This window comes from Desulfoconvexum algidum, from assembly GCF_055382125.1.
In genome coordinates this window covers 5,994,526-6,225,211 of record NZ_AP042394.1, presented here as the reverse complement: position 1 = coordinate 6,225,211, position 230,686 = coordinate 5,994,526, and the positions used below count along the sequence as shown (strand labels likewise).

The 230,686-nt window shown below is 48.2% G+C and carries 204 protein-coding genes, 1 tRNA gene, 2 pseudogenes and 3 riboswitches (2 of these 210 running past the window's edge); of the genes and pseudogenes, 90 read left to right on the top strand and 117 right to left on the bottom strand.

The window, feature by feature from the left end; genetic code table 11:
* From ACZ45G_RS28020 to ACZ45G_RS27985, 8 genes are all read right to left on the bottom strand, one after another.
* Positions 1-86: the start of a TRAP transporter small permease gene (locus ACZ45G_RS28020; protein WP_464173881.1), read on the bottom strand. It extends 475 nt beyond the left edge of the window; only the first 86 of its 561 coding nucleotides appear in the window; its start codon is at positions 84-86; the stop codon falls past the left edge of the window.
* Between the two features lie 96 nt (positions 87-182).
* Positions 183-1,217 (bottom strand): TRAP transporter substrate-binding protein DctP, encoded by a 1,035-nt coding sequence (gene dctP, locus ACZ45G_RS28015; protein ID WP_464173880.1) that lies wholly within the window; start codon positions 1,215-1,217, stop codon positions 183-185.
* Between the two features lie 58 nt (positions 1,218-1,275).
* Complete coding sequence (locus tag ACZ45G_RS28010; protein WP_464173879.1) at positions 1,276-2,499, bottom strand: M20 metallopeptidase family protein; 1,224 nt, start codon at positions 2,497-2,499, stop codon at positions 1,276-1,278.
* A 36-nt stretch (positions 2,500-2,535) separates the two neighbouring features.
* On the bottom strand, positions 2,536-3,717 hold the full coding sequence (locus ACZ45G_RS28005) for a M24 family metallopeptidase (RefSeq protein ID WP_464173878.1): 1,182 nt from the start codon (positions 3,715-3,717) through the stop codon (positions 2,536-2,538).
* 104 nt (positions 3,718-3,821) lie between these two features.
* Positions 3,822-5,066 (bottom strand): Glu/Leu/Phe/Val family dehydrogenase, encoded by a 1,245-nt coding sequence (locus tag ACZ45G_RS28000; RefSeq protein ID WP_464173877.1) that lies wholly within the window; start codon positions 5,064-5,066, stop codon positions 3,822-3,824.
* Between the two features lie 28 nt (positions 5,067-5,094).
* Positions 5,095-6,045: a hypothetical protein gene (locus tag ACZ45G_RS27995; protein ID WP_464173876.1), complete on the bottom strand. Its 951-nt coding sequence runs from the start codon at positions 6,043-6,045 to the stop codon at positions 5,095-5,097.
* A 131-nt stretch (positions 6,046-6,176) separates the two neighbouring features.
* The gene (panB, locus tag ACZ45G_RS27990) at positions 6,177-7,010 is read right to left on the bottom strand and encodes a 3-methyl-2-oxobutanoate hydroxymethyltransferase (protein ID WP_464173875.1); all 834 of its coding nucleotides are present in this window, start codon (positions 7,008-7,010) and stop codon (positions 6,177-6,179) included.
* Between the two features lie 53 nt (positions 7,011-7,063).
* Positions 7,064-7,825: an IclR family transcriptional regulator gene (locus ACZ45G_RS27985; protein WP_464173874.1), complete on the bottom strand. Its 762-nt coding sequence runs from the start codon at positions 7,823-7,825 to the stop codon at positions 7,064-7,066.
* Between the two features lie 494 nt (positions 7,826-8,319).
* On the opposite strand from ACZ45G_RS27985, the gene ACZ45G_RS27980 reads away from it, so the two are divergent.
* The gene (locus tag ACZ45G_RS27980) at positions 8,320-9,345 is read left to right on the top strand and encodes a GGDEF domain-containing protein (protein ID WP_464173873.1); all 1,026 of its coding nucleotides are present in this window, start codon (positions 8,320-8,322) and stop codon (positions 9,343-9,345) included.
* 28 nt (positions 9,346-9,373) lie between these two features.
* Here the strand turns inward: ACZ45G_RS27980 and ACZ45G_RS27975 are convergent, their stop codons facing one another.
* The 13 genes from ACZ45G_RS27975 to ACZ45G_RS27915 all read right to left on the bottom strand — a co-directional run bounded on the left by ACZ45G_RS27975 (position 9,374) and on the right by ACZ45G_RS27915 (position 26,085).
* Positions 9,374-10,015 carry a LysE family translocator gene (locus ACZ45G_RS27975; RefSeq protein ID WP_464173872.1) on the bottom strand — a complete coding sequence of 214 codons (642 nt, stop codon included), beginning with the start codon at positions 10,013-10,015 and terminating at the stop codon, positions 9,374-9,376.
* A 36-nt stretch (positions 10,016-10,051) separates the two neighbouring features.
* Positions 10,052-10,396: a DsrE family protein gene (locus ACZ45G_RS27970; protein WP_464173871.1), complete on the bottom strand. Its 345-nt coding sequence runs from the start codon at positions 10,394-10,396 to the stop codon at positions 10,052-10,054.
* A 17-nt stretch (positions 10,397-10,413) separates the two neighbouring features.
* Positions 10,414-12,282 carry a GNAT family N-acetyltransferase gene (locus tag ACZ45G_RS27965; protein ID WP_464173870.1) on the bottom strand — a complete coding sequence of 623 codons (1,869 nt, stop codon included), beginning with the start codon at positions 12,280-12,282 and terminating at the stop codon, positions 10,414-10,416.
* A gap of 5 nt (positions 12,283-12,287) precedes the next feature.
* On the bottom strand, positions 12,288-13,154 hold the full coding sequence (locus ACZ45G_RS27960; protein WP_464173869.1) for a hypothetical protein: 867 nt from the start codon (positions 13,152-13,154) through the stop codon (positions 12,288-12,290).
* Between the two features lie 204 nt (positions 13,155-13,358).
* On the bottom strand, positions 13,359-15,089 hold the full coding sequence (locus tag ACZ45G_RS27955) for a YcaO-like family protein (protein WP_464173868.1): 1,731 nt from the start codon (positions 15,087-15,089) through the stop codon (positions 13,359-13,361).
* Positions 15,090-15,292: 203 nt separating this feature from the next.
* Positions 15,293-16,018: a hypothetical protein gene (locus tag ACZ45G_RS27950; RefSeq protein WP_464173867.1), complete on the bottom strand. Its 726-nt coding sequence runs from the start codon at positions 16,016-16,018 to the stop codon at positions 15,293-15,295.
* Positions 16,008-16,598 (bottom strand): RNA polymerase sigma factor, encoded by a 591-nt coding sequence (locus ACZ45G_RS27945; RefSeq protein ID WP_464173866.1) that lies wholly within the window; start codon positions 16,596-16,598, stop codon positions 16,008-16,010. Before ACZ45G_RS27945 ends, ACZ45G_RS27950 begins: the two co-directional genes overlap by 11 nt.
* A 234-nt stretch (positions 16,599-16,832) precedes the next feature.
* Positions 16,833-17,918: an A/G-specific adenine glycosylase gene (gene mutY, locus ACZ45G_RS27940; protein WP_464173865.1), complete on the bottom strand. Its 1,086-nt coding sequence runs from the start codon at positions 17,916-17,918 to the stop codon at positions 16,833-16,835.
* Positions 17,915-19,990 (bottom strand): transglutaminase TgpA family protein, encoded by a 2,076-nt coding sequence (locus ACZ45G_RS27935; protein WP_464173864.1) that lies wholly within the window; start codon positions 19,988-19,990, stop codon positions 17,915-17,917. The genes mutY and ACZ45G_RS27935 overlap by 4 nt, the downstream gene beginning before the upstream one ends.
* Positions 19,987-20,889, bottom strand: coding sequence for a DUF58 domain-containing protein (locus ACZ45G_RS27930; protein WP_464173863.1), 903 nt, complete (start codon positions 20,887-20,889; stop codon positions 19,987-19,989). The genes ACZ45G_RS27935 and ACZ45G_RS27930 overlap by 4 nt, the downstream gene beginning before the upstream one ends.
* A 51-nt stretch (positions 20,890-20,940) precedes the next feature.
* Positions 20,941-21,861 (bottom strand): AAA family ATPase, encoded by a 921-nt coding sequence (locus ACZ45G_RS27925; RefSeq protein ID WP_464173862.1) that lies wholly within the window; start codon positions 21,859-21,861, stop codon positions 20,941-20,943.
* 12 nt (positions 21,862-21,873) lie between these two features.
* Entirely contained in the window at positions 21,874-23,409 is a 1,536-nt protein-coding gene (locus ACZ45G_RS27920; protein ID WP_464173861.1) for a leucyl aminopeptidase, read from the bottom strand.
* Positions 23,410-23,520: 111 nt separating this feature from the next.
* Entirely contained in the window at positions 23,521-26,085 is a 2,565-nt protein-coding gene (locus tag ACZ45G_RS27915) for a histidine kinase N-terminal 7TM domain-containing protein (RefSeq protein ID WP_464173860.1), read from the bottom strand.
* Between the two features lie 117 nt (positions 26,086-26,202).
* Here ACZ45G_RS27915 and ACZ45G_RS27910 point away from each other — a divergent pair, with 117 nt between their 5' ends.
* Positions 26,203-26,325, top strand: coding sequence for a hypothetical protein (locus tag ACZ45G_RS27910; RefSeq protein ID WP_464173859.1), 123 nt, complete (start codon positions 26,203-26,205; stop codon positions 26,323-26,325).
* Positions 26,326-26,331: 6 nt separating this feature from the next.
* On the opposite strand, the gene ACZ45G_RS27905 is transcribed toward ACZ45G_RS27910, so the two are convergent.
* The 4 genes from ACZ45G_RS27905 to ACZ45G_RS27890 form a co-directional block, all read right to left on the bottom strand.
* Entirely contained in the window at positions 26,332-27,063 is a 732-nt protein-coding gene (locus tag ACZ45G_RS27905; RefSeq protein ID WP_464173858.1) for a FadR/GntR family transcriptional regulator, read from the bottom strand.
* Positions 27,064-27,164: 101 nt separating this feature from the next.
* On the bottom strand, positions 27,165-28,004 hold the full coding sequence (locus ACZ45G_RS27900; protein ID WP_464173857.1) for an SDR family oxidoreductase: 840 nt from the start codon (positions 28,002-28,004) through the stop codon (positions 27,165-27,167).
* A gap of 27 nt (positions 28,005-28,031) precedes the next feature.
* Positions 28,032-29,384 (bottom strand): (Fe-S)-binding protein, encoded by a 1,353-nt coding sequence (locus ACZ45G_RS27895; protein ID WP_464173856.1) that lies wholly within the window; start codon positions 29,382-29,384, stop codon positions 28,032-28,034.
* 2 nt (positions 29,385-29,386) lie between these two features.
* Entirely contained in the window at positions 29,387-30,775 is a 1,389-nt protein-coding gene (locus tag ACZ45G_RS27890; RefSeq protein ID WP_464173855.1) for an FAD-linked oxidase C-terminal domain-containing protein, read from the bottom strand.
* A 406-nt stretch (positions 30,776-31,181) separates the two neighbouring features.
* Between ACZ45G_RS27890 and ACZ45G_RS27885 the strand changes: the two genes are divergently transcribed.
* The 5 genes from ACZ45G_RS27885 (at position 31,182) to ldhH (ending at position 37,219) form a co-directional block, all read left to right on the top strand.
* Positions 31,182-32,333, top strand: a complete 1,152-nt coding sequence (locus ACZ45G_RS27885) for a TRAP transporter substrate-binding protein (RefSeq protein WP_464173854.1) — start codon at positions 31,182-31,184, stop codon at positions 32,331-32,333.
* A gap of 113 nt (positions 32,334-32,446) precedes the next feature.
* Positions 32,447-32,941: a TRAP transporter small permease subunit gene (locus ACZ45G_RS27880; protein WP_464173853.1), complete on the top strand. Its 495-nt coding sequence runs from the start codon at positions 32,447-32,449 to the stop codon at positions 32,939-32,941.
* Between the two features lie 14 nt (positions 32,942-32,955).
* Positions 32,956-34,299, top strand: coding sequence for a TRAP transporter large permease (locus ACZ45G_RS27875; protein ID WP_464173852.1), 1,344 nt, complete (start codon positions 32,956-32,958; stop codon positions 34,297-34,299).
* Positions 34,300-34,433: 134 nt separating this feature from the next.
* A complete protein-coding gene (locus ACZ45G_RS27870) occupies positions 34,434-35,072 on the top strand; it encodes a lactate utilization protein (protein WP_464173851.1) in 639 nt (212 codons plus the stop codon).
* Positions 35,069-37,219: an L-lactate dehydrogenase (quinone) large subunit LdhH gene (gene ldhH, locus ACZ45G_RS27865; protein ID WP_464173850.1), complete on the top strand. Its 2,151-nt coding sequence runs from the start codon at positions 35,069-35,071 to the stop codon at positions 37,217-37,219. The genes ACZ45G_RS27870 and ldhH overlap by 4 nt, the downstream gene beginning before the upstream one ends.
* A gap of 197 nt (positions 37,220-37,416) precedes the next feature.
* On the opposite strand, the gene ACZ45G_RS27860 is transcribed toward ldhH, so the two are convergent.
* The 6 genes from ACZ45G_RS27860 to ACZ45G_RS27835 form a co-directional block, all read right to left on the bottom strand.
* Positions 37,417-37,881, bottom strand: a complete 465-nt coding sequence (locus tag ACZ45G_RS27860) for a superoxide dismutase, Ni (protein ID WP_464173849.1) — start codon at positions 37,879-37,881, stop codon at positions 37,417-37,419.
* 38 nt (positions 37,882-37,919) lie between these two features.
* Positions 37,920-38,522, bottom strand: coding sequence for a DUF3786 domain-containing protein (locus ACZ45G_RS27855; RefSeq protein ID WP_464173848.1), 603 nt, complete (start codon positions 38,520-38,522; stop codon positions 37,920-37,922).
* Between the two features lie 63 nt (positions 38,523-38,585).
* Positions 38,586-39,239 carry a DUF3047 domain-containing protein gene (locus tag ACZ45G_RS27850; RefSeq protein ID WP_464173847.1) on the bottom strand — a complete coding sequence of 218 codons (654 nt, stop codon included), beginning with the start codon at positions 39,237-39,239 and terminating at the stop codon, positions 38,586-38,588.
* 20 nt (positions 39,240-39,259) lie between these two features.
* Positions 39,260-39,709, bottom strand: coding sequence for a NanQ anomerase/TabA/YiaL family protein (locus ACZ45G_RS27845; protein ID WP_464173846.1), 450 nt, complete (start codon positions 39,707-39,709; stop codon positions 39,260-39,262).
* 27 nt (positions 39,710-39,736) lie between these two features.
* Positions 39,737-40,525, bottom strand: coding sequence for an EcsC family protein (locus ACZ45G_RS27840; protein ID WP_464173845.1), 789 nt, complete (start codon positions 40,523-40,525; stop codon positions 39,737-39,739).
* Between the two features lie 63 nt (positions 40,526-40,588).
* Positions 40,589-40,825: a hypothetical protein gene (locus tag ACZ45G_RS27835; protein WP_464173844.1), complete on the bottom strand. Its 237-nt coding sequence runs from the start codon at positions 40,823-40,825 to the stop codon at positions 40,589-40,591.
* A gap of 246 nt (positions 40,826-41,071) precedes the next feature.
* Here ACZ45G_RS27835 and ACZ45G_RS27830 point away from each other — a divergent pair, with 246 nt between their 5' ends.
* Entirely contained in the window at positions 41,072-42,067 is a 996-nt protein-coding gene (locus tag ACZ45G_RS27830) for a DUF3089 domain-containing protein (RefSeq protein ID WP_464173843.1), read from the top strand.
* A gap of 101 nt (positions 42,068-42,168) precedes the next feature.
* Here the strand turns inward: ACZ45G_RS27830 and ACZ45G_RS27825 are convergent, their stop codons facing one another.
* From ACZ45G_RS27825 to dut, 8 genes and pseudogenes are all read right to left on the bottom strand, one after another.
* Complete coding sequence (locus tag ACZ45G_RS27825) at positions 42,169-42,801, bottom strand: class I SAM-dependent methyltransferase (protein ID WP_464173842.1); 633 nt, start codon at positions 42,799-42,801, stop codon at positions 42,169-42,171.
* A gap of 391 nt (positions 42,802-43,192) precedes the next feature.
* Complete coding sequence (locus tag ACZ45G_RS27820) at positions 43,193-44,017, bottom strand: DUF1294 domain-containing protein (RefSeq protein ID WP_464173841.1); 825 nt, start codon at positions 44,015-44,017, stop codon at positions 43,193-43,195.
* A 42-nt stretch (positions 44,018-44,059) separates the two neighbouring features.
* Positions 44,060-44,140 (bottom strand): annotated as a pseudogene (locus tag ACZ45G_RS27815) (cold shock domain-containing protein); the annotation flags it as partial.
* Between the two features lie 78 nt (positions 44,141-44,218).
* Entirely contained in the window at positions 44,219-44,659 is a 441-nt protein-coding gene (locus tag ACZ45G_RS27810) for a zinc-binding dehydrogenase (protein WP_464180039.1), read from the bottom strand.
* A 29-nt stretch (positions 44,660-44,688) separates the two neighbouring features.
* Complete coding sequence (locus ACZ45G_RS27805; protein WP_464173840.1) at positions 44,689-44,895, bottom strand: hypothetical protein; 207 nt, start codon at positions 44,893-44,895, stop codon at positions 44,689-44,691.
* A gap of 27 nt (positions 44,896-44,922) precedes the next feature.
* A complete protein-coding gene (locus tag ACZ45G_RS27800) occupies positions 44,923-45,186 on the bottom strand; it encodes a Txe/YoeB family addiction module toxin (protein WP_464173839.1) in 264 nt (87 codons plus the stop codon).
* Positions 45,183-45,425, bottom strand: coding sequence for a type II toxin-antitoxin system Phd/YefM family antitoxin (locus tag ACZ45G_RS27795; protein ID WP_464173838.1), 243 nt, complete (start codon positions 45,423-45,425; stop codon positions 45,183-45,185). The genes ACZ45G_RS27800 and ACZ45G_RS27795 overlap by 4 nt, the downstream gene beginning before the upstream one ends.
* Positions 45,426-45,582: 157 nt before the next feature.
* Complete coding sequence (dut, locus tag ACZ45G_RS27790; protein ID WP_464173837.1) at positions 45,583-46,020, bottom strand: dUTP diphosphatase; 438 nt, start codon at positions 46,018-46,020, stop codon at positions 45,583-45,585.
* Positions 46,021-46,551: 531 nt separating this feature from the next.
* Here dut and ACZ45G_RS27785 point away from each other — a divergent pair.
* On the top strand, positions 46,552-46,803 hold the full coding sequence (locus tag ACZ45G_RS27785) for a type II toxin-antitoxin system Phd/YefM family antitoxin (RefSeq protein ID WP_464173836.1): 252 nt from the start codon (positions 46,552-46,554) through the stop codon (positions 46,801-46,803).
* A 3-nt stretch (positions 46,804-46,806) separates the two neighbouring features.
* Positions 46,807-47,121 carry a type II toxin-antitoxin system RelE family toxin gene (locus tag ACZ45G_RS27780; protein ID WP_464173835.1) on the top strand — a complete coding sequence of 105 codons (315 nt, stop codon included), beginning with the start codon at positions 46,807-46,809 and terminating at the stop codon, positions 47,119-47,121.
* A 608-nt stretch (positions 47,122-47,729) separates the two neighbouring features.
* Here the strand turns inward: ACZ45G_RS27780 and cobT are convergent.
* A complete protein-coding gene (gene cobT, locus ACZ45G_RS27775; RefSeq protein WP_464173834.1) occupies positions 47,730-48,788 on the bottom strand; it encodes a nicotinate-nucleotide--dimethylbenzimidazole phosphoribosyltransferase in 1,059 nt (352 codons plus the stop codon).
* A gap of 4 nt (positions 48,789-48,792) precedes the next feature.
* Positions 48,793-50,097: a phosphomethylpyrimidine synthase ThiC gene (gene thiC / locus ACZ45G_RS27770; RefSeq protein ID WP_464173833.1), complete on the bottom strand. Its 1,305-nt coding sequence runs from the start codon at positions 50,095-50,097 to the stop codon at positions 48,793-48,795.
* A gap of 83 nt (positions 50,098-50,180) precedes the next feature.
* Positions 50,181-50,346: riboswitch (cobalamin riboswitch) on the bottom strand.
* Positions 50,347-50,459: 113 nt separating this feature from the next.
* Here thiC (ACZ45G_RS27770) and ACZ45G_RS27765 point away from each other — a divergent pair.
* Entirely contained in the window at positions 50,460-52,004 is a 1,545-nt protein-coding gene (locus ACZ45G_RS27765) for an adenylate/guanylate cyclase domain-containing protein (protein WP_464173832.1), read from the top strand.
* Between the two features lie 31 nt (positions 52,005-52,035).
* Positions 52,036-52,141: riboswitch (TPP riboswitch) on the top strand.
* An 87-nt stretch (positions 52,142-52,228) separates the two neighbouring features.
* A complete protein-coding gene (gene thiC / locus ACZ45G_RS27760) occupies positions 52,229-53,506 on the top strand; it encodes a phosphomethylpyrimidine synthase ThiC (protein WP_464173831.1) in 1,278 nt (425 codons plus the stop codon).
* Between the two features lie 61 nt (positions 53,507-53,567).
* On the opposite strand, the gene ACZ45G_RS27755 is transcribed toward thiC (ACZ45G_RS27760), so the two are convergent.
* The 15 genes from ACZ45G_RS27755 to ACZ45G_RS27685 form a co-directional block, all read right to left on the bottom strand.
* Positions 53,568-53,750 carry a hypothetical protein gene (locus tag ACZ45G_RS27755; RefSeq protein ID WP_464173830.1) on the bottom strand — a complete coding sequence of 61 codons (183 nt, stop codon included), beginning with the start codon at positions 53,748-53,750 and terminating at the stop codon, positions 53,568-53,570.
* Between the two features lie 193 nt (positions 53,751-53,943).
* On the bottom strand, positions 53,944-54,936 hold the full coding sequence (locus ACZ45G_RS27750) for a YhdH/YhfP family quinone oxidoreductase (protein WP_464173829.1): 993 nt from the start codon (positions 54,934-54,936) through the stop codon (positions 53,944-53,946).
* Positions 54,937-55,059: 123 nt separating this feature from the next.
* Complete coding sequence (locus ACZ45G_RS27745) at positions 55,060-55,479, bottom strand: hypothetical protein (RefSeq protein ID WP_464173828.1); 420 nt, start codon at positions 55,477-55,479, stop codon at positions 55,060-55,062.
* A 25-nt stretch (positions 55,480-55,504) separates the two neighbouring features.
* Positions 55,505-55,777 (bottom strand): hypothetical protein, encoded by a 273-nt coding sequence (locus ACZ45G_RS27740; RefSeq protein WP_464173827.1) that lies wholly within the window; start codon positions 55,775-55,777, stop codon positions 55,505-55,507.
* Positions 55,778-55,821: 44 nt separating this feature from the next.
* Positions 55,822-56,997 (bottom strand): homocitrate synthase/isopropylmalate synthase family protein, encoded by a 1,176-nt coding sequence (locus ACZ45G_RS27735; protein ID WP_464173826.1) that lies wholly within the window; start codon positions 56,995-56,997, stop codon positions 55,822-55,824.
* Positions 56,994-57,302: a (2Fe-2S) ferredoxin domain-containing protein gene (locus ACZ45G_RS27730; protein WP_464173825.1), complete on the bottom strand. Its 309-nt coding sequence runs from the start codon at positions 57,300-57,302 to the stop codon at positions 56,994-56,996. Before ACZ45G_RS27730 ends, ACZ45G_RS27735 begins: the two co-directional genes overlap by 4 nt.
* A gap of 15 nt (positions 57,303-57,317) precedes the next feature.
* A complete protein-coding gene (nifB, locus tag ACZ45G_RS27725) occupies positions 57,318-58,631 on the bottom strand; it encodes a nitrogenase cofactor biosynthesis protein NifB (protein ID WP_464173824.1) in 1,314 nt (437 codons plus the stop codon).
* Positions 58,632-58,661: 30 nt separating this feature from the next.
* Positions 58,662-60,053, bottom strand: coding sequence for a nitrogenase component 1 (locus ACZ45G_RS27720; RefSeq protein WP_464173823.1), 1,392 nt, complete (start codon positions 60,051-60,053; stop codon positions 58,662-58,664).
* 81 nt (positions 60,054-60,134) lie between these two features.
* Positions 60,135-61,544 carry a nitrogenase iron-molybdenum cofactor biosynthesis protein NifE gene (nifE, locus tag ACZ45G_RS27715; RefSeq protein WP_464173822.1) on the bottom strand — a complete coding sequence of 470 codons (1,410 nt, stop codon included), beginning with the start codon at positions 61,542-61,544 and terminating at the stop codon, positions 60,135-60,137.
* 35 nt (positions 61,545-61,579) lie between these two features.
* On the bottom strand, positions 61,580-62,956 hold the full coding sequence (gene nifK / locus ACZ45G_RS27710; RefSeq protein WP_464173821.1) for a nitrogenase molybdenum-iron protein subunit beta: 1,377 nt from the start codon (positions 62,954-62,956) through the stop codon (positions 61,580-61,582).
* Positions 62,957-62,987: 31 nt separating this feature from the next.
* Complete coding sequence (gene nifD / locus ACZ45G_RS27705) at positions 62,988-64,622, bottom strand: nitrogenase molybdenum-iron protein alpha chain (RefSeq protein WP_464173820.1); 1,635 nt, start codon at positions 64,620-64,622, stop codon at positions 62,988-62,990.
* A gap of 54 nt (positions 64,623-64,676) precedes the next feature.
* Positions 64,677-65,057: a P-II family nitrogen regulator gene (locus tag ACZ45G_RS27700; RefSeq protein ID WP_464173819.1), complete on the bottom strand. Its 381-nt coding sequence runs from the start codon at positions 65,055-65,057 to the stop codon at positions 64,677-64,679.
* A complete protein-coding gene (locus ACZ45G_RS27695) occupies positions 65,054-65,410 on the bottom strand; it encodes a P-II family nitrogen regulator (protein WP_464173818.1) in 357 nt (118 codons plus the stop codon). Before ACZ45G_RS27695 ends, ACZ45G_RS27700 begins: the two co-directional genes overlap by 4 nt.
* A gap of 38 nt (positions 65,411-65,448) precedes the next feature.
* A complete protein-coding gene (gene nifH / locus ACZ45G_RS27690) occupies positions 65,449-66,273 on the bottom strand; it encodes a nitrogenase iron protein (RefSeq protein ID WP_464173817.1) in 825 nt (274 codons plus the stop codon).
* Positions 66,274-66,699: 426 nt separating this feature from the next.
* Positions 66,700-67,158, bottom strand: coding sequence for an N-acetyltransferase family protein (locus ACZ45G_RS27685; RefSeq protein WP_464173816.1), 459 nt, complete (start codon positions 67,156-67,158; stop codon positions 66,700-66,702).
* A gap of 87 nt (positions 67,159-67,245) precedes the next feature.
* Here ACZ45G_RS27685 and ACZ45G_RS27680 point away from each other — a divergent pair, with 87 nt between their 5' ends.
* The 11 genes from ACZ45G_RS27680 to ACZ45G_RS27630 all read left to right on the top strand — a co-directional run bounded on the left by ACZ45G_RS27680 (position 67,246) and on the right by ACZ45G_RS27630 (position 80,265).
* Positions 67,246-67,572 (top strand): hypothetical protein, encoded by a 327-nt coding sequence (locus ACZ45G_RS27680; RefSeq protein ID WP_464173815.1) that lies wholly within the window; start codon positions 67,246-67,248, stop codon positions 67,570-67,572.
* Positions 67,573-67,604: 32 nt separating this feature from the next.
* Entirely contained in the window at positions 67,605-68,153 is a 549-nt protein-coding gene (locus tag ACZ45G_RS27675; protein ID WP_464173814.1) for a (2Fe-2S)-binding protein, read from the top strand.
* Positions 68,150-70,516: a xanthine dehydrogenase family protein molybdopterin-binding subunit gene (locus tag ACZ45G_RS27670; RefSeq protein WP_464173813.1), complete on the top strand. Its 2,367-nt coding sequence runs from the start codon at positions 68,150-68,152 to the stop codon at positions 70,514-70,516. Before ACZ45G_RS27675 ends, ACZ45G_RS27670 begins: the two co-directional genes overlap by 4 nt.
* A gap of 10 nt (positions 70,517-70,526) precedes the next feature.
* The gene (locus tag ACZ45G_RS27665) at positions 70,527-72,812 is read left to right on the top strand and encodes an FAD-dependent oxidoreductase (protein ID WP_464173812.1); all 2,286 of its coding nucleotides are present in this window, start codon (positions 70,527-70,529) and stop codon (positions 72,810-72,812) included.
* A 192-nt stretch (positions 72,813-73,004) separates the two neighbouring features.
* Positions 73,005-74,057 (top strand): TRAP transporter substrate-binding protein, encoded by a 1,053-nt coding sequence (locus ACZ45G_RS27660; RefSeq protein WP_464173811.1) that lies wholly within the window; start codon positions 73,005-73,007, stop codon positions 74,055-74,057.
* Positions 74,058-74,172: 115 nt separating this feature from the next.
* A complete protein-coding gene (locus ACZ45G_RS27655; protein ID WP_464173810.1) occupies positions 74,173-74,685 on the top strand; it encodes a TRAP transporter small permease subunit in 513 nt (170 codons plus the stop codon).
* Positions 74,682-76,007 (top strand): TRAP transporter large permease, encoded by a 1,326-nt coding sequence (locus ACZ45G_RS27650; protein ID WP_464173809.1) that lies wholly within the window; start codon positions 74,682-74,684, stop codon positions 76,005-76,007. Before ACZ45G_RS27655 ends, ACZ45G_RS27650 begins: the two co-directional genes overlap by 4 nt.
* Positions 76,008-76,018: 11 nt before the next feature.
* The gene (locus tag ACZ45G_RS27645; protein WP_464173808.1) at positions 76,019-77,059 is read left to right on the top strand and encodes a molybdopterin-binding protein; all 1,041 of its coding nucleotides are present in this window, start codon (positions 76,019-76,021) and stop codon (positions 77,057-77,059) included.
* Between the two features lie 30 nt (positions 77,060-77,089).
* Positions 77,090-78,154, top strand: a complete 1,065-nt coding sequence (locus tag ACZ45G_RS27640) for an XdhC family aldehyde oxidoreductase maturation factor (protein WP_464173807.1) — start codon at positions 77,090-77,092, stop codon at positions 78,152-78,154.
* A 63-nt stretch (positions 78,155-78,217) separates the two neighbouring features.
* Positions 78,218-79,360, top strand: coding sequence for an MFS transporter (locus ACZ45G_RS27635; protein WP_464173806.1), 1,143 nt, complete (start codon positions 78,218-78,220; stop codon positions 79,358-79,360).
* Between the two features lie 20 nt (positions 79,361-79,380).
* Positions 79,381-80,265 (top strand): DUF4438 domain-containing protein, encoded by an 885-nt coding sequence (locus ACZ45G_RS27630; protein ID WP_464173805.1) that lies wholly within the window; start codon positions 79,381-79,383, stop codon positions 80,263-80,265.
* 25 nt (positions 80,266-80,290) lie between these two features.
* Here the strand turns inward: ACZ45G_RS27630 and ACZ45G_RS27625 are convergent, their stop codons facing one another.
* From ACZ45G_RS27625 to ACZ45G_RS27580, 10 genes are all read right to left on the bottom strand, one after another.
* A complete protein-coding gene (locus ACZ45G_RS27625) occupies positions 80,291-81,277 on the bottom strand; it encodes a hypothetical protein (RefSeq protein WP_464173804.1) in 987 nt (328 codons plus the stop codon).
* Complete coding sequence (locus ACZ45G_RS27620) at positions 81,255-81,527, bottom strand: hypothetical protein (RefSeq protein ID WP_464173803.1); 273 nt, start codon at positions 81,525-81,527, stop codon at positions 81,255-81,257. The genes ACZ45G_RS27625 and ACZ45G_RS27620 overlap by 23 nt, the downstream gene beginning before the upstream one ends.
* On the bottom strand, positions 81,520-82,764 hold the full coding sequence (locus ACZ45G_RS27615) for a hypothetical protein (RefSeq protein ID WP_464173802.1): 1,245 nt from the start codon (positions 82,762-82,764) through the stop codon (positions 81,520-81,522). Before ACZ45G_RS27615 ends, ACZ45G_RS27620 begins: the two co-directional genes overlap by 8 nt.
* Before the next feature lie 94 nt (positions 82,765-82,858).
* The gene (locus ACZ45G_RS27610; RefSeq protein ID WP_464173801.1) at positions 82,859-83,953 is read right to left on the bottom strand and encodes an MBL fold metallo-hydrolase; all 1,095 of its coding nucleotides are present in this window, start codon (positions 83,951-83,953) and stop codon (positions 82,859-82,861) included.
* A gap of 35 nt (positions 83,954-83,988) precedes the next feature.
* Positions 83,989-84,318 carry a hypothetical protein gene (locus ACZ45G_RS27605; protein ID WP_464173800.1) on the bottom strand — a complete coding sequence of 110 codons (330 nt, stop codon included), beginning with the start codon at positions 84,316-84,318 and terminating at the stop codon, positions 83,989-83,991.
* 90 nt (positions 84,319-84,408) lie between these two features.
* A complete protein-coding gene (locus tag ACZ45G_RS27600) occupies positions 84,409-85,146 on the bottom strand; it encodes a FadR/GntR family transcriptional regulator (RefSeq protein WP_464173799.1) in 738 nt (245 codons plus the stop codon).
* 297 nt (positions 85,147-85,443) lie between these two features.
* A complete protein-coding gene (locus tag ACZ45G_RS27595; protein ID WP_464173798.1) occupies positions 85,444-86,427 on the bottom strand; it encodes a D-alanine--D-alanine ligase family protein in 984 nt (327 codons plus the stop codon).
* A gap of 96 nt (positions 86,428-86,523) precedes the next feature.
* Positions 86,524-87,444, bottom strand: coding sequence for an aspartate/glutamate racemase family protein (locus ACZ45G_RS27590; protein WP_464173797.1), 921 nt, complete (start codon positions 87,442-87,444; stop codon positions 86,524-86,526).
* A complete protein-coding gene (locus ACZ45G_RS27585; RefSeq protein WP_464173796.1) occupies positions 87,441-88,670 on the bottom strand; it encodes a CapA family protein in 1,230 nt (409 codons plus the stop codon). Before ACZ45G_RS27585 ends, ACZ45G_RS27590 begins: the two co-directional genes overlap by 4 nt.
* A 40-nt stretch (positions 88,671-88,710) precedes the next feature.
* Entirely contained in the window at positions 88,711-89,568 is an 858-nt protein-coding gene (locus tag ACZ45G_RS27580) for an aminotransferase class IV (RefSeq protein ID WP_464173795.1), read from the bottom strand.
* 250 nt (positions 89,569-89,818) lie between these two features.
* Here ACZ45G_RS27580 and ACZ45G_RS27575 point away from each other — a divergent pair, with 250 nt between their 5' ends.
* The 16 genes from ACZ45G_RS27575 to ACZ45G_RS27500 all read left to right on the top strand — a co-directional run bounded on the left by ACZ45G_RS27575 (position 89,819) and on the right by ACZ45G_RS27500 (position 109,903).
* Positions 89,819-91,024 carry a THUMP domain-containing class I SAM-dependent RNA methyltransferase gene (locus tag ACZ45G_RS27575; RefSeq protein WP_464173794.1) on the top strand — a complete coding sequence of 402 codons (1,206 nt, stop codon included), beginning with the start codon at positions 89,819-89,821 and terminating at the stop codon, positions 91,022-91,024.
* Positions 91,025-91,069: 45 nt separating this feature from the next.
* Positions 91,070-91,240 (top strand): hypothetical protein, encoded by a 171-nt coding sequence (locus ACZ45G_RS27570; RefSeq protein WP_464173793.1) that lies wholly within the window; start codon positions 91,070-91,072, stop codon positions 91,238-91,240.
* A 23-nt stretch (positions 91,241-91,263) separates the two neighbouring features.
* A complete protein-coding gene (locus ACZ45G_RS27565; protein WP_464173792.1) occupies positions 91,264-94,290 on the top strand; it encodes a PEP/pyruvate-binding domain-containing protein in 3,027 nt (1,008 codons plus the stop codon).
* A 48-nt stretch (positions 94,291-94,338) separates the two neighbouring features.
* Positions 94,339-95,631, top strand: coding sequence for an HDOD domain-containing protein (locus tag ACZ45G_RS27560; RefSeq protein ID WP_464173791.1), 1,293 nt, complete (start codon positions 94,339-94,341; stop codon positions 95,629-95,631).
* 99 nt (positions 95,632-95,730) lie between these two features.
* The gene (locus tag ACZ45G_RS27555) at positions 95,731-96,783 is read left to right on the top strand and encodes a proline racemase family protein (RefSeq protein WP_464173790.1); all 1,053 of its coding nucleotides are present in this window, start codon (positions 95,731-95,733) and stop codon (positions 96,781-96,783) included.
* Positions 96,780-98,393 (top strand): amidohydrolase, encoded by a 1,614-nt coding sequence (locus ACZ45G_RS27550; RefSeq protein WP_464173789.1) that lies wholly within the window; start codon positions 96,780-96,782, stop codon positions 98,391-98,393. Before ACZ45G_RS27555 ends, ACZ45G_RS27550 begins: the two co-directional genes overlap by 4 nt.
* Positions 98,383-99,780 carry a sigma-54 interaction domain-containing protein gene (locus tag ACZ45G_RS27545; protein WP_464173788.1) on the top strand — a complete coding sequence of 466 codons (1,398 nt, stop codon included), beginning with the start codon at positions 98,383-98,385 and terminating at the stop codon, positions 99,778-99,780. Before ACZ45G_RS27550 ends, ACZ45G_RS27545 begins: the two co-directional genes overlap by 11 nt.
* 352 nt (positions 99,781-100,132) lie before the next feature.
* Positions 100,133-100,999, top strand: a complete 867-nt coding sequence (locus ACZ45G_RS27540; protein ID WP_464173787.1) for an ABC transporter permease — start codon at positions 100,133-100,135, stop codon at positions 100,997-100,999.
* A 13-nt stretch (positions 101,000-101,012) separates the two neighbouring features.
* Complete coding sequence (locus ACZ45G_RS27535) at positions 101,013-101,813, top strand: ABC transporter permease (protein WP_464173786.1); 801 nt, start codon at positions 101,013-101,015, stop codon at positions 101,811-101,813.
* A 74-nt stretch (positions 101,814-101,887) separates the two neighbouring features.
* Positions 101,888-103,048 carry an extracellular solute-binding protein gene (locus tag ACZ45G_RS27530; RefSeq protein WP_464173785.1) on the top strand — a complete coding sequence of 387 codons (1,161 nt, stop codon included), beginning with the start codon at positions 101,888-101,890 and terminating at the stop codon, positions 103,046-103,048.
* Positions 103,049-103,133: 85 nt separating this feature from the next.
* Complete coding sequence (locus ACZ45G_RS27525; RefSeq protein WP_464173784.1) at positions 103,134-104,231, top strand: ABC transporter ATP-binding protein; 1,098 nt, start codon at positions 103,134-103,136, stop codon at positions 104,229-104,231.
* Between the two features lie 79 nt (positions 104,232-104,310).
* Entirely contained in the window at positions 104,311-104,673 is a 363-nt protein-coding gene (locus ACZ45G_RS27520) for a hypothetical protein (protein WP_464173783.1), read from the top strand.
* Positions 104,670-107,153, top strand: a complete 2,484-nt coding sequence (locus ACZ45G_RS27515; protein ID WP_464173782.1) for a 4Fe-4S cluster-binding domain-containing protein — start codon at positions 104,670-104,672, stop codon at positions 107,151-107,153. Before ACZ45G_RS27520 ends, ACZ45G_RS27515 begins: the two co-directional genes overlap by 4 nt.
* A 24-nt stretch (positions 107,154-107,177) precedes the next feature.
* On the top strand, positions 107,178-107,840 hold the full coding sequence (locus tag ACZ45G_RS27510) for a peptidoglycan DD-metalloendopeptidase family protein (protein WP_464173781.1): 663 nt from the start codon (positions 107,178-107,180) through the stop codon (positions 107,838-107,840).
* Positions 107,841-108,143: 303 nt separating this feature from the next.
* Entirely contained in the window at positions 108,144-109,121 is a 978-nt protein-coding gene (locus ACZ45G_RS27505; RefSeq protein WP_464173780.1) for a CoA transferase subunit A, read from the top strand.
* Positions 109,122-109,138: 17 nt separating this feature from the next.
* On the top strand, positions 109,139-109,903 hold the full coding sequence (locus tag ACZ45G_RS27500) for a CoA-transferase subunit beta (RefSeq protein ID WP_464173779.1): 765 nt from the start codon (positions 109,139-109,141) through the stop codon (positions 109,901-109,903).
* Positions 109,904-110,097: 194 nt separating this feature from the next.
* Here ACZ45G_RS27500 and ACZ45G_RS27495 read toward each other — a convergent pair whose 3' ends face one another.
* The 3 genes from ACZ45G_RS27495 to ACZ45G_RS27485 form a co-directional block, all read right to left on the bottom strand.
* Complete coding sequence (locus ACZ45G_RS27495) at positions 110,098-110,535, bottom strand: hypothetical protein (RefSeq protein ID WP_464173778.1); 438 nt, start codon at positions 110,533-110,535, stop codon at positions 110,098-110,100.
* Positions 110,536-110,607: 72 nt separating this feature from the next.
* On the bottom strand, positions 110,608-110,820 hold the full coding sequence (locus ACZ45G_RS27490; protein WP_464173777.1) for a hypothetical protein: 213 nt from the start codon (positions 110,818-110,820) through the stop codon (positions 110,608-110,610).
* A gap of 197 nt (positions 110,821-111,017) precedes the next feature.
* Positions 111,018-111,093: transfer RNA gene (locus tag ACZ45G_RS27485), tRNA-Thr, on the bottom strand.
* A gap of 219 nt (positions 111,094-111,312) precedes the next feature.
* On the opposite strand from ACZ45G_RS27485, the gene ACZ45G_RS27480 reads away from it, so the two are divergent.
* From ACZ45G_RS27480 to ACZ45G_RS27435, 10 genes are all read left to right on the top strand, one after another.
* Positions 111,313-112,812 carry a succinate CoA transferase gene (locus tag ACZ45G_RS27480; RefSeq protein WP_464173776.1) on the top strand — a complete coding sequence of 500 codons (1,500 nt, stop codon included), beginning with the start codon at positions 111,313-111,315 and terminating at the stop codon, positions 112,810-112,812.
* A gap of 84 nt (positions 112,813-112,896) precedes the next feature.
* On the top strand, positions 112,897-113,589 hold the full coding sequence (locus ACZ45G_RS27475) for an ATP-binding cassette domain-containing protein (RefSeq protein ID WP_464173774.1): 693 nt from the start codon (positions 112,897-112,899) through the stop codon (positions 113,587-113,589).
* Positions 113,579-114,346, top strand: coding sequence for an ABC transporter permease (locus ACZ45G_RS27470; protein WP_464173773.1), 768 nt, complete (start codon positions 113,579-113,581; stop codon positions 114,344-114,346). The genes ACZ45G_RS27475 and ACZ45G_RS27470 overlap by 11 nt, the downstream gene beginning before the upstream one ends.
* Positions 114,343-115,341: an ABC transporter substrate-binding protein gene (locus ACZ45G_RS27465; RefSeq protein WP_464173772.1), complete on the top strand. Its 999-nt coding sequence runs from the start codon at positions 114,343-114,345 to the stop codon at positions 115,339-115,341. Before ACZ45G_RS27470 ends, ACZ45G_RS27465 begins: the two co-directional genes overlap by 4 nt.
* 117 nt (positions 115,342-115,458) lie before the next feature.
* Entirely contained in the window at positions 115,459-116,118 is a 660-nt protein-coding gene (locus ACZ45G_RS27460) for a hypothetical protein (RefSeq protein ID WP_464180037.1), read from the top strand.
* 282 nt (positions 116,119-116,400) lie between these two features.
* A complete protein-coding gene (gene yedE, locus ACZ45G_RS27455; protein WP_464173771.1) occupies positions 116,401-117,495 on the top strand; it encodes a YedE family putative selenium transporter in 1,095 nt (364 codons plus the stop codon).
* Between the two features lie 2 nt (positions 117,496-117,497).
* Positions 117,498-117,713, top strand: a complete 216-nt coding sequence (locus ACZ45G_RS27450) for a sulfurtransferase TusA family protein (RefSeq protein WP_464173770.1) — start codon at positions 117,498-117,500, stop codon at positions 117,711-117,713.
* A 13-nt stretch (positions 117,714-117,726) separates the two neighbouring features.
* Positions 117,727-118,272: a putative Se/S carrier protein gene (locus tag ACZ45G_RS27445; RefSeq protein ID WP_464173769.1), complete on the top strand. Its 546-nt coding sequence runs from the start codon at positions 117,727-117,729 to the stop codon at positions 118,270-118,272.
* Positions 118,257-119,123: an NAD(P)H-hydrate dehydratase gene (locus ACZ45G_RS27440; protein WP_464173768.1), complete on the top strand. Its 867-nt coding sequence runs from the start codon at positions 118,257-118,259 to the stop codon at positions 119,121-119,123. The genes ACZ45G_RS27445 and ACZ45G_RS27440 overlap by 16 nt, the downstream gene beginning before the upstream one ends.
* Entirely contained in the window at positions 119,113-119,340 is a 228-nt protein-coding gene (locus ACZ45G_RS27435; protein WP_464173767.1) for a hypothetical protein, read from the top strand. The genes ACZ45G_RS27440 and ACZ45G_RS27435 overlap by 11 nt, the downstream gene beginning before the upstream one ends.
* On the opposite strand, the gene ACZ45G_RS27430 is transcribed toward ACZ45G_RS27435, so the two are convergent.
* The gene (locus ACZ45G_RS27430) at positions 119,337-120,668 is read right to left on the bottom strand and encodes an MATE family efflux transporter (protein WP_464173766.1); all 1,332 of its coding nucleotides are present in this window, start codon (positions 120,666-120,668) and stop codon (positions 119,337-119,339) included. The two genes, ACZ45G_RS27435 and ACZ45G_RS27430, sit on opposite strands and share 4 nt — an antisense overlap.
* 207 nt (positions 120,669-120,875) lie before the next feature.
* Here ACZ45G_RS27430 and ACZ45G_RS27425 point away from each other — a divergent pair, with 207 nt between their 5' ends.
* On the top strand, positions 120,876-125,702 hold the full coding sequence (locus tag ACZ45G_RS27425) for an alpha-2-macroglobulin family protein (protein WP_464173765.1): 4,827 nt from the start codon (positions 120,876-120,878) through the stop codon (positions 125,700-125,702).
* Between the two features lies 1 nt (position 125,703).
* Positions 125,704-128,118, top strand: a complete 2,415-nt coding sequence (pbpC, locus tag ACZ45G_RS27420; protein ID WP_464173764.1) for a penicillin-binding protein 1C — start codon at positions 125,704-125,706, stop codon at positions 128,116-128,118.
* Positions 128,119-128,137: 19 nt separating this feature from the next.
* Here pbpC and ACZ45G_RS27415 read toward each other — a convergent pair whose 3' ends face one another.
* The 10 genes from ACZ45G_RS27415 to ACZ45G_RS27370 form a co-directional block, all read right to left on the bottom strand.
* Positions 128,138-130,288, bottom strand: coding sequence for an ATP-binding response regulator (locus tag ACZ45G_RS27415; RefSeq protein ID WP_464173763.1), 2,151 nt, complete (start codon positions 130,286-130,288; stop codon positions 128,138-128,140).
* The gene (locus tag ACZ45G_RS27410) at positions 130,285-132,531 is read right to left on the bottom strand and encodes an ATP-binding protein (protein ID WP_464173762.1); all 2,247 of its coding nucleotides are present in this window, start codon (positions 132,529-132,531) and stop codon (positions 130,285-130,287) included. Before ACZ45G_RS27410 ends, ACZ45G_RS27415 begins: the two co-directional genes overlap by 4 nt.
* Positions 132,532-132,539: 8 nt before the next feature.
* The gene (locus ACZ45G_RS27405; RefSeq protein ID WP_464173761.1) at positions 132,540-133,439 is read right to left on the bottom strand and encodes a PhnD/SsuA/transferrin family substrate-binding protein; all 900 of its coding nucleotides are present in this window, start codon (positions 133,437-133,439) and stop codon (positions 132,540-132,542) included.
* Between the two features lie 82 nt (positions 133,440-133,521).
* Positions 133,522-134,946 (bottom strand): TolC family protein, encoded by a 1,425-nt coding sequence (locus tag ACZ45G_RS27400; RefSeq protein WP_464173760.1) that lies wholly within the window; start codon positions 134,944-134,946, stop codon positions 133,522-133,524.
* 13 nt (positions 134,947-134,959) lie between these two features.
* Complete coding sequence (locus ACZ45G_RS27395; RefSeq protein WP_464180035.1) at positions 134,960-135,691, bottom strand: putative bifunctional diguanylate cyclase/phosphodiesterase; 732 nt, start codon at positions 135,689-135,691, stop codon at positions 134,960-134,962.
* A gap of 9 nt (positions 135,692-135,700) precedes the next feature.
* Positions 135,701-136,984 carry an IS4 family transposase gene (locus ACZ45G_RS27390; RefSeq protein ID WP_464180033.1) on the bottom strand — a complete coding sequence of 428 codons (1,284 nt, stop codon included), beginning with the start codon at positions 136,982-136,984 and terminating at the stop codon, positions 135,701-135,703.
* A 130-nt stretch (positions 136,985-137,114) separates the two neighbouring features.
* Positions 137,115-138,293 carry a diguanylate cyclase domain-containing protein gene (locus tag ACZ45G_RS27385; protein ID WP_464173759.1) on the bottom strand — a complete coding sequence of 393 codons (1,179 nt, stop codon included), beginning with the start codon at positions 138,291-138,293 and terminating at the stop codon, positions 137,115-137,117.
* A 289-nt stretch (positions 138,294-138,582) separates the two neighbouring features.
* Positions 138,583-139,188 carry a M15 family metallopeptidase gene (locus ACZ45G_RS27380; protein WP_464173758.1) on the bottom strand — a complete coding sequence of 202 codons (606 nt, stop codon included), beginning with the start codon at positions 139,186-139,188 and terminating at the stop codon, positions 138,583-138,585.
* Positions 139,189-139,193: 5 nt separating this feature from the next.
* A complete protein-coding gene (locus ACZ45G_RS27375) occupies positions 139,194-139,676 on the bottom strand; it encodes a hypothetical protein (RefSeq protein WP_464173757.1) in 483 nt (160 codons plus the stop codon).
* A gap of 71 nt (positions 139,677-139,747) precedes the next feature.
* The gene (locus ACZ45G_RS27370; RefSeq protein WP_464173756.1) at positions 139,748-141,472 is read right to left on the bottom strand and encodes a uracil-xanthine permease family protein; all 1,725 of its coding nucleotides are present in this window, start codon (positions 141,470-141,472) and stop codon (positions 139,748-139,750) included.
* Positions 141,473-141,672: 200 nt separating this feature from the next.
* Here ACZ45G_RS27370 and ACZ45G_RS27365 point away from each other — a divergent pair, with 200 nt between their 5' ends.
* The 3 genes from ACZ45G_RS27365 (at position 141,673) to ACZ45G_RS27355 (ending at position 143,542) form a co-directional block, all read left to right on the top strand.
* Complete coding sequence (locus ACZ45G_RS27365; protein ID WP_464173755.1) at positions 141,673-142,107, top strand: YaiI/YqxD family protein; 435 nt, start codon at positions 141,673-141,675, stop codon at positions 142,105-142,107.
* Positions 142,108-142,389: 282 nt separating this feature from the next.
* A complete protein-coding gene (locus tag ACZ45G_RS27360) occupies positions 142,390-142,986 on the top strand; it encodes a CBS domain-containing protein (RefSeq protein ID WP_464173754.1) in 597 nt (198 codons plus the stop codon).
* Between the two features lie 19 nt (positions 142,987-143,005).
* Entirely contained in the window at positions 143,006-143,542 is a 537-nt protein-coding gene (locus ACZ45G_RS27355) for an HPP family protein (protein ID WP_464173753.1), read from the top strand.
* Between the two features lie 17 nt (positions 143,543-143,559).
* Here ACZ45G_RS27355 and ACZ45G_RS27350 read toward each other — a convergent pair whose 3' ends face one another.
* The 13 genes from ACZ45G_RS27350 to ACZ45G_RS27290 all read right to left on the bottom strand — a co-directional run bounded on the left by ACZ45G_RS27350 (position 143,560) and on the right by ACZ45G_RS27290 (position 160,318).
* Positions 143,560-144,657 (bottom strand): 4Fe-4S binding protein, encoded by a 1,098-nt coding sequence (locus ACZ45G_RS27350; protein ID WP_464173752.1) that lies wholly within the window; start codon positions 144,655-144,657, stop codon positions 143,560-143,562.
* A 75-nt stretch (positions 144,658-144,732) separates the two neighbouring features.
* Complete coding sequence (locus tag ACZ45G_RS27345) at positions 144,733-147,828, bottom strand: efflux RND transporter permease subunit (protein ID WP_464173751.1); 3,096 nt, start codon at positions 147,826-147,828, stop codon at positions 144,733-144,735.
* Positions 147,825-149,201, bottom strand: a complete 1,377-nt coding sequence (locus ACZ45G_RS27340) for an efflux RND transporter periplasmic adaptor subunit (protein ID WP_464173750.1) — start codon at positions 149,199-149,201, stop codon at positions 147,825-147,827. Before ACZ45G_RS27340 ends, ACZ45G_RS27345 begins: the two co-directional genes overlap by 4 nt.
* Positions 149,202-149,309: 108 nt before the next feature.
* Positions 149,310-150,971 carry a hydroxylamine reductase gene (hcp, locus tag ACZ45G_RS27335; protein ID WP_464173749.1) on the bottom strand — a complete coding sequence of 554 codons (1,662 nt, stop codon included), beginning with the start codon at positions 150,969-150,971 and terminating at the stop codon, positions 149,310-149,312.
* Positions 150,972-151,196: 225 nt separating this feature from the next.
* A complete protein-coding gene (locus tag ACZ45G_RS27330; RefSeq protein WP_464173748.1) occupies positions 151,197-151,505 on the bottom strand; it encodes an oxygen-binding di-iron domain-containing protein in 309 nt (102 codons plus the stop codon).
* The gene (locus ACZ45G_RS27325) at positions 151,502-151,741 is read right to left on the bottom strand and encodes a DUF1858 domain-containing protein (RefSeq protein WP_464173747.1); all 240 of its coding nucleotides are present in this window, start codon (positions 151,739-151,741) and stop codon (positions 151,502-151,504) included. Before ACZ45G_RS27325 ends, ACZ45G_RS27330 begins: the two co-directional genes overlap by 4 nt.
* Before the next feature lie 610 nt (positions 151,742-152,351).
* Positions 152,352-153,584, bottom strand: coding sequence for a TIGR03790 family protein (locus tag ACZ45G_RS27320; protein ID WP_464173746.1), 1,233 nt, complete (start codon positions 153,582-153,584; stop codon positions 152,352-152,354).
* An 8-nt stretch (positions 153,585-153,592) separates the two neighbouring features.
* A complete protein-coding gene (locus tag ACZ45G_RS27315; protein ID WP_464173745.1) occupies positions 153,593-154,360 on the bottom strand; it encodes a type III pantothenate kinase in 768 nt (255 codons plus the stop codon).
* Positions 154,361-154,372: 12 nt separating this feature from the next.
* Positions 154,373-155,329, bottom strand: coding sequence for a CdaR family protein (locus ACZ45G_RS27310; RefSeq protein ID WP_464173744.1), 957 nt, complete (start codon positions 155,327-155,329; stop codon positions 154,373-154,375).
* Complete coding sequence (gene folP, locus ACZ45G_RS27305; protein WP_464173743.1) at positions 155,322-156,188, bottom strand: dihydropteroate synthase; 867 nt, start codon at positions 156,186-156,188, stop codon at positions 155,322-155,324. The genes ACZ45G_RS27310 and folP overlap by 8 nt, the downstream gene beginning before the upstream one ends.
* A gap of 10 nt (positions 156,189-156,198) precedes the next feature.
* Complete coding sequence (ftsH, locus tag ACZ45G_RS27300; protein ID WP_464173742.1) at positions 156,199-158,208, bottom strand: ATP-dependent zinc metalloprotease FtsH; 2,010 nt, start codon at positions 158,206-158,208, stop codon at positions 156,199-156,201.
* 101 nt (positions 158,209-158,309) lie between these two features.
* Entirely contained in the window at positions 158,310-159,410 is a 1,101-nt protein-coding gene (gene tilS, locus ACZ45G_RS27295) for a tRNA lysidine(34) synthetase TilS (protein WP_464173741.1), read from the bottom strand.
* Positions 159,407-160,318: a 1,4-dihydroxy-6-naphthoate synthase gene (locus ACZ45G_RS27290; RefSeq protein ID WP_464173740.1), complete on the bottom strand. Its 912-nt coding sequence runs from the start codon at positions 160,316-160,318 to the stop codon at positions 159,407-159,409. The genes tilS and ACZ45G_RS27290 overlap by 4 nt, the downstream gene beginning before the upstream one ends.
* A gap of 245 nt (positions 160,319-160,563) precedes the next feature.
* Here ACZ45G_RS27290 and ACZ45G_RS27285 point away from each other — a divergent pair, with 245 nt between their 5' ends.
* The 4 genes from ACZ45G_RS27285 to ACZ45G_RS27270 all read left to right on the top strand — a co-directional run bounded on the left by ACZ45G_RS27285 (position 160,564) and on the right by ACZ45G_RS27270 (position 165,043).
* Positions 160,564-162,306, top strand: a complete 1,743-nt coding sequence (locus ACZ45G_RS27285) for an aldehyde ferredoxin oxidoreductase family protein (RefSeq protein WP_464173739.1) — start codon at positions 160,564-160,566, stop codon at positions 162,304-162,306.
* Positions 162,307-162,328: 22 nt separating this feature from the next.
* Positions 162,329-163,204 carry a polyamine aminopropyltransferase gene (gene speE, locus ACZ45G_RS27280; RefSeq protein ID WP_464173738.1) on the top strand — a complete coding sequence of 292 codons (876 nt, stop codon included), beginning with the start codon at positions 162,329-162,331 and terminating at the stop codon, positions 163,202-163,204.
* A 31-nt stretch (positions 163,205-163,235) separates the two neighbouring features.
* Positions 163,236-163,334, top strand: a riboswitch (purine riboswitch).
* An 81-nt stretch (positions 163,335-163,415) separates the two neighbouring features.
* Positions 163,416-164,471, top strand: a complete 1,056-nt coding sequence (locus tag ACZ45G_RS27275) for a hypothetical protein (RefSeq protein ID WP_464173737.1) — start codon at positions 163,416-163,418, stop codon at positions 164,469-164,471.
* A 20-nt stretch (positions 164,472-164,491) separates the two neighbouring features.
* Positions 164,492-165,043 carry a phosphoribosyltransferase family protein gene (locus ACZ45G_RS27270; protein ID WP_464173736.1) on the top strand — a complete coding sequence of 184 codons (552 nt, stop codon included), beginning with the start codon at positions 164,492-164,494 and terminating at the stop codon, positions 165,041-165,043.
* A gap of 26 nt (positions 165,044-165,069) precedes the next feature.
* Here the strand turns inward: ACZ45G_RS27270 and ACZ45G_RS27265 are convergent, their stop codons facing one another.
* Both ACZ45G_RS27265 and ACZ45G_RS27260 read right to left on the bottom strand, forming a co-directional pair.
* Positions 165,070-166,677, bottom strand: a complete 1,608-nt coding sequence (locus ACZ45G_RS27265; protein ID WP_464173735.1) for an RNA-binding domain-containing protein — start codon at positions 166,675-166,677, stop codon at positions 165,070-165,072.
* 122 nt (positions 166,678-166,799) lie between these two features.
* The gene (locus ACZ45G_RS27260) at positions 166,800-167,855 is read right to left on the bottom strand and encodes a radical SAM protein (protein WP_464173734.1); all 1,056 of its coding nucleotides are present in this window, start codon (positions 167,853-167,855) and stop codon (positions 166,800-166,802) included.
* A 157-nt stretch (positions 167,856-168,012) separates the two neighbouring features.
* On the opposite strand from ACZ45G_RS27260, the gene uvrA reads away from it, so the two are divergent.
* Complete coding sequence (gene uvrA / locus ACZ45G_RS27255) at positions 168,013-170,985, top strand: excinuclease ABC subunit UvrA (protein WP_464173733.1); 2,973 nt, start codon at positions 168,013-168,015, stop codon at positions 170,983-170,985.
* A 135-nt stretch (positions 170,986-171,120) separates the two neighbouring features.
* Here the strand turns inward: uvrA and ACZ45G_RS27250 are convergent, their stop codons facing one another.
* Together ACZ45G_RS27250 and ACZ45G_RS27245 are read right to left on the bottom strand one after the other, a co-directional pair.
* The gene (locus ACZ45G_RS27250) at positions 171,121-172,299 is read right to left on the bottom strand and encodes a thiolase family protein (RefSeq protein ID WP_464173732.1); all 1,179 of its coding nucleotides are present in this window, start codon (positions 172,297-172,299) and stop codon (positions 171,121-171,123) included.
* A gap of 14 nt (positions 172,300-172,313) precedes the next feature.
* Entirely contained in the window at positions 172,314-174,722 is a 2,409-nt protein-coding gene (locus ACZ45G_RS27245) for a 3-hydroxyacyl-CoA dehydrogenase/enoyl-CoA hydratase family protein (protein ID WP_464173731.1), read from the bottom strand.
* Positions 174,723-175,043: 321 nt separating this feature from the next.
* On the opposite strand from ACZ45G_RS27245, the gene ACZ45G_RS27240 reads away from it, so the two are divergent.
* The gene (locus ACZ45G_RS27240) at positions 175,044-176,093 is read left to right on the top strand and encodes a phenyltransferase domain-containing protein (RefSeq protein WP_464173730.1); all 1,050 of its coding nucleotides are present in this window, start codon (positions 175,044-175,046) and stop codon (positions 176,091-176,093) included.
* A complete protein-coding gene (locus ACZ45G_RS27235; RefSeq protein ID WP_464173729.1) occupies positions 176,090-176,815 on the top strand; it encodes an acyltransferase in 726 nt (241 codons plus the stop codon). Before ACZ45G_RS27240 ends, ACZ45G_RS27235 begins: the two co-directional genes overlap by 4 nt.
* Positions 176,816-176,822: 7 nt before the next feature.
* Here ACZ45G_RS27235 and ACZ45G_RS27230 read toward each other — a convergent pair whose 3' ends face one another.
* Positions 176,823-179,114 (bottom strand): ATP-binding protein, encoded by a 2,292-nt coding sequence (locus ACZ45G_RS27230; protein ID WP_464173728.1) that lies wholly within the window; start codon positions 179,112-179,114, stop codon positions 176,823-176,825.
* 301 nt (positions 179,115-179,415) lie between these two features.
* Here ACZ45G_RS27230 and ACZ45G_RS27225 point away from each other — a divergent pair, with 301 nt between their 5' ends.
* The 3 genes from ACZ45G_RS27225 to ACZ45G_RS27215 are packed head-to-tail and all read left to right on the top strand — an operon-like array spanning position 179,416 to position 182,884.
* Positions 179,416-181,890, top strand: a complete 2,475-nt coding sequence (locus tag ACZ45G_RS27225) for a heavy metal translocating P-type ATPase (protein ID WP_464173727.1) — start codon at positions 179,416-179,418, stop codon at positions 181,888-181,890.
* Between the two features lie 51 nt (positions 181,891-181,941).
* Positions 181,942-182,145, top strand: coding sequence for a YwbE family protein (locus ACZ45G_RS27220; RefSeq protein ID WP_464173726.1), 204 nt, complete (start codon positions 181,942-181,944; stop codon positions 182,143-182,145).
* Between the two features lie 7 nt (positions 182,146-182,152).
* Positions 182,153-182,884 carry a methyltransferase gene (locus tag ACZ45G_RS27215; RefSeq protein ID WP_464173725.1) on the top strand — a complete coding sequence of 244 codons (732 nt, stop codon included), beginning with the start codon at positions 182,153-182,155 and terminating at the stop codon, positions 182,882-182,884.
* On the opposite strand, the gene ACZ45G_RS27210 is transcribed toward ACZ45G_RS27215, so the two are convergent.
* A complete protein-coding gene (locus tag ACZ45G_RS27210; RefSeq protein ID WP_464173724.1) occupies positions 182,810-183,427 on the bottom strand; it encodes a LysE/ArgO family amino acid transporter in 618 nt (205 codons plus the stop codon). The genes ACZ45G_RS27215 and ACZ45G_RS27210 overlap by 75 nt on opposite strands.
* Before the next feature lie 405 nt (positions 183,428-183,832).
* Here ACZ45G_RS27210 and ACZ45G_RS27205 point away from each other — a divergent pair, with 405 nt between their 5' ends.
* From ACZ45G_RS27205 to ACZ45G_RS27160, 10 genes and pseudogenes are all read left to right on the top strand, one after another.
* A complete protein-coding gene (locus tag ACZ45G_RS27205) occupies positions 183,833-184,354 on the top strand; it encodes a hypothetical protein (protein ID WP_464173723.1) in 522 nt (173 codons plus the stop codon).
* Between the two features lie 196 nt (positions 184,355-184,550).
* Positions 184,551-185,168, top strand: coding sequence for a TetR/AcrR family transcriptional regulator (locus ACZ45G_RS27200; RefSeq protein WP_464173722.1), 618 nt, complete (start codon positions 184,551-184,553; stop codon positions 185,166-185,168).
* Positions 185,169-185,188: 20 nt separating this feature from the next.
* Positions 185,189-185,629: a hypothetical protein gene (locus tag ACZ45G_RS27195; RefSeq protein ID WP_464173721.1), complete on the top strand. Its 441-nt coding sequence runs from the start codon at positions 185,189-185,191 to the stop codon at positions 185,627-185,629.
* Between the two features lie 399 nt (positions 185,630-186,028).
* A pseudogene (locus ACZ45G_RS27190) lies at positions 186,029-186,604 on the top strand (DsbA family oxidoreductase); the annotation flags it as partial.
* A gap of 262 nt (positions 186,605-186,866) precedes the next feature.
* Positions 186,867-187,970, top strand: a complete 1,104-nt coding sequence (locus ACZ45G_RS27185) for a hypothetical protein (protein WP_464173720.1) — start codon at positions 186,867-186,869, stop codon at positions 187,968-187,970.
* Between the two features lie 134 nt (positions 187,971-188,104).
* Positions 188,105-189,001: a LysR family transcriptional regulator ArgP gene (locus ACZ45G_RS27180; protein ID WP_464173719.1), complete on the top strand. Its 897-nt coding sequence runs from the start codon at positions 188,105-188,107 to the stop codon at positions 188,999-189,001.
* An 8-nt stretch (positions 189,002-189,009) separates the two neighbouring features.
* The gene (locus ACZ45G_RS27175) at positions 189,010-190,692 is read left to right on the top strand and encodes a DUF2868 domain-containing protein (RefSeq protein ID WP_464173718.1); all 1,683 of its coding nucleotides are present in this window, start codon (positions 189,010-189,012) and stop codon (positions 190,690-190,692) included.
* The gene (locus ACZ45G_RS27170) at positions 190,689-192,110 is read left to right on the top strand and encodes a DUF3482 domain-containing protein (protein ID WP_464173717.1); all 1,422 of its coding nucleotides are present in this window, start codon (positions 190,689-190,691) and stop codon (positions 192,108-192,110) included. Before ACZ45G_RS27175 ends, ACZ45G_RS27170 begins: the two co-directional genes overlap by 4 nt.
* A 38-nt stretch (positions 192,111-192,148) precedes the next feature.
* Positions 192,149-194,074 carry an oxidoreductase gene (locus ACZ45G_RS27165; RefSeq protein ID WP_464173716.1) on the top strand — a complete coding sequence of 642 codons (1,926 nt, stop codon included), beginning with the start codon at positions 192,149-192,151 and terminating at the stop codon, positions 194,072-194,074.
* A 77-nt stretch (positions 194,075-194,151) separates the two neighbouring features.
* Positions 194,152-195,168 carry an alpha-hydroxy-acid oxidizing protein gene (locus ACZ45G_RS27160; RefSeq protein ID WP_464173715.1) on the top strand — a complete coding sequence of 339 codons (1,017 nt, stop codon included), beginning with the start codon at positions 194,152-194,154 and terminating at the stop codon, positions 195,166-195,168.
* Positions 195,169-195,220: 52 nt separating this feature from the next.
* Here ACZ45G_RS27160 and ACZ45G_RS27155 read toward each other — a convergent pair whose 3' ends face one another.
* The 5 genes from ACZ45G_RS27155 to lexA all read right to left on the bottom strand — a co-directional run bounded on the left by ACZ45G_RS27155 (position 195,221) and on the right by lexA (position 203,016).
* Positions 195,221-196,507 carry a 4Fe-4S dicluster domain-containing protein gene (locus tag ACZ45G_RS27155; protein WP_464173714.1) on the bottom strand — a complete coding sequence of 429 codons (1,287 nt, stop codon included), beginning with the start codon at positions 196,505-196,507 and terminating at the stop codon, positions 195,221-195,223.
* The gene (locus tag ACZ45G_RS27150) at positions 196,508-197,800 is read right to left on the bottom strand and encodes an ammonium transporter (protein ID WP_464180031.1); all 1,293 of its coding nucleotides are present in this window, start codon (positions 197,798-197,800) and stop codon (positions 196,508-196,510) included.
* Positions 197,801-198,164: 364 nt separating this feature from the next.
* On the bottom strand, positions 198,165-201,173 hold the full coding sequence (locus ACZ45G_RS27145) for a DNA polymerase III subunit alpha (protein ID WP_464173713.1): 3,009 nt from the start codon (positions 201,171-201,173) through the stop codon (positions 198,165-198,167).
* Positions 201,174-201,177: 4 nt separating this feature from the next.
* Positions 201,178-202,365, bottom strand: a complete 1,188-nt coding sequence (locus ACZ45G_RS27140) for a DNA polymerase Y family protein (protein ID WP_464173712.1) — start codon at positions 202,363-202,365, stop codon at positions 201,178-201,180.
* 6 nt (positions 202,366-202,371) lie between these two features.
* Positions 202,372-203,016, bottom strand: coding sequence for a transcriptional repressor LexA (gene lexA, locus ACZ45G_RS27135; protein ID WP_464173711.1), 645 nt, complete (start codon positions 203,014-203,016; stop codon positions 202,372-202,374).
* Between the two features lie 314 nt (positions 203,017-203,330).
* Here lexA and ACZ45G_RS27130 point away from each other — a divergent pair, with 314 nt between their 5' ends.
* The 5 genes from ACZ45G_RS27130 to ACZ45G_RS27110 all read left to right on the top strand — a co-directional run bounded on the left by ACZ45G_RS27130 (position 203,331) and on the right by ACZ45G_RS27110 (position 208,203).
* On the top strand, positions 203,331-204,098 hold the full coding sequence (locus ACZ45G_RS27130; protein WP_464173710.1) for an ABC transporter ATP-binding protein: 768 nt from the start codon (positions 203,331-203,333) through the stop codon (positions 204,096-204,098).
* Positions 204,099-204,116: 18 nt separating this feature from the next.
* Complete coding sequence (locus ACZ45G_RS27125; RefSeq protein ID WP_464173709.1) at positions 204,117-205,253, top strand: branched-chain amino acid ABC transporter substrate-binding protein; 1,137 nt, start codon at positions 204,117-204,119, stop codon at positions 205,251-205,253.
* 100 nt (positions 205,254-205,353) lie between these two features.
* Positions 205,354-206,265 carry a branched-chain amino acid ABC transporter permease gene (locus ACZ45G_RS27120; protein WP_464173708.1) on the top strand — a complete coding sequence of 304 codons (912 nt, stop codon included), beginning with the start codon at positions 205,354-205,356 and terminating at the stop codon, positions 206,263-206,265.
* Positions 206,249-207,475, top strand: a complete 1,227-nt coding sequence (gene livM, locus ACZ45G_RS27115; RefSeq protein WP_464173707.1) for a high-affinity branched-chain amino acid ABC transporter permease LivM — start codon at positions 206,249-206,251, stop codon at positions 207,473-207,475. The genes ACZ45G_RS27120 and livM overlap by 17 nt, the downstream gene beginning before the upstream one ends.
* Before the next feature lie 5 nt (positions 207,476-207,480).
* Positions 207,481-208,203, top strand: a complete 723-nt coding sequence (locus ACZ45G_RS27110) for an ABC transporter ATP-binding protein (protein ID WP_464173706.1) — start codon at positions 207,481-207,483, stop codon at positions 208,201-208,203.
* A 93-nt stretch (positions 208,204-208,296) separates the two neighbouring features.
* On the opposite strand, the gene ACZ45G_RS27105 is transcribed toward ACZ45G_RS27110, so the two are convergent.
* Entirely contained in the window at positions 208,297-208,464 is a 168-nt protein-coding gene (locus ACZ45G_RS27105; protein WP_464173705.1) for a hypothetical protein, read from the bottom strand.
* Between the two features lie 320 nt (positions 208,465-208,784).
* Between ACZ45G_RS27105 and ACZ45G_RS27100 the strand changes: the two genes are divergently transcribed.
* Entirely contained in the window at positions 208,785-209,249 is a 465-nt protein-coding gene (locus ACZ45G_RS27100; RefSeq protein ID WP_464173704.1) for a flavodoxin family protein, read from the top strand.
* A gap of 39 nt (positions 209,250-209,288) precedes the next feature.
* Here ACZ45G_RS27100 and ACZ45G_RS27095 read toward each other — a convergent pair whose 3' ends face one another.
* Positions 209,289-209,810: a gamma carbonic anhydrase family protein gene (locus ACZ45G_RS27095; RefSeq protein ID WP_464173703.1), complete on the bottom strand. Its 522-nt coding sequence runs from the start codon at positions 209,808-209,810 to the stop codon at positions 209,289-209,291.
* Positions 209,811-210,070: 260 nt separating this feature from the next.
* Here ACZ45G_RS27095 and ACZ45G_RS27090 point away from each other — a divergent pair, with 260 nt between their 5' ends.
* Genes ACZ45G_RS27090 through ACZ45G_RS27080 form a run of 3 tightly spaced genes read left to right on the top strand, consistent with a single transcriptional unit; the run spans position 210,071 to position 213,509 of the window.
* Positions 210,071-211,636: a PAS domain-containing sensor histidine kinase gene (locus tag ACZ45G_RS27090; protein ID WP_464173702.1), complete on the top strand. Its 1,566-nt coding sequence runs from the start codon at positions 210,071-210,073 to the stop codon at positions 211,634-211,636.
* Positions 211,637-211,638: 2 nt separating this feature from the next.
* Entirely contained in the window at positions 211,639-212,985 is a 1,347-nt protein-coding gene (locus tag ACZ45G_RS27085; RefSeq protein WP_464173701.1) for a sigma-54-dependent transcriptional regulator, read from the top strand.
* The gene (locus ACZ45G_RS27080) at positions 212,982-213,509 is read left to right on the top strand and encodes an archaemetzincin family Zn-dependent metalloprotease (RefSeq protein ID WP_464173700.1); all 528 of its coding nucleotides are present in this window, start codon (positions 212,982-212,984) and stop codon (positions 213,507-213,509) included. Before ACZ45G_RS27085 ends, ACZ45G_RS27080 begins: the two co-directional genes overlap by 4 nt.
* Before the next feature lie 17 nt (positions 213,510-213,526).
* Here ACZ45G_RS27080 and ACZ45G_RS27075 read toward each other — a convergent pair whose 3' ends face one another.
* From ACZ45G_RS27075 to ACZ45G_RS27050, 6 genes are all read right to left on the bottom strand, one after another.
* Positions 213,527-214,441: a glycine cleavage system protein H gene (locus tag ACZ45G_RS27075; RefSeq protein ID WP_464173699.1), complete on the bottom strand. Its 915-nt coding sequence runs from the start codon at positions 214,439-214,441 to the stop codon at positions 213,527-213,529.
* Between the two features lie 289 nt (positions 214,442-214,730).
* On the bottom strand, positions 214,731-215,162 hold the full coding sequence (locus tag ACZ45G_RS27070) for an META domain-containing protein (protein ID WP_464173698.1): 432 nt from the start codon (positions 215,160-215,162) through the stop codon (positions 214,731-214,733).
* A gap of 118 nt (positions 215,163-215,280) precedes the next feature.
* Positions 215,281-216,024 carry an endonuclease/exonuclease/phosphatase family protein gene (locus ACZ45G_RS27065; RefSeq protein WP_464173697.1) on the bottom strand — a complete coding sequence of 248 codons (744 nt, stop codon included), beginning with the start codon at positions 216,022-216,024 and terminating at the stop codon, positions 215,281-215,283.
* Positions 216,025-216,029: 5 nt separating this feature from the next.
* On the bottom strand, positions 216,030-217,418 hold the full coding sequence (locus tag ACZ45G_RS27060) for a phospholipase D-like domain-containing protein (protein WP_464173696.1): 1,389 nt from the start codon (positions 217,416-217,418) through the stop codon (positions 216,030-216,032).
* A 114-nt stretch (positions 217,419-217,532) separates the two neighbouring features.
* Positions 217,533-218,108 (bottom strand): lipid-binding SYLF domain-containing protein, encoded by a 576-nt coding sequence (locus tag ACZ45G_RS27055; protein ID WP_464173695.1) that lies wholly within the window; start codon positions 218,106-218,108, stop codon positions 217,533-217,535.
* Between the two features lie 65 nt (positions 218,109-218,173).
* Positions 218,174-218,740: a flavodoxin family protein gene (locus ACZ45G_RS27050; RefSeq protein ID WP_464173694.1), complete on the bottom strand. Its 567-nt coding sequence runs from the start codon at positions 218,738-218,740 to the stop codon at positions 218,174-218,176.
* Between the two features lie 210 nt (positions 218,741-218,950).
* Here ACZ45G_RS27050 and ACZ45G_RS27045 point away from each other — a divergent pair, with 210 nt between their 5' ends.
* A complete protein-coding gene (locus tag ACZ45G_RS27045; protein ID WP_464173693.1) occupies positions 218,951-220,474 on the top strand; it encodes a methylenetetrahydrofolate reductase C-terminal domain-containing protein in 1,524 nt (507 codons plus the stop codon).
* On the opposite strand, the gene ACZ45G_RS27040 is transcribed toward ACZ45G_RS27045, so the two are convergent.
* The 4 genes from ACZ45G_RS27040 to ACZ45G_RS27025 all read right to left on the bottom strand — a co-directional run bounded on the left by ACZ45G_RS27040 (position 220,466) and on the right by ACZ45G_RS27025 (position 224,412).
* On the bottom strand, positions 220,466-221,632 hold the full coding sequence (locus ACZ45G_RS27040) for a DNA-methyltransferase (RefSeq protein WP_464173692.1): 1,167 nt from the start codon (positions 221,630-221,632) through the stop codon (positions 220,466-220,468). The genes ACZ45G_RS27045 and ACZ45G_RS27040 overlap by 9 nt on opposite strands.
* 63 nt (positions 221,633-221,695) lie before the next feature.
* Entirely contained in the window at positions 221,696-223,213 is a 1,518-nt protein-coding gene (glpK, locus tag ACZ45G_RS27035) for a glycerol kinase GlpK (protein WP_464173691.1), read from the bottom strand.
* An 82-nt stretch (positions 223,214-223,295) separates the two neighbouring features.
* Positions 223,296-224,045: a YaaA family protein gene (locus tag ACZ45G_RS27030; RefSeq protein ID WP_464173690.1), complete on the bottom strand. Its 750-nt coding sequence runs from the start codon at positions 224,043-224,045 to the stop codon at positions 223,296-223,298.
* Between the two features lie 7 nt (positions 224,046-224,052).
* Positions 224,053-224,412, bottom strand: coding sequence for a cytochrome c3 family protein (locus ACZ45G_RS27025; RefSeq protein WP_464173689.1), 360 nt, complete (start codon positions 224,410-224,412; stop codon positions 224,053-224,055).
* Positions 224,413-224,574: 162 nt separating this feature from the next.
* Between ACZ45G_RS27025 and ACZ45G_RS27020 the strand changes: the two genes are divergently transcribed.
* The 5 genes from ACZ45G_RS27020 (at position 224,575) to ACZ45G_RS27000 (ending at position 230,067) form a co-directional block, all read left to right on the top strand.
* Complete coding sequence (locus tag ACZ45G_RS27020) at positions 224,575-225,069, top strand: RNase H family protein (protein WP_464173688.1); 495 nt, start codon at positions 224,575-224,577, stop codon at positions 225,067-225,069.
* Between the two features lie 120 nt (positions 225,070-225,189).
* Complete coding sequence (locus ACZ45G_RS27015; protein WP_464173686.1) at positions 225,190-226,230, top strand: PAS domain-containing sensor histidine kinase; 1,041 nt, start codon at positions 225,190-225,192, stop codon at positions 226,228-226,230.
* Positions 226,200-226,853, top strand: coding sequence for a response regulator transcription factor (locus tag ACZ45G_RS27010; RefSeq protein ID WP_464173685.1), 654 nt, complete (start codon positions 226,200-226,202; stop codon positions 226,851-226,853). The genes ACZ45G_RS27015 and ACZ45G_RS27010 overlap by 31 nt, the downstream gene beginning before the upstream one ends.
* A 177-nt stretch (positions 226,854-227,030) precedes the next feature.
* Positions 227,031-229,196 (top strand): acetyl-CoA hydrolase/transferase C-terminal domain-containing protein, encoded by a 2,166-nt coding sequence (locus ACZ45G_RS27005; RefSeq protein ID WP_464173684.1) that lies wholly within the window; start codon positions 227,031-227,033, stop codon positions 229,194-229,196.
* Between the two features lie 154 nt (positions 229,197-229,350).
* Complete coding sequence (locus tag ACZ45G_RS27000) at positions 229,351-230,067, top strand: hypothetical protein (RefSeq protein ID WP_464173683.1); 717 nt, start codon at positions 229,351-229,353, stop codon at positions 230,065-230,067.
* A gap of 37 nt (positions 230,068-230,104) precedes the next feature.
* Here the strand turns inward: ACZ45G_RS27000 and ACZ45G_RS26995 are convergent, their stop codons facing one another.
* Complete coding sequence (locus tag ACZ45G_RS26995) at positions 230,105-230,473, bottom strand: helix-turn-helix transcriptional regulator (RefSeq protein WP_464173682.1); 369 nt, start codon at positions 230,471-230,473, stop codon at positions 230,105-230,107.
* A 122-nt stretch (positions 230,474-230,595) separates the two neighbouring features.
* On the opposite strand from ACZ45G_RS26995, the gene ACZ45G_RS26990 reads away from it, so the two are divergent.
* Positions 230,596-230,686 carry the 5' portion of a hypothetical protein gene (locus tag ACZ45G_RS26990; RefSeq protein WP_464173681.1) on the top strand. It continues 119 nt past the right edge of the window, so only the first 91 of its 210 coding nucleotides appear in the window; the start codon lies at positions 230,596-230,598; the stop codon falls past the right edge of the window.

Genomic DNA, 230,686 nt, shown 5'->3' with positions numbered 1-230,686 from the left:
ACGCCCTCAAGCTTGCTGATTTGCATATCAATGAAATCGAGCGCGTTTAGTACAGGATTTCCCTTATCTTTTGCTGCCTCAGTCATTTTTTCTCCCGAATCGTAAATTGGGTCTCAAACCTGGATCGCAAAATAGATCAGGCTATAACGGCTCAATCTATTTTGCGATCCTCTGTGGGTTTATTATTTTGTTTTTGCCTCAGCTTCTTTTAGATCCACCATCATTTGATCCAATATTTTTTTGTTTGAATCGCTCTTGGAGGCAAAAGATTCCTGTACCGCTGTTGCCGCTTTTCTAAAGGGGGCACGTTCGCTTTCTGTGAGGGTCACAATTTTAAACTCCGGGTTGGTCCTGACGATACGACCGATGCCATAAGCATCAAGTCTTTCGGCCTCTTTTAAAATAACCTGGTGTGCATGGTCAGCAGCCTTACGAATCAGTTTTTTATCCCTGTCGCCCAGTTCGTTGAAAAATTTTTTATTTGCAGATGCAGATGCATTGAAGTGTCCGTGGCCGGTATAGGTCAATACTTTTGTCAAATTATCCAGGCCATATGCTTCAATCCACACGGTTGGATTTTCTTGACCATCCACCATATTGGTTTTAAGGGCACCGATCAGATCACCCCAGGTCATGGGAACCGGTGACGCACCAAAGGCTTTATATGTCTCAACCAGAATCGGAGAGCCGGGCATAACCCGCATTTTTTTGCCCTTCAAATCTTGCGGGGAGTGAAACGGCTCAAAGGTGGTCACTGCCATCTCACCTTCAGGGAAAATAGAGAGTAGCTCAAGTCCGTGTTTAAGGAAGATCGGCGGAAGCATCTCGTTAATCACTTTTGAATTTTTGAAAAAATAATCCAGCTGCTTGGTATCTGTCGGCATCACATAGGGCAGAGTGAACAGATCCATTTCAGAAATTGTTCCCCCCATGTAGCCGGTTGACTGTCCCAAAAACTGCAGGATACCCGCTATGGTCTGCTCCATCATATCGGTCTCTTCACCGAGGCTTCCCACGGGGTAGATTTTAATTGTATGCCTGGAATTTTCCTCTATAAAGCTCTTAAAAGCGGTTGCATAAATACCCTGGGGGTCATTGACGCCCTCTCCCATGGCATACTTCCACTCCTCTGCGTACAGATTCATGCTTGTTACTGCAATCAGCAGAATGCTTGCCAAAAATGTTTTTACCACTGTTAGGCTCAACTTTTTTTTCATTGTTCGACTCCTTTTTCCGTGGGTTAATGTTCTGGTTATAGGCGAAGAACGCGTGAAATCATTTCTCTTTTAAAAATTCCAAAGCGCCTTTCACATGCAACTCTACTCCTTTTGTCAAAACGTCCTCATCAATATTAAATCTGGAATTGTGCAGCGGAAATTGTGTTTCTTTCTCCTTGTTGGCACAACCCAGAAAAATAAACACCCCGGGGACCCGGGATGAAAATTCGCTAAAATCCTCACTGGCAATATATTTACCGGATTCAATAATATCAGGGCTGCCAAATACCTGGGCCGCCGTTTGCTTTGCCAGTCTCACCATTTTTTCATCATTTACCAGGGGGATGTTTTCATGCTCAATTTCAATCTCACAGGTACATTGGTGTGCCTGGCAGATTCCTTCACAGATCCGAATGAACTTTTGGGTGGGGTTATCCGATGAATCCGGATCAAAGGTATGGAGAAACCGGATGGTGCCTTCCATGTAGACCTCTTCCGGAATGATATTGGCTTTTTTCCCCGCCTGGATTTTACCGAACATAATGATGGTGGGCTTTTGTGCATCCATCTCCCGGGTCTGGATGGTCTGGACCGTCTGGATAATACTGGAAGCCGCTATTACAGGATCAATTGCTTCGTGGGGGTAGCCGGTATGCCCACCTTTGCCAGTTACCCTGACCTTAAACACATCCAGCCCGCCCATGACCACGCCTGGGGAGATGGAGACTCTTCCCGAGGGGATCAGGCTCCAGATGTGAATGCCCATGACACCGTCCACACGGGGATTTTCAAGTACCCCTTCTTCGACCAGCCGAATAGCACCGGCCACCTCTTCATCGGGCTGGAATACAAATTTGATCTGCCCGGTAAGGGAGGCCTTGTTCTCTTTGAGCACCCGGGCCGCAACCAGCAGCATGGCCATGTGGGAATCATGACCGCAGGCGTGCATGACGCCTTCATTCTTTGATTTGTAGTCCTTTTCACTCACTTCGGTTACGGGCAGAGCATCCATATCAGATCGGAGCATGAGAACGGCCCCAGGTTTGCCACTGTCAAGGAGGGCTACCACTCCGGTTCCAGCTATACGATGGGTTTCAAACCCAAGGGCTTGAAGATAGACTTCAATCTTCTGGGCCGTTCGAAATTCCTGGAATCCCAGTTCCGGGTACATGTGAAAATCACGCCGCAGGTCAATGAGTTCTGATTTCAGATCAATGATCCGGTTTTGTATACAATCAGATAGGATCTCTGGTATGGGGTCTGATTTTTTTATATGATCCATGGGAATATCTGTTTCCTTATTTTTATTGCCGACTAGTTACTCAATAATAAATAATTTCCGGTCAAAGGAGGCAAAGGTTATGGCGCCGTTTTCCGTTACCCTAAAGGATTCCGAACATTCAAAACCGTAATTGTCCATCCACATTCCCAGAATCATGTGAAATGTCATATTGGGTTTCAGCACGGTTTTATCGCCAGGCCGAAGGCTGGCAGTATGCTCACCCCAGTCGGGAGGATAGTTAAGCCCCATGGCATAGCCGATTCTGGATTCCTTTTCAAATCCATGCTTTGCGATATGATTTCGCCAGATCAGTTCCACATCTTCACAGAGCATTCCCGGTTTTATGGCATCCAGCGTAAGATTGAGCCCCGCCACGGTAACATCCGCAATGTTTGACAGCTTAGGGGATGGATTTTTACCAAGGTATGCAGTTCTGGCAATGGGGCAGTGATATCTGTTTTTGCAGCCCGCAAGTTCCAGATTGACTGCCTGCTCATTTTCATAGGGATCATCGGTCCAGGTAAGATGTGGGGCAGTGGTTTTTACACCGGTGGGCATCATGGGGACAATGGAAGGGTAATCCCCGCCAAATTCCTTTGTCCCGGAAATTTGTGCCTGGTAGACCTTTGCCACGGCATCACATTCCCGGGTACCGGGTGACAAATTATCAAGGGCGGTCTGCATCACAATTTCAGCGATTTTTCCTGCCTGCTGCATAATGCTGATTTCATCATTGGACTTTATTAGCCTTACCCAGTTCACAAGGAGTGTTGCATCCGTAAACACGGCATTGGGAAGGCTTTTTTCTAATTCCTGAAAAGCCCTTGCTGAAAAATAATATGCATCCATCTCAACACCGATCTTTTTGTCTGCCCATCTGTGTTGTTTTATGATGTCGGCCACATAATGCATCGGATGTTTTACAAGGGACTGAACATAATCGTCAGGGTATCCCTGTATGTTTTCCTGTTTGAGAAAGGTTGTCAACCGGGCGCCTGCTGCATCCATCCCGCGGCCTATCCACAGGGGCTGTGCCTCGTCTTTGATAACAAGAACAACCTGGGGGACATAAAAAGACCATCCATCGTACCCTGTGGTATAGTTCATGTTGGCAGGGTCTGCCAGAACAAGAAGATCCAACCCTTTGATTTCCATCTGTTCTTTTATTTTTTCTAGCCTTAAGAGATATTCAGTTTTTTTAAAAATTAGCATTTTCATTCTCTCCTAAAAGATAGCGGTTCTATGATGGATAATTGCCGGAACTTTTTTTCCCGGCAATTACCCATATAAAATTATCACCAGATCCTAATACCAGCCTTCGCCTATACCCAGCCTCTAAATTTCATGGCTTTTTCAAGTTTTTGCAAGGCATGAATCCAGGCGCCGGTTCTCAAAGAGGAAACTTTGAACTCCCGGGCAGTGTCAGCGGCATCGTGATATGCTTTGAGTATCCGGGTTTCAAGCTTTGCGTTAACCGTTTCAAGATCCCAGTACTGATCGGAAAGCCCCTGGGTTCTCTCAAAATGGCATACCGTTGCGCCGCCGCTGTTGGCAACCACATCCGGTGCAATCGTAACACCCTTTGCCGTAAGAAGCGCGTCTGCCTCTGTTGTTACGGGACCGTTGGCGCCTTCCACAATCAATTTCGCTTTTATATCACCTGCATTGCCCTTGTGAATCACATTCTGAACTGCTGCAGGAACTAGGATGTCACAATCCAGGGCAAAAAGTTCGTCATTTGTGATCTCTTTTGAGCCGGCAAAGCCTGACACCTTTCCTGTGGCTGCAACATGTTCTTTTAAGCTTTCAATATCAATGCCTGCTTCTGCATAAATTCCGCCGTACACATCACTGATCGCTTTGATTTTACAGCCTTCTTTGCAAAGGAGCGAAGCAAGAACGGACCCGACCTGGCCAAAACCCTGAACTGCGGCACTGGCCTTTGTCACATCCATTTCAATATCATGGGCAGCAGCCATGAGGACAATAAAAACCCCCAGACCTGTGGCGGCTTCCCCTCCCAACGAACCGCCGAGAATGGGCGGTTTGTCATTAATGGCAGCAGGGCAGTGAATGCCGGTGATCTGTTCGTACTCATCAAGCATCCATGCCATGGCCTGCTCTCCGGTACCGATATCAGCACCGGGAACATCCGTCCATGGGCCTTTGGGTGTGAGATTACGGACAAAAGCGCGAACCAGACGTTCCATCTCATTTTCTGTTAATTTGGACGGATCTGCCTTAATACCGCCCTTTGCACCACCGGCAGGAATATCTGCAGCGCAATGTTTGATTGTCATAAACAGACCCAAGGCTTTAATTTCATCCAGGGTAAGGGCGGGTCTGATTCGCGTACCGTTTCGGCACGGACCCAGGGCATCACAATAGTGGACACGATATGCCTGAAATACCTCAAAAGAGCCATTGTCAAGTTTCATGGGAATCCGGAACTGATAGATTCTCTTGGGTGCCTGGAGTACGTCAAGCACTCTTTCATCGATATTACCGATTTTTCCTGCATTATTCAGCGTATTTATTGCAACCTGGAAAACACTGTCGTTATTCATTTTTTTTTATCCTTCTTTTATTCTGCTTTTATTCTGTCACACACATTACAAGGTCTTTGGCACCCTTTGGTGAGGTTTTCAATTCAGGGGCATGTTTGGCCATGAGTTCTTGGATAACGGATGCCATTTTTACTTTTTCCCGGATAAGATTGTCATGGAATTCTTCAGTTACCCAAGGTTTGTAAATATCTGCCTCGGATGTTCCAGGCTCTATTTTAAAATAAACAGGAGAAGCAACTTTTGCAATTTCAGGGGTTTCATAGGCACGGTACATTCCGCCGAACTCATCGACAATGATAACATAAACATCCATTGGAATATCAATTGCTTTACGCATGCCTGATAAAATGGGAAGGGATACATCTGAAATGGGATTTAGGGAATTGACCCCCATTTTTTCAACCACTTTTGCACCGGCTGCGCTGCAGTATCCGGCAAAAACAGACCATTTGAAAAAACATTCTTTGGGAATCACCCCTTCGTCTCTCATTTTATTTAAGATGGATAGAACGCCTTCGTCATATACGAGAAACCCACGAAAGCCAGCTTCTATATTTCTCATGATATCTGCAATGTGAAGGGACATTGAATCAGATCCCCTGAGCCGGAATGCCTGCATGACCCCTTCTTTATTGGACAATTCCTTGGAGCCTACGTCCCAGGCTTTTCTATGCCCTGTGGTCATAACCACTTCGATTCCTGCATCCTTTGCCATTTTGGCCATGTCTTTGAGCTCTTGAAAATCACAATAGGTTGAGCCCCCAACCGTAGCAACCGCTCTATGCACCATCACATTTCTTTTTTTCGCTTCATCAATCATGGCCGCCATGGTGGAGGCCCTTTCAACACCAGCGATTTCAATTCGCCATTGTGCCCCATCGGGAAATGTTTTTTCCGATGCTTCCAGTGCATGTCCGTCGCGCCCAGGAATCCCTTCTTTTTCCATGAAATCCCGTATGGTTTTTAATACTGCTGACATAATAATTTTCCTTTTTTTTAATTAAATTCTTTTAATTGCGAACTCAGTCGATGATATGTAATATCTTAAAGATACCGACCATAAACACCTGGATAACACTTTATACAGGGCGAATGGTTCAAAATTTATGGCTATTTGAGTTTTTCAAGCTCTCCTTCAACCATTTTGTAGGTGTGCTTATCTTCCGGAAAACGCTTATTTTTTGTGTCGTTGATATATTCTGTGAAGGCTTTTATTGTTTTTTCCCCAAGATTTTCATACTTTTTAACAAATTTGGGTGTAAAGGCCTGGAAGATACCCAGGACATCGCTGCAAATCATGAGCTGCCCGTCAGCATCGACTCCGGCCCCAATGCTATAAACAGGGATCTTCAATGTGTCTTTGATGATTTTGCAAACTTCAGGCGGAACCGCTTCCACCAGAAGGGCAAAGGCACCGGCTTCCTGAATTGCCTTTGCATCTTCAATCAATTGGTTTGCTGTTTCCGCAGTTCTGCCCTGGGCTTTGAAACCACCCTGCTGACCGGAACTCTGGGGGGTGAGACCAATATGCCCCATGACCAGCATACCGCCGTCTGTAATCGCCTTTATCTGAGGGCAGACCCTTTTGCCACCTTCAAGTTTGATGGCATCGACTCCGGCCTCTTTGTAAAATCTTCCTGCATTCCTCACCGCATCTTCAACCGATACCTGGTAGGAAAGAAAAGGCATGTCGCCAACTATAAATGTTTTTGAAGCACCGCGTCTTACCCCTTCACTGTGGTAGATGCACTGATCCATTGTTACGGGGATGGTTCCCTCATAACCGTATATGCACATTCCAAGAGAATCCCCCACAAGAATCATGTCAATCCCGGCCTGTTCTGCAAAATTTGCAGTCCAGTAATCATAGGATGTGATCCATGCTGCCTTTTCTCCTTCATTTTTCATCTTTTGTAAATCAAGACTCGATAGTTTCTTTTTCATAAATATCCTTTTTTCTATTTGATTTAATATTGTTGTTTGGCGTATTAATTCAATTATCCCAGTTGCCTGGAAAGTTCATGACAAACCTGTTTTAGTTTTTTCTGAACTTCATCCACGCGTTTTTTTGTCAATCTTGTTGTAGGCCCTGAAACACTTATGGCATAGGGTACGGCTCCGGTATTATCGAACACGGGTGCCGCAACACATCTTAGCCCTGACACCAATTCCTCATCATCCACAGCAAACCCCTGTTTTCTGACCTTTTCCAATTCCTTTTTCAGTTCATCAACCGAAGATATGCAGTTGGGTCCCATGGGCGTGAACTCAACGGCAGACAAAAGAGAGGCAAGCTCGTCCGAATCCAAGAAAGCAACAATCGTTTTTCCAAGAGCTGAGCAATAAACCGGCGCAGAAGAGCCGATTGGAGAATCCACACGAAGAATTTCTTTACTGTCAATTTTTTCCAAATGGAAAATATTATAGCCGTCTCTGACTCCCAGATTAATGGTTTCGCCAAAAGCTGTGGAAAGTGTTTTCATATAAGGGAGTGCAATATTTTTTATCCCCAAACGGTTGGAACGTTTCATTCCAAATTCAAGCATCTTAAATGTCAGGTGATATTTGTTGTCCTGATTTTGTTCAACATAACCAAGTTCTTTGAGAGTAGCTAAAAAGCGATGACTTCCGGTTCTGTTCTGTCCGAGATGACGCGCGACCTCACTTACGCTGAGTTCTCCTTTTTCAGCAAGAAGCTCCAGAACATCAAGTCCTTTTGCAAGTGAGCTGATAAAAAAATATTTTTTATCGGTGGCCATAATCCCTCTCCTTCAAAGTTTGTTCACTATGTGTGACGATTGGTCTCAATGTGTTACACAAATGATTAAACTATAAGAATTCCCGTTTGTCAAGGATAACATTTTGACCATCGTCCCTTGAGCGACACCACAAATTTATGGTGCAGGTGATGTCTATTTGTTTTGGTCTTCTCATGGCCTGGGTATGCGGATGAACCCCATGGTGGCGGGAACCCTTTCCATTGGCCCCAGGCATTCAAACGGATGATTCCTTCTCTACCATGGGTATTTGCATCAAAAGATTTTTGATCTAAGGGGCTATCAGATGCTTGAGCTCAGAAAAAGCTAAACCCGTTTGAAATAGGCTACAGCCAAGAGAAAAATCCCCCGAATTTCCTATGGACTGGTCTGCATAAAATTAGGCGGTGGATTTGAGTATTTCTTCTAAACTTGACAGAAAAGTATATCTGTGAAAATGATTATCTTCACAATAGAAACTATAATTTGGAAACACCATGAATTATTCTGAAGATAAAGACAAGGCTGGTGAATATTTAAGGCTCGCCCTGGGCTATCTTGTAAAATATAAACAGCCGGCAAGTCCTGTTAACTATACGGTCTGGTACGAGTATGTGTCGGGAAAGAACCCGAAGTTAAAAAAAACCATTGATTCTGCAATTGAATCTGCCACCCCCCTCACCTGCAATAATATGGAAATTTTGTACCAGAAATTTGTGGCCGATGGGGACAGGATTGTTATTAGTAAGTTATTGACCAAGATCAACCTCATGCTCAGGGAAATTACCAGCCATGTGCTGGAGACCGAAGGCGATCTTTCCGGTCATGGAACCATCCTAAGGGGGCTTTCAGAAGAAATTCTCGAGGTTCGGGATTTTGAAGGCGCTAAAAGGATTATTGATCAGATGGTCCTGGAGACCAAGGCCCTTATAAAATCAGGCTCTAACCTCCAAAGTCGGATGAAGATTTCCTCGTCAGAGTTGCAGCAGCTTCATCGGGAATTGGAAAAATCTCAGCAGGAAGCTCACACGGATTCCCTGACCGGGCTGATTAACCGGAGGGGACTTGAAAAACGATTTGAGCTGGAACGGATACGGGCAAAACAGAACAATATCCCTTTTTCAATCATAATGTTAGATATTGATCATTTTAAAAAGGTCAACGACACCTATGGCCATCTGGTGGGGGACAGTCTGCTCAGGGGAATCTCCAATATTTTAAAAAAACAGCTGCGGCGAAATGATATTGCCGCCAGATACGGGGGGGAAGAGTTTTTAATCCTCCTGCCCGAGAGCGATCTTGCGGGGGCCGGTGCTGTGGCCGGAAAAATACAAAAGGGGTTGTCGACCAAGGAGTGGAAACTCAAGGAATCCGGCGAGAGCATGGGGTCTATTACGGTCTCCATGGGGATCTCCATCTATGCCATGAATGAATCGGGAGAGGCAATGATCAAACGGGCAGACGATGCCTTGTATGTGGCAAAAACTTCTGGTCGAAACCAGGTTGTTACCCAGGATCACTAAGGACCTAAAGTATTAAGCCAGGCCATTCTTATTGCCTGGAGGATGCTGCCATGAGAACCCCGAATCCGATAAAAGCGGACCCGCTGGCTCTGCTGAACCATTTCCGCCTGGCGGGGGCTGCCAGCCAGTTTTTTGCTGTGTGAGCCACAAAAGCATAGAACATAAGAAAAGAGAATGAAAATGCCATGAGGGTCATCACCAGTCGCATGAATTGGGGAATCAATGCCTGGTCAATAAGGATGAACTGGGGAAAAAGGGCGGTCAGGAACACAATGGCCTTGGGGTTGCTGATGGCCACCCCAAGGGCCTGGATAAATATTTTAGAGGGAATTTCAGGTGTTTTTCCTTTGCTTTTTAAAGGATCAATTGACTCAAGTCTATGATGTGGTCGTTGAAAAAATTGAACGAGGCCCAGATAAATCAGGTAGGCTGCTCCGGCGTATTTGACCAGATTGAAGAGGGGTTCAGATGCCTTCAGAACGGCCCCAAGTCCGGTGACGGCAATTAGCCCCAGGATAAACAGGCCGCAAATATTTCCCAGGGCGGAAAAACTGGCTTTTTTCCATCCATGGAGGCTGGATTTTGTCATGATGAAAAATACTGCCGGCCCGGGTGTGGCTGTGGCAATGAAAACAAAAGACAGGTATAAGAGCCATGATTCAAGGGACATGCTAATACTCCTTTCCGGCGTATTCCTTCGTTCAGATTAAATGGTTAACAGGGTCTCATTATTTTTTAAGAGGTCTGTAAGGGGAACTCCCCAGTAAATGACTTCAACCCCCAAGGCCTCAATGATGGGCGTCACCTCCAACTGGTCTGTACAGGCTTTGCAGGCAGTTACATGGACCCCTTTTTCAATGGCATCTTGAATCATCTTTTGTATCTGTTTGTCTTCTGCTGCCAGTTTGGCCGTGGCCCCCCAGATGATCAGGGTCACCTCTTCCCACCACCCCTGTGTCAGGGCGTTCACCGTATACATGAAGACCATTTTTTCGGCGGTCATTTTATTGTCATTGGTCCAGAGCAGATACAAATGTGTTTTTTCGGTCATCTTAATTTCTCTCCTTTTTAGGGGTTGGTCCGGGTTAGATCAATACTCAGGGCATAGGCCCCTCCTTCGAGTTTTGCCGTTACCGGAAAAAGTCCTTTTTCAAAAACCTTGAGCATGGTCCGGTTGGAGGAGAGAACATCTGCGGTCATGGTTACAGCTCCCCGTTCCTTGGCAAGCCGGGCCAGCATCTGGTATAAAAAGGTGGCAATGCCATGGCCCTGGTATTCTTCATCCACAACAAAGGCAACATCCATATAGGGTTTGTTCGGGTATTTGGCAATTCTGGCTTCGGCAATAATGGTGCGCTGGCCGGGTTCTCCCACCTGACCCACCACCGAGAGAATGTCCTGGTAGTTTATATTGACATAGGCCTGCATTTTTGTGTGGGGCATGGTTTTAATGGGGGAAAAATATCGGTAATAAATGGCCTTGTCTGAAAATCGGTAGAACAGTCTGCGCATCTGGTCTTCATCCGATGGTTTAATGGCCCTAAAATAGACATGGAGATCGTTTTTGAAGCGGTGCTGGATTGCAATCTCAGCCGGGTAGAAATGAGCGCTGTCCGCCAAAAATATTTGATCCGGGTAAAGTAGTTTTTCCATTTTTCCGCCATCCACCAACCCGGGCCGGTCTTCTGGATGGGCAATTTCTATGAGGGCCTGGGCCCGTTCTCTCAGGGTCCGGCCACGGAGATGTGCCACCCCCTGTTCCGTGACCACAAGGTCAACGGATTCCGGCAGACTCAGCAGATCCGGGGAATCATCCAGAAAGAGCCGGATATTGGGGGTGCCTTCCCGGTTCCGGCTGGGCAGGGCCACAATGGTATATCCGCCCGGGGAAATTTCAGCCCCGTTGAGAAAGTCGGCAATCTGTCCCGGGCCTGCCGAAACATTGGCAGAGCTGTTGTGCAGGGCCACCCGGCCGGACAGATCCACCCGGCGGACCGGAAGGATCATGACAAACCGCCGGTTCCGTCCTATTTCCATGGGGTTGAACACCTTGTCAATGCTCTGGAACTCCACCATGGGGTTTTTATCCAGCCATTGCATGAGTTCCTTGCTGCCCAGGGCATAGGCGGTCAAGGATCTTCCCCGGAACATCCCTTTTTGGCGGTTGGTGACGGCTCCGCTTTTCACAAGTTCCATGAGGGCATCGGTGAAAAAAGGCGTGTGGATGCCCAGGTCTCGCTTTCGGGACAGGCATTTAGCCAAGGCTTCAAAAATGGGCCCAAAGGTAAAGGCCAGGCAGGATCCGTCCTCAATGACCGAGGCGATATTTTCGGCAATTCGTTCAAAGACCGGTTCTACCGGGTACCTGGGAAAATAAAAGGGCGGCACCTTGGCTTCCACCAGCATATGAAAGTCATTTATGTTCACAAAGGTGTCCCCCAGGGTAAAGGGGATCGCTTCATTGACCTCTCCCACAATCAGATCGGCATGGGCCATGGCCCGTCTTGCCACATCCACCCCAACGCCCAGGCTGCAAAACCCGGCCTCATTGGGCGGGGTGATCTGGACAAAGGCCACATCAATGGGGACCTGGCCTTCCTGCATCAGAGCCGGGATGGCAGAAAATCTTGAGGGGATCATGTCCACCTGACCTGCGGTAATGGCTTCGGCCGAGACCCAGCCCGAAAAAAAGGTTCTAAGACGGTAGCGTTTGGATTCCAGAGCCTTAAAGGAAATGGCATCTCCAAAACTGAGCAATTGGATCAGGGTCAGGTCATCCAGGTGGTACCCCTCGGCGGTCATGATGGCATTTACCAGGGTTCGGGGTTCTGCGGTGCCGGTTCCGATGAAAATATGCATGCCAGGCTTTATTTTTTTTAATACCGCATCTGTGGTCACGGTATCTTTTTTCCAGGAGGGAATTTTCTTTTTAAACATATGGGTTACCTTTTTGTTATCAGGTTTTGATGGGTATAAAATTGATTGTACACCAGGGTGATCAAGACTGCCAATATCACCGATGAAAGACCTATTAATACGTTATAATAGGCCGGGGCCGTTAGGGAAAGCCGGATCAATAATGTGGCCAGGGCGTATCCGGAGTTTCTGAAAACCGCTGGAAATTCCGGAAGAAAAGACTGGGCAATCAGTACCAGCAGAATGTCGGAAAAAATCAGCACGGTGTAAAAGTATTGAAAAAAATGAAACACCGGGTTCCCTGAAAAAAAGAGCTGGCCATTATAAAAACCCATGCCGATAAAAATAGCCAGCATGGTCAGGGCCACGGCTTTCTTTGCGGCGATGAACCGGTCCAGGGAAGGACCCGGGGTCAGGGTTTCATCTATCTTTTTGAGCATTCCGGAATAGATTCCCAACAGGGCAAAAATAGCAACCGCGCCAAACCCGTAGGAGAGGATGTGCCAGAGGACCTCATGGTGGTGGCTTAGGGAAATGGGTTCCGGCAGAACAGCCAATTCCTTGAAGGCATTTCTCAGGAAGATCAGGGCAAGGATTTCAAACTGCTTGCCCAGGGCCCGGGACAGGGAAGCTGGCAGGGTGAATATCATGCCCAGAACTTCGAGTATCAGCACCAGGGTAAATGCCAGGTTTATGGCCATGTAATGGCTCTGGGGAAGGACTTGTCCCAGGAATTTTGGCAGCAGCCCCTGGCGATTGAGCTCAATGGCCCCAAGGGCCAAAAGAAAGGTCAGCACCAGCAGGCCAGACACAGCCTTGTGGGTGGTTTCTTTTTCCCAGAATTGCCGGGCCGGATCAAATATACGGGTAAAAATATTCAGGATCAGGTCCATTTTTTTCCATTGCCTGTTCGGTATCCACCATGAAAAATATGAAGATGCATGAAGGAAAAGAAGAGAAGTTTCTTCGTGTTCTTCATGATAAAAATTAGCATTTATCAGGACAAATATTGACAGATAACCGGTTATTCGTCAATCAAAGGTTTCATTAAGCCCCTTGGAGGATACACAGAAACGATGATGAACTGGTTTGTTTTTTTATTGGTCCTTTAATTTTTCAATGTTTTCCCTGGCAAAGGTGATGGAAGGATCTATTTTAAGGGCCATCTCATAATATTTGATGGCAAGCGTTATATCTCCCAACTCTCGATAGCTTGATCCGATATTGGCATAATTAATGGCCAGGGAGGGGTCCACCTCAATGGCATTTTCAAAATGGCCAATGGCATTTTCATAGGCCTTTGTCATGAAACAGCAGACCCCCATGGTGTTAAATATGTCCGGGCGCTGGCTGTCAATGGCCAGGCCCTTCTCACAGGTGGAAAGGGAACGCTCATATAGCCCAAGGTCCTTGAGGCAGGTTCCCATGTGGGAATAGATATCCGGCAGGTTCAGCCGGGTCGGTTCCCTTTTAAGACAGGCCTCAAATTCTGCCAATGCGTTTTCATGCTCATACAGGGCATTGAACATGAGGCCCTTATAAAAACTTGTGTAGTATTGGCCGGGCAATGCGCGTTCAAGTTCATCCAGCCGGTCCAGGGCATGGACCGGGTCCAGGCTTTCTGTTATCAGCCGGGCCGAGAACATACCCACACTGGCGGCAACGGCCCGTTCCCTGAAATGGGCACCGGGCATGATGGAATAAAAGGCAGAAACCCCAAGTCCTTCATGCATGGTGTCAATTGCCAGGATATCAAAATTTTTATCTGCCAGGGTCTGGAGTAAATTTTCCACTTCAACCCGGATATTGTCGCAAGAAAGGTTGGGCAAGTCTTCCATGTCCACCATGGAATCCGGGTTTGTGATAAAACGGGCATCCTCAATATCGGTGAATTTGGGCAGGCCCGAGGCGATGTAATTGGACCCTGTATTAAAATCACCGGCCAGCTGTGCTGTCTCTGTCAACGCCCTGCCCATTGCTTTCTGGGGGTCAGGAGAGGTGCCGGCGGTCCAGACAATTTCACTCATCTGGGGAAAGGTGGCAGGATCCCAAGCCAGAACACCAATGGTGGGAATACCCGTGTCCAGGGAAAAATCAGTGGCATAGACCTCTATCCCCTGTGCTTTGTATTTTGCCAGGAGTTCGATTACAAGGGGATCGGTAAAAGAATCCAGGCGGATACCGGGGACTTTTAGGGTTTCATGGCTGACAATGGAGGAGGTATGGCGTTCCACCAATTCACAGATCCCCTGGCTCAGGGCTTCCTCTGTACAGTTTCCCGCACTGGGTCCATTGAATTCATTGATCATGTAAAACCAGTTAAAGGGAATGAGAACTTCCTTTTTTTGGGTCAGATTGTATCCCTTTGTCCATTTAAGGGGGAGCCGATCAAAAATGGGTTTGACCTTGAGGGCATCTTCTCGTTTGTCATGGACGGATTTTATGATCTGGGAAAAATCAAGTCCCTTGTCCCCCAGCTCAGCAGGGGTGGCATAAATGAAATTTTCTTCCTTGTTCATAAAGGAGAAAAAACTGAACCGTTCGCCCAGTTCCATGACCGCACTGGCCTCGGATTGCTCAGGGGTTCCGCCTTTACCCATCTGCTTGTTGGTGCCGGTCACCCGTTTGGCATCTGCCCCGCATTCAGAAAAAAAAACCGGGATATCCAGCCGGCCGTTATCAATCCTCCGGGTTTGACTTAAAATGTCCAGATTCAGAGTTGCTGTCCGTTCTTTGAACCGTTTAACGGTATCTGAAGGAGACATGATCTTGTCCTGATCGTAAGTATAGCCTTTTTTCGCGTCTTTTAATTGAATTTTATAACCCATTGATCTACCTTTCTTTGGAATATTTAAGCTTGCCTATCATGAATCAACCCGTGTATATCAACCGATATTAATTCAACCAATGTAAAGCCTATAAATGCATATGTTTTTGTGGGAATATATATAACAATGTATCATAAGAATTCAAGAAGGATATTTGACATTTCTTTAAGAAAAGTCAAGAAGGTTCGGTGAAAAGGCCGGGATTAAAAAACCGTGGCATAGACCTGGTCGTTGTCTTTCCAGACCTGGGTGTCACACCCCTTGATGGTTGTAGCAAATCGTGTTCCATCGGAAATTTTAAAATCGAGATGATCAACAGCCATGATAAAAAGGGAGCCCTTTTTACCCTGTTTTTCAATGAGAAAATAGGCAGCCCTGCAGTTTCCCAATGCGCAGAGACGCGCCCCCACAAGGAAGCACCCCTGGGCGTCCAGGTCTGGAAGCAATACATTAAATCCCAGTTCTTTTCTAAACATTTCCAGAGCCTGAAAAAGGGTGGCAGCGTCAAAGGAAATTTTTTGGTTTCCCTTTAAATGATCCATGACTGCCTGATCGCTTATTTGTTCCAGGCTTTTAAATGAAGCGGGTTGCAAGGAAAAAATATTCACCAGAATCATAACCAGAACCACGATTCCGGCAGCCCAACCTATATATTTGAGAGGTCTTATAAATTTGAGGCGACCCGGTTTGGGTAAAAAGCGGTTGGAAAAAGAGGGTGCCATTTCAAGGTGATGGTCTATTCGCCCTGCCAGGTCCCGGGGCAATTCCTGGCTGGCAAATGCCCGGGCAATCTGTTTTTCTGCCTGGGTATCCAGATCATAAAGCTGTTGGCAGTCAGGGCATCTCAGCCGATGTTCCCTTGCTTTGGGGGGCTCCGGGGTATTTCGGACACGGGTCCGAAGCCAGTGATGAAACTCGTTACACTCCATGTTTTGGATATTGCCCTTTAAAATTAATGTTTAATATCTTGGATCTGGTATGGCCCATCTGTTTTAATAAATTTTTTTTTAACCCTTCCCTTGCCCGGGTCAACCGGGACATGACGGTTCCCATGGGGATGTCAAGGGCATCGGCTATGTCTCGGTAAAGCATATCATCCATATAATAAAGGGTCAAAACTTCCCTGTATCTTAGGGGAAGTTTGGTAATGGCGGCTTCGAGCATGTTTATATCTGATTTATCCACAACCAGTTCTTCTGCATTTTTTTGTTTTATATGATTTTTCAAAAAGTCAATATAATCGGTTTCAGACAGCTGCTGCCGGTTTTTATCTTTTTGGCAGGTTTTTAGAAAATTATTTCTCAGTATTCTCAATAGCCAAGGCTTGCACCTGGAAGGCTCCTTTAGCTGGTGAAATTTGTTAAATGCCATCAGATAGGTCTCCTGGACAATATCCTGTGCATCAAACACATTGCCTGTATATTTCAAGGCCACATTATATACGAGTTTCATGTGCGGGTATGTCAGCTCTTTAAACGCATTTTTGTGTGCTGTTTGTTTGGTTGCCATTTGATCATTTCCTGATTTTGCCCCTCGTTTCTCTAAGGTAATCAGAATATGGATCAATTCAATTGCCCAGGGTCGTTTTTTTGTGTTCCTAAATTTTCCTGGCAGGCCTAAAATATGACAAGCGCTTCACGGCCTTTACCTTAAGACAGGCAGATCTGTTTTTTTATTCCCCTGTTTTTTTTCAGGCGGCAGGCGAGTCCGCATAGATGTTCCTTCTTACGCAATGGGTTAAAATCAGGTGTTTTCCATTTTAATCAAGGGAATAAATTTTAGATTGGCCTTTGGAAAGGGAAATTCATTTATTTCAGAAATCTGGACCCATTTATGGTCTATGGGTCCGTTCAGTTCAATTTCTCCTGAAATATAGTGGCAGTAAAATACATCCATTTCTATCTTAAAATGGGTATAGGCATGTTTTATCCGGGTCAAAAAAGAATCAATTTTTACGTGAATCCCGGTCTCCTCTCTGATTTCCCGGATGCATGCAGACGGGCTGTCTTCACCCTTTTCAAGCTTACCACCGGGAAATTCCCACAACCCTCCCAAAAGCCCATCCAATTGTCTTCTGGTAATAAGCAGCCGCCCGTTTCTTCGAACAATGCCCACAGCAATTGTCCGGGTGGGCACTGGTCTGGAGGGAACCCGCATGGGAAATTGGTCAAGGGTTTGTGTTTTAAGGGCGGAACACTGGTTGGACAGGGGGCAATCACTGCATTTGGGAGCGGCGGGTGTGCAGACAAGGGCACCCATCTCCATCATCGCCTGGTTAAAAGTGGATGGATCTGTTCTTTCCAAAAGGGTTTGGGCCAATGCTTTAAACTGTTTGTGAGTAGATGGCTGGTTCACCGGATGTTCAAGGCAGAACATTCTTGCCAGAACCCGTTTGACATTGCCATCCACCACCGCATGGCAATGGCCAAAGGCGATGCTTTGAACGGCTGAGGCAATATAATCCCCCACCCCGGGCAGGGCTAAAAACGGGGCGAACTGGTCGGGGATCTTGCCTTTAAGATCCTTTGTCACAAGGATGGCTGCCTTGTGAAGGTTTCTGGCCCGGGCATAATAGCCCAGGCCTTCCCAAATTTTTAAAACATGCTCAAGATCTGCTGTGGCCAGGTCTTTGACCGATGGGAAAGTGTCCATGAACTTTAAATAATAGGGAATAACCGTTTTGACCTGGGTCTGCTGGAGCATGACTTCGGACACCCAGATGGCAAAGGGGTCGTTGGTTTTTCTCCAGGGGAGGTTTCGCTGGTGGGTCCCATACCAGGACATTAATTTTTTTTGAATGGTAGTTATGGTTTCACGAGATGGTTTCAATGGGTTATATCCTTTGAGAGGGTTGATCCGGGTGATTGAACGGGTTTGGGGTTAAAATTTTTGATGCGGTCTTTAAACTCTGCCAGGGTTGTGTCCGGGCATTTTTTTTGGAATCGAAGTTGCACATAAAGGTCTGTGATCGTTCGGATAGTTGTTTGTAAATCCGGTCTCGTTTTACCAGAAGTTTTTGCAAAGTCAATGGCGCCCTGGTCCAATCGTTTGGTCAGACCCAGCTTGTCAAGGCGTCGGCAGAACAGACCATAGGCTTGCTGCACCGGGTCGGGCCGGTCTCGTCTCAATTGAAACAGCCAAACGAGAACACTTGAGAAGCCAGCCAGGGCTCCAAGGGCCAAAAGCGATAGAATTAATGGGGTCCCCGTAAATCCGGCCCATTTTCCCAGGCCAAGTTTTTCCAGAAAGGCTTTTTGTTCAAAATAGGAATATCCGGTGAACCAGGCTTCCCAGCGCATGTTGGCAGCATCCAGAGCAAAGGTTAGTCGTTGGGAAAAAGAGAAGAGCCCGGCAGAGGGTTGAAGAGCGGTGGAGGAGCCGTCGGGATTTGTTTCCATCCGTTCCGGTGCAACGGCCATAGTGGGATCCACCCGGACCCAACCGTTTTTCGGATCAAAGATTTCCACCCAGGCATGGGCATAGGACTGGCGGATGGTCAGATAGTTGCCATAGGGATTGTGTTCTCCCCCTAAGTATCCGCCCACAACCCTGGCCGGAACTTCCAGAACATTCATCATGAATGCAAAGGCCGATGCAAAATGTTCGCAATATCCTGTTTTTGATTCAAATAGGAAAAAATCAATGGGGTGGCCGTGGGCCTCGGGGGGATTCAGGGTGTAAATAAACTGATTCTCTTTGAAATAGGCCAGCAGCGCTTGGATTTTTTCTGTGGGACTGGCGGTTTTCTTGACCAGTGTCCGGGCCAATGCCCGGGTCCTTGGATTTTTGGTTTTTGCTGTTGAAATGATGCTGGCGGCCATTTTCTGGGCCAATATCTGGCCTGATATATGGGGGGGGCTAGGGTCGATGCTGGTATCTGATGAGTCAGGGACTATCCCCTCGGTATCGGCACCTGTCAGATTTTTTTTAGTTATCATAAAAGAATCCCTGGTAAGGGAGGTGACGGTGTACTGGAGCCTTTTTTTTACCGGCCGTTGGGATTTGAGTACCTGTCCGGCAGTAAGGAGGGCCCAGGCCGGGCCCTTGATCGGTTTGTCCAACGCCATGAGCCAGATACTGTTATGGGGCTCCAAAAGGATGGTATAGGTATGGGTTTCCCCCGGCGAGATGAGGGTGGGGAGGGAAGGTTGTTCCATTTCCTGGGGTGTCCAGGTTTTCCCATCAAATTTTTGGAACACAACCCCTTTCCAATAAAGCTGGGTTGAAGCGGGCCCTGGACCCCTAAATTCTGCCCGAAAGGCCGGGGTATGATCCTGAGCCATGCGTGTGACACTTCCAGGGCTGAGGCGGTCTGAAAACCCAGTCTGGCCAAGGGATTTGTCTTGAATACCGAACAAGCTGCCGGGAAGCCTGGGAAAGAGCAGAAACAGCAGGACCATCAGGGGAATGGCCTGGGCCAGAATTTTGCTGCCCAGTTTGACACTTTCCTGTAATTTGTCTTCGGGGGCATTGATTCGGACAAGGGCGATGGTGGTTATAAATACACTGAAAAACATGTAGAGAACAATGAACATGGATTCCGACCGGAACAGACTGGTGATGATGATGAAATAGGTCAAAAGCACCGTGATCATCTGGTGGCGGTGGGTGGCCATTTCAAAGGGTTTGATGGCTGCCATGAGCGCCAGAAGCCCGATAAAGGCATCTGCCCCTATCTGGACACGATAGGTCAGCAGCAGCCCGATCATCCCGGTAAAGGTCAGTCCATATCGGATACGGGCACTGGGCAGGGGCCATCCGGTTTTCAACCGCACCAGCATATACCCCCACATGACAAGACACCAGGCATTGATCCACAGGGGAAGCCCGAAGGTGTGGGGGGCAATGGCCACCACAAGGGCACAAATGATGGGGACAACAATGGCAGATTCTTTTGTCATTGGGGATCGCCCTTAAGCCTATCCTGCAAATTAAAAAGAGCCAATGCCTTTAAACAATGGTGCTGATGGGATTTTCCCCTGGCAGGATTTTTCACAAAGCCGGGCAATCTTAACCCGTATTCCATCTGTCGGCCTTCAGCCGTGAGGATCATGTCGCAAAGCCGGGAGAGCTTAAACTCCATATCCCTGCCGGGTATGACATCAAAATCGAGCATGACGCAGGGGCTGTCTTCTGCTGTAAAATCTTTGATGAAAAGACCCCTGCCCCTGGACAAAGCCTTCCAGGAAATTCGGTTGATACTATGGCCGGGCTGGTATTGTTTTAATCCCTGAAAATCATCGGCCCCCTGGCGGGAGGTCTCTTCTTCCCCGTCGGGCAATAGCCGGCTTTTGGCGGTTCCATGGGGGCCCGGGATAGGCTGGGGATAGACAAGACAGGTTGCCGTAACCGGGAGAAGGGTGCAAAAGGTGAAAAGTCCAAAGGGGTAAACACTTTTAAGGGTCAGGGATCTGGGGTGCAAAATGCCTCGTTCCCGGGCTAAAATACCCATTTGAAGGGTTTTTTCTCTTTGAATACTTACAAAGAGAGTGTCCTGGGGCATCAGGGAAAGTGTGATGGACCGCCCCCCTGTTGCCGGGGCTTTGATATGGATAGGAAAGGTGGCAGTTTGACCGGCAAATACCGGCAGGGGGGATCGGTATCCTATTTCAATCCCCACAAGGTTTTTAAAGGAATGGAAAATGGAAATCAGGGCCATGCCCCCCAGCAGAAAGACAAGGATAAACCCGGCATTGTTGTTGTAGTTGATGGCGCCCAGGAGCATGGCGATGAGGATGGCCAGGAACAAAAAACCGTGCTGGGTGGGGAAAATGGATACCTGTTTTCGGCTCAATTTCATGGCAGGCCTTTCTCTTGTTAAACGTTTATCCTGGGGGAAACCTGGGGATCATCAAATCGGCACCGGCACACTGGAAAACAGCTCCATGAGCTTGTCCCGGGGAATTCCCGTGAGATCCTGGGCAGATCTGAGCCGATGGCCGGCTACCCAGGGCAGGATATGCTGCAGGTCTTCGGGCAGGGTGTGATCTCTGCCGTGGAGGAATGCCCAGGCCTTTGCCGCCCGGGAAAGGGAGAGGCCGGCCCGGGGGGAGAGGCCGATCTGGAACTCAGGAGACCTTCGGGTAAACCCGAGAAGGTCCTGGAGATACTCCAGGAAAATATCTGAAGAGTGGACCCGGTTTATTTCTTCCTGGACCCGGATGACATCCGATTGGCTCATGCAGCAACCAATCTCGGCCATGGCCTGGTCTGCGCCCTCTCCTTTGAGAATTTTTTTTTCGGCTTCCCTGTCCGGGTATCCCAGTTCAATACGCATGAGGAACCGATCCATTTGGGATTCGGGCAGCAAAAAGGTACCGGCCTGTTCCAAAGGATTTTGGGTGGCAATGACAAAAAAGGGAGTTTCAAGGGGGCGGGTTTCCCCCTCAAAGGTGACTTGTTCCTCTTCCATGGCCTCGAGCAGGGCGCTCTGGCTTTTTGGGGTGGCCCGGTTGATCTCATCTGCCAGAAAAACCTGGGTAAAGATGGGACCGGCATGGAAGGAAAATCGGCTGGTGTTCTGATCAAAGACCGACATGCCCAGAATATCGCCCGGCAATAGATCTGCCGTGAACTGCATCCGCTGAAATTTTAAGCCCATGCATTTGGCCAACACCTTTGCCAGAGTGGTTTTTCCAATGCCGGGAAAGTCTTCAATCAACAAATGACCCCGGGCAAAAAAACAGGTCAGGGCCAGGCGGATCTGGGGTTTTTTTCCCAGAATCACACCGGAAATCTGGTTGACAATCTCTTCAAACTCCTGGGTCATCATGGGCAGCGGTTCCTATTTTAATTTTCCTGTTTCCCAGTTTCGGATCAGGGTTAAAAAAGTCCTGACCCCTATACCCGATGGGCCCTTGGGAATATAACTTTTTTCGGTAAAATTCCAGGCCGTACCGGCAATATCCAGATGGGCCCAGGGGGTTTTCCCCACAAAGTTGGACAGATAGGCAGCCGCTGTGATCGATCCCCCGGCCTTTCCACCGATGTTTTTAATGTCTGCCACCTTGGATTCGATCTGCTTTTTATAATGCTTGTTCAGGGGCAGGCGCCACAGGGGTTCTCCCGACAGCCTGCCGGCTGTTTCCAGGGAAAGGGCCAGATTGTCGTTGTTAGAGATCAGTCCTGAAAAATGATGACCCAACCCGATGATAACCGCTCCCGTCAAGGTGGCCACGTCCACAACGCCGTCGGGCTTGTATGTTTTAATGCCATATGCCAGGGCATCGGCCAGGATCATCCGGCCTTCGGCATCTGTGTTGACAATTTCTGCGGTCACCTGGTTAAAGTGATGGATAATATCGCCGGGCCTGACGGCAGAGCCGCTGGGCATATTATCCGTGGCCGGGATAATGGCCACGACGCCTATGGCTGGTTTTTCCTCTCCCACGGCCTGCATGGCGGCAAGGACGGCTGCCCCCCCGCACATGTCATATTTCATTTCTTCCATACCGGCTCCGGGTTTCAGGCTGATACCACCGGAGTCAAAGGTCACCCCCTTGCCCACCAGCAGCAGGGTCTCAGATTTTTTTTCAGGTTGGTATTCCAGGATCACCAGCCTGGGTGGAATGGCAGACCCCTGGTTTACGGCCAGGATACCGCCCATACCCAGCTTTTCCATCTCTTTTTTCTCAATGCAGCGATAGGTGAGGCCGTGGGTTTTGGCCAGGGCCTTGGCAAAGGCTGCAAACTCTGCAGATGTCCAGCCGTTGCCGGGTTCATGGGCCATATCCCGTGCCGCACAGGCCGCAAGAGCTGAAATTCTGCCCTGGGCCACGCCCTTGCGGACTGATTTGACCGCAGTGGTACAGGCAAATTTAATGGCAGCAATTCCGGTATAATCCGTCTTTTTCCGGGTGACCTGTTTGTATTTTGTAAACCGATAATCTCCTAGAAGCGCACCTTCTGTAATACATTCGGCTGTTTTTTCCGGTGTCAGGGTTCCAAGGGTCGGCAGGCAGATGATTATCTCCCTGGCCTGGGTTCTTTCACAGGCCTTTGCCAGGTGGCCCCCGGCTTCCCGCAGGGTATCACAGACCATTGCCTCGTCATTTTCTGTTTCAATCTTACCCATCCCCAGGATCAGTATTCGTTTGGCAGTGGGTTGTTTTTTCTTTCCGGGAGCCGCTGGGTAATAAAAGAGCTGCTCCCCTTCTTCGCCCTTAAAATCCCCCAGTTCAAAGGCCTTTTTTACCTGGGCCATGACGGCTTTGTCACAGAGGGGTGCCTTGTCTTTTATCTGGGTTACCAGGTAGACCAGAAGGTCTGTTTCAAAGGTATCAACGGGTTTGTCTGTTGTGGTCACTCGGGTTGTTTTCATGAGATCACCTTAATATATGAATGGGAAAGATTAATATTCGAAATATCCGACTGATTAAAATTAACATATATATTGATTTAAGTAAAAGAAGTTTTCATGGAGGGGTATTCATTAAACCGGGAGTTTGATGATAAAGGCAGTCCCCTTCCCGGGGGAGGATTCCACGGTCAGCATTCCATTGTGATTTTCTTTAATGATGAAATAGGAAACCGACAGACCCAGCCCGGTTCCAATGCCCACCTCCTTGGTGGTGAAAAAGGGTTCGAAAATTCGTTTTTGGATCTTTTCCGGGATGCCGGGGCCATTGTCCCGAATTTCAACGGCCGCCATATTTTGATCGAGAAAATACCGGATCACAAACCTGGGAGATGCAACTTTTGCTTCGGACATGGCTTCATACCCATTTTTCAGGATATTAAAGAGCACCTGCTGGATTTTGGTTTTTTCGCAGGGAACGGCCGGGAGATTGTCCTCAATTTTCTGAAGAATTTTCATGGAGCGAAAATCATGCTGATTTTTCATGCTGTAATCATTTTTCATAAGGCTCAGGGTGGACGCCACCATGTCCTGAAGAGAATGGCGGGATCGTGTGCTGTCACTTTTGCGGCTGAAGGACAGCATATTCTCAACGATTTTTGCCGCGCGTTTCCCCACGGATTCCACCTGGTTCATCATGTGGAAAATTCCCCTTTCTTCCATGTAACCTTGAAGAAGACCCAGGTCTATGCCATATTTTTTTGCCACTTCGACATTTGCTGGTTGGGGTTTTGACAGGCGGTTCTGGATGACCTGGATATTCTGGAGAATGCCGGCAAGGGGGTTGTTGATCTCATGGGCCATACCGGCTGCAAGGCCGCCCACGGACATCATTTTTTCGGACTGGACCATCATCTCTTCGATTTTTATTCGCTCACTGATGTCATCCACCCGTATCACGGCCCCCGGCAAATTGTCTGACAATATAGGGTAAACCGTAATATCTGTTACAACTTTTTTTTGATGAATCACCAAGGGTGTTTTTTCCTGTCTTTGCACTTGCTGGTTTTCAATGGCTTTTGAAATATTGGGGATAATTCCGGACAACGGGGGAAAAACCGTGGCGAGTGATTTGCCCCGGGCATGGTCAGTCGGGATTCCGGTTATCTTCTCGGCCTCTATATTCCATTGGGTGATCATTGCCTTGTCATCCACGCCGATGAGAATGGAGGGCATTGAATTGATGATGCTTTTGACAGAGTCCCTTGTAAATCGAAGCTCTTGTTCCACTTTTCTGATTCGGGTAATATCCGTATAATTGACAACCAGGCTGGTCTGGTTGTCTTCCTTGTCCCGGTACCGGGCGGCGTTGATGTTTACATCCAGAAGTTCTCTGGACTTTGTGTAGCGCTGGGTGATAAAATCAAAGTTCTCCTCGGGGTGATTGAGGGCCTGCCGGATGGCATTTTCTGTCGCCTGTTTGTGTTTTTCCGGTATAAAATCAAGAGGTTTTCCCATCAAGTCGCCGCAGTCCCATCCAAATACCCGGGTAAAGGCAGGATTGGCATAGGTCACTTCCCCTTTTTTCGAATAGTAGACAATGGGGGTGGGGGAGACTTCCAACATTGTCCTGTGCCTTTCTTCGCTTTTTCGTAACGCTGCTTCATCCTGTTTGTGCTGGGTGATGTCCCTTAAAACAATGAGCCAGCCGCTTTGTTTCCCCTGGGGTGTCAGTAAAGGAGATAGCCTTAAATCCCATTGTTGTAAAATCCCCTTAATTGTCAGGGCGGCCTCAATTATAACCGCTGTTTTCTTCCGGTGCGCGTCAACGAGGCTGTAAAGTTCCGGAAACATTTTTTTTGCTGTGTCCTGGCCTGGTGTGATGGACTGGAGTGCAAAGGTGGTTGAGCAGGCCCTGTTGATTTCCATGACCCTGTCATTCATATCCATGATAATCACAGGATCCCCCAGGCCGTCCATGACAGCCTCATGGGCAAGGGGGATGAGATTTAAAAGCTGATACCGGAGAAAGCCCCAGGCAAACAAAATTCCACTGACCATAAAGGCAAAGGGGGTGAGATCTAGGTTTTGGATTGTCTGGAATTCGAACAGGTATAGCACATTGAAAAGCCAGGGGACCATGACGCCTGCTAGAATAAGGCTCAGCTGTTTTCGATAAATACCCCTGGAAGAAACAAAGGCATTTATCAAAATGACGGTTGCCCAGAAAATTAATCCGTAGGAAAATGCCGTATACCCCCAGAAGGCTGGTGTCCGTTGAAAGATGATCCCCTGGATGACGGAATTTGACTCCAGATGGGCCTGCTGCCACATCAGACCGTGGAATTCGTTGGTCAGGGCAAGAAAAATGGTTAGAATTGGAACCATAAAGAGAAGAAAATGAAGTCTCGTTTCCAGGTAATCGGTTTTTCCGGTAAGTGTGCAGACAAATTTAAAGATCAGGACCCCTAACCAGGAGACACCCATATATTCTATTTTGACCCACCAGAGTTTCAGGGAAAGATCCGGGCTTAAAAATTCCATGCCATACCCAAGGGTCCAGATGGAAATACCAGCCATGAGCAACATGAGTTGTCCTGCCCCTGTCTTTTCCCGGTAGGGGGCCAGGTATATTGCAATTCCGGCGCAGATCATTCCGGAAATCAGGGAGAAAAAGCCAAAGAATAGGGTCCAGTTCATTTCTTATATCCTGCATATAGATAGATGCTAATTCAAAACAATGTTTTATAACGGAAGGGGGAAGTTTTTTCCAGTAGAAAGATTTGAAGCCTGGATTCTGAAACTGCCGAGGAGATCATGGGATTGCTCAAATCCTTGAACCGATACGGGCACACCATTATCATGGTGACCCACAACGCCCAGATGGAGAAGTTTGCCTCCCGGATCATCCGGGTCAGGGACAAGAAATTTTATGCCTGATGGGGATTATTGGTCCCTAGTTTTTAAAAATTGGTCTCTGTCTTTAAAAAAATTCAACACAAAAGTAATGTGTTCGTTCATGACGGTATAGGCCCTATCTGGATCCCTGGCTTTGATGGCGGACAGGATGGTATTATGTTGACGAAGGATTTCCTGGATGTTTTTGGGGTCTTCATAGAGGCAGGCCAGGTTTTCCCCGATGCCCAGGAAAAGATAATCATAAAAATTGCGCATGATCAGGATGTGCAGGGGGTTCTTTGCAGCATAGGCAATGGCCATGTGAAAGGCAGTATCTGCCTCGGTGCCCAGTCGTCCGGATTCGATTTCCGTTTGCATCTCGGCGATACTCTGAGTCATGGCCGTGATATCGGTCTCGTCTGCCCGTTTGGCCGCAAGCGCTGCAGCATTGCATTCCAGGCCTACCCGGACTTCCAGCAGGTCTTCAATGGAGGCATTCTGGGCTTCCATGGCTTTGGCCAGGGGGTTTTCCAGGGAGATGTCAATGCGTTTGACAAAGGTTCCCTGGCCCTGTTTCTGGACAATCATCCCCATTGCCACCAGCCGCTGGATGGCATCCCGGATGGTGGTTCGACTGACATTCATTGCCAGGGCCAGCTCCCGTTCGGTCATCAATTTTTCCCCGGGTTTCAGGGTCCCCCTGAAAATAAGCTCCCGGATCTGGTCAAAGACCTGGTCTGAAATACGTTTGGGCTTTATGGGTTTTATGGATATGGTCATAATCTTAAAATTCTTATCTGTTCCAAGGTTCAAAACCTTTTTTTTATAGTAAACATTAAACCAAAGAGTATTAACCATTCAGGGGGTTATATCAAGTTTTTTTAATAGGTACGGACCATTCCCCCATCAAACAGAAGATCCCCTCCGACCAGGTATTTTGAAAATCGGGAAAAACCAAAAAGAAACAAATTGCCCACTTCAATGGGGGTCATCATCTCTTTGACCATGGATCTTCCCATCATGACATCGGTCATCACCTGGTCTGTTGTGATGCCCCGCTGTTCTGCCTGGGCCGTCACCTGGTTCAATGCCAGGGGCGTCTTTACAAATCCGCAGCTGACCGTAAACGAACGGATTTTCCCTTCTCCCTCGGCAGAGATGGACTGGCTCAGGGCCCGGAGGCCAAATTTGGTAATATTGTAAACCGGTTTATTCTTTGTGCTGATATGGGCATGGACCGAGGCCATGTTTCCGATGGCACCGGTGCCGTTGCTGCTTTTTTTAATGTGGGGAATCACCAGTTGGGATAAATAAAAGGGTGCCCTGAGCATGAGGGTCTGCATGAGATCGTAGGTTTCCATGGGGAAATTTTCCACCGAATCAATGTGCTGGATCCCGGCGATGTTGACCAGGTATTTTATCTGTCCCAGGGAGGCTGCCTGTTGCACAGCCGCTTCAATCTCCTTGTCTTGAGTGAGATCTGTCTCTAAAAAGGTCATGGCGCCTCCAAGATCTTGGACCATGGCGCAGGTCTTCTCCCCTTCTGTTCGGTTGATGTCAAGACCCACGGTGGTAAGGTTGTTGGCGGCGGCTGCAATGGCGGTGGCCCTTCCGATACCAGTGCCGCACCCCGTAACAATACAGATGTTTTCCCGGCAAAAATCCGAGTCGTTTAGAATTAAAATTTCATCTCGCTTGATGTCTGGTTCTCTGATATCCATTCGGTTTCTCCTCAAGGCAGTTAAATTTTAAGGGTTATTTTGTTTTTTTTCCAGGGCTTGGGCATACAATTCCATGGGGTGACGCACTTTGATATTTCGTTTCTCCTTGGCCAGCATGTCGGAAATCTGCATCATGCAGGCCGGACACCCCGTTGCTACCGTGGTGCAACCCGTATCTGCAATATTCTTTTGTTTCAGGTTTCCAATGGCGACTGACACTTCGTAATGGTAGACATTAAAGCTGCCCCCCATGCCGCAGCATTTGTCAGATCCTTCCATTTCAACCAGTCTTTTCCCGGCGGCCTGGATGATTTTTCGGGGTTGGTCTGCAACCCCCAGGGATTTTTTCAAATGACAGGGGTCGTGGTAGGTGACAATTTCCCTTGTTTTTTCAGAGGCAGCGTCAGGGACAGCAGATAATTCCTCGTCAAAATCGGGTTTTACCCGGTCCACGAGAAATTGGTTGATATCCATGGTCTTTTCAGACAGCCGGTTCAATTGTTCTTTGACCCCGGAGCTTGGGTTTTTGTAAAGGGTGGGCCAGAGTTTTTTAATGGTGGAGGTACAGGTGGCGCAGGCCGTAATCAGTACATCAAATTTTTCTTGTTTAAACAGTTCAAGGTGGTGGTCCACCAATTTTGTAAAGGTGTCCCGGTCTCCGGAAGCAAGGGCTGGAATCCCGCAGCATCCCTGTCCCTGGGGGATGATCAGTTCCACCCCGTGGTGGGTGAGCACCTGGACGCTGGCATGGGCCACGTTGGGAAATATTTTATCAATGAGGCAGCCGGTAAAAAAGAGTGCCCTCAGGCCAGAGCCCTTGCTGGACACAAGAGCAGATTCTTTTAGACTGAGGTCTGACAGACTTTTGTGAAATGGGGTTTTGGCCATGGGAAGAATGTGTCGGTGACCCAGTAGCGGAGATACCAGCCTGGCGCAGGAGGTTCCCTGGGCATTGGCCTCGTCTTTTATAAATAAATTTTGAAACCGACCGGCCCAGTGGGTAAGGGTGTCAAAGGTTTTGGGGTTGGCCAGCATTTTTTTGAATATCAGTTTTTTAACCGGAGAGAGCCCTTTGTATTCTGATAGAATGGCCCGGGCCTTGATGAAAATTTCAAGAACATTGACTCCCGAGGGGCAATTGGCGGCACAGGAACCGCAGAGTAAACATTTGTTCAACCGTTGGTTGACTCCGTCGGGATCCGCAAATATATTTTCCAGGAGGCCTGAAAGCAGCGCCAGTTTTCCCCTGGCAACGTCGGCTTCCTTTTTTGTCTGTTCAAACAAGGGACATACCGACTGGCACATACCGCAGCGGGTGCAGGTGACCAATTGTTCTTCCAATTCCTTGACAAGTGTTGCCAGATCATTCATTTGTGCCATTTCTATTGTGAAACTCCTGTTATTTTGCCTGGGTTAAGAATGTTGTGGGGATCCATTGCCTGGCGAAGCTGTCGGGAAAAGAGGATGGACGACCACCCGGTTTCTTTTTCAAGGAAAGGGGCCTTGGCAATCCCGGTGCCGTGTTCGCCGGACAGGGTTCCGCCCAGTCCCAGGGCTTTGTCGAAAATTGCTTCAATGGCTTCTTCCACCCGTTTGAACTCCTCCACATTTCTGCGGTCGGTGAGGATTGTGGGGTGAAGGTTCCCGTCTCCTGCATGACCAAAGGTACCGATGTCGATTTTATAGGTTTTGGCAATTTCTTGCAAGGCCCTTACCATTTCCGGGATTTTGCTTCTGGGCACGGTGGCATCTTCCAGCACCAGTGTGGGTTTGAGTCTTGCCAGGGCTGACAGGGCAGATCTTCTGGCAGCCCAGATTTTGTCCCGTTCTGCATCGGTTTCCGCCCGTTTGATATCTTTTGCTCCCATTTTCCGGCAGAGCGCTTCCACCTTTTCGCCTTCTTCGGCCACAACGGCCGGGTGACCGTCCACCTCAATGAGCAGCAGGGCTGCGGCATCAACGGGAAGGCCGGCATGGGAATAGTCTTCCACCGCCCGGATGGTGAAATTGTCCAGAAATTCAAGGGTGGCAGGAACGATGTGGGCGGCAATGATTTCAGCCACGGTTTCAGATGCCGCATCCATGGTATCATAGACCGCCACCATGGCTTGTCTGGCTTTCGGAGCGGGGATGAGCTTTAAAATGATTTCATCCAGGATTCCCAGGGTACCTTCGGACCCTGTCATGAGTCCGGTGATATTGTATCCGGTGGCACATTTTACGGTTCTGGAGCCTGTTTTAACATATCTGCCCTGGGCATCAAAAAAATGAAGACCCATGACATAATCTTTCGTTACCCCGTATTTGAGCCCCCGCAGACCTCCGGCATTTTCTGCTACATTGCCGCCCAGGGTAGAGACGGCCTGGCTTCCTGGGTCCGGCGGATAGAACAGCCCTTTTTTCTCAACCGCTGCGGCAAGGGTGGCCGTGACAACCCCGGGCTGGACCACGGCATACATATCTAGCTCATTGATCTCAATAATTTTGTTCAACCGGCCCGTGAGCAGGACAATTCCAGTAGCTTCCGGAATGGTGCCCCCGGACAGGTTAGTGCCCGAGCCCCGAACGGTTATGGGAATACGATTTTCATGGCAAAGGCTTACGATTTTACCAACTTCCTGGGTGGTGCCCGGCATGACAGCGGCACAGGGCATTTGTGAATCAAGGACGGCTGCGTCATATGAATAGGTGAGCATGTCCTCTCTTTCCGTGAGCAGGTGTTCGGGTCCGACAATCTTTTTTAATTCGCTGACGATAGACTGGCTGATCATATTTGCCCCTTTTGTATATGGTAATACCAATTCGAGATTTTGGTCAGGTTTTTTGCTTTCAGTGTGGGTGTGTCAGGATGCAACCCTGTATGGCTTTGAACGCCCTGAAACAGAACCGACTGAATTTACTTAATAAAAAATTATATAACAGACTTTAAAACAAAAAACAAATAATTAAATTTTTTTTCTTGACAAAACTATTCCAAGACCATAATTAATGGTCATACCAAAGAAGAAGCATGTTTATTTAAGATTTCATACAAATTGGTTTGCTGGAAAACCTTTGAAGCAAAGGTCCAGGAAAGGAGGGCGCAACAGATCTACGGCAAAACTATCGCTGGGTTGATTTCCAGCCCAGGTTTGTATCCATGATTTTACCCTAGGCAATTTAAGGATGGAGGAAGAAATGAAAAAAAGCTTAACCGTATTGATTACCTGCTTGATGGCATTCTTTTTTATCTGTGGCAATACCTATGCCGCTAAACGTGAAAAATTTGGTGAAGATCCCCGCCATAAAGATGCAAAACGCGTTTCATTCAAAACATCTCAAGAAAAAATTCGCTGGAAAATGGTTATGCCATGGTCCAAAGGACTCTTATTCTACGATATCGCCGTTCATTTTGCCGACAGTGTCCGCCTGGCATCCGCCGGCAGACTGGATATCAAACCTTTTTCCGCCGGAGAACTGGTACCGGCCATGCAGAGCTTTGATGCGGTCAGCCAGGGAGCCGCCCAGGTTGGACATGACTGGCCCGGGTACTGGAAGGGTAAAAATGAAGCCTTTGTCGCCTTTGCTTCTGTCCCCTTTGGACTGGACGCAGAAGGGTATAATATCTGGCTCTATGAAAGGGGCGGTCTTGAACTGATGCAGGAAATCTATGGCAAGTTCAACCTCTTTGCCCTTCCCGGCGGTCAGACAGGTCAGGAAATGGGCCTGTTCTCCAATGTTAAAGCCTCCAAGATGCAAGATTTTAAAGGCATGCGGGTCCGTACTCCGGGCTGGTTCATGGATATTATGAACAATCTGGGCGCTTCTGTATCTCCTTTGCCCGGCGGCGAAGTCTACCTGGCCCTGGAACGTGGTGTTATTGACGCGGCTGAATTCTCTTCTCCTGCCATCAACTATCCCATGGGTTTTGATGAGATCACCAAGTACGTGATCAGCCCGGGGGTTCATCAGCCCGCATGCCAAAACGCGCTGTTCTTTAACAAAGATGCCTATGATAAATTGCCCGATGATCTGAAATGGATCATTGATATTTGTGCCAAGGAAACCCAGCTCTGGAGCTATAACTGGATCAATAACCTGAACGCCAAGGCCATTGACCTGTTCAAGAAAAATGTTGAATTTGTTGAAATGGACAAGGCCACCCGGATCGAGTTCAGAAAAACCACCAAAAAATACCTGGACGAAGTCAAAGCCAAATATCCTGACGTTAAAAAAGTTCTGGACTCTCAGGAAGCTTTTACACAGGATTATGCCGAATGGAGAAAAGTCCGCGGTGGTGTAACGCCTTGGCCCTATGAGACCTATATCAACGGTAAGACCTTTGAATAAAAAAGAGAGTTGGGCCTTTGCCTGAATCTTTTGGTCCGGCTGCCGCCAACAATCCCAATATACAGGCAGCCGGACCCTTATCCTTGCGACAATCTTCCAATAAAGGAAACGACATGTTGGAATCAGTATCAAATACTTTAGAAAACATCACCCGAAAAGAAGGGGAGATCACTTCTTTTCTCATCTACCCCCTGCTGGCAGTCGTGGTATATGAAGTTTTTATGCGGTATGTGTTCAATTCGCCCACAAACTGGGGGTTTGAGGCCACCACCTTTCTTTATGGCCTCCACTACATGTTTGGAATGGCCTATACCGATGTCTATGACGGTCATGTCCGGGTCGATATCTTTACCGCATTGACCTCTAAAAAAACCCAGGCCGTCATCAAGGTGATTACCAACCTGGCTTTTTTCATGCCGGTAATGAGCTTCATGACCATGTGGTCTTTTAAGTTTGCCTATGTGTCCTTCCAGGGCCTTGAGGTGAATTCTACTTCCTGGGCTCCGCCCATCTGGCCCCTGAAAATTTTGATGGCCGTTTGTTTTCTCTTTTTGTTTCTCCAGGGAATTGCAAATTTAATTAAAGATATCAACTCACTTAAACAATAAGGAAGGTTTTTTCCATGAGTATTGAATTCCTGACAGTGGCCATGTTTGCCACCCTTATCCTGGCAATCACCCTGGGCCATCCCCTGGCATATACCCTGGCTGCGATTGCAACGCTCTTTGGTTTGATTGACAATGGATTTTCCTTTCCCATGCTGTTTGAGATGTTTGTCAACAACGCCTGGGGATTAATGAACAATTATACCCTGGTGGCCATCCCCTTGTTTATCCTCATGGCCCAGATTTTGGACCGATCCAAGGTTTCCGATGCCCTGTTTGAAGCCCTTTACGTTGTATTGGGCGGCATCAAGGGGGGCCTAGGGTTAGCTGTGGTTGTGGTCTGTACGGTGTTTGCCGCCACCACCGGTATTATCGGCGCCTCTGTTGTTGCCATGGGGCTTTTAGCCACTCCCACCCTGATCAAAAAAGGGTATCAAAAGGAATTAACCGCAGGCATTATCTGCGCTGCAGGAACCCTGGGTATTCTGATTCCCCCTTCCATTATGATGGTTGTTTACGGCGGACTTACGGGGATGAAGGAAACTTCCGTAGGAAACCTTTTTGCCGGCGCCATTTTCCCGGGCCTGATTCTGGCAGGGCTTTATTTTGCCTATATCCTGATCCGGTGTAATCTCAACCCCACCCTGGGTCCCCCGATTTCAAAGGGCGATGCCTCCACCTATACGGCAGGGCAAAAATGGGCCATGACCTTGAAATCTCTGGTGCCGCCCATGGTGCTGATTTTGGCCGTCATGGGGACTATCCTGGCCGGGGTGGCCACTCCCACGGAAGCCGCGGGTCTGGGCGCTTTGGGCTCCATGATACTGGCATTTTTTAACAAGAAACTCAATTTTACGGTACTCAAAGAATCTGCCTATGCCACCTTGAAAACCACCTCCATGGTGATGATGCTCTTCATCGGCGGTAAATTATTTTCCACGGTTTTTTTAAGCATGGGCGGCGGTGATGTGGTGGCAGATCTTCTCGTCGGATCAGGTATGAATCGCTGGCTGGTCCTGTTTGTCATGATGGGCATCGTTTTTTTAATGGGAATGTTCATTGACTGGGCAGCCATTCTTTTGGTCACCGTACCGATTTTTCTGCCTATTGCCATTGAACTGGGGTTTGATCCTCTCTGGTTTTCCCTGCTGTTGTGCGTGAATCTCCAGACCTCCTTTTTGACCCCGCCCTTTGGATATGCACTCTTTTATTTCAAAGGGGTGGCACCGGAAGGCTATACAATGGGGCATATTTACAGGGGGATCATGCCCTTTGTTGTGCTCCAGGTGATCAGCATGGTCATCCTCTGCCTGTTCCCAGCCATCGTGACCTGGTTGCCGAACCTGTTTTTCGGGTCTTGATGTATCCGCCATGAAGCCCATGAAGAGAAAAAACGAACACTATCTTCATGGACTTCATGGTATAAAAAAGTATATGTTATATTTACAAGAAAAAGCTGTACAGATAGGGTTAGTCCCGCCAAAGGAGTCATACCATGAACGTCACCATTAAGGATAATACCCAGGAATTTATTGAAAAGGCATCCCTCGTTTCTGCCCGGGTTTATCGTGTTAAGGATTTGGCCTCTGCCCTGGATAAGGCCCTTGAACTTTGTCTTTCAAAATTGCCCTGCGACTCTCAGATGGAATCGGGCCAGATGGAACCGGAACAAAAGGGAACAGATCTGATGGCCGGAGAAAAACTGCGGGTTATGGCAGCTCCCAATCTGGATGAGGTTGATTTCACAAGACTTGACAAGGCTTGTCAAGAAGCCGGAGACGTCCAGCTGATCAGTGAGAACCTGAGGGCGTATCCCGGGGGAATTGACATGGGCGTCACCCTGGTGAATTTTGGTATTGCTGAAACCGGAACCCTGGTATTAAATTCTGATTCCGAAGAGACCCGGCTTTCCACCATGCTCTGCGAAACCCATGTGGCCATCCTCAATGAAGGAAAGATCAAAAAAACCGCCCTTTCCATGGCCGATGAACTCAATGACCTTACCGGGCAAGCGTCTTCCTACACCGCTTTTATCACCGGGGCCAGCAGAACAGCCGATATTGAACGGGTTTTGGCACTGGGGGTTCACGGTCCCCTGGAACTTGTAATTTTGCTGGTGGAGGCATCATCATGAAAAAAGAAGAAAGCTTAAAAGCCTATAAAGTCCGGCTGGATACGGCTCTGGAAAATACATTTTTACGCACGGCCATGGACAATTTTGCCGTGGCCTACAGAACTTCCCGGGAAAATGCCTTTGCCGGCATGGACGTGGATGCCATGATTCAGGAAGTGGCGGATATTAAAGCTGATGCCATTAAAAATAATGAGGCCCTTTTAGAAGAATTTACGAGAAAGGCCGTGGCAAACGGTATCCATGTCCACCTGGCAGATACGGCAGAGGATGCCAACCGCATCATCGGGGAAATAGCCCAAAAGACCGGATCCAAGCGCATTGTTAAATCAAAGTCCATGACCGCCGAAGAAACGCACCTGAACCCATGGCTGGAAAATCTGGGGCTTGAGGTGACAGAAACAGATCTGGGAGAATGGATCGTCCAACTTCGGCATGAAGGTCCCTCCCACATGGTCATGCCGGCCATTCATCTGTCCCGGTTCCAGGTGGCAGATCTGTTTTCCGATGTCACGGGAACAACCCAGGATGCCGAGATCGAACGGTTGGTAAAGGTGGCTCGACGGCAGTTGCGCAAAAAATATATTGATGCCGACATGGGGATCACCGGTGCCAATTATGCAGTGGCTGGGACCGGCACCATCGGTATTGTCACCAATGAGGGCAATGCCCGGCTGGTCACCACCTTGCCCAAAGTCCATGTGGCATTGATCGGCATTGAAAAGTTGCTGCCTACCATCCGTGAAGCCCTGTCCATTAACCGGGTTCTGTCCAAGAATGCAACAGGCCAGGCCATCACCTCCTATGTAACATGGATCACAGGGCCCAGCGAATGTAAACCCGCGGTGGGGGGCAAACGGGAGATGCACATTGTTTTTCTGGACAACGGCCGGAAAAAGATTGCCGCAGACCCTGTCTTTGCCCAGGTGCTCCACTGCATTCGTTGCGGGGCCTGTGCCAATGTGTGTCCTGTCTACCGAATGGTGGGGGGCCATCAGTTGGGGTATGTTTACATCGGGGCCATCGGCCTGATAACCACCTATTTTTTCCACGGCCGGGAAAACGCCCGGAACCTGGTCCAGAATTGTACCAATTGCGGGGCGTGCAAGGCGGTCTGTGCCGCGGGCATTGACCTGCCAAAACTCATCAAGGAAATCCACGCCCGGATCCAGGACGAGGAAGGCCATCCCTTAAAAAGCCTGATGTTGGGCAAGGTTCTTAAAAACCGCAAGCTTTTTCATACCCTGCTTCGGACGGCCAAGCTGGCTCAAAAGCCTGTAACGGGGGGTACCCCCTACCTGCGTCATCTGCCCATGATTTTTTCCAAGGAACATAATTTCAGGATATTGCCAGCCATCGCCAAAGTTCCTTTTCGGGACCGATTTGAACGGTTGAATTCCCCCCTTAAAAATCCTATTCATAAAATTGCCCTGTTTTCAGGATGTGTCCAGGATTTTGTCTATCCGGAACAGCTGGAGGCGGCCATGAAAAGTTTTGCTCGAGCCAATGTCAGCGTCTCCTTTCCCATGGGCCAGTCCTGCTGCGGCCTGCCCGCCCAGATGATGGGAGAAAAGGATGCGGCAAGGGATGTGGCCCTCCAGAACCTTGCGGCCTTTGAGGCTGAGGATGTGGATTATATTGTCACCCTCTGTGCTTCCTGTGGGTCTCACTTGAAAAACAGCCTGCCCGATCTGGTCAAGGAGTATGCCCCCAAAAAAGCAGCCGCATTTGCCAAGAAAATCATTCCCTTCAGCCAGTTCATGAACAAGATAGTGGGGGTAGAACCCATGGAAGGTGCGGGGCGTAAAACCGCCTTCCATTCTCCCTGTCATCTGTGCCGGGGGCTTGGGGTGAGACAGGATCCCAAGGATTTGATCAATAAATCCGGGAACTGCTATGTTGCAACCCTGGAAGAAGAAACCTGCTGCGGGTTCGGGGGGAGTTTTTCCGCCAATTTTCCGGCCGTTTCCAAGGAAATCCTCACCAAAAAACTGGCGGACGTGGAAGCCTCCGGGGCAGATCTGCTGGTTACCGAATGTCCGGGATGTGTGATGCAACTTCGGGGAGGTGCCTTAAAACAGGGCCGGAATATCGAGGTGATTCACCTGTCCGAACTTTTTTGCCCCCCCGACAAGGGGATTGACAACTAGGGCCGGTATCTGCCTGTGGAAGATGCCCGGTGAAGGATAAAAAGAAACATATAGAGAAAAATGCCTTTGTTTTCTTTAAAGTTCCATGCCGGACACGCCATTGTATCCGGCAATTAATTTAGGTTATTGACAAGTATGTAATTTGTTAATATTTTTTAAGTCCGGTTAAATGTTTTGAGATTCCCTCCAGAGTCCCGCTACTCCTTGTGCTCAGGATAGTAGGCGGCCAAGGCATCAATGCACTCTTTCAGACTTTTTACAACCGTTAAGTCGGCATTCTGTTTGGCTTTCATTGCGGCAAGAATGACAAAATGGTGCTTTTTTAAGCGCTCTGCATAATCTTGCTGGTCTGGTTTGACCCGTTGGGTTAAAAAATAATCGCTGATACTGGTAATGATCTTCTGGGCATGGACTTCCTTGTTCATCACCCATCGCACCAATTGGTTTTGAGACTGGGCATCCGTCTTGCCCGCAAGTTCCATAATCAAGCGGATTGACTTTTCAACGGTGGCGGCATCTTCACGCATGGATTGAACCCTGGCAAAATCATCATAGATCCCGCAGGGGATCTGGCAATGGGCTTGCAAGAGCTGTGGTAAACCAAGGATAATCGTGAATAGAAAAAAGGAAACCAACACAGCACTTCTTTTAAAGCTTTTCATAATTTCGTTCTCCTTGTATTGATTCGGTTGTTCAATCTTTATTGGATCAGGTCCAAAATTTTCTTCGAGCAATATTCCCCGACATCTGCCATGCCATCTATTGGCAGAAACTGCTGGGCATTATTTGAGAATAAACAGATGACCGAGGCGGGGAACTCGTCATCTGCTTGGTAAAAAATATAGCAAAGCGCTATCTTGGGCAGCGGATAAACCATGAAAGAAAAATCACCGCCAACACCAGGAGGGGACGCCTCCCCATTAAATGTTTCCATGATCCGCGGGACGGCATGCTTTATTTTGGCGACATAAGGGACAAGGAACTGCTCCGTATGTGTTGTAAACGCCCCTGCATAGGGCATACTGTCGGGAAACTCCTTAAATGCTCTCAAGGGTGTTGGAATACAGATATCAGCACAGGCATTCATGGCATAAAGGGAGATTAAAATACCAAACACCGAGGAATGGGCGTCCTCTCCAAGGGTAATCCCGGTGGGCCCAATAGTACATTTTTCGCCAAACGCATTAAAAACAAATGATTCTTTATATTGCTCTCCTGGAAGATTTTTTGCAAGGTTTTTTGGTAAATCTGCATATAAAGCATTAAGATTGTTCTGGACAATTTTTGCATAGTTGTCTGTCATTTTTTTGCATCCCAGGTCTTGTGAAAGGGTTTTTTTGCAGGGGTACACATAGGGTCTAAGCGTTTATTCTTCTGAAAAATAGATATCGCCATAGTATGCTTTTGCTTGCCCATGGCTATTATCTGTGTCTGTCATGATGGCAATTGCATCAATGGAATGAAATCGGATGCCAAACAGACGCTTGAGATCCTCATAAACATTTCTTTTTTCAGTGTACCAGGTTGATACCTTATCCTGCCTGTTTCTTAGGGCCATCATTTGTGCATTTTTACCGGCAAACGCATTGTCCCAAGTTTTGCCTTTGGCGGCACGATTTGCCCATACATAGTTAACCGCTTTGGTTCTCCATATGAAAATTCCGCCATCAATAATGACATATATCCTTGCAGCATAATCATCGCCTGATTTTGTTGTTTCATCTGCTGTGTCCAGTCGATTTTCAATTCTCCACACCCAGTTTAAAAAAGGAAATTTTTCAATATCAACATGAACTTTTTTGATGAGCGCTGATGCCCCGTTCCGGCTTTCGGCCAATAGAACCGGCTTGTTTTTTATTTGAAACAATTGATAAGCCGTTGAATTCTTAAATTCCTTTTTTTCCCATCCTTCAAGGCCGGATGCGGAAAAATCTGATACTTGTAATGTTTCTGCTGAAGAGATATTTCCCATCAACAGACCCAGAATGCAGCAGCACAAGATACCCAATTTCCTCAGCATATTTTCCCCACTTTTTATTTCTATTTCACCGCTACCTTGACAACAACTTTGTGGAGTTGTCCCGATGAGATCATCGGCATGTGCGCATCTTCCGGAAAAAAGATCACAAAAAATCCAGGTTCCACAGGAAGCCAGGCATCTGGATTATCCGTGAAAAACTGAATGTCAGATTCTTTATCATATTTTCCGGTGGGGTGTTTACATGAGGGGGTTGATTTCCATCCCATCTCATCTGTTCCTGCCAAAACCAATTGAATATCAATATAGCGTTCATGTATTTCAAGCAACGCATCCGCTTTCTTGCGGCCAGAATCCTTTGCCACCATTGCGTAAACGCGATCACCGTCTATTTCATAGTTCTCCACCGGCAGTTCGTTCAGATCAGGGCGTAAAAGAAATTTAATTGCCTCTGGAAATCCCTTGTACAGGTCCGTATAACGGTGTGCATTCTCAAGTGAATCTAAAATCATTTTTATTCCTTTAAAATAGTATCATGGTTAGCCATATTTAATTTCATTATACTTTTTTTCAATAACTTGAGCGCCATACTTTCTTTCAAGACGACGTACTATAAAATGTCCACGTCCCATATCCTGAAAATGGTCAATAAACAATGTATTAATAATTGCTCCACCAGCTGCACCTATTGCAGGAATAGCCTGTGCAGCGGCTTTTTCTGAAACTTGAATGCTAAATCGCTCTGCAATTTGAATGATCAGTCGGACAAGGGCAGGTGCACCTTCTTCAACCAGACCTTTTTGTGCAATATATTTAGTCGCTTTTGTAACTGATTGCGCCAAGGCGGTACGGACAGCAAAATATCCAGATTCAGATGCATCGTCACTTTGGTTAGGTCCGCCTAAAGCAAATACTTCGATACATGCTATCTTTGACTCAATTGAAAAAATATCTTCTTTTTCACTTCGAGCAATATCAGCAATAGAACGCAACATGATCGTTGTCGTAATTGGCAACTCTATTGCCATGGCAGGTAATCCAAAAAAACCACCGATACCCCCTGTAGTCGCGACTGCTAGCTTATGCCAGAGATTTGAGGCTTCTCCACCCGGTGTGTTTTTCATTGTGAAAATTGCTGTATGGGCGGCTTTGGATAATGCTGTTTGCGTAATTTCACCAACTTTTACATTCCAATTATCAGGCAATAATTTAAATCCCTTTTCGATGGGGGCACCCATAAGATTGGTTATTTTTGCTGCCAAACCCGGATTTTCCAGAAGCATCTTTGCGTTTTTTAAATCATTCAAATCATTTTGTTGAAGTTCCATAGATATCCTTCTAAACCTTCATTTTTTCCACTGGCCAGGCTACAAATAATGTCGGCCGGCCTTTCATGACCATCTGCATAAACGCTCCACCGTCAACACAATCTGGATCACAATGGATAATATCCTCTTCCCGGTCATCAGCCGGTAATGCTCCAGTAGCAAATCGCTTACTGTGCCGCCTTCACCGGCATAGCCAAGATAAAGCGGAACCATGGTAAGACGATTTTTTAAGGTCAGTCCTTTTATGGTGATTTCAGAAAACAGGTTATTATATATACACCCCTCCTTGTTACGGGTCAATTTCCAAGTTGGAAATCAAAGATATCGTTTCAGGGTCATTTATTCCTGTCCCTCTAATTCATACCCAAGCTCATATTACTTGACAAAAAGGAAGGTCCTCTCTATTAAAAAGATTGCCTGGCCAATTGATACCACTTAAAGTGGCCTTGCTCATGTTTTAAGATTTGATTCAGCACTCATTAAAAAAGAGTCAACTGAAAAGACATAGCTCAATACAAATAAATGATCTGGACTGAAGGAAAGCTCATGAAAAAAACACAACATAAATACATTCTTTTCTTACTGCTACTGCTTTTTGTCTTTTTTTTATCAAGTTGCACCAGCTTGCGCTCTGTAAAACTGCAAGACGGCCTTGAAGCCCCCCGGTATGATGAATCCTCTTCCTGGCTGTTTCAGGAATTATCTCCACAGAAAAAAATAGATGTGTTTTATGTGTATCCAACCATTTATGGGGACGAGAATCCCACTAATATGGACATCTACAATGAGGGCTTACGGGACAAAGCCATGCGGAGTTTTAAAAAACAGACCGGCGTTTATACTGACAGCAACATTTTTGCCCCTTTTTATCGCCAGGTCTCCATGGCTGTTCTGGATCCAGAGAAAGATACTTATAAAAATGAAAATTTTCTCCTGGGTTACAAAGATGTGTCCCGGGCATTTGAATACTATCTTACGCACCTGAATAATGGTCGTCCCTTTATTCTTGCTGGACACAGTCAGGGCTCGATGGCTCTGATTACACTGATGCGGGAACATTTTGAGAGTGTAAAACTACAGAAACAATTGATTGCGGCTTACCTCATTGGCTACTCGGTCACAAAAGAAGATTTCAGGCAATACCCCTGGATGAAACCTGCCACAGGTGAATCAGATACTGGGGTTATCGTTTCTTATAACAGCCAGGCACCCGGGGCAAAGGGATCTCCGGTCATTTTACCAGGCGCTTTTTGCATTAACCCTCTAAACTGGAAAACAGATGGCACCCCGGCAGCCGCCTCATCAAATCTTGGCGCTGTTTTTTTTAGGGCAGATGGCCGTGTTGATAAAGTTGTTCCGCAATACTCCGGCGCAACGATTGATATAGCCACGGGCGCACTGACGACGGTTCTTCCCGAAAAATTGGATACAGGAGGTTTCCCGGAAGGTGTATATCATATTTATGATTATTCACTCTGGTTTAATAATTTGAAAAAAAATATAAAATTGCGATCAGAGAATTATATGAAATCTTCAAAATAGCGCACCTTTGCAATGGGTGCCGAAGCCGCCGCACCGGCAGTTTTAATATAATAGCATTCAGTTGCCTGCAATGACGCGTTATCTCGGTCTTCAGCCATTCGTTATGCAGTTTTGTTCTTTTGACCAATCACATACAAGGCTTTTGTGTTATCACCAATCACCTTCGATATCTTAATCGTAAATCCAGTGTCTTCCATAATTGATGTTAACTCTTGCAAGGAAAAGGAGTGTACATGAGCTGGAGGTTTTCCCCAAGACTTGGCAAATCGTAATCCCATCTTGATCTTTTCCCAGAGTTTCATACCATAGCCAGTAAATGTGACAATTATAAGAACCCCATCTTCCCTAAGTATCCGATGGCATTCCTGTAGCACCGCTGTAGGACTCTTGACAACGTGGATCAGGTTGGCCATGAAGACGCTATCGAACACTTCAGTTGTAAACGAAGTCTTCATGCAATCTTCCTGCTGAACCTTCACATTTGGGTAATCACCAAGACGCTTTTTTGCTACTTCAAGTAGGCTATCGGATATGTCGGTAGCCATTATGCTCTGGCTCTTTTGGCTGATGATCTTGGTAAAGTAGCCTGTTCCGCAACCAAACTCGACAACTTCGCCCAATTCTGACAGATGATCCAGTTTTTTCGTGATCTCATCCAGAAGTCTCTTATCTACAACATACTCTTGTCTTTTATCGTAGGAATCTGCAAATCGACTCCAGTATTTTTTTGCCATTTTGTTATTTTTCCTCATTTGGGACTGCATAACGGTTGAGCTGACGGACTGCATCACAAGCATTGGAAGAGCCCCTCTCCTTTCCCCATTGGTTTTTGTCTTGTTTTTGAGGTGTCTTGAATGATCAACCCATTCGATACATTGTGCCTCTACAATTTGGATATCTCAGCGTCTCAAAGCTCTCATCACGATTGAAAGACACCTGGCAATTAAAACATGCAAAGGATTCTCGTCTCATAGTTCATTCTCTTTAGTTTTTTTTGAGGCATACCGTTTGGGTAGCGGGCAGAAAGGTTTCCAAAAAAGTTTATTGAAAGCATATCATTTAATTTTTTTTTAACCTTAAAAAACGCTGCCCCTTGCTGTCCGGTTCACCCTTTTGGTTATATTTTTATGTCCCATTCTTTTCGACGAGTATTAACTCAATACGCTCCTTGTTTCCTCTCATCTGAATTGTGTGTATGGCCACCTGGATAAGCTCTCCTTGCATAAACCGTGTGGGAAAATCGTTAACAAGCGTTGATTTATCAAGAATACCTGTCCCTAATTGTATTGAGACTATGACTCCTTCTCGTGGACGAATTTCTTTCACAACTCCTTTGACAATATGGAGCTGTTTGTCTGGAATTATTATTGACCGACGGCCTGTTTTAATCTGTTCAATCGTTTCTGAATGATCCACATTTGTCAGCACATCTTTTGAATTTATCATCCCTGAAAGGTGTCGTATTTCTTCTCTGGCCTGATTAACAAATGAACGGGCTTTTTCTGTGACGGCCTGTTGGTAAGGTTGGTAGATGTCTTGATGAGTCAGGGCATAATACCACAGCACCCCATGGCTGGCAATAATCAGCCAAAAGGTTATCTGATACTTTATCTTCCGAGATTTATGACGATAACATCGTTGAGCGAGTAACGCGCCAGGCCATCCGCCCAATATTTCGAAAATATGCAATCTAAGTTCAGTAGTGCGCCATGTCCCTAATCTTGCAGCACGTTTATCTCGGCTATATGCCAGTATCGTGAGGAGGCTCATTCCTGCGTAGATCGCAAGCGGGTGAAAAGGAAGTTTTTGTTGAAGGACAAAATACACATAAATTCCAAAGAGAAGGGTCATACTGGGCCAAATGATGGTAAAATAAGACCAGGCAATACCGTTAATTTTTGCAGAATGTGCGTAATGTCGTTGGTTTTCATCAATGCCAACCTCATACATCAATACATCTTTAACTTTAGGGCGACGTTGATAATGGGGTAATGATTTTACATGGAAAAAAATATTTTCCTTATTGTTATCGGGACGAATAAACCCGTACCCTTTTTCATTATTCCAACTTATAAGTGTCCCTTTCTCTCTGTTTATCCCTTCTTCTCGCTTTTGCTGTCCGAGGGTCTTTGCATTTTTATGCCTTTGAATTTAATGTTGTTCATTTTCCGTCAGTGTGAGAACAATTTTACCAGTGTGCTGTTTTGTTACAAAATACTTTTGGGCTTCAGCAATTTGACTCAAAGGAAAGGTCTTGTCTACAACTGGGACAATATCACCTTGCTCTACGCGCCTGACAAGATTAGCAAAGACCTCTTTTTCAAGTACTGTGCATCCGAATAAGCTTAAATCCTTTAAATAGAGGGTCCGTATATCAAGCTCTACAAGTGGACCACCTATCGCACCAGCTACTGCATAACGCCCCCCAGACTTGAGTACATCGAGAAGTTCTGGCCACCGTTTTCTCCCAACGAGGTCAATGACGACATCAATACTGCTGGTACCGAGAGTTTGAACAAGACTATCTTCTCTTAACAAGACACTATCAGCCCCAAGGTTTAACACATTATTTGACTTGGATTGACTGGTAATGCCGATAACCTTGGCCTTACGCGCTTTGGCTAGCTGCAGCTTTCTTCACCGCCTTTCGAGTACCATGCTTTTCGAGTGTTGATATCTGTATTATTAACTGCTGCGGCTCGTACCTGAATGAGGACATCGTAGGGTCCAGGGCTGGGTACAGGAATATCATTTCGTATTTCTAATTTATCAAGGCCACCATGTCCTGTTAGGAAGACACCTCGCATCTTTTTTGGTAATTCACTCATGATTTAAGTCCTTTTGGGCATATGTGTTTATTCGTAATGGGTCCACATGCGAAGAACTTTAACAATTTTTTCTTCGTTGAGTACCTGATACACCAATCTATGCTGTATGTTAATTCTTCGTGAATAGGCTCCTGATAGATCCCCAATTAATTTCTCATAGGGAGGTGGAATCTGAAAAGGATTTGTTTTAAGAATTTCAATCAGGGCAGACGCTTTTTTCTTAAGGCCTGATGAGGCAATTTTTTTTGCATCTTTTTGGGCCTGTTTGGTGAAAACTACTTTCCAATTCACCAGTCAAGGCCTTCGTTGCAGTCTTCGACTGGTGTCCTAAGTCCTTCCAATATAGACTCTCGCATACCAGATATATTTACCAAGAACATCGTTTCCTGGATTGCTTTCCAGTCACTTTCAGAGATGAGAATTGCATTCCCTCTTTTGCCGGTAATAGTGATGGGCTCATGAGTTGATGAAGTTTCATCAATTAGCCGATACAAGTTTTTTCTTGCTTCTGTTGCTGTTAGTGTTGCCATAATACACCTCGTTGTTTTTTATAAAGGTACGTCATGTCGTACGAGTTGTCAAGCTGTATTCACAACGATTGAGTTCAGGGGCCGCCGAGCGAAGCCAAGGGGATAAGGAGCTCGCTCCTTGCTGTCCGTTGCAACGATGTGTTAAAAATTTCTTTGACTACAAGCCTGTTGATCCAAAGCCATTATCCCCTCTGTTGGATAGGTTCAAATTATTGCATTCTTTAATAGTTACAGTGATGACTGGTTTTATAACCATTTGAGCGATTTTCATTCCCTTGCTGACCTTGAATGTTTTTTGGCTATGATTAATTAGAATAATCCCTATTTCTCCTCGATAGCTACAATCAATAGTTCCTGGGCTATTTAAAACGGTGATCTGATACTTTAAAGCTAATCCACTTCGAGGCCTGATTTGAGCTTCAGTATTTTGGGGTAATTCAATACAAATTCCAGTGCTGATTAAGCAACTTGTGTTAGGTTTTATTTCACATTCTGAGACAGAATATAAATCAAGCCCGGCATCACCTTCATGTGCATAGCTTGGGATTTGAGCTTCTGGGGTTAATTTTTTGATTTTTAATGTTTGCGCATTCATTGTGTTTAACTCGCATTTAATTTTTTGAATTGATTATAATATAACAAATAATGATAGAAGGCAAAAAATTCTTATATGCTAACGGTTGAATTCAGGGGACGGACAAGTGTCCGCTACTTGCAGCCCGCTGCAACGACGGGTTAGCAAGCATCCGCCACCAATTTTTCGATCGCTTTTTTCCAAGACTCTGGATTTTTAACAGCCCAAGCGATTGCATCTGATTCTGAACCAGTTTCGTATTGAATACATAGAAGCTTTGAAAAGATTGACCGACCATTAAAAGAATTCGGCAAAGATACCTTAAATACGGACCTCAAAGGAATTGTATATTCTTTAAACGGTACTGCCCTTATAAAATATATTTGATCTTTGGTTAAGACCAATGCTCCATTTCCACGGACTTGTTTTGTCCCTTTTGACTGTTCGCGGCCCCGTCCAGTGATGGGTTATAAAGTGTTTTAAAAGTTATTGACATTTTAAGGTACGAGGTGTACATATTGTATATAAAGTACGAAAATAAGGAGAAAAATAATGACCACAAAAATATCTACGGCAGATGCTAGAAAAAATTTGGCAGATATCGTTAACAAAGTAGCTTATGGCAAAGAATCTATTGTTTTGACCCGGCGGGGTAAAGATGTTGCAGCGTTGGTCTCTATTGAAGAACTTGAATTGCTCCAGCAGATTGAAAATTATATAGATATCGAAGATGCTAAAAAGGCTCTTCAAGGGTCGGCAGAAAACATACCTGCGGAGGAAGTCTGGAAACAATTGGGACTTTAGCTTATGAAATATTCTGTTGAGTTTAGACCTGCTGTGCTGAAAAGTTTGAAACGGTTTCCCAAGAAAGATCTTGTAAAGATTAAAAAGAAAATAGAAAATCTTGGAAGCAATTTGCCAAGCCCCAATACTACAAAGATGAAAGGGAATAATCCCTTTCATAAAATTCGATCTGGCGATTATCGGATCATATATGAAATTCATGATGACAGACTGATTATTTTGATTGTAACAGTTGGCATCGAAGAGACGTTTACAAAAGATTTTACGAATTCCACTATCCGATTTATGAGTGAAACCATAGGTGATTGCAAGGGGTAAAGCGGAAAAACGCCCAAACATTATTGGGATCCAACTGAGTATCGATATAAAAATAAAACATACCGTCACAAAAATTGAAAGAACTGAAAAAAAGAAACCTACAGAAAAGAAGAGAATAAAAGCAATCAATAACAAAAAAATGAAAAGTCTTTTGTTTTGATAAACATTGTAAAATTGATCGTAAAACTTGAAATCCTCTAAATCAGAAATTAGGTCATCATTTATTTTATGTATATCAACGCTGGTTTTTTTTTGCGAAGTAAATTATACCAATAATTAGTGATCAATATACTGGCAGCAATTAGCAATGGTGCTAAACAAAATAGTAACAAAATGTAAAGCAGCATTAATATAGAATTAATCCTTAATTCTGGATTATATGCAGAAAATTTTTTTGATGGGGGTATAAAGAGAAAAAGGCATGGCTTCGCTCTGTCGGTTACCAGGCTGTTTTCAAAGGAAAGGTCTGTGGCCGCCAATTGACTTTGTTTTATATCGGGCTTAAAGAAAAAGCAATCAGAGAATCCATCCGTATTAAAAACTAGTAAAAAGCCCCGGGGTTTTTTATCTTCCGGGGCTTTTTATGGGACATATAAAGACGGGGGGCTTTAGATGTTGGTCACCCCTACCTCTTCAAAGGTTTTGATATCTGCCAGTATCCGGGTGGAAAGGTCTAAAAGTTCCATGCAGACAGCGGCACCGGTACCTTCCCCCAGCCTGAATTGAAGGTCGATGAGGGGGGTTAACCCCATACGGTCGTGCATGTATTTATGGCCTATTTCCACGGATTTATGGCTGGCAAAAAGATATTGTCTGGCAACGGGTGCCAGCTCACAGGCAATGAGTGCCCCGGCCGTTGAAATCAGGCCGTCACAGATCACGGGTATCCCATGGGCTGCCGCCCCCAGCACCAATCCGGCAAGACCCCCGATTTCAAGGCCGCCCACCTTGGAGAGGATATCCAGGGGATCGGATGGGTCTGGTTTATGAAGATCCAGCCCCCGTTGAATAACAGCAATTTTGTTTTTAAGGGCGGCATCATCAATGCCGGTTCCCCTGCCCGTAAGTTTTTCAACGGGAATTCCTGAAAAGGCTGCAATAATGGCAGAAGACGGGGTGGTATTGCCGATGCCCATGTCGCCGGTGCCCAGGAGATCCACCGGCGCCTCTGCCATGAGTTCCCCTACGATTTCAATGCCCGCTTCAATGGAGCGGATGGCCTCATCCCGGGTCATGGCTGGTTCTTTTGTGAAATTGGCCGTGCCGTGGCGCACCTTTTTATGGAAAATGGGAAGCTCTGGATCAAAGTCATAGTTTACACCGATATCGGCGGCTTTAACAATGGCGCCGGCATGCTTGCCGATGACATTTACCGATGCGCCGCCGTTTACAAAATTTAGGACCATCTGGGGGGTGACTTCTGCCGGAAAGAGGCTGACGCCTTCCTTTGTGACGCCATGGTCCCCGGCACAGGTGACGATGCGTTTGTTGGTCAAGTGGACATCAATGGTGCCCTTGATGGCGGCCAGGCGGGCCGAGATATCTTCCATAATTCCTAAACAGCCCGGGGGTTTTGCCTGGTTGGCCAGCCGGTCTTTGGCCGCAGCCAAGGCGTCCTGGTTCAAGGAGTTGGGTATGGAGCGAATGGTATGTTCAAGTAATGACATGGCGTTACCTCTTGTCTGTTATATCGTTTTCAAATATTTCCATGCCTTTTTTCATGGCACAAAAATCCCCGCACATGGTGCAGGTTTCCTTTTGTTTGGGTGCCCGTTCTTCCCGGATCTGTCGTGCGACTTCGGGAAAGAGCAAATAGCGTTCAAGGTCATCCCACCGCATGTCCCGCCTGGCCATGGCTGCCTGACGTTCATTCTCCCGTCTGTCCGGATATTTGGAAATGTCTCCAATACGGGCGGCAAGTCTCGTGGCCCGGACTCCTTCCCTGACATCATTGACATCGGGCAGGGCCAGGTGCTCGGCCGGGGTGATATAGCAGACAAGGTCTGCGCCGAACCGGGCGGAACTGGCGGCACCGATGGCAGCCGTGATATGGTCATAGCCGGCTCCCGTGTCGCAGGGGATGGGGCCCAGCACATAATAGGGGGCATTGCCGGACATCCGTTTTTCCAGCATGATATTGCCCTCAATCTCGTCCAGGGGGACATGGCCCGGGCCCTCCACCATCATCTGGCACCCGGCGGCACGCCCGATTTCCGCCAGCTCGCAGTTGATGATCATCTCCGCCATCTGGGCCCGGTCATGGCTGTCATGGATGGCCCCAGCCCGGATGCCGTTGCCCAAAGAGAGGACGGCGTCATATTTTTTCATGAGGGTGCAAACCCGGTCAAACTGTTCGTACAAAGGGTTTTCTTGTTTGTTGATGTCCATCCAGGCCACCATATAGGTACCACCCTTGGAGGCAAGGCCGCCGTAGCGAAATCCTTGTTTTCTCAACCGCTCAATGGTGTAGAGGTTGATCCCGCAGTGGATGGCCATGAAGCTCAATCCATCCTCCAATTGTCGTTCAATGAGCTCAAACAAATATTCAGGGTCCAGCTTTGCCGGGTTTTTATATTTGCGGATGGTTTCTTTGAAGGCCTGGTACAATGGCACATTGCCCACGGGAAGACGGGTGTTGGCAAGCACGGTTCGTCGAACCAGGTCCAGGTCTCCGTCTGCAGACAATTCCATGAGGGTGTCTGCCCCTTCTTCTTCGGCGGCTTTGGCCTTTTGAACTTCCAGGTCAATATCGCAGATGTCCGATGAGGTGCCGATGGAGGCATTGACCTTGGTCCGGAGGCCGGTACCGATGCCCACAACCTTCTGATCTTTCCGATTGGGGTTGCAGGGGATGACGATCTGCCCCTTTGCCACATGGGCCTGTATGAAGCTTTCTGACAGGCCCTCTGATTTGGCAACTGTTTTCATTTCTTGGGTGATGATGCCCTGGCGGGCGTATTCTAGCTGTGTTGTCATAGTTTCCTCGCTATGCTCCTGCAAAACCACAAAAGGTTTTTGCAAGAAATATCTCTTACAAAACCCTTTACCATTGAGTTTTACCATATCACGAGTATCTGATTCGTCTTCTGACTTTCGGCATTAAATTTATTTTTTTGCCTTCCCGTGTGAACAGTGGCCATACAAAAAATAAATATTTCCGATTACAGCGGCGGGACCGTCACGGAGTTTCACCGTGTTCCGTGGACCAGACACTACCCATAAATTATGGAAACAATAAATACATGAGTCTGGCGTATTAAGTCAATATTTTCTTTACAAACTTAAGGTTCCTGATTAATAGTTATAGCGAAAATAATCAGAAGAATGTAAGAGAGACCATGGTAGCAGACAAATTGATTAAAAGCAGGTTCCAGTATTTACATATTTCCAATGATGTACTTTTTGGCAATATGATAGCGGTTTTTCTTGGTGACTGCCTGACCCGTATTATGTTTATACATAGGGCTGGAGACGCTTCCCAAGCCCTTTTGAGTCTGGCCCATTCTTTGAATATTTTTTATATTATCGTTTGTGTGGTGGTGATGTCCGTGATCACCATCTGGTATGAACGGCCCATCCGCTGCTGCCTGAAAGCGTTTTACCGGGGCTATGATCCAGATCCGATTCTGCTGGAAAATGCCCGTCGCCGGTTGCTCAATGAACCCTATATGATCGTGATTTTGGATATGGCTGCCTGGGGTTTGGGGTTCTTTCTTTTTTGGATCATTGGCTCTCCGGCCGGTGGGATTGCTATTGCCAGCGGTCTGATCACCATGACCCTGGCCTTTTTTTGGGTGGAGCATGTATCCCAGCATAATCTAGTGCCCTTGTTTTTCCCTGAAGGGGATTTGTCAAGGGTGCAGGGGGTTAGAATCATCAGTGTAAAGATCCGGTTTGCTGTCCTGATTTTTGCCGTGTCCGTGGTGCCCCTGGCGTTTATCCATCTGACCATCCATCAATTTAAACAGATGCAGATGATGGATGAAATGACCCTGATCATGCTGGTCAGCCGCATGGAAGAAACCATTGCCCGGGAGAGTTTTTTGTTCATGGGGGTGGCCATTTTCCTGTCCTGGTTGGTGGCCCATAATACGAGGCGGCCCATCGTGGAGATTATCCGGGTCATGGGTCACGTGAAACAGGGTGACTTTTCACAAAAAGCAAGGGTGTTCAGCAATGATGAGGTCGGATTTGCAGGAGAGACACTCAATGCCATGACCCAGGGCTTGAGGGAACGCGAATTGATCAAAGATACCTTTGGCAGATACGTGGATGCAAAGATCCGGGATGAAATTCTCCGGGGCCGGGTTCCCCTGGATGGAGAATTAAAAGAAGCGACCATTTTGTTTGCGGATTTAAGAAATTTTACTCCCCTGGTGGCGGTGACGCCCCCCAAGGAATTGATTTATGTGCTCAACGCCTATCTCAATGAAATGGCGGAAGCCATTAAGGAAAATAAGGGGCTGATTCTTCAGTTTATTGGGGATGAAGTGGAGGCGGTGTTTGGCGCACCTGTATATGAGCCCGGCCATGAGCTTTCAGCCGTTAAAACAGCCCTGGCCATGCGCCTTCGTCTTGCTGGACTTAATAAACGGTTTGCAGAGGAGGGAATTCCTCCAATTGCCCACGGGGTGGGAATTCATACGGGTTTTGTCCTGGCAGCCAACATCGGCAGTGCAGATAGATCCGCCTACTCTTTGATCGGGGACACGGTGAATCTGGCTTCCAGGATTCAGGACCTGACCAAGGAGTTTAAGACCGATATCCTCGTCAGTGAGGCCGTTCAATCTTTGTTATCGGATCTTTATGACTTCGAACCCATGCCGGAGACCATGGTCAAAGGTAAACCGGATCCCATCCGGGTGTTTTCTTTGAACTCTTGACTGTCCGGGGAAATTTGTATACCATCCGGCTTTAGTTCACTGGGGGTGCTTAGATTAGCTGAGAGAAGTTCGCAAACTTCAACCCTTAGAACCTGATGCGGTTAGTACCGGCGTAGGGAAAGTGGTGTTTGTTTGCAAGTCGTTTCTTTCATTTTTTTTTCCCGCTGTTACAATTTATACCCGTTCAGGACAAAAACATAATCGTTTTGCGTTTTGGAGGTGTTATGAAATATACAACACAGATGGATGCTGCCAGAAAAGGAATCATTACCCCCCAGATGGAGCAGGTGCTTGAGGTTGAATCCATATCCCGGCAGGATCTTTTGGACAGGGTTGCCAGAGGGACAATTGCCATCCCGGCCAATAAAAATCATTTTGGCCTTAAGGCTTGCGGTGTGGGTGCCGGTCTTAAAACCAAGATCAATGTGAACCTGGGGGTTTCAAAGGATGCCTGTTCTTTTGATGGGGAAATGAATAAGGCCATGTTAGCCCTGGAATACAAGGCCGATGCCATCATGGACCTGAGTGTGTCCGGGGATACGGAAAGTTTCAGAAAACGGTTGGTTCGGGAGGTGCCGGTGATGATCGGCAGCGTTCCCATCTATGATACCCTGACCCGGACGGGAAAACCCACCCACAAGATCACTCTGGACGACTGGTTTAAAACCGTTGAGATCCATGCAGAAAACGGGATCGATTTTCTCACTATTCATGCCGGTCTGAACCGAAAATGTATGGAGAGCATACGGACCAATCCCAGGGTCTGCGGTATTGTCAGCCGCGGCGGTGCCATTCTTTTTGAATGGATGGAAAAAACCGGGAATGAAAATCCTTTTTACGAGTATTTTGACCGGCTTCTTGCTATCTGTGAGCAGCATGATGCCTGCATCAGCCTTGGGGATGGCCTTCGTCCGGGTGCCATTAAGGATTCAACCGATGCCCCCCAGATCCAGGAATTGATCACCCTGGGGGAACTGACAAAACGTGCCTGGGCAAAGAATGTCCAGGTGATGATTGAAGGGCCGGGCCATGTCCCCCTCCACGAGGTGGAGATGAACATGAAACTTCAGAAAAAACTCTGTCACAATGCGCCTTTTTATGTGCTGGGGCCTTTGGTCACCGATATCGCACCGGGATATGACCATATTACCGCTGCCATTGGCGGGGCCCTGGCCGCCATGCACGGGGCGGATTTTCTTTGCTATGTCACACCGGCGGAACATCTGCGGCTTCCCAGCCTTGAAGATGTCAAGGAAGGGATCATGGCCTCAAAAATTGCTGCCCATGCAGGGGATCTTGCCAAGGGCATACCCGGCGCGGACAGCCAGGATCTGACAATGAGCAGTGCAAGGGCAGCCCTGGACTGGGAAGGCCAGTTCGCAGCTGCCATTGATCCGGGCAAAGCCCGCGATTACAGGGAGTCCTCCCAGTCATCCGAAGAGGGTGTCTGCACCATGTGCGGTGATTTTTGTGCCGTGAAACGGGTTCGGGATCTTTTGTAGATTATATGGGAAAGATCAATTCCCTGCCAAAAAATATTTTGGCAGGGAATTTTGGGAAGGGTTATCCTGCTTCATATGTGCAGGATGTAAAATCAATTTCTTCTCCGCATTTGCTGCATTTGTGAACTTTTTCAAATTCATCGGAGAAAATTTCCTTTGGTTCACCGCATTTGGGGCATTTGCAGGTGAAGGACTTTAGATTTTTAAAATTTTCAAAACCTGGACAATGTTGTGGTGTAGTCATGGCGATCTCCTTATTGTTGTCTGTTAATATGCATAAACACAAAAAACCATGGATCGACTTCTAACAACTGGTATTAATTGAGCATCTGGTGATAAATAGAGAAGATTTTTTTGATCTTCCCCATGTTCATGTCTACCAAATTTGGGGGGATTGTCAATACCCGGATTTCACTTTATTATTGCAATGGAGGGGATTATCCCAGATCTACAAGAGTTCTGCCCCGCAGCTGTCCCTTGAGTATTTGTTCAATACGGGCCCCAAGGTTTTCAAGACTCACCCGGGTTACCATGCTTTCCAACATCTTGGGTTTCCAGTCTGTTGAAAGATGTTCCCAGAGGGTTTGGCGCAAGGGCATGGGACAATGCTGGGAGTCAATACCGATTAACGAGACTCCCCTTAAAATAAAGGGAAAAACATTGATGGGCAGGTCCGGGGAAGCGACGTTGCCGCAGCAGGTAACAACGCCCCAGGCATCGGTGGATTTGATGGCCGTGGCCAAAATATCGCCACCCACGGTATCAATAACCCCTGCCCAACGGGGTTTCAAAATAGGGGGACCGGTTTTTTCAAGAAATTTTCCCCGGTCAATGACGTTCTTAACCCCCAAACCTTCCAGGAATCCGGTGTCGGGTTTGCCTGATACCGCATCAACGGTATATCCCAGTTTAACAAGTATTGCGCAGGCAAGGGACCCCACTCCGCCGGTGGCACCGGTTACAAGAATGGGCCCCTGGTCAGGTGTTACCCCGTAAATCAGTCGTTCAACTGACATGGCAGCTGTAAATCCTGCCGTGCCGAGGATCATGCTTTGTTCTAAGCTCAGGCCCTTGGGCAGGGGCACTACCCAGCCGGCAGGGACACGGATATACTGGCCAAAACCGCCGGCGGTATTCATGCCCAGGTCATAGGAGGTCACAATGACAGCGTCTCCTTTTTTAAAGGCCTGTACCTGGCTTTGTTCCACAATGCCTGCCGCATCAATGCCTGGGGTGTGGGGATATTTCCGGGTTACCCCTTTATTGCCAGAGGCAGACAGCGCATCCTTATAGTTCAGGGAAGAATACTTCACCCGGATGAGGACCTCCCCCTGGGGCAGATCGTCAACGTTCGCCTCTTTCACGGCGTGGGAAAAGTTCTTGTCTGAAGTTTCTTCTACGATAAAGGCCTTGTATTTTATCTTTTCCATACCACCTCCATATGATTTTAAAAATAAGATATTCAATTCATAGTATGGCTGGAAAGATAAGTCAAATCTTTGGATTGGCCTTTGCTGCCAACCAGGTGCTTGGAACCGAATCCGGGACGGGAATCAGGGGGAACAGGTCTGGTGGGCAATTTCTGCAATTTCTTCGATGGCCTCTTTTAATTCCTTGAGAACCGTTTCACTGGGATGGCTGCGGTGATAATTTTCTATGGAACAGATGCTTTGGATACTTTCATGCTTTAGTATTCTGGCTTTAAGGGAGGGGGCAATGGGCATAACCCTTTCCAGGCCAGCGATGAGGTCCGTATAGGTATGGTTGTCCGGCAGATTCTTATGATATCCGGATATGGCCATGATATACCCCTCCAAAGACATGGAAAGAAGATTGTATCTTAAATCCGTTCCAAACCGACTTTTTTTACCCGTGGGGGTTGCCGCCTTAAAATATTGGTCTCCGTTATTCAGCCAGGTCATCCAGTCCGGGGAATTATCCTTTTCCACTCGTGGTTGTATTTGTATGGTCATCTTTTATTTTTCCTTTATTATAGGGTTAGGCAGTCTTTTTGTCAGCTCTGGTGTGGCTCATGCAAAGAAGATCCCACCAGGCTTTAAAAGCCCGAAGGTCTTCTGCCTCTTCAGGTTCCTGGCAATTGACCAATTTCATGGAAAAAGCTTCTTCAAATTCATGGGATGAAAATTTGAGACTTTCATTCATCAAAATCAAAGAAAATTCAACTGCACTTGGCGCTCGGTTCAATGCGCTTCTCAAACCGGAATCTTTCTGTGCTCTTTTAATAAAAGTCAGGGCATTTGCAATGGTCATTTGTTCTCCTTTTTTCGGGGTATTGATAACGCTTTCCATTACCATTAAACCGTTTGCCAGGTCCTGTGAAGTTGTTTCAACTCGTTTAGGGACAGGGCTTTTTTTTGTTCCAGAGCTTTTTGTCTGATAAGGGGCAGCAGTTGCCGGGCATCTCGTTTGCTCAGTGATATCCCCTGGGTGTTGAGGAGGTGGCGGATACCGGCTGTGCCCGAGTGATACCCGATGACAAATTGGCCGGCCTGGTTTCCCACAAGTTTGGGATCAAACAATTGATAAGAGCTTGAATCTTTTAAGAGCCCGGCACAATGGATTCCCGACTCATGGGAGAAGATTCTAGTGCCCACCACCGGCTTTGACGGGGCCAGGGTTTGGCCGGACAGTTCTGCCACCCGAAGGCAGAGCCGGGTCAAACCTGACAATTGAATATTTGACCGGTGGGGGCCCACGCCGAACAGGGCCATGGCCGTCTCTTCCAGGGGGGCATTGCCTGCCCTTTCCCCCAGGCCGTTAACGGTCACACTCAGAGATTGGGCCCCGGCATCCACGGCGGAGACGGCATTGGCCGTGGCCATGCCCAGATCATTGTGTCCGTGGAATTCCAGGGAAAGTCCGGGCAGGGTGGTTAACAGGTTCGAGACCATTTCCATGACCATGGCAGGGCTTGCCATCCCCACGGTGTCTGCGATGCGAAGCCTGTGGACGCCGCAGTCAAGGGCAAGGCGTGCAAATTGAGTTAAAAACCGCCCTTCTGTCCGGGTGGCGTCCTGGGCTCCCACCGAGACATGATCAAAATGGCGTTTGCTGTAAAGGACTATCTCCTCCAGGGTATCCAGGGCCCAGGCTTCGTCCTTATCAAAGGTTTTTAACAGAATGGACGAGGTGGGGAAGCTGATGTGTACCCCAGGCGTGTTGCAGGCTGCGGCAAGGTCAACATCCGCTTTTTTTGCCCGGCACCAACTGGTGAGGGTGCAGGGAAGACCCAGTTGAACAAGATTTTTTATATCCTGGCAGGCCATCTCCCCCATGGCGGGGATGCCTGCTTCGATTTCATCAATGCCGCATTCTGCAAGGCTTTTGGCAATTTCTTGCTTTTCTTGTGAGCTAAATACCACCCCCGGGGCCTGTTCCCCGTCCCTGAGGGTGGTATCCACCATCCATATTTGTTTTTGGCAGATCCGGTTTTGTTGGATCTGTTTTAGATGTTTCGGGGGCGGGATCATTTTAATTCATATTCCGTGGCAACACCGCCGTCTTCCATGGCATCGAGAATGGTATCAATGGCATCTTCACTGTCCACCCCGCCATACCAGGTGTTGTCCGGATAGACCACCATGACAGGGCCCTCATCGCAGTATTTAAGGCAACAGGTGGAAGAGACGATGACATCGGTCATTCCCCGGTCAATAATCTCATTTTCAATATAGGGCAGAAAGGCGCTGGATCCTTTTTTGTGGCATTTTCCCTTGGTTTCTCCGCTGGGACGGAAACTGGCACAGACCAATATGTGTTTTTCAGGCTTGTTCATTTTTTCTCCTTTTTTTTACATGCACCCCATTCCGGTTCCCCGGCATTCTTCGCCGCAACTGCTGTGTTCCCGGACGAGAAGGTGGCTGATATCCTGTTCTTTTTTCAGGGCAGTGATGACCGAATCTATCATGCCGTTGATTTCCAATATTTTAATTCCTCGCTGGGTAAGAATTTTTCTAGGCGCCGACCCAATCCCGCTTACCAGGAGCTGATGGCAGTCTTTAATGGTGTCTGCCACGGCAAACCATCTGAAATCTTTTCCCCCGGGTTTTGACAACCGGCGCTTTTCAATCATCACCGGGGTTTCATTGCTGATATCATAGACGCTTAAAGTTTGTGCCTCCCCCAGGTGTTGGTTGATCAACACCCCTTCCCGGGTGGCCACGGCAATATAGGGTCTGTCAAGCACTTCCTGTGTTTCCTTTGCCGGTATCTTTTTCTTTGGGGTCCAGGTTGATTCCGGGAATGGCTTGGGAGCAGCGGCAATTTCAACCAACCGGTCCATGAGACGGGTATCGGTTGCTTCATCCAGCCGTCCCACGGCATCTGCCCGGCATCTTTTGCAATGCAGCATCTGGGGAATATGGGCCTTGGCCGTATTCTGGATTTTTTTCATTACCTCGGTGCCGGGCTCTTTTAAATGGGATAAATTGGCCCCTTCATTGGGGAAATAGGCCATGCAATTAAAGAGATCCACGTCCAGGGTTGCCATTTTTTTGGCAATCTCTTCCACATGAAAGTCATTGATCCCCGGCAGGACAATGGTGTTTACCTTGACGATGATGCCCCGGTCTTTCAATCCTTTGATGGCTTGAAGCTGTCTTTCCAGCAAAAGCCGCGCCCCCATTTCCGGCCCCAGGGTTTTTTTGTTGTCCCTGACCCAGGCGTAGACCTTTTCTCCTATCATAGGATCCACAGCATTGACGGTAATGCTCACATGGCTGACATCGAGGGCTTTCAGGTCATCCAGGTAGGGGGTGAGGTTGAGACCGTTGGAGGCCACACACAAGAGCATATCAGGATAGGTCTGGCGAACCAGCTGCAATGTGGTCATGGTCTGAACCGGATTGGCAAAGGGGTCTCCCGGTCCTGCAATGCCCACAACCGATATGCCTTCTTTAACAGCCATTACCTCTTCAAGATAGGCCATGGCCTGATCCGGGGAGAGAATGGAACTTGTAACTCCGGGCCGGCTTTCGTTTACACAGTCAAATTTCCGGTTGCAAAAATTGCACTGGATATTGCAGGCAGGTGCAATGGGGAGGTGAACGCGGCCAAAGCTTTTGCATGCCTTGGGATTAAAACAGGGATGGTTTGAAAGCGTCATTGTATTTCCTTTTCTTAAATTTTCTTTTTTCTACATATAAGAATAACCAACGGACGATTCTGCCTGGCTTTTGTGCAGAAGGGTGTTGATGATGGTGTCAAATAAGTTCTGGGCGCCCTTGTATCCGATGTGAAGGATGCGCGATCCCCCCACCCGGTCATGGATGGGAAATCCCATGCGCACCAAAGGGATATTGAGCTGTCTGGCCATGGCATATCCTTTGGAATTGCCGATTGCCAGGTCCGGCTCCAGGTTCCGGGCGATCTCTTCCATCTGGGTAAAGTCCATATTGTCCTGGATGGTCATCTGGTCAAAAATCCGTTCCGGGATATTGGCCTTCAGGGCTTTTTTAAGGTGTCCGCTGTGGCCTCCGGAAGCGCAGAGCACCGGGATAATGCCCACTTCTGCCAGGAATCCGGCAAGGCTTGCGACAAAGTCCTCTTCTCCATAAATGACGGCCCGCTTTTTGGAAATATATTTGTTTCCATCCACATAGGCGTCCACCAGCCGCCATTTTTGTTTTTTATATTTTTCCGGCGTGGGTTTTCCGGTGATGGTTTCCATATGTTTAAAAAACCGATCACAGGCTTTGACGCCCATGGGAATTTCCATGCGGGTGCAGGGGATATTGAACCGGTCGGACAGGAGGGCCCCGGCACTCTTTGTGCCCTTCTCCACCATGAGAGAGAGGATAGACCCCAGTTCCAGGCTGTGGGAGGCCACATGCATTTTTTCAATGACGCCAAGGGGAGTGCCCCCTTCCTGGATGGGCTGATATTCAAGCCAGGAAGGTCCTTCCAGCCGTTCTGAATAATCCGGGAGGATGGCGTGATGGGTTTTAAAATCCTCAAATATTTCCTTTAAATGTCGGATGTCTTCGTTGGAGAGCATCCCGGGGAACACATTGATGGTTCGTTTTTTTTTTGGTTTATAGGCTTGCCGTTTGTTGGCCGGGTTAAACCGGTCCACCACGGCTGCCACGGCCTGGTGAAATCCATCCATGTGGGTGCCGGTATAGGAGGGCGTTGACACATGGACAAGGGCTGTGCCATTGATGGTGTCGCCTATTTGGGCGAGAATCATGGACACGTCATCCCCGATGGTTTCACTCAAACAGGTGGAGGCAATGCCGATCATGGCCGGGGTGTATTGCCGGGCGACATTTTCAATGGCCAGTTTCAGGTTGGCGCCCCCGCCAAAGATGGCGGTCTCTTCGCTGAAATTGGAAGAGGCAATATCCACGGGTTCTTTAAAGTGGCTGATCAGATATCTGCGCATATAGGTGGAACATCCCTGGGAACCATGGAGCAGGGGAACGGTTCTTTCGATACCCTGGAATGCCAGGGCAGCTCCCAGGGGGGTACACATTTTACAGGCATTCTGGGTAGCTGTATAGTGTTGTGTGGTCTTGGTCTGGGTCATGGGTTTGTCCTCTCTTTTACACAATAGGTTACACAATAGGTTACACAATTGGTTATAGGGTTGATTCTATAATTGGTTTCATCATTTGTTTAGGAAAGGCTTAAGCGCAACAGCGTCAGCACGCAGTTTACCGGCCCGTCTGGGAACCAGGTCCCAGATGGGGCTGGTCACGGTTTCATGAACTTCTTTTGCAAAGTTTTCCATGCCGATGAACCCGGCCAGGGGGATTTTTCTTTCATGGTTGTGGTCACAGAACCCCACGCCCATCTTATAGGCAATGGGCCGTTCCTTTACGCCACCGATGAACAGATCGGCATCTTTTTCTATGACATATTTGGCAAGTTCCAGGGGGTTGGCATCGTCCAGAATCACCGTGCCGTCATTGCACATCTCTCGCAAAATTTCGTAATCTTCCGGGGTGCCGGTCTGGGAACCGGCCAGGATCACTTCCATCCCCAGGGTTTTAAGTGCCTTGATCAGGGAGAAAGCTTTGAAGGCCCCCCCAACATAAATAGCGGCTTTCTTCCCTGCAAGGTCTCGTTTATAGGTTTCTAATCTGGGAATTATCTGGTTTACTTCCCGTCTGACAATCTCCTGGGTCTTTTCAAGAATGGATGGGTCCTTATCGAAAAAGGCGGCCACCTGGTAGAGGGCATCGGCCGTGTCTTCAATGCCAAAATAGGAGACACGGATAAACGGAATTCCATGGGCCTTTTCCATCATTTTAGCAAGTTCGGTGACAGACCCCGAGCATTGGACCACATTGAGGCAGGCCCTGGCAGACCCGGCTATTTCTTCTACCCGGCCGTCCCCGGTGAATACCGATACTACCTTTATTCCCATTTCTTCATAGTATCGTTTAATGATCCAGGTTTCCCCGCCAATGTTGAATTCTCCCATGATATTGATGCTCAAGGGAATCTTTTCCGGTGAGGGAATATCTTTGGGATTGTTTCTTTGAATCAGGTTGAACAATGCGTCGCATGCGGCTTTATACCCGTCTTTTTTGGTACCCTTAAATCCTTCCGAGTGAACCGGGATGACCGGAATGTTTACACGGGCTTCCACTCGCCTGCAAACCGCTTCCACATCATCACCGATAATTCCCACAATACAGGTGCAATAAATAAAGGCGGCCTTTGGGCTGTATTTCTCAATCAATTCGTACAATGCGAGTTCAAGTTTTTTTTCTCCGCCAAAAACCACATCTGTTTCCGACAGGTCCGTGGAAAAACTCATCCGGTGGAGCTGGGGACCCGAAGAAAGGGCGCCCCTGATATCCCAGGTATAGGAGGCGCAGCCAATGGGACCGTGGATCAGGTGCAGGGCATCTGCAATGGGGTAAAGTACTACCCGGGAGCCGCAGAAAACACAGGCCCGCTGGCTGACAGCCCCTGCCAGGCTTTTTTTCTCGCAGGTCATGTCAAATTTTTCAGACCCTTTCTGAAAAATTTGCCCTTGTCTCGCTTTTAAAACAGATATGGATTCCATTTGTTTATCCTTTGTTTATCCTCTGGCTGTCTAATCTACATTACCAGTTCAAATTTTTCTTCCGGGGCATCCCGGTCCAGCCGATCCATGAGCACATCCAGTATTTTTTCCAACAGCCGGATCCCTCCCTGGTACCCCAGGGTGGGAAAATAGGAGTGGCCCACCCGGTCGGTGATGGGAAATCCATACCGGACAAAGGGAATATCCTCATCCCTGGCAATGTATTTGCCGTAGGTGTTTGCCATGAGCAGGTCCACCGGTTCATTTTTAATCCACTGGTGGAGCAGGAACATGTCGCCGGAAGCCCGTACATTGACCTCATAATCCAGGTGGGCTGTGATCTGCCTGATTCTTTTTTCAAAAGATTTTCCCGGGGTGCCGGTCACAATGTGGCAGGGTTTCATACCCATGGAGACCAAAAATTCGGTCAGAGAAATCAGGTGATCCGGATCACCCACCAGGGCAACTTTTTTCCCGTAAAGATATTGGTGCATGTCCGAGATGACATCCAACAGCTGTCCCCTTTCCCGGGTAATCGTATCGGGGACACAAACGCCGGCTGCTATTCTAAGGGCATCCACAAACCGGTCCGTTGCCAGAAGGCCGATGGGCAGGTCCAGAACCTGGCAGGGAACTTTAAATTTTGTGTCCAGGGCCCTGACGGCATCGGCCGAGGCAATGGGTCCCAGGGCAAGACTTCCGATGCTGTCGCCGGTGCTTTTGAGTTCCTCCACGCTGACCCCTCCCTTGGGAAACATGGAATATTTTCCGGTCAAAGGTCCGTTGAGGATTCCCGAGGTATCTGGAAACATAATGGAATCAATTCCCAAAGTTGTGACCATGCGTTTGATTTCCGTCATGTCCGAGGGTTCCACATAGCCGGGGACTATATTGAATTTATTATTGGAGACGCCTGTTTTTTTTGCAAACTGGATTGCCATAGCTTTGGTCATGTTGGAAAATCCGGTCACATGGGACCCCACATAGGAGGGGGTGGCCGCATGGATTACATATTTTCCTTCGGGGACTTTTCCGTCCTTTCTGGCCTTGATGGCAATCTGGTTAACATCATCTCCTATGGTTTCGGACAGGCAGGTGGTGTGAACTGCAATGAGGTCGGGTTCATAGGTGGTAAAAATATTGTCAATGGCCTGGACCAGGTTTGCCTGGCCCCCGAACACGGAGGATCCTTCGGTAAATGAGCTGGTGGCTGCCATGATAGGTTCCCGGTAATGGCGGGTCAAGGCAGACCGATGGTAGGCGCAGCACCCCTGGGACCCGTGGCTATGGGGCAGGCATCCCTGAATCCCTAAGGACGCGTACATGGCCCCAATGGGCTGACAGGTTTTGGCCGGGTTAACGGTCAAAGAGCTTCGTTCTAATATTTCTTTCTTGGTATGTCTGAGCAGCATTTGTTTTGCCTCTCCTTAATAATTTTATCGTTTATTCCCACGCATATTTTGCGGACAGTTCGGGGGCTGCCTGCCAGGGGGCTTCAAGATATGCCCAGATATTGGCGTTGATCATGCGGTCGATTTCTTCATAAAAATTAACAGCTCCTTTAAATCCGGCATAGGGTCCGCCGGAATCATAGGAATGAAGCTGTTTCATGGGAATACCGCTTTTTTGGATGGCATATTTTTCCTTGATGCCGGCACAATAGATATCCGGCTTGTACATCTCAAGCAGGGTTTCCGTTTCAAACTGGCTGGGGTCGTCGATGATCAGGGTTTCTTTCTCCATTTCCGGCATCATTCCCTTGTAATCTTTGAATTGGTTGCCGGCTGCTTCCAGTGACTGGATCTGTTCATCGGTTTTCCGGGCTGCATATTTGTCAGGGTCCTGTTCGATGGTCAGCTCTTCGATATTTCGGGAATCGGCATCAAGCTTGATCTCCGGAATTACCTTGCGGCCTTCGTAATCGTCCCTGTGGGCAAATTCATATCCGGCCGAGATGGTTCGAATACCGATTTCCCGGAACAATTCCTGGTAATGATGGGCACGGGAGCCCCCCACAAACAGCATGGCGGTTTTTCCGTCGCAGCGTTTTTTTACATCCAGACATTTGGTTTCAACGGCGGGCATCTCTTCTTGGATCACCGCTTCTACCCTTGCAATGAGGGCCTCATCTTCAAAATATGCGGCAATTTTCCGCAGGGCCTTAGCCGTAGCCGCCGCTCCGATAAAGTTGATTTTTATCCAGGGAATCCCATATTTTTCTTCCATCATATCGGCCACATAATTGATGGACCGATGGCACATGACGGTATTTAAGTCTGCGGTATGGGAATTGGCAAACTGGTCATAGGTGGAGTTCCCGGAAAAGGTAGACACCACGCTGATACCACAGCGACCCAGGATCCGGTCTATCTCAAATCCGTCTCCGCCGATATTGTATTCCCCCAGAAGGTTGATCTTAAATTCGGCATCCATGATGGTGTCGTCCCTGCCCACCACATGGGAAAAAATTCCGTTGTTGGCAATGTGATGACCAGCGGACTGGCTCACGCCCCTGTATCCTTCACAGGAGAACCCGAACACGTTGATCCCTAATTTTTCCTTCATTTCCCTGGCCACGGCATGGACATCATCGCCGATGAGTCCCACGGGGCAGGTGGAAAAGATGGAAATGGCCTTGGGTTTAAAAATATCATAGGCCTCCTGGACAGCAGCCTTGAGCTTTTTTTCACCCCCGAACACAATGTCCTTGTCCTGCATGTCTGTTGAAAAACAATAGGTGATGAAATTGTCATCTGCATCCGTGGGAGGTTTGGTCTGGTTTCGCCGGGTCAGCCAGCTGTAGAATCCGCATCCAATGGGCCCGTGGGTAATATTGACAATGTCCCGGGTGGGTCCCATGATCACCCCTTTACACCCGGCATAGGAGCAGCCCCTTTGGGTAATCAACCCGGGTACGGTTCTGACGTTGGCCCCGATCTCCGGGACATTGCCCTCATCATCCACCTGGTTGATAACAATCTGTTTTGATCTTTTCCGGGCCACCTTGGCCGGATATTTTGACAGAATTTCCCGTTTGAGCTCTGTCGGATCAATCGTGTTTTTAGCGTCGCAACTCATAGTGTCACCCTTATAATCTGTCTTAAATAGTCATATCTGGATTAAAGATCCGTCTTAAAAATCGTCCAGAACCTTATTCCCATGTTCATTGGTTCTCACGGACAAGGCGTCAAGGGTTGGCATTACCCAGATCACCCCGTCTCCGGATTTTCCGGTTTGATTGGCGGCCATGATGGTTTTGACCGTCTTTTTGACCAGTTTTTCCGGAACCACCAGGAAAATGACCCGTTTGGGAATCAGCCGGTCCATTTGACCCAACTGGGAGATGGCTTCTTCATACCCCTGCTCGGCCCCCTTTAGCAGATCCATGTTCACCAGACCTTTCCCCCGGCCCAGGGCTTCCGAGGCGGTCATCGAAGAAACCCCAGCTTCAATCAAGGCCTTTTTGGTGGCATTGATCTTGTTCATGCGGATGATCGCCATGATCTCTTTCATGGGCCCACCTCTGCCAATGTGCCTTCTTCCTCCTTGAGGCCCGAGCTGATTGTGTAAGCCTCGTCAACGGGACTGACAAATATCTTCCCATCGCCAAAAGCCCCTTTTTCTCCGGTTTTGGCAGTTGTCATGATAGTCTTGAGCACAAATTCTCGATCCTTTTCATCCACAACCGACAGCAGCATTTCTTTGGGAATTTCATCATAGGTAATCTCACCAATTTTAATTCCCCGCTGTTTTCCTCGCCCTGCGACGCTCATGCGGGTGACGGCGGGAAATCCCGCCTCCATGAGGGCGGCCATGACCTGGTTTACCTTTTCCGGGCGGATAATGGATTTGATCATTATTTTCATTTTGTATAGCTTCCTTTTCTATAAGTTTGGTAAGGGTCCTAGGCAGCAATCCCGTGTTTGATGAGCAGGGCTTCCAGTTCTTCCATTTCAATGGGGGTGGGGATGACAAACATCTTGTTGTCGTTGATCTTCTTGGCCAGGGCCCTGTATTCATCGGCCTGGGGATGGTCAGGGGCAAATTCAATTACCGTTTTTCTGTGGATTTCTGCTTGCTGGACCATGTTTTCCCTGGGGATAAAATGAAGCAACTGGGTTCCCAGTTTCTGGGCTAGGACTTCGATCATTTCATATTCATTGGCCACGGCTCTTGAGTTGCAGATAAGGCCTCCCAGTCGAATGCCGCCGGATTCTGCAAATTTTACGATTCCCTTGCAGATATTGTTGGCCGCATACATGGCCATCATCTCGCCGGAGACCACGATATAAATTTCCTGTGCCTTGCCTTCTCGCATGGGCATGGCAAAACCACCGCAAACCACATCGCCCAATACATCATAAAATATATAATCCAGGTTTTGGTCTTCGGAATAGGCCCCCAGCTGTTCCAACAGATTGATGGAGGTGATGATGCCGCGTCCTGCACACCCAACACCTGGCTCGGGTCCTCCGGATTCCGTGCACAGGGTGCCGCCGTAGCCTTCTTTTCTGACATCTTCCAAAAGAACGTCCTCTCCTTCCTCCCTCAGGGTGTCCAATACCGTTTTCTGGGCAAGGCCGTTGAGAAGCAGCCGGGTGGAGTCTGCCTTAGGGTCACATCCCACCACCATTATTTTATTTCCTGCCTCCACAAGCCCTGCCACGGTGTTCTGGGTGGTGGTTGATTTGCCGATGCCGCCTTTTCCATAAATAGCAATCTTTCTCATGTTGAATATCCTCGTTTAATGGTTCAGTTTGCCTTCGTTCCCTTTCGTTGGTAAATCATGGTATTGCAACGGATAGACCAGATAGGGATGAAAAAGAGCATAAAATTATAAGTATATGATATTAAACAAAATAAATTATTTAGAGTTCCGTTTTAAAAAGACAAGCGTATGAAATAATGGGCAATTAGTCTTTAAAAAATACAAATGTGTATTTAAAAAGAGTCCAAAAATGTAACAAATAAACTTGTAATCAATATTTTTGCATAGCCAGTAGGGCGGTAGTCCTGCTCCTATATTTTAAGGGCTACAGCTAAACCGGGCTTAAGAATTTTTGTGCCCGGTTGTTTTTGGGAAGGATGGAGGGATAGTTACGAAAGCGTAAGAAAGTATGGGGGGCAATCGAATTCCTATGTATAAAAAGGGTCTTTATAAAAATTTTGTCAGGCAGATGAGCTGGGTAGGCTGCCAATTTTCTTTTTCATAAAAGGTAAGGCCTGGTGTGTTGTCCCTGTCAGCCAGCAGTTGCAATCGGTCAATACCCCGGAGTACTGCCCATTGTTCCACTGCCCTGAGCAGTTGAGATCCAATGCCCTTTCCTCTATGGTCTTTATTCACCACCATATCTTCTACCACCGCCGTGATACCGCCCCGGGCCGTTGAAATTCGTGTTTGGGCCGTGCACATGCCCAAAATTTTTGCCCCGTCGCAGGCGACCTTGATGGTTCGGTGTTTGCCGCATCCGTCTAACATGAGTGCAAGGCCCCGGGCCTGGACACGGGCATCAAAGGTGAAGTCTCTTTCAATTGAGAAAAGCTCAGATAAGAGGGAAACAAGCGAGTCTATATCTGTGGGGACAGCCTCCCGGATAAGCATTGTTTTTGTCATGTTTTTTTCCTTAATCCTTCTTAAAGAGTAACTCTGTCATCAGTGTTATAATACTTCACGGCATCGTGCAAGTTCTGAATTTGTCTTGTGGTTGTTAAATTTGTTGCCCGGGCGGGTGCAGGAATTTTTAGGGATTGTCATTCTTCTTTTGCTGGTAAAAAGGCAAAAAAACGTGTATGGGTTTCATTGATATTAAAAAATCAAAGCCTGATTTGCACCCAGCAAGAATTGTTTCTTGAGGGTATTGGCCCTGGAGTTACTCTAATCTTGTTTCTATTTTTTTATGTTTTCCGCATAAAAAAGTATTTATTATTATTTTTTTTGCATAAAAAAGTAGTTTTTTTGCGGAAGTTAAATGGTTTTGTATTGACAAACGAAAATGAAGTTATTAAGAGTGATGAAATTTATTTGTAATGTTTATTATAGACTAACCAAGGGGATGAGCAATGCCTAAATCATCTGAAGGTACCAAGAAGACCGTTGCCGCGCCACCATCCGAAATAAAGATCAAGATTAATGGGTGCTGGCATAATTTTGAACCGGAGCGTGATATTTCACCCACCATGACCCTTTCCTATCTGTTGAGAGAAAAGTTGGGCTTTACCGGCCTGAAAGTGTCCTGTGACGAAGGGGGGTGCGGTGCCTGCACCGTTATCATGGATGGCAAATCCGTATTGTCGTGCATGATTCTCGCCGTTGAGGCCAACGGGCATGAGATACTCACCATTGAAGGCCTTGCCAAGGATGATCCCATTGTGGAAGCCTTTGCCCAGCAGTGTGAACCCGGATATGGAACAGCCCTGCAGTGCGGTATTTGCACTCCCGGTTTTGTGATGAGCACCAAAGCACTGCTGGATGAGAATCCCATACCCACCATGGCCGAGGTCAAGGAAGCCCTTTCCGGGCACATCTGTCGGTGCGGTTGCTATGCAGGTATTGCCCAGGCCGTGACCCACGCTTCCGAAAAAATTGCGAAAAAAGGAGACGCCTCATGAAACAACCTTACACACCGCGGCCGAACTCGAATCGTAAATTTGTCGGCGGCTACCGGCCGAAAATAGACGCCTGGGAAAAGGCCCGGGGAAAAGTCGAATATGTTGATGATATAACCATCAACAGTCGATTTCCCGGTATGCTGTATGCAAAGGTTCTGCGCAGTCCCCATGCCCATGCCCGCATTAAGGATATTGATGTGAGCCGGGCCAAAGTACTTCCCGGAGTTGTCTCTGTGATGACCTACAAGGACCCGGAGTTTGCATCCCTTCGACCCACCAATGCCGGTTGGACTGATGGGGTGGATACGGTCTCCTATGATGGGAAAATGTGGAATCAGTTTAATGACCGTCGGGTATTGGGAGACTATGCCTGCTGGGTAACCGATGAAGTTGGTGCTGTTGTGGCCGCAGAGAGCGAAGAGATTGCCGATGAAGCCATCCGGCTGATCAAAGTCGACTGGGAGGTGTTTCCCTTTGTTCTTGACCCAATCGAAGCCATGAAACCGGGTGCGCCGGTGATTCATCCGGATATGACCCCGAACAATGTGCTGCCCCCGGAAAAAATGGGGGGGGAGGATGTGTTTTTGGACAAGGGCGATGTGGACACTGGTTTTGCCGATGCCGAAGTTGTGATCGAGGCCACCTCAACCCATCACAATGCCACCCAGGCCTCCCTTGATAACTGGTGTTGCCTGGTAGATTGGACAGATGAGAAATTGACCCTCTACTCCAATTCCTATGAAGCGGACCAAACCCGCATGCATATCAGCCAGATGCTGGATCTGCCCCTGCACAAGGTTGCGGTTATCAGTTCCTATGTCGGCGGACAGTTTGGCCGGGGAGACACAGGCGAGCAGCCCTTTTTCCTTTTTACAGCCGTTCTTTCCAAGAAAACAGGTCGCCCTGTAAAGTTTAAACATACTCGCCGGGAAAGTTTCCATGATTCCCGTCAACCCACGATCTATACAGCCAAGGTCGGTGCTAAACGAGATGGCACCATCACCTCCCTGTATTTTAAGTCCATCGGCAATACCGGCGCCTATGCGGATCATTCTATTTTTGCCTTGAAATTTGCCCCCCTGGAAATTTCTGAGGTTTCCTTTGCCCATATTCCCAATGTGAAGCTGGAATCCTATGCTGTTTATACCAATAAACTGCCGGCCTGTATGATGCGGGGCGTTGGTAATTCCCAGTTCAATCTTATTTTCGGGCATGTCATTGATCTTCTGGCCGAAAAATTGGACATGGACCCCATTGATCTGTGCATCAAAAATTTTGGCCATGAGTGGGAAACCCTTCCGGACAAAAGTCTGACGGAAGTGCTGAAACAGGGTGCCGAAAAGATCGGATGGAAAGAAAAACGCAACAAGCCCGGTCAGGGACCTGTCTATGACAAGACCAAAAAACGGGGTGTCGGTTTTTCGATTCACCCCGCATGGCATGCGGAATGGCAGGAAGTACGCCGGGGGCATATTCCGATTTCCATCATCTTGAACCCCGATGGTACCGTTATCCTCAATGCCCCCACCGTGGAAACCGGAACCGGTTCAAATACCTGTAACGTTCTGGGGTGTGCCGAGTCCTTGAATTTTCTGGGAGTTACCCCGGAAAAGATTCACTGGAATCACATGGTCAACACCGACACCAGCCTGAAAGACTGTGTCCAGACCGACAGTGCCGTGTCCTACCTGCAGTCTGAAGTCATCGCTGCGGCCGTGGATGAGGTTAGACGAGAGGTTCTTGACAGGGCAGAACCTGTTCTCAAGGCAAAACCTGCAGATATGGATATTGTGGACGGCCGTATTTTCGTTAAGAAAGATCCAGATCGAGGACTCACCGTGAAAGAGCTTTTATTCCAGGGAGACCTGGTACCCATAACCATCACGAAAAGCAGATTGCCCAATGGCGAAAAAACAGGGGTTCCTTACTTTGCCAATTTTGCCGAAGTGGAAGTGGACATGGATACCGGGAAAGTGGATGTGCTGCATCTGGTGGTGATCAATGACTGCGGTACCGTCATGTTTGCTTCCGGTGCCGAAGCTCAGCAGGTGGGGGGTCAGGTTATGGGATTGGGTGAAGCCCTGACCGAAGAAATTATCTATGACGAGATAACCGGAGTGCCCTTGAATTTTAATTTTATTGATTATAAGATTCCCACCATGGCGGACATGCCCGACATTGACCCCATCCTTCTTGAGGTCTGGAAGGGTGCCGGGGAGTACGGTGCATGCGGAATTGGCGAAGGCACCCTGACCTGCACACCGCGGGCCATCATGAATGCAATTTACAATGCCATCGGTGTCAGAATTAATGATATTCCGATCAAGCCCGAGAAAATACTCCGGGCTCTGGGAAAGGTTTAAGGAGAAAAAGATGACGCTAAGAAATTTCAAACACATATCTGCTTCGTCTCTTGCGGAAGCCACGGATATCTTGTCAACGTCCAATGGACGTTCCGTTGCCATTGCAGGCGGAACAGATCTGCTGGGGGTTCTCAAGGACAAAATTCATGCCCAAGGCCCCGAGGTGGTGGTAAATCTCAAGACAATTCCAAACTTAAATTATGTGAAAGCCACAGACGAAGGCCTCGCCATAGGGGCCATGACCACCCTCACCGACATTTGTAATGACGCTATTATCAAGGAACAATATACACTGCTGGCACAGGCTGCCCATTCCGTTGCTTCCCCCCAGCTGAGAAACATGGGCACCCTTGGCGGCAACATCTGCCAGGAACCCAGATGCTGGTATTATCGGGCGCCGGACGATCTGTTCCATTGTTTGAGAAAAGGCGGTACCAAATGTGCCGCCCTTCTTGGGGAGAATCGGTACCATTCGATTTTTGGCAGCGTGAGGGTGGCCCAGCCCGCCTGTTCCGAAACCTGTCCCGGAAGTATTGAAATCCCTGCCTATATGGAATTTGTTCGCAATGGAGATCTTCAAAGTGCAGCTTTGATTGTCCTTGCAAACAATCCCATACCGGCCATTACCGGCCGTGTCTGCCCGCATTTGTGCGAGTCCAAATGCAATCGAGCCGAATTTGACGAAGCCGTTTCCATCCGGAATGTCGAACGGGTTGTGGGGGATTATATCCTTGACAACGCCGGTGAGTTTTTTGCGCCGCCTGAAAAGGAGCGCAAGGAGAGCGTGGCCATTGTCGGTGCCGGACCTGCCGGTATATCGGCGGCATATTATTTGAGAAAAGCGGGATATCAGGTGACGGTGTATGACAAAATGCCCGAAGCTGGTGGAATGCTCACCTATGGTATCCCGGCGGATCGGTTGTCCAAGGCGGTGGTTCAACGTCAGATTGACGCCTTCAAGAACATGGGCATCTCGTTCAAATTCAATGTAAGTGTTGGAGATGCGGGTGCCACCCTGGAAGAGCTTCGAACAAAATTTACCAATGTGTTCCTGGCATCCGGCGCATGGGGGGAAAGAAGTCTTCCCATGGAGAAAGCAGAACTTTTGACCCAGGGCATTGATTTTCTATCCGCCTTCGGGCTGGGTGAAAAACCTGTTGTGGGCAAACGGGTGCTGGTTGTCGGCGGCGGCAACGTGGCCGTTGATGTGGCCGTCACTGCCAGCCGTATGGGCGCTGACCAGGTCACCATGGTATGTCTTGAGTCCCGGGACAACATGCCGGCTTTTGAGGAAGAAATCGCAGAGGCCCTCCATGAAGGCGTTATTATCCAGCCTTCCTTTGGTCCGGATAAAATCATGGAAAAACAAGGCCAGGTAATGGGGATGGAAGTTGTCAGCTGCACATCGGTGTTTGATGAGAACGGCCAGTTTAACCCTATGTTTGATTCTGCTGTTAAGCAGACCATTGAGGCCGATCAGATTATTCTGGCAATCGGCCAGTCCACAGATATCGCCTACGCAGGGGATCTGGAAAACAACCGCGGCTGGATTGTCATCGATGAAAAGACCTGTGCAACCAACATGAAAGGTGTCTATGCCGGGGGTGACATCGTCAGCGGACCGGCTTCGGTCATTCATGCCGTTGCTGCTGGTCGTAAAACGGCATTTTCCATTGCAAAGATTACCCCAGAGACCAGCATGCCCCTGGGCCAAACTCTTGAGGTGCATTGCGCCAGCCATGATAAATGTTCGCGGGTTGATATAAAAGGGTTTGACGACATCCAGGCTGAAGCTTCCCGGTGTGTGAACTGCGGCTGTATTGCGGTGAATGCCTCGGACATGGCGCCGGCCCTCATGGCCCTTGGTGCCAGGATTAAAACCACCCGAAGAATTATAGGTTCAGACGACTTCTTTGCAGCAGATATCATGAAGTGTACCATTCTGGATCAGGGTGAGCTTGTGGAGGAAATACAGATACCCGCACCGGCAAAGAACAACCGGCAGGGCTATCAGAAATTTCGAATCAGAAATGCCATTGATTTTCCCATTGTCAGTATGGCCTATTCCTTTAACTTTGACGGTCAGGTCATTAAAGATGCCAACATCGTTATGGGTGCTGTGGCACCCATCCCATTGCGGGCACAGGCAGTTGAAGCCTTTCTTGAAGGCAAGCCCATCAGCGATGAAACAGCAGTGGCAGCAGGAGAGGTTGCGGTGGAAGCCGTCAGCCCCCTTGCCAAAAATGCATTTAAGGTACAGGTTGTAAAGGCCTTGATTAGAAAAATACTTGTGTAAACATCCCCCTGCCGGTGACCTCAGGGTTGCCGGCAGGTTTGATGATGTCCATGGAACATTTTAACCAACAAATGGTTTGTTGGGTGAAATGTTAGATATGCCGTTAGGAAGTTCAGGATATTTGGAACATTAACCGAGGATTTTCGGATTGGTTGAATGTCAACAAAACATCAGCAAAGGAACTTAAGCAGAATGAAAAGACGCGAGTTTATCAAGAAAGTTGGAACAGGAGCAGCTGCAGCAGTGGCCGCAACTGCGGTTGCCGCCCCTTCGGTCATTGCAGGTAAAAAAACAACTATCAAGTGGCGGATGCAGACCTATGCCGGTGCTTCGCTGGCAGCCCATGTCTGTAAACCCTCCATTGATGCCTTTAACAAAGCCGCCAATGGGGAAATGGTCATAGAGCTGTACAACGCCGATCAGCTGGTTCCCACGGGTGAATTGTTCCGGGCTATGCAGCGGGGCACCATTGATGCCGTCCAAAGTGATGAAGACTCCATCGGCGCACCCGTGGATGTCTCTGTGTTCGGTGCCTACTTTCCCTTTGCATCCCGTTATTCCCTGGATGTTCCTGTTTTGTTTAATCACTATGGACTCAAAGAAATCTGGCAGGAAGCCTATTCTGAAATAAAAAATGTCACCTGGCTGGGGTGCGGTTCCTGGGATCCGTGTAACTTCACCACCCAGGAACCCATCAGAAGCCTTGCCGACCTCAAGGGGAAAAGGGTATTTACCTTCCCTACGGGCGGCAGATTCCTGAAAAAATTCGGGGTTATCCCGGTGACCCTTCCCTGGGAAGACGTTGAAGTGGCCATGCAGACAAAAGAACTGGACGGCATTGCCTGGTCCGGTATTACCGAGGCCTATACTGTGGGATGGGCAAACGTCAATAAATATTATCTGACCAACAACATTTCCGGTGCCTGGGCTGGTTCTTATTTTGCCAATTCGAAAAAATGGGATGCCCTGCCCGAACATTTGAAAACATTGTTCAACCTGGCCATGGACAGCTCCCATTACCACCGACAATACTGGTATTGGTGGGGAGAGGCCCACTATAGAACAAAAGGCGGAAAGCTGGAACTGACAACCATTCCCGACGCAGAATGGAAAACAGTGGAAGATGAAGCCCTCAAGTACTGGGACGAGATTGGTGCCAAAAGCGCCAGAAGTGCCAAGGTGGTTGGTATCTTAAAAGAGTATGCCAAAACCATGCGGGATGCCGGTGCTCCCTACCGGTATTAAAACCCAATAAGCTGTTTTAAAGATATGCACTGCCTTTTCGGAAGAAAATTGTCCGGGAAGGCAGTACTCAATTTAACCTTTAACCCAAATTGACAAGATCACAAAGGAAGTTTTTATGCCCAATGCAATAAAAACCTATGTAAGATGTGTTGATGCAGTAAACCGACGGGTGGGCAAGTTTGCGCTGTATTTGGTTTTCGTGATGATGGGCATTCTTTTGTTTGCATCGATTTCCAGGACATTTTTTGATGTTCCCTTTGACTGGACAATGGAAATGGCACAGTTCACGATGGCTGCATATTACCTGCTTGGCGGTGGCTACTCCATGCAGCTTAAAGCCCATGTTCGCATGGATGTGCTCTATGAGCGCTGGTCGGAAAAAACACGTGCCAAGGTGGATGTAATCACCTCGGGGTTCCTGATTTTCTACCTGGTGGTGCTTCTTTACGGCGGTCTTTCCAGTACCCTGTACTCCCTCCAATATGGCCAGAGAAATTATTCAAGCTGGGGACCGCCCATGGCGCCTATCAAGATTATTATGGTCATCGGAATACTATTAATGCTGCTGCAGGCGATTGCCGTCTTTTTTAGAGACCTGGCAAAGGCGAGAGGAAAAGAACTGGTATGAGTAATGAATATATTGCGTTGTTAATGTTCTCCACGTTGATGCTCATGCTTGTCACCGGCCAGCGTGTTTTTGGAGCAGTCGGGTTTGTTGCGGCTGTTTCAGCCCTCTTTCTATGGGGAGGCACCGGAGCCGGTGAAATGCCGTTTAACGCCAGCATTGGTCTTTTGAACTGGTATCCCCTGCTGACCCTGCCCCTGTTTATTTTTATGGGGTATATGTTATCCGAGTCGGGCATAGCAGGCGATCTGTATCGCATGTTCCATGTGTGGATGGGGCCCTTACCCGGCGGTTTGGCCCTGGGGACCATCGTCCTCATGGTGGCCATTTCCGCCATGAACGGATTGAGTGTGGCCGGTATGGCCATTGGTACCAGCATTGCCCTGCCCGAAATGCTTAAGCGTAAATATGACAAGATCATGGTCACCGGTGTGATCCAGGCAGGCAGTTCCCTGGGGATCATGGTGCCGCCCAGCATTGTGTTGGTGCTTTACGGCATGATTGCCCGGCAACCCGTGAGCCAGCTTTGGCTGGCCGGTGTTTTTCCCGGTCTCCTGCTGGCAGTTCTGTTCGGGGGGTATATTGCCATCCGCTGCAAACTGAATCCAGAACTGGGACCGCCCCTTCCCAAAGAAGAGCGCGAGATGCCCATGAAAGAAAAACTTCAGCTGCTCTACGCCGGCATCCTGCCCCTGGCCATTATTTTTTCCGTGACCGGACTGTTCATGATCGGTGTCACAAGCCTTGTGGAAAGCTCTGCTGTGGGAGCGGCCGCTGCCACCATTGCGGCCATCGCCAAAAAACGACTCACCCGGAAGGTATTGGACAACACCCTTCACATGACCCTGAGCGTTTCCTGCATGTTCATGTGGATTATCCTGGCAGCTCTTTGTTTCGGGGCAGTTTTTGACGGTTTGGGTGCGGTCAAGGCCATTGAGATTCTGTTCCTGGAAAAATGGGGCCTGGGTCCCTGGCAGGTGCTGATCATGATGCAGGTTTCCTACATCCTAATGGGCATGTTTCTGGACGACACCGCCATGTTGGTCATTGTGGCACCCCTGTATATCCCGCTGATCATCAGTATGGGCTTTAACCCGATCTGGTACGGGGTTCTGTATACGGTCACCTGTCAGATCGCCTATATGACACCGCCCTTCGGCTATAACCTGTTTTTGATGAAAGCCATGGCCCCGCCGGAGATTACCCTGATGGACATCTATAAATCCATTGTACCCTTTGTCTTGCTCATGTGTTTTGGCCTGGCCCTGATCATGATGTTTCCCCAGATTGCCTTGTGGTTGCCTGAGTATTATTATGGAACTTAAGAATTTATTAAATGAAATACTATGAAAAAGAAACGCTAAAGGCCGTGGCGGTTCAGGATGCTGTGGGCAAAGTGCTGCTCCATGACATCACCGAAATTGTGCCCGACCTGTTTAAGGGCCCTAGTTTCAGGAAGGGCCATATCATTACCCAGGCAGACGTGGAAAAATTGCTGGACCTGGGCAAGCGACATATCTATGTGTCCGGTCTGGATGGAGAGGTCCATGAAAATGATGCGGCCCTGCGCATTGCCCGGGCTGCCATGGGCCGTGGGCTGTCCATCAGCGATCCCAAGGAGGGTAAGGTAGGGTTTGCCGCCACCGCCCTGGGCCTGCTCAAGATCAATGTGGCCGCCCTTGAACGATTAAATTCGGTCCAGGATGTCATCTTTGCCACCCTGCATACGAACCAGGTGGTTCAAAAGGACCAGGAGCTTGCCGGCACCCGGGTCATCCCCCTGTCCATTGATGAAAACAAGGTGATTGAAGCGGAAAAAATCTGTAAACAATATTTTCCCATCATCGAGGTAAAACCTCTGGCCAAGCTGGATGTTGGATTGGTGGTAACCGGATCCGAGGTTTTCAGCGGTCGGATCCGGGATGGGTTTGGGCCTGTGGTGGCTAAGAAGTTTGAGGCCCTTGGCAGTCATATTACCCGAAAAGTTATCGTTTCCGATGAGATTGCCATGACTGTATCCGCGATTCAGGAGTTAATGGCGGAAGGGGCCCAGATGATTGCTGTCACCGGTGGTATGTCCGTGGATCCGGATGATTTGACCCCGGCTGCCATCCGGGCGGCAGGGGGTGAAATTGTTTCCTATGGGGCTCCGGTTCTTCCCGGTGCCATGTTCATGCTGGCGTATATCGGGGATATTCCCGTGGTGGGGCTTCCAGGGTGCGTCATGTACCACAGGGCGTCCATCTTTGACCTGATTTTGCCCCGATTGCTTGCCGGAGAAAGTATCCAGCGCTCAGATATCGTAAAAATGGGACATGGGGGATTTTGTTCCAGTTGCAAAGTGTGTCGATTTCCCTCCTGCAGTTTTGGAAAATAGAGTTTAACGAATAAGTTTGGGACTAAAATCATGGAATCACTCACCCGGAACATACTCGATTGTTTAAACCAGGGAATTCCTTTTGCCCTGGCCACTATTATCTCCCACAAGGGCTCCACCCCGAGAACCTCGGGCAGCAAAATGGTGGTCCTCGCCGACGGGCAGTTATACGGCACCATTGGCGGCGGCCTGGTGGAAGCCAGGGTCATTGAGGATTGCCTTGCCATGATGGCAAGCCCCCAGTGTCACATTAAAGAATTCATTTTGAACCAGGAATTAAAGGAGGGATTGGACATGGTCTGCGGCGGGGACCTCACCGTCTGGATTGAGACATTTCCCGAGTCGTCATCAGCCCTTATCCAGATATTTACCGCCATGGCAGCCCAGGAAAAGGCCGGGGAAAAAAATGTGCTGGTTTCCCGGATACAGGGGTTTTCCGGCGCCATCTTTACCACGGACAAATGCCTGATCCTGCCCGATGGAACCATCATCGGCCCCCATCTGGTTCCAAAAAGCCTTCTTGATAACATCCAGGATAACCGGTTTCCCGGCACAGCACCGGTGCTGGAAAACCACAACCTGGAAGAGTTCATCATTGAACCCAGCCAGACCAATGATACCCTTTATATCTTTGGTGCCGGCCATGTCGGGCTCCAGTTAGCAAAGATGGCCCATTTATTGGATTTTCGAACCATTGTGGTGGATGACAGGGCTGAATTTGCCAATACAAACCGGTTTGAACATGCCCATACCGTCCATGTGGCCGACCAGTTTGCTACGGTTTTTGATGAGCTAACCCTTAAAGAACTGGCCGTTGACAAGAACGCCTATATTGTCATCCTTACCCGGGGACATCTCCACGACCAGACCGTATTGGAGCAGGCTCTTGGGACAAAAGCCGCCTACATCGGGATGATCGGCAGCCGCCGGAAACGCGATCAGATCTATGACAATCTGATTCAACAAGGCGTTTCTCAAAGATCACTGGACCAGGTCTATTCCCCCGTTGGGCTTAATATCAATTCAGAAACCCCGGCGGAAATTGCCGTCAGCATCATGGGGCAAATTATCCAGGTCAGGGCCCAGAATAAATAACTGACCAAATGATCCCCTATATATCTTTTTACAATTTGGTTTTATATATGATATTAGAGGTGGATGGAAAAACAAAAATTTTATACCTCCAGAGTTGCCCTTGTCTCCTTTTCCCATTTTATCCATGATGCGTATACAAGCTTTTTATCCCCCCTGCTGCCCCTGATTATTGAGCGGTTGTCATTGACCCTGAGTCAGGCAGGGCTTTTGTCCACTGTGATGCAGATACCGGCATTGCTGAATCCTTTTATCGGCCTGGTTGCAGACAACAAAGGGCTTGCCCGGTGGCTGGTGATTCTGGCCCCCACCCTTACCGCCATTCCCATGAGCCTCATTGGCATCACCCCTTCCTATGGGCTTTTGTTGATTCTGTTTTTTTTCGCCGGGATTTCCGTGGCCCTCTATCATGTGCCGGCCCCGGTGTTGGTGGCCAAGTATTCAGGGGATAAAAAGGGCCGGGGCATGAGTCTTTTCATGACCGGCGGGGAACTGGCCAGAACCATTGGCCCTCTGTTCGCCGTGGCAGCCGTTTCCGTGCTTGGTATGGATCATTTTCACTGGGTCATGGTTTTTGCTGTGCTCACCTCCATCCTATTATATTTTACCCTGGAACGAGAGGAAGAGAAAACCGTCATTCGAAGGAACGGATCTCTTCTTGCCTCCTACCGGGAGATCCGCCATGTGCTCAACCCCCTGATCGGTATTTTAACAGCCAGGGCCTTTATGCACGCATCCATGGGGATGTTCTTAACGGTGTTTGTGGAAAGGAAAACCGGAAGCCTCTGGTATGGGGGCTTGGCCCTTGGCATTTATGAAGCCCTGGGGGTGGCCGGGGTTTTGTCCGCCGGCACCCTTTCCGATTGGATGGGCAGGCGCAGAGTCTTGTTCTGGGCCCTTATGGTGGCACCGGTTGCCATTTTAGTATTTGTATTCACCACCGGCGTCCTCAAGATTGCCATGCTGATGATCACTGGGTTTACCGTTCTTTCCACAACACCTGTTATGCTGGCCCTTGTCCAGGAAACGGCCAGGGATAACCCTTCGGCCGCCAACGGGCTTTTCATGATGGTCTCTTTTGCCGCCCGCTCCTTTGCCGTGGTCATTGTCGGGGCCATAGGTGATGTGGCAGGGCTTGAGAATATGTTCACCATTTCTGCCCTGGTGGGATTTACAGCCGTTCCCTTCTTATTGAAACTTGAAAAATAATTATAAAATTGGAGGTTGATATGTTGAAAACCAATGTTGATAAAGTAGTTGAAATGTTTTTGGAGTGCAAGCCGGGTCAGCCCCGGGTGGGGGCTGGCTGGAAAGTAGATCACCAGGGGATTCCCTTCCTTTTACCCAGCATCGGTGGGATAACCCTGAACGTCCAGGCGGGAGAGTCGGCATTTGGTCTTGCCGGCGACCACATTGAACCGGGCGTCTCCTGCACGGCTAACGCCGACAAACCCAATGATTTTCCCAATAACTCCCTTCAGATTCTTTCCTGCGTGGGAAATGAGGCACGAATTGTTTCCGGAGAGGCCAAGGGGGAAACCGGCATCGTTTTGGGTCACCATGGCGGATCCGAACATATTATTGTGGAGTTTGCGCGATCTGTCAAAGAGCGGATGACCTATGATGACAAAATTTTAATCCGGGCAAAAGGCCAGGGACTTATTCTTACAGACTATCCTTCGATTAAACTTTTTAATCTGGACCCGGATCTGCTGCAAAAGATGGGCATTACCGGGGATGGCAAGACCCTGAAGGTTCCGGTGACCACCATGGTACCGGCATCCTGCATGGGATCCGGTGTGGGACGGGCCCATGTGGGAGCAGGGGATTATGATGTGATGACCTCGGATCCTGCCACGGTTAAACACCATAAGTTGGACCAGATGCGGTTCGGTGATTTTGTGGCATTGATGGACCATGACAACTCCTATGGCAGGGCCTTTGTCCAGGGAGCGGTGAGCATCGGTATTCTGGTTCACTCCGATTGCCGCCTGGCAGGACACGGTCCCGGCATATCCACCCTGATGACCTGTCCACTCTCTTTGATCGAACCGGTACTGGATTCAAATGCCAATATTGCCAATTTGTTGAAAATAGGTGTCCACGGGAATTGATGGGCCAAAAAAGATTGCTTCAACGCTATTTATGGCAAGATTCACAGCCGCAAGAGGATGCCAGGTTTGATTTATAATCAGCCTCTGCAAGAAACCACCAGTTTTCATCCAAAGTTGTGTTTACAAAAGGAGAGATACAATTCCCTGGTGATTGGCCATATGTGAATTGCTGATCAAACACCACTTTATGGTCAGCCTCTTTACATCGCTGTTCAACTAATTTCTCTCCCTTTGCCATGGATTTTTCGCTATTATCTGAAAATAAAATATGCAGTGAATTAAGATTGATCTCATCTGTATCAATGCATTGAAATTCATTGGAAGCGTTGCAGACATGTTTAAATCCCGGGCCGTGGGTTGCCAATACACGTGTGGGTTTTGTTTTGCTGTAAAAAGAATATAATGAGGCCAGGCTGCTGAAAAGGGTATACCCCAGGTCATACCCTGGAACGTTCCTTGCTCGTTCCCCCGCAATATACTGTTTGCCTTTGTTGAATTCAGGATAGGTCCGGTATATTGCCCGGTCATAGGTAATTTGCATGGTATCAAGGGCTTCCAAAGAAAAAAGAGCCAGGTTGTCCTTTGGATCCATGGTTACTTCAAGGGCTGCCACATTAAACAGGGAATCCGGAATACTTTCTTTTTTTTCAAACCGGGGGGTGTGGGTATGATCAAAAAAATCACTCTGGACAAAGGCCTGTTCTTCAAAGGAAAAATCAGCCAACCCCTCCCCATGGGGATGGGGGTAATATTTTATCTTGAACATCCCGCCTGCCAGAAGATCGCTTTCCCAATTTTCATCCACAATTTCATCTAATTCAAGAAGAAAAGCCCCCGGCCTTTGGGATATCCAGAAATACCATGATGGCTTGTCTCCCCAGAAAGGGCTGACTGCAGTAAGCCCGATCCGTTCCTTTACCTTTTCAACCCAGGAGGCGGTGATCAGCATATTGTCTATTTTATTGCGAAGCAGGCTCTGAATATCGATTTTAGTATCCTCCCTTTTTTTCAAAAAGCTCTTTTATAATTTCTTTTTTGTCCCGCCCGTCAATTTCAATTCCAGACTGACGGGCGGTTTCCATCAATATTTCATCGGGGTAGGCAAGGGTCAAGGCATAACTGGATTCATAGGAATCAAAATACGCGTCAAAAGTTTGTCTAGCCTCGGCCTTTTTGATGCCTTCATCAAAACCTGCAATCACCTTGCCGATTCCTTCCATAAAAGAGGTTTTTAAAAATCCTCGTTTGCTTGTGTCAACCATTTCCCTTGTTTCCTTTGATTTTCTTTAACGGCCAGCCCTCGAAAAAATCTGCATGTATTACAATAACACTCAAAAAAAGGATCACCCATACCAAGGGGGCATCATCGGGCTGGGCAATTCCGGGAACCTTGCCAAGAAAAAAGACAGTGGCATTTGAATAATAGAAAAGGTGAATAAGGATGCCGCCGCCAATTACGATAAGGGTTCGAAGGACAGCATTGAGCCCAATGGATTTTGTGTTGGGGAAATTATTAAAATAGTGTTTTAAAATAAAGGATGCCAGAATGAAAAATCCACTGATCTCAGCCGTATGGAGAAACCTGAAATCAGGGCCATCCGTATACTGGCCGCCCATGAAGGCCTCGTCCCAATAATAATTCATAACCTTGAGCATAATCCAGAGCGAAATGATCCCTAAAATTATTGTCATAATAAAAGTGACAACCCCTTTTAGCAAGTTGCCCTCATCCTCCTTGGCCATGAACTTAAATGGATAACCCTCCCAAAGGAAATCAGAGGCAATGGCCCAGAACAGGGCGGACAAAAGCAGGCCCAGACTGAAAAAAGCACTACCGGTATCTGCAAATGCCATCCACCAGGATTCAACTCCGGCGTTTACCTGGGCCGGATAAAAAAGGTAGCACACATTTGGGTGAAACAATAACGCATAAACAACAATCACAAAAAAGAGGATGGTAATCAGACGGGACCATGCCAGGACACCCCTGTCGTTTTTGTGCCAGGGCCATCGCCCAAAACCAATGTTCCAGGTAATGGAAACCCATAAAAATGCGGTGAAAAAATAAAGTATGGCCCGGCTGGAGATTTCCCGTGCATTCCACATTTCAGCCCCCTGGCTACCGGCTGCGATGATGGAATAGGGACTGAAATAGGTAATTCCGAATTTGCCGATAAATCCCCAAAACACAACATAGTATAGGAATAACATGACCAGGACAGCAAAGAGGGTCAATAGAAGCCCCCGGAATGGGATACTCTGATCCGGGGGCCGGGTTTTTGAAAAAGGATAAAATTCAAAAACATCCTTGATCAGCAGAATGGCTGAAAGAAAAACAACCACCAGGGAGAATCCGTACATGGGGGTATAAAGTCTTAAAATGCCATCCGCATGCATAAAAACATACCATAAAAGCCATACAATACAGAAAACGGCAACCAGATTGACCAGACCCAAAAAATAATTAAACCTGTTTTCCGATAATGAATCTGTTTCCATAATAATTCAGTGCTCCCTTTAAATGATAAAGGGGGAAAGAAAAAGGATAGGCTTTCCCTTTCCCACAGGTTAGCGATATCGTATCCTCCTGATTCTAGAAAACGACAAAATCCCCGTTGGTCAGGAATGCATTACTTCCCGTGGCCACACTGGAGGTCCTTTTATAGGTCTTATACTTGTCGGTTCCCTTAACAACGGGCACTCCTGCGGCTGCCGCCTTTTCAGCCCAGATCCAGCCGGTACAGTGGTTACAGGCAAGTTTTTGTATTTTAAAGGCTTTAACCCCTCGAATGATATCATCAAATTTCGGATCCCAGGTTTCAAACAGGGTAATATGCAGGCCGCCGTAGCAGCCATAGGGCTTATACCCCTCAAAATTCTTTCTGGCATAGGAAAATAGAGAAAGAACGCCTGGATGACAGCAACCGGTTACCGTAACCGTTCCCTTGTCCTTGACATTAAAATAAAGGACATTCTCGCCTCTTACTCTTAGCAGGATAGGCACATCAAAATTTCTTACGGCCACACCGGGCATGACATTATAAATACCTTCGCCTTTTTCGCCGTCTGGTGTGCATTCCACTAATTTGCCCGTATGGGGCACGTCGTTTTTGCAGATATGATGTTCCTTGCCTTCCTTGTCTTTGGCTGTAAGGTGGGCACCCTTGAGCAATTTCATATCTTCAGGATAATGGGTGGCAGGCCCGTAAATGGTGATGTCGGGTTTGTGTTTCAGGGTAGATTCAATCCCCCAGAAATGGTCCAGATGCCAGTGGGAAAGCACCATAAATTCAATCTCTCCGCTTTCCAACATGGCCGGGATATTGTTCATCTCATAAATATAGTCAACCCATTCGTTGTTCCAGCCGGTATCCAGAAGTATTTTTCTTTCTTTCCCGTCCAGTTCGGTCACGGTGATCAATGCCATGTATCCGCCGGCATTATCCCATTTCCACGGTATGGTATACTGGTTGGTCATAGCCCCGCCGTAATCTACGATATCTTTTTTAAATATTGTATTGTCAAACCAGCTTGTTTCCGACAGCACATCAATTTTAACACTTTTGACCTCTCCAAATTCAATTTTTTTCTTTTTGGCTTCAGCCTTGCTGGTCAAGGCTCCTGAGCCAGTTATAGACGCTGCGACACCTGTTGCGGCAAGTGATTTTAAAAATGCTCTTCGTTTCATAAAAAGCTCCTTTTGTGAATCTAATGATGTATTAATTACCCCGCCTCTTTTTCAATACCCTTGCGCAGGTCATAGAGCAGATCGACAATTTGTTCACTCTCTTCTGTGGTCAGCCCCAGCCCGTATTGATGCATCACATTTACGACTATATGCCATTCGTCACGGGTTTTCCCTGGTTTTTCCGGATCTGCAATCGAATCATGGCAGTCCATACAATTTTTTGTATACACTCTGTATGCCTGCTCATGATTGAGTTTTTTTTGATCCGCCTGGACTATGCTCCCTTGTAAAATGAAACCGCTCATTACCATGGTGGTAACTGCAAACAAAAAAAGAATTTTTCGCCAATGTATGATTGTCTTCATTCTCACTCCTTTCAACAAAGTCAGGACTCTGTCTATATGCAGGTTTTTTTATCCCTCTTGCTTTCTCGTTTCAGCCTTCTTAATCAGTTTTTATTTCCCTCCTTTTTTTGAATGTAAAAAAATAACCTCTCTCATAAACTCATTGGATTGCAGATCTGTATACTTGAGTAATAATTCACAGATCAAAAAAATATTTCCCTTAACAATTTCTTTTACCCGCAACGCATCTTTTTGTTCCAACCCCTTTAAAATGTTAACATAATCAGCAAAAAATCTATCTTTCTCAATTTGAGTAAACTGATCCATGACAGTAAAAAAAAATTGATTCCAAATTATCAGCTGATTCATGGCAAAAATCAAAGAGCTGTTTTGACAGTTGCAATAAATTATCCGTCGAAACTCTGCATCTTTTTTGATAATATCTTCTTTTTTCATGGCAATAATTGCCCGGTTCAAACCGGCAAGACATTTTTCAAGGACTTGGATACTCTCTTTGTCAATTTTTTTTGCAGACAGAGAAACCACATAAGGCTCGATTAAATAACGCGCCTCAATGAGATTCTGTGTGTCCTCAATTGAAGCCATGTTTGCGTTTCCCAACCAATCCATGACATATCCATGTTTGCAGAGCAGATAACAGCCGCTTCCATTACGAATTTCAATAATGCCTCTGGCTTCCAGTTTACGAAGTGCACTTCTGACTGTATTGCGGCTGATATTGAAAAGGCTGGATAGTTTTCTTTCAGACGGGAGAGCAGATCCGATCTCAAAATCATCCCTGCTGATGATAGCAATAATCTCTTTGATTGCGTTCTGTTCTTTTTTCATAAACAAAGTGCCCAGACTTTAGTGAATGATTAAACGCAGTGTAACTTTTTTTTAAGCTTCAAACAGATTCAGATGGGGGGCAGTATATATCCCAGAAGAGTAATTGAATTGGTTCTACCAATTATTAAAATAATCAAACCAATGTTGTCAAGAAAAAAATAAAAACCAAATTCCTGGGGATACTATTGATAGGAATGTACTGCAAAATGATTCAACCGGCCAAGGGATTGTTCCACCAGCTCGTCGGCCTTGTCCCGATTCTGGACAAGGCCGTGGACTTTCGGACCTTAAGCGAAATCAGATCAGGCCGGATCTGGCCATGGCCGAGGTGACAATATGGTTAATGAGTCTGCGGTAATCTTCCATGGGGCCTTGTTCGGACGGATGCTGCATGGTAAACATCTGGGGGCTCCAGCTTTTCAGGGGCTTGAGTCCCGGGATCCCGTTGACTTCGATTATTTTAAGATTCCCCAAAGCATCCAGGCGCATGTCCGCCCGGACATGATCCAGACAGTTCAGCGCTTCCATGGCCTGGCGGCAGAGCTCATTGGCCTGCTGGGTCATTTTGGTGGTGGGTTTGATCTTGGTAATGCCCACCCCCCTCATCTCGCTCTTTAAAATCGGATATTTGCCGAATAGCTCAGGGTCAACTTCCACCCTGCCGGGTATGAATTCCTGATGTTCGCCATTGCCCAGCATGAGTACGGTGTACTCCTGTCCGGGCAGGTATTCTTCCACAAGCGCCGGCTGATCAAAGGTGGTGTGGATGTATTGAACCTGTCGTGCAAGTTCTTCAACGGTATTTACGACACTATCGTCGTTGATGCCCACAGACCGTGACTCATAACTGGGTTTGACAAAGGCTGGAAACGCAACATCCGGCAGATCATCACCAGGGGCAACCTGAAAATGATAGGGCACCGCCACTTTTTTGCTGTCCAGGAGATCATGGGTGGCAGTTTTGTGGATCAATGCCTTCATGCACTTGGCATCAGGGCCGATATAGGGAATGTTTTTTGCGTCAAAAATATCAGCCAGCCACTCTCCATTGCTCATTCCAATGGTGTCCGATTTATCAGAAATATAATAGAGGCAGCTCCAGACAATGTCATAGGATAAAGTGTCAATGGCATCATTGAATTCTTCCATGGTATTGACAAATGCAATCTGGGCATCATATCCGCTGTCCTTGATGGCCTGGCAGACATTCTCGGTGACGGAAAGATCCCCCCACCCCTGGGCGTCTCCTGCAGGCCCTGTAATCAATAATACCTTTTTCACGCGTTGGTTTCCTTTCTTAAACAAGATTAATTTGTTTTATCCCTGGATTTTTTTGCCCGGGGCTAAAGTTTTTATTTTTAAGGCACTGCCTATACCCTAAACCTCAAACAGTTCAGGGTTGAGTTCATATTGCCTCAGTGCAAAAACCACCTGTTGGGATTTGGATTGAAGCAGCTGTTCATAGGCATTAATGCGGGATGCTTCCCATTCCACCCTGGAGACAATCTGCATATCAATATCAGCCTTAAAAGGCTTTTCGTGTTCAGAGGCCAGTACGTTTTGGGCCATTTTTTCATTGGGGTTGAGAATTTCAAAATAGATTTTATAATTGTTTGCCAGGTGTCCGGCTGTTATCTGCTGTTCAAGGTGTTTTTCGAACAGATCTTTGCAATAGCCAAAATGGGTGCAGCACAGGGCGGCAAAGACTTTTGTAAATTTTTTGCCACCCTGTTGAACCTGTTGAACCGCCTGGACAACATTTTCCCGGACTCTTTGTTCAACCTCATGACCAAAGGGGTTGCGCTCGATTTTCCCTGCCAGATCCACGCATCCCTGGCTGATGATTCTATGTTTTGCAATGCCTTTTTTTATCAGGCCAAGGGCATGGGACCCGGCATCTGCCGTGGTGGGTGTGCCAAAGATGATGACACAACTTTCAGGCTCGCTTTCCAGGGCCTGGGCAATCATCTCTATCCCGTGGTCCACAATCCCGGTCACCGGTATGGCGGTGGTTCTGGAAAACGCTGTGAAAGGATAGATCACGGACAGGGTGTTGCATGCGATGAGAATCATGTCGGGTTCATAGGCGTTCATGGCTTCCAGGGCATTGTTAAATACCCGGGCTTTGGCTGCCATGTCCGGTTGATGATTGTAGCCCCGGGTCTGCTCCGGCCAGGCATTAAAATAGATCATGGCAACCTTGGGCCACAAAGACGCCTTGGCAAGCCCTGCTGCAATATCGGTAAATACGGACAGCCCGCCAAGGCCCGAGTCAGTGACAAGAATTGTTTTTTTCATCGTGTTTGTGTCAGCCATTGGTGTATCAGATTTTTTGCCCATTCGGGCGACTGTTTTTCCATTTTATCCTCCACCATAAGGGTCATGAGATCTTTTAAATGGGTGTGATGCTGGCGGGTGGTCAACCGGTTGCGGAACATGGCCGCCCCTTTTTGGGGGTTTGTCTTTATTTTGTCCATGATCATATTCATTTCATTGAAAAACCCCTTGGCGCCGTAGTCGGTAAGAAAGGCATGCCAGGTCTGTTCCAGGGTTTCCGGCCTGTCCAGGGGAAGGGAGATCTCCTTGAATTTGCGGAAAAATGCCTGTTTTGACCCATGTTTGAGCAGTTCCAGCCCATGGTCATGGATTTCATAGGGCAATATCTTAAAAGAAAAAATTCCCGACGGGTCGATTCCCACATCGACCATGAGCCCCAGTTTTCTGAATTTCAGGTCCGTGGGCTGGTAAAACACAAAATTGCCAAGGCTGTAAAAAATTGGAACATTCTTATAAAATTGAACCCCCTGGGGCACATGGGGATGGTGGCCAATGACAATGTCGGCTCCTGCATCGACCATACGTTCAAAGGCCTTTGCCACATAGGGCGGGGGAAAGGGGATATATTCAATACCGCAGTGGGCAATGACCATTATGCAGTCTGCCTGTTTCCTGAGCGATGCCACAAGCGCTTCCATCCGGGGCAGGTCCCAGCCCATGACCCCTGGTTTATCAATGGTCGCTGCGGTCAGGTCTTCACCTTCGCTGAAATTGATAACCGCGATTTTTAATCCATTTTTTTCCAGAATCAAGGGAGATGCCGCCTGGTCAAGGTTTTTCCCCGCCCCTGTCCATTTGATACCCCTGTTATCCAGGGCCTTGATGGTCTCATCAAAGGCCGCAACGCCAAAATCAAACACATGGTTGTTGGCCAGGGTTACCGCATCAAAGGGAGCAAGCCCCGGGGCATGTTTTTTCTCCCCCTTGAACACAGCTCCGCTTTTGTTCACAGGCAAACCAATGTCACTCAGTGGCGCTTCCAGGTTGACAATACAGAGATCTGCCGCTTCCAGGGGTGCCAGAAGATTTCCGTAAACAGCTTCAGGCCTTTGTTCGATAATGGGAGCAAAGGCCCGGATAGGGGCCCAGTCTCCGGCAATACAGACATGGGCTGTCTTGGCATTGTCCGGGTTTCCCCCCGAGCCCTGCCACACTCCTTGTTCCCAGTTAAAATCAATTGCAGTCAATTGTTTACTCCTTATAAAATGCGATGGACATGCCCGGACATTATTTGCCTTGGCCGAAATCCTTGGTATATGATCTGAACAAGTCCATAACCTGGCGGGTTACTTTACCCGGTTTGCCGGATCCAACGATCATGTCATTGACCTTGACCACGGGCACGATTTCCTTGTTGGATGCAGTGATGAAGATTTCATCCATCTGGTCAAGTTCTGCAAAATCAATATGGCGCATCTCAAGGTTAAGATCTTCGGGGATCAGTTTGAGAACAACACTTCTTGTGATTCCCGGTAAAATGCCGTCGGGAGGGGTGATAATGCTGCTGCCTTTGATGGCAAAAACATTGGTGGTAGTGCCCTCCAATACCCTTTGATTCCGATCAACATACATAGCTTCCGCAGCGCCAACCTTATGGGCCTGCTCCAGGGCAAACACGGCTGACAGGTAATTTGTGCTTTTGGAAGTGGGAATGAACCGCTCCATGTCAACGGTTATGATGGAAACACCCTCACTATACCAGAAATCGGGCAGCATCAGTTTCGGGGTGACCATGACCATGAGAATTCCGTTGCCTGCGGGGGTCACTGCATTCGGGCTAACCCCACCGGTATAGATCAGCCGGATATTGGACTCGTCATGATGGGTATTTTTGTCAATGGTTTCCTGTACGATGTTACAGATCTGTTCATTGGTGTGGGAGAGTTTCAGACCAATGTCCTTTGCCGAATTTTCAAGGCGTTCCACATGCTCTTTAAGATAAAAAGGGCGTCGGTTGTAGGTAATCAAAAAATCAAATACCCCGTATCCCCTTAAAACCGTAAGATCTTTTGCAGGAATCCTGGCAGCATCTTCATCAACAAATTTTCCGTTAACATAATATGTATCCACTTTATATGTATCCACTTTTTTCTCCTATCTGTTTCAGGTCCTTTGCTGGGTTGTTTCCTTGGGTTTTTCTGGCAGTTTAAAAAACTGTGTTGAATTTATCGGCATTCTGATAAATATCACAGATATCTTTTGTTTTAAATCAGGGGTTAAAAATTTTAACCGATTGTCCTCTCTCTTCCATTTCAGCTATCTGTTTTAATAATGTGAAAATACTGATATAAAGGAGTATTTAATAATTTTGGTTTTATTTATAAGGATGTGAGAGTTGAACACAGGTAAAAGAAGTATCCTTCAAAAGGGGCGGGGCAGGACACGGAAACTTGCCAAGCTTGAATACGTATATGAAAAGAATTCCCAGTATTTTGCCCAGGTGGCGGAAAGTGTGAAAGATATTGCCGTAACTGAGATCAAGGAGCTGGGGGGCTATGGCCTGAAACAGGTATTCCGCGGAATTTGGTTCAAGGCCTCAAAAGAGGATTTTTACAGGATAAATTATCACGCCAGGCTGCTCTCCCGGGTGCTGGCGCCTTTGGTAACCTTTGAGTGCATCGAGAAGGATGATCTCTACAAGGCGGCTAAAAAGATCCGGTGGGAAGAATTTTTAACCATTGATCAAACCTTTTCCATTATGGCCAATGTGTCCGAGTCTGATATCACCCATTCCAATTTTGCAGGCCTTCGGGTCAAGGATGCCATCGCCGATTATTTCAGGGACCGGAGTAACAAACGACCCAGTGTGGATTCCAAAAATCCCTGGATCACCATTAATCTCCATATCCACCAGAATATTGCAACGATTTCCGTGGATGCTTCCGGCGGTCCTTTGCACAAACGCGGATATCGGGAAGAATCTGTATCCGCCCCCATGCAGGAGACCATTGCGGCTGCCATTGTCCGGTTGAGCGGGTGGGACGGTTCAAAAAAGCTGTATGATCCCATGTGTGGATCCGGCACTCTGTTGTGTGAGGCCTTGATGCGCTATTGCCGAATTCCGGCTCAGATCTTTCGAAGTGAGTTCGGGTTTGAGCGGCTTCCGGATTTTGATGGTCCCCTGTGGGAGCGGGTCAAGGTTGCTGCCAATGAAGATATTAAACCCCTTCCCGAACAAATGATGGCCGGAAGCGATATATCACAAGTTTCTGTGAATGCCGTGAAAACCAATCTCATGGGGCTCCATTTCGGTGGAAATATTCACATTGACCTCATGGATTTTAAGGAGATTCCTTCCATTGAAGATTCTGTGATCATCACCAATCCGCCCTATGGGATCCGCATGGGACGAGATCAGGACATGAACCAGTTTTATAAGGATCTGGGGACTTTTCTCAAGGATCGGTGTAAAAATTGTACGGCCTATGTTTATTTCGGGGAGCCCAGGTTTATTAAAAAGGTGCCCTTGTCTCCTTCCTGGAAGCGGCCCTTGAAAATCGGGGGACTGGATGGAAAACTGGCTAAATACGAACTCTATTAGCTGGGGTAGCGGAAGACCCAGAACACTATTGAACAGGAACACTATATGGAAGAATTAAAAACAGGTGGTCAACCTTATACCTGTACGGAGTATCGTGAGGAAATGATTCTTCTGGGTCTCCAGCGGCAGCTGGCTGCGGCGGATCTTTCCCCGGAGAGAAAAGAAAGCCTTTTAAGGGAAATTGCCAGGGTTGAGGTTCAGATGGGGCTGGATTAAACCATAAAATCAAAAGGATAAAAATGGATATTGCTCAAGCTGGTTTTCCATCGCCATCCATCAAGATTTACCATGAGCTCATGGGTAAAAAGGTGGGAGATATCCTTCTGGTGTCCAGTCCCTATGATGCCTTTATCATGGAAGAGGAAGGTCGGCTGTCCAACCGGATTATCAATGAGTACAAGGGGCTGAACCTGTCAAAGCCGCCCCGGCTCACCTGGGTCTCTTCGGCGGAAGAGGCTTTTTTACAGCTGGGAAAAAAGCATTTCGATCTGATCCTTGCCATGCCCAGCCTGGACGGGATGGATGTTTATGTCTTTGGTGAAGAAGTCAAGCGACGGTATTCCGGTCTTTTTTTCTTTTTATTGCTTCACAATACCTGCGATGTTGATCTCTATATCTGTGATGATACCAGTACGGCGGTTGACCGAACCTATATCTGGAGCGGAAATGCCGATCTGCTCCTGGCCATTGTTAAAAATTTAGAAGATGAGATGAATGTGGCCTTTGACACAAAAAATGCCAAGGTTCGGGTGATCATTTTGGTGGAAGATTCCCCCTATCATTATTCTTCTTTCCTGCCCGTGCTCTACAGGCAGATTGTGCTCCAGACCCAGTCGGTGATTGCCGATTCCATCAACGAGGAGCACCGGCTGTTAAAAATGAGGGGGCGGCCCAAGGTATTGGTGGCCCATACCTATGAGGAGGCCATCTCCTTGTATGAGCAATATAAACCCTATGTTTTGTCTGTCTTTTCCGATATGCGGTATCCAAAAGGTGGACGAGAGGACGAACAGGCAGGGTTTAAGCTGCTGAAAAAGATTAAGTATGAGATACCGGACTTGCCTGTGCTCGTCCTGAGCACCGAGGAAAAAAATCGTGCGCTCGTCACCCATATTCCGGCTGTTTTTATTAATAAGAACTCCAGCAATCTCCATGATCAGATTAAAACTTTTTTTGTGTCTAAACTGGGATTTGGTGCCTTTGTTTTTCGGGAGCCCAATGGGGAGGAAATCGCAAGGGCAAGCGGAATACGGGAGATGGGAAAGCTGATCGCAGAAATTCCAGATGAGTCTATTTTATTCCATGCCAACAACAATGATTTTTCCAGGTGGTTCATGGCAAGGAGCGAGATCGATTTTGCCCTGAACCTGAAACCTGTCTCCATTGATGATTTTAAAAATCCCGAAGAGTTCAAGCAGTTCATCATTGACACGATCCGCTTCAGAATAAGGGGGACCCGCCAGGGACATGTCATTGAGTTTGATTTTGAAAAATTTGACTCTGACACGGATTTTATGAAAATCGGCAGCGGTTCCCTGGGGGGGAAAGCACGCGGCCTTGCATTCATGGCTTCCCAGACCAAGATAGATCCTTCTTTGGCCAAAATGTTTCCAGGCGTTACTATCAGTATTCCCCAGACCGTTGTCATTGCCACGGACGGGTTTAAACTATTTGTTGAAGAAAACAATCTGGCCCGGCTGCTGGAATCTGACCGGGAAGTTACTGATAACCAGGTCATTGAACGGTTTGTTGCGGCCACATTTCCCGACTGGCTGGAAAAAAATCTTAAACTCTATCTTGAAAATGTGCGATACCCCATTGCCGTCCGGTCCTCTTCTCTTTTTGAAGATGCCCATTATCAGCCCTTTGCAGGTCTTTATGATACCTTTATGCTGCCCAATTCAGATCCTAATCTGGAAAACCGGCTGGAACGACTGGTTCTGGCCATTAAGCTGGTCTATGCCTCCACCTATTTAAAAGCGCCCCGATCCTATGCTAAAAGCACCATGTATAGAACCGAGGATGAGGAAATGGCGGTGATTCTCCAGCAGCTGAAAGGGATGCACCATAAACATTATTTTTATCCGACCCTGTCCGGAGTGGCCCAGTCCTATAATTTTTATCCCATTTCTCATCTTAAGGCAGAGGATGGGATTGCTTACATTGCACTGGGTCTTGGAAAAATTGTCATGGAAGGGGGGAAGATCCTGCGGTTCTGTCCCCGCTATCCCCAGTTCCTCCCCCAGTTTTCCACGGTGGACGATATCCTTGAGAATTCTCAAAAACATTTTTATGCCTTGAAAACAAATGGTTTTTCCGGTAACGGCAGCTTTGTTGACAATTTAACAAAGGACCCCGCCCTGGCCAGGCTGGATTTGAGTGATGCCATGGATCATCCCGTGGTCCGGGCCTTGTCCTCCACCTTTTATGCCCAGGATAATAGGATTCGCGATTCCTTCTCAACCAAGGGGTTTCCCGTCCTGACCTTTGCCAATATCCTCAAATACAATACCTTCCCTCTGGCACAAATTTTAGAAGAGGTGACAAAGATCGGCAGCCGGTGGATGGGGTCTTCCGTGGAAGTGGAATTTGCAGTGAACCTGCCCGTGGAAGGGGGTGGAAACCCTGAATTTTCCCTGCTTCAGATTCGGCCCATGGGGCGGTATAAGCAGAACCTTAGGGTGAAAATTGACCAGACTGCCATTGACCAGGCCTTTTGTTATTCAAGTTTGTCCCTGGGCAACGGGGAATACAAGGATATTTATGACCTGGTATATGTGGACCCTGGGACCTTTGACCCGGTAAAAACCGTTGAAATGGCCGCTGAAATAAACAAAATCAATGGATTGTTCAATAACAATAACCGGAAATACGTATTGATCGGGCCCGGACGCTGGGGATCCTCAGACCGGTGGCTGGGAATTCCCGTGGTGTGGAACGATATTTCCAATGTGGGGGTGATGGTGGAAACCACCATCGATAGCATCAAGGCCGACCCCTCCCAGGGGTCCCATTTTTTTCAGAATATTACTTCCCTGGGTATTTCCTATATTACGGTCTCAGACAAGGGAGATGATTTTATTGATTATGATTTTTTCGCGTGCCAAGCCTGTGCGAACACCACCCGATATTTAAAACATATTCATTTTGATACCCCCATTAAAATTCTGGTGGACGGGAAAACCTCCCAGGCCGTACTCATGCCGGACTCCCCCACAGAGCAAGAAGAGGTGATGGATGATATCCCCGTCATTGGAGAGGATTAAGCTAGCTGTATTGGTTGTAATAAAAAATGAGATGAAAAGGGTGTTTTCATGAAAATCCTAATTGTGGATGATGAGGTCATTTCCAGAAAAATTCTGGTAAAAAATATGGAAGCCCTTGGGGAATGTGTGGCCGTGGACGATGCCCAAAAAGGGCTTGCCCAGATAGAGCTTGCGGTAAAAAAAAGTCATCCCTTTGATCTTGTTACCCTGGATGTGTCCATGCCCGGTATGGACGGGAAACAGCTGCTCCAGCGCATACGTAAACGAGAGGTGGCTGCAAAAATTCCCCGGGCAGAACGGGTCAAGGTGATCATGGTAACCGCCCGCATGAACATGACCACCATCAAGGAGTGTATCAAGATTGGGTGCAACGGATACCTGTCAAAACCGGTGAGCAAATATCAATTGTTTGAAAACCTGGAGAAAATGGGATTTGATGTTCCGGTTCTCCAGAAGGAAACGGACCAAATCGATCATACAGGGGTGGTGACCGATATTATCCAGCGATTTTACAAGGGAAAGATCAATCTGCCTGTATTTCCCCACATTGTCAAGGAGGTCCAGGCCTGTCTTGGGGGAGACACTCCTTCCATTGAAGAGATTGCCATCATTGTTGAAAAAGATATTGTCATTGCAAGTAAATTGATCTCAATTGCAAATTCTCCCCTTTACAAGGGAGTTGACACGGTGAACAGTTTGAATGCAGCCCTGCTCAGGTTGGGGATGAAAGCCACCCAGGGAGTGATTTCAGCGGTGGCAGCCAAAAGTATGTTTGCGTCAGAAAATTTATCCCTGAAGCAGTTGCTGGAAAACCTCTGGATGCATTCTTTTGCCACGGCCTGCCTGGGAAAAAGACTGGGGGAAGAATTAAAGATAAAAAATACAGAAAATCTTTTTTTAATGGGCATTATCCATGATATTGGAAAAATGCTGCTCATGAAAGCCGTTGTGGACCTTTTCCCTGAAGCGCCCGTGGAGACACCGGATATCCAGCGGGCCATCCATGAAATCCATACCACCTTCGGAGCTGTTTTGCTGAAAAAACTGAGGTTTTCAGATGCCTTTATTCAGGTTGCCGAGTTTCATCACTGGAATACATATCCAAAGGGAACAGATCCGGAATTGATGATCATCAATCTTGCTGATTTCCTGGCCCATGAAATCGGTTTTAGTACGGCGGATTTCGAATCCTGCCAATCGGCATCGGAAACCCAGGAAGAACAGCTTGCCCGCATCACCTCATTGCCATCCTTTCAGCTGTTGGGGCTTGAACTTGACAAGGTTCTGGAAATCTGTGACGAGATCAGCTCCACGGTTAAGGAATCTGCCAGGGCTTTTTGAAAAAAGGCCTTGATCATGGTCTGGCGTTAATGCTAAGGCACTTGAACAAAGGCAAGACCAAATTTGAATCACATTTATTGACCTGGAGGATTTTGTTCCATGACACCCTTCCAAAATGTTTCCCGCCTTTTCAAGGGAGGAGACATGCCAATCACAACCATAGATTCCCACACAGAAGGAGAAAGTACCCGGTTGATTGTGGACGGGCTTGGGGATATTCCCGGCAGCACCATGATGGAGAAATTGGCGTATTTTAAAACCCATTATGACAAGGTGAGATGTCTGTTGACAAAAGAACCCAGGGGGTCAAGGGAGATTCTGGCAGCCATGGTTACAAAAAATGTGACACCTGGTGCAGCCTTCGGGTTGATATACATGGATGCAAAAAGATATCCCTATTTGTGCGGCCATGCCACCATAGGGGCAGTGGTCACCCTTGCCCAAACCGGGTTCCTTGAATTGGGAGAGGGAGAAAATATACTTTTGATAGACACCCCTTCGGGGATAATGGAGGCCAGGGCCTTTGTTGTGGAAGGAAAGGTGGATTCAGTGGCAATACTGATGGTCCCGTCCTTTGTCCTGGATACCAACAGGGAGATCCTGGTGGAGGGGTTTGGGCGGGTCAGCGTTGATCTGGTTTGTACCGGCGGTTTTTTTGCCATGGTGGATGCGGTTAAACTTAAGATTGCGCCTGTGATGGCCAACAAAGATCAATTGGTGACGCTTGGCATGAAAATCATAGATGCTGCCAATGAACAGCTTGAGGTGGCTCATCCAAGCCGGCCCGATGTAAATACCGTGGACGTCACGGAATTTTATAATTCCGGGATGAACAATGAGATAAAAAAAGGGAAGGCCCAGGGCTGCGGGATGGTAATTTATGGAGAGTCCCATATGGACCGTTCTCCCTGCGGAACGGGTACGGCTGCCAAGCTGGCATTGCTGCATCATTATGGTAAAATTAAAATGCATCAACCCTATCTTAATTTCAGTCCTTTGGGGACCTGTTTTGAAGCAGAGCTTGTAAACGCAGTAAAAATAGGGCCTTTGGATGCCCTTGTTACTATGATAAAGGGCCGGGCCTGGGTCACGGGTCTGCATCAGTTCGTTCTGGACAAAACTGACCCCTTTCAACAAGGATATATGGTATGATGGCATCAACCCCTGATTTAATCTTGTATAATGGAACCCTCCACACCCTGGATGAAAAAACGCCCTTTGCCACTGCGGTGGCCGTGACGGGTAAAAAGATATCTGCCCTGGGAACTGACGAGGAGATGCTGGCCCTGGCAGGTCCTGAGACCCAAACTAAAAACCTTAAAAAAAAGTTGGTGCTGCCGGGGTTTTGCGATACCCATTTTCATTTTTATGAGTGGGCTCTGAATTATGACAACATCGATTTTTCAACGACAACCTGTTTTTCAGGTATGCAAAGGGCTGTCCGGGAAAAGGCGGCACAAGTAGGGCCGGGCCAGTGGGTGCTGGGCCAGGGCTTTAACGAGTCGGAATGGCCTGAAAATAAAATGCCGGACCGGTGGGTGCTTGATCTAGCAGCACCGGATAATCCTGTGTGCATCTGGCGGTGTGACCTTCACCTGGCCGTGGCCAATTCTTTGGCCCTGGGCCTTGCCCGCATTGACGAACGGACAAAGAATCCCAATGAAGGGGTCATCGTCCGGGATGCAAGCGGCATTCCCACGGGAGTTCTCAAGGAGTTGGCGCCCAACCTGATCCGGGAGGTGCTTCCATCATTACCGGAATCAACCCTGGTGGCGAATATGGAAAAGGCCATGGCCCATGCCCACAGCCTGGGGCTGACCGGTGTTCATGATATCCGGCTCATGGGGGGAGCCGAGGGGGCCGATGCACTGAAGATCTGGCAAACACTTGAGGGGGACAAGAAATTAAAATTGCGCTGTCATGTGGCCCTTCCCGGAGAAATGACGGATGAGGCTATTTCATTGGGGATTCAATCCGGGTTTGGAAATGACCGGTTGAGAATAGGGCATTTAAAATTCTTTTCCGACGGCGGCATGGGGGCAAGGACCGGCTGGCTGACCGAAAAATACCTGGATGCCGATTATGGCATGCCCCTGACCCCGGTCAAAGAGATAGAGGCCGCTGTGATGAAGGCGGACAGGGCGGGGCTTGCCTGTATGGTTCATGCCATTGGGGACCGGGCCTGCCGGGAGATTATTGCCATGTTTGCCAGGGTTGAGCAGCAAGGGCAGAGCCGTTGCAAGATTCCCCACCGGTTGGAGCATCTCCAGATGATTCTGCCTGAAGATTTACAGCGGTTAAGCCGACTTGAAAATTTGGCAGTTTCCTGCCAGCCCAATAACCTGAGCCTGGATATCTCCATGATTGACCAGTGTGTCGGTCCCCGGGGCAAATATGCATATGCCCTCAAAAGCATATTAAATACAGGTGTTCCCATGTGCTTAAGTTCCGATGCCCCGGTGGCAGATCCCAATCCCTTTGCCGGTATTTATTCGGCTGTTACCCGGAAACGCATGAACCGGACACCTGAACGAGGATGGTATCCAGAGCAGGCCCTGGGTGTGGCCGAGGCGGTTCGGGCCTATACCCTTACCCCGGCCGAGGCCAGTGGCTGCGATAATCGTTTGGGATCCATCACTCCGGGAAAATTGGCCGATCTGGTGGTGACAGACCAGAATATTTTTGAAATTTCACCGGACACCATTGCCGAAACCAAAATTTGTCTGACGTTGTTTGATGGGAAAATTGTCTATGAACGATAGGGAGTTTAACCATCTGAATACGATTTTTGATAGGTCGGAAGACGGGTTGTTGATCTGTGACGCCCAGGGCAGAATCCTTAAGATGAATCCGGCCTCGGAAAGACTCAATGGGATAAAGGCCTCAGAGGTGGTGGGCTGCGATGTACGAACCCTTGTCCGGGAGGGGAAAATTAATCGGTCTGCCACCCAGGAGGTCCTGGAAACCCTTCGCTGGGTCAGCCTGATCCAGACCACGCCCGTATCAGGGGTTACGCTTCTTGTGACCGGTACTCCGGTCTTTAATGCCGACAATGAGATCTCCCATGTGGTGGTTAATGAACGGGATATTTCCCTGATCGAGGATATGAAGCGGGAGCTGGCCCAGGTGCGGCAGGAGTCGGAAAAGATGCGGGATGAACTCACCGAGCTCACCCTGCTGGAGCTCAAGAACAATCATATCGTGGCCCAGAGCGGTTCCATGAAGCAGACCCTGCGGTTGGCCATGAAATTGGCTAGAATTGATTCTTCCAATATTTTGATTCAGGGGGAGTCTGGAACGGGTAAGGGACTGCTGGCCAAATTTATCCACGCCAACAGTATGTGGAGCAAAAAAGCCTTTATCCAGATTAATTGTGCGGCACTGCCGGAAAATCTTCTGGAGGCGGAATTGTTCGGGTATGAACGGGGGGCCTTCACCGGGGCGAGGGAATCGGGAAAGGCAGGGCTTTTTGAACTGGCGGCAGGGGGGACCCTATTCTTAGATGAAATCGGTGAGTTGTCATTGGGGGTCCAGGCTAAATTGCTAAAATATTTGGATGACCATGAGATTATGCCCGTTGGCGGTACCAGGGCCAAAAAAATTGATTGTTCCATCATTGCCGCCACCAATCGGAATCTGGACCAAAGAACCTTGAAACATCAATTTCGGCTGGATCTTTTACACAGACTCAACACCTTTACCCTGTCCATTCCGCCCTTGCGGGACCGGCCTGAAGATATTTTGGAACTTACGACCATCTGCCTGAAACGTTACAATCGCCGTTACAATCGCCGTGCCTATATTGGGTATAAAGCCTATGAAGCCCTGAAGTCCTATTCCTTTCCCGGAAATGTCAGGGAGCTGATCAATATTATCAAACAGGCCGTGGTCATGTGTGACCGCAGATTTTTAGATGACTATATTCTCCGGGCCACGGAGCCTGTGGGGCCGACCATCCAACCCAAAAAAGCGGTTGATGAAGTGTCCAGCCTTCCGGAAAAACTTCGGGCTGCGGAATACGAGATGTTCATGCAGGCGGTTCTTCGATGCGGTACAACCCGGGAGGCAGCCCTTTTCCTCGGAATTAGCCAGCCCACTGTGGTGCGGAAATTAAAAAAGCATGGCATGACCATGGGGAAAAAGGCATGATTCATTTTTAAATCAAAAAATTGTTATCTCCTTTATCCATAGGCTTGTTGAAATATTTCTTTTGATTCAATATTGAATCTATAAGAAAACATTATTATTTCAGTATGTTATCCCTGTAGGTCCGATTCAAAAGTGAATCAAGTCGCCCTGTTCCATGGGTCGGTTCGGAGTGTAAAAATATTTTAATCTTTATTTTCAATGCTTTATATAATATTTTTCCAACAGGCATATATTTTGTATTAAATAATTTAAAGTGGTAATTTAAAGTGTTAAATTGGATAAACAAAAGGCCCATAAATAATGGGGCAAGTAAGAGAGCATTAACCAGGCAAATAAAGGGAACGTCTGATATATGAAAGAAAAAAAGTGGAAACCATGGCTGCTCTTATCACCTTCACTGACGGCCGTTTTTTTACTCCTTGTTGTTCCTGTTTGTTTTGTCATTGTTTACAGTTTCTGGCTCAGAGCGCCCAACGGTCAGGATATCCCGGCCTTTCAGTTTGGAAATTATGCCAAGTTTTTTGTGGACTTTTTTTATCCCACCATTTTGTTTAATACCCTGCGGGTGGCCCTTGAAACCGTGATCCTCTGCCTGGTGCTGGGGTATATCCCCGCCTATTTTTTCTATAAAACCGAGTCCCGGCTCAAACCCTATTTAATGCTGCTGGTGATGCTGCCCTTCTGGATCAGCTTTATTATCCGAACCCTGAGCTGGATTAATATCCTCGGGGATTCCGGGCTGATAAACCATTTGCTGATTAAGGCCGGACTGATTTCAAGCCCGCTTGCCCTGTTGTACAATGAAGGGGCGGTGATCATGGGCTTATTACAGTACTTACTGCCCTTTATGATTTTAAACATTTATGTCAGCCTGGACGGGATAGACAAGAGCCTGGCGGAAGCGGCCAAAAGTCTGGGGTGCACCGAATGGCAGGCCTTTAAAGAGGTCACCCTGCCCCTGAGCATGCCAGGTGTCTCTGCCGGATGTCTGTTGGTTTTTGTGCTGACCTGCGGCACCTATCTGCCGCCCATGATCCTGGGGGGGCCTGGCAATGAAATGATCGCAAACCTTATTTTTAAGCGGGTGATCGGCACCCTTGACTGGCCCTTTGGTTCTGCCATCAGCGTTATTCTGATGTTGCTTTTGGGTGTCATTGTCTATACCTACAATCGCTACATGGGCATCAACCAGATATTTAAATCTTTGAGCAACGGATAGCTAAGGAGCCTCGATGAAACGAATGATTTCCGGATGGACATTGATCAAACTATATACTTTGCTGGTGTATGTCTGGATGTTCACCCCCATTGTGGCTGTTGTGATTCTGGCCTTTAATCCCCAGCAGTTTGGGTCCTTTCCCATGGAGGGATTTTCCTTTAAATGGTTTGTCAAACTTTCCCATAATTCGACCATCCTGGATGCATTCAAAAACTCAATGGTTCTGGGGACCTTGACGGCCGTTTTTTCTACTGCAGTGGGGGTCCCGGCGGCAATGGCATTTATCCGGTATGAGTTTCGGGGGAAAGAATTGATCAATACCCTTCTCATCGCCCCCATCATGATCCCTGAAGTGGTTCTGGGGGTTGCCCTTCTCTTGTTTATCCGGTGGCTGCAGCAACCCAAAAGCTTTGCCATGCTGGTGGTGGGACACGTGGTGCTGACCCTTCCCTATGTGCTCTTGATCGTCCAGGCACGCCTTGTGGGAATTAAGCGGGAATATGAAGAGGCAGCCCTTTCCCTGGGGGCCAGCCCCTTCCAGACCTTTCGGGAAATCACCTTTCCCCTGCTGGCCCCGGCTATTTTTGCCGGCATGCTCTTTTCCTTCACCATTTCCTTTGATGATGTCACGGCCACTCTTTTCTGGGCAACGGCCCAGAACCAGACCGTGCCCGTTAAAATATTCGGGATGCTGAGAAATTCCATCAGCCCGGAGATTAATGCCCTGGGGACTGTTATGATTGCACTTACCGTGTCAACCCCATTGTTGGCAGGGTATCTGACCCGGCGGTTTGCCAGGAGAAGCGGCAAATAATATTTGTTGGCAGGGGCTCAGACCCTAACACCTTTGTCATAATCATTTACACCTAGAACAAAAAGGAGAGAAGAATGGGAACCGATTTGGAAAAACGCTTAAATGACGTACAGGAAAGTTACAGCCAGGGCAGTATCTCCCGGCGGGATTTTGTCAAATTCGTCGGCATCACCGGCGCCACCCTAGGCATCATGGGCGGACCCTTTGGACTGGTAAAACAAGCTTTTGCCGGCAGTAAATCCATTACCTGCCATTCCTGGGGGGGGTCCACCTCCGAAGCATTGAGAAAATTTGCCTTTGATCCTTTTACCAAGGCCGAGGGTGTTAAAGTCATTGATGCCGCCTTTACTGGCATGGATGCGTTTTTAACCCAGGTCAAGGCCTCCTATCCGCCCGGCGGAGAATTTAACATTGCCCATTTGAGCGCGGTGTATGACTATGCCCGGTATACAGACTTAGGGTTTGGCGTGGTTCTGGATGAAACAAAGATCCCAAATTTGAAAAATGTCATGAGTAAAATGACCGATACCCTCAGGGGCATTTCCAAGGGAACCCTTTCCGGTGTTCCCTATGATCTGGGTCAGACCGGTATTGCCTATAACACGGATAAAATTTCCAAGGCAGACGCGGAAAAACTGGGTGCCTCCCTCCTGTACGAAAAAAGCCTCAAGGGCAAACTGGGTTCCTGGGGCGGGGATTTTCGAACCAATATGTGGTATGCAGCATTGCATACCGGCCAGAATCCCAATAATATCAAGGATGAGAAAGCGGTCTGGAATGCCCTGAAGGAACAAAGGGGTCTGATAAAAAAATACTGGTCTTCGGGATCTGAACTCATGAGCCTCCTGGGCAATGGTGAAATCTATGCCACCGTGGCATGGTCGGGCCGGGTGGCAGGTCTCCAGGCCCAGGGTCATCCCATCGGATATCTGGCACCGGAAGGCACCTATTCCTGGATGGAATACATGTATGTACTCAAGGGAACGGATCTGGCTGTGGCCCAGAAGCTGTTGAATTTCATGCTGGAGCCCGAGGCGTCCATTGCTGTTGCCAAAGGCCAGAAGTATCCCACCAGCCTGGACCCCACAAAGGTTCCCATGCCCGATGAAGTGAAAAAATTGCCTGCCTTTGATCCCACGGGCAAGCTGGATGGGTATCTGTTTGCAGACCCCGCATACTGGAACAGCCACCAGCTGGAGTGGACTGAAAAATGGGACCGGGTCATGGCGGGCTGATCGGCTCATAAACATGGGATTCACCGGTGTCTTTGCGAACAATTACACCGGTGAATCCGCTTACAAGATGGGGAGACATAACGGTTTGGTACAAGAAAAAGATCCGGCCTTTGTAAGGTTCAAGGGAATTGAAAAGCGGTATGGAAAGGTGGTTGCCGTAAAAAAAATGGACCTGGAAATACCCGAAGGGTCTTTGGTGACGTTGCTGGGGCCTTCCGGGTGCGGGAAGACAACCCTGCTGCGAATGCTGGCAGGGCTGGAAACCCCCACCAATGGTGATATCTACATTCGGGGCAAACGGATAAATGATACCCCCATCCATAAGCGGAACCTGGGGATGATTTTCCAAAATTATGCTCTTTTTCCCCATAAAACCATTTTTGAAAATGTGGCTTTTGGCCTGAAATACAGGGGAACATCAAAGGAGGATATCCAGGGAAAGGTTGAAAAGGCATTGGAAATGGTTCGGCTCCCGGGGGTCGGGGAACGGATGCCCTCCCAGCTTTCCGGTGGCCAACAGCAGCGGATTGCCCTGGCCCGGGCCATTGTGTTTGAACCGGATGTGCTGCTCATGGATGAACCCCTGTCTGCCCTGGACGAGAATTTAAGGGAGGATATGCGGCGGGAAATTGATAACCTCCAGCAGGATCTGGGGGTCACCACCATTTTTGTGACCCATGATCAGCGGGAAGCCCTTTCCATGTCAGACAAGGTGGTGGTCATGCGAGACGGGTTTATCCAGCAGCAGGGAACCCCGGAAGAGGTGTACAATAACTCGGCCAACCATTTTGTGGCGGATTTTTTGGGTCATTCTAATTTTATGAAGGCCGTGGTTGAAGAAAAACAAAACGGTTTTTTTCGTGTTCGGCTTGGGGACAATCAGCCGTACCTGGTTAGTCCGGCAGGCGATTTTGCGGTGGGGGATGCGGCGGAAGTCGTGATCCGGGCCCAGAAGATGACCCTGGGCTACACAACGGACCTTGCCCAGGAACAGGAGATGAACTATTTCTTTGGTAAAATTGTGGATCGCAGCTATATGGGGGGAGAGGTCAGTTATTTTGTGGAACTTCCCGAAGGACAGATTTTACACGTGATTAATTTTGTGAAACGTGATGTTTATCGCCGGGGGGATGAAGTGTATATACAGGCGGACCCGTTTAATTGCAGATTGCTCAAATTATGAAAGAAGTATCATTAGAAATGAATTAGTACCATGGGGCGGACAGACGGTCGGCGTTGTGGAGACCTCTTCCTGGGGAGGGGTGCGTTTAAAAACTCAAGAGAGCAAACTAACGGTGACAGATTTTTCTCATACCGAGCCCAAAAAGGAGAGTTTTTCATGGATCAAGCAGACCCTGGATCCATCGGCAAGCTATATAATTTTTGAAAATGATTTAAAACAGCAGGGGGGCTCAATCTTTGATTCGGCCCACATTGCCTATACCTATCTTGAACGGGAGAAATTTGTCTGGCAGCAGATTATTGACATGGATTTGTCCAGGGAATACCTGGTGATCCGTATGGCGCCCGGCAAGGAAGAAAAGGTACTGGGGAGGATCATGGGGTATGGTTTTCCTGAAAATACCATATATTATATATACAAGGCTAAAGAGGTGCGAAAGTGAAATTAAAGACAGATACCATCTTGGAAGTTCGATTTGAGCATTCCAAACAGCAGATTGATGTTCCCTTGTCCAAATTAACGGATAGTATGACAGCGTTCCTGGAAACCTATGGGAATGAACAATTTTGTGGTGGATCCTTTGTTGAGGTCATCAATGGTGGAGACGGGCAGACAAAGTTTGCCGCTCTTTTGGCTGCCACGGGGTATGAGGCAGATCCCAAGGGGTTTTTCGAAGTGTTGCTGGACGCCATTGGTAAATCCAAAGGCCGTAATCTGACCTTAAACCAGATAGCACTGCCTTCCAGGTTCCTGGTGGCCCTGATCGAACAGGTGATCCCGGGCCATGGGTATGTGTCCATAAAAGATACGGCCCAGCTGGAAAAAGTTACCAACCTGGACATCCCTGCGGCCCAGCGGTCTGATCTCCAGGCCGTCATTGAACGATATCCGGTACGTCTTTCCCGGCATACCATTCGCCAGATGATGGTCTCCAGGGATGTGGCCTATCAGTACATGCCCTTTGTGGAAGAACTGGAGTCCACTGGCCACACCAACACCTGGATCGGCCAGTTCCATGACGGACTTTTGGAACAGATGTACCAGAACCGGGTGATTTTCTTGCTCAACATGAGCTGTCCTGTCTATTGCCGGTTTTGTTTTAGAAAGCATAAAGATACCCGGAACGAAAAAAACCCCACACTTGAGGGTGTTGCCGCGGCAGTTTCCCATGTTAAAAATTCTCCGTTGATCAAGGAAATTGTGGTCACCGGCGGTGATCCGTTCATGAACAGAGCCAATATGGCCGCCACCATTGACGGGCTCATGGACGTTCCCCATGTCCAGACCCTGCGCCTTGCCACCCGGTGCGTTTCCTATTATCCGGATCTGTTTCTGGACAATGAATCGGCCTATCTCAAATATTTGAAACAAAAAAATATGGAACTCCAGCAGCACGGCAAGCGCATGGAATTGGCCACCCATTTCATCCATCCCGACGAGGTGAGCCCTGAAAGCCTGGATATTATCACAGACCTGGTAAAAAACGGTATTGCCGTCTACATCCAGACCCCCTTCCTGAATGACTGCAACGATAAGGGACCTGAATTAGTACGCTTGTTCGGGCTGTTGCGGGGAGCCGGCGCTGAACTGCATTATATTTATATCCCCTGCAGTCCCATCCATGGCAATTCTATTTATTGGAAACCCTTGTCCGATGGTATTCATATGGCCTTTTCCCTTCGGGCCAACCTGTCCGACCGGGTCATCCCGAGGATCTGTACGGCTACGCCCATCGGAAAAATGGATTGGTACACCAGCGGCTGGGCCGTTGAGCAGGTGGCGGACAATGAGAATTTTATCTGGATCAGAACCCCCTATACGCCTGAATATTTTAAGAATTTTGCCCCCATTGCCAATGAGCTGACCAATATCCGGGTCAATGACGAAGGCACCATTGATATCCAGTATATGGCAAAAATAGGGGACAAGGCCTGTCTGATCGGTAATCGTCCTCGTAAAACAGCTCCCAAAAATCCCGCAGCCACCGGGGCAGACGTGGATCGCCTTAAAGAAGAATTGACAACGCATAGCCAGGCAGGGGCTTCCATTGTAAACACCGGTATTGAGGGAGTCTCCCGGCTCCACGAAACCCGGGTACAGATTTCTGCCCGTGCCGGCGAACAACAAATGGCCTATATCATGGCAGATCACAGGATAACCGACGTGGTGGTGGCACCTGATATGGATGTCGATGGTGCCGTGGATTCAGTGGATGCCCTCTATGATATCACCAGGGTTATTCGACAGCTGCGCGATATCCCCCATGTCAATGCGGTCAGGTTACGCTCCATGAAATTTGCAAACGCCCCGGAGTCCTATACCCGGGCTGTGATTAATACATTGGGAGATTTGAACCACTTGTCCGTGGTCAATCCTCTTCGTCTTGAAATAGAGACCTGGTTTATCCGGGCTCAGGATGTGGGTAAGATCCATGCAAAATTGGTCCGGCGTTTGAACAATAAGGGGATCACGGTGTATGCCAATGTTCCCTTGCTGGGCGGCGTGAATGACACGGACAGGGCCATCCATGATCTGGCCTATGCCCTTAGAGAAAAGGGCATGGAGTTTCACCATCTCTATGTGGCGGGTCTGCCCGTTCAGAACCGCTGGAACAAAAACTTTCCCATTGATTCATATGATGTCATTGATATTGCCACAATGGTCCGGCGGGAAGGGTCAGGCCGGGAGATCCCCCGGTATATTATTTTAACCCCCCTGGGGGAAGTGGACTATGGACTCACCTCTAAATTTGTAAAAACCGGCAGTGAGGTGAAAATAGAGCTTGGCTGTTATGACCAGTCCTATTATAAAACCATGGATGAAAATTTTGTATTTCCGGAAGGGATTGACATGGGAACGGACGGGAACCCTGTGGTCACCGTCCCGGGTCTGATAAAAACCAATGATTTTCCTGTTTCCTAGAACCAAGAATTAAAGGAAAGGTAAATGAAATACCCCTACATAGATTATAGCGAAAAAATAAAGATTCAGCCCGTGTTCAAAGGATTGACCGGAGACCCCCTGGTGGTGGACATGTCCGTGGGGTCCAAGGTGTTTGATGAAGTGGATGTCCTTGACCAGCGAGCGTTTCAGGCATGGCTGGACACAACCATGAAAAATAGGCATTCCTGGGGACTTGCCTCCTACCTGGAAGACAGGGAGACCATTTTATCCCAATACCCCCAGATGCGGGAGGAACAGCGGTATTACCACCTGGGTCTTGATATTATCGTGGACCTTGGTACGCCTCTGCACGCCCCCCTGGATGCCCAGGTTATGGAAAGCAGTTATGAGGCGGGTGACGGCAATTACGGGGGCAATGTATTGCTGATGCATGCGAGTCCCTATTTTGAGACATTTTACAGCCTCTATGGTCATCTAAACCGAGAGAAGCTGCCGGCCCCCGGAGAAAAATTTAAAGCAGGTGACCGTTTTGCCCTAATCGGGGATGTCCATGAAAACGGGAATTGGTTCTACCATACCCACCTTCAGGTTATCACCCAAAGGGGGTACGATGCGGGATGGGTCTCCAAGGGGTATTGTGCTGAAAAGGACCTGGCCGCTATGGATTCCATCTGCCCGGCTCCCCTGTCTTTATTTAAAATTTGACCTGATATTTGATCCGGCCTCAATGAACAGGCACCCCATTCTGACCCTTGTCGGGATGGGGTGCCCTTTTTTATATCTTTGCAGTTTCGCATGATTTATACTTGCTTTCCCCATAAAATCGCAAAGGCACGTCATTGCGAAATAAGATATAATATAATAAAAGAATATTAACAACACTTGTGCATCGGTTACAGATGTGTCTAAACCCAATGGGTATGGATATTGTCAGGAGATGAATGTACATTCTGGAGGAAAATTTGAAGGAATTGGAAGCTTAATTAATTTTTATAGGGTGACTTATAAATGAAAACCAATACCCATAAAGTCATGGGCTTAAAAGAGGCCATGGAAAAATATGTAAACGATGGGTGCCATTTGTCCATCGGTGGATTTACCATTAACCGGAATCCCATGGCTGCTGTCTATGAAATGATCAGACAGCAGAAGAAAAATATTCATCTCTACGCCCATTCCAATGGCCAGGGAGTGGACGAGCTGGTGGGATCAGGTTGTATCTCCTGTCTTGAAATTGCCTATGGCGGCAATGGTAAATTTGCCTCCACCTGCATTCGGTTCAGACGAGCAATTGAAGAAAAAAAAATCAAGGTGGAAGATTATTCCAACTACCAGATGACCCTGCGGTTCCTGGCAGGGTCCATGGGGATTGCTTTTCTTCCTACTCGGTCTTCCCTTGGGACAGACATCATTGAAAAATGGGGATTTCCCATTGAATTCAGGGAGGAAAACAGCCGGTTGCCGGACAAAAAACTGGTGGTACTGGATAATCCCTTTGGCACCTGGTGTGACACGAAACGAGTGGTTCTGGTGCCTGCCATCAACCCGGATGTTACCATTATCCATGTGCAAAAGGCAGACTACCTGGGGAATTGCCGGATAGAGGGATTGACCTTTGCCGATGTGGAACAGGCAAAGGCGGCCAAAGCGCTTATCATCACCTGTGAAGAACTGCTGGATGACGATTATTTGAAAAATGAACCGGACCGGAATCAGATCCCCTTTATCCATGCCGATGCTGTTGTGCATGTGCCCTATGGGGCTTATCCCACGGCCTGTTATCAATATTATGACTATGATCCGGCCTATTTAAAAGAATATGTTAAACGAGCAAAGGATGACATCCTTTATCGTTCCTACATTGAAGAACATATTTTGAAACACCGGACCCACAGTGATCTGCTGGACGCCATTGGCAGGCGCCGGCTTGAGATGATTTCCGCCGATAAAAGCTGCGGGTATGCAAAGAACCTGGACAGAAGATAATAGGGCAAAAATATAAGATGAATAATTATACGCTCAAAGAAATGATGACCCTTGTAGCTGCAAGGGAAATCCGGAACGGGGATATTGTGTTTTGCGGCACCGGCATCTCAATGCTGGCCGTCATGGCAGCCAAAAATATAAATGCCCCACAAAGTGTGATTTTCTTTGAAACCGGTGCCATTGATTCCAAACTCGAAGATCTTCCCCTTGCCGTGGGCGATTCACGGATCATGTACCAGGCCTCCTCCAACGGCGGGTTGCTGGATGCATTTGCCACCATGCAGAACCGGTTCACAGGGGAGCGTATTGTGGGAATCCTGGGGGCGGCCCAGATTGATATCTACGGCAACCTGAATTCAACGGTTCTCGGCGATTACCATGAACCAAGTGTGCGGTTTGCCGGGAGCGGGGGGGCCTGTGATGTGGCTTCCTTTGTCTCAAGAAGTATTATTTTTATGAAACAGGAAAAACAAAAATTTAAAATCAAGCTGGATTATCTGACAAGCCCGGGATACCTGGACGGCCCGGACGGTCGTGAAAATGCCGGTCTTCCAAAAGGGGGCCCCCATCGGGTCATCACAAACATGGGGGTTATGGGCTTTGATGATAAGACCAAACGCATGTTTCTGGAAGGATATTATCCCGGGGTAACCCCGGAAGATATCCTTGAAAAAATGGAGTTTGAAATTGATATTTCCCGGGCCGGCGAGGTCCTACCCCCCACCCTGGCAGAACTGACATTACTCAGGGAAAAATGTGATCCTCATCGGCTTATATTATAGCGAGGTTTTTTTGATAAGAGTACCCGTTGTATCCAAAACTTGCCGGGATCATACGAATTTAAAGCCAGTTCGATCAGGACAACCCGATTAGCGGCAAAGGCAGGAAATGCAGTCCAACCCCTGGCTGGCGCATTCCGTTCCTATTCCTGCACTGACCCGTGCATTGGGGGTTGTGGTGTGCTTTACCATTATTCTTAAATCTCTTCTTCCATTTCTTTCATAGTTTCCCGGTGAACTCGATAGAAAGTATTCAGTGTAACAGAGGGTATCATTTTTGAATGGGGGATGAAATCCTCATAGGGTTTGAGAACCTCTTTCCATTTCTTGGGATTCCAAATGGGGAATATTTTATCCTGTCTTTCATATTCTTCCTCTTCAAACATATCCTCAAAAACTCGTTTAAGAATTGGGTAAAGGGGTTGAAGCCGATTCTTTGTTCTCGACTCAACTATAATTCTATTCCCATCCATACGGATATCATTGCGCTTTAATTCCTCCGCTTCTTTCGGGTTTAAACTTGCAAATAACATGACCATCCCCTGACGATATTCTGTTATATGTCCCTCAGATTTAATTTCTTCTAAAATTTTTACACAGTCACCAAATGTGATTTCATTCTTAGGTGTTTCCATTATGCAGCATTCTCCTGATCATTTTGTAAAAAATGAACAATAAAGAAAAATAAAAAAAGAGATTATTTTAGTTCAGGGTTCATCATTTTCGTTATCTTTCCTGAAATGTTCTTCCTCAAAAATTGCGATAAGCTCTTTTTGGGAATTGGTTTTACTAAAGGGGCTATGAATAAGATTTTGCAATTTTTCTTCAAAAGACGGGTTGTTTTTATCCGATGGGTCTGAATCCTTATCTGTTTTTTCTTTTTTTTTGTGGTACTGAGATAGATCAATTATTTTGGACATATTAACACCTCTCCAGTTATATAGAGATAACATATGCCAACAAAATGGGTTGTCAATCTGAAATTTTCCATCGGAACTCCAGTTTATATCCTGTTAGGTGAACAGGTTATGCTTTTTATTTGATCCTCCATCTGCAGGGGGTGTGTAACAGATGGATTGAAGGAAAGACTTGTTGTGATGGTTGAATTTATTAGAACTGGAGCCGACGAGCGGAGTCGAACCGCTGACTTGCTCATTACGAGTGAGCTACTCTACCAACTGAGTTACGTCGGCCCCTGTGCGCATACCATTAGAATGAATTCGCGTTAAAATCAAGTAAAAAATTGATTATTGGACCGTCCCTATGAATGCAGGGTTGTCAGATTTTCTGATTCGCCTCCCTCTTTATGGGTAGCATATCCTGAATAAATACGGGTATTTTAAAAAAAAACTTGTTTCTTGATCTGGAAGGGCGTAAAAGATAGGTTTTTCTTTTTAAACAGGCAGAGAAATATGAAAATAGACGGATATCCGGTGATTTCAAAACAAGAGGTGGTTTCCCTGATAAAGGATGGGGATACCATTGCCTTTAGCGGGTTTACCGCAGCTGGGGCAGCAAAGGCAGTGCCGGTCATGCTGGCCGAGCATGCGAAGCAGGAGCACGCCCACGGACGAAGTTTCAGGATTCGGGTCATCACCGGGGCTTCAAGCGGGGACTATATTGACAACGATCTGGCCGAGGCCAATGCCATCTCCTGGCGGGCGCCCTACCAGGGGGGAAAAACACTCAGAGATCAGATCAACCGCCAGGAAGTGGAGTATGTGGACATGCATTTGTCCCATGTGGCCCAGACCGTGGGGGCGGGTTTTTTCGGCCGTGTGGATGTGGCGGTTGTGGAAGCCACCCATATCACCCCGGACGGCAGGGTGTATCTTTCCGCCTCCATTGGGGCGTCTCCCACCTGGCTTGCCTGTGCAGACAAGGTGATCATAGAGCTGAACCATTGCCATTCCCCTAGGTTAAGTGAACTGGCCGATATTGTTATTATGCCGCCCCCGCCCAGGCGTAATAACATCAATGTGCAAACGCCCTTGTCCAAAATCGGGTGGCCCTATGCCCAGGTGGATCCCAAAAAGGTGGTGGGCATCGTTGAGAACAATGAGCCGGACCAGGTGGCGGCCTTTAATCTGGAGGATGATACCAGTAAAAGAATTGCAGACCATGTCATTGAATTTTTGCTCAAGGAAAAATTGGCTGGCCGGATTCCCCCCGAGTTTTTTCCCCTCCAGGCCGGGGTGGGAAATACGGCAAATGCCGTGCTGGCAGGATTGGGGCGTCACCCGGATATTCCGCCCTTTTACATGTATTCGGAAGTTTTCCAGGACTCCATGATGGACCTGATTGATGCCGGAAAGCTTTTGGGTGCCTCTGCCACAGCCCTGACCATTGTGCCGGAAAAGCTCAGACAGATCGGGGATAACATGGATTTTTACAGCCGTAAAATTGTGCTGCGGCCCCAGGAAATATCCAACCATCCCGGCATCATCCGTCGCCTGGGGGTGGTGGCCATGAATACGGCCCTTGAAATGGATATCTATGGCAATGTAAATTCCTCCCATGTGATGGGCACCCATGTGATGAACGGGGTGGGGGGCAGTGGCGAGTTCGCTCGGAATAGTCATTTGTCTATTTTTATGACCCCTTCCATTGCAAAGGGAGGTAAAATTTCCGCGGTGGTTCCCATGGTTCCCCATGTGGATAATAATGAGCATTCGGTTCAGATTGTGGTAACGGAACAGGGGCTGGCCGACTTGCGGGGGCTAGGACCCCTGGAGCGGGCGGAGAAAATTATCAATACCTGTGCCCATCCCTCATACCGGCCTTATTTACGAGACTATATTGCCAAGGGAACCTGCGGCCATATCTGTCATGATCTCACCCGCTGTTTTGAGCTCCACCGTAACTTTACGGAATATGGGGCCATGCTGCCCGAGATGGCATCGGATTTATAACATGGATTGATTTTTAGGGCCTAACCTTGTAAGGGTATTAGGGTAGTAGGGAAGTTGCTGGTATTTGCTTAAATGGAGAAGCCCATGCGTCTTGAGTGTGATGGTCTGAAATATACATATCCCGGGTCCGAGGCTGCCGTCATCGATAACCTTTGTTTTTCCATGACATCGTCGGGGTTCAATGCGGTGTTCGGACCGTCGGGTGTGGGCAAGACCTCCCTTGCAAAATTGCTGGTCAGCCAGGCAAACCTGCCGGGGAGCAGGATTTCCACCAGCGGGTTGGATAGGATCCTCTATTCCTACAATCAGGAACGGCTTCCGGGCTGGTCCAGTACCGGCAATCATCTCAACAAGGTCTGCCCCCCGGGCAAAGAGGCGCTGAAAAAAAATCTCATCGATATTTTCAAGCTGGAACCGGTCCTGGACGCACGGTTTTCACAGCTTTCCATGGGCCAGCAAAATCGCATGAACCTCATCCGCTATCTGCTCCAGGAGTTTGATTTGCTGATTATGGATGAAAGCCTGGCCAATGTGGACGAGGTCCTGCGGGAAACCATTATCCTTGAAATTAAAGCGATTTTTCCGGGGAAAATGTTTCTCTATATTTCCCATAACCTCATGGAAGTGGCCAAGTTCTGCCGGGATATCCTGGTCCTGAGCGAGCCCGTCAAACAAAAGGGCAGTTTTATGGTAAAGGGCAGGGATTATGCTCACGGGTATGCCCTGGATAAACAGGCCTTTGATGCCTGTATGCTGGAGATCATGGATGCTTTTTAGACGGATATATCAGTTTTTGATTGTCTATTGTCTGGGGCTTGCCTGCCTTTTGGGGATTAAACAGGTGCTCACCCTATCCGATTACGTGATCCCGGGGGTTCCCCTTATCCTGGAGACAGCCGGCCGGGTTTCCCAGGGATATCTTTTTGATGTTTTCAATACCCTTTCCGTGACAATCCTGGGCCAGATCATCTCCATTCTCATGGCGTTTACCGTGGGGATTCTGGGCCGAAAGTCTTCCTGGGCAGGATCTTTTATCAAGGTGATGGCCTATAATATCCAGGCCTATCCCATTGTGGCCCTAGCCCCGATTATTTTTATCCTTCTGGGAGACGGTTTTCTTTCCCGGCTTCTCATTGCCTCCATGATTTGTTATTTCCCCTTGCTCCTGTCCGTACTGGGGGTGATGGCAGTCCCTGTAAAGGATATTGAACATTTTTATATTGCCACGGGAAGGATGCGGTGGCAATTGGAGGTCAAGATCCGGGCCTTTGAAAATTTAAGTAAACTGACCACGGTTATTGCAGGCAGCGCCACCCTGGCCATGGCCGGGACCATTGTGGCGGAATTTATTGCTGCCAATGCCGGTATCGGGTATAGTATCCGCATCGCCCTTTACCAGAGTGATCTGGCCGGGATTCTGGTGGCGTTGTTCATGATCGGTATTGTGATTTCCATTTACCAGGGGATGCTTGAAACCCTGGGGGAACAGGTAAAAACAAAGTGGTCTGCACCAAAGGGAGGGGAATTGTTATGAGATTCAATGGACGTTACAGACAATGGCTGGCCGTCATGACGGCTCTGGGGGTCTTTCTTTTTGCCGCATCGGTTCAGGCCGGCACCATATCTCTTAATTATCGTCTCAAATGGCTGTTCAATACCTCTGTGGCAGGGGATATTTTTGCCGCAGACCAGGGATATTTTACAGCAGTCGGTTTGGACGTGACCGTTAAGGAGGGCAGTCCTGAAAAAAATGCCATCAAGGAATTGGAACTGGGGTATGCCGACTTTGGTGTGGCATCGGCGGACCAGGTCATCCGGGCTCTGGACAAGGGGGCCGATGTGGTGGTGCTGGCCCAGCTTTTCCAGGTCAATCCCATGCAATGGATCTACCGGGCGGATCAGCCTGAAATTAAGGTCCTTTCAGACCTTAAAGACCGCCATATTGGTATCACCTTTGGGGGCAATGATGAAACCATAATGAAAACCATTCTGGCCAAATCCGGGCTTGCCAGTCAGGATGTCAAGCTTTCTGGTGTCCGGTTTGACTTTACCCCTTTCCTGAAAAAACAGGTGGATGTCTGGCCGGTATATTTAAATTCCCAGGGGGTGATCCTCCAGGACAAATTGAGCCGGGAAGGTGAAGCCGTCTATTTTTTCAACCCGTCTGATTTTGGCGTAAATTTTGTGGCCAATTCTATTGTAACCTCGGGGAAAATGATCGAGAATCATCCCGACCGGGTAAAACGCTTTTTAGGCGCCTTGATTGATGCATGGGAAGCCGCCATGGATCCTGCCAATGAGGCAGCGGTTCTGAGGGTGGTGAAAAAAAAGGACAAGGGCACCCGGGATGATATCCGCCAAAAACAGTTAACAGTCACAAGGAAATTGATCAAGCCGGACAGGACGGTCAGGATCGGCCGGATGGACGTGGCTGCCTGGAAACAGACAGAAACCATCATGCTCAAGGAAGGACAGATTAAGGCCCCTGTGAACATTGAGTCCCGGCTGGCAGGTCCGGATTCCTTTTAAAAGGGTTCTCCCACCGGGGTCCGGCTGAAGGTATTGGGGCTGGAAGTTGTTTTGGCCAACGGAGATTAAACAATGAGAGAACAAATCAAACCCTTTGTCTTCGGATTAAAATTGGGAATGGTAATATTTCCTTTTTTTTATATCTTGGATTATTTTATTTATCCGGAATATAGAGTTTTTTTATTGATGATCCGCATTGGTGTGTCTATTTATTTAGCCTTTACCATCTTTATCATCCACAGAGTAGATCAAAAATATTATTATCCAACACTTTGTATAACGGTATTTTTAACTTCAATTACAATTTCATCAATGTGTCTTGTGACAACAGATGGATTTGCCTCCTCCTATTATAGCGGCCTATTACAAATCATTATCGTTACGGCGCTTCTTTATAATATTCGTCCCAGGTATTATATCATAATAATGGTTCTCATTGTTGCACAACATTTTATACTGCTGGCACAGCTGCCCTGGAAAGTGGAGGATTTATTAATTAATATTTTTGCTGTCGGGGGGATCTCTATCCTTGCGATCTTTGTGCAACAGTTTATTTTTAACCTGGTGAAAGAAAACAGATCTTTGAAGGGATTACTTCCGATTTGTGCCAATTGTAAAAAAATTAGAGATGATAAAGGATACTGGAATCAAATCGAATCGTATATCCAGACCCATTCAGAAGCAGAATTCAGTCACAGCATGTGTCCTGAGTGTTCTGATACCTTATATGGGGATCAAGACTGGTATATTAATTTTAAAAAAAAGAAAAATGCTTAATAAACATAAGCGTTGACCCTGGATGCCTATTCAAAAATTCTGGATCGCAGCCTTTACGGATGCCATGAATGATTTTATCCAGTTTTATCTGGTTATTTTCCTTCTTGGTCCATTTATTTTAATTGGTATTTTTTTTGCTATTCATCGCATTGGTTTTTTCTATGAATATGGATTTCCACATTTCAATTATCAATTGGATTTTAAAAAAAAACTGTGGAAAGAAGTACTCAGCTGAGTGATGTGAGTTAAATGATACTAATGTTTTTAAAAGGATGAGATAAAATGGCTAAGAACTTTTTTGCCGGCAGATGGGGTATTATATGTGTCGGTGCTGTTATTGGTATTTTAGCAGCTGCTTTGCAAAAAATGGGAAACCCCGGAAACATGGGGATTTGTGTGGCATGCTTTGAAAGGGATATTGCAGGGGCCTTGGGACTTCACAGGGCAGGAGTCGTGCAGTATTTGCGACCGGAAATCATGGGCTTTGTCCTAGGTGCGTTAATAGCAGCCTTCAGTTTTAAGGAATTTAAACCCCGTAGTGGATCAGCACCCATTGTCAGGTTTGTTCTTGGTTTTTTTGCCATGATTGGTGCCCTGGTTTTTCTAGGCTGTCCCTGGCGGGCTTTGCTTCGCCTTGCCGGAGGGGATGGTAATGCCATTATTGGTTTGCTGGGGCTGGCAGGAGGCATCTGGATAGGGGTTCTTTTCTTAAAAAACGGGTACAACCTGGGCAGAAGCCAGGCAACCCATAAAAGTGTCGGCCTGTTATTCCCGCTGATCATGCTGGGGTTGTTATGCCTGATGTTTCTTTACCCCCAAGTGGCAGGAGAAAATAAAAGCGGGGTTCTGTTTTACAGTCTTAAAGGCCCTGGTGCCATGCATGCACCCTTGTTTATATCCCTTGCTATCGGACTTTTGATCGGGTTTATCGCCCAAAGAAGTCGGTTCTGCACCATGGGCGCTTTTCGGGATCTGATTTTATTTCGCCATATCCATCTGTTAACAGGCTTGATTTCTCTTGTGGTCTTTGCATTTGTTACAAATTTCATCCTGGGACAATTCAATCCGGGATTTGTAGGACAGCCGGTTTCCCATACCATGCAGGTATGGAATTTTGCAGGGATGATGCTGGCAGGCCTTGCTTTTGCCCTGGCAGGAGGATGCCCCGGACGTCAATTGTTTCTTTCCGGTGAAGGGGATGGCGATGCAGCCGTTTTTGTTATGGGAATGATTATGGGGGCTGGCATTGCGCATAATTTTGGTCTGGCCAGTTCTCCCAAGGGTGTTGGCCCCCATGGAATTGCTGCGGTTGTCATCGGGCTGATTGTCTGTTTGTTCATCGGATTTACAATGAGAAAAAATATCAAAGGAGTATAGCTGTGAGTATAACGATTGATGCAAGAGGGTATTCATGTCCCCAGCCAGTGTTAATGTTTATGGAAGCCGTTAAATCTGGAAATGAAAACGAGGTAATTGTGCTTGTTGATACAGATGCTTCAAAAGAGAATGTCTCAAGGGCTGCGGAAAGCAAAAATTATAGTGTCAAGGATATCCAACAGCAGGGGGATGAATACCGGCTGACCATTATTAAATGACCAAAGGGGTTTTTTGTTTAAATTTAAGTTCAAAAAGAAAAAAACGCAGGTTTCTAACCAGGCGGAGCTGGGTATTCTTGTGTTTGAAAATACAAGCGAGGTCATCTGCGCCCAAAAGGCTTTAGAAACAAATGGCTGGAAAATCAGGGTGATGGGCCCGCCACCGGAGATTCAAAGCGGGTGTGATCTGGTGATTGAATTTCCTTTGATCCATGAACTTGATATACGCCGACTCCTTGAAAAGGTCGGAATCCCGCCCATTGAAATGGTTCCTGTGACCGGTCCATTGCTCCAGCCGGTGGACCTTTTTCACATAAAGGATTTTGGAGAGTTCCTCATGATCCGGGCTGCCAATATGAAAATCACAGTGGAAAAAAGCACCCGATTGATTGTCAATGTTTCAGGGGGCGGTTGCCCGGATGTGCCATATCTTGCCTGCATGATGGTTGGCAAAACCATGGCACAGGCTCCCAACCCTCTGGACATCGGGCATACCCTTTGCGGCTATGCGCTTGGACTTGCTTTTAAGGAGATGGAAAAAAAATGCTCGCAGTGGTAGGCACCGTCCCGGACCCTGATTTTCCCCTGGCAGTGGGCAGGGTGGATATGGTGGGCGACAAGCTTCGTATTGATGGAAAACTTATCCCGGTGAACCGGGGAACCCCGGCGCTTTTAGGTGCCATGGTCAATACCCTGAAAGTATTGGGGCAAAAGGATATAATAGGGTTTATGGTGGGGGATATAGGCCTTGGAGACGGCAGTCGCAACCTGTATCAATATTTGGTTGATAATAGCTCTCAAATGGATTTTCAAGCCATTGTTTTCCATTATCTTCAGCCGGATGTGGACTGGCATAACAAGATTTTGTTCATGCTCAATGATTTGGAAAAAAAGCCGGTGATGATAGCAGATGCTGGTTTTATGTATGCTGCTAAGATGAGTGGCCAGGCCCAATCCTATGATCTTTTTACACCGGATGTGGGAGAACTTTCCTTTCTTGCGGATGAAATGGCGCCCCATCCGTTTTACACCCGGGGGTTTATCTTACACGATGACAATCAGGTCCCTGATCTTATCGGCCGGGCGTATCTGCATGGAAATGCAGCAAAAAATCTGCTTGTAAAAGGGGCAACAGACTATATTGCAGATAAAAATGGTGTTGTTTTTTCGGTAAACAGCCCAATAGCCGAAGCCATGGAGGCGATGGGGGGGACCGGGGATACGGTCACCGGCATTGTTACTGCCCTTGCAGGAACCGGTATGCCAATTTTAAAAGCGGCAAAAATTGCAGCAAAAGTTAACCGGGTTGCCGGGTTTAATGCCAACCCAACCCCTGCAACCCAGGTCAGCCAAATTATTCAACAGATTCCCCAGGCTCTGGAAAAGGTATTAAAATCATATGAGCAATAAAAAAAAAAGACTGCAACTTATCAATCCTGACATGACCGTTCTTGACGTTGTGTCAGGGTATAAGGATACCCTGCCGGTATTTAAACGATACGATGGGGTTGCAGGAGAATGTATTTGCTGCAACTCACTTTTTGAAACAATTCACACTGTGGCAGGCAGATACGGGTTGGACCTGAAAAAGCTTCTAAAGGATCTGGAAACGGCTGCAAGGATTTAAATTGGCGATTTTTCTTTTGTTTTGACATGGAACCTTGCCATCATCAAAAGAGCCGAGGCTGACAGGCTGATCAATAATCCATACCAGACTCCATAAATGCCCAGGCCAAAGTGAAACGCCAGGACATAGCCCGATGGCAGGCCAATGATCCAATAGGCGATAAGGGTGATGAGGGTGGGAATTTTCATGTCTGTGATGCCCCGTAAAATACCCAGGCCCACGGCCTGGAGTCCGTCGGATAGCTGGAAAAAAGCCACAATTACCAGCAGGCTAGCGGACATTTCTACCACCTTAATATCGGATACATAAAGCCAGGGCAGATAAGATCTGAACAAGACAAAAACAAGACCTGCCATTGCCATGAATCCGGCGCAGACCAGGGCGGCTGAAAACCCGGCAGCCCTCACATCACTGGCTTGGCCCCTGCCCACGGCATTGCTAACCCGGATGGTGCCGGCGGCTGAGATGCCCATGGCCCCCATAAAGGAAATGGATGCCAGGTTCATGGCGATCTGGTGGGCGGCAAGGGCCTGGGTGCCCATCCACCCCACAATCACCGCGGATGCGGTAAAGGCAGACACCTCGAAAAAATATTGGAATGCGCCGGGGATGCCTATTTTTAATAAGCGTTTCATTATGGCAATATCAATTTTCCGATACCGCAGCGAGGGGTCAAATCGTTTTAAGGCGGGGGCTGTCATGATGATCCACATAAGGCCCAGGGCCATGAAGGCCCGGGAGGAAAAGGTGGCAATGCCGGCTCCGGTAAGCCCCAGGGAAGGTGCCCCGAGATTTCCGTATATAAAAACCCAGTTGACAAAAATATTGACCAGGTTGGCCAGAAGGGTAATCACCATGGCCGGTTTCAGAAAACTGACGCCTTCTGCAAATTGGCGGAAGGACTGGAAGAGCATAAAGGGCAGCATGGATAATCCCAATACCTTCATATAGAGAATTGCCGGTGCCACAATGGTTTGGGGCTGGTTCAAAAATCGGATGGATTCTGCACCAACAAAGATCAGCCCGCAGAGGAGTAAACCGGATAAAAGATTCACAATCAGGCCCTGGCGCAGCACCACCCCGCAGTCTTTTTCTTTTCTTGCACCAGCGGCCATGGCGGTCAGGGGGGTGACGGCCATGGAAATTCCAAACCCCACCACCATGACCATGTTAAACAGGGCATTGCCGATGGCGGCGGCGGCCAGGGGTTCGGTTCCCACCCGGCCTACCATGATATTGTCCGCAACCGACATGGAAAGTTGGCCGATTTGTCCCACAATCATGGGCAGGGACAGGTGGATGGTTTCTTTGATATTCTTCTTAAACATGCTGCCTGTCTTTTCTGGTGTTTTGCTAAATTGCCCATGGAATTGATTCGATAAAAGAACCTTCCACTAGATAAACACTGTACTAGACATGAGATTCCATTGAAAAGCAATATGAATGTTGAAAAACAAAGGTTTGATCTGTGCCCATCTTCTGTTAAAATCAGGCTCAGCAGCCATATTATTTTAAATATTGTAAAGGATAGGCCCATGAAACCGCACCATTTGTTTGTTCTGGTCATGCTTTTTTTTAGTCCCTTTGTTTGTCAATCTGCTCATTCATTTGAAGGGTTTGAGGCACAGTTTGCCGGCCAGCAGACCGTGGCGGGTGAAAATTCCGTGGCCGTTACCTTTTCCAGGGGGCTGGACACACGACAGAATCTGGAACTTTATTTGCGGATTTTCAAGGAAAGGGACCTGCCCGTGGAAGGGGGGTGGGTGTTGTCCAAAGACCCCCAGGTGGTCTATTTTACCAATGTGGAACCCGGGACCCAATACACGGTTCAGATTTACAAGGGGCTGAAGTCAGATTCTGGGGATATTTTGGAAACCGGGTCGACCTTCCGGGTTTCGACCCGGGAAGTTGTACCCACGATTAGTTTTGGCAGCAAGGGGTTTGTTCTGGCCTCAAAATTGATCCGGGGACTTCCGGTGAATTCCCTGAACATTTCCCGGGCAGACATTGATTTCTTCAGGATTAAACCGAAATTTTTAGGGGAGTTCCGGGACAATTTTGCCGGGGAAGATCTGCGGTATTACCAGAGCCGGAATTTGAATAAATCGGCGGATCTTGTCTACTCTGGCCGGTGGGATCTTGAGATCAAACGAGATCTTCGCACCCAGGTGAATATTCCCATCACTCACATAAAGCAATTGGCAAAGCCGGGGATCTATTTTGCCGTGTTAAAAGGGGCCGGGGTTTACGAGTATGGATATAGCAGTACCTGGTTTACCATCAGCGATCTGGGGCTCCATGCCAGAAAATATGCCCAGTCCCTCCAATTCCAGGTCCAGAGTCTTGGGACGGCAAAACCCATAAAGGATGTCCTATTGGAGGGGGTCAACAAGAAGGGAAAAATCCTTTTTAGCCTGACCACCAATGCACAGGGGATTGCCCGGGTGGCCGGGGCCTTTGAAAATCTGACCCTGGTAACTGCCACCCGGAAAAATCAAATCAGCCTTCTGCCCATGGATGTGCCGGCCATGGATTTGTCGGAATTTAAGAGAGCCACAGCCCCTTTTCGGCCCGTTGACCTATTTGTATACGGGCCCCGGGATATTTACAGACCCGGGGAAATTATGACCATTGACGGGCTGCTGCGCAACCAGGACGGGCAGATGACAGCGGGGCTTCCCATCAAGGCCAGGATTCTTCAGCCCGACGGCCGAATGGTCCATGAATTTACCTGGAAGGCGCACGCTTTAAATCATTATACCCATGCCTATCATTTACCCACAGACGCCCTGACCGGTAAGTGGCGAATTGCCTTTACCCATGCTGCTGGTAATTTAAAGGAATATCCTTTTATTGTGGCAGAATTCCTCCCCGAACGGTTGAAGCTTGCCATTGAGAATCCAGCCGGCCAGGAGGATGTTTTAAGGAAAAATCAGGATCTTGCCATTAAACTCAAAGGGGATTTCCTTTATGGAGCCCCGGCTTTTGGAAGCCGGGCCGATGCCGTTATTCATGTGAAGCCGGCCCGGGAATTGTTCAAGGAAGCCTGGCCCGGATATGAGTTCGGAGATATAAAAAACCGGGTGAACCGCTCTTTTTCCACGGATCAAATTATACTGGATGAAAAGGGGGAGGGGGTGATTCAAGTGGAAAATCAATGGAAGGAGATCGCTTCTCCCCATTGGATCACGGCCAATGCCAGCCTCTATGATTCCGGGGGCAGACCTGTGGTGCGGAACAGATCCTGGCAGGTCTGGCCGGACAAGACCCTGGTAGGAATCCGAAGCCTGGCTCAAGATGGAGCCATTAAAAATGACAGCCTGGCACAGTTTGAAGTTATCTGTGTGGACACTGCTGGCAAACGCCTGGCGGCAAAGGGCTTAAAGGTAAGTGTGATCAAGGAGCAACGCGAATACTATTGGGAATTTAAACACGGGGCCTGGCAATGGGGATATAGTCAGCAGTTTTATCCCGTGGATCAATTTTCCCTGGATCTTGGGGGAAACAAGAGCGGAGTGGTGGACGTCCCGGTCAAATGGGGGGGGTATCGATTGGAGATTGCCAACCCTGCCACGGGTTTAACAACCGGATACAAGATTTGGGCGGGGTGGCGGCCGGATTCTGCCCGGGGCAAGGACATGAACCGGCCCGACCGGGTGGATCTGGTTCTGGATAAAAAATCCTATGCACCAGGCGACACGGTAGGGGTGACGGTAAAAGCCCCCGAGGGAGGGTCCGGGTTTTTGTTTGTGGAGTCTGACACCAATCTGCTCACCCTGCCGGTGATCATTCCCGCCGGGGGAAAAACCCTGGAGATCACGATTGATCCGGCTTGGAAACGCCATGATCTTTACCTATCTGCCCTGATTGTCAGGCCCGGCGAAAGCCAAGGCAGCCTGCCCAAACGGTCGGTGGGCCTTGTCCACCTGCCCCTGGACAGAGAGCATAGACGGTTGGCTGTAGAGATCCAGGTTCCCAAAAAGATAGAGCCCAACCGACGCCTGACCATTCCGGTGAGCATCCAACGTTTCGACGGGACGGTGCCTGACCAGGCCTGGGTGACCCTGGCTGCCGTGGATGTGGGAATTCTTAATCTTACGGGATTTAAGACCCCCTCCCCCTTTGATTCTTTTTTCCAGGCCCGCCAATATGGGGTTCAGATCCATGATCTTTACCAGCGCCTGATTGAGACCAATGAGGGCGCCTATGCAAAACAGCGGTTTGGCGGGGATGCTCCCACACTTACCCGGGGAGGGGACCGGCCTGCAACCGATGTGCAGATTGTGGCCCTCCACCAACAAGCCATCAAAGTGGATGCCAGGGGCCGGGCCGATTTTTTCCTGGATATCCCCGATTTTAACGGGACCCTTCGGCTCATGGCCATTGCCCATACGGAAAATGAATTTGGATCCAATGACCAGGAGCTGACAGTGGCATCCCCCCTTGTTACCCAGATGACCCTGCCACGGTTTTTAGCCATGGGGGATACAAGCCAGGTGGTCCTGGATGTTCACAACTTGACCGAGACCCGCCAGCAGTTGAAAATTTCTCTTGATGCAACGTCTCCCCTTACACCTGTGGGCGCTAAAATTCATGAGATCACCCTGGAACCCAATGGGAAAACCGTCATCTCCATGCCCCTGTCGGCAGAGCAGAAACTGGGCAGGTCCATCATTACCTGTCGTGTTCAGGGGCTGGTTGTGGAGGGGGAAGACAGAGAAATGGAAAGAAGATGGTTCCTTGAGACCCGGCCGGCCTTTCCCGTGGAAAACAGGGTCTGGCAAACGAGGATACTCCCGGGGCAATCCTTTAAGATTGAAGCGGGTCAAATGACGGACCTATTGAGCAGTACCATCGGGATCCAGGCAGGCATGGGATCTTCTCCCCCCATTAATGTGGCGGATCATGTGGCACGATTAGATGCCTACCCCTATGGCTGCCTGGAGCAGACCGTCAGTGGACTCTTTCCCCATGTGCTTCTTTCCGGGGACGATTTTGCTCAATTGGGCCTGGGTACCGGGACAGACAAGGCCAAGTCAGAAAAAATCAGGCTGGGCATCCAGCGGCTTGTGGAAAAACAGAAAACCAATGGCGGGTTTGGTCTCTGGGGCAGCAAGGGACCTGAAGCGGCCTGGCTCACCGCCTATGCCGTCCATTTTCTTCTCAATGCAGCGGATGCCGGGTATGAAATCCCCCAAACCGCGGTGAAACGGGCAATGGAACGGCTGCTGGTTTATGTGAGACGGCCGGGAAGCATCCCCCTTGCCGGGTATCTGCAAAGAGCACCTTACCGGGCGGCTGTCCGGGCCTATGCCGCCTTTGTCCTGGCCCGGGTTCAGGCCCTTGGTCTGGGGGATGCCAGAGCCGTTTACCAATATGTGTTAAAATACGGCAAGGGAGCCCTGGCCTTTGTCCAGGCAGGGGTTGCCCTTTCCGCGGCCGGGGACAGGATTATGGCCATGGAAGCCTTTGACCAGGCCATCAAAATCCGTAGGGATCCCCATCTGTATTATGGGGATTACGGGTCCGATATCCGGGATTTTGCAGCGGCCTATTATTATCTGTCCACCTATTTTCCCATGTACGAGCACTCAGCCCTGTTTCTCGTTGAGCTGGACACCCTGTTGGCAGACAAGCAATGGTTGAGTACCCAGGAACGGAACGCTTTGGTCATGGCCGGTTCCATCCGGCTCCATGCCAAAGGGGAGCGCTGGAAGGCAAGGGTTACCGCCGGCGAACAAAGGCTGGACTTAAGCCGTGATCAATTTAAACAATTGGTGTTTGCCCAGGGAACAGCACCAGGGCAATTTGAGATTTTGAACACAGGGACGACAGATCTGTTTGTTCATGTGACCCTGTCCGGGTATCCGGTTCAAAAACCATTGCCCGCAAGCCATGGGGTGACAATCAAGCGACGGTATCTGGATATATCGGGCAAGGTTCTGGGAGAATCTGCTTTCAGAGCTGGGCTTAAATCCGGAGACCGGCTTCTGGTAGAACTGACAGTGCAGGCGGACAGGCGTATGCCCCATTGTCTGGTGGTGGATATGCTGCCCGCCGGCATTGAACTGGAAGATCCCGCTCTTTCCGGCAGCACCCTCATCAACGACATCCTGGTGGATGAACGCTCAATCGCTCAATGGCAAAAAGCTTATACCACCCACCATACCGAATACAGAGATGACCGGTTTATGGCTGCCCTGGATATCCGGGGCAAACAGAGGCTTAGAATCTTTTATCCGGCCCGGGTGGTCACCCCGGGAACTTTTCTGGTGCCGCCCCCATTGGTGGAAGATATGTACCGCCCCCATATCCGGGGGGTGGGCGCTTCCCCCGACCGGATGAAGGTGATGGCCCCCTGATATGAACAACGGCAGGGGGATAAGGGGAAAATCTCTGGTTATTCTGGCGGGGCTGCTGGCCCTATTGGTTCTATTGGTCCTTCTGGCCCTGGATCAGGCATTCCCTTTGTTGGTTTATAGGCCTGTGGCAACCGTGGTCATCGCAAAGGATGGGACCCCCCTTCGGGCCTTTGCCGATGCGTCGGGGGTGTGGCGGTATCCGGTTTCGGTGAACCAGGTTTCCCCCTTGTATTTACAGGCCCTGCTCACCTATGAGGACCGATGGTTTTATTATCACCCTGGGGTGAATCCTTTTGCCATGGCCCGGGCTCTCTTCCAGAACCTGGTCAAGGGGAGGGTGGTTTCCGGCGGCTCCACCCTGACCATGCAGGTGGCCAGGATTCTTTCTCCCAATACCCGAACCATCACGGGCAAGGTCCATCAGATGTTCCGGGCATTTCAACTGGAATTTCATTTGACCAAGGATGAGATTTTAAATCTCTATTTTACCCATGCCCCCTTTGGCTCCAATATAGAAGGGGTGAGAACCGCCTCCCACACCTGGCTGGGAAAGGATACCCGGGAACTGACCCATGCCGAGGCAGCCCTTTTGGCAGTTCTTCCCCAGGCCCCCAGCCGATACCGGCCGGACCGGCACCCGGATCGGGCAAGAATTGCCAGGGACAAAGTTCTGGACCGGCTGGCAAGGTATGGGGTCTGGCCTGACGAGACAATCGCCGCTGCCAAGCAGGAACCCGTTGTGGCCTTTCGGTTCCAGTCTCCCATGGCGGCCCCCCTGGCATCCCGGCGGCTTCGGTCTGAATCTCCCGGGGCGAGCCTGATTCCCAGCTGTCTGGACTATGATTTCCAGGTCCATGCGGCAGATATCCTGAGATCCTATGTGGCCACCCTTCCGGAAGACCAATCCGGGGCTGTTCTTGTGGTGAACCACCGGACACTGGAAGTGATTGCCTATGTGGGATCATCAGATTTTTTAAGTCAACGAAGAAAAGGCCATGTGGATATGATACAGGCCCTGAGATCGCCGGGATCTGCCCTGAAACCCTTTCTTTACGGGCTGGCAATTGACGAGGGAATTATCCATTCCCATTCCCTGGTGCTGGATACCCCCAGGTTTGGTAAAGCCTATGAGCCGGGAAATTTTTCAAGAGGTTTTTCAGGGCCTGTCAGCGTTACAACGGCTCTTCGAAATTCTTTGAATATCCCGGCTGTCCAGGTATTGGAAGCCTATGGCTCCCAGCGCTTTCATGACCGGTTGAAACATGCCGGGGCCAGGCTGAAACTTCCGGGCCGACCCAATTTAAGTATCGTCCTGGGGGGTATGGGCACGGACCTTGAGTCCCTGGTCATCCTGTATACCGCCCTTGCCAGGCAGGGCCAGGCAGGCAGCCTTCGGCTTAAACAGTCAGATCCTGTCCGGGAACGGTATCTCATGAGCCCGGGAGCAGCGTATATAACCCGCCAGATCTTGTCCCGGCCCCTTCCGGGACGAGAAGGGATCAACCGGCTGTCGGCGGGTTTGCCCGTGGCCTGGAAAACCGGTACCAGCTATGGGTTCCGGGATGCGTGGGCCCTGGGGATCATGGGCGATTTTGTCGTCGGCGTCTGGGTGGGGCGTCCCGACGGCTCCCCCTCCCCTGGCCAGTACGGGGCCGTAACAGCCATCCCCCTGCTGGAACAGGTGTTGGAAAGTTTGCCCTTGCCTGGAAAAGGGTCGGGCACCGGGGGAGAAAAAATGCCCGACACGGTTGTTCAGCAGACCATCTGCTGGCCGTCGGGTATGGCAGAGGACCCGCAGATGCCAGGAGCCTGCATGGTGCGCCACAGGGCATGGATCCTCAACCACCAGATTCCTCCCACCTTGACAGCAAACCGTTCTTGGGGAGTAACTTCGAGAAATTCATCCCCGGGGCATGCCTCCGCTGGGTATTCGCCCCCGGGGTATTCATCCCCGGGATTGTCATCCCTGGTGCAGACTTTTTGGGTGGATCTCGATGGAAACCGGGCCGGTCCTTTGTGTGGCGGAGTAAAAAAAACATCCATTGCCCTGTGGCCCCGGGGTGCAGAACCCTGGCTTCCGGCAAAATGGCGGCGAAACCGACTGATTCCACAGGTATCTGACCGCTGTCCAGATCTTGCCCCCCTGGCAAGCCGGCTCCAGATTATTTCTGTTTCCAATGACAGCCTGCTGACCTACCCGCCGGGGCAGAAAGGGTCGCCCCTGATCCCCTTAGAGACCCTGGGGGGTCAGGGGCGGCTATACTGGTTTTTAAATCGCCGACCCCTGGATGGAAAGAATCACACCAATCTGACAACCATGGAATTGCCGGCCCCGGGCACCTATCAGCTGGCGGTGATGGATGAATTGGGCAATGGCGATATGGTGACCTTTCGAGTGATTTCGTTCCGCCCATGAATCAAAATGATCGCCACCCTTACGCATTCCCAAGCAGTCTATTTATACAGGTTACATAGTCGATATTTTTACAGGGTTTTGACAGGTGATCGATATACGGATCTTTTTGTCTTAATGCCGTAATAGACTCTAAAAAATTTATGTTGCCGGAAATAAAAAGGATGGGAACCGTTTTGTTTGTTTTCCGGACATGATGATAGATATCCATGCCCGTGAGTTCGCCAGGCAGACTATAATCAAGGCTGATAAAATCATATGTATTTGTATTCAACAAGTCTATTGTATCCTGCCCGTTATCGGCAATATCCACCTTATGATTTAAGGGTTCATGGGTCAGTATGCAATACTGGACATCTGAAATGGCCTGTTCGTCCTCAACCAGGAGGATATATTTTCCAAAATAATTTTTTTCTTTTTTAGTTTCTTCTTTAATTTCTGTTATTTCTTCAGCGGTTAGCTCTTTTTTAATGATCGAAAAGGCCATCGCCACCTTTGTCCCCTTTTTCAAGTCAGAATGAATCGAAATAGTGCCGTTATGCTGCTCAATATATTTTTTCACATTAGACATGCCATAACCGGTCCCCTTAATGCCGGGTTTATACATTCCGCTTTTATCTTTGGTGCCTTTAAGGGTAAAGGAGGGTTCATAAATGTTGCTGAGAAATTCAGCCGGGATGCCGCACCCGTTATCTTCAATTTCTATAACAAGATGATCCTCCTGATGACCGGTTCGGATAATGATTTCCGGCTTTTGGGTAAGACTTAATGCATGGATCGAATTTAGAAGCAGATTGACAACAGCATGTTCGATCATGCCGGAATCTGCCAGAAGTTCAGGAATACCCGAAGTATATTCACGAATCACACGGATTCCTTCCAAATCTTTTTTTAAAAGGGTTATAACGAGCTCCATTTTCTCATCAATTGAAAAGAATTCCTGCTTGGGTTCCTGGTCTTTGGCAAAGGCCACAAGATTTCTGGTCATATTTTTTCCGCGAAGGGTCTGCTTAAAAATTAACTCCAGCTTTTTTTTTGTCTGGATATCCTGGCATTTCCGCAGGGCCAGTTCTGAATTGCCCATGATTACGCCCAGAATATTATTAAAGTCATGGGCCATTTTCCCGGCAATCTGACCTACCAGAGCCAGTTTTTCAGTTTCTGCCGCCATGGAAATGGCTTCAACTTTTTCTAACTGGAGTTTTTCCTTTTCTTTCTCGGCCTGCTTGCGATCGGTAATATCCTCAAAAATAAGGATACCCGCAGAAATGATGCCATCTGAATCACGGACCGGGGCAGCATTGGATAAGATCCATTTTTCCTGGCCCCTGGCATTGCGGATGACGAACTCCTCATTCCTGATAATCTCGCCTTTTGAAGTTGCCCTGAAAAGCGGCAGGTCTTCCGGGGTATATGGGTTTTCATCCGCTTGAAAGGCCTGCCAATCCAGGTCATGCTTTGTTTTTCGATTGGCTGGGCAAAACAGATGGGCATTTTCCAGGATGCGGGATGCCGAAGGATTGGCCCAACGAATGGAAACATCTTTTGCCTCCGAGATGATGATGCCAGCCGGCGAATGATCAAGAGCAGTCTTCAGCAAGGCGCCGAGGTGGTCGTTCTCTTTTGTTTTTTTTCTGACCATGTCGTCCAGATTTTTAATTCGGTACTGAACCTCACGAGCCAACTCCCATTTTCGGGTCAGGGAGTGGGCCATCTGGAGCACCTCCACATTGTCAAAGGGTTTTTTCAGGATCAGCAGGTTGTCGGTTTCTCCAAGCGCTCGGCAGATTTCCTTCCACGAGTAGTCAGCATATGCCGTGCAAAGTACAATCTGTAACTCCGGGCACTCTTTCCAGAGATGGCGGATGGTTTCAATGCCGTCCCAGCCCGGTGGCATGCGGCCGTCCACAAATGCAAGGGCATAGGGGCTCTTCTCGGATTTGGCTTTTTGGACCAGATCAAACCCCTCTCTGCCCTGAAAAGCGGAGTCTATTTCAAACGGGACCTCTATCCTGGTTTCCCTCTCGGAACCAAAGAGCATGGATTCCATGTCTAAAAAGCTGTCATCCAAGACTTTGGCTTTCATCAATATTTTGTGAAAATCTTCATGGATTTCAGCATTGTCATCGATTATCAGTATCCGTTTAACTGGAAGGCTTTCACTGAATGTCATGGGTTTTCTCCTGGATGAAACGGTAGTTCAAGGGTAAAGGTTGCGCCAAGGCCGAGACCGTCACTGTGGACGGTCAGACTGCCACTGAGTCCTTTGGCGGCAATGGCCCCGCTGTGCAGGCCAAACCCGTGTCCTGTCTTGCGTGTGGTAAACCCATGCTGGAAAATACGGGTCAAATTTTCAGGCAGGATACCAGTTCCGTTATCTGAAACCTGAAGACTCAAATGATCAAGGCCGGAGGGGAAAATTTTCAACGTGATGATTTTTTCTTTCTCCACCCCAGCACATGCGTATTTGGCATTGTTGACCAGGTTCAGCAAAATCTGAAGAACCTGGTGCTTGTCCACGGTAATCTGCGGGACCTCTTGATATTGACGATGTACGGTGATTTCATGCCGGGACAATGCCTCGGTATTGAGTTTGAGTGCATCCTCCATTAATTGTTCCGGTGGGATGGTTTCAAGAAAACCCGAGACACGACCATAGGTCTGCTGCATGGTCACAATTTCTTTGATGTGGTCAATCCGTTGGTGCAGCGCTTGGGTTTCCTTTAAAATAAGATGCTGTTCTTCCTTAAGCACAGGAGCAAGAGAAATCAGGTAGGCCGGAATCTGCCGGCCCCTGGGGTCCTGCGTAAGAAATTGACCCAGGCTGTTTTCCGATTGGGCCATCAGGTCTGTCAGTTTGGTGATATTTGCGATACGGGATTCTCGGACCTGATTCATGATCAGGTTGCAGGAAACATTGACGCTGTTCAGTACATTGCCCACATTGTGAAGCACTCCGGTGGCCACTTCAGCCATGCCCGCGGCCCGGGACATTTCCACAAGGGAGTTCTGGGCTGCAGCCAGTTCGTTCAGGGCCTGTTCCTTGGCCGTAACTTGTGATTCAAGCTCCCGGGTCCTTTCCAGGACCCGTTTTTCCAGGGTCGTTTTTGATTCCAGCAGCGCATCCCGAACTTGCTGGCGGGCAATGGTCGCACCAAGGATATCAGCACCCGCGCTCAGACTGTCCTTTTCAGCATCACCCCAGACTCGCTCCTGAATCAAGTCTTCCAGGGCCATGAATCCCCACCAGGTATCTTCTACAAAAATGGGAATGGCAATAATGGAGAGGATGTCCTGGTCCTCAAAAAAAGCCCTGATATCCGTGTTCATATCAGAAACCGGACCGCTGATGATCTGGTTCTGTCTGAGCAGTTTACTCCAATGTCCCCAACCACTGCCAGCATTAAAAAATTTCTGCACATCCGGAAGTATTGATCTTGAAATCGTACCTTTTGCCGCCCATTCGTACTGTTGGTCAACGGTTAAGCGGCCGGCATCATCCCTATGGCTTGTAAAGATAACCACCCGGCCAACCTCGGCAGAAAGTCCGATTTTGGCCAGAACCGATTCAATGGTGCCTTGCCAGTGAGAACTCTTCATGAACTGCTGGGCAGCAAATCGGACACTCTCGAGTATCCGGTCCCTTTTTTGCAACGCATCTGCCATGGTATTAAAGGATGCCGCAAGATTGCCCAATTCGTCTTGTCGGTTCATCTTTGCCCGTACGGAAAAATCACCGCCCGCCAGTTTTTCTACAATACCGCGCAGATTCAGGATGGGCCGGATTAGCCATGCCGCATAGATAAGGGAGATCAGAAAACTGAAGAGGAGGCAGCCCACTGCCAGCATAACGGTATTCCTGTAAAGGGTCTGGACACTTTGATCATAGCCCTTCAGGGAAAGCCCCACATGAATCCAGCCCCACTGAATGCCGGAGTAATCAAAGGGTTGGGCAAAGTGAAAAACCCTTCGGTTGAACAGGGGCACTGTCTCGATGCCGTTGCCGGGTTTCCGCTCCTGGGGCAGCCAGTATGCATCGGCTTCAGGATCAGCTCTCCAGCCGCTTTGCTCAATTATCAGGGACAATCCAGTGTTTTTCATAATGATTAAAAAATCAAGGTCAGGGTCGCCGGCCAGCATGGTTTGAGCGGCACTGACCACACTGGCAAAATCTTCATTAACGGCTGCACCGGCAGCCACTTCATGCAAGGATACAGCCACGCCGTTGGCTTTGGATTTCAGACTATTAACAAAATTCTTTTTTTGCTGAGGAATGGTGACCAGAACAAAAACAGCCAGTGTGATCATGGTGATGAACCAGGACAGCAGGGCTGCTCGTTGGGCGATGCTTTTGCTGGGCTTCCTGTTGTAATTTGAAGATTTGAAAATTTTGAAAAACTGCATAAACGCTTTCATAACCGGGCTCATTTGAACGGGCCGCTTTGAATCAAATGTTGATTTTTTATCAGGAATTGTCGGGTGCCATCCAAAATGGCCCCGGGCTGTTTTTCCATCCGGGAACTCCCAAATACATTGAGGACCTGCTGCCCCCCGGGTGTGGTTTGCAAAGCCAGAATGGCTGATATAAACCTCTCTCTGGAGGGGCCCTGCCATGTCGGCCGGAATATGAAAAAAGAGGTGACAAAAGGCGGCGAAACAGACAAAATGAGAAGATCCTTGCGCAATTGGGGATTGAGCTCGCAGGCCAGCTCAAAGGCACCGGTGGTAACGATAGCGGCATCGGCTTGACGGAAAAAGATTTGCAAAATGGCCTTGGCAGGACCATCCACATTGATCAGATTTTCAAGCCGGCTGTTGTCGGCTCCAGGAACATGTTCTGTCAGGACACTCTTTAACCATAATCGAGCCAGAAGCATCTGATATCCCTCGCAACTCACCAGCTTTTTATCCACCAATTTTCCCGGTTCCTTGTCAACAGTGCTGCGATGCACGATGATGGCATAGTTGACAAGGAAACCTTCTTCCCGGGCAGGCAGATATACAAACTCCGGCTCCAGTCCCAGACGTATGGAATCCTCAGTGGAAATTGAAACGGCATCGACCCGGTTATTCGTGTAGGCCTTGGACAAGGATTCAAATGAGCTAAAGAATTCCACTTCAGCTTTTTCTTTAAGCTTCTGCTCTTTGATGACGGTTTCAATCCATACCTTGATTGATGCCATAACATCATTTTGGTTAACGTTGTCAAAGGTGCTTGAAGACAAACCGATATGAAAAACTCCAGCATCTTTGTTCTCTGAAGTTTGTGCAACTATGCCAGCCGGAATCCACAACACTGCCAGAATAACTAAAAAAAATTTCAAGGGGTCTCCTTAAAGTAAAAACCGTTTAAGGGTTGCAATCCGTTCCAGTGCCGTGTACGGCGGGCCATAATGTTTTTGAACATTAGTTCTCCAGTTTTTTCATCACTTCGGTTCCGACGACCAGTGTCAGTTGGGACTGAAGGGCAATGTGTTCATAGAGCGCCTTGTAGTGCTGGGCAGACATGAGGGAATCCATTAACTGGGCGCGAATGACCTTCTCGGTATCCACTAACTCATGCTGATAGGCCCGGGTGTTCAAACTACGGTTTTCTGCAGCAGTTTTCATGGCTGCCAAAGTTGCCTTATACGATTTTTCAGCAGCATTCAGGGAAAGAAAAATATCCCTGATCTGAAGTCCGATACCCTCCTGGAGAAGGAATTGTTCCTCTTTGATTTTGCTTACCCGGGCCAGTGCTTCGGCAACTTTGTTCGTGTGCAGGAAACCGCTGAAAAGCGGAATCTCAACACCGATACCCACATTCCAGCCCTCTTTGTTCCGTTCCGTTGCCATGCCGCCGTCATAATCATTCCACCATTTGAAAAGATCTCCGGTCAGCGCCAGCTTGGGATAATGACCACTTTCAGCCAACTGCACAGCCCCCTCTGCCGCAAGAATGCCGGCCTCGACTTTGGCCCAATCCGGGTTGAACTGATAGGCAGTGCCGACAAGTTTGTCCAGCTGGTTCACAAATGGTGTAAACAGCATTTCCTTGTCTGCTGGTTTCACGCTGGAATACCATGGCATTCCCATGGTATTGGCCAGTGCGGCCTGGGCCATCAACTCGTTTTTTTCCAGCAGGGCGATCATGGCACGCAAAGACTCGACCATCACTTTGTTGTCCAACCAGTCGGTTTTCTTGACCCTGCCGCTCCCCTCTTTGTACATTGTCTCGGTGAGGCTCAGGGTCGTTTCCATGCGGGCCAGGGCATCCCGGCCGATCTGATGAATCGTGTTTGCCAGCACTGCCCCCCAATAAAGCCGTTTCACGCTGTCCATGATTTCAAGGTCAGTGCGTCTGGATTCCTGTTTCATCATCAAGACAAGACCCTCTGTCTGCTGCCGATACCCTTTTCGCATGCCGCCGTCATAAAGGAGCCAGGTGGCTTCAAGGGAAGCCCTATAAGAATCCTCATCCATTAATTTAACGTCCTGTTCGGGAACTGGAATACTGCCTACTATGGTTGTAATGCTTGAAGCGGGAAAAATAAAATTCGGAGATTCATCCATCCGCAAATAACCGCCCCGGGCATTGATCTGGGGCCAATAACCGGCCAGGGTCTGGCGGTGCTGAGCCTCGGCCATTTCTACGGCATAACGGGAAGCCGGGCGACGACGGTTGTTTTCCATGGCTTCTTGAACGCATGCCGCAAGGTCGGCCTCTTTCAGGATCAGTCCGTCATCGTTTTTTTGACTCGTTTGGGCATAGATCGGATGAAGTGTGGTAAACAGCATGATGACCACCCAGACAATCACTTCATTGACAGACACTTTGTTCCAAACCCGCATACAGGACTCCTTTTTATTTATTATCATTTTTTTCTGACCGTTGCTTTAAAAAAATGTCAGCCTGCTGTGTTGACAGGGGCCTGCTATAAAGAAACCCTTGAACTTCCTGACATTTTTTCCTTCGCAGGAAATCAGCTTGATCCGCTGTTTCAACCCCTTCGGCAACCACCCTCAGGTTCATGCCTTCAGCCATGGCAATGATGGCACTGATGACGGATTGATCTTGTATGCTGCCGCTGATGGCGTTGACAAAACTGCGATCAATTTTCAGGCAGTCAATGGGCATTTCCTTGATACGGCTCAGGCTTGAATAGCCGGTGCCGAAATCATCAACAGCTATACCGACATTCATTTTTTTGAGTTCATCCAGAATTTTAGATATCTCTTGTGTGTCTTTCATTAAAAGGCTTTCGGTGATTTCAATTTCCAGGTTTTTCGAATTCAGGCCGGTTTCGACAAGGACCTGTCGGATCATTTCTAAAAAATTTTTATGGATAAACTGTTTTACGGAAACATTCACGGAAATTTTTTTCAGGGGCAATTTCTGATCCACCCATTCTGCCAATTGTCTGCAGGCCGTTCGCATCACCCACTCACCAATGGCCACGATGAGTCCACTTTCTTCGGCAATGGATATGAACTCATCCGGCGGGACATTCCCCAGCTCCCAGTTGTGCCAGCGTAAAAGGGCCTCCATGCCGCTGAGTTCTCCTCTGATCAGATCAAATTGAGGCTGGTAGTCAATGTCATAAACTTAACGGCAAGGTTTATAATTCATGTAATGCTCGCGCTTGTTCACCTTGTGGTTTCGTTCGAATTTCCGTCCTGGCCGGATGGGTTCAGTCGCATATATGAAAACCGCATAAATTTGTTGAATTAACTGCGCTATTTTTTCAGCAGGTCTTTTGAAAAGTAAAAATAGCGTATCTTTGGACTTTGAAATGGCTTGAGTCATATTTAATTGTTGTTCCTGCTTGTCCTCTTCCCTTGTTTGTTTAAGAGCTTCTTGGGCTGGTGAAGCAAGAACCCAAATAAGATTTTTAGTGAAGACCTTCGAATGGAAATCTTGATAAACCGATAGTGAAGATTCCCCTGAGAAGTTTCCGACTTGAATGCGTTCCTTCATAAATAAATAATCAACTTCTACCGGCCAGCGTAGATGGTATAAATCTTTGAATATTTCTTGGGGAAATTTTTTTTCATCGGTTAGTGATGTGATAAGAACTTCAATTTGGCCGGTTTCAAGCTCAACACGGATGAGACGTAAGCGTAAAGGCAATATATCAAGCCCCATCTCCAGGCATTCTTTTTTTGATTGATTCGAAGCATGTAGATTTACAATAGTTTCGTTTGATCCCGATTCGATAAAGCTTTGTACTATTTTCCATTGTTTGGAAATCCTGGCACAAAAATTTCCACCACGCGATATTATCAGATTAAAAATCCAATATGCAGGATATCCCCGATCCAAGAGTAACAAATCGTTTGGCATCAAATTAAGCATGTGTTGGTGTAATAATTCTCTTTCACCGACATGATAGGGGCTGATAATGGCATCAATAGTTAATTTATTTAGGACATCAAACATTTGAGATACGCGTGCCATAGGAACCTCGGGGCCTTTATTTGGTTTCATCACTCCGAAATGATCTCTGATATCGTTATATTTAAATAATTTGAGAGTCGTACCATCTATCCCTAAGAGATTGAATCCGTGCCATGTCTTGATAATTTTGAAATGTTTATAGAAAAATTCGATCAGGTGCTGGTTGAGTTCAACAAAAGCAGAATATTCAAGCTTCCTACGTGCAAGACATAATGCCATTTTGGAGACCACAGCAACAGCGACATCTAATTTGAACAAAGCCTTAAAAAAATGGTCTAACTCATCTTGATATGATCCTTTCGGCAAGTTTATGAAATAAAGAAAAAGCATTTGAAAGGTGAGTAGTCGATGGCGTATAAAGTCTTTTGGAGATCTTTTGTGTCGATTAACAAAATCTTGAGAATATAGAATTTTTTTGAGAAATTTGATCAACTCGGCACATGTCTTGAAATGCAGCTTCCATGCCAACTATTGTATTTTCTTTTAATTTTTTTGACATTTTTTCTCCTTATTTTTATGATGTTAGACGCTCCAATAACATTCACTATTATACCATAAAAACCTATAAAATCAAAAGCTTATTGAACAATCTTAACTTTATGACATTGGGCTGGTAGTGCAATGAGAACTCATTCCGGTCAAAGGCTTGTCGAAGGTGGGTCTCAATTGTCATTCGTTTCAAGGCCCTGGCATTCATGGATTCCTGGTAGTAGGTGAATGTATTGGGGCCGATGCGTTTGGAATAATACATGGCAAGATCCGCATTTTTAAGCAGGGTTTCCAGAGTATCTCCGTCCTGGGGAAAGATTGCAATGCCGATGCTGGGGGTAACAATGATATTATAGCCATCAAGGGTTATGGGTTGAGCAAGGGTCTCTCTAATGCGCTTTGCAATTACTGCGGCATATTCCTCCTTATCAAGTTCCGGAAGAATCACCGTAAACTCATCCCCGCCCAACCTGGCGGCCATTTCGATTGTCGGCGACCTGGAAACAATATCTGATATCCGAAGGCATTTGATAATCCGATCTGCTGCAATTTTCAGCAGATCGTCACCAATGCTGTGACCCAGGGTGTCGTTAATCCGTTTGAAGTTATCCAAATCAATAAAGAGTAAAGCTGCCTTTCGCTGGCAGCGGTGCGCGGTTTCTATTACTTGCTTTAACTGTTCCATGAACAGCAAGCGGTTGGGCAGTCCGGTCAGGGTGTCGTAATAGGCCAATTGATTGAGCCTTCCCTGGATTTCACGGTTCAACTCCCACTTGCGGGTCAGTGCATGGGCGAGTTGAAGCACCTCCACATTGTCAAAGGGCTTTTTAAGGATAAGCAGGCTATCTGTTTCCCCCAGGTTCCGTCGGATATCCTGCCAGGAATAGTCTGCATATGCTGTGCACAGCACAATCTGCAACTCCGGGCTTTCCTGCCATAGATGTTGGATGGTTGTAACACCATCCCAACCCGGTGGCATCCGAAAATCTACAAATGCCAGGGAGTACGGCCGACCCTCAAGCACAGCCTGCTGAACAAGCCTAAGCCCTTCTTTGCCCTGGGAAGTACAATCCATTTCAAATACAGCAGGTAAGACGGTCTTGGTCTCTGATCCAAAGAGTTGAGCTTCCATGTCCTGCAGCTCATCACCCAAATTTTGGGGTTTCTCCAGTATTTTGGAAAAATCTTCATGAATTGAAGTGTTATCGTCAATCACGAGGATACGGTGGGATAGTTTTCTTTTGGATTCCATCTTGTATTGCCTTTTTGTCCGAAAGAAACCGATTCACTCGGCATTCCAGTCATACTTTTCCGATAAAACTCAATAGGACCTAAGCTATTTAGGATGGGAAGATGCTTTTGTCAAGCAAAATAGAGTAAAGAATCAAACAACTGAAATTTAAGTGATTACCTTCCGGGCAACGGGAATAAAAACCCAGGGCTGGACCGATTCTTAGTTTCATTAGACCGGGGTTTCTGGAGCGAAGCCAGATTTAAAAAAGGAATTCAGAACACAGATTTGGAATCAATGATTCCCATTGTCAGGGGTTATCAAAATGCTGCCAATCTTTTAAACGGTTCCAATCCCCCCCCCCCCAAGACCACCCTTTTTTTTTCAGGTAGACGGTTACTTTGGATTCCTTTGTCAGGGTTCCAGGCGATTGGGGGTTATACACAGCACCTTCCGGGCTGGTTTTTCCCGATTTGTAAACTGCTGGATTCTGAAATGGATTAATATCTATTGCCACCCCATATGAGTGATTTGAAAGGGTTTTCTTTCCCGCGATTTTTCGATAATTAAACATGGACGTATTGTTATCGGCCATTGATGCGTTATCGCTCCAGCCATATTTAACAATGGGAATACATTTGGCGATTAAAAATTTTTCTTGCTGCATTATCCTGAAAGATTCTTTGATATCTCCAACTTTATCCCTATGCAAAACAAGTTGGCCACGATGAATTTTTCCATCAAAAGAATAGTATGCTACATCGATAATCGTCAAATCTTCAATTATTTTCTCCGAAGCGCCTGTTCCCAAAATAGCTTCTTTAAAACTCATTTGGCTGTCAATAATTATTTCATCTGCGGCGTAAAGGGTTGCAAATTGGCAAACCATTATTAAACACAAAAGCATTTTTTTCATATGTTTCATTTCCTATGGGAGATGTGCTGCACGGCAATGAGCATTATGGTTGTCCCCCTCACAAGGGGGGTAACCAGTCGCCTGAGCAGCCCCAGGTGATTGACAAAGATAAACTGGACCAGGGATGAGGCAATGATCAAGGTCATGAGCAATGACATTCCGCCGGATTCAAGGGCAGAAATTCCCACGGCAATAAATGCCCCTGAGGTTCCCATTAAGAGAATATAGCCGGAGCCGAAACGCCAGACTCTTTTGGCCTGGAGAATGGTGGTGATACCGCTGATCACCAAGGCATAGAAGATAACACTGGCTTCCATGGATGCGGGCATGGCTGCACCCCGCAGGACAATGGCAGGTGTTAAAATAATTCCAGCTACAGAGAGCAGAACGGTCTGAAGAGCCAAAAGGCTTGATAAGCCCCATGGGGGAGATTCTTCAACATCAAATTTAAGCGGGTCATTTCCTGAGCTGCTGGTTTGAGATTCCATGGCTGATATCCGTATGGTTATGGGGCTTGATTGCCGGGTGGTTGCTTGTTTTTGTGCCAGATCATTGAATCCTAGGCGATAAATGAAATATAGGTGACGCCTGAAAGTTGGATATGACGTATGTCCCGGACAATTTTTGAAAGCAAAAACATCCCAAGATTTTGAATTGATTCATCACTGGCCGTCATCAAATTGCTCGGTGGGGTAAGGTTAACAATATCAGAGACACATTGTCCAATGATCGCCTCGGTAAACAGTCCCTGTTCAACCCTGGAGATTTTGAAGAGTACGGTATTATCCTTTTCCTTGATTTCCGAAATCAGGTGCATAAATGTCTCTTCACAGGCCAGCTCCATTCGCTTGATTTCCGATTCAGACAGCTTTAGCTGAGCAACGACTTCACCCAGGGCCAGAACCAGTTCCGGGAGGGCTTTTGGAACGGCGTCAATTGAAAATGATGCTTTTTGCCTGGGGGCCAGACGAATAAGGGCACTTAAAACAAAGGCGGTAAACCCGCCCATGGCCACTCCGTTTTGCAACAGAGGAGAAAGAGAACTCGGCATCAGGTCCGGGAAAAAAATCTCAGCTTCGGCAATCATTCCCACGGTAATGGAAACACCCATCATGAGCCCTGTTTGATTATTAAGCCCGGATTCTATGACCAGGCCAATACCTGAATAAAAAAGCATGGCGGCAATGGCTATGAGCATTCCCCCGATGACGGGGGGGGGCATATCCAGAATGATGGCGCCTGCCTTGGGAATAAAGGCCAGAAGTCCCAATAAAACAGCCCCGCAGATACCCACGGCCCTTGATGCCACCCCTGTCATTTCAATGAGAGGAATATTGTCACAATAGGTGGAAATAGGGGCTCCCCCCCCAAGACCGGAGAGAAGCTTACCCAAACCGTCGCAATAAAGCCCGGATTGAATTCGGTCATAGGAAATTTTTTTATCCCGCCGGGATACGGTTTGAACCAGCATGATATTTCCGGTTCCTTCGATACTGCCCGCCAGGGTCGCCATCAAAAATGCCGCGAGCAGGGGGAGATATGACAATTGAAAATCCATGACCAGACCGGGCCAGGCAATAGTTGGAAAACCAAACAAAGGGGAGGCATGAAAATGATGCAGGTCCAGCAGACCGAAAAAACTGGCAGACAGATATCCGGCACCCAAGCCGATTAATGGTGTCCACAAACGAATGTTACGGTTCCCGAAAATCATCAGTGCCAGGAGGGTTCCCATGGTAATTGTCCCCACCATATAGTTTGCCGGCGAACCAAAGCCTGTACTCTGGGCATTTCCGCCGTGCCAGAGTTCCAGCCCGATGGGAATAAGATTAACGGCAACCAGGATAATCACAATCCCCCCCACGGCCGGGGTTACAATATGCCTGAAAAACCGAAAAAAATAGGCGAACAAAAAAACAACTGGCACGGATAGAACCGTCATGGTGGCTACCAGGGCAAGTCCCCCCATTTTTGCGGCATCAATTGAGCAGGAAAGAAAAGCACTGTAAGACCCCATGAACAGTATAAAGCCTGTGCCCAGGTGTTTGAATTTAACCACCTGGATCAAGGTGCACAATGCACTGACCAGAATGGTGACAAAACAGGAGAAACGTATTTGCTCAGGAGTGGCACCGGTAATTTTTCCCAAAACATTGGGAATAAAAACAACAGCATCAAAGATCAGTGCCACATGGGTTACTGCCAAAAGAATGGTGATGCCCAGTGGCGGGGTTTCATTTTCCGCGTAGAGAATTTGATCCGGTTTATTTATAATGCTCGTCATTTTTACAATCCATGTGTCTGTGTTTTTTAAACACCCATTAAAAAAACAAAAATATATAAAATAGATTGTAATTTAATACAAGCGATTTTCACCGGGTTCCGGTGTTACCATTTAAACAAGAAAACCCCTTGATTTTTGTCCTGTTATATCCGAAAAAAGGGTGTTGTTAATAAAATATGGATAAAATGAAGGGGAGCGGAATGGATATATGGGTGGATGCGGATGCCTGTCCCGTTGTGATTAAAGAGATTTTGTATCGGGCTGCCGACCGAACCCATACCATGGTAACCCTTGTGGCCAACCAGTCCCTTAGAATCCCAACCTCTGCCTTTATCCGATTTCTCCGGGTGGGGGCTGGGTTTGATGTGGCGGATAATGAAATCGTAAAACGCCTAAAACCGGGTGATTTGGTGATCACGGCGGATATCCCCTTGGCAGCAGAGGTCATTGACAAAGGGGGATTGGCACTTAACCCCAGAGGAGAGCTTTACTCAAAGGAGAATATTACCTCCCGCTTATACGTCAGGGACTTGATGGAGTCCTTCAGGGCAACGGGAATAGAAACCCAGGGCCCCCCTCCTATGAATCAAAAGGATCGACAGCAGTTTGCCAATAATCTGAATAAATTGTTGTGACCCAGGGTTGCTTTGGTCTGAGGCTCTTCGCTTGATTCTCATTGGGCCTTCTGTCCTGCTTCCAGGTGAGTGCGCTTGATACCCTGTCCATGAGGCGCATTGCCATTCAGATCCGCTGTATACTTCGCATCCTCAACCCATCCTCTCCGTTATTTTAAAAATCTTGATTCAAGTCAATGAATTGATCACCCAATTCCTATAAGAATGAATTTAATAAGGGAGATATGAAAAGCTGAGACCGGCACTCCGGTCACTAAAAAAAATGATCCATAGGAGGAATTAATGCGAATCAGTGAATTGGAATATTCAAATTTAAATATTTCGAATGAAGATATTATTGAAGCGATGAAAGAAATTTCGGGCTATCTGGATATTACCCCAAAAGATTTCCTGGAATTATACCATAAAGCATACCGGCATGCGTTGGGCCGCCTGAAATCAGCTATTCGAGCAAAACACATCATGACTGCATCAGTCATCACAATTGATGAAAATAAACCCTTGGCAGATGCAGCACAGTTAATGGCAAACTTTGATATTTCCGGGCTCCCGGTAATTGACCGCCAGGGGCAGGTGTCCGGGGTTATTTCGGACAAAGATTTTCTAAAACATATGAATATCACGGAACAGACATCATTTATGCATGTCATTCTCAGTTGTCTGGATAGCCCGAACCAATGTCTTGTCCGGGATTTAAAAGGGCTTCTGGTTAAAGACGTAATGTCATCGCCTCTCATCAGCGTTGGACTTGAAACCCCTGTTCTTGAAGTGGCCGATATACTGGAGTCAAACAGGATCAACCGTGTTCCGGTTCTTGATCAGGAGTTCAAACTTGCCGGAATCATAGCCCGATCAAATTTGGTTCGTGCATTAAGCTAAGGAAACAAGGAATTTATCAATGTCTTTTTTCAACAAAATGAAGGGTGGCGGTCAAAGCCCCCCTGCAGTAGGATTATCAGAAATACTCTGGTCCTGGATCGGGGCTTTTTGCGGCATCTTGCCCGTGGCCTGGTTGAATTACAACCTGTTTAACGATACAGATTTGGTTTTTGTCATCGGTTCTTTCGGGGCATCTGCGGTTTTGATATACGGGGCCATTAAAAGTCCACTTGCCCAGCCAAGGAATCTTATGGGTGGTCATATTATTTCAGCAATCATAGGGGTTGCTGTCTTCAAGATGTTCGGAACGCATCTCTGGCTGGCTTCCCCTCTGGCCGTAGCAACTGCCATTGCCGCCATGCATGCCACCAAAACTTTGCATCCCCCAGGGGGAGCCACCGCTTTAATCGCAGTGATCGGAAGCCAGAAAATTCATGCCCTCGGATTCTATTATGCCTTTATACCGGTGGGTGTCAGTGCCTTTATCATGTTAGCGGTTGCCTTAAGCGTGAATAACCTGTGTAAAACAAGAAAGTATCCCGAATTCTGGTTTTAATTTTTACGCCCAGAATGTTATTCGGATACCTTCATTTTTTCCATCATCTCAGTCATTCTTTTCATTTTTTCAGGATCCATGCCTTTGGGCATTGTCCGGGGCACTGTCTGGGGCATCTGGTTTCCTGTCAGATACTGGCGGTACGCTTGGATCGAAGTGTTGTTCTGCCAGTATCCAGTCTGTTTTGCGGTGATGATCCCCACTGCAAACAGGGTAATCAGGGCAAAAGCGATTCGTTTGGGGTTCATTGAAAAACCCTGCACCAAGGAAAAGCCGATGGCATTTTTTTGGGGGCATGCCTCAACGCACCTGAGGCAGGTCGAGCATTCCAGGGAATTGATCTTTATTTTTCGAGTGATCTGAATATTTGCCGGACAGACGGCTTCACATTTTTTGCAGTTGATGCAGTTTTGGCTGTTCCGTTTTATTTTCCCCATGCTCAAAACACCCAAAAGGCTTAAAAGTGCACCATATGGACACAGATATCGGCACCAAAAATGGGGGATGACCAGTGACAGGCCGGTCAAAACAAGGATGACAATGAAAGCCGTTGAAGAAATATGGGTGAAAAATTCTAGCATTTTTATATCTGAAAACCGGTTGTAAGGGCTTTGAATAAACTGGCCCAGGTCATCCACCGGCATCGTAATAAAGATGCTCCAGATAAAAAAACCTATAATAGCATACTTGATCCCCCTCAGGATCAGGTCCATCCACTGGGGAACCTGGACCTTTTTTTTAAAAACAAGGCCATGGAGTTTTGCCAGAACATCCGACAAAAGGCCGAGGGGGCAGATCCAGCTGCAGAACCCTTTTTTGAATACAAGGGCTGTGGCGCAGATGAGGAGAAAAAGAACCAGGGCTGAGGGGTGGACCTGGTTGAAAATACCGGTAACTAAAAAATATTTTAGACTGACCAGGGCACTGATGGGCAAAAAGGCTTCTACACCTGGAGGCCGTTCTATGCTGATAACGGCCCCGGCTTCCAGCTGGGCAACGAAGGCGTAAAATTTAATGCCGATAAAAAGGGTGATGAAAAGAAAAATAAGCTGAATCACACGTCTGGGGGTTATGATGCCCGGTCTAATAGGGAACCGGCTATATTGTTTTGTCATTTAAATACTCTTCGTATTGAATTGTTTGATGAGGGTCCATTTTTTCAAAAATCATATCTTATAAAGCAATTGAGGTCATTGATCAATATCAATTTTTTCTACAAGGCCAAGATCCCCCATGATCATGTACATGCAGGGAATAACCAGCAGCACCATGACCGTGCTGGCCATCAACCCGAAGGTGGTGCTGACCACAAGGGGAATCAATATTTGTGCCTGGAGGCTTTTCTCAAACAACAAGGGCAAAAGACCGGCAATGGTGGTGGATGAGGTCAAAAGGATCGCCCGGAATCTTTCCCGGCTTGCCCGGGAAGCGGCTGTGTGAATGGGCATGCCCTCTTTTCTGGCCTTTTTCAGGAAAATGACAAGGAGGATGGAATCATTGACCACCACACCCCCAAGTGCAATAAACCCCAGCAGGCTGGGCATGCTCATGGGAACCCCCATCAGCCCGTGCCCCCAGATGACGCCGATGAGGGAAAAAGGAATGGCCATCATCACAATAAGGGGTTCTGTGTAGGTTCTGAACTGAAAACTCAGCAGGAAAAAAATCCCGATAAGACCCATCCCCATTGACCCCAGCATGGACATGCGAGTGGTATTGGTTTCCTTGAGTGAACCGGCAATGGTCAGTTTTAAATCTGGATAGGTTTTACTAAACTCATTGAGATAGGTTTTATGAAAAAGGGTCATGAGCTCATTGGTGTTGATCCTGCGCGTATCCACATCCCCGCGCAGGGTCACGGCCCGCATGCCGTTAAAGCGGGCGATCCTTGCCCATCCCTTTTCCAGTTTCCATTCCACTACCGCCCTCAGGGGAACCTGCTGACCATTGGGAAGAACAAAATTAAAGTTTTCAATGTCCTGGAGGCTGTTTCGGTCCATTCCGGCCAGGCGCACCTGGATCTCATAGGACTCGGGCCCCACCTGAATTTCATCGGCCGTAAGCCCCTGGAAGGCGGCTTGTAACTGTCGGCCTGCCTCAGCTCCATCAATACCCATACCGTATGACTCTTGACGTATCCGCATCCGCAATTCAGGTTTGCCGGGCCTGAGGTCATCGGCCAGGTTGACCACGCCTTCAAACTGGCCAAACCAGGCTTTAAGATCGGTCACAGCCTGTTTCATTTTATCCAGATCTTTGCCTCTCAGCCGCAGTTCAATGGGGCGGCCTCCCGGGCCAAATCCCGGCTTGCTCAGGGTCAGGCTCAAGACATCGGGTGGCGTGCCGATTTCCCTTCGCCAGGCAGTCAGATACGCGTCAAGACTGCCCGATCGCTTCTCCGCAGTGAGCAGATCAACCGTGATGGTGGCCACATGGGGGCCGTTTTCAAAACTTTCGGTATTCCGGTTGTACTGGACATAGGCGTTTCGGACCAGGTCCTGATTCTCCGGCTGAATTGCCGAAAATTTCCGGTTGGTCCGTTCCAGGGCCGCCAAGATTTTGTCGATCACCGCCTGTGTCCTGGACAGGGGTGTGCCCTGGGGCATCAATAGCCGGGCCACAATTACGTCCCCTTCCATGTCCGGAAATCCCTGGAACTTTATTTTTCCGGATGCCAGCATTCCAATGGAAAGAATAAACAGGCCCATGATGCACGCCAGAAACGGGTATCTCCATTTTAATAAACGCTCAATGATCCTGCCCAGGAGGCGATCCCGCAGCCAGGCAAAAAAGTGTTCAAAGCGTTCCCGGAAAAAATGTTTTTTGTTGGGGTCAGACCGCTCAAGGGCATGGTGGAGATGGGCAGGAAGAATCAAGAAGGCTTCGATCAGGCTCACGACCAGAACCAGGATCAGCATGATGGGAACCACCTTGAGAACTTTTCCGATCTGTCCCTCAATAAAGGCCAGAGGTCCCAGGATACAAATGGTGGTGATAAAAGAGGATACGACGCCGGCAGCCACCTCCCGGGTTCCGTTTACTGCCGCGTCTATTGGTGATTTTCCGTTCTGCCGATGGACCATGATATTCTCGGCAATGACAATGGCGTCATCCATGAGCAATCCTAAGGCCATGAGCATTCCCACCATGGTGAACATGTTGATGCTCAAGCCCGCAAAGGGAATCAGTATACACGCCCCCAGAAAAGAGACGGGCAGACCCATGGCCACCCAGAAAGAGATCCGGATATTAAAGAAGAGCCACATGGTTGCAAATACCAGCAGCAACCCCTGGAACCCATTGATGATGAGCATATTAAGCCGATCTTTGAGAATATTGGTTTCATCCTGGGTAATCGTCAGTTCCATCTGGGGGTGACGTTGGCGCTCACTTTCCACAAATGATTTTACCTTCTGAGCCACCCGGATTGCATCCTGGGTTTTTGATTTTTCAATCCTCAAAAGAGCGCTTTGCCTGTCATGGGTCATGATTTTATCTTCATCATGTTCAAAAAGATCCTGGATGTCGGCAATGTCTCCCAGACGCACAGCCCCGCCGTTTTCCGTGGCAAGAATGACCAGGTTTTCAAGGGCCTGTGGGGTGCGGCGTTGATCTACAAAGCGAAGGAGGATATCTTGTTCACGGGTTTCCATGATGCCCAGGGGAATATCCCTGCTCTGGGCGGCAATGCGCCCGGCTACCTGGGTGGCACTAAGGCCGAGGCGGCGCAGGGCTCCATCATCCAGAGATACCCGAAGCTGGTGATCGGAAAAGCCCTCTATTTTGACCAGGGAGATACCGGTTTCCTTTAACCGGTCCTTCAAATCTTCAGCATAGGCCTTGAGATCGGTTACGGCCATGGGGCCTGTGACCAGCAATGACAGGACCGGATCGGTCTGGCCCAATTGTGTTATGACGGGATTCTCCACCTGGGCGGGGAAATCATCAATGGCATCAATTCCGGTTTCAATTTCCCGTAAAAAAGTCTGAATATCCCCGTCTTCAGCCATTTCGACGACAATTGATGCCTTCCCTTCCCGGGCATCCAGCCTTATTTCTTCCACAAAACTGATGCCGTCAATGGCGTCCTCAATCCTTCGGCCGATCACTTCCTCAACTTCCTGGGCTGTGGCCCCGGGATAGAGGATGCGGATCTCAACTTCGCTGGGGGCAAAATCGGGTTGGGTTTCCCTCAGTATATGGGAGATGGACAGGGCGCCTGCAACAAGAAATGCCACCATAAGGAGATTGGCCGCCGTAGGGTGCCGGGCAAAAAAGCGAATCATTTTTCTGTTCCTTTTGCCTGGCTTATGTCTCTTAAGTGCTGTTCCAGAGGCTCATCGTTCACCGGAGAGACTTTCATGCCCATGATAGCCGGGGCCGGATCAGAGACCACAAGACGCTCCCCTTCAACGAGACCTGACTTGACCACGACAAATTCAGACTGGATAAAATCCACCCGGATCTGTTTTTTTTGAAGTCGATTTTCCGGGTCCACGATAAAGACATGGGTGTTGCGGACCGCGGATCTGGGAATCACCAGGCGTCCCTGGCGGACCGGTCCTTTAAGTTCCACACGGCAGAACATGCCCTGGGTTATGGGGGGACGGATGCCGGGTACTGCTCGTTCGTAGGGGTGATCAATTGCAACCACCACCCTGATTTCCCGGGTCTTATGGTCCAGGGTTTCCCGCCATCTGTCTATCCTTGCATTCCATTGTGCGGACCAGTCACCGCTCTGGAGACTGACCAGGACAGACATATTCTGGAACAGATTTTTAAAGGTGTCCGGATTCACACCCGGCTGTAGCAGTCTGCTTTTTTCTTCATCCAGGAGATTTCGAAAGGTATCCATTGAAAATCGGGCTTCAATTTCGGTGACCTGTGTGGCATGGGCCTTGAAAAGCAATTGGCCTGAGCGCACAAACTGTCCGGAATCCATGTTCACATCACCGAGCCGGCAGTTCATGGGCGCTTTAATGGTAGTTTTGGTAAGATCAATCCCGGCCTGTTCGAGATTGGACTGCTGTACGGCTAAACCCGATGTTAAAGCCTTTTGCTTTGACGGGATCAGGGCCAAACTGTTTTTTAACAACTGAACCGCCTGCTGTTGTTGAAGCAGGGTTCTTTGCTCCCTGTCCACCATGTCCCGGGAGGCGGCATTTTGTTTTAATAAATGGCGGGTCCGTTCAAAAGATTTTTTGGCCAGCGCCAGGGATGCTTCCTCTATCTTTATTAGTTTTTCGGTATTTCCTTTGGTTCCGGCAAGCTCCTGGAGTTTGGCGTGGGTCTCTTCGATACCGGCTTCCAGACGAGCGATTGCCAGATGGTATTCCCTGGGATCAATCTGAATCAATACGGTTTCTTTCTGGATCATTTCTCCTGATTTCAGGCGCGGGTGTATGGATAAAACCGTTCCTTGTACCTGGGCAATTGCCTTCCATACTTTTCCGGGCTGGGCAACGCCGAAACCAATGGCATTGGGAACCAGCTTCACTGAAGGGACCCTGATGATCCGCAGGGAAGTGATGGATTCTTTTTCCGCCTCTTTTGAAGGGCCGGGCCTATGTGCCATCAGATACCCCACCGCCAGAACAGCCATGGCAACGGGCAGGACGGTCAAGATCCCCTTGAACAGTTTTTTTTTGATTTTTTTCATGGTAATAAATCTATTTTTCATATCAAAATGAATCAATGACAAAAAGACCGGCACTGCCTTTTGACAAAAATTGTTGAAAACAATGCCGGTCTTTCAGTCTTTTTGTGTCTATTTACCAGCCATCATGGCGGCGATATCTTCCTCAACACTACCAATGGGTTTGATGTCAAATTTTTCGACTAACACCTTCACCACGTTGGGAGACAGGAAGGCCGGCAGGGTTGGCCCCAGGCGGATGCCCTTTACGCCCAGAAACAGCAGGCTCAAAAGCACGGTTACCGCTTTTTGTTCATACCAGGCAATGTCATATGAAATCGGCAGGTCGTTAATGTCTTCAAAACCAAAGACTTCTTTGAGTTTCAAGGCGATGACGGCCAGAGAGTACGAGTCGTTACACTGGCCGGCATCCAGTACACGGGGAATACCGCCGATATCACCCAGCGCAAGCTTGTTATACCGGTACTTGGCGCATCCGGCTGTGAGAATAATAGTATCTTTGGGTAAATTTTCAGCCACTTGTGTATAATAATTGCGGCCCTTCTGGCGGCCGTCGCATCCGGCCATAACCACGAACCGTTTAATGGCGCCTGATTTAACGGCATCCACCACCTTATCGGCAAGAGCCAGGACCTGGTTGTGGGCAAACCCACCAACAATGTTACCCGTCTCTATTTCGATTGGTGGAGGGCAGGTTTTGGCTTTTTCGATGAGGGCTGAAAAATCCTTGGCGCCCCCTTTGATCCGGTCGGAGATGTGCACAGCATTTTCATACCCCACCACACCGGTTGTAAAGAGCCGGTCAAGATAGGTATTGCTTTTCTTCAAGGGTACCAGGCAGTTGGTGGTCAGTAGAATGGGACCGTTAAACGATTCAAACTCAGTGTTCTGGTGCCACCAGGAGCCGCCATAGTTACCAACAAAATGATCATATTTTTTAAAAGCAGGGTAGCTGTTGGCCGGTAGCATTTCGCCATGGGTATAGACATCGATGCCAGTACCTTCGGTCTGTTTGAGCAGTTCTTCCATGTCCTTTAAATCATGGCCGGTGATCAAAATCCCCGGGTTTTTGCCCACACCGATGTTCACTTCGGTGATTTCCGGGTTTCCGTAGGCCGTTGTGTTGGCTTCATCCAGCAGGGCCATGGTATTGACCCCTGTCTCTCCGGCTTTCATGACCAGAGCGATTATCTCATCAACACTCAAATCCTTTGTGGTTGAAGCCAGTGCTTCCATGATGAAGTCATTGATGTCATCTTTTTGAAATCCCAGAATAGCGGCGTGGTCCGCATAGGCTGCGATCCCTTTTAGCCCGATGATCAACAACTCTCGCAAGGAGCGCACATCCTCATTTTCCGTGGCCAGAATACCCACGGATTTTGCTTTTTCTGCAAAATTAGACGGATCGCCTGCCCAGGTGGCAGCTTCGGGCAGGGCCTGGTCAAAATCCTTATTGTTTTTTTTCTTGTAAGCCGCCAGGAACCGGGCCCGAATCTGGTCCCGTCGCTGGAGGCCGTCGGTGACCATGGCGGTAAAACGGGCATCATCCCAATTTGCGTTGGTTATTGTGGCAAACAGGCACTGGGCCACAAAATCATCATTTGACCGGTCCGGCATTTCCAGTTGTTTGAGCTTTTCACCATAGACAGAAATTCCTCTGAGTACGAAAATCAACAAATCCTGAAGGTTAGCAGTTTCCTCCGGCTTTCCACAAACTCCTTTTATGGTACAGCCGGTGTTCTTAGCAGTTTCTTGACATTGAAAACAAAACATGATTCTTTTCCTTTTTTAGCTTTTATATGAAACTTCCGGATAAACCGGGGTCAACAGTTTCCATATTTGTTGTGGGCGAGTCTGGGCCGAATACCCAGGCCGCCTGTGGTCGTTATTTATAACCGTTCTCTTTGTGCTTTTGTGCAATCACAGCCGCCAGATCATCCAAGGATTGAAATACAGTGTCCGTGGGCATGCCTTTACATAGGACAGGATTAAGGACCTCTACCTTGAGATTTGAGGTGTTCCCATAGTCCAGTCTCTATAGGCATCAAGGATAAATTTTGGGCGTGGAAACAATTGCCCATGGCCTGGCGCGATTATATCTATTTCATAAGGTGCAAGTTTGTCCAGGTTCTTTTTGATTGCGCTTCTAAAGGGCATCATGATTTCAGCAAAATAGCGCTTGGCCGCTTCATAAACACGCCCTTCATCAATAACGAAAAGATCGGCACTGGCAATATGGGAACCAAAAAAATCACAGCTGAACAAAATCTTGTCTTCATGTCGAACCTCCTTTTTGTTGTTATTCAATAGGATGATTTTTTCGGAATATTTTTTTGATCATGGTTTTTAATTGTTTTTTGGACATGCCGGATCAATATTTCCAGATCATATCCATACTCCCTTGTAACATCTTCCAGGGTATGGAAAGCTTCTGCCGGGCAGCCAGGGCACAACAAACCAAGGTCCATGAATAATTTAAGAAGGTATGGATACCGGTCTAAAAGCACCTTGATGGTTATGTCTTGAAAAACAGTTGGATTCAAAATTATTTTCCTTTTTAGTACCTGTTTTGCGGCCGGGAAAACATGCCTTCACCGCAATCCAAATCCGGTTTTTTGGTGTTTTTTGAAACAAGAATAGACGCTATTCTTTTCTGTGTCTTTGCGCTGGCGCAAACAGGAACATATTTTTAATATGAGAGAAACAAATTGAAGAACCTTAGCCTTCGCATGAAGGTCAAGCAGGGGATGGTTCAGCCGTTTTCAGCAAATTGGACCAGGGCATGGGGGGTGGTGATGACGATTTGCTCACGGCCAGATTTGATCCATCCCTTTTTTCCCCAGGCATTAAGGACCGCAAAACTTATAACTTGAACGAAATTGCTTGTCTTTTGACCCTTCTACTTCGTTGTATCAAAGGCCGAATACGTAGCGTATGCAACCTTTAATGCGCCTTGTATATGGGCCAAAATCCTGCGCTATTTCTGCTCAGCTTATTTCATTTGCGGTCCTAAGTGTACGGTTTACTGTGTATAAGGTGGTCCTTGAATAGTCGGCAATATTGCCGGTTTATTCCAGACTGTAACTTCAGTCTCCTCTACGGATTCAGCTGTGGCTGGATAGTTCCAGTTCTTGAGGACGGCGACAGCGGCGGTTAATTCATCTTAATATTCATTCGGTACAAAGGGTCTCCGATGAGTACCATTTTCCAGGAGAGAAAGGGCAGGCTGACCATATAGGACTCTGCCAGGGTCAGATAGCCTTCGGTGAGAAAATTGAAAAATATTTCCGGCACAGGAAATGCCTGGACATAGGGTTCCCCCGTGGGGCCGATGGTGGCGGCAATGCCCTTGTCCAGCATTCGTTTGCACCAGACCTGGCTATTTTTTCCCTTTAATGTGGCAGCTTCGCTGCTGGCTATATGGTATCCCACCGATCCCTTGGCCCATTGAAAGGCATCTATATATTTGGCCAGGCTGTACCAGCCGCAGTACAATGCCGTATTGGGGCAGTCTCCCGGCTGGAAAAGGTCCTGGGTATCATTGAGGACCACCGGTAAGATTTTTTTTTGAGAATGGAATTGGGCGGCCTTATGGATGGACCGGTCGTAGAAAGCATAGCCGGCGAGATTTTTTTCCCCGGGGTCTTTCCACCGGGCATCAAAATAGGCAGTGCCGGAAATTCCGTCTCTTTCCGCCTCAATACTGTCATCGATGATCCGTCTGACAATTTTTGCCGAAGCAGCATCCAGGCGACTGGTCATCATGACATTGGATTTGGGGATTTTTGGGGATTGGTCCTTAAACCCCAGGTAAAAGGGATTGGGCTGCCAGGAATTGAGCTCATAATTTTCCTGTTTGACAAGACTCAGTTCCGAGTCAAAGGAGGCATTCTTATCAAGGCTTATTTTGAACCGGCTGATTTTTGATTTTGCCCGGGCAAGTGAGCCTTGAAGTTCTTGACGTTTTAGTGGGTCAAGGGATGTGGTGGTGTTCAATTGCGTCTCAATGGCTTTTTTTTGGTTGTTGAGCCGGGCCATCTGCTGTGTCTCTTCCGGTAAATTTTCTGGCCCACGAATTTTTAAGGGGACACCAAACATCGTTACCATGGCCCGGATTTGGGGATTTGCCAGAAGAAACCTGCGGATGGGGGGGATGGCCTTGGCCTCGTATTCAAACCGGGTGCAGGTTTCCTTGTCCGTCATCCAGATCAGGACCAGGTTTTGAAGGGGGATTTTGCGCTGTGCCATGTAGTACTTGGCAAGCCCCCGGCTTTTTGCGGCATTGAAATTGGCAATGACCAGGACTTCTTCCGGGGCCAGGGCCCATGCTCGCTGGGTAAAAAAAAGGCAAAACAGGAAGAGTACCCGGATCCATATGGGTTTCATGGGAAACGTTAAATTTCCCGGCTGATGATCCGCAACCCGTCCAGGGTAAGGGATTGATCCACGGTTTCAATGGTCAGGGAAACGCCGGCAATAAGGGGAGCCAGGCCGCCGGTGGCAATAATGGTGGGCTCGGCGTTCATTTCCTTTTTCATCCGTGCCACCATGCCGTCTACCATGGCGGCATTTCCGTAAATGATGCCGGATTTGATGCTTTCAATGGTGTCATCCCCGATCACCCGTTCCGGGGCCTTGAAAATTTCCACCCGGGGAAGGCGGGATGCCCGTTGAAAGAGGGCTTCAGATGAGATCATCACCCCCGGGGCGATGGCGCCGCCCAGGTATTCTCCTTGCTCAGAGATGGCGTCAAAGGTGGTGGCCGTGCCAAAATCAATGATGATCAGTGCGGATTTGTATTTATCATAGGCAGCCACGGCATTTACGATTCGGTCCGCCCCCACTTCATTGGGATTTTTGTACAGGATGGGCATCAGTGTTTTTACCGATGCCGGGTTGATCCACAGGGGGATTAATTTGAGATACCGCTCACAAAAATCATTCAAAATACGGACCGAGGACGGTACCACAGAGGAAATAACGGTTTTCGTAATGCTGTTCAGGTCAATTCCCCTGTCTGAAAACAGGGCATTGGCCAGCACATTAAATTCATCTGCCGTATTGTCCCGGACCGTTCGAATCCGCCAGTTTTCCTTGAGAATATCCTTGTCATATACACCGATAACCGTGTTGGTATTCCCCACATCAATGACCAATAGCATTCTTGTTCTCCTTTACTCAATCTTAACGGTAAAAACCTGGGGGGTGGCCCCTGTCATAATCAGATCCACGGGTACATTTATATAGGCATGCCGGGCATATACACCGGTCTTAAGATTTTTGACATCCATAAAGGCATAGATTTGATCCACAATTGTTTTGTTGCCCAGTGTTTGAAAGGGGCCTTTTATTTCCAAGGTGATCAAAGCGGGTTCAATATTTACCTTCGAAGTGGCATTTAAAATCCGGATGGGGATGTCAGGCAGGGTTTTTGTCACCATCTGTTCCTGGATGGGGACGGTCACGGTGAACATGGCGTGGCTGGAAGAATAGAGCTGGGGATTTTCAAGATCCAAGGGCAGGTTTTTTTTAAATTTTTCCCCGGCGCCGTTCAGATCAATGGGTTTGGTTTTTAGCTGATCAATGCCATTGATAAGAGATTGGGCCCCGGTAAGGTCCACAAAGGCGGGTTCACAGAAAGGTTCCAATGCGATATAGCCCTGGGCCGGTACCCCGATATAGGGCACGGTGATTTTAAATCTCTTGGTAATTTTCTTTTCCAGGCGGACATTGAGGAAAGAGGGGTTGATGTTCAGGATTTTAATGCCGGGGTCCATGGGGATCCGGGTTTTGTCTATGGGCAGCATATAGTCGCCGGGCTCGATGGAGTTTGAGTCTCCTGCCGGGTCAAATTCAAGGTCTGTATACAGGTCTGCAGGGTATAGGATGGTTTGCATGTTCATCACTTCAATGAGGCGGGGATCTGCCTGGATTCGAATTTGAATTTTCACTGTGGGGTGGTAGGCCAATACCATGCCGTCTGGGATGTTGGAAAAATCAACCGGCAAAAGAAGGTCGGTTTCAATCGGTTCGACGGTGCATCCAAAATTTAGCGACAACAGGGACATTGTCAGGAATACCGCCAGAAAAAGGCGATACCCCCTGGGGAAGCGCTGTTTTAAATCAGGCATGCCGGATGGCATCAATAATGCGGGTAAAAGAGATGATTTTTTCAACATCATGGACCCTGACAATATGGGCGCCTTTTAAGATAGAGGCGGCAACCGCAGCCAGGGTTCCGTATTCTGTCTTGATATTATCCGGACCAACGGGAGTCGTTTCTTGTTTGTTTAAAACTGCCTGGATGAATGATTTCCGGGATGGCCCTATTAAAACAGGGTATCCCAGGTCGCAAATTTTGTTCAAATGTTTGAGGATCATAAGGTTGTGCTCAATGGTCTTCCCAAATCCAATGCCCGGGTCCAGAATAATTTTATCCCTGGCAATCCCTCGCCCCCTGGCAAACTGGGCTCTTGAATCCAGGTAGGTCGTGATCTCCGCCATGAGATCTTCGTAGTTCGGATCGACCTGCATGGTTTCAGGCGTCCCCTTCATGTGCATGAGCACGCAGGGAACCTTTTTTTCCGCCGCAAGGTCTGCCATGGCAGGGTCTTTTTCAAATGCGGATATGTCATTGATAATGGTGGCCCCGGCATTGATGGCCTCTTTTGCCACCCTTGATTTCACCGTGTCAATGGAAATGGGGATATCAATTTCCCTGGCAAGGGTCTCAATCACCGGGATAACCCGGTCCAGTTCTTCCTGCTCGGAAACCGTCTGGGCAAAGGGACGGGAGGATTCGCCCCCGATGTCCAGAATATGGGCACCGGCCTTTGCCAGGTTTCGTCCCTGGGCCAGCGCCGTTTCAAGGGTATTATATTGTCCCCCATCGGAAAAGGAATCCGGGGTGGCATTTAAAATGCCCATGATACAGGCGCAAGGTCCAAGTTCCAGGCGAAACCTATCAAATTCGAGGGTAAAATCCAACATGGTTTTTTCCCTATTCCTTTTCTTTGTCTTGATCTTTTGGATCTTCCGGATCTGTTTTTTCTCCATCAGAATTGGAATCTTCCGGTGTGTCTTCAATGGTCTCATCTACGACCTGGGTTTCCTCGACCTGTGAATCATCGGAATCATTTGGCGTTTTTTTACCGGCATCTTCCGCCGCAACCTTGGGCTGGAGTTTGATGTTTTTTCGACCGAAAAAATCAAAATCAGGTCTCATTTCGGCAATGAGATCATCCAGTTCCGATCCCATCACCGTCTCTCGTTCAATGAGCAGGCTGGTGAGGGCATGGAGGAGATCAAGGTTTCCTTCCAAGACTTTTTTGGCTTTCTGGTAGGCCCGGTCAATGAGAATGGCAATTTCCGAATCAATTCTCTGGGCCGTTGCCTCGGAATAACTTTTTGCCTGGGTCATTTCCCTGCCGATGAAAATATTGTCATCATGGTCTTCATAGGAAAGGGGGGCCAGGCCATCGCTCATGCCAAAGCTTCTCACCATGCGGTTGGCAAGTTTCGTGGCCTGTTTAATGTCATTGGAGGCCCCGGTACTGATTCGTTTGAAGATGAGCTCTTCTGCCACACGTCCGCCAAAGGCAATGGCCAGTTCGTTCTCCAGTTGATCCTTGTATTTAAAATCCCCTTCTTCGGGCAAAAACCAGGTGACCCCTGCGGCTCGTCCCCTGGGGATGATGGTGATCTTGTTGACCGTATCGGTATTGGGCAAAAACCTTGCCACCAGGGCATGGCCGCCTTCGTGGTAGGCTGTTGTCTTTCTTTCTTCTTCCTTGATGACCTTGGATTTTCTTTCAAGGCCCATGTATACCTTGTCCTTGGAATCTTCAAAATCCATCATGCTCAGTTTTTCATGGTTCCGCTTGGCCGCCAGAAGGGCAGCCTCGTTGACAAGGTTTTCAAGGTCCGCACCGGAAAATCCCGGGGTTCCCTTTGCCAGAACGGTGGGATCCACATCGGCACCCAGGGGTGTCTTTTTCATGTGTACCCGCAGGATACCTTCCCGGCCTTTGATGTCCGGCATGTCCACCACCACCTGGCGGTCAAACCGTCCCGGTCTGAGGAGAGCTGGATCCAGCACATCTGCCCGGTTGGTGGCTGCCATGAGGATTACCCCTTCATTGGACTCAAATCCGTCCATTTCCACCAACAGCTGGTTCAGGGTCTGTTCCCGTTCATCATGACCGCCGCCCATGCCGGCACCTCTTTGACGGCCCACGGCATCAATCTCATCAATGAAGATGATACAGGGCGCATTTTTTTTGCCCTGGGCAAACAAGTCCCTGACCCGGGAGGCACCTACCCCCACAAACATTTCAACAAAGTCAGAGCCTGAGATGGTGAAAAAGGGAACCCCTGCTTCTCCGGCCACTGCCCGGGAAAGAAGGGTTTTACCGGTACCAGGATTTCCCACCAACAAAACACCCTTGGGAATCCGGCCGCCAAGCCGGGTAAATTTGTCCGGGGTTTTTAAAAATTCGACCACTTCTTCCAGCTCTTCCTTGGCCTCATCTATTCCTTCCACATTGGCAAAGGTGACCTTCTCTCCCTTGTCGTCTATGAGCCGGGCCCGGCTTTTTCCAAAGGACATGGCTTTTCCGCCCCCGCCGCCTCCCTGCATCTGGCGCATGAAGAAAATCCAGACCCCGATGAGAACAATCATGGGCAGCCAGGAAACCACAATGGACATGAGCCAGGAGGATTCTGCCGGCGGTTTGGCCTTGATGGCAACGCCGCTGGTTCTCAACGTCTTGATCAGGTCAGCGTCTTCCGGCGCAAAACTTTTATATTTGCCGCCGCTGCTGTCGGTGACATATAATTCTTGTCCCTGGATGACCACATCCTGAACCCGGCCGTCTTCCACCATTGACAGAAATTCTGAATACCCTACTTCTGGCTGTCCTACCTGCTGCTGGTTGAAAATATTATAGAGCATGACCATCATCAGGACAATCACCATCCACAGGGAAATATTTTTATAGAATTGATTCAAAGTGTTTCCTCTCTTTTTCGTTTCTTTTTTTTAAGTTGATGGAATCAATAAAACTCCAAATATATATAAACATAAAATCCGAATATACAAGAAAAAATTTTTCAGATTTCCCCCTTTGGATCCTTCGTTTCATCCCGTTTGAATTGCTTTTGAGCCTTCCCCAGTTCCCGCAGGGGAAGGGCTTCTTTTTGAAGCACCAGGTGTTCCCGGGTCCTGTAAACCCGGATTTGGCCGGGCAGATCAAGGCTTTTGCCGGATTCTGACTTGTCCATAAAACTAAGAATATCCTGAATATGGGACAGGGTGATCCGCCTGAGATCTTTTTTTACCCAGGCAATGGCCAGGCGCAGGACCCGGTTGACAAGGGCGGGGTGGTGTTGGATCAGGCTGGGGATTGACAGGGCTAAAAGGTCCTTGTTTTGTTCGGTGGTACAGAGATTCAATACCTTTTGTGCCTGGTCCGTCAAAAAATCTTCTTCCTGGCGGAGGATGTGACTGAGTCGGTCCAGGCTGGATTTTATCTCCGGATTAAATTTTTGCTCAAGCAGGGGGATTAAATTGTGACGGATTCTATTGCGCAGATAGGATTGGTCTGTATTGGAAGAATCCAGCACAAAGGCCTGGTTCTTCGCTTTTAAAAAATTTAAAATCCTGGTCCTGGGCAGTTGAATCAGCGGCCGGATAAACCGGTTTTCCCGAACCGGGGGGATCCCGGTCAGACCTTTGGGGCCGGATCCCCGCATCAGGTTCATGAGTACCTGTTCGGCATTGTCATCTTGATTGTGGCCCGTGGCAATTTTTGAAAATCCTTTGGTATCTGCTATTTTTGAAAAAAAATCATACCGGGCATTACGGCCGGCTTCTTCAATTGAGAGGTGTTCTTGTTTTGCCAGGCGCCTTATATCCCTGGTTTCGCTGAAAAAGGGCAGGCCCAATTCACAGGAGAGCTTTCGAACAAAATTTTCGTCCCTTTGGGCTTCCTCCCCCCTCAGACCGTGGTTCAAGTGGGCAATGCCAAGGGTCAGGTCCAGGCCCGGTGTCAGATAGGCAAGAACCCTTACCAGGGCTACGGAATCAGGGCCTCCGGAAACACCTGCCAGAACCGCATCCTTCGTTTGGATCATGCCAAATTGGGAAATGGTTTCAAAAACTTCCCTGAGAAAAAGGGCGTACCGGGTATCGGGAGTTTGTGTTCGGGTCATCTGGCAACCTTGGGGCAGGCAAACAGGGGATGGGGGGATATTTTCATCAGCCCTGCCCTGGCAGCATATTCAAAAAAGGTGGTCACAGCCGTGGTTCCTTTGTCCCCGAGATCCTTTGAAAAGTCATTGACATAAAGCCCGATATGCTGCTGGATAACGGATGCCTCCATTTCCTGGGCATGTTCCCGGATATACGCAGCGCCCAGGGCGGGATGCAAGAAGCCATGGTCAATGGATTCGCCTATCAGGGTCTGTATCGCCAGGGCCCGGGCCGGATCCATGGAGCGTTTAACGGCAATACAGCCCAGGGGAATGGGCAGGGATGTTTTGTCCTCCCACCACTGGCCTAGATCGGCTCGCATCTCAAGGTTCATGCGCTGGTATACAAACCGGCCTTCATGGATGATCACCCCAAAGTCTGCTCGTTTTTCCATCACAGCCGGCATGACACGTTCAAAGGGCATGGGAATGATGGTGGTTTCAATTTCTGGGAAAAGATCGTCCATATAGAATCTGAACAAATGATAGGCAGTGGTGCCAAGTCCTGGAACAGCGATCACCTGTTTGCCGGGGGGGCACTCCCCCTCTCCTTTGCTTTTATCATCCTTTTTATCAGATAGGGTTCGATTGGGCAGGGAGATGATCAAAGGACCGCATCCTATGCCAAGAGCTGCCCCGGTCCGTAACAGGGCGTATTTGTCCAGAAGATTTCCCAGGGCGGCAAAGGAGAGTTTGGTAATGTCATAGGCTTCCCTGGCTGCATTCTGGTTCAGGGTCTCAACATCCTCAAGCACAATGTTAAAGTCCATCCCCCTGGTATCAATCAAGTGTCGGGCAATGCCTTTAAATATAAAGGTATCATTGGGGCAGCTTGAATAGGCCAACCCATATGGTTTTTTATTTTTCATATCCCCCTTAATATCAATTTTCCAAGGGTGAATGCAATGTGAATTTACAGGGCAGTTGTTGCGTTTGTTCACCAACACTCTGATTTCAAGTTTGTTGAGCCGTTTGCGCCATATCTGCTTTGCAATAATTAAATATTGTCCAGGGCATTGATCTATAGGAAGAAAGTCCCCAATATGATATTAAATAGTTTGAGGAATACGCCTTGTCCAAGGAGAAATCGCAACAGGAGGGTCATACTACTAGCATGCAAGGATTTTATAATCAGGTCTTAACCATTGATCTGACCGACAGAACCAGTGAAATACAAGCCATAGAGGATAAAATCTATGCAACCTATCTGGGGGGCAAAGGGCTTGCCTCCTGGCTGCTCTTTGAGCGGAACCCCAAGGGAGTTGATCCCCTGTCACAGGACAACCAACTGATCTTTGCCACGGGTGCTGTTACCGGGGGCGTGACCTGGGGGGCTTCCCGGTACGGGATTTTTACCAAGTCGCCTCTGACCGGGCTCTATGCCGAATCCTATTCCGGGGGCCGGGTGCCGGAAGCCATCAGTGCCACGGGCTTTGATGCCATTGTTATCAAGGGTGCGGCAAAGGAGCTGACTGTGCTGGAGATCCATCCTGAAGGCGTTATCTTCCATGATGGGACAGATCTGGCGGGGAAAAACACCTTTGAAACCGAAACAGCCGTAAAGCAGCGCCATGGTGCTAAAAAAGCCAAAGGCTGGAAAAATGGGGTGGTGGTGGTGGGGCCGGCTGCAGAGAAAGGGGTTCTGTTTTCCATTGTTAAAAATGACGGCTGGCGGTGTGCGGGCCGGGCTGGAACCGGAACCGTCATGGGATCTAAAGGTCTCAAGGCCATCCTTTTTACCGGGGATCGCCGCCGAATTCCCCATGATGCCAAGGCGCTCATAGGCCTGTCAAAGGAGATGACAGCCCTTTCCAAGGACCATCCGGCCGTCCATGCCTATAAAACCATGGGCACCTCCCAGATGGTGAAACTCATGAACGGGGCCAATGCCTTTCCCACACGATACTGGTCAAAGGGGAGGGCTTCCCACTGGGAGAAAATATCCGCCGATGCCCTGCATACCCAATGTGAGGTAACCCCCCATGCCTGCGCCAAGTGTTTTCTCTCCTGCGGCCGGATGACCAGGGTATTGCAGGGACCCCACAAGGGCCTTGTGCTGGAGGGACCGGAGTACGAAACCATCTATACCTTTGGGGGGTTGTGCATGGTGGAATCCATTGAAGAGATCGTCCATTTGAATCATGTTTGCGACAGCCTTGGCATGGATACCATTACAGCGGGAAATCTTTGCGCCTTTGCCATGATGGCCTTTGAACAGGGAAACTCCGATTATGAGATACAATTCGGGGATGCCCAAGGGGTTGCGGTTCTGCTCAAATTGATCGCTGGTCGGGAAGGGATAGGAGAACTGCTGTCCCAGGGGATTGTTCCCACGGCCAGGTGCTGGGGCATGGAAGATGCTGCCGTCCATGTCAAGGGAATGGAACCGGCCGGATACGATCCCCGCATCCTCAAGGGAATGGGTCTTGCCTATGCCGCTTCCGACAGGGGGGCTTGCCACCTTAGATCCACCTTTTACAAGGCCGAGCTTGCCGGCATGATCGATCCCGATCAAATTGAAGGCAAGGCCGAGATGTTCATTGATTTTGAAGACCGGCTCACCTTGTTTGATGCCATGATCCTGTGCAAGTTTTACCGGGACCTGTATCCCTGGGAACTGCTGGGGAAAATGATATCTGCTGCCACGGGCATTGACGGGGCCAAGGAAAATCTGGCGGCCATTGCCGGCAATATTGCCCTAAAGGCCAGGGAATTTAATCTCAGGGAAGGAATGACGGCGGCGGATGAAACATTGCCCAAAGCCTTTCACAAACGACTGGAAGACTCGGGCGCGGTTATCACGGAATCGGAAATAGGACAGTTGATGGAAGATTATAAGTCCCTGAGAAATTGGTAAAAAAAATGGGAAGGTTGGAATCATGACACAAGAAAATAATTTGGGCCGGTTGATGAACGGCTGGTTTTCTGAAACATCGGATGTGTGGCCGGGCATCGCCCTTTCCATTGAAATAGAAAAAACCCTGTTTTCAAAGAAAAGCCAATTTCAGCAGATTGAGCTGTTTGAAACACGTCACCATGGTCGAATGCTGGTTCTGGATGGTGTCATCCAGCTCACTGATTTTGATGAGTTTGCCTACCAGGAAATGCTGGCCCACACTCCCTTGTTTGCCCATCCCGCCCCAAAGAAAGTGCTGGTGATCGGGGGAGGGGACGGCGGCATTTTAAGGGAAATTGCCCGGCATGAAGGGGTTCAGACCATTGATATCTGCGAAATAGATGAGATGGTGATCCAGGTGTCAAGACAATATCTTCCGGAAATGGGATGCGGGTTTGATGACCCCCGGGTCATCCTTCATATTGCCGATGGCAATGAATTCATAGGCCAGCATCCCGATGAATATGATGTGATCATAGTTGATTCTTCCGATCCCGTGGGACCGGGAGAAATTTTATTTGAAGGGCCTTTCTATGAACACTGCCAACGGGCATTGAAACAAAACGGCATCCTGGCCATCCAGGGGGAATCTTTTTTTCTCCATCCGGATCTGGTTCAGAAAATGGTGAAGCGCATCAAGAAATTGTTCAAGATTCATGCATATTCAAATTTCCTGGTCCCCACCTTTACCGGTGGACATATCGGTATCTGCCTGGGGTCAAAGGGGCCGGCGGTGAGAACACCTGCCCGGAAAATCCCCCAAAAAATTCAGGAGAGATTGAAATATTACACTGCCCGGGTCCATAAAGCCTCTTTTGTACTGCCGAAATTTGCAGAAAAATTGATTGAGGAGGTTTAACCTTGTATTTATCCTTTCAAATTGATACCTACCCTTCTTTTATTAATTAATTCATATAATCCTGATAGCATGGTTCAGGAGTTTCTATCGGATGGCCGATCATCTGACTATGGGTTGCAGCAGTGCTATATCCATATTGCTCAGGCCAGAGAAACTTCTTTATTTGATCCACGATTTTCAGATTATATGAATGCAGAATGGAGTTTTTTAAATGGAGTATGTAAAAGATCTACTGGCCGCCCTGAGCGTAATTCTAAACGGTCTGCCTCAGGGACTTTTAGCCCTTTCTTTTGGATTTGCATCTGTTCCCACGGCTCTTGCTTTTGTGGTAGGGGCCGCAGGATGTCTGTTTTTTAGCTGTGTCGCCCCGATATCATTCCAGGCAGAAACCATCACCCTCGCTGGAACCATGGGAAAAAACATGAAAGAACGCCTTTCAATGATTTTTTTTGGTGCAGCAGCCATGGCGACCATCGGTGTTTTTGGCCTGCTTGAGAGAATAGTCACCTTTGTGGGACCTGCCATAACAAGCGGAATGATGGCGGGAGTTGGGATAATGCTCACCAAGGTTGCCATTGATATGGCAACAAAAAATAAAACCGTGGGATTCAGTTCAATCGGCGTAGGCTTTTTAACCTATATGATGACCAAAGATCTTGTTTACACCATAACCATTTCAGTTGTGCTCTCAAGTTTAATTGCCATTATTTTGAAACAAAAATCTGATATTGGCGCCAATGGTAAAGAAAAACTCAAACTTCAGAAATTGATTCTTAATCTGTCAGTGGTTCGTGGGGCACTTGCAATGGTATGCCTCAACATAGGTGCCAACATTGCCTTTGGTAAAATCACCGGCAGCATTGCCGACAAATCGGTAAATGTAGATCACCTTGCCATTTACAGCAGCCTTGCGGATATGGCCTCGTCCCTGTTCGGTGGCGGTCCTGTGGAATCCATCATTTCTGCTACCGGCGGTGCTCCCCACCCTGTATTCTCGGGGGTTTTGATGATGTCCCTCATGGCAATCATCTTATTTGCAGGGCTTTTGCCCAAGATCGGTAAATTTGTTCCAAGTGAATCCATTGCAGGTTTTCTTTTTGTTCTGGGTGCCGTTGTTACCGTACCCATTAATGCTGCCTCAGCCCTTGCCGGTTCAGGAGCCGTTGTGGGAGGGGTAACCATGGCAGTAACAGCGATTACAGATCCTTTCCTGGGAATGGTTGCAGGACTTGTTGTGAAATTATTAGGATCAATGGCAGGGTTTTAACCTGCAGAAGAGGTCATTTTATGGAAAAAAAAACATTTCGATTGGAAGTGGCAGGTCTTGTTCGTGAACTTCCCATCATACAGATAAGTGAAACCCTTTGCATTGCAAGTTTTGTAATCCTTGGGGATACTGAAATTGTCGAGGCTGCAGCTCATTGTCTTGTGGAGGAACTGCCTGAAATAGATGTGATCGTCACAGCCGAGGCCAAGGGCATTCCTCTGGTCTATGAAATTGCCAGACTGCTTAACATGAAAAGATACTATGTGGCTAGAAAAAGCATCAAAGCCTATATGGACAAACCATTGATTGACGGGGTCAGGTCAATCACTACGACACAAAAACAATTACTCTGCCTGGACGGCAATGACGCTGAGGAAATCAGGGGAAAACGGGTCGCCATTATAGATGACGTCATCAGTACGGGAGAATCCCTCAAAGCTCTGGAACGTATTGTCGAGTCAGCGGGGGGGATTATTTCAGCCAAGGCTGCAATTTTAGCAGAGGGAGATGCGGTTGACCGGACCGATATTATTTTTTTAAAGGAACTGCCGCTCTTTCCTGTTGAAATATAAACCAGAAAATTCAGTAAGGGCAGAACCTAGGTTCTGGATTCCAGGTATTTTAGCATCTGCCCCATGCTGAGGCTCAAGCTGGAGGGGCCGCTGCGTACATAAAAGGACTCGATTTTTTTGTTGATCAGAAAAACCGGGGCATTTGCCCGTTCACACTCGATCACCATCAGGGTATGGCCGTCAATGGTGCCAATGGAAAGATGGATGTACTTGGTGAACTCCAGACCAATATGCTGATGTATCAGGTTTCTGAAGTGAAGTCGGCATTTATCTTGGTTTTCAAATCCGTCCGGGGCTGTCCCGATCACCTCGCCATCATCATTGGCACCGATAATAATCATTCCACCGTTTGTGTTCATGAACGCGGACACGGTTTTCAGCCAGGCTACTTCTATGTTTTTGTCGCTTTTGTCTGTATTAAGGTTCATGCGCAGGGTGGATTTAAATTCCAGAGTGGCCCCTTCCCCCTGGCAGATGAGACGCCGAACATCATCGGCAAAGTGGTCATCCCGGATTGCACGGTTCGGCATATCCCGAAGCTGGTGGCGATACTTCCAGACCACAAATCCGGCCATGAGAAGGCCCAGAGCAAAGACGCCCGACACTGCTACCAGAATAGCCCAGCGTTTTTCTTGAACTTTATTGAGAAAATCAGATTGCGGCACCACTACACCGATCCATAAATCTCTGGTGTCCGCATCGATGGGTTGGACCCCTGCCCAGTATGCCTGGCCATCCAAGGAAAACATAAAGGCATTTGTCGGCTTGTTCTTGTCGTGCCAGGTTGTCATGGCAACACGAACATTGGCTGTTTCAACCGTGGTCAGGTGAGATGAGAAACGGTTTTTCCCCGTTGCGGCTTCTTTGTTTTCCGGATGGTAAACCGATGTGTCGCCATCGAATAAAAATGCCGTCCCATTGGCACCCACCCGGGTCTCTGAAATATTATTGAATAACCCGTTGATCGAGATATCAAGTGCCATAACCGATATCTCTGACGTCTCCTTGCCAGAGGGCCAGGTCATGGCAACCGACAATCCAAAATGTTTGTCATAGTCAAACATATATGGCGGGATCCAGGTGACGGCTTCTTGGTTTTGAGGAAATTTGGAAAGGCCCATTCGATACCAGGGGCGGCCTTTAAAATCATAGGCCTTTTTTTCAACCCAGGTCTTCATGGGTTGTTGGTTCACCCATTGCTGCCAGTGGATCTCTTCTGGGGCATCTTGGGAGGTGGTGCGTGTCATCCAGATGTTTCCATTGCGGGCAAGAAGGTAAGAGTGGCCCGAGGTATCCCCGAATTTTATGGCCTCTATCTGGGGAAGGTTCTCCATCATTGGAATCAGCTTGGCAGTGACGGAGGGCATGTCACCCATCCTCCAGATACCGGCAAGCCCCCACTTTTGAATCAACGAGGCATTGCTTAGCACGGGCTCGTAGAATTGAAAAATAATATCCGATGTGTTGACCAAACTTTGCCGAATATGCTCTTGTGCAATGTTATTACGCATATTGGCGCCCTGAATGAGGGTGACGGCTGTGATAGCACCGGAGGTGAGCAAAAGAATGATAATCAGATCCCGTAGAAGTCGTTTCTGAGTATTGGTGGGGCTGAGAAATGTCTTTATGTTCACAGGGTTTCTTTCTCCAAGAATAAATTTATTAGGAAGGGGTTTTTATCAAGTTCGTCCGATGGAAGTCAATAAGAAAAGCAAATCCCTTCAGGTCCAGAATTTTAATAACCGGGTCCAAAGTTTTATGTAAAATGAATAAAAGGGCTGGGTGGGGTCGTGCTTGCCAGTCCTTCCTCGATGAGATCCAAAACTTTTGGTTTTTGGTCTGGGAATTTATATCCTTCATAATCATGGGTGAACAAAATCCGGCCCTGGGCATTTCGCCAATTGTTTCCGGCATGGTCAAAACAGACCTTGGAGGTTACTTCAAGTGCTATGATCATTTGCTTGAGCTCCATCAACTGTTCCCGGGGGGAGAGGATTTGGACATCTCCTGCCTGGATCTGGGCATGGAGCGGGGTGCCGGCAATGGCCCGAAAGGGCCGGGAGCGGATGTAATGGGGGTTGACGGCATTGAGTACCCGGGCGGTGTTCTCTGCGTGGGCTTGGGTCAGCTCTTTTCCCCCAAGGCCGGGCATCCAATATTCCGAGACCTGAAATCCAGCTGCCATGGCTTTTTGACCGCCCTGAATCTGTCCTTTCGATGTAACCCCTTTTTTGATTTTTTTTAATAAGTTGTCATCCCCGGTTTCCAGGCCCAGGTGGAGACGGTCCAGACCTGCTCGTCTGATGGCCAGAAGGTCCTTGGACGATTTTTGTTCCAGGGTTCTGGCACGGGCATAGGTGGTGACCCGATTGATATAGGGAAAGGTTTTTTTCAGGTGATGCAGGGCCTCTATAAGATCATCTGTTTTCATGATCATGCTGTTGCCGTCCTGGATGAATGCGGTTTTCCCCCCTGCCATGAGCCAGTGGACCAGCATGGAAAACCCCTGGTGATAATCGAGTTCCGGGATTTTCTCCATGATCGACATAACCGCTTCCCGGGTGATGTTTCCCCCATGGCCCAGGGTGATGGAAGCAGATTTCAGCTCCTGGGCAAGCAGGGCCATGGCATCTATGTCCGCTTTGATCTCTGTGATCGGTCGGAGCTGGAATTTTTTGGTCTTGTACATGGCGCAGAATGTGCAATGGTTCCAGGGACAGTTTCGGGTGAAGCGAAGCAGCAAGGAGGCGCTGCCGCCTTCACTGGGCGGTCGGTAAATGCCGGTTTCAAAATTATAATTTTTAATATTCATGATAGGATATTTCATACCATACCTGGATAAATAGGACAAATAAAACCGGCCGGATGATTGGCTTAGGCTTTGGCTTTACTTTTGATCTGCCATGCTTATTTTTTTAGAATTGTGCAAAGATGATCCAGAAAACCCTAAGGAGCAGTCCTGAAATAATATGAAAAACAGCAGCTATATACCTGATTTAACGGATGATTTGATAGATGAAGTTTTGCCGGAGCCCTTTCCGGAAGACCCTTTATTGTCCCTGGAGAATCTTCTCCCCCCTTCCCATCACACCAAGGAGCTGGACCGGATTATTGTCAAAGGTGCCAAGGAACATAACCTCAAAGATATTGATGTGGAAATCCCCAAAAAGAAGCTGGTGGTTTTTACCGGGGTGTCGGGCTCGGGAAAATCCAGCCTGGCCTTTGATACCATCTTTGCAGAGGGCCAGCGCCGGTATGTGGAGTCCTTGTCCTCCTATGCCCGGCAGTTCATCGGACAGATGGAAAAACCAAAGTACGATACCATCCGGGGCCTGTCCCCCACCATTGCCATTGAGCAGAAGGCTGCCAGTAAAAATCCCCGGTCCACCGTGGGAACCATCACCGAGATCTATGATTATCTGAGGGTATTGTTTGCCCGGGTGGGCACACAATTTTGTTGTCGCTGCGGGGAAAAGGTGGGTCGGGGCCATGCCCAGTCCATGGTCTCCCAGATTTATTCTTTGCCTGCGTCTTCCAAAATACTGATTCTGGCCCCCATTGTGGAGAATCGGAAGGGGGAACACCGGGAGCGGTTGGATGAATTGAAACGAGACGGGTATGCCAGGGTCCGGGTGGACGGGGTGGTCCAGGCGCTTGAAAATGTTCAGGCCCTGGCCCGGAATAAGAAACATCACATTGAGGTGGTGGTGGACCGCCTGGTCGTCCGCCAGGATGCCGCAATGGAAAAACGCCTCACCGATTCTGTGGAAACCGCCCTGAAACTGGGCCATGGCCAGATCATTGTTCACATGGAGGGAAGGGAAGATTTGAAAATGAGTGAGGCCCGCTCATGCTGCGGTATTGCCTACCCGGAGCTTACCCCCCAGATTTTTTCCTTCAATTCTCCCCTGGGCATGTGTCCGGACTGTAACGGTATCGGGACTCTTTTGGCCATAGATCCTGACAAGGTGGTGCCGGACAAGAGCCTGAGTATCCGCCAGGGGGCGGTGCTCCCCTGGAAAAATTATTTTCTTAAAAATCCCCGGTACCAGAATGACAATTCCTGGGGAATGGGTCAGCTTTTGGCCATGGAAGAACAATGGGGCATTGATTTTGATACGCCCTGGAACAAGTTGCCCAGCGAGCAACAGCAGTTGTTGCTCTATGGTTCCAAGAGTAAGGAGATGCGGGTGAACTGGACGTCGGCCAAGATCCAGGCCGAATTTACCCGGACCCATGAAGGGCTGGTCCATACCCTGATGCGGCGGTACCGGAATACCCAGTCCGAAGGCCAAAAAAAATATTATGCCGTCTTTATGACCTCCAGCATCTGCACCAGCTGCCAGGGTAAACGGCTTAAAGAGGAAGTTCTCCATGTTCTGATCCGGGGACGATCGATCATTGATCTTACCGGGATGACGGTTCGGGAGGCCCATGAGTTTGTGAGGTCTCTGGATCTTAGCGGCAACAAACGACTGATCGCCCAAGAGTTGCTCAAGGAAATTTCAGACCGGTTGGGGTTCCTGGTCAACGTGGGGCTGGATTATCTTTCCCTGGACCGCAGCGGGCCGACCCTGTCTGGTGGGGAATCCCAGCGCATTCGGCTGGCATCCCAGGTGGGCAGTGAACTGACCGGGGTGTTGTATATTCTGGATGAACCCTCCATCGGCCTTCACCAGCGGGACAATATCAAGCTTTTGTCCACCCTTCACCATTTGCGGGATATCGGGAACACCCTGATCATTGTGGAACATGACCAGGAAACCATGGAAAAATCTGACTGGATAGTGGATATAGGTCCCGGGGCCGGGCATTTGGGAGGTCAGATCGTGGCCCAGGGAACCCCGGATCAGATTAAGGCCAACCCCGCCTCGATCACGGGAAGATTTCTTACGGGCAAAGAACGAATTGAGGTGCCTGAACACCGAAGGCGCCATGCCGATAAAGGAAACCGCTGGATCTCCATTGTCAGGGCATCGGAAAATAATCTTAAGAATGTGACCGCTAAAATTCCCATCGGGCTGCTGGTGGCCGTGACCGGCGTTTCCGGGGCCGGTAAATCCACCCTGATCAACCAGATCCTTTATCCGGCCCTGTCCGTGGCCCTCCATAACTCCCAGCTGAGCGTGGGCGCCCATGAAAAAATCACCGGACTGGCCCATATTGACAAAATCATCAATATTGATCAAAAGCCCATCGGCCGGACCCCAAGAAGTAACCCCGCCACTTACACCAAGGTGTTTGACCATGTCCGGGATTTCTTTGCCATGCTGCCCGAGTCCAAGGCCAGGGGCTATAAAAAGGGGCGGTATTCCTTTAATGTAAAGGGCGGCCGGTGCGAAGCCTGCAGGGGCGACGGGTATATCAAGGTGGAAATGCATTTTCTGGCGGATGTGTTTGTCCCCTGCGAAGTTTGCGGAGGAAAACGGTTCAATCGGTCCACTCTGGAAATAGCCTATAAGGACCATTCCATTGCCGATGTTCTGGATCTTTCCGTTGTTCAGGCCAGGGAATTGTTTGAAAGCCATCCGAGGATTTCCCATATTTTAGATACCCTCGTGGATGTGGGCCTTGGCTACATAAAACTGGGCCAGGCCGCCACCACCCTGTCCGGGGGAGAGGCCCAGCGCATTAAGCTGGCCCGGGAACTGGCCAAGCGGGGCACGGGAGAAACCCTGTATATCCTGGATGAACCCACCACCGGCCTTCATTTTCAAGATATCAAAATGCTGCTTACGGTGCTCCAGCGACTCACCGATGCCGGAAATACAGTGATCATCATCGAGCACAATCTGGATGTGATCAAAACCTGTGACTGGGTCATTGATATAGGGCCTGAAGGCGGTCACAACGGCGGGGAAATCATTGCAACAGGGCCGCCGGAAAAGATTGCCCAATCTATAAAAAGCCATACAGGCCGCTATCTAAAGGATGTCCTATAGAAGTATTCTCAGGGAATCAGGGGACAATCAAAATCCTTCTGATCTTCCAGGAATCTGGCTGGCTTGAATAAAAAAAGGCTGTTTTCTTAATAAAAGAAAACAGCCTTTTTAAACGAACAATGGGGCTAAATCAAATTATAATCTTTCAAAAATAGCTGCCGCACCCATTCCGCCGCCGATACACATGGAAACAACTCCATAGCGACCCTTTACCTCTTTGAGGTTGGCAAGGCAGGTGGCGGTCAGTTTAGCACCGGTACATCCCAAAGGATGACCCAGGGCAATGGCACCACCGTGGATGTTGATTTTGTCCATGTATTTTTCAAGATCCAACTCCCGGATGCAGTAGATGGCCTGGGAAGCAAAGGCTTCATTGATTTCATAGATATCAATGTCATCAATGGTCATTCCGGCCTGTTTCAGCACCTTGGGGATGGCATACCGGGGTCCTACACCCATTTCATCTGACCTGCAGCCCACGGTTGCGTAGGAAACCAATCTTCCGATGGGGGTAAGACCCAGCTCATCACATTTTTCCTTGGAGGCGATGATGCTGGCGGCGGCACCGTCAGTTGTCTGGGAGGAGTTGGCAGCGGTCACCGACCCTACAGCTGAAAAGGCAGTCCGAAGCTTGGCAAGGCCTTCAGGGGTTGAAGCACGGATACCGTCGTCGTGTTCCACTATGAATTGTTCTTTTTTATAGGTACCGTCTGCCTGTATTACATATTTAAAGGCAGGGGTGGGAATAATTTCAGTAAACTTGCCATTATCCCTGGCAGCAGTTGCTTTGGCCTGGGATTTAGCAGCAAATGCGTCCTGTTCTTCCCGGGATATTTTGTACCGGTTGGCCACATTTTCAGCGGTAATGCCCATGGAAATGTAATCTTCAGGGTTGGTTTTGGAAAATTCGGGATGGGGGCGGGGGGTATTGCCGCCCATGGGGACAAAGGTCATGGATTCGCAACCAACACCCATGGTGATTTCTGACCAACCCATCTGTACCCGGGCACTTGCCAAGGCGATGGCTTCCAGGCCTGAGGCACAGAAGCGGTTAACAGTGGCACCGGAAACCTTGTGGGAAAAACCCGCCATTCTAGCGGCAACCCGGCCCAGGTTCAGTCCCTGCTCCGCTTCGGGAAAGGCACAGCCCAGCATGACATCTTCCACATCTTCAAATGATAAATTTTCGGTTCTTTCAACGGCTTCCTTCATGATAAATGAAGCAAGCTCTTCGGGCCGGGTCTGATTGAACAGACCTCTTTTCTGTTTACAGCCCGGTGTCCGGATCGATTGTACGATATATGCGTCTCTCATTGTTGCGTTCTCCTTTAGTTTCTGAGTGGTTTTCCGGTTTTAAGCATGTGGTCGATCCTTGCAATGGTCAAGTCTTCTTTACAAAAATCAACAAAGGCTTCCCGTTCCAGTTTCAGGATGACATTTTCATCTATTTCGCTGCCGGATTTTACATCACCACCACTCATAACAAATGCAATCCGTTTGGCAAGGAATGCATCGTGTTCGCTCATGAATTTTCCATTGAGCATGTTGTAAATCTCTGCATTGACCATTCCCTGTCCGCCATTACCCATAACGATCAGGGGTTTTTTGGCCGGGGGAACATATCCGTCATCCACCATTTTCAAGACTTCTTTTTTGGCTTCACCGATGAGGTTGTCCCGGTTGAACACAATCCGGTCGGCCAGACCAAGGAAACCATTGCCCTGGGCCTGGGCTGCTGACATGGAAACAGCTGCCATGGCAACTTTCATGAAGGCCGGGATAAACAATTTGGCCAGATCCATATCCTTGGCTGTTTTGGCAGGAAGGGCGTTAATATATTTTTTCCAGAGGTTCATGCAACCGCCGCCTGCGGGCAGAAGACCCACACCGATTTCAACAAGTCCCATGTAAAGCTCTGAGTGGGCCACTATTTTGTCGGCACCCAAACAGGTTTCGCATCCACCGCCCAGAACCATTCCATAGGGGGCAGCCACAACAGGGAAGGCAGAATATTTGGTGGCCTGGATACCGTCTTGACCTTTTTTGATGAAGGCTTCAATCTCCGCATATTTTTTGTCATGGCAGAATTTGGAAACCTGGGAAAGATCAGCACCGGCGGAAAAAGCACCGGGCATGCCACCGGCTTCATTTCCAATGACAAGGCCTGCACCGTTTTTGTCTACATAGGCAAGGGCTTCACCAATGGTATCGATGATCTCTGCATTCAAGGCATTCATCTTGGTATGGAATTCGATGCAAAAAACATCGTCTCCAATATCCACCAGGCTGGCAGAAGCATTTGACAAAACTGTCTTGTTGTTGCCCTTGGCCGCCGCAATGGAAACCATGGATTTGGAAACGGGAACCGCTTTGTAGTCACCTGTTACAAAGTCATAAAAATACTTGATTCCGTTTTCAAGTTTGTAGAAATTTGCGACACCCTTATCCAGCATGCCCTGGACATTGGCAGGGACATCAAGGTTTTCTGATTTCATTCTTTCCACGGCTTCTGCGACGCCGTATGCATCCCATGCTTCAAAGGGGCCCATCTCAAAATTGTAACCCCATTTCATGGAGTTGTCGATTTCAATGATGGTATCGGCAATTTCCGGCACCCGGTTGGCAGCATACTGGAAGGCGTTTGCCATACAGCGCCAGGCAAACTTAGCGCCACGGTCATCACCCTTGAGAACGCAGGCAAGTTTTTCCGTCAGGCTGCTTTTCTTTTTGGCCGCATCCAGGCAGGGAAAGCTGGGTCTTACCAGGTCTTCATATTCAAGGGTTTTGATATTGAGGACTTTTCGGATTTTTTTCCATTCAGGTGTCAGTTCCGCTTTGTAAAAACCGCCCTGGGTCTTGTTGCCCAGCATGTTTTTTTCCACCATCGTATTGATGAAATCCGGCAGATCCATGGTATCCCTCTGCTCGTCATCCAGGCAGAGGTCAAAGGAGTTTTTGGCCACATGGGACATGGTGTCCAGTCCTACCAGGTCTGTGGTTTTAAATATGGCCGTCTTGGGGCGTCCCAGGGCAGGTCCGAAAAGGGCATCCACTTCAGGAATGGACATATCGTCTTCCATCATGAATTTCATGCAGGCGCCAATGCCCTGGATGCCGATTCTATTGCCCACAAAGTTGGGGGTATCCTTTGCCCAGACAATTCCCTTGCCCAGATTTTTTTCACCAAATCCGGCGATAAATTCAAGAATTTCAGGAAGGGTCTCCGCACCGGGAATCAATTCCAGCAGGTGCATGTAGCGAACCGGGTTAAAGAAATGGGTGCCCATGAAATGTTCTTTGAATTCCTGGGAAAATCCTTCACACATATCTTTGAGGGGAATACCAGAGGTGTTGCTGGAAACGATGGCACCGGCTTTTTTTACCTTTGCAATCTTTTCAAAAAGGTTTCTTTTAATCTTAAGGTTTTCAACAACCACCTCAATGATCCAGTCACATTCGGCCAATTTTTCAATGTCGTCATCCAGGTTGCCAATGGCAATCTGAGCCGCATCTTTTTTGTTGAAAAATAAAGAGGGGCTTGATGCCAGTGCTGCATCCATACCAGCTTTTACGATTCTGTTTCTGGCAGCGGCATCATTTTTTTCTTCATCTTTTAAGTCAAAAGGGACAATGTCCAGGAGCAGTACATTTACACCGGCACCGGCAAGAAGAGCGGCAATTCCGCCTCCCATGATTCCGGACCCGATGACTGCAGCCTTTCTGATTTTTCTTACCATGATTTCCTCCTAATATTACGAGTATACATTACATCACTTATGAATGAGTATTCATTTTTGATTACCAGAAAAATACGGGGGTTGTCAAGGAAAAATATTTTAGAAAATTCCAGAGAATTCTGGATAAAATACCATTCAATTTCAGAGATTTAGGTTAAAAGCCAAGAATACAAACATCTTGGGATAATTCTGTTTCCCAAAAAAAAACATTTAATGAATTATCATTCATGAATAAAAAATCTGGGTCCTTGAATTAAAAATTAAGATTTGATAGGGTATCCTTCAATTTTTAAAGGGTATTATTAAACTGGAGAGGTACCAATGTCCCAAACAACAGCAAAATCAAGGCTGTTTTCTGTTCTGAACATAGACTCAGTTGCAGGTATGATTGTAAACCTTCAGAAACGCTCAGGGGAGATCCCCTGGCACATTGACGGGAAAACCGATCCATGGGATCTGGTTGAATCCATAATGGGACTGAATATCGGGGGACATTACCCTGAATCCAGATTGGCCTTTGACTGGTTGGCGGAAAACCAGAATCCGGATGGATCATGGTTCTCTTCCTATGTGGCGGGGGAACCCGAAGATAGAACCTGTGAAAGCCATATGGCTTGTTACATTGCAGTGGGGCTTTTCCATTCTTATTTGGTGACCCGGGATATGTCATTGCTTGCCCAATATTGGCCCACCCTGGAACAAGGAATAGCCTTTGCTTTAAGTCTTCAAACCCCCACAGGAGAGATTTTTTGGGCCAAAAGTCCCGAGGGAAAAATTGATCCCATGTCCCTGCTGTCAGGGTCCAGTTCCATTTTCATGAGTCTTAAGTGCGCCTTGGCCATTGCCGCTGTACTCGGCCGGGAAAAAAAAGACTGGGAACAGGCCTTTGAACGTCTGGAAAATTCTATCCAGGAAAACCTCCATGTCTACAATGTCAGCAAATCCAGGTTTTCAATGTACTGGTTTTATCCCATTCTAAGCGGGGCGCTTCGGGGAGAGAAAGCCCAGGCCCGTATTGACAAGTATTGGCGCAAATATATGATTGAAGGCCAGGGGACCCGCTGTGTGTCGGATCAGCCCTGGGTGACCATTGCTGAGACATCGGAGCTGGTAATTGCCCTGAACGCCATGGGCAATATCCAGAAAGCCCGGCTGGTTTTTTCATGGATCCAGGACCGGGTGTTTGGGGACAAAACTTTCTGGTGCGGCTATACATATCCGGACATGGTGGTCTGGCCCGAGGAAAAAATTTCCTGGACCAATGCCGTTGTCCTCATGGCGGCGGATGCGCTGTATCATTTGACCCCGGCGGCACGGCTTTTTGACCATTCCGCCTGGCAGGGCCATCAATACCTGGGGTTCTCCAAGTGATAAAAGACAATAGACCCTTTTATATTAAAAAAGCCTGGTATCGGCTTCAAGATTTTTATGTCCGCCATTATCTGGTTCCCCAGCTTGGGGCTTTGGGTCCCCACTCCTTTATTGTAAAACCCTGGCATATTGAGGTGTTTGGCGGACCGGTGCACATTGGCAGTCATATTACCCTTTTGGGATGTTCCGATAAAAAAACACGGCTGACGGTCTGGTCGGACCGCCCGGGGATTGACGGTATCACCATAGGGGATCATGTATTGATTTCTCCGGGGGTGAGAATCTCTGCCGCCAACTCTATTTCCATTGGGGATTCGTGCATGCTTGCCAGCCATGTCTATATCACCGATTCCGACTGGCACGGCATCTATGACAGGTCTCTGCCGCCCAGGGCGTTGAGTCGGGTGGTGCTCGAGGAAAATGTCTGGGTTGGGGATTCTGCCATTGTGTGCAAGGGCGTCACCATTGGACGAAACAGCATCATTGGTGCCGGGGCTGTGGTCACCTCTGATATCCCCGCCAATGTGGTTGCTGCTGGAAATCCTGCCAGGGTTATCAAGCGGTTGGACCCGGACAAGGAGATCATTACCCGAAAGGATCGGTATTCAGACACCGAACAGATGACCCATCTTTTGAATACCGTTGAACGAGAGTCCCTGGACGGGAATACGCTTTGGGGCTGGATCAGGTCCTGTTTATTCCCTAAAAAACAAACGCCATAACGGTACTCTATTTGTTCTTGTCCATCTCCGCCATGGCATTGGCGAGTTGTTTCAGGGATGACCGGATGTTTTCAATATCAAAGGATTCTGTGTGATGGCATAATTGCCTGCCAAAGTCTTCAAATTCTGTGTTTTGATATTGGCTGCCCATTGTTATAATTTGTTCTGCTATTTTTTGAACGTCAGATATTTTCATGCCTTCCTGGAGTTGCGGCAGTTGGGGTAAAATATGTTTGCTTAACTGGGTTTTTATTTCAGGTGTCAGGTTTTTGCTTAAAAGGTTGGAATTGATTTTGTTGAGGACGATAGGGCTTTTGGTGGTTTGGTCCGGCATTTGTTTGCTGATTTCAATTCCCGGAAAAGAAAGTTCAAACCGACTCCCCTTTCCCGGAATGCTGGTCACGGATATGGTCCCCCCCATCAGGGTTATCAGCTGTTTACAGATGGATAGCCCAAGCCCTGTGCCACCGAATTTTCGGCTGGTGCCGGCTGATTCCTGTTGAAAGGATTCAAAAATGATGTCGGTCTTGTCCGGATGGATTCCGATACCGGTATCTTCTATTTGAACGAGAAGGTGAACAAACCCCTCTCGTTTATTTTGCAACGGTTTGGTTTGGGCAATCATGCGGACCTGGCCGGTATCGGTAAATTTGATGGCATTGTCAATGAGATTGATCAATACCTGGCGAAACCGCAGATCATCCAGGAAAAGGAATTGTGGAAGGCTGGTATCAATTTCAGCGGTAAATTCCAGGGATTTCTTCTGGAGCTTGATATTGAACAGATGATGAATTTCATTGAAGAGCAAATCCAAAGAAACCGGTACCCGATGAAGTTTGAGTTTTTTTGCCTCTATTTTTGACAAATCCAGGATACCATTGATCAGGCTGAGTAAGTTTTTTCCGGCGATGGTAATGGCATTCAGGTAACCCGATTGCTGCTTGTCCGAGATCTTTGTGGACAGCAGTTCGCTGAAACCAATGACCGAGTTTAGGGGCGTTCTGATTTCATGGCTTACATTGGCCAGGAAATCGCTTTTTGCCTGGTTGGCTTTTTTCAATTGGATCTCTTTTTCTTTTCGAGTCAGAATTTCCGTGTTCAGTGTTTCGTTCAGCACGAGAAGCTCGCTGGTCCTTTCTTCTACCCGGGTTTCAAGTTCCTGGTGGGATCGTTTCAGGGCTTTTTCAGCAAGCTTGCGTTTGTTGATATTCCGGGAGTTAATGACCATTCCCTTGATGGACGGGTGTTCTAAAAGGTTTTTGCTGATGGTTTCCAGGGTGCACCAATAATCTTCCTTATGCCGGAAACGGTGTTCTGTGAGCTGGGGTGCGACAGTGGACTTGGTCCTGAGACTAAATCGATGGGAAAGGGCTTCTCGATCCTCCGGGTGAACAAAATCAAAAGCATTCACCCCCATGAGCTCTTGTGGTGAATATCCCAATATTCGCTGGGTGGAAGGGCTTGCATAGGTAAACGTACCCTGTGCATCCACAATCCAGATCAGGTCATTGGCATTTTCAATGAGGGCTCGAAAATGTTCCTCACTGTATTGCATGGCCGTTAGGGTTTCCTGAAGTCTGAAGGCCATTTGGTTGAATCCCTTTGCCAGGTGACCGAATTCATCCTTGCCGTGGATGGGAATTCGGGTGTCAAGATTTCCCTTGCCAATTTGTTCAGCTCCCTGCACCAGTTCTTCAAGGGGGCGCGTCAGGCGCCGGGTCAGGATCATCAGGGCCAGGGAAATAATAGCGGCGGCAAAAATACCAAGGGAAACAAGGTAGGGTGTCATCCGATTGATTATTCCGTATATCTCTTCCATGGGGTCCACCGCCAAAAGAAACCAGTCCCATTGTTTGAAGGCTTTAACCCTTGCCAGGTTCTCTCTCCCCTCCATATCCAGCGTCAGACGTTTGGTATTGGACCCTATTTTTTGAAACCATTCTTCCGAACTGACATCCGTGTCAATCAGGTATTTATTGGGGTGAAAGATGATGGTGCCGTTTGTGTCAACGGCAAAAATATATCCCTGTTTCCCCACCCCGATCGAGGAAATTTGCGTTGCGGCATCCAGTTTTGCCTTTGCAATGCTGGCAGTAATTTTTTCAAGTCCATATTCATGGAGCATGTTTTCCTGGGTCTGGGAAATGTCCATGGCTTCTGACAACCTTGTGTCCAGCCAGGTTTCACCCAGATCAATCAATGCCTTCCTGGAAAAATGATAGGTGGTCCCCACCATTGCAAAAATGAAAAAAAAGACCAGGGGCAGGGTGGTCAACAATATCTTTGAGTAGGTGTTCATGGAGAACCCTTAGGGTTATTTGGGGGTAGCAAGGGAGAAATCATTGGCGCTTTATAGTATCCTCCGTAAACTGGGGATGGGTTTGGATTTTTTCCATTATTCATAACCTGCGGCAATAAAATACGGGGGACAGCAAAATTTGTCAAACTCATTATTTGTGATTATATTGGTAAATACTACCCAACCAAAAATGAATGAGTCCCGCGGTCGGGTGCAAAATAAAGATGTTATCAGCAGGTTTTGGCAATGTATAGAATAAGATCCACCCGTTATAAATGGGAGGATATATGGGAGTTTCAGGATGAGAGAACAGACTTTAGCCTTACCGGTAAGCGGGATGAGCTGCGTTAATTGCGCAGCCAATATCCATAAAACCCTGGAAAAACTTGATGGTATAACACAGATAAATGTGAATTTTGCAGCAGAACAGGCCCTGGTGACCTTTGATTCCGAGAGAGTTGGGTTGGATCAGATTATAGAGAAGATTGTTGACCTGGGATTTCATGTGGTTTCGGCTGAACGAGAGATGCCGGTGACGGGAATGAGCTGTGCCAATTGCGCAGCCAATATTGAAAGAACCCTGAACAGGGAGATGGCCGGTGTGATAAAGGCCTCGGTTAATTTTGCATCGGAACGGCTCTTTGTGTCTTACCTGCCTTCCGAGATTGCCCTGGATGGGATTGTGACCCGGGTGAAGGAACTGGGGTTTGATCTGATCGTGGCGCAGGAGGGTATGGATGAGGCGGATGTCGAAGAAATTGCACGGAACCGGGAGATCCAGGATCAGCGACAAAAATTTTTCGTGGGAGCCCTCTTTGCATTGCCCCTGTTTTTACTGAGTATGTCCCGGGATTTTGGCCTGGTGGGGGATTGGAGCCATGGGGCCTGGGTCAATTGGGTCTTTCTTGCCCTTGCCACACCGGTTCAGTTTTATACGGGCGGAGATTATTATAGGGGGGCCTATAACAGCCTGAAAAATAAAACCGCCAACATGGATGTGCTCATTGCCCTGGGCTCTTCTGTGGCCTATTTTTATTCTCTTGCCATTTTATTGCTCCCGGGTCTTGGGGGTCATGTTTATTTTGAAACATCTGCCGTGATCATCACCCTGATTAAATTTGGCAAGCTGTTGGAGGCACAGACCAAGGGAAAGACCGGAGGGGCCATTAAAAAACTCATGGGACTCGCCCCTAAAACCGCCACAAAACTCATGGACGGCGCTGAAATTTTGGTGCCCATTACCAGTGTCAAAACAGGCGATATCATTTTGATTCGTCCTGGGGAGCGGATTCCCGTGGACGGAGTGATCATTGACGGTCAGTCAGCCGTGGATGAGTCCATGCTTACCGGGGAGCCCCTTCCGGTGGACAAATGTTCGGGAGATGGGGTAACCGGGGGCACGGTCAATGGGGATGGGCTGCTAAAATTTGAGGTCACCCGGGTGGGCAAAGACACGGCCCTGGCCCAGATTATACGGATGGTCCAGGAGGCCCAGGGGAGTCGTGCCCCCATCCAGGCTCTGGCAGACCGGGTGGCAGGGGTTTTTGTGCCGGCGGTTATCCTTATTGCCATCATCACCTTTGGTATCTGGTGGGGGGTGACCGGTGAGTTTGTTCCCTCCATGATCCGGATGGTGGCGGTTTTGGTCATTGCCTGTCCCTGTGCCCTGGGTCTTGCAACCCCCACGGCCATCATGGCCGGAACCGGCAAAGGGGCTGAGAACGGTATTTTATTCAAGCGCAGTCAGGCCCTTGAGATGGCTGCAAAATTAGACACCATTGTCATGGATAAAACCGGTACCATCACCCAGGGCCGTCCCACGGTGGTGGACCTGATTTCCATGGACCCCAGCGGACTGACCGAGCAGGAGGTGCTGGTGATGGCAGCTTCCCTGGAACGAGGGTCTGAACACCCCATTGGAAAATCCATTGTGGCCTTTGCTTTGGCCAAAGGGGAAATCCTGAGCGATCCCAAGGAATTTAAAGCCCATGGCGGATTTGGGGTTGCAGGAGTTGTCCGGGGTGCAAGACTTCGGCTGGGTAAACCCGGATGGTTTGACGCCCTTTTGACCGAGGGTGTCTCCCACCAGGTCACGCTTTTGCAAAACCAGGGCAAAACCGTTATGATCCTGGCCGGGGAATCCAGTGTGCTGGGGATTATCTCTGTATCGGATGTGCTGAAGCCGGACTCAAAACAGGCCATTGCCGCCCTTAAAAAGGAGGGTCTCCGGGTGATCATGCTCACCGGAGACAATCTCCAGACGGCCCAGGCCATCGGCAAACAAGTGGGGGTGGATGAGATTGTGGCCGATGTCAGGCCGGAAGAAAAATCAGGCAAAATAGAACAGCTTCAGGCGGGCCGTGCCATGGCGGGCCATGCCATGGTGGGAATGGTGGGGGATGGGATTAATGATGCCCCGGCCCTTGCCCGGGCGGATATCGGGTTTGCCATTGGTACGGGAACGGATGTGGCCATGGAAACAGGGGATGTGATCCTTGCCAGCGGAAGACTCACAGGAATTCCCCTGGCCATTCACATCAGCCGGCGCACCCTCCACACCATTCGCCAGAATCTGTTTCTGGCCTTTGTGTATAATATTATTTTGATTCCAGTGGCAGCCGGAATTCTAGCCCCCTTTGACATGTTCCCGGATTTTTTGCGCCAGCTTCACCCCATCCTGGCCGCCCTTGCCATGGCCGCCTCCAGCATATCGGTGGTAACCAACAGTCTCCGGCTTTACCGGGCCGATTTCAGCAGATTTAAAGATGCAGGCTAAATTTATTGGCCATAAAAATGTTAACCAAACCACCACAAGGAAACAAGACAGATGAATGGACAAAAACGGGCCGATATCCAAAAAGGGGCCAGTGTAAATATTGTGCAGAAACAAGATCAGAGGACCGGGCAACTCACCCGGGGAGTGGTAAAGGATATTCTCACCAACTCAAAGACCCACCCCCATGGTATTAAGGTCAGGCTTGAGTCCGGGATAGTGGGCCGGGTCAAGGAAATTATCGGTCAAAAGGATTAAGGTATCAATGGAAAAATCCAGCAAAAATCGACTGATGCCCCGGCATGCATCCCTGTTCAAGACCGAGAGCCTGTTTGACAAGATTGCCAGGGCTGTCTGCCGAGCCGGTACCCTGCCCCGCAAAGAGCTCTATGAATCCTGGGAAACCGCCCGGCGGGTCCGGCGAAAATACCGGGGGGGCCGGGTGGTGGATCTTGCCTGCGGCCATGGCCTTTTGGCCCATATACTGCTGATTCTGGACAATGGATCGGATCAGGCCCTGGCAATTGATGCCAAAATTCCCGGGAATGCCCAGGCACTATCCCACTCCCTGACAGAGACCTGGCCCCGCCTTGAAAACAGGATCCACTACAGACAAATGTTGATCCAGGAGGTTCAACTTTACCCCGATGACCTGGTGGTCTCTGCCCATGCCTGCGGCAGCCTCACCGACCTGGTGATTGACAAGGCGGTTGAAGCAGGTGCACGGGTGGCGGTCCTGCCCTGCTGCCATAATTTGAAAACCAATTCAACCGGGAACCTTTCCAATTGGATGGACGGTTCTCTGGCCATTGACACGGTCCGGGCCCTTGGGCTTGCAGCAAAGGGATATGCGATCACCACCCAAAAAATTCCCGACACCATAACGCCTAAAAACCGGCTGCTCATGGGACATCCCATTGCTTCATCCGCTTCCCAGACTTCCCTTGAGAACGGAAATGGCAACGGCCCACATGACGATCCCCACAAGGGTGTCTAAAATCCGCCAGGAGAGTTGTTTCTTGAAAAATGGCGCCAGAAGTCGGCTGCCAAGGCTTAAACCAAAGAACCAGACAAAGGATGCCGTGGCGGCCCCGGCACCAAAGATCAGATGTCCCGGATTCTGGAACTGACTGGCAATGCTTCCCACGAGCAATATGGTATCGATATACACATGGGGGTTGAGCAGGGTGACGGCCAGGGTGGTGAGAACCGCCGCTTTTAAAGAGGTCCCTCCCCTTTGATCTGTGTCCAGTTGCTGCCCTTTAAAGGCAGATCGAAAAGAGCCGAGGCCATAGCAGAATAAAAACAGGGCCCCGCCAATACCCGCCACCTGGGACAACACCTGGCTGGAAGCAATATAGGTACCGACACCTGCAACTCCGATGGCCACCAGAACAGCGTCACACACGGCGCAGATCAGGGGGATCAAGATGACATGGTTTTTTTTGACCCCCTGGCTCAATACAAAGGCGTTTTGGGCACCAATGGCAATGATCAACCCACCACCGGTTCCCATGCCCGTTAAAAATGTCAATAGCATCTTCTATCCTCTGGGTTTTGATTGTTTTAAATTTTAACCAGAATACCCAAAGGATCGAAAGAAGTAAAATTAATATATTTTATGAAACATTAAAAATATTAATATTGTGTTTTATTTAATTGAATAGACATAAAATTTTGTGTCCACGTACATGAGGGGAAATTGGAGGGGAAGGCTCTCTTTTTCAAGCGAGACAAATCCATTTTTTTCATAGAATCTGTGGGCGGCCAGAAATTTTTTTGTGGTGCCCAGAAGTTGCCGATCCCCTGCTGGTAAAAATTTGGGATGTCCCCAAGGTCCGGCTGGTCCTGGGCCGTGATGGAAATATTGAATTCTTTTTGTTGGATATTGAGAATAAGGGCAATCACCTGGTCCTGATAATCAATGGTTATCCAAAGGAAGACTATGAATACGGGCTCTGTCAGCTTCTCGGCGAATACCTTAGGGTTAGTGATTGAAGAAGTTTCTACCGAATCTGATCATCCCAGAGTCAGTTCCATCTCTTGTTCAATTGATGAGAATGGCGTCATTAAGATCTCGGCAGAGTTGATTGATGTTTATGCGGAGGATTGGCCTGATCCAACTATCGTTGAGGAGGTTCAGCGATTCATCGATGTTTTAAGCTTTGAATTTAATAGTCCAATTCGCTCGCTGAGGCACTCTGGCTATTTGCTGAAAAAGAATGATGGCTCAGGATTGAACCAGGTATCGGCCAGCCTCGTTTCACTTTGGGATATTGCAGAAGCCACGGTAAAGCCTGGCAATCAATCTCTGATCCGGTTCAGGCAACGTTTCAAAGATCTTCGTCAGTCGTCATCAATGCGATTATATTCATCTGTCATGCAACAGGAAGATCCGATTCGAGGAGGTTCGCTCATGGGTGCAAGGGTTGGTAAAAATCACCAAAAATTTGATTCTGAAAAATAGCTAACAAGAAAATGCACCTGACCGAAAAACGCTGCGCGCTTTTCGGTCAGGTGATTTAAAACGTTGGGCTCCCACCTATCCATTCCAAAACACCGATCTCGAAAATAAAAACAATCAGACAGCAAATATTCTTGACAATAAATATGAACTAGTTTTATTAAATGAACATGTTCACCCTTAAAATTAAGGAGAAAAGATGTCTGCAAAAACAATTAATCCAGTCGGCAAAAGACGGGAAAAGCAAAAAATCGAAACTTATGCCTTGATTTTGGAAAGTGCTCGGTTTTTGTTTGAAACTAAAGGATTTGAAAAAACTACAATCCGAGCAATTGCCTCACATGCTGAAATTGCTCTCGGCACCATCTATAAACATTTTCAAAACAAAACATCACTTCTTGCAGCCGCATTTCATGATGACTTGATTAGATTGTTTAATGAAGCTACGAACACAATACCCTACGATGTTCCATTAAGAGAACAATTTATTCACCTGGTAGAATTTAATCTATATTTCTATACATCTAAACCAAAATTATCTCGTGAGTACCTACGGCAAATTGTTTTCGCCGATGAGGAATGGCTTGAAAAAATAGAGGAATTTGAGAAATCCTACCTAAAAATAGTAAAAGAATTAGTTTGTTCTGCACAGCAACGAGGTGAAATAAACGAAACAAAAGACTGTTCTTTTTTAGCAGTATCACTTATGTCCAATTATTTTTTTGTGCTTGGTGATTTGTTCCTAAAGCAAAAGGTTAATGATCCTGAAAAAATGCTATCTTTTCTAAAAAAAATGATTGATCAGCTTGTATGTTGAACCCAAAAAAGGAGTAGGTGATGAAAAATTATAAACGGATTCTTCTATTTGTTGGTATTTTAACTATTATAATTGCTTTACTCCATGGAGCAATGGGATTTTCACCAACAGTGAGTTTATATTTCGGTGCACCTGAAGTACTGGTGCAAAATAACTATCTTCTTATTATTTCGTGTATATTAATTGCAATTATTATTGCAGTATTTGGTCTGTATGCAATATCTGGAGCTGGATACATCCGCCCATTGCCATGGATTAAACAGGTTCTTACAGCGATAAGTTTTTTTTTCATTTTAAGAGGTCTTTTGTTTATTCCTGAACTGATGATTGTTTTAGGCTTTTTGGACGTATCATTCCCTGTAGCCCCTCGATATGTCGTTTTTTCACTTGGAATATTATTGATTGGTTTGATATATTTGCTTGGAACTATTGGAGGATGGCGTTCTATCCCATTAAAATAATTAGCCCACCCAGAGGGTGAACCGGACAGGACCGCGAGCAAAGTAGCAGATGTATTGCGCCGGGAAATTGGTCTTAATGCTAAGAATAGGACCACTGCCGATGCCTCAGACCGTGGTCATGAACTCTTTGAGATTATAGAATCTTCAAAAATTAAACACGTAAAGGGAGTCGTTGGAAAGTTTCCGGGACATGGATGTTCTGGGAGAATGAGCCGATGCCCCTTCCCTGACGGTATTGGTGATCCCCCTTTCATCCATCCATTCGCATTAAATTCGATCGCTTGTATCTTTTCATAAGGGTGGTTATATTATCGGGAACACGACAACCTTAAGGAGAGAAACATGACCAAAGATTTGGTGCTTGAAATATTTTCAGACTATGTCTGACCCTGGTGCTACTTCATTACCGGGAGTATTGAAAAATTAGAAAAAGAATATGGAATTTTGGTAAAATGGCGGGCCTTTCCCCTTCATCCGGACACCCCGGACCAGGGTCTTTCCCTGGAAGCGTTGTTTGTCAAAAAAGGAATTTTTTCCGATGTGAACAAGATTGTGGCCCAGCTCCAGGCCACGGCTGCAAAATTTGATTTGCCCATGGGGGATCGGAAGATGACCTATAACAGTCGTCTTGCCCAGGAGGTCGGGCTGTGGGCAGAGGAGAAGGGCAAGGGCCATGCCTTCCACATGGCTGCCTTTAGCGCCTATTTTGTGGCGGGTGATAACCTTGCAAAACGAGAGGTGCTGCTGGCGTTGATTCGGTCTGTGGGACTTGATCCTGCGGAAGGGGAAGCGGTTATGGATCAGCGGACATTTAAGGGTGCTGTGGATGCAGACTGGGAATTGGCCCGGACAAAGGCAATCACGGCCGTCCCCACCTTTATCATGGGGTTGGATCGGTTGGTGGGCGCCCGGCCCCATGGGGTTTTGGAAAAGATGGTTATCAAATATGGGGGAAAATCCACCCAAAAAATTTAACGACCTGCTGGTAAATGGAAATAAATGTCGGGTGTCCGGCAAAAAATACCGGGAAAAAGAAGGCCTCTTTTTTTCGGTATTTTCTTTTTTTCTTGGAAAATCAATGGGATGGAGCCATGGTCTGCATGTTGCTTGCGGAATAGAAAGACAGGGGGGTCTTCCCCTGATGATCTGGTGTGACAGGAGGTCACCCATGGCAAGTATCTTCGGCGCCGATTCCGGAGGAGAAGGTCGCCGAAAATTTTGTAAAAGGAGGCCGATATTGAAAATTGATACTTTCAATTTAGACCTTTTCTCGTCAAGAAGCTATTCTGAGACCAGCCAACAGCAAGTGACACAGGAATTCAAATTCCTGGACCTGGTGGATCAGAAGATGGAGCAAAAAATGGACCGGGCAAAAACCCGGCAAATTGCAGAAAAAAACACGACTGAACAGGAGGCGAGCACGGTTGATGGGGAAGATAGCCAGTGGCACCGATCGGTTCTGTTTAAGGGTCAAGAGGCCATTGCCCTGACAGATCGGTTTGTGGCTGAAATGGAAAAAATGAAACAGATGCTGGGTGCCATCATGGACAGCTTCGGTAAATTGAATGTGATCCGGCAATCCTCCGGCGGCTGCTTTCATCTCAGCCGAATCAGTCAGCTAAACAGCAATGATTTTTCCACAGGTACCGTTCCATCTGCCCCCCGGTTATCTGCCTATGAATATTCGGAATATAGTACCTATACCTATTCAGAATCTGAACAGACACTATTTTCTGCCAAGGGCATTGTCAATACCCTGGACGGCAATGAAATTGATTTTTCATTTGAAATGGAGATGGCGCGTTCCTTTCTCAGGGAGGAGTCTTTCGCCTGGACAGAAACGGGGGTTACCTTGATCGATCCCCTGATTGTCAATGCCGGGGTGACAACTCCTCAATTTTCCGGAGTTGGATTTTCCTTTGACCTGGATCTGGATGGAAATCTTGAGGATATCCAGGCGCCGGTATGGGGAACGGGATTTTTAGCCCTGGACAAAAACAAGGACGGGGTGATCAATGACGGCAGCGAATTGTTCGGGCCCTCCACCGGAGACGGATTTGGAGAACTTTCCGCCTATGACCTGGATAAGAATTTCTGGATTGATGAAAATGATGCCGTGTTTGATGAACTGAGCCTCTATGGGCTGGATGAAAACGGTGAGATGCATCTTACCCGGATCAAAGATGCCGGGATGGGGGCGATTTATCTTGCAGGGGTGGACACGGCCTTTGATGTGAAAAACAAGGACAATGAAACGTTGGCAAGAATTAAACGCTCATCCATTGCTTTAAATGAAGACGGCAGTGTCAGCTCTGTGCAGGAGGCAGACTGGACGGCCTGATATGGCACTGGCGGATCTGCCCCCGGAAGGGGGCAGGTCTGTTCTTTTTGGAGGACAGGGGGCATTTTCATATTTTTATGGGCAAAGTCTGTTTTTTAATGCAAGGGGGTCAAGTTCTGTGGTAATAAATTTCTATGTTGGATTATAAATTATTGCAGGCCCTGGCCATCGTCATCCAGGAAGGCGGGTTTGATAAGGCAGCCCAATGCTTGAATATCACCCAGTCCGCTGTTTCCCAGAGGATAAAGCTTTTGGAAGATCAGTTGGGAACACTTTTGGTGACCCGGACGGTTCCGCCGGTGCCTACCCCTGAAGGGAAAAATTTGCTCAAACATTATATCCAGGTCCAAAGCCTTGAGGCAGATCTTGAACAAAGCTTAAACCCTCTGGCCCAAGAGGCATTTCAGGTGTTTGCCCTGGGGATTAACGCAGACAGTCTTGCTACCTGGTTTTTTCCGGCAATCACTTCTTTTCTGGGAGAAAACCGGGTAGTGCTGGATCTAAAGGTGGATGACCAGGAGCAAACCCATAAACTGCTCAGAAATGGGGAGGTGGCCGGTTGTATCAGCTCAGAGAAAACACCGGTTCAGGGATGTTCGGTTACTCCCATTGGCACCATGAGGTATCGAATGGTGGCCACACCTGAATTTGCAAGAGAACATTTTCCCCGGGGGCTTGGGAAGGATTGCCTGGAAACAGCGCCCGCCGTCATATACAATCGCAGGGACGATCTCCATGCCCGGTTTTTAAAAATATATTTTCAACGTTTTGTCCCTGAATGGGGTATCCAAAAGATTCCGATCCATTATGTTCCTTCTTCGGAAAAATTTGTCGAATTGATTCTGGACGGCCTTGCCTACGGTATGGTTCCGGATCTCCAGGGACTGGCCCACATTAAAACCGGCCGCCTCATGGACCTGGCAACGGGGTCCCATATGGGGGTGGATCTTTATTGGCACAGATGGAACTTGAGTTCTCGGCTTTTGGATGAATTTTCAAAGGCAATTGTTAAAAATGCTGTGATCTGTTAAAAAAAAATATGAGTATTCATCTGAAGGATATCATTGACCTGGATTACCTTTTAAGCCTGGACGACCAAAGGGATTCCGCGGAAGAGAAAGAAGAGACCCTTGCAAGGGACCGGGAGATTTTCACCCAGCTGGATCAGGCAGGCCTGGATCAGGCAGGCCTGGATCAGGTTGGCCCGGATCAGGCTGGCCAGGATAAAACTGGTCTGGATCCCAGGGGTGTGACGGACACCGATCTGCTTTTTTCATGGCTGGAATACCGGCGGCTGGTGTTTTTCCACGAGGCCGGTGAAGGGACTCGTGCCCTGTTGCCGGGCAGGGTGTTTTCCTCCCTATACCGGTGGATTGTTTATGTGCTGGTGATTATAGGCTTTTTATCCGGCATCTCCATGGCCTATTCCTTTCTGGCCTACCACGGGACCCGGCCCATAAATGTGACGATTTTCTTTGCGGTTTTTATTTTTTTCCATGTTCTGCTGTTCTCTCTCACCCTGTTTGCCCTGGCGGGTCGGTTTTTCAGGGGAAGGGCGGGAAATCGGGGATCCCATCATTCCATTTTTCATACCCTGTTGTCTGCTTTTTTCTTTAAGGGGTTCCCCGGAATTTTAAAAAAAATAGGCAGGCCCTTGGGCGAGAAGGCAATTGCGACCATTGAATATATTGCCTCCCTGATCCGGATGAGAAACAGGGAATACCGCCTTGTTTTTTTCTGGCCCTTTTTTGTGCTCTCTTCTTTTTTCGCTGCAGCCTTTTCCGCAGGCGCCCTGGGGGGAACCCTTTTCCGGGTGGCGGTCAGTGACATGGCCTTTGGCTGGCAGTCTACCCTTATGACGGCCAGTGACCGTATCCATGGGGCACTGGCCGTGATTTCTCTTCCCTGGTCCTGGTTTGTACCCCAAACCCTTGCCCACCCGAGTCTTGAACAAATAGAGGGGTCAAGGATCCTGTTAAAGGAGGGGATTGCTACCCTTGCCACAAAAGATCTGGTTTCCTGGTGGCCATTTCTTTGTCTGGGCATATTTTTCTATGCGGTTCTGCCAAGGCTTATGCTGATTATAATAAGTTTTCTGGCCCAGCGACGAGCAGTGGGTGAATTTGATTTTGAACGACCCCGGTTTAAAAAACTGTTGGTCCGAATGAAGTCGCCTATCATGGACATCCGGTTTGATGAACCGTTGACAGACGGGGCAGGCCGGCAAAATCCTCTGCCCGATCCATCTGTCGTTGATCCCCTTGAGCTGGAAGGGTCAGGCCCTGAAACGGTTTTGGCAGAACAGGCTAAGGGTTCCCATGGGGTGGTTCTGGTACCGAAGGCAGTCTATGAAGGGGATACTTTAGGGGCTGTTCCAGGGGTTATCCGCCGGAATTTGTTCCTGGATGTCCGCTCAACAATTCCCATCTCCTTTGATTACTTAGAAGATAAAGATCAGCTGGTTGCCCTGGCAGCGGCATCTTCAGATCAGGTGATTCTGCTTCAGGAAGTGTGGCAGCCCCCCATCCGGGGACTTCTTCACTATTTTGTCCAGCTTAAAACCGAAATTTTTACGGACAGGCCTTTGTATATCCTTTTAACCCAGACCCCTGGACAGGAACCCTGGGTTGTGGAGGGGGAGGACATAAATTTTAAGGTCTGGAAACGGGCCATCCGTCAATTGGGTAATCCAGATATCTTGCTGGAAAGGGTGTATAAATGAAAACGCCGCCATTTCATATCCCGGAATTTGCGGTTCTGGGCCACCCCAATGAGGGTAAGTCTTCCGTGGTTTCCACCCTTACCGAGGATGATCAGATCCGGGTCAGTCCGGTACCTGGCGAGACCACGGTTTCCCGGACCTATACTGTTGAAATTGACAGGGAAGAAATTATCCGGTTCGTGGATACCCCTGGGTTCCAAGCGCCCCGGCAGACCCTGGCCTGGTTCAGGGCCTATGGGGGTGATTCAGAAAAGATCCTGGAACATTTTATTGCAACTTTTCAGGATGATCCTTTTTTTGCCGATGAGTGTGAACTCATGGCACCGATTGCCAGGGGGGCGGGTATTATTTATGTGGTGAACGGATCAAGGCCGGTCAGGGGGGATGATATTGCGGAAATGGAAATTTTAAGGCTCACGGGCAGGCCCCGCATGGCCATCATTAATTCCAAACAAATGGACAAGGATTATACCCGGGAATGGAAACTTGAGTTCCGCAAATATTTTAATTCCATCCGGGTGTTTAATTCCAATACAGCTGATTTTAAAGAGCGCATCCGCATGCTGGAAAGTTTGAAATCCATTGACCAGGAATGGGAAGACTCCCTTTCAAAGGTGATTTTGGCCTTTAAGGGGGAGTGGAAAAAACGCAATCGCCTTGCCTGTGCCTATATCACCCTTGGCCTGGAAAAAAGCCTTGGTTTCTCTGTGTCTGAACGTCTTTCCATCACGGCGGATCCCATCCGGGCCAGGGAACGACTCAATCTCTCTTTTCAGCGAGGGATCCGGGGGATTGAACAAGAGATGTTTGCACAGATTAAGTTTCTGTTTAAGCACACCCTGTATGATTATCCCCTGCCCGACTATTCCCTGCTCCAACATGATTTGTTCGCAAAACAGACCTGGGAGCTGCTGGGATTGACCCAAAAACAACTGGCCGGGGCCGGGGCTGTTCTGGGCGGTACCATGGGGATTGTCATGGATACGGCTGCAGGCGGCCTGACATTCGGGGTGTTCACCGCCCTGGGGAGTATTCTGGGGGCCGGATCTGCCCTTTGGAGCGGCAAAAAAATTGTCCAAAAAACCAATCAGACCCTCCAGCTCGGAGGGGACCGCCTCCAGGTGGGGCCCAATGAAAACCTTCAATTTCTTTACATTCTCATGGATCGGGCCCTGATCTATTATGCCCATATGATGCATCGGGCCCATGGCCGCCGGGACTTGGCATCCGCCGGGTTGGACCCAAAGGCTGGCAAGTCCAAAAAGGGTATCTCGGCAGGGCTTTCCCCGGGCCAGCGCAACATCTGCAATAGGTTTTTCAAGTCTGTTAGCGGTAAAACCCTTATCAAGGGGAAAAAGGCCATACCCGAGTTTGCTGTTCTGGTGGAATCCTTGCTGGAGAAGATTGCCAACGAATAAATCTGAATCTAAAATGTTCACTAAAAGAGGAGTCTAAGATGCTGTCACACCTTTTTAACCCGATCCAAATAGGCGCTATGACCGTAAAGAACCGGCTGATGATGTCTGCCATGAGCATTAATTTCGGGGTGGATGAGAACTGTCATGTCACGGATCAACTCATCGAGTATTTTGTGGAGCGAGCCCGGGGGGAAGTGGGCATGATGCTGGTGGGGGGGGGCAGTGTTCACCCAGGCGGCCAGGAACTGCCGGATCTTCCCCAGATGTATGATGATTCGTGTATTCCTTCGTTAAAGATAATGGTGGACAGGGTCAAACGTTATGATACCAAATTTGGGGTTCAGCTCATGCACGGGGGGCGCCAGTCTTATCTCCCCCAAAAGGTTGCCCCCTCAGCCATTCCGGCACCGGCAGTTGTCAAAGGCGAGGTCCGGGCTTTAGAGGTGAAGGAAATAAAGGAATTGGTCGCCTGTTTTGGCGATTCCGCCCGGCGGTGCAGGGAAGCCGGGTTTGACTTTATTGAAATCCATGGGGCCCACGGGTATTTGATCAACCAGTTCATGGCACCCAATTCCAATATCAGAACAGACGAATACGGCGGGTCCTTTGAAAATAGGACCCGGTTTTTATTTGAAATCATTGAGGCCATCCGGGAAAAAGCGGGGAAGGAGTTCCCCGTGGGTATCCGGATCAATGGGAACGACTATATTGAGAACGGCTGGGAGCTCAAAGACACGGTGCGCCTTGCCCCCCTGCTGGAAAAAGCAGGGGTGGTCTATCTTCATATTTCCGGTGGGGTCTATGGATCCACGGAGTTGACCATCCCCTCCATGTACACCCCCCAGGGGTGTTTTGTCCACCTGGCCGAAGCCGTGGAAAAGGTGGTGGATATCCCGGTGATCACCGTGGGCAGGATCAAGGATCCAAAACATGCCAACCAGATAATAAAAGAGGGAAAAGCCGACATGGTTTCCATGGGCCGGTCTTTTCTGGCGGACCCCCAGTATCCCCGGAAGGCCCGGGAAGGTCAATTCTCCCAGATCCGGCCTTGCGTGGGTTGCTGCCTTGGCTGCATCCATGCTGTCCTGGCAAAGGAACCCGGGTCCTGTGTGGTGAATCCCGATGTGGGCCGAGAATATAAAATCAAGGAAGAGGCTGCTTCTCAAACCCATTTAAAAGTGGTGGTGGTGGGAGCGGGGCCTGCCGGCATGGCCGCTGGCAGAATGTTTGCGCTCAAGGGGCATGATACAATGATCTGTGAAAAGGAACCTGATTGTGGCGGTCTTTTGGCTCTGGCCGCCACAGCTCCCGGCCGTGGGGAACTTGGGGATATCCTCCATTTTTTTAAAGAGGAGATAGGCCGTCTTGGGGTTGAAATTCGATATGATACCCCCTTGTCCATGGATCTTTTGAACGAGATCCGGCCGGACAAGGTGATCCTTGCCACGGGCTCCCTGCCGGATATGCCGGTTATCAAAGGGTTGTTCCAGACGGACATGGCATTGATTACCAATGTGGACCTGCTCAAGGGTAAGGAAAAATCCGGGGATAGGGTAATCGTTCTGGGGGGAGGGATGACCGGGTTGATTACGGCTGATTTTCTGGCAGACCAGGGAAAACAGGTGGTGGTATTGAACCGGAAAAAGAGTTTTGCCGAAGAGATGTCCAGCAATGATCGCTATTATTTAAGGGAGCGCCTGAAAAAAGGGAAGGTTGACCTGTATAAAAATGTGGCAATCCAGGCATTTACCGATGATGGGGCTGTGTTTAAATCCAATGGACAGACCCTCACCCTTACAGGATTTGATACGGTGGTGATCTCTGAAAAACAGCAGTCCATTCGGGATGCCAAGAAACTGGAAAAAAATAATCATGCCCAATTTCATTTTATTGGGGATGCCAAATCCCCACGGCATTTGATGTATTGTATTTCCGAGGCTGAAGAGATCGCCAGATCTGTATAATACCGGGGAGGAAGAATCCGAGTATCAGACGGCATAAAATTATTTATGCCGATTTCTAGAAGAAAAGGAGACACACCATGAAAGAAACATATGATACTGCCAGAAAGTTAATGAAAGGGTATTGCCGGGTCTGTCCCGAGTGCAATGGAATTGCCTGTGCCGGACAAGTCCCGGGCATGGGGGGGCTGGGAACGGCTGCTTCTTTTAAGGAGAATGTAACCGCCCTGGGCAAGATTCGTTTTAACATGCGGCTGATCCATAATGTGACAGAACCGGATCTGTCCATTTCCCTGCTGGGCAGGCAGATGGCCTTGCCCCTTATGGCAGCCCCCATTGGCGGGGTTTCTTTTAATATGGGGGGCCAGGTGTCTGAGGAGGAGTATATCCGGGCAATTGTGAGGGGATGCAAGGAAAAAGGGATCATCGGATGCACCGGGGACGGGGTCCCGGATTTTATCCATGAAACCGGGTTAAAGGAAATCAAAGATGCCAAGGGCCATGGGATTCCCTTTATCAAGCCCTGGGAAGACAAGGAATTGTTTGAAAAAATTCAAAAGGTCAGGGATGCAGGGGCGGATACCATGGGCATTGATATTGATGCAGCCGGATTGATCACCCTGAAAAAAATGGGGCGCCCTGTCTTTCCCCGGGGGATTGAAAAACTTGGTAAGATTATTCAACAAGCGTCCATGAAATTCATACTCAAAGGGGTGATGACGGTTCAGGATGCCCGCGCTGCCGTGGAAGCAGGGGCCGATGCCATTGTGGTTTCCAATCACGGCGGTCGGGTTTTGGACTATCTTCCCGGGTCAGCCAGTGTGCTTCCGGCTATCAGTGATGCTGTCAAGGACCAGGTGACCCTCCTGGCAGACGGCGGGGTAAGGTCCGGGGGGGATGTCTTGAAATTGCTTGCCTTGGGCGCCGACGCCGTCATGATTGGCAGGCCTTTTTCTGTGGCGGCTGTGGGAGGGGGTCAAGCCGGGGTGGAATCCTATATTGATAAGATTAAAACAGAGCTGGAGCAGGCCATGGTATTGACCGGGGTTAAATCAGCGTCCCAGGTGCCGGGCAATATAATTTTCCGACCCATATAAGTGGAAATCAGTATAAGGGGAAACCCTAAAGGCCGATCAGATGAACCGATTTTTATTTTAAAAGGCGCAGGTCTCGTGTGAGAATGATATCCCGTGCCAATTTGCCATATAGCTTGACCCTGGCCAGCCGGTCTTTTTTTCCGGCCAGGAGACTCTCATAAAGTTCTTGTCGCGTGTCGGGCGGCTGGGTCTTATCCGGCCTGGGCGTCAGGGTGATCGCATTGGACGGGCAGGTGGGAACACAAACCCCGCATCCAATGCATCTATTCTTGTCCACGGCTGCTATCCGGTTTTTATTTTGGTTTTCTTTTTTTTCGGATAAGGGGGGGATCAAAATCGCATCTGCCTGGCACCGTTTGCTGCAGATTCCGCATCCAATGCAGGTGCTTGGATCAATGACAGCCTGGAAGTTGGATGCCCAGAAATTCACCGGTACCGGCAGATTTTTCTGGATGTCCAGCATTCCACAGCAACAACCGCAGCAAGAACAGATGAAATCCGGTGTTTTTGCATTGGCTGGCTGAAGTACCAGACCCTCCTTCTGATTTTCATCCATGATGATCATGGCCTCTTCCCTGGAAATTTTTCGGCCCACCCCCATTTCAAGGACCGACTCCGCAATGCTGCCAAGGGCCATGCAGGTTTCCTTGCGTTGGGTCACCTTGCAGGAGATTCCCTGGAGCGCCTTTTTTTCCCGACAGATACAGGCCAGGATCACAAAGGGCCCCCGGGCCTTTTGAAGAAGGGTATTGATTTCATCAAAGGTACTGACATGGGTGTGGGACTGGATGCTTTTTTTGATGGGGATGGTGCGCATCTGGGGAAGGCGGGTGCCGATAAAAGAGAGGCCAAATTTTTTATCGGCGCTGTAGATTTTAAAATTTGCTATAAATTCGGGGGTAAGCCGGTCAATCTGGAGTTCATACATGCCCACCACCAGGGGGGCGTTGGCGTAAAGGATCTGATCCTCGTTCCTTTGAATCTCAATACCGCCTTTTTTAAGCATGCTAGCCAATTGCGTCTCAAGATGTTGAAGAGAGGGGACTTGGTTTTTTGCCCTGGCATAGACAATGGCAAGGGGTTCCGGCCGGTGGGTCAGGCAGGTGGCAATACCGGCCTGTTCCGGGTTGAATATGTGTTGCAAAATTTTGATTTCCGCACCGGAGTTTGTGGCGGGAAACCCAACCGGCTGTTTGTCCAGGTGCTGCTGCAGTTTACGATAGGGATCTGGATGATTCTTTTGCGACTGTTTTTTTTCCATCATCCTTGGTTGATAGGAGATTTTTCCATGGGCGTCAACTGGAAAAAGTATTTTTACCTTTGATTTGGGAATTGTCAATTATTCGATTTCAAAGGCCCGTTCTCCATGGAGGGCATTGTCAAGGCCTGCCAGTTCATCGTCCTTTTCCACCCGAATGCCGTTGGTGATGAGTTTGGTGACCGAGATGACGATAAGCGTGGCAATGGCACTGAAGGCAATGGTGGCAATGATGGAAAGAATCTGAATCCATAGCTGTTTGGGATTGCCGTAGAAAAAACCTGATGCCCCTTGGGTGACAGTCGGGGAGGCGAACAATCCTGTGGCAATGGCACCCCAGATACCGCAGAGCCCGTGGATCCCGAAGGCATCCAGGGAGTCGTCATAGCCAAGTTTTCGTTTGAGAACGGCAACCCCGAGATAACCAATGATCCCGGAAAGGGCTCCGATGACAAGAGCTCCTGACAGGGTCACAAAACCGGCGGCCGGGGTAATGGCCACAAGCCCTGCAATGGCACCCGAGGCAAGCCCCAGAACCGTGGGCTTTTTGCTGTGTTTCCATTCAACAAAGAGCCAGGCAAGTCCCCCGATGGCGGCGGCGGTATTGGTTACCATGAAGGCCGATGCTGCCACTCCGTCGGCGGCCAGCTGGCTGCCGGCATTGAACCCGAACCAGCCAAACCAGAGAAGACCGGCACCCAGGGCAGTGAAGGTGACGCTGGAGGGAATCATGGGCTCTTTGCCGTATCCCCGGCGTTTGCCCAGGACAAGGGCCAGGACCAGTCCTGAAATCCCGGCATTGATATGGACCACGTTTCCGCCAGCAAAATCAAGGGCGCCCATTTTATGCATCCAGCCGCCGCCCCATACCCAATGGCAGACCGGGGTATACACAAAGGTAACCCAGAGAATGGTAAAGACAATCCAGGAAGAAAACTTCATCCGGTCCACCACCGACCCTAGGATGATGGCCACGGAGATACAGGCAAATGTCATCTGGAAGAGGACAAAAATCAGGGTGGGGATGGTGCCGGTTACGGAATGGATATCAATGCTGTTCAGGAGAATATGGTTTAGATTGCCAATGAAAAGATTTGCACTCTCACCAAAGGCCAGCGAATATCCCCAGGCCACCCAGACAATACTGGTAAGGCAATAGGCCACCAGGGTCATGGCCATGGTGTTTAATAGGTTTTTATACCGGGACATGCCCCCGTAGAACAGGGCAAGGCCAGCCGGTGTCATCATCATGACAAGAGCTGTGGACATGGTGACCCAGGCCGTATCTCCCGTATCGATGGTTCCGTCGACAGCAAAAACAGTGGCCGCATTCATCAATAGAGCGCCCAGGGCAATTAGAATCGGTTTCAGCATCATGGTTTGTTTCCTTTTGTTGTGGGGGGTTCTTTTTTGTAATTTAATATTCAATGATATTCAATAATATAAAACAGCAAATCTTGTACCATTGTTGTTTCGCCTTGGGGGATTTTAGATATAACTATTTTGAATTACACTATAAAAATTTATAATTGCATGTTAAGGAAATATCTGATGAGAAAAAAATCGTATTTTTTATTTCAAATTTGTATTTTTATGAGACATAATTAAACACAAATTTGTATAAAAAATATAAGTTATTAGATTATCAACCTAAAACTATCGGCGTGGGCCTGTGGCGTCCCTTTTTGAACATAAATCTTAGGACAGGGTGGGGATAAACTTACATTTGTGTGGTTTCTTATTGGATTTGCTGGGTGGTTTCAACGGTCATGGTGACAGCTCCCCAGTCAGATTCAAGTTTGCCAAAAAGAAAATAGGGTTTCCCATAGTCCAGAGCGTGACAAAATTTTTCATAGGCCCTGGGGAAAAATACGGTTTCCAAAATACCGGTTTCATCCTCAAAGGTGAGAAATTTCATGGGGTCTCCTTTTTTGGTTTTAACCTCTTTTCCCGTAATCAGCCATCCTGCAAACCCCACCCTTTGGCCGATATGTCTGGGAATATTCTTTGCCTTTAGGGTTTTTGCCGCTTTGATGGGGCGAGAGAACAATAGAATGGGGTGGCAGGCACACAAGAACCCCAGCACAGAAAACTCTTGCCTTAAAAGATCTGTCGGGTGATCGGGGGGAAGTTGCGGGATGGGGATGGGTTTTACAGCTTGATCCATTTGGATGAAGTCAAAGAGACCGGGCTCTTTTTTTGGGTTGTCCTTTTTTTTTTGCCATGCGGCAAATGCCCACAAGAGGCCGCTTCTGGAGGTGTTTCGCCTGAACCTGTCCAGGCAGCCGCTGTGGACAAGCGCTTGGATTTCATCTTTTCGGGGGGTAACCCGGTTGAAGAAATCTTCAAGACCTTGGAAAGGGGATATTTTTCGTTCCCTTACAATGCACGCCATGGTGGCAGCTGACAGATGTTTAAGGGACATGAAACCGACCCTGAGTTGGGAGCCCTTACCCTCCCATTTTATCTGGCTTTCAAGGATGTCCGGCGGCAGGATGCTGACCCCCATGCGCCGGGCCTCGGATACATAGGCAAAGGGGGTGTAAAATCCCCCCTGGTTGCTGATGACGGCCGCCATGAATTCGGCCGGGTAATGGGTCTTTAAATAGGCGGCCTGGAAGGAAACCCTTGTATAGGAGGCCGAATGGGGTTTGCAAAAAGAGTATCCAGAAAAGCTGATGATCATGTCCCAGATTTTCTGGATATCGGTTCGGCTGATGCCTTTTTGACCAGCTCCTTCCTCAAAGCGGGTATGATAATCCCCAAGGGCCAGGGTCTTGTCTTTTTTCGACATGATTTTTCTTAAACCATCTGCCTGGGCATGGGTGAATCCTGCCAGATGAACGGCCACTTTGGAAACATCTTCCTGGAAGACCATAATGCCATAGGTTTCATTCAGGAGATCTTCCATGAGCGGGTGGATGGGGTCCCATTCACCCGTGTGCAATCGTTTGAGATAAACATTGATAAATTCGTTGGCTGCCGGCCGGATAATGCTGGTGTGAATAACCACATGGGAAAAGTCACCCACCTTTGATTTTTTCTGGAGCAGGCGCATGGCAGGGCTTTCAATATAAAAGCAGCCCATGGTGTTCCCCAGGGCCACCTGTTGCTGGGTTTTTGGGTCATCTTCCGGGTCGTCTCGAGAAAAATCAGTGAACGCTTCCTGGTCGGATTCAATGGTTTTAATGCAGTCCCGGATGACCCCCAGGCTTCTGTTGCCCAGAAGGTCGATTTTGACGAGACCGGCTGCTTCTGCTCCCTCCTTGTCCCACTGGATCAGGGGGATGCCCTTGGGGGCGGTTTCTATTGGCACATAGGTGTCAATGGGATCCGGGGTGATGACAACCCCGCCGGGGTGTACCGACAGGTAACGGGGGGTGCCGATGATGGCCTGGGCCTGGGCCAGGATTCCAGGCCAGGGGTGGGGAAAATCAAGGGCTCGAAATTTCGGGTTTTTTCGGATACGGGTCAATAACGCTTCGGCAGCTTCATCGAGGTTCCAGAACCAGGGCAGCCGACTTGTGATCTTTTGTATCTCCTGATCCGGCAGGCCATGGACCTTTGCCACCTCCCGGACCGCCATGCGGGGTTGAAAGAGGATGTGGCTGGACACCATGGCCGCATGACCCTTGAATTTTGTCAGGACCCAGTTTAAAACACCCTCCCGCTCATCCCAGGCAAAATCAACGTCAATATCCGGCGGGTCCTGGCGGCCCGGGTTTAAAAATCGTTCAAAATAGAGATTGAATTTTATGGGACAGACGTTGGTGATCCCCAGGCAATAGGCCACAATGGAAGCGGCCCCGGAACCCCGGCCGCAGATCCTGGAGGCCCGTTGTACAATTTGCTGAACCACCAGAAAGTATCCGCAAAAGTTTTTCTGTGAAATAATCGATAGTTCATGCTCGATGCGGGTGATAACCTCGCCCGGAAGGGGTTGCCCATAACGCCTTAACGCACCGGTAAAGGTTTTTTTCCGCAGCAGGATGCAGGCGTCCCGGGCCGTTTTTTCCTTGAACAATGGCATGACCGTTCCAAAATCAGGGCCCCTGAAGGTGAGTTTTTCCGCCAGCATCCAGGTGTTCTCAATTGCCTGGGGAAGGAGTTGAAACCGTTTGCGATAATGGTCAGCAGATGCCAAAAATGCTGAGGCAGGTGCCAGGTCAGCCACACCCAGGCGGCTGAGGCAGGTGTTTTTGTCAATGGCCCTGAGCATGGCATGGGTGTGTATCTCTTTGGGATTCAGGAAAAAATTGCCCGGGGTGGCCACAAGGGGGATGTTCAGTCGCCTGGCTGTCCGGCACAGGGGATGACTTAGGGAGAGAGGGTGTCTGGGAAGCGCTGCGGCCAGGTCCAGGCCTTGGTCCTGCCAGGCGGTTAGAAGCTCAGGGGATTGGGTGAGAACCACCAAACCGCTGCCAAGGGGGGGCAGGCAATGGGCCAGGGAAAAATTTTTAGTGTGGCGCTGGGTCAGCAATCGGGTGAGGTTCTGGTACCCTTCCTTGTTTTTAACCAGGCAGATGGCCCTTTGGGCCAGATTCGGGTCGGTGACCTCGGCGCCAATGATCGGGGTAATATCAAACTCTTTGCAAGCGGCAATAAAAGACCACATACCGTAGAGATTGTCTGTGTCTGTCAGGGCAATTTGGGTGTATCCAAACAGCTTTGCCTGCCGGCAAAGCTGTTTCACCGAAGCCGTTCCCCACATCAGGGAGTAATGGGACCGAAGGGTTAAGGGGATCATACGGCTAACCGGTTTGGGCGGATGAATTTGCCAGGGTTTGCCCGGTGCAGACGGCGTATGTGCCGAATTTGCTTCGAATTTTGTCTACCACCCTGAAAATTTTTTCCTGTTGGTCTGCCTTGGGGGTTTCCGGAAACAAGGTGGCCTGGGTTTGGCGTCTGACCGATTTGCTGCTGGTCAGGCGGATATGGCGGATGCGGATTCTCCGGCGCCATGCCCTGAATAATAGGGGGGTGGCCTTGCTGAACATGACCATCTCATTGGCAGTCGGGGGGGAGAGTTTCCCCGTGATCCCCTGCTGACGCCCGTCGGAATAGGAGAGCGTCAGGCAGAGCTGGCTTGCGATCCTGTCTTGTCTGCGCAGGGTGCAGCACAGGGTCTCCACCAGAAGATAGAGCGCTTTTTTTAGTGGGTCGGCCTCATTGGTGTCGTCGGCAAATTCATGGTCTCCATGGAGGGGTACATCCTTTCCTGATGTTTGGGTGACCGGGGTTAGGTCTATGCCCCGGACAAGGCCATGGATGAGCTTGGCCCTGTGGTTAAAGGGGACAACAAGCTGTGCAAGGCTCAAGCTTCGTATCTGGGAGATATACGAGAGGTTGAAGGTTCTCAGTTGGAGGATCTCTGTTTTGGACAGGCCCGGGAGCAGGGTGATGGGAAGCGGTTCAAGAAAGGATTCTTCTTGCCCCGGTCCCACAATATATTCGCCCCTGGGTTTGACCATCCGGGTGGCCACCTTGGCCACCAGTTTATTGGTGGCCACTGACCAGATGGGATCCAGGCCCAATTTTTTTTTCATCTCTTGTTTAAGCTTTAAGGCCACATCCCTTGGCGGGCCGAAAAGCCTGTGGGTTCCGGTGACATCCAAGAAGAGATGGCCGTCCCAAAGGCCTGATTCAATGGCTGGGGTATAGGCAAGGCTTGTTTTGAAGATCTCTTGCATCACCTGTTCATATCGGTTGAACCGCGGGGGGATAATTTTAATTTTCCGGTTGATTCGTCTGACCCGGGCCAGGGGCATTCCTTTCCGGATGCCTTCCGAGTAGGCCTGGTCATTCATGTCGTAGACCACGGCCCTTGGGGACCCCGTGGGCGCTATGATAATGGGATACCCTTTAAGGGAGGGCATGAGATTAATCTCTACGGCCGCTGCAAAATCAGCAATGTTCAGGTGGATGATAGACCGTTCCATGGGGGATTATTCCTGCCCGGAATCCATGGATTGGGGGGTGCGAATGATGCCGATAACCTTTCCCTGGATCAGTATTTCATCAAATTGGTAAGTCTGGGGCGAAAAGTCGGGATTTTCCGGGCGAAGCTCGATATACCCGGGATGGAGGAAAAACCTTTTGACCGTGGCTTCTTCGTTGTGGATCAAGGCCACGACGATTTCCCTGTCATGGGCATATTGCCGGGGGCGGCAGATGGCGAGATCCTGGTCCAAAATGCCGGTATCCCGCATGGAATGGCCCTGGATTTTGAGGGCAAAAAGATCCTGGCCCGGGTATAGGGCGGCATCCACCAGGATGCTGCCCGCCCATTCCTGGTGGGCATAGATGGGCAGGCCGGCGGTGATGTTTCCGATGATGGGAACCTGTTTTTGACGAAAACTTATATCCATATCTTCTGCGGGGTCAAAAATATGAAGGGTCCGGCTGTACCGTCCCTGACGGCGAATATAGCGTTTGTCTTCAAGGGTTTTCAATGTCTGGGCCACGGCAGCATGGCTGATATCAAGGTCTGCGGCCGCTGTCCTGAGGCTGGGTGCCATACCGTTTGCTGTGAGCGCCTGTTTCAGGTAATCAAAAAGTTTTTGTTGTTTTTCTGTAAGCGTTGGTCTCATTATTGCTTTGCTTGTCTCCTGTGTGTTTTTGTCAGTATGACAAACCCTGGCACCAATGTCAATGTAAATGTAAAGTCAATGTAAAGGTAAACTTTGAACAAATGGGGAAAATAGTTTTAATATGGTTAAACCATTACAATTTTATATCCTCTTGTTTATACTGGTTTTTTGCTATTTTATTGTGCAAGAGAGGCATTTTAGGTATTGACAATAAAAATTTTATGGGCTACGTAAAGCTACAAATAGGCTATAGAGGCGCTTCTTAAGCGGTTTATCAGGTTTTAAAATTTTATTTTAATGGATTGATGTTTCCTATGGCACAACTAGAACTAAAAAATATCAGCGTAAGGTTTGGCGGGCTCCTGGCATTATCCGATTTGAGTTTTACCATCGGCAATGGACGGATCGTGGGGTTGATCGGGCCAAACGGGGCGGGGAAAACCACCGTTTTTAACGTTCTCACCGGTGTTTACCATGCCTCTGGGGGAGATGTCGTCTTTAACGGGGAAAGCATCCTTGGCAACAGACCCTATACGATTTTTGAAAAAGGGATTGCCAGAACCTTCCAGAATATCCGCCTTTTTTCCGCCATGACCGCCATTGAAAATGCCATGGTTGCCAGGCATTGCAGAACTCGCAAAGGAATTGTCGGTTCTATTTTAAGAACTCCTTCCCAGAAGCGGGAAGAAGCCTGGATACGGGAAAAAGCCCTGGAAGCCCTGACATTTATGGGGGTGGGAAAATATGCCGATGACGTGGCATCCAGCCTTCCCTATGGGTTGCAGCGGCGGCTTGAAATTGCCAGGGCCATTGCGTCTGAACCCGCAGTATTGCTGCTGGACGAACCCGCCGCCGGCATGAATCCCAGCGAATCCTCAGAATTGATGAAGGACATTTCACGCATCAAAGACCTGGGCATTGACGTGCTCCTGGTGGAGCATGACATGAAAGTTGTCATGGGCGTGTGTGATCATATTGTTTGTGTTGACCATGGTGTCAAGATTGCCGAAGGAAATTCCCAGGAAATTCAGAATAATCCAAAGGTGATTGAGGCCTATCTTGGTCAGCCCGCTAACCAATAATTTTTTTAGGAGGAAAAGATGAAAAAACGCATTATTTCAATTTTGGCAATGGGATTGATTTTGGTTCCGTTTCTATTTTGCACCGTTTCTGCAAAAACTTTGAAAATCGGCTCCATGAGTCCCTTGACTGGCCCCTACGCTTCGGATGGAACCGACATTAAAAATGGTGTCCTGACAGCCATTGAAGTTTTTGAAGCAGCCGGTGGAATCCCGGGTTACGACAAAATTGAACTTTTCCCCCAAGACACTGCCTGTGACCCGAGACAGGCCGTTGCATCCGCCAATAAACTTCTCAACATTGGGGTTGCCGGTGTTGTGGGCGCCTATTGTTCATCTTCCACCATCCCGGGTTCGGACGTATTGGCCGAAGAAGATATCATCATGATCACGCCTGCTTCCACCAACGAACAAGTAACCGACCGCGGACTTCCCTACATGTTCAGAATGTGCGGACGAGATGATGACCAGGCCCCTGCAGCAGCCAAATTCATGAAAGAATCCTTGGGCGCGAAAACCATTTTTATTGTGGATGACAAAACCACCTATTCTCAAGGGCTGGCCGACGGCGTTAAAAAAGCAGCCGGTGAAATGGGCATGGAAGTTGTTATGCATGAGCATGTTAACCAGGGAGACAAGGACTTTTCAGCGATTTTGACCATGGCCAAAAGGGCCAATGCAGATGTCTTCTTCATGTCTCTCCAGGGGTTTTCTCCTGCTGCCATGATGACAATCCAGGCAAAACGCCTGGGCATGACATCCCAGATTGTTACCAATGATGCCATGTTCCAGCCCCGGTTCATGGATGTTGCCAAGCAAGCAGCCGAAGGGGTTTATATGACCTATGGGTTTACAGATCAAACCATCCCTGAATACAAAGCCTTTGAGCAAATATATGTTCCCAAATATGGAAAGGTTGCTGCCTATGCGACCTATGCCTATGATTCAGCCACTGCGCTTTTAAAAGCCATTAAGGCTGCCGGCACCACAGATCCCAAGGCTGTTAAAGCCGAACTAATGAAACTTGATTTTCAGGGCGTTGCAAAGCATGTTAAATTTGCAGCCAATGGTGATTCAGGATCTTCCTATATTGCCTATAAAATTGTTGATGGCAAGTTTGTTCCCTATTGGGAACCGGTCAATGGTCTGATTAAATAACTGTGTAGCTGATTTGGTTAAAAAGTGATGCGGCCTTGGCCGTTGCCTTGGCCGTATCTTTTTGTCCACCTACGAAGCAAGGGTAAGAAAATTAAATACAATGGAATATTTTATTCAGCAGTTGATTAACGGTATAACTTTGGGCGGGATGTATGCATTGATCGCCCTGGGGTATACCATGGTATACGGTGTGATTCAGCTTATTAACTTTGCCCATGGCGAGTTTTTTGCCGCCGGCGGATATGTGGGTGCCATTGCCCTGGCTTATTTTGCCGGGATCGGTTACATGGATTCCCACCCGATAATCTGCCTGACAGCCTCTTTTATGATTGCCATGGCCTATTGTGCCTACCTTGCCATCGGCGTAGAAAAGATCGCCTATAAACCCTTGCGGAAAAACTCCAGGCTGGCGGCGCTTTTGTCTGCCCTTGGCATGTCCATCTTTCTTTCCAACGGGATGATGCTCACCCAGGGGGTTTACGACAAGGTGTATCCCAGTGAGCTATTCCAGGGAAGATTCGATTTCGGCATGATCACCATCTCCTATCTCCAGATTTTGATCGTCTCCCTGACCGCCCTTCTGTTGGTGGGTCTCAACCTGTTGGTGTTCAAAACCAAAATCGGAATGGCCATGCGGGCCACGGCCCAGGACAAGACCATGTCGTCTCTGGTGGCCATCAGCAGCAACAGAATTATTTCACTGACCTTCGCTATTGGTGCAGGGCTTGCTGCCGCCGCCGGTATTATGTATGGCCTTTATTACGGGTCGGTCAAATATGACATGGGATTTGTGCCGGGCATCAAGGCATTTGCCGCGGCCGTACTGGGGGGGATCGGGAATATTACCGGTGCCATGATCGGCGGTTTGATTATCGGGATGGTCGAAATCTTCGGTGCAGGCTATATCTCAGGCGAGTACAAGGATGTGTTCGCATTTATCATACTGATTGCGGTGCTTTATTTTAAACCAACTGGAATTATGGGTGAGAATATCGATGATACACGAGTTTAAGAAAGTTTGGAAACAATATACCATCGGCATGTTGTGGCTTCTGGGCCTACTCTGGCCGCTCTTGGGGATCCATGCAGATGGTACCCTGACCTTCCAGAAAACCGTGACGGTGTGGACCTATCTATTGGCAGGATCTTTGGTTTGTCTCATGATCTATGTGATGAAAGCCAGCGGTTCTTTAAAATTTATTTCAAACCCCATGTCCCGGGTTGCAGACGGCGCAAAGTCTGCAACAGCTGCCTTTCCCACCTGGGTCTGGATCGCTTTGATCCTGGGAGTTGCAGTTGTGTATCCCCAGTTTGCAGGCCGTTACGGCACAGATGTGGCCATTAATGTCATGCTCTATATCTGTCTGGGTCTGGGCCTCAACTGCGTGGTGGGCCTGGCTGGTATGCTGGATCTTGGGTATATTGCATTCTACGGGGTGGGCGCCTATACCTATGCCCTGTTAAATGTTACCTATGGATTGGCCTTCTGGGTCTGCCTGCCATTTGCAGCCCTGTTTGCCTGTCTTGCCGGTTGTGTCGTCGGGTATCCCACCCTGCGCATGCGCGGCGATTATCTGGCCATTGTGACCCTGGGGTTTGGGGAGATCATCCGGATTATTCTCAACAACTGGATGACGCTTACCAACGGTCCCAACGGAATACTTGGCATCAATCCCATTGGGATCTATATCCCCATATTTGAAAACGGATTGACCTTTGAGCATATCTGGGTGAAAAAACTACAGCTGTTTTATTATTTTGCACTTGGGTTGGCCATATTTGCGGCCATTGCCGTGCGCCGACTGAATTATTCACGGGTGGGACGGGCCTGGGAATCCATCCGGGAGGATGAGACTGCGGCTGAACTCATGGGCGTAAATACCTTTATTTACAAACTATTGGCCTATGCCATGGGGGCGTCTTTTGCAGGGCTTGCCGGTGCATTCTTTGCCGCCCGGATGAAATTTGTATCCCCGGAAAGTTTCACCTTTCTTGAATCTGCCATGGTGTTGTGCATGGTGGTTCTGGGCGGGATGGGATCTATCCCCGGGATAATTCTGGGGGTTATCGCCCTGGTTGCCCTGCCCGAGGTTTTTCGCGAGTTTCAGTCCTATCGTATGCTGGTCTTTGGTGCCACCATGGTTATCATGATGCTGTTCAGGCCGTCCGGTCTCATACCAGCCAAGCGGGTCGGAACCAGATCCGAAGAAAAGGAGGGATAGGAAGCATGAGCGATCAACCCATTCTTGAATTAAAAAATGTTCATTCCGGATACGGTTCCATCAAGGCCTTGAAAGGAATCTCCCTGCATGTCATGCCCGGAGAAATCGTGGCCATTATCGGGGCAAACGGTGCCGGTAAATCCACCACCCTGATGACCATCTGCGGGATTGTTCCCGTGGAGCGAGGAGAGGTTTACTATGAGGGGAAACTGATCAACAAGGTGTCCCCTGAAAAACTGCCCACCATGGGACTGTGCCAGGTTCCCGAGGGCCGGCGAATTTTTCCCAGGCTTTCCGTGGAAGAAAATTTGATCCTGGGGGCGTTTCACCGGGATGACAAAGATCAGATTGCCAAGGATATTCAGCATTCCTATGATTTGTTCCCCATCCTGGGAGAGCGGCGTAAACAGCACGGGGGAACCCTTTCCGGAGGTGAACAGCAGATGCTGGCCATTGCAAGGGCCTTGATGACCAAACCCAAGGTGCTGCTTTTAGACGAGCCGTCCCTGGGCCTTGCCCCTATTATTATCCAGCAGATTTTTGAGATTATTGCCGATATCAATAAAGAGGACGGCACCACCATTCTTTTAGTGGAGCAGAATGCCAACCTGGCCCTTCAGGCTGCCAGCCGGGGATATGTGGTTGAAACCGGGGAGATTACCCTGGAAGACAAGGCCAGTTCCCTTCTTCAAAACCCCAAAATTCGGGAAGCCTATTTGGGAGAATAAAAACTCAGTCCCTGGCAGACATGAACATTGCCAAAAGGATCGATATGAACCCGACCGGGATCTTTTAAATTTTCCATCAGACATGTTGTTAATTCACGCCATGGCCTGGTGGGCAGATCCTTTACCAGGGTTTCCACGGCACGTCCCCGAAGCTTTGGACCTCCCGTATAAATCGGTTCGTTCAGGGCCGCAGAACAAAAAACAATGGTCACAGGCAAAAGGACAGGTATAGGTTAACAACACATGCAGACTTGTAATCATATCAGTCTCCTTGGGATTATTAGGCACGGGTATTGACCAACTCCTTCTTATTGGATATCCATTATACATTCGCTTATTATTAAATGAAACCTTTTTGGTTCTGGCTTGTCCAGGTTAGGAGATATCCCTCATACCAACTGCGTCACCCTTGGCTTGAGTTTATGTGCCTGGTATTCTCGGGTAGGGGATTCCCATAAATCATAGGGAGAATGGAATGTTTCTTTACAGGCGGTATGAATATTGATATTGGCTCTTAAATAAATTTAGTGCAGGATTGAACGGAATCGGATTCATATTTCAAGTTGTTTATGGGGGAGCGGATGAAAAAAATATTGATCGCCTTTTACTCAAGAACGGGTACAACCCGCAAAATTGCAAGCCTGTTAAAACAGAATCTAAATTGCGACATGGAAGAAATTGTTGATATGAAAAGCCGGAAGGGATTTTGGGGGAATCTGGGCGGAGGCATTGACTCCCTGTTCGGAAGAAAAACCATGATAAAAAGCCTGGAATACTCCCCAGGAGAATATGATCTTGTCATCCTGGGATCACCTGTGTGGTTTGGTAATCCACCCCCCGCCCTGGGGACCTATGTTCGGAACAACAAGGACAGCTTTCCTCAATTGGCCTGCTTTTGTACGTTTGCAGGCAAGGGGGATGTGAAAACCAGCAAAAAAATCATGGCGTTTTCAGGAAAAAAAATGAAAAGTTTATCTGTAAAAAATTCTGATACAGATTCTGAGATTCTGTCAAAACTCAAATACTTTATAAAATTACTCCACTGACGCGTTCCCTTTAGGATTGTGCCCATTGAAAAGGCTGACTTACAGCCGTTTCAATTTTTCAGGATATTCCTTTGCAAGATCAATATAGAGCTGTTTTCCATATGTCCAGAAATCCTTGTGCTTTTGCTGGACATCTCCAATGATTTTGAAGGGAACACCGCCGGTGATTTTTTCATCAGGAATAATGGTTTTCTGGGGAACTACACACCCCTCCGCGATAATTGACCATGCCCCTATAACGACATCAAAACCAATAACCGAACCGATTCCGATGACTGCATGGGATTTTATCAATTTGCCATGAATAATAGCCCCGTGCCCTACGGTAATTCTGTCTTCCAGTTCAAGAATCCCATTGGGTCTGATATGGAGAATGGCATTCTCTTCTATGGCGCTCCCCGTGCCGATGATGATTTTGCCATAATCCCCCCTGACAATGGCGCCATGACCGATATAACAATTGTCACCAATGGTTACATCTCCAATGACCCTTGCAGAATCACTGATATATGAGTCTCGTCCAATTTGAGGTATTCTTTGACCATACTGATATACCGCCATCTTGTGTGTCCTTGTTTTTTTATCCGGTTTCAGGGTGTCATTACATCGTTGATATGGATTATATCCAGATAGAAATCTTATCAATAGAGTTTACATAATACAACCTTAAGATGATTGATATCAAAATATGGGTATTTAACATTTTTTAAAAAAAAGTTGTTTGAATGAATTTTAAATTATACACTAGGATGTAATTCAAAAGGATTCCTAAACAACTCAGGAGCGTTTATGGATATCCTAAATTTACTGGAGGTTTTCAGATGGAGACGATAAACAATACTCCCGGGAATCAAGCAGAGACCTTTTCACTTAATATCGCCATTGTGGGCGGCGGTCGGACCTGCCGGTTTTTTCTTGAGCTGATCAATAATGATCCTTTTCCTTTTTTCGATATCAAAATACTGGGGGTGTGCGATAAGAATGCCACAGCAGAAGGGATCCTGCTTGCCAAAAAAATGGGGATTTATACCACCGATGATTTCCATGATTTGTTGAATATCGCCCATCTTGACAGTGTTCTGGAGCTTACGGGCAGCCGGAATGTACTCCTTGAAATCATCCGTTTGAAACCCAAAGGCGTCGGTGTCCTTGAGTACAATATCAGCAGAATACTGCGCAACCTGCTGGATACAAACCAGCGGTTGAAATCAACCGAAAAAAAACTTGTTGCCGAAAGAACCTTTTCCAACTTATTGATCCAGCAGAGTACGGCTGCCATTGTTATCATCAATACGGACTTTATTATTCTTGATGTCAATGATGCCTATCTCAATGCAGTAAAAAAAACAAAGGACAAGGTTATCGGCTCCCATTGCTATGAAATTTCCCACGGGATAAATGCCCCCTGTTCAAGCGCTTTTCCCGGAGTGAAATGCCCCATGCTGGAAACCTTAAGGACCGGCAAAAATGCCCATGTGATTCATGACCATCCGGGGCCGGATGGTCATCGGATGTATTGCAACCTTACCACCTATCCAATTAAGAATGACGATGGCGATGTTATACAGGTTGTCGAGTTCTGGCGGGATATTACAGCAGAGTTTTCAGACCGGTGGAATAAGCGGGTTAAAGAATTCAAATCCGATATCCAGAAAATGGTCCAGGAAGACCGGATGATTTCCCTGGGCAAACTCGCAGCCAGTTGCGCCCATGAAATTAACAACCCCATCCAGGGGGTTTTGATTTTTTGTGATTATATGCTGGATATTTTAACTGCCGGGCCCCCGGGGGAGGATCAGTTAAAAAAATTCAAAAACCACCTCGCACTCATGTCAACTGAACTTGAACGCTGTGGCAATATCGTTTCCGGTATGCTTTTCTTTGCCAGGGAATCTGGTCTGGAACATAAGCATATCGATTTAAATGCAGTCTTAAATGCGGTTCTCTCCCTTACCCGGCATAAGCTGAAACTTGGGAATATTAAACTTACAACAGACCTGTACCCTGCCCCGTTAATGGTTGAAGGGGATATTAACCAGCTTCAGCAATGTTTTTTGAACCTGATTTTCAATGCCAATGAATCCATGCCGGACGGCGGTGACCTGGTTGTTAGATCCTGGATGGATACGGCTTTAAACAATGCCTGTGTTGAAATCCGGGACACCGGGTACGGCATCCCGGAAAAATTAAGGGATAACCTGTTCGATCCTTTTTTTACCACAAAGGATGTCGGCCAGGGTACAGGGCTTGGACTGTCCATTGTGCATGGCGTGGTCAAGAACCATAAGGGGACAATAAAAATTGACAGCCGGGAAGGAGAAGGCGCTGCATTCACCCTGACTTTTCCTGTGATATCTTCGGTTGACCCTGATCCTGACGGAGGATAAGCATGGATAATAAAATTAGAATCATGATCGTGGATGACGAACTGATTGTTCGGGAATCTCTTTTGAACTGGTTTGAAAAATACGGTCATGAAATGGATACGGCCGCTTCCGGCTTAGAAGCGTTGAAGAAACTTGAACAAAAGTCTTTTCATATTTTGTTTGTGGATATTAAAATGCCGGGGATGGATGGCCTTGAACTGCTTGAGCAAGTAAAAGAGGACTACCCGGATATCATGGTTGTGATTATTACCGCCTACGGTTCCATTGAAAGCGCAGTAAAAGCCATGCGCATCGGTGCCAGCGACTATTTGCTGAAGCCGTTCAAGCCGAGCCAACTATCACTGGTGATGGAAAGGATCATCCGCCAGCATAAAATCACATCGGATTACTCTTATTTGAAAGGGCATCTGGAACAGATCACCCGTTTTGATAATATCATCGGTCAGTCAGCACCCATGGAAAAATTGTATTCATTAATCCCGGAAGTGGCCCAGAGTGATTCCTCCATTTTGATCACCGGGGAAACCGGTACGGGGAAAGAATTGGTGGCAAAAGCCATCCATGCCAAAAGCCTACGGGCAGAGCTCCCCTTTATTGCCATCAACTGCGGCGCATTGCCGGATACGCTAATGGAAAGTGAATTGTTCGGACATAAAAAAGGGGCATTTACCGGGGCAGACCATTCCAGAAAAGGCTTTCTGGAAATAGTTTCCGGCGGCACCCTGTTTTTGGATGAAATCGGTGATATCAGTGCAAAAATGCAAGTAGATCTGCTCCGGGTGCTTGAGGACAAAAAGATATTTCGCGTTGGCAGCAAAACACCGGTTGATGTTGATTTTCGCCTGATTTCGGCTACCCGGCAAAACCTTGAGAATCGCATCGTGGACGGGGTGTTCAGGGAAGATTTCTATTACCGCATAAATGTGATAAAAATCCATTTGCCAACCTTGCGGGAGCGCAAAGATGATATCGAGCTTCTGGTGGGCCATTTCATGGAAAAATACAGCCATGAAACCACGAAACATGTGGATAGGATTAAACCTGCAGCCATTACGCTGTTGAAGTCCTACGACTGGCCGGGAAATGTCAGGGAACTGGAAAATGCCATTGAACGCGCCGTTGTGTTGAGTAAATCCAGGACCCTTGATGCCGGGGATTTTTCATTTTTACAGCCGGCACGGGCTGCTGCACCCAAGGGACAGACATTAAAGGCAGTACAAAAAGAATATATACTTCGGACACTTGATGAACAGGACTGGCAAATTACCCGATCGGCAGAGGTCCTTGGCATAAACCGCGTGACCCTCCATAAAATCATTAAACGGGATAATTTAAAAAAATCAACATGAAAAAACAGATCGGTCTGGTGCCGCTGGGAGAGGTCCCGGCGATGGTGCTAAAGGTTATCGCAGCCAATATTGTAGCCTATTACAAATGGCCGGCCATAGTTCTGCCCATGGCGCCCGTTCCCAGGTCCGCCTTTGATGACAGGCGGCTCAAGTATGATGCCGGTATCATCATCAACACCCTCGATGAATGGGATTTTAGCGATTATTCTAAAATTGTCGGGGTGATGTCCCAGGATATTTTTATTCCTATTTTCAATCATGTTTACGGTCAAGCCATCCAGGGCGGTAATCTCGCCCTGGTTTCGCTGTTCCGGCTGAATCGGAACGTCGACGGATCATTACCACCACCGTCCCTTTGTTACGAGAGGGCAGCTAAGGTCGCACTCCATGAACTGGGGCACCTGTTCAATCTTTTCCACTGTGATGAAAGCAAATGCGTCATGCACTTTTCCGGGGCCATTGACGATTTGGACACTATTCCCTTTTATCTTTGCCGGGACTGCGAAAGACGCCTGACAGCTTGAACAGATGCCCATTATTGCTATTGGGTTCCCAAAAACTCTTTTACAAGGGTTTCCCATTGGATTTCAGGAAAATTGCGATATATATCATCTATTGGTTCACCGCCCGTGGCAGCCAGATTCTTGTATTCAGGACCGATCAGGCGCAATAGCCTCTGGCTTTCGCGGTCTGTCCATTCAAGGCTTTCTTTTCCGAAAAAAAGCTCCTTGTGGTTTCGCTTGGGCATATTTGGCTCAAGGACATACAGCCAGCCTTCATGGTAAGGATCTTCATGGACGATTTCCGGGTGCTCCACGGCTTTGCTGTTGATTGCCAGTACACTCCCTGTGATAGGTGAAATAGCTGTGGCCTTCTTATCTGCGCGGGAAAATGTCAACCCGGCATGATCTTTTTTCAAGGTAGTGCCGATGGGGGGCATTAAAATTTCTGAAGGAGCCCCAAAGAGCTTGACGATGAAATCGTCAAACCCAATTGTCACCCGTCCGCCGTGCTCGAACCGTGCCCAGGTATGTCCCTTGTGATAGTAATAGCCGTCGGCCAGGCAGTACCCGGATGCCAATGAAATATCAGTTTTTTTGTGGAGCCCCCTCAAGTCTTGTTCATCCAGCATCTGGTCATAGGCGCAGTGATAACATTCATAGTTCATAATACAGGTTTTTTCTATGACGCGACCGGTCAGCACGTGACGGCAGGGACGAGGATACCATTTGTAAACGGTTTTTAATATTTTTGCCAACTCTGAACCGTCTCCCTGGTGATCCAGATGGCGGTTTGCCTTCATTTTTTTTTGCATGGCCTTATCAAAGGGACAGGTTCGGCAGTCATACACATTGTCGCATAATTTGAAATTAACAATCCCCGCTTTCATCCAGATACACTGGTTTTCAACAACTTGAAATCCTTTGACGATATTTTTCTGTTTTTGGACTCTCATTTTACGCCTCCTTTGTATTTTATGGATAAATACCATTAATTGATATTGCAAACCCGGTACCACAGACAAAAAATGGGATTTTTAAAAGTTATACTACTGAAATTAAAGGATTATATTAGGTTCAGATATGAAAAGGTTTCAATCGGCCATGGGGGGGGGTGACAGGCCCGTGTAATTTTTTGCTACACGATTGTCCGAATTTTTGAAGATAAAAGTTCAAATTGACTATGATTAGGCTGTTTTGGCGGATGTTGCTAAAAGCTACAGACCTGTGATGATTTTTTACACTTTAGTCTGCTGCCACGAATTCTCCTATTTCCAGGCCGTTTCCATCCATGATCAAAAGGGTGTAGCCATTTATCGTATACCGTTTTGCTGTCTGGAGCATTGCCAAAAAAGTCATTTCGTTTTCCATCCAATTTTTACAGGCCATCCGGGTTGATCCCACAGGGCCAAAACTCAGCCTGTCTTCAACCGTGTTAAAATTTGCAAAAAATGAGTTACATCCATTGTTTCCAGTTGCTTTCATCTCTTTCTTTGAAAATTGAATACAGGGTGTTTTTGCCGCCTTGACAATATCGATGGTTTTTTGGTTGATCTCCACAAGGTTCCATGTGGTATCAAAAAGAGACAACTGAGCCATAACCTCCTGGGGTTCACGGCTGGCCGTGCATGAAATAATGGAGACAACCAAGACCAGAAGAAAAAAAAACTTGTTCAAAATAGACTCCTTTATACCCTTGTTGAGATTTAAAGTGAATCGGATTGATCAATATCATAGAGGGATAGATGAAAATTGCAAGGGAAAAAGGGTAGACAAGGAAATGGAAAGAGATTTCCTATTGACCGGACCGGGAAATCCTGGCGATAAGCGGATTGTGATCTGAAAATGATTTGCAGTCAAGGGCCTGGATGTCAATCAATGTAAGCGCCCTTGTGTATATCCGGTCCAATTGGAACCCAAACCACTCTTTAACATGTTTGGAATGCCGGGGCTGGGCAAGGTCAAGATTCAGCCGATTGGTAAACGCATCTAATATGGTTTTTCGGCTTTGCCGCCAACAATTAAAATCTCCGGCCAGGATCATGGGACCTTCGTGGCCGTTGATCAGGTCGTAGAGCCGGGAGAACTCCCATTGGTACCAGGCAAGGGATCTGAAATTAATGGCATGGATATTAACCACCATTAACATCTCTTTGTCTTGAAATTGATAAATGGTGATCAATGTGTTTTTCCGGGTGGAGATAAAGGCTTCCCTTGCCCGGGTCATTTGGAACTGACTGGAAAACGGATCTGCACTGGCAGCGGTTACCACGCCGGAAAAATTTCTTGGCAACCGGATATTGGCGGCCCCGACAAAAGAGAATCCTGCAATGGAAAGAAGGGAGGGGGAGAATCTGGCTTCCTGGAGAAGTATCAGGTCCAGGCTATAGCGTTTTTTCCATTCCTGGATCAGGGCAGGAAACTTTTTTTTCAGGTTTTCCTTGTGGATGTTCCAGCACAAAAGACCGAAGTCATCGGGAATAACGGTTTTTTCAAAAATAACCGGGGACTGTATGAGGGGGGTGGCAGGGGTTAACATGACAGCTATAGCAGGGGCGCAAATATGCTCATTAAATTTTCACCCATTTTCCGCCATTTGCTGGCAGGTTTCATCTGGCCATGGCATTTTTCAAGGAGTTGCTTCATCCAGCGCTCGCTTTGGGCAATTACTTTTTGGGAATAGATAAAGCTGACCACCTCATAGTTTAAAAACAGGCTTCGCTGGTCAATATTGGCCGAGCCCATCATTACCCCCTTTGTATCGATCAAAATGGCTTTGGCATGGATCATGCCCGCCCGGAAAAGACAAACTTCAATTCCGTTGGCAGACAATTCCCTCATATAGCTGGATCGACCCAGGTCTGCAATTAAATGGTTTGAGCTGGCCGGGGTGATCAGTTTGATATCCACCCCCCGGTGTTGGGCGATGACCAGGGCCTGCATCAGACTTTTGTCCGGCACAAAATAGGGGGTAACGATCCAGATTCGTTCGGTTGCCATAAATACAGCGGACAAAAGGGTTTCATACAGGGCATCGCTGGCAATATCCGGGCCGGAAGGGACCACCTGTATGCCGATATCTCCATGGAATTTTGACATTTGTTCGGGTAAATCGAGCTTATTTTTGGCAGTATAGTTCCAGTCTTCCGTAAAAATTTCCCGGTAATGGAAGACCGCAGGTCCCTGGATTGAAAAGAGAATATCCTGCCATCGGTTATCACAGGGGGTAGGTCCCATATATTCCCGGGAAAGATTCATGCCCCCGGCCAGGACGGTCTTGCCATCAAATAGGAAAATTTTCCGGTGATTTCGCAGGTTAATATAATTTTGAAAGGGTCGGGTAAGGGGGGGCATATAAAACGCCACTTTCCCGCCGGCTTTTTTAAGTTCTTTTAAAGGTCCCTGGAAAAGATACAGGGGCAGGGATCCAATACTGTCAATGAGCAGTTTGACGCTCACTCCCTGTGAGGCTTTCTGGGTTAATGCCGCGAGAATTGATTTGGCCACTTCATCTGAACTGAATACATAGGTGGAAAAGAGAATCTGTCGTTCAGCCTGTTTAATTTGGGCCATCAATGCGTTATAGGCCTCCACCCCGTCAGGATAAAACTCAAACCAATTGCCCAGGGTGGCACCCGCTATTGCGTTTCCCCTCAGAATCATATCAAGGGAGGTGGCATTTTCCAGGGCAACTTCTCCCCTGCATGCCAGCTTAATCGGTGCTTTTTTCTTTTTTTTTCGTTTCCGGCTACGGAAGACAAAATAGAGGGGCACGGCAATATAGGGAAGCAGGATAATGGCCAGAAGCCAGGCAATCAGACTGGTGGGTTCCCGTCGTTGGTACACCATGTGGCCAAGGGCACTCAATACCAGAATGTCGGCGACGATGGCGCTTAAATGAATTATTAATATATAAATTATGTGTTCATTCATAGGGGTGTCCGGATCTGTCAGGTTGTTTGTGTTGCAACCATTGGCTTACTATTAGTCAAATCAACCATCCAAGTCAAGATTTTCCTATTTTGTGTTGTTTAATGGCTCGGTAAATTAGAGGGCAGTGTAAGAAAATTTTTGGCCGCCAAGGGTCGCCTCATACATTAGCCCGCCCTTGGCATGGACAAAGACGACCATTCCTTTGGTATAATGTGTCTGGGCCTGGACACCAGTGGCAGGGCCTGCGGTGGCACTGGCCGTTCCCCCTTCTGTCCCGGCTTTTGCCTGGACACCGGCGGTGATGGCGACTGCAGAAACCGAAGCATCGAATTCAAAATTTCCACTGATAAAATCGTTATAGGCGCGCTTGTCCTGGAAAAAAATTATTTCGGAAAAGGCCTGACCACCCAGCTGAAATCCTATACTTAACTTGACCAAAGAAACTTTGCCGGCCAGGTTGCCCTGTCTATATACCTGACCCTCCCCAAAGGCGCCACCCAACACTATGCCCCCTTTTCCCACCGTTGGAAATACCGCATACCCATAGCAATTTTTAAAAAAGGGCTGGACAGCTTCAGACTGTTTGAACACGGAAATAGTCTTTGAATAGCTGTCAGCAAATACCTGTGAAGAGGATCCGGCTATCAGTAAGAATGCCACCACAAAAAGGCTTGTTTTTAGAATTTTCATTTTTATAACTCCCTGTTAAAAAGCGTGGGTAAAAGCGTGGGTAGATTCATGGGTATTGGTGCGGATTATGTCACAATTTTTCGGGCAAAGGCCAGAACTTTTTTCTGGACCTCTTCGCCCATGTCCCCGGGGGTGGTACAATTGGGGATGAACAATTCGCCTGCATTGATTGCCTTGTGGGGATTCTGGATACGGCCAAATGCCGTAAATGCGGCTTCAGCATTGTTGTCCCAGGGGCCACCGCCGGTAACCAGAAGGGCCTGGCGTTGTCCCTCAACCAGGGAGGCGTGGCCGGGCTTATGATAATTGGTGTAAAGGCTGTAGGTCCGGTCAATAACCGCCTTTAACTGGGCTGTCACCCCCCAGAAATAGAGGGGAGAGGCAAACACAACTGCCTGGGCATTGACGATTTTCCCCAGGATATCCTGGATGTCATCTCGTTGAACACATCCCACTTCTTCCGGATGTTCTTTGCAGCGTGCACATCCCATGCACCCTTTGAGGATCTTAGAATTCAAGTAGATGGACTCCACCCCATGACCAAGGGTTAAAAGTTCTTTTTCCACCCAATTAAGGGCCTTTGCGGTATTCCCTTTTTTTCTGGCACTGCCCTGCAATAAAACGACTTTCATTGTGATCTCCTGTTTTTTATCTGCAAACACTATTTTTTCTATATTCAATAATCATAGGATATTCTAGTAGAGAAAAGGGGTTTGTCAAATAATTAGTTTTGCATGGGGGGGAATATTTTTGATATAGATCAAGTTGGTTGGTGTAAAATAAGGATATGGTGACGAGACATCATCTGGCATAAACGAGATAAACCTAGGAAAGGATACCCTATGCTTCGGATTTTCAGTGATGAGATATCAAACCCAAAAAAATTTGTGGTCACCCTGGAACTTGTGCCTGGCCGGGAATCGGGCGGCCAAAGTATTGATACCTTAAAGGCGATTGCAAAGGATGCCTTTGACGACGGCCGGATTTCAGCGGTTTCCATAACAGACAATCCCGGGGGCAACCCCTCCTTGAGCCCGGATGTTCTGGGGTATGAAATTTTTAAATGCGGGATGGATGTGATTGTTCATTTTACCTGCCGGGACCTGAACCGGGTGGGCATGGAAAGCCGGGCACTCCAATTGGCCCGCATGGGCATGAAAAATATTTTGGCCCTGACCGGAGATTATTCCGGGAAAGGGTTTGGTGGCCAGGGCAAACCCGTTTTTGACTTTGATTCCGTTCTGTTGACCACCCTGCTCAAGTCCCTTGATCAACGGCTGTTGGCATCCGGGGATCCGGATGTTTTTTTTACCGGGTGTGCCGTCTCCCCCTTTAAGAGCACCGAGGCTGAGACCCTTGCCCAATACGGTAAATTGGACAAAAAACTGGGAGCAGGCGCTTCTTTTGTCATTACCCAGCTGGGATATGATGTGAAAAAATTTAAAGAGCTGATCACCCATCTGGATCAAAAGGGAATGAAGCCGCCGGTGATGGGATCGGTTTATCTGTTGAGCCCCCGATCGGCCAGGGCCATGAACAAAGGGCGGGTTCCGGGTGCCCATGTGGCAGATACCCTGTTTGACCAGGTGATCAAAGAGTGGGGTAACACCCCCCGGTCTGGATTGAAAACAGCCATTGACCGGGCTGCTAAACTCGGGGTGATTTTAAAGGGGCTTGGGTACAGAGGAATTCATATTGGCGGAATTCACAGAAGTTTCAAGGCGGTGGGGGCGATCCTGGATCGGATGGATGAAATTGAAGATTCCTGGGAAGAGTATATAGAAGAATTTAATATGGGCAAACCCAATGCCAAGGTCTATTATTGTTTTGACAAGGATCCTGCCCTAGAAGAAAAAATAGGTGAAGAAAAAATATCCCTGGCCATCAGGATAAAGGAAAAACTTACAGATCATTATCCCCATGGTGTGCTTAAAACAGCCCATAAGATCTTTTTTGATAAAACCGCCCGGCTGGCGCCTGTTTATGGACGTCTGGCAGGCTTTTTGGAAAGAACCAACAAGGCCTGGCTGGTGAAATTGATACTTGAAGATCCCCTGAAAAAACCCCTGCTCTCCTGTCAGAGCTGCGGGGATTGCGCTATCCAGCACTTGGCCTTCCTATGTCCTGAGTCAGGCTGTCCCAAACATACAAGGAACGGTGCCTGCGGCGGCAGCCGGGATGGCTTTTGCGAAGTACATCCTGACAGACGTTGTGTCTGGGTCCGGGCATATGGTCGGCTGAAACACTGTGGAATGGGCCATACCCTTGGCCTGGATCTTGTCCCCCCGCGGATGTGGGAGTTGAACGAGACCTCTTCCTGGGTTAATTTTCACCTGGGAAAAGACCATCAAAAGGGGTTAAAATAATTCCCTTTGTTTAAATCCTTTTTTGGGGGTGCTGACTTTTTCCATGGCCGTGACCACCTGACCTGCCTCCTTACTCGCCAGGATCTTGGACCAGTCCTGACAGAATTCTTTTTGGGGGAGGGAATCATAGGTCACCTTGTATTGGTGGTCCACGGTCTGGGTAACGGCCATTGGTGTGTTAAAAACCAGTTCTCGTTCCTGGGCGGTCATCACGGGAAATCCATAGGGACGATTTTTGTGTTTTAAGGGTCCACGCGCTTCCATCCGTTCTATAACAAAGGTGATGTGCCGGATCAACCGTTGTCGGATCATCTGGGCCACCGTAACATCCACTGTATCTGCCATGGCGGATATGGCAGGGCCCAGGCTGGCATCCAATTCATATCCCACACTGTTTCTGTTGGCAGCCATGGCAGCGGCCATGGTGGTGCCGGTTCCCAGGAACGGGTCCAGCACCTGATCGCCCCGTACAGAATACATGTTGATCAGACGATGGGCCAGTTCAAAAGGATAGGCCCCGCTTCTTTTCCGGGCAGTTTTATCCCCCAGGGACTGGCCAGTGCCCTTGATATCAAACCAGATGTCTGAAAACCACGCATTCCGTTCTTCCCAGAACAAGGCACTCGCCCGGCGGTTCTGCTTGTCAGCCTCTCGCCCAAATTCCCTTTTGGGTCCTTTCCTCAGGATGAGTATATATTCATGCTCCAGAGTGACATAGGCCCCTGCCGGCAGCATGCCCGAGCCCATGAATTTATTGGGGGCATTGGTCTGTTTGCGCCACAGGATACAGGGGAGAGATGAAAATCCCAGGGTTTGGGCGGCGCTAAGAATCCGGGCATGGTTGGTGTAAAGGGAAAATTGTTCTTTTATGGTCCGTGTGGCATCCCCGATATTGATGCAGGCAAACCTGCCGGGTTTCAGAACCCGATAGCATTCTTTCCAGACATCGTCCAGAATTTTGTGCATGGCTTCAAAGGCCTTGGGACCCTCCCCTTTTTCCAATAGTGTGGTTACCTTGGGGTGGAGTGAGGAAAATATCGGGTCCCACATTTCAATCATGGGATAGGGCGGAGACGTGACCACCAGATCAATACTATTATCTGGCAGGTCTTCCATGGATCTTGAATCGCCAATTATGGGTCTATGCAGTGTTTCCATCTATGCTCCTGTTTAGTCTTGTTCAGGAGTTCCTATCATGTTTTGGAATCTAAGTAAATCTGCTTATTCTTTCCATGCCAGGGTTTTTTTAACGGCTTTTTTCCAACCGCTGTAGAGTTCATCCCGCTTTGTATCGGCCATGTCGGGCTCCCAGGTGGAATGGACATGCCAATTTTCTTTTAAGGCTGCCGTGTCCGGCCAGAACCCCACGGCAAGCCCTGCAGCATAGGCAGCCCCCAGGGCAGTGGTCTCCGCTACCCCGGGTCGGGTAACCGATACATTGAGAATATCGGCCTGGAATTGCATCAGGGTCTTGTTGGCCACCATGCCGCCGTCTACTTTGAGGGATTTTAAGTCAATGCCTTGTCCCAGGTCCAGGTTGATGGCTTCCACAATGTCCTTTGTCTGGTAGGCGCAGGCTTCGAGAACTGCCCGGGCAATATGGCCCTTGTTGGCAAATTGGGTGAGCCCGGCAATGACACCCCTGGCATCGGATCGCCAATAGGGCGCAAACAGTCCTGAAAAAGCGGGCACAACATAGACATCCCCGTTGTCGTCCACTGTGTTGGCAAGGGTTTCAATTGCAGGCGCTGAAGAGATAAGCCCCAGATTGTCTCTGACCCACTGGACCAGGGCACCGGCATAGGCAATGGATCCCTCAAGGGCGTAAACCGCCTTCTGATTGCCGATCTGATACCCCACAGTGGTCAAAAGCCCATGGTCGGAAAATTTAATGGTGGCGCCGGTGTTAAAGAGCAGAAAACAGCCGGTTCCATAAGTGTTTTTGGCTTCACCCGGTTCAAAACAGGTTTGGCCGAAAAGGGCCGCCTGCTGGTCTCCCAGGGCACCTCCCACCCTAACCTGGCTTTGGAAAGGGCCGTCAATTGTTGTCTTGCCGAATGCCTCTGGATGGGAGGAGGGGACTATTTTGGGCAGGCAGGTCCTAGGAATTCCCATTATCCCTAAAATTTCATCATCCCAATCCAGGGTCGATAGATTCATGAGCAGGGTGCGGGAGGCATTGGTTACATCGGTGACATGCCGGCCCTTGCCGGGTCCGCCGGTAAGGTTCCAGATGATCCAGGTGTCCATGGTGCCGAAAATGGCATCCCCCTTATCCACTGCCGTTTTAACCTTTGGTATCTGGTCCATCATCCATTTGATTTTAGGGCCGGAAAAATAGGTGGCTGTGGGCAGGCCGGTTTTGGATCGAAAAGAGTCCTTGCCATATACCTTGTCCAGTTCCTTACAGGTTTCATGGGAACGGGTGCATTGCCAGACAATGGCATTGTTCAAAGGTTTTCCCGTGTGTCGGTCCCAGGCAATGACGGTTTCGCGCTGGTTGGTCACGCCTATGGCGGCCAAATCTTGTCCTGAAAGGCCTGCTTTTTCCAGGGCCTGCCGGATGACAATTTTTGTGTTTTTCCAGATTTGATTTCCGTCATGGGCGACCCATCCGGGTTTTGTACAGATTTGATCGTGTTCCATCTGGCTGGCGCTGATAATGGTTCCGGTTTTGTCAAAAATAATAAACCGGGTACTGGTTGTTCCCTGATCAACTGCCCCAAGATATGCCGCCATAGCTTACTCCTTTCTTCATAATTTCAATAGCTGTCATATATATTTATTTTATAAAAGCAGGAACACGCCTGTCTCGAATATATCAACGGATAAAAAACCATTCAGCTGTGCTGGAGAGATCTTTTGCATACCCATAATCAGCCAGGACGATCTTTTTTATGGCGTTGACATTGGTAATTTTTTTTTGAATGATCTCACTTGCAAAGAGTCCCCTGGCCTGTTTTGCACGGACAGACAGGTTTTTTAATTTCCCTTCTGCCATTTCCCGAAATTGCAGGGTAATTACCTGGCCTTTTAACGAGCTGGTATCAAGGATGCTGCTATACTCCTGTGAGGCCAGATTTAAAATCACCTCATCTTTTTGGGTTTGCGCTTCAAAATAGGCGCTCACTTTTTCCCTCCAAAACAGTTTGAGCGTTTTGGATCTCTTGGGAAGAGGGGTGTTGAAATCCAAGCGGTAGGGTTTGATGCCGTCCATGGGGCGCAACACCCCGTACAATCCTGAAAAAATTTTCAGGGTTTCATTTGCAAAGGCCAGCTGACCCGGGTCAAACTGCCGGGGGTTCATGGTTTTAAACGCCTCTCCCTGGAAAGCAAACAGGGCTGGACCTGGAACGGCCAGGGTAAAATCATGGATCTGGTCCCAGGTTTTTTGGGTCAGCTTGTCACTGGTTTTAAACAGGTTCTTTAAGGCCCCAAAATCCAGGGCCTTTAATTCCTGGTTCAGCAGATCTGCTTCCCGCTCAAACCTGGGCCAGCTCATCCCCATGTGCAGGCTGGCCGGGATTTTGTCAAAAGCCATGGTTTTGGTTGGAGATACCAGAATTTTCATGGCAATGCTATTTTTTAGTATGGCACTGCTTGCAACTGGTGGGACCTGATTTTTCCCCTGATTTTTTCAAAGCCCTGTGGCATTTGAGACAGGTCTTGTTCATCACCTGTTTTCTCTTGAGGGCCTTTGATGCTTTCGCGGCTTCAAGGGCCCCTTCTCGCTGGGCAAAATTAATATGGCAGGTCTGGCAGTCTGTCACCACTTTTTGATGCAAATGGTGGGGGAAAAGAACGCTTCCAGACTTACCGCCGTATAGGGAGATCTCTTCTCTGCCCTGAATCTTGCCTGCAAAACTTAATGTCGGTACGAGAAATAATCCTGTCAGGATTAAACAAAAAAAAGAAAGTTTCCAGTTTCGGTGTATCATTTTGTGCCCTCCGGGATGATGGATTGTTAATGAATTTCTTTTAAAAATACGGTTATCCGGCCCACCGTGTCAATGGTTATCTTTTGTTTCTCATTTTTTTATCCTAGTCAAAACAACCTATTGGCAAAACATTTTTACCATGGCATAACACCATCAACTATTATGGATTTAAAACTATTTACAGATGGAAGTGTGGACCCCAAATCCAATATTGGCTATGGGGCTTATTTACTGGTTGCAAAGAATGGGCTTTCCCTGGATTCCCTGGTAGGTCGGGTGAAGTTGATGCGATTTGAACCCACCTCTTCGACAAAACTGGAATTGCAGACCCTGTTATGGGCAATGGCCGATGCAAAAATACAGGGGCGAAGGGTATTGGTGTACACGGATTCTCAAAATATTATTGGTCTGTTGGGACGGCGGGATCGCCTTGAAAAAAATGGGTATCAATCAAAGAAAAAGGACCGAATTTCCAATTATGAGCTGTACCAGGAATTTTATCGCAGAATGGATTTAATGGACTGTGAATTTATAAAGGTGCGGGGGCATAAGGTTTCCAATCAAAAAGATGAGATAGACAAGATTTTCACCCTTGTGGACAGAGCGTCAAGGAATGCCCTGAGAAAAGAGACTCGCGGATCACTAAGTCACCCGTAAATAGGGCTGGAAATAAGGGATTATTGCTGGTAAGGTCTTGTCCATACGCCTATTCGTTTATCTGTCTGGGGATTGGCCGACTAAATGAGGTTAAACGGGTAAGGCCAAGGACCCTTTGGAATGGACCCTTTTAAACAGGCAAAAAAAATTATGGAACCCCATATCCGGTATAAAACCATTTTTGAAAATACCGGAACTGCCACCATTCTCATCGAAGAGGACATGACCATTTCCATGGTTAATTCGGAGTTGGAGCGGATTTCCGGTATTGACAAATTCCGGGTGGAAAAACGAATGAAATTTTCTGAACTCATTGCACCGGAAGACCGTGAACGAGTGGTGACCAACCATCGGCTGAGGCGTGACAATCCAGATCTTGCTCCCCGGAATTATCCCTGCCGGGTCATGGTGGCCAATGGGTATATCAAAGAATGTATCCTTACCGTGGCATTGATCCCGGGAACCCAGCAAAGTGTGGCGTCCATAACGGATATTTCAAAGCAGAAGCAATTGGAGCGACAGATTGCCAGGATCAGCGAAGAAGAACGCCGCCAGATGGGCCAGGTGCTCCATGATGACCTTGGGTCCCATTTGGCCGGGGTGGAAGCCATGGCAGCCCTCCTGTCCGGCCGGCTTGAAAAAGAAAGCCATACCCAGGCGGGGCTGGCCCGGGAAATAACAGGGTTGGTAAACCAGGCGATTGGTAAAACCCGTGCCATGATCCAGGGGCTGGTACCGGTGAACCTTGAAAATGTGGGGTTTATGATTGCCCTCCGGCAATATCTGGCCCAGGTGGAAAAGGCCTTTGAACTTGAATGTCGGATTTGCGGGGGGAAAAATATCCAGTTTTCCAATACAGCCGTATTGACCCATCTTTATTATATCATCCGGGAATCCGTGAACAATGCTGCCAAGCATGGCGCTGCCCAAACAATTTTGGTCTCTTTTAAAACCGTCCCCAATACATTTACATCGGATGTGATCGTTGATATTCAAGATGATGGCAAGGGGATGGGCAAAATGGATACAAAAAAAATGGGAATCGGCCTTGCTGTCATGCAGCATCGAGCAGATCTTATCGGTGCCAGGCTGAAAATTCTTGAAAACAAAACAGGGGGAACCATCATCCGGTGTACGCTCGAAAAAAAATATTTATCGTAGACGATCACCCGGTCTTTAGAAAAGGGCTTGCCCAGCTCATTGACGAGGAAGCGGATCTTCAGGTGACAGGTGAGGCGCAAAGCGTGGCCCAGGCCATTGAATTGATTCAAAGGGGGGTGCCGGATCTTGTGATCGTTGATATAACCCTTAAGGACAAATCCGGGATTGATCTCATTGAATACCTCAAGGAACATTTTCCCAAACTCCCCATCCTGGTGATTTCCATGCACGATGAATCCTTGTATGCAGAGCGGGTGCTGAGGGCAGGGGCGTTGGGGTATATCACCAAGCATGAAATGACCGGGGATGTGGTCATGGCGGTTCGCCAGGTGATTGCGGGCAAGCGGTATATCAGCGCTGATATGGTGGATGCCCTGCTGGGAAAAATGATGGCCGGAACCAAAGGGGACGGCATAAGCCCCATTGAAACCCTTTCCAACCGAGAACTTGAGGTGTTCCAGCTCATCGGCCAGGGATTCAAACGGGGGGAAATTGCCGGTCTTCTTCATTTGAGTGTCAAGACCATTGGCACCTATCGGGAAAATATTAAACGAAAGATGAATCTTAAAACTGCCACGGAACTGATGAAACATGCCCTTACCTGGGTTCAGTCCCAATCATGAAATCCGACTAGGCGTTTCGCCTAGTAAAATATCGGCGTTCTGCCCATGTAAAAAAAGGCCCTTCATTGATTTTCAACCCCTTGTATCTATCGCATAGTATGGCATGATTAGATTTGTATTTGATAATCAATAGAAGCTTATGCATCATATCGGGGTAGCCTGTAAGGGGGACGGACCATGGCAGCAACGCAACCGGAATTGGTAAGGGATGTTGAAACCTGTGTAGATCGTATCATTGAAACCGTGGGCTACAAAATTGTGTTTGGCATGCCCCTGGCCTTGGGGAAACCCAATCATATCGCCAATGCCCTGTATCTGAGGGCTAAAAATGATCCTGCCATAGATCTGACCATCATTACGGCCCTGTCCCTTGAAAAACCGGCACCTTCTTCTCCCCTTGAAGCCCGTCTGCTGGACCCCATTGTGAAGCGGATTTGGGAGGGTTTTGTCGAATTTGAATATATGAAGGACCTTCGGAAAAAACAATTGCCGGAAAACGTCACCATTTCTGAATTTTTTACCAAAGCCGGCGGTTATCTGAATTCTCCCTATGCCCAGCAGCATTATATCAGCACCAATTACACCCATATCGTCAGGGATCTTATCGATAACGGCCTCAATGTTCTTGGTAATCTAATCGCCCCCCACCCCGAGGGCAATCCAAACCTGTTTTCCATGAGCTGTAATCCGGATCTGGTTCTGGAAGCCTTTGAAAAATTGTTGTCAGAAAAGCAAAAGGGACACACCTATATGATCCTGGGTCAGGTAAACTCAAATTTGCCGTACATGTATGGGGATGCGGTGGTGGAATCATCTAACTATGACATGATTCTGAACGATCCCGCTTATGATTTTCCTTTGTTTTCAGTCCCCAAGGCAGCTGTTTCCCTGGTAGACCATATGATCGGCTTCAATGTCAGTCCCCTGATCCGGGACAACGGGTCCCTGCAGATTGGTATCGGTTCCCTGGGAGATGGGATTGCTTCCAGCCTGATCATGCGGCATAAGGACAACAAGACCTATAACCAGATTCTGTCCGCCATGAATATCCCCGGGCGCTATGGCGACCTGATGGAGAAAATCGGGGGGACCGGAATTTTCAAAAAAGGGCTGTACGGGGCCACAGAAATGCTGGTGGATGTTTTTATCCAATTGTATAAGAACGGGATTCTCAAGCGAAAAGTCTATGACCATGCCGGGCTCCAGAAGCTGCTCAACGAAAAAATTATGGGCGAAGCCATCACTCCCCATATTTTTGACATTTTTGTGGACCACCACATTATCCATGAACGATTGACCAAGGCGGATTTCCGTCTGCTCATGAAGTATGGGGTGATCAAAGGGCCCCTTGAGTATATGGATGGCCAGTTGATCTGTGGGGGAATCGGTTTTTCAGCCGATCTTGGGGATGAACAGACCCGGGCGCTGCTCACCCGGCACCTGGGAGATCGTCTCCAGGAAGGGGTGATCTGTCACGGATCGTTTTTCATCGGGCCAAATGATTTTTATGATGCCCTCAATGGTATGCCAGAAGAGGAGCGAACGCTTTTCTCCATGACCGGGGTGGACTATGTGAACCAACTCTATGGGGATGAAAAACTTAAAACCCGTCAGCGGCTCAACGGCCGGTTTGTCAATGCCGGCATGATGGTGACACTTCTGGGGGCGGTTGTATCCGACTGCCTTGAAAGCGGAAATATCGTTTCCGGAGTGGGGGGCCAATACAACTTTGTGTCCATGGCCCATGCCCTGGACGACGGTCGATTGATCATGATGGTCAGAAGTACCAAGAAATCCAAGGGCAAGGTTTCATCCAATATTGTGTTTAACTATGGTCATACCACCATCCCCCGTCATTTGCGGGATATTGTGGTCACAGAATACGGGATTGCCGATCTTCGGGGCAAATGTGACAGGGATGTTATTGCGGCTCTGTTGAATATCAGTGACAGCCTGTTCCAGGAAGAGCTGCTGGAACAGGCCAAGCGCTCGGGAAAAATAGAAGCCGGGTATGTGATTCCTGAAATCCATCGCCAGAATACACCGGAACGCCTTGAAAATCTCCTTTCGCCCTTTAAAGCCAAGGGTCTTTTTCAACCTTTTCCCTTTGGCACGGATTACACCCAAGAGGAAGTCACATTGGCAAAGGCATTGAAACTGCTCAAAGAGAAAGTGTCCACCCACCGGACCCGGACCATTGCCGGTATTGTCGGGCAGTTTTTTTCAAAACCGCCTAAGCTAAGTATTCCTTTGTTGAAACGAATGAAACTGGATTTGCCTAAATGCCTGCGGGAAAGGGTGTTAAGGGCAGTGGTGGTATATGCCTTGCGGCATAGCAATTGATGCGTGTTCCCAATACCCCAAAAATAAACCGGATATTTTCTTTACACAGATTCTAAATATTGGTACTCAGCCATTGATAAAAATTATCCGTTAGATTTATGAATGGTGACAGGTTTGATTGCAGCCTGCCTGTCAATTTAAGGAGTATCACCGATTGCTTGAATTTTTACCCGCAGAAAAACTCAAAAAAAAGTTTGGGATATTTGGACATTTTTATTCCATTGACCTAGGTTCAGGAGAACAAATTGAATGTCGGAGCGTCCTTGAAATTGTGGCAAAAAAAGACATCCCCTCCCCTCGCGATTTATTGCTGGGCAGGGCGGCCGATGCCATTTTTATCATGATGAATCCGGGGTCATCCCTTCCCTTGGAAGCGGTGAATAATAATATTTTGGGGGAACAGGCGGGGGATCTTTTCGCCTCTCTTGTATCAACGAAACCAGACACCACACAGTATCAAGTCATGAGAGTCATGGCATATTGTGGCTGGTCCCATGTCAGGGTCTTGAACCTTTCAGACCTGAGAAATCCCAAAGGGGGAAAATTTGTGGCCCAGTATCGGGATATTGAAGAGAGAACTCGATTTACAGCACACTCCCTGTTCTCCGATGAGCGAAAACAAGAACTCCAAAGGCATCTGAACCGGCGCTCCCAGTCGCCGGTTGTTTGTGCCTGGGGTGTCAGCCCCGGCCTGGATCCGCTTATTGAAAGATGCCTGGACAAAGTATCCGGCACGAAAGGCCTTATCGGGCTTCTTAAACCAGAGACAGAGAACAAGTATTTTCATCCTCTCCCAACGCTTCAAAAAGCAAAAATGAAATGGGTCGATAACATGGTCGCCCTGATTAATTCAAGGGGAAATCTCTCATAACCGTGGCCGGAGCATGGTATTTTCTCCTGGATGTTTATTAAGTTTTGCGGGTGGCATCCAGATACAATTGAACAAAATGATTCAATTTTTTGGCTTTGTTTTCCATGAATTTTATCCAAAATGATAAGACTTCTTTCCCTTCATCTGTAATGGTATATATCCTTTTGGCAGCACCTGCTTGTTTTGTTTCCCATTGGGATTGCACAAAATTATCCTCTTCCATCTGGCGCAAATGTCGATAAACCATTCCCGGCGGTGCATCTCCTTCAATGAATCCATAGGATTGGATGGTGGAAATTAATTCATACCCATAGGAGGGTGCAGCGTTTAACCCCAGCAAGATTGAGGCCTGAATATATCTTTCCTGTCGGTTGGAACCTGGTTTATGCATTTTTTTATCATTCATAAAAAACTTCCTTGATATATATCCTTAAAGGATATATAGTTTAATGGATTATATATTTTATATGATAGTTATATAAGATATTTTTCCATTCAACAATAGTATTCAAACAATAGGGGGATATCATGAGTAAAATATTTGTGAGGGAAAGACGGAAGATCGAAAAAGGGGAGAAAAAACCGCGGCTGAGAATTGTGGGGGTTTCTGGCGGTGATC

What these genes read in the sequence shown, in the direction of transcription:
- dctP (WP_464173880.1), bottom strand. Translation starts at nt 1,217, where the DNA reads ATGAAAAAAAAGTTGAGCCTAACAGTGGTAAAAACATTTTTGGCAAGC.
- ACZ45G_RS28010 (WP_464173879.1), bottom strand. Translation starts at nt 2,499, where the DNA reads ATGGATCATATAAAAAAATCAGACCCCATACCAGAGATCCTATCTGAT.
- ACZ45G_RS28005 (WP_464173878.1), bottom strand. Translation starts at nt 3,717, where the DNA reads ATGAAAATGCTAATTTTTAAAAAAACTGAATATCTCTTAAGGCTAGAA.
- ACZ45G_RS28000 (WP_464173877.1), bottom strand. Translation starts at nt 5,066, where the DNA reads ATGAATAACGACAGTGTTTTCCAGGTTGCAATAAATACGCTGAATAAT.
- ACZ45G_RS27995 (WP_464173876.1), bottom strand. Translation starts at nt 6,045, where the DNA reads ATGTCAGCAGTATTAAAAACCATACGGGATTTCATGGAAAAAGAAGGG.
- panB (WP_464173875.1), bottom strand. Translation starts at nt 7,010, where the DNA reads ATGAAAAAGAAACTATCGAGTCTTGATTTACAAAAGATGAAAAATGAA.
- ACZ45G_RS27985 (WP_464173874.1), bottom strand. Translation starts at nt 7,825, where the DNA reads ATGGCCACCGATAAAAAATATTTTTTTATCAGCTCACTTGCAAAAGGA.
- ACZ45G_RS27980 (WP_464173873.1), top strand. Translation starts at nt 8,320, where the DNA reads ATGAATTATTCTGAAGATAAAGACAAGGCTGGTGAATATTTAAGGCTC.
- ACZ45G_RS27975 (WP_464173872.1), bottom strand. Translation starts at nt 10,015, where the DNA reads ATGTCCCTTGAATCATGGCTCTTATACCTGTCTTTTGTTTTCATTGCC.
- ACZ45G_RS27970 (WP_464173871.1), bottom strand. Translation starts at nt 10,396, where the DNA reads ATGACCGAAAAAACACATTTGTATCTGCTCTGGACCAATGACAATAAA.
- ACZ45G_RS27965 (WP_464173870.1), bottom strand. Translation starts at nt 12,282, where the DNA reads ATGTTTAAAAAGAAAATTCCCTCCTGGAAAAAAGATACCGTGACCACA.
- ACZ45G_RS27960 (WP_464173869.1), bottom strand. Translation starts at nt 13,154, where the DNA reads ATGGACCTGATCCTGAATATTTTTACCCGTATATTTGATCCGGCCCGG.
- ACZ45G_RS27955 (WP_464173868.1), bottom strand. Translation starts at nt 15,089, where the DNA reads ATGGGTTATAAAATTCAATTAAAAGACGCGAAAAAAGGCTATACTTAC.
- ACZ45G_RS27950 (WP_464173867.1), bottom strand. Translation starts at nt 16,018, where the DNA reads ATGGAGTGTAACGAGTTTCATCACTGGCTTCGGACCCGTGTCCGAAAT.
- ACZ45G_RS27945 (WP_464173866.1), bottom strand. Translation starts at nt 16,598, where the DNA reads ATGGCAACCAAACAAACAGCACACAAAAATGCGTTTAAAGAGCTGACA.
- ACZ45G_RS27935 (WP_464173864.1), bottom strand. Translation starts at nt 19,990, where the DNA reads ATGACAAAAGAATCTGCCATTGTTGTCCCCATCATTTGTGCCCTTGTG.
- ACZ45G_RS27930 (WP_464173863.1), bottom strand. Translation starts at nt 20,889, where the DNA reads ATGAAATTGAGCCGAAAACAGGTATCCATTTTCCCCACCCAGCACGGT.
- ACZ45G_RS27925 (WP_464173862.1), bottom strand. Translation starts at nt 21,861, where the DNA reads ATGATGACCCAGGAGTTTGAAGAGATTGTCAACCAGATTTCCGGTGTG.
- ACZ45G_RS27920 (WP_464173861.1), bottom strand. Translation starts at nt 23,409, where the DNA reads ATGAAAACAACCCGAGTGACCACAACAGACAAACCCGTTGATACCTTT.
- ACZ45G_RS27915 (WP_464173860.1), bottom strand. Translation starts at nt 26,085, where the DNA reads ATGAACTGGACCCTATTCTTTGGCTTTTTCTCCCTGATTTCCGGAATG.
- ACZ45G_RS27910 (WP_464173859.1), top strand. Translation starts at nt 26,203, where the DNA reads ATGGGATTGCTCAAATCCTTGAACCGATACGGGCACACCATTATCATG.
- ACZ45G_RS27905 (WP_464173858.1), bottom strand. Translation starts at nt 27,063, where the DNA reads ATGACCATATCCATAAAACCCATAAAGCCCAAACGTATTTCAGACCAG.
- ACZ45G_RS27900 (WP_464173857.1), bottom strand. Translation starts at nt 28,004, where the DNA reads ATGGATATCAGAGAACCAGACATCAAGCGAGATGAAATTTTAATTCTA.
- ACZ45G_RS27895 (WP_464173856.1), bottom strand. Translation starts at nt 29,384, where the DNA reads ATGGCACAAATGAATGATCTGGCAACACTTGTCAAGGAATTGGAAGAA.
- ACZ45G_RS27890 (WP_464173855.1), bottom strand. Translation starts at nt 30,775, where the DNA reads ATGATCAGCCAGTCTATCGTCAGCGAATTAAAAAAGATTGTCGGACCC.
- ACZ45G_RS27885 (WP_464173854.1), top strand. Translation starts at nt 31,182, where the DNA reads ATGAAAAAAAGCTTAACCGTATTGATTACCTGCTTGATGGCATTCTTT.
- ACZ45G_RS27880 (WP_464173853.1), top strand. Translation starts at nt 32,447, where the DNA reads ATGTTGGAATCAGTATCAAATACTTTAGAAAACATCACCCGAAAAGAA.
- ACZ45G_RS27875 (WP_464173852.1), top strand. Translation starts at nt 32,956, where the DNA reads ATGAGTATTGAATTCCTGACAGTGGCCATGTTTGCCACCCTTATCCTG.
- ACZ45G_RS27870 (WP_464173851.1), top strand. Translation starts at nt 34,434, where the DNA reads ATGAACGTCACCATTAAGGATAATACCCAGGAATTTATTGAAAAGGCA.
- ldhH (WP_464173850.1), top strand. Translation starts at nt 35,069, where the DNA reads ATGAAAAAAGAAGAAAGCTTAAAAGCCTATAAAGTCCGGCTGGATACG.
- ACZ45G_RS27860 (WP_464173849.1), bottom strand. Translation starts at nt 37,881, where the DNA reads ATGAAAAGCTTTAAAAGAAGTGCTGTGTTGGTTTCCTTTTTTCTATTC.
- ACZ45G_RS27855 (WP_464173848.1), bottom strand. Translation starts at nt 38,522, where the DNA reads ATGACAGACAACTATGCAAAAATTGTCCAGAACAATCTTAATGCTTTA.
- ACZ45G_RS27850 (WP_464173847.1), bottom strand. Translation starts at nt 39,239, where the DNA reads ATGCTGAGGAAATTGGGTATCTTGTGCTGCTGCATTCTGGGTCTGTTG.
- ACZ45G_RS27845 (WP_464173846.1), bottom strand. Translation starts at nt 39,709, where the DNA reads ATGATTTTAGATTCACTTGAGAATGCACACCGTTATACGGACCTGTAC.
- ACZ45G_RS27840 (WP_464173845.1), bottom strand. Translation starts at nt 40,525, where the DNA reads ATGGAACTTCAACAAAATGATTTGAATGATTTAAAAAACGCAAAGATG.
- ACZ45G_RS27830 (WP_464173843.1), top strand. Translation starts at nt 41,072, where the DNA reads ATGAAAAAAACACAACATAAATACATTCTTTTCTTACTGCTACTGCTT.
- ACZ45G_RS27825 (WP_464173842.1), bottom strand. Translation starts at nt 42,801, where the DNA reads ATGGCAAAAAAATACTGGAGTCGATTTGCAGATTCCTACGATAAAAGA.
- ACZ45G_RS27820 (WP_464173841.1), bottom strand. Translation starts at nt 44,017, where the DNA reads ATGTATGAGGTTGGCATTGATGAAAACCAACGACATTACGCACATTCT.
- ACZ45G_RS27805 (WP_464173840.1), bottom strand. Translation starts at nt 44,895, where the DNA reads ATGAGTGAATTACCAAAAAAGATGCGAGGTGTCTTCCTAACAGGACAT.
- ACZ45G_RS27795 (WP_464173838.1), bottom strand. Translation starts at nt 45,425, where the DNA reads ATGGCAACACTAACAGCAACAGAAGCAAGAAAAAACTTGTATCGGCTA.
- dut (WP_464173837.1), bottom strand. Translation starts at nt 46,020, where the DNA reads ATGAATGCGCAAACATTAAAAATCAAAAAATTAACCCCAGAAGCTCAA.
- ACZ45G_RS27785 (WP_464173836.1), top strand. Translation starts at nt 46,552, where the DNA reads ATGACCACAAAAATATCTACGGCAGATGCTAGAAAAAATTTGGCAGAT.
- ACZ45G_RS27780 (WP_464173835.1), top strand. Translation starts at nt 46,807, where the DNA reads ATGAAATATTCTGTTGAGTTTAGACCTGCTGTGCTGAAAAGTTTGAAA.
- cobT (WP_464173834.1), bottom strand. Translation starts at nt 48,788, where the DNA reads ATGTCATTACTTGAACATACCATTCGCTCCATACCCAACTCCTTGAAC.
- thiC (WP_464173833.1), bottom strand. Translation starts at nt 50,097, where the DNA reads ATGACAACACAGCTAGAATACGCCCGCCAGGGCATCATCACCCAAGAA.
- ACZ45G_RS27765 (WP_464173832.1), top strand. Translation starts at nt 50,460, where the DNA reads ATGGTAGCAGACAAATTGATTAAAAGCAGGTTCCAGTATTTACATATT.
- thiC (WP_464173831.1), top strand. Translation starts at nt 52,229, where the DNA reads ATGAAATATACAACACAGATGGATGCTGCCAGAAAAGGAATCATTACC.
- ACZ45G_RS27755 (WP_464173830.1), bottom strand. Translation starts at nt 53,750, where the DNA reads ATGACTACACCACAACATTGTCCAGGTTTTGAAAATTTTAAAAATCTA.
- ACZ45G_RS27750 (WP_464173829.1), bottom strand. Translation starts at nt 54,936, where the DNA reads ATGGAAAAGATAAAATACAAGGCCTTTATCGTAGAAGAAACTTCAGAC.
- ACZ45G_RS27745 (WP_464173828.1), bottom strand. Translation starts at nt 55,479, where the DNA reads ATGACCATACAAATACAACCACGAGTGGAAAAGGATAATTCCCCGGAC.
- ACZ45G_RS27740 (WP_464173827.1), bottom strand. Translation starts at nt 55,777, where the DNA reads ATGACCATTGCAAATGCCCTGACTTTTATTAAAAGAGCACAGAAAGAT.
- ACZ45G_RS27735 (WP_464173826.1), bottom strand. Translation starts at nt 56,997, where the DNA reads ATGATCCCGCCCCCGAAACATCTAAAACAGATCCAACAAAACCGGATC.
- ACZ45G_RS27730 (WP_464173825.1), bottom strand. Translation starts at nt 57,302, where the DNA reads ATGAACAAGCCTGAAAAACACATATTGGTCTGTGCCAGTTTCCGTCCC.
- nifB (WP_464173824.1), bottom strand. Translation starts at nt 58,631, where the DNA reads ATGACGCTTTCAAACCATCCCTGTTTTAATCCCAAGGCATGCAAAAGC.
- ACZ45G_RS27720 (WP_464173823.1), bottom strand. Translation starts at nt 60,053, where the DNA reads ATGACCCAGACCAAGACCACACAACACTATACAGCTACCCAGAATGCC.
- nifE (WP_464173822.1), bottom strand. Translation starts at nt 61,544, where the DNA reads ATGGAATCCATATCTGTTTTAAAAGCGAGACAAGGGCAAATTTTTCAG.
- nifK (WP_464173821.1), bottom strand. Translation starts at nt 62,956, where the DNA reads ATGCTGCTCAGACATACCAAGAAAGAAATATTAGAACGAAGCTCTTTG.
- nifD (WP_464173820.1), bottom strand. Translation starts at nt 64,622, where the DNA reads ATGAGTTGCGACGCTAAAAACACGATTGATCCGACAGAGCTCAAACGG.
- ACZ45G_RS27700 (WP_464173819.1), bottom strand. Translation starts at nt 65,057, where the DNA reads ATGAAAGAGATCATGGCGATCATCCGCATGAACAAGATCAATGCCACC.
- ACZ45G_RS27695 (WP_464173818.1), bottom strand. Translation starts at nt 65,410, where the DNA reads ATGAAAATAATGATCAAATCCATTATCCGCCCGGAAAAGGTAAACCAG.
- nifH (WP_464173817.1), bottom strand. Translation starts at nt 66,273, where the DNA reads ATGAGAAAGATTGCTATTTATGGAAAAGGCGGCATCGGCAAATCAACC.
- ACZ45G_RS27685 (WP_464173816.1), bottom strand. Translation starts at nt 67,158, where the DNA reads ATGACAAAAACAATGCTTATCCGGGAGGCTGTCCCCACAGATATAGAC.
- ACZ45G_RS27675 (WP_464173814.1), top strand. Translation starts at nt 67,605, where the DNA reads ATGCCTAAATCATCTGAAGGTACCAAGAAGACCGTTGCCGCGCCACCA.
- ACZ45G_RS27670 (WP_464173813.1), top strand. Translation starts at nt 68,150, where the DNA reads ATGAAACAACCTTACACACCGCGGCCGAACTCGAATCGTAAATTTGTC.
- ACZ45G_RS27665 (WP_464173812.1), top strand. Translation starts at nt 70,527, where the DNA reads ATGACGCTAAGAAATTTCAAACACATATCTGCTTCGTCTCTTGCGGAA.
- ACZ45G_RS27660 (WP_464173811.1), top strand. Translation starts at nt 73,005, where the DNA reads ATGAAAAGACGCGAGTTTATCAAGAAAGTTGGAACAGGAGCAGCTGCA.
- ACZ45G_RS27655 (WP_464173810.1), top strand. Translation starts at nt 74,173, where the DNA reads ATGCCCAATGCAATAAAAACCTATGTAAGATGTGTTGATGCAGTAAAC.
- ACZ45G_RS27650 (WP_464173809.1), top strand. Translation starts at nt 74,682, where the DNA reads ATGAGTAATGAATATATTGCGTTGTTAATGTTCTCCACGTTGATGCTC.
- ACZ45G_RS27645 (WP_464173808.1), top strand. Translation starts at nt 76,019, where the DNA reads ATGAAATACTATGAAAAAGAAACGCTAAAGGCCGTGGCGGTTCAGGAT.
- ACZ45G_RS27640 (WP_464173807.1), top strand. Translation starts at nt 77,090, where the DNA reads ATGGAATCACTCACCCGGAACATACTCGATTGTTTAAACCAGGGAATT.
- ACZ45G_RS27635 (WP_464173806.1), top strand. Translation starts at nt 78,218, where the DNA reads ATGGAAAAACAAAAATTTTATACCTCCAGAGTTGCCCTTGTCTCCTTT.
- ACZ45G_RS27630 (WP_464173805.1), top strand. Translation starts at nt 79,381, where the DNA reads ATGTTGAAAACCAATGTTGATAAAGTAGTTGAAATGTTTTTGGAGTGC.
- ACZ45G_RS27620 (WP_464173803.1), bottom strand. Translation starts at nt 81,527, where the DNA reads ATGGTTGACACAAGCAAACGAGGATTTTTAAAAACCTCTTTTATGGAA.
- ACZ45G_RS27615 (WP_464173802.1), bottom strand. Translation starts at nt 82,764, where the DNA reads ATGGAAACAGATTCATTATCGGAAAACAGGTTTAATTATTTTTTGGGT.
- ACZ45G_RS27610 (WP_464173801.1), bottom strand. Translation starts at nt 83,953, where the DNA reads ATGAAACGAAGAGCATTTTTAAAATCACTTGCCGCAACAGGTGTCGCA.
- ACZ45G_RS27605 (WP_464173800.1), bottom strand. Translation starts at nt 84,318, where the DNA reads ATGAAGACAATCATACATTGGCGAAAAATTCTTTTTTTGTTTGCAGTT.
- ACZ45G_RS27600 (WP_464173799.1), bottom strand. Translation starts at nt 85,146, where the DNA reads ATGAAAAAAGAACAGAACGCAATCAAAGAGATTATTGCTATCATCAGC.
- ACZ45G_RS27590 (WP_464173797.1), bottom strand. Translation starts at nt 87,444, where the DNA reads ATGAAAAAAACAATTCTTGTCACTGACTCGGGCCTTGGCGGGCTGTCC.
- ACZ45G_RS27570 (WP_464173793.1), top strand. Translation starts at nt 91,070, where the DNA reads ATGGAAGAATTAAAAACAGGTGGTCAACCTTATACCTGTACGGAGTAT.
- ACZ45G_RS27565 (WP_464173792.1), top strand. Translation starts at nt 91,264, where the DNA reads ATGGATATTGCTCAAGCTGGTTTTCCATCGCCATCCATCAAGATTTAC.
- ACZ45G_RS27560 (WP_464173791.1), top strand. Translation starts at nt 94,339, where the DNA reads ATGAAAATCCTAATTGTGGATGATGAGGTCATTTCCAGAAAAATTCTG.
- ACZ45G_RS27555 (WP_464173790.1), top strand. Translation starts at nt 95,731, where the DNA reads ATGACACCCTTCCAAAATGTTTCCCGCCTTTTCAAGGGAGGAGACATG.
- ACZ45G_RS27550 (WP_464173789.1), top strand. Translation starts at nt 96,780, where the DNA reads ATGATGGCATCAACCCCTGATTTAATCTTGTATAATGGAACCCTCCAC.
- ACZ45G_RS27545 (WP_464173788.1), top strand. Translation starts at nt 98,383, where the DNA reads ATGAACGATAGGGAGTTTAACCATCTGAATACGATTTTTGATAGGTCG.
- ACZ45G_RS27540 (WP_464173787.1), top strand. Translation starts at nt 100,133, where the DNA reads ATGAAAGAAAAAAAGTGGAAACCATGGCTGCTCTTATCACCTTCACTG.
- ACZ45G_RS27535 (WP_464173786.1), top strand. Translation starts at nt 101,013, where the DNA reads ATGAAACGAATGATTTCCGGATGGACATTGATCAAACTATATACTTTG.
- ACZ45G_RS27530 (WP_464173785.1), top strand. Translation starts at nt 101,888, where the DNA reads ATGGGAACCGATTTGGAAAAACGCTTAAATGACGTACAGGAAAGTTAC.
- ACZ45G_RS27510 (WP_464173781.1), top strand. Translation starts at nt 107,178, where the DNA reads ATGAAATACCCCTACATAGATTATAGCGAAAAAATAAAGATTCAGCCC.
- ACZ45G_RS27505 (WP_464173780.1), top strand. Translation starts at nt 108,144, where the DNA reads ATGAAAACCAATACCCATAAAGTCATGGGCTTAAAAGAGGCCATGGAA.
- ACZ45G_RS27500 (WP_464173779.1), top strand. Translation starts at nt 109,139, where the DNA reads ATGAATAATTATACGCTCAAAGAAATGATGACCCTTGTAGCTGCAAGG.
- ACZ45G_RS27495 (WP_464173778.1), bottom strand. Translation starts at nt 110,535, where the DNA reads ATGGAAACACCTAAGAATGAAATCACATTTGGTGACTGTGTAAAAATT.
- ACZ45G_RS27490 (WP_464173777.1), bottom strand. Translation starts at nt 110,820, where the DNA reads ATGTCCAAAATAATTGATCTATCTCAGTACCACAAAAAAAAAGAAAAA.
- ACZ45G_RS27480 (WP_464173776.1), top strand. Translation starts at nt 111,313, where the DNA reads ATGAAAATAGACGGATATCCGGTGATTTCAAAACAAGAGGTGGTTTCC.
- ACZ45G_RS27475 (WP_464173774.1), top strand. Translation starts at nt 112,897, where the DNA reads ATGCGTCTTGAGTGTGATGGTCTGAAATATACATATCCCGGGTCCGAG.
- ACZ45G_RS27470 (WP_464173773.1), top strand. Translation starts at nt 113,579, where the DNA reads ATGCTTTTTAGACGGATATATCAGTTTTTGATTGTCTATTGTCTGGGG.
- ACZ45G_RS27465 (WP_464173772.1), top strand. Translation starts at nt 114,343, where the DNA reads ATGAGATTCAATGGACGTTACAGACAATGGCTGGCCGTCATGACGGCT.
- ACZ45G_RS27460 (WP_464180037.1), top strand. Translation starts at nt 115,459, where the DNA reads ATGGTAATATTTCCTTTTTTTTATATCTTGGATTATTTTATTTATCCG.
- yedE (WP_464173771.1), top strand. Translation starts at nt 116,401, where the DNA reads ATGGCTAAGAACTTTTTTGCCGGCAGATGGGGTATTATATGTGTCGGT.
- ACZ45G_RS27440 (WP_464173768.1), top strand. Translation starts at nt 118,257, where the DNA reads ATGCTCGCAGTGGTAGGCACCGTCCCGGACCCTGATTTTCCCCTGGCA.
- ACZ45G_RS27435 (WP_464173767.1), top strand. Translation starts at nt 119,113, where the DNA reads ATGAGCAATAAAAAAAAAAGACTGCAACTTATCAATCCTGACATGACC.
- ACZ45G_RS27430 (WP_464173766.1), bottom strand. Translation starts at nt 120,668, where the DNA reads ATGTTTAAGAAGAATATCAAAGAAACCATCCACCTGTCCCTGCCCATG.
- ACZ45G_RS27425 (WP_464173765.1), top strand. Translation starts at nt 120,876, where the DNA reads ATGAAACCGCACCATTTGTTTGTTCTGGTCATGCTTTTTTTTAGTCCC.
- pbpC (WP_464173764.1), top strand. Translation starts at nt 125,704, where the DNA reads ATGAACAACGGCAGGGGGATAAGGGGAAAATCTCTGGTTATTCTGGCG.
- ACZ45G_RS27415 (WP_464173763.1), bottom strand. Translation starts at nt 130,288, where the DNA reads ATGACATTCAGTGAAAGCCTTCCAGTTAAACGGATACTGATAATCGAT.
- ACZ45G_RS27410 (WP_464173762.1), bottom strand. Translation starts at nt 132,531, where the DNA reads ATGAAAGCGTTTATGCAGTTTTTCAAAATTTTCAAATCTTCAAATTAC.
- ACZ45G_RS27400 (WP_464173760.1), bottom strand. Translation starts at nt 134,946, where the DNA reads ATGCGGGTTTGGAACAAAGTGTCTGTCAATGAAGTGATTGTCTGGGTG.
- ACZ45G_RS27385 (WP_464173759.1), bottom strand. Translation starts at nt 138,293, where the DNA reads ATGGAATCCAAAAGAAAACTATCCCACCGTATCCTCGTGATTGACGAT.
- ACZ45G_RS27380 (WP_464173758.1), bottom strand. Translation starts at nt 139,188, where the DNA reads ATGAAAAAAATGCTTTTGTGTTTAATAATGGTTTGCCAATTTGCAACC.
- ACZ45G_RS27375 (WP_464173757.1), bottom strand. Translation starts at nt 139,676, where the DNA reads ATGGAATCTCAAACCAGCAGCTCAGGAAATGACCCGCTTAAATTTGAT.
- ACZ45G_RS27370 (WP_464173756.1), bottom strand. Translation starts at nt 141,472, where the DNA reads ATGACGAGCATTATAAATAAACCGGATCAAATTCTCTACGCGGAAAAT.
- ACZ45G_RS27365 (WP_464173755.1), top strand. Translation starts at nt 141,673, where the DNA reads ATGGATATATGGGTGGATGCGGATGCCTGTCCCGTTGTGATTAAAGAG.
- ACZ45G_RS27360 (WP_464173754.1), top strand. Translation starts at nt 142,390, where the DNA reads ATGCGAATCAGTGAATTGGAATATTCAAATTTAAATATTTCGAATGAA.
- ACZ45G_RS27355 (WP_464173753.1), top strand. Translation starts at nt 143,006, where the DNA reads ATGTCTTTTTTCAACAAAATGAAGGGTGGCGGTCAAAGCCCCCCTGCA.
- ACZ45G_RS27350 (WP_464173752.1), bottom strand. Translation starts at nt 144,657, where the DNA reads ATGACAAAACAATATAGCCGGTTCCCTATTAGACCGGGCATCATAACC.
- ACZ45G_RS27345 (WP_464173751.1), bottom strand. Translation starts at nt 147,828, where the DNA reads ATGATTCGCTTTTTTGCCCGGCACCCTACGGCGGCCAATCTCCTTATG.
- ACZ45G_RS27340 (WP_464173750.1), bottom strand. Translation starts at nt 149,201, where the DNA reads ATGAAAAAAATCAAAAAAAAACTGTTCAAGGGGATCTTGACCGTCCTG.
- hcp (WP_464173749.1), bottom strand. Translation starts at nt 150,971, where the DNA reads ATGTTTTGTTTTCAATGTCAAGAAACTGCTAAGAACACCGGCTGTACC.
- ACZ45G_RS27320 (WP_464173746.1), bottom strand. Translation starts at nt 153,584, where the DNA reads ATGAAACCCATATGGATCCGGGTACTCTTCCTGTTTTGCCTTTTTTTT.
- ACZ45G_RS27315 (WP_464173745.1), bottom strand. Translation starts at nt 154,360, where the DNA reads ATGCTATTGGTCATTGATGTGGGGAATACCAACACGGTTATCGGTGTA.
- ACZ45G_RS27310 (WP_464173744.1), bottom strand. Translation starts at nt 155,329, where the DNA reads ATGCCTGATTTAAAACAGCGCTTCCCCAGGGGGTATCGCCTTTTTCTG.
- folP (WP_464173743.1), bottom strand. Translation starts at nt 156,188, where the DNA reads ATGTTGGATTTTACCCTCGAATTTGATAGGTTTCGCCTGGAACTTGGA.
- tilS (WP_464173741.1), bottom strand. Translation starts at nt 159,410, where the DNA reads ATGACCCGAACACAAACTCCCGATACCCGGTACGCCCTTTTTCTCAGG.
- ACZ45G_RS27290 (WP_464173740.1), bottom strand. Translation starts at nt 160,318, where the DNA reads ATGAAAAATAAAAAACCATATGGGTTGGCCTATTCAAGCTGCCCCAAT.
- ACZ45G_RS27285 (WP_464173739.1), top strand. Translation starts at nt 160,564, where the DNA reads ATGCAAGGATTTTATAATCAGGTCTTAACCATTGATCTGACCGACAGA.
- speE (WP_464173738.1), top strand. Translation starts at nt 162,329, where the DNA reads ATGACACAAGAAAATAATTTGGGCCGGTTGATGAACGGCTGGTTTTCT.
- ACZ45G_RS27275 (WP_464173737.1), top strand. Translation starts at nt 163,416, where the DNA reads ATGGAGTATGTAAAAGATCTACTGGCCGCCCTGAGCGTAATTCTAAAC.
- ACZ45G_RS27270 (WP_464173736.1), top strand. Translation starts at nt 164,492, where the DNA reads ATGGAAAAAAAAACATTTCGATTGGAAGTGGCAGGTCTTGTTCGTGAA.
- ACZ45G_RS27260 (WP_464173734.1), bottom strand. Translation starts at nt 167,855, where the DNA reads ATGAATATTAAAAATTATAATTTTGAAACCGGCATTTACCGACCGCCC.
- uvrA (WP_464173733.1), top strand. Translation starts at nt 168,013, where the DNA reads ATGAAAAACAGCAGCTATATACCTGATTTAACGGATGATTTGATAGAT.
- ACZ45G_RS27250 (WP_464173732.1), bottom strand. Translation starts at nt 172,299, where the DNA reads ATGAGAGACGCATATATCGTACAATCGATCCGGACACCGGGCTGTAAA.
- ACZ45G_RS27245 (WP_464173731.1), bottom strand. Translation starts at nt 174,722, where the DNA reads ATGGTAAGAAAAATCAGAAAGGCTGCAGTCATCGGGTCCGGAATCATG.
- ACZ45G_RS27240 (WP_464173730.1), top strand. Translation starts at nt 175,044, where the DNA reads ATGTCCCAAACAACAGCAAAATCAAGGCTGTTTTCTGTTCTGAACATA.
- ACZ45G_RS27230 (WP_464173728.1), bottom strand. Translation starts at nt 179,114, where the DNA reads ATGAACACCTACTCAAAGATATTGTTGACCACCCTGCCCCTGGTCTTT.
- ACZ45G_RS27225 (WP_464173727.1), top strand. Translation starts at nt 179,416, where the DNA reads ATGAGAGAACAGACTTTAGCCTTACCGGTAAGCGGGATGAGCTGCGTT.
- ACZ45G_RS27220 (WP_464173726.1), top strand. Translation starts at nt 181,942, where the DNA reads ATGAATGGACAAAAACGGGCCGATATCCAAAAAGGGGCCAGTGTAAAT.
- ACZ45G_RS27215 (WP_464173725.1), top strand. Translation starts at nt 182,153, where the DNA reads ATGGAAAAATCCAGCAAAAATCGACTGATGCCCCGGCATGCATCCCTG.
- ACZ45G_RS27210 (WP_464173724.1), bottom strand. Translation starts at nt 183,427, where the DNA reads ATGCTATTGACATTTTTAACGGGCATGGGAACCGGTGGTGGGTTGATC.
- ACZ45G_RS27205 (WP_464173723.1), top strand. Translation starts at nt 183,833, where the DNA reads ATGAATACGGGCTCTGTCAGCTTCTCGGCGAATACCTTAGGGTTAGTG.
- ACZ45G_RS27200 (WP_464173722.1), top strand. Translation starts at nt 184,551, where the DNA reads ATGTCTGCAAAAACAATTAATCCAGTCGGCAAAAGACGGGAAAAGCAA.
- ACZ45G_RS27195 (WP_464173721.1), top strand. Translation starts at nt 185,189, where the DNA reads ATGAAAAATTATAAACGGATTCTTCTATTTGTTGGTATTTTAACTATT.
- ACZ45G_RS27180 (WP_464173719.1), top strand. Translation starts at nt 188,105, where the DNA reads ATGTTGGATTATAAATTATTGCAGGCCCTGGCCATCGTCATCCAGGAA.
- ACZ45G_RS27175 (WP_464173718.1), top strand. Translation starts at nt 189,010, where the DNA reads ATGAGTATTCATCTGAAGGATATCATTGACCTGGATTACCTTTTAAGC.
- ACZ45G_RS27170 (WP_464173717.1), top strand. Translation starts at nt 190,689, where the DNA reads ATGAAAACGCCGCCATTTCATATCCCGGAATTTGCGGTTCTGGGCCAC.
- ACZ45G_RS27165 (WP_464173716.1), top strand. Translation starts at nt 192,149, where the DNA reads ATGCTGTCACACCTTTTTAACCCGATCCAAATAGGCGCTATGACCGTA.
- ACZ45G_RS27160 (WP_464173715.1), top strand. Translation starts at nt 194,152, where the DNA reads ATGAAAGAAACATATGATACTGCCAGAAAGTTAATGAAAGGGTATTGC.
- ACZ45G_RS27150 (WP_464180031.1), bottom strand. Translation starts at nt 197,800, where the DNA reads ATGCTGAAACCGATTCTAATTGCCCTGGGCGCTCTATTGATGAATGCG.
- ACZ45G_RS27145 (WP_464173713.1), bottom strand. Translation starts at nt 201,173, where the DNA reads ATGATCCCCTTAACCCTTCGGTCCCATTACTCCCTGATGTGGGGAACG.
- ACZ45G_RS27140 (WP_464173712.1), bottom strand. Translation starts at nt 202,365, where the DNA reads ATGGAACGGTCTATCATCCACCTGAACATTGCTGATTTTGCAGCGGCC.
- lexA (WP_464173711.1), bottom strand. Translation starts at nt 203,016, where the DNA reads ATGAGACCAACGCTTACAGAAAAACAACAAAAACTTTTTGATTACCTG.
- ACZ45G_RS27130 (WP_464173710.1), top strand. Translation starts at nt 203,331, where the DNA reads ATGGCACAACTAGAACTAAAAAATATCAGCGTAAGGTTTGGCGGGCTC.
- ACZ45G_RS27125 (WP_464173709.1), top strand. Translation starts at nt 204,117, where the DNA reads ATGAAAAAACGCATTATTTCAATTTTGGCAATGGGATTGATTTTGGTT.
- ACZ45G_RS27120 (WP_464173708.1), top strand. Translation starts at nt 205,354, where the DNA reads ATGGAATATTTTATTCAGCAGTTGATTAACGGTATAACTTTGGGCGGG.
- livM (WP_464173707.1), top strand. Translation starts at nt 206,249, where the DNA reads ATGATACACGAGTTTAAGAAAGTTTGGAAACAATATACCATCGGCATG.
- ACZ45G_RS27110 (WP_464173706.1), top strand. Translation starts at nt 207,481, where the DNA reads ATGAGCGATCAACCCATTCTTGAATTAAAAAATGTTCATTCCGGATAC.
- ACZ45G_RS27105 (WP_464173705.1), bottom strand. Translation starts at nt 208,464, where the DNA reads ATGATTACAAGTCTGCATGTGTTGTTAACCTATACCTGTCCTTTTGCC.
- ACZ45G_RS27100 (WP_464173704.1), top strand. Translation starts at nt 208,785, where the DNA reads ATGAAAAAAATATTGATCGCCTTTTACTCAAGAACGGGTACAACCCGC.
- ACZ45G_RS27095 (WP_464173703.1), bottom strand. Translation starts at nt 209,810, where the DNA reads ATGGCGGTATATCAGTATGGTCAAAGAATACCTCAAATTGGACGAGAC.
- ACZ45G_RS27090 (WP_464173702.1), top strand. Translation starts at nt 210,071, where the DNA reads ATGGAGACGATAAACAATACTCCCGGGAATCAAGCAGAGACCTTTTCA.
- ACZ45G_RS27085 (WP_464173701.1), top strand. Translation starts at nt 211,639, where the DNA reads ATGGATAATAAAATTAGAATCATGATCGTGGATGACGAACTGATTGTT.
- ACZ45G_RS27080 (WP_464173700.1), top strand. Translation starts at nt 212,982, where the DNA reads ATGAAAAAACAGATCGGTCTGGTGCCGCTGGGAGAGGTCCCGGCGATG.
- ACZ45G_RS27075 (WP_464173699.1), bottom strand. Translation starts at nt 214,441, where the DNA reads ATGAGAGTCCAAAAACAGAAAAATATCGTCAAAGGATTTCAAGTTGTT.
- ACZ45G_RS27065 (WP_464173697.1), bottom strand. Translation starts at nt 216,024, where the DNA reads ATGTTAACCCCTGCCACCCCCCTCATACAGTCCCCGGTTATTTTTGAA.
- ACZ45G_RS27060 (WP_464173696.1), bottom strand. Translation starts at nt 217,418, where the DNA reads ATGAATGAACACATAATTTATATATTAATAATTCATTTAAGCGCCATC.
- ACZ45G_RS27055 (WP_464173695.1), bottom strand. Translation starts at nt 218,108, where the DNA reads ATGAAAATTCTAAAAACAAGCCTTTTTGTGGTGGCATTCTTACTGATA.
- ACZ45G_RS27050 (WP_464173694.1), bottom strand. Translation starts at nt 218,740, where the DNA reads ATGAAAGTCGTTTTATTGCAGGGCAGTGCCAGAAAAAAAGGGAATACC.
- ACZ45G_RS27045 (WP_464173693.1), top strand. Translation starts at nt 218,951, where the DNA reads ATGCTTCGGATTTTCAGTGATGAGATATCAAACCCAAAAAAATTTGTG.
- ACZ45G_RS27040 (WP_464173692.1), bottom strand. Translation starts at nt 221,632, where the DNA reads ATGGAAACACTGCATAGACCCATAATTGGCGATTCAAGATCCATGGAA.
- glpK (WP_464173691.1), bottom strand. Translation starts at nt 223,213, where the DNA reads ATGGCGGCATATCTTGGGGCAGTTGATCAGGGAACAACCAGTACCCGG.
- ACZ45G_RS27030 (WP_464173690.1), bottom strand. Translation starts at nt 224,045, where the DNA reads ATGAAAATTCTGGTATCTCCAACCAAAACCATGGCTTTTGACAAAATC.
- ACZ45G_RS27025 (WP_464173689.1), bottom strand. Translation starts at nt 224,412, where the DNA reads ATGATACACCGAAACTGGAAACTTTCTTTTTTTTGTTTAATCCTGACA.
- ACZ45G_RS27020 (WP_464173688.1), top strand. Translation starts at nt 224,575, where the DNA reads ATGGATTTAAAACTATTTACAGATGGAAGTGTGGACCCCAAATCCAAT.
- ACZ45G_RS27015 (WP_464173686.1), top strand. Translation starts at nt 225,190, where the DNA reads ATGGACCCTTTTAAACAGGCAAAAAAAATTATGGAACCCCATATCCGG.
- ACZ45G_RS27005 (WP_464173684.1), top strand. Translation starts at nt 227,031, where the DNA reads ATGGCAGCAACGCAACCGGAATTGGTAAGGGATGTTGAAACCTGTGTA.
- ACZ45G_RS26995 (WP_464173682.1), bottom strand. Translation starts at nt 230,473, where the DNA reads ATGAATGATAAAAAAATGCATAAACCAGGTTCCAACCGACAGGAAAGA.